Origin of the sequence: Lactococcus lactis, assembly GCF_029023865.1 — a bacterium.
GTDB classification, from domain to species: Bacteria; Bacillota; Bacilli; order Lactobacillales; family Streptococcaceae; genus Lactococcus; species Lactococcus lactis.
In genome coordinates this window covers 230,501-461,186 of sequence record NZ_CP118969.1, presented here as the reverse complement: position 1 = coordinate 461,186, position 230,686 = coordinate 230,501, and the positions used below count along the sequence as shown (strand labels likewise).

Below are 230,686 nucleotides of genomic sequence, written 5' to 3'. Positions count from 1 at the left end.
CTTCAAATTAGCTTGCGCTGTCTTAACAAATTTTTGTCCTTGAGCATTTGAAAATCTTTGTAAAGCACCAAAACTTTTATAACGATATGATTTACCATTTCTGACAAAGCCATTATTTTCAAGATGGACAAGTCTCCAATGCTTACCGTTGTTACCTATCTTTATGACGGGGAATCCTGATGTTCTAGAAACATTCCCTCGAACAACACCAGCTACTGTATCACCAGAATTTGCAAATTGAGAAAGGGTACTCTTTAAATCAACTACAGCTTCATCCGCGGCTGCTTTAAGTGCATCACTTTCTATCTTCTTCACACGAGTTTCACTAAACTTTTCTCTCAATTTTGCTTCAATTTCTTCAAACCCTTTGATTGTCATTGAACTACTCATTAAGATTCGTCCCTCCTAGAATTATTTTCAAGAAAGTTCGGTCATGAAAATCAGGCTGAATGTCTACTATTCCCCATACCTGACCTGAATATCTAGGATCATCAATAATAACCTTGTCATCATTTTTAGGTTGATAACTCGTTAAGGGATCGCGAATTTTTATCGTTGCTCCATTCTTAACATTTTGGCTTCCTAAGATGCTCAAATCTTTATTGCTTGGGCTATACACATCCGCAAGTGTTTTAAACTTTTCAATCAGTTCTCCACCTCTTCCATCAAAAGAGGTATCAATACCTACTCGTTTAAAAGTAACTGAAGTTCGCATCGTTCCATTGTTCGTTCGGTTAGAAGATTGAAGAACTTTCTGCGATTTTATCATCACTTTCCTCGCTTTCTTCAGGTTGATTAGCTAGAAAAACGTCACGAATGTTTTGAGCATAATTCTCTTTAAACTCATCAAGTGCATCATTGTAAGTATAGCGTGAACGCTCATAGATTAACTCCTCAACTTCGGGGTCAGTAGCATTAGATACACCAACCAACCGAAGAATTGAAGTATAAGAGGCAATGAGCATTTTTGTTAAATTGACAAGTTCATCAGGATCTTCTGTATTAATTCTCATCCTTTGTTTAAAAGATTTAAGATGACCATCCGCCCAAGTTTCCGCATTGCTCATTTACTTCTCCTTTACTATTAAGCTTCTGTGACTTTAACTGGGGCAGCATTAGCCTTTAACAAGTTTTACAACCTGAGCTGTATTATTGTCGTAAGCTTTTCCGTAGTAGAAAGCTTTGACAGTATAAAGTTGCAAGTCTTCGAGAGCGAAAGTTTGGTCAAACTCTTGCATTCTTGTTCCGCCCATATAAGCCCAGTAGCGGTTAGCCGCAAAGATTACTGCTTTTCCTTTTGGCACTGCAACGGATTGAACAATTTCAACACCGAAAGGTAAAACAGTTACCCAAACACCGTTATCCGTGAGATACATGAATTTAGCAAGAGTAGAGTAATAGTCATCAGGATTAACTAACATTTTTACTTGTCCAGAGATATTTACTGTGATGTTTTTTTCGTTTTTAGAGAGAGCTTGCATTACAGGGGCGATTTTTTCTGCTGCATTGTCAGGATCAATATCAGACCAATCTGCAAAATCGGCTTTATCTGGATACGTTGTTACATTACTCTTGATAGCGCCTTTAGAGAGATCCTTCATCAATCCAATAGGTTTTTTATTTCCATCTCCTGCAACTAAAGCTGTTTCGAGTGCCACAGCCATCGCTTCAGACATTTGAATGATAATAAATGATTTCAACCAGTCATAACCATTTTCAAGAGCATCTTTAGGGATTGCGACAAAAGCAGTTAATTTGTTTTGAGAGAAGTCTACTTCGTGGAAAGTTTGTGTTAATTGACCTTTAATATCATCAAAAACTTCTCCCCAAACAGCCGTACCGCCATCATAAATTGAATTTGCAACCGTAGCTCTCATTTTCAATCCGGCGCTTTGGAATTTGATAATATCTAAAAGCGGATGAGCGTTTTGTAATTCAAGGAACACTTGGTTCATGATTTCAAGAGGCAAGGTCACTTCTGGTTTCCCTACGCCAGAAGTAATATCATTAAAGAATTTAGTTTCATTTTCAGAAAGTCCATTAGTTGGACGCGAAGCCATTAATTCGTTGATTTTATCTGATGTTGAAGCATTCATGTTTTCCATAATTTCAGCTCCAAGAGTGTTCATCATTTTGTCAAAAGCTTTAGATTGTGCTGCTTCATCTGCACCCTCTTTTACTGCATTAGTATATTTCTCTACAGCCGCTGTGTAATTAGGTAGTTTTGTGTAATCCATTATTTAATTCCTCCAAATTTAAATAGTTGATTTTTAAGCGGCTTGTCTGCCGAGTTATTAGCTTCAAATTCTGCTTTTACTGCAGCTATTTTTTCATCAATTAAATTTTTGATTGACTCCATTTGCTCAGGATTGATTTCAATATTCATTGTTGATTCTTTGTCATTCTGCATAAGGGCGTTTATTTTAGAGACAGCCTCATCAGAAAGTAGTAAATCGTCACTAGCAACCATCATTGGTGTGGACTCGAACATGATTTCATCAACCAATCCTGCTTCTTTAGCTTGCTTGGCGTTATACCATGTTGTTGCATCCATTAATTCTTTTACTTCGTCAATGCTCTTATTCATTTTTTGAGCATACATTTCAGCAAAACCTTCACTAAGATTTTTTGAAGCACCAGCTTCATTACCTAAATCGCGATAATCGCCTTGTGCACCTGACTGCACATTGTGTATCATTACTGATGCACTGGAGAAATTGCAACATGATCTGCGCCAAGCATGACGATTGTAGCTGCACTGGCACTATTTCCAGTTATTTCAACGTTTACTTTACCTGGATATTTTTTTAACGCAGTATACATATCGCTTGCAGCAGTAATTTCTCCGCCACCTGAACTCATAGAAAGAAGAACATCTTCTCCTTTTGCATTTTCTAAAAAATCTGTCATAGTTTTAGGAGTAACATTGCTGCGTTTAATAAAGTCATATACTGGACCAAGCGCATCAGGAATTATAGTCCCATTAAACTTAAGTGTCTTCACTATTTTTTCCTTTCTCTTCATAATTTTTTGTCATAATAAATCTGTCTCCGTCTGGTATTGGTGGTAAATTAGAAGCCTCACGAACTTCATTAATTTTCACTACACCGCTGGATCCAACTTTATCAATCGCATCTGCACGGTCAAGAATATTAATCGTTTTAAAGCCAGTCATTTGTAAGGTATTCCCATTCATAAAACCTGATTCTTTTATTAACAAACTGGCAAATCCTTCAGATAACTTGTTTCCAAGTGGAATTGCTGCAGATTCAATTGCTAAATCTAAATTCTCAGAGTTATTTGCAGTCTCTCCAAGAACTAAAGCTGGTGGAATTCCTAGCAATCCAGCTATTTCACCAATAAAAATCTTCTTTAATGTCCCAAAATCCGTGATTTGATTTTGAAGCGTTGCTGATTTACTAGAAGAAATTTCATCATAAGCAGATTGTGCTTTACCATTGTCGGGGACGAATACAATAGGATCTGTGAGTAAACTTTGAGATAAAGTTGTCGCAAATTGTTTTTGAACTTTTTTTTGCTCATCTTCTTCAAGTTTGGTATTGACGGGAATACTTAACTTGGCTCTCAACTGACCAACTCGCAGTTGATTGGTAATTAATATTCCAAACAATTTCCCATAATCTTCCCACAGACTATCAATATATTTTTTTATTCCAATATTGTCATTATCCAAATGGAAACAGTCAACTCCTTGAGTAAATACTCTATCAAAATACTTTTGAGCATACGGACCAGAATTTGGAGCATTTGCGACATTACTACTTGAAAAATTAATCGTTACACCAGAATAGGTATTTCCATCTAATGAGTAGTTTGTAACAAAGCTATCAGCGACATAAAATTTATCATTATCTCTGATAACTAATAATTCGCCATTGAGTAGCTTTTTTACCATTGCTACTTTAAATTCACTGGCAGTTTGATTTGGATTAGGCTTTACATTTAAAGCATAATTAAAATCTGAATCTGTAATAGAACTTTCATTCTTAAATACAAATTTTCCTTTAGAAATTAATCGTGCCAAGTAACTTACACATGATTCTAAAGCAGCATTTTTCATTCCTAGGGTAGCTTGTGCATTAAATAAGGCTGTGTAACCAGAAACATCAGTATTTTCACTTTTGCTTTTAACCGACGCCCAAATGTCTGAAAATAGTCCCACATTTTCTCCTTTCCGTACTTTTAATTCAAGTTTAATGGAAAAGTAGAGCGAAAAAGTAGCGTTTTTATAAATAAAAGCCGCCCAAGTGGACGACTTATAAAATAATAATTATTTTTAAAAGTGACATGCTATAATAATTATGGATAATGTTTACCGACGTTTATTCAAATATTATAGAAAGGAGAGTGCAAATGGCTGAAAAAACAATACCGAAACCAAATGACGGTTCTTCTGAGCTGCATTATAACGGCGGAACGTCTACAGTTTCCCGTCCTGCTCGTTCGTCAGCTCCGCCTCAACCAAAAGCGGAAAAGAAATAATTTTTATCTTTTTATCGAAGTTGACATATATATCAGCTTCGATATTTTTATTTTCTATATAATCTAGCAAATCTTTTTCACTTTTTATCCTACAGAATTCTTCATTACCATAAAAGTTATAATTGATGATTGAAAAATCTTCATTTATTCCATTTTTAGAACCTCTGTAACCAGATGTTATTAATATATTATCTGGTATAGAAAAGATAAACATCGGGAAACTATCTTTCTTCTCAAAAAACTTATCCTGTACTTTAGTATTACTTATATCAGGTACACCATAGATACTTCTAATCCAATTTGTAAGAATAAATAATTTTCGTGAGATAAGTGGGAAAAACAAAGTTAAGACTATTGAAATAGAGGTTGCAATCAAAATTGATGGTACAAGTTTAAAATACAATGATAACAATAAGTAAGTTCCATAATTCATTGATGAGTATAGTAAAATCATTAACTTTTTATCTGATTCTGAACCAAAATCAGGATTATCTATTCTTGAGTATATAAGAAAATTTAAATAACCTAATCCTCCAAGTGCCAGTACTGGCTGTATTAATTCATTCATGTCTGCCTACTTTCTTAAATGTTATTTCTCCATCTATTATAAGACATTATCTAATATTTTCACTCTAAAAAAGTATCGTTTTATCCCATAAACCAACCCAAATTATCATAGAAATCAGCTGTATCTACTTCATTTAGTAAATCAGCCTTAAACATTGCTGCTTCAAAAGCTTTAAATCCATCTGTTTTTCGTCTGACATCTTCTTTTTTGATATATTCCACATTCCCATCTTTTTTCAAATGTCTAAGTACATTATTTGTGTACCAACGCATCATGTCATTATCACCAAAATTAATTTTTTGATTGGCGAAACTATCCTCAATTACCGTTGATAATTGCGCATCAATAGCCCTAAAGTTGCGAATAACTTCCACACGATAACCGAGCGGTTCTTCAAATTTACCATTCCAAGAGACTTCAAACCCAGCTTCTTCAAATTTAGGTTGTAAATACTCCCTCATTTTATAGCCATCTCCACAAATAGTTTGGAATTCATAACCTTCTTCATCACGCATACGAACAAACCAATCTACAACGTGCTGTGCATCCATTGACGGTTCATCTAATACTGTGAGCAATCCCTCATCTTCCCATTGCCTAATCGGGGCAAATCGTCGCTTACCATTAACATTTTCATTTGGCTTTGAATAGCTATATATTCTATCAACAAATTCTTTACGAACAAATGAATGAGATTTGAAAACATAATCCCCATCAACCTTAAATAATGCACCAACTGCAATAAAGTCACGGGTAGAGGCAAAGTCAAATCCCCCAACTGCAGGTAGATTTCTTAATTCTGGAAATTCTTTTTTGGTTGCTTTCAATTCTTCATAAGTTGCCACGCTTCTTTCAATGTCAGTAACCGGCAAATTCATACGTTTGGTCATAAATTCATCACGCCCACTCGGATTTACTTCCAGTTTCTTATATTGCTTTGTAACCTTTTTATACAATCTTTTCGCATAACTGCTCATTGGAAGAGTAAACATAGGATTAGCCATTTCCCAATTTGTTGGATCATCGACTTCTTGCTCATCGTTCAGTTTGCAAATAAAAGGAAATAATTCATCAAAATCAGCATCACCTTTGAGTACTTTATGAGCTAATTCCTTCATTTCATCAATGAATCCCTCGCGAACAAATCCATCTGTTCCGATATAGAACTCTCTTGGATTAGCAACTTTCCCCAAACCAGAAATATAAACATCTGTTACTTTATGGTCTTCATATTGGTGTATTTCATCAAATACTACTGCACCGTCACGCAAACCATCTTTTGTATTTCCATTGCTTGTCTTATAGCGAATAATAGACTGGGTTTTGCGATTTTTGATTTCTTTTTTACCCCAAGAAAACATTCTTTGAAGTTTTTCATTCATCTCAATTGTGTCGTAGATTTCTTCAAAGCTCATTTTAGCTTGATCTTCACTATTTGCGACAAGCGAAATATGATATTTGGGAATTCCGTGCATTGGAGTTTGCAAGTAGTTAGTTACTCCAGAGATTAAACCATTCTTACCGCCACCACGCCCCATCATGATTAAAAATTGTTCAAAAACAATATCATTCCCATCACTCCAAAATAAAAAAATGAAACTAATAATAAATTTTTGAAAGTCCTCTAGTTTAAAATAAAATGTTTCGATATATCTGATACATTTATTTATTTGACTTTCATCAAAGTGAATCTCTTTTCTTTCAAGACGAGGTTCAATTTCTCTAGCGATATATTCAACAAGTTCTATACGTTCCTTGTTAAGTTTTACTTTTTGAGCATGATAAGAATTGATATAATCACTGACATATTTAATCAGCATATAAATCTTCCTCATTAAAATCATTATTTTTGCCCTTTTCGGCTCGTTTTTCCTCGAAAAATTCATCCAATTTTATAAGAGCTGTATTAATTTTTACTTTCTCAGAAATGGCAGGGTTTGGTTTCAAAAATTCTTGATTACCATTAACGACTTTTATCATCGTTCCATCTTTAGAAATAGATTTATCAAGGTTTCTGGATATTCTAACCAAACTACAATATCTCTCCACCTTTTCGATTTCTGAAGCTGATTTTTCATTAATTAGCCCTAATAATTCTATTTCAAGTTTGCTTTTTGCCATGGTTACCCCCCCCTTTCAAAAAAATAGCTTTATTTTTGGTTAAAAGACCCCAACCGGTCTGTGGTAAATTTGGAAATAGACCCAATTTTTTTAGACCCGGGGGTACTTTCATAAAATTTATCGGAATTTCCGAACAATAAAATTAAAATTCAAACGTTTCATCATCAAACTGTTTGTCCTTGTGTCTGTTATGTCTGATGTTGTGGCAGTCATGACACAAGGTACGAAGGTTACTAGGCTCTAGTGCAAGCTCTGGATGGTACTCAAGCTCCTTGATATGATCTATCTCTAGTGTCGCAGTCTTAGCTGTTGTTACTTTGCCTTCTGCTTTGCACCACTGACATTCATTGTTATCGCGCTTGAGTATCTGTTCTCTCATACGCCTCCATGCTCCTGAGCAATAGAACCTGTGCCTTGCCTTTGGTGTGCTCACATCTATCATGATTCAATCGTAAAACAAAAACGCTACGAAAAAGTAGCGTTCTTTATATTATTCATGAAACATCTTAAGTAAATGACCGCCGTCATATTTCTCAGCAAACTGTTGCGTTGCTTTATTATTTCTAGCAATGACTGCAGTCTTTGAGTAATACATATTCATTGTGATCTTAATGATTCCCCAGCCATCAATATAATAACGTTTGAATATCTTACGATCATCTTCGTCTTTAATATTGTCTAATGCTTCATTGATAAGCTGAGATTGTTTGGCATTCTTCTTATTGCGAATGATAATTCTTAAGGTCATTCGAACATCATGCCATTGTGCTTTCGTCAATTCTTTTGTCATATTCTAACTCCTGTTATGTTATAATAGTATTAGAATAAATCAGTTTTTAAAGCCCATTGCCGTGGGCTTTTTATTATTAATTATTATTTGAATTAACGTTGGCATTCAATGCGTAATTGCTAGAGTTAGTCAGCTTATAACTGTTCATATAAATATTTGTAACTTTAACACCATATTTTGCTAATTCGTTCTCAATTTCTTTCTCATCTTTTGGAGTTAAAGATTGAGAATTTGCAAGTATATTATTACTGGTAATAACATTCTTAACGATTGCTCCGATAACTGTATTCTTATAGTCAGAATAGTTAGAGAGTAGATCTACCAACTTATTTGGTTGCAAATCATATACTACTTCAACACTGGCGCTTACATTGTAAGTTTTGTCTTTCATTACATTGACTGGAACAGCTTCTTTATTATTCCTAATATCTACTCGCTTTGTGTCATAAGATGGAGCTATAGCCCAGAAGTGTCTTCCAGTTTCAGTGAAAACTTTCCCAGTATATCGTCCTCCCCAACTTTTCTCTAGTGAAGCATATCCAGTTGGAACTGAAACACTTGAGAGCGCAAATATAAGCAAGAACCATACTAGGGCAATAAAGAAACCAAAAATAGAAGTGATAATAGTATTAGATACTCTATAATATCTATCACTGAATATCCAGAATAATATTGAAATGATTGTTGTGATTACAATAATAGTAATTAAAATCATAAATGAAATCCACATTTTATTTCTCCTCCAGTTGAGTTTAGCGAGTTCCTAGCTCAGTATGATATAATACGTGTGACCACAAAAAAATATAGAAAATATTTTTTATCACACCCGCTCGAACCTGGTCAATTCGGGCATTTTTATTTTGGTATGAATTATTGTTATGTGTGCTATAATGTTAATGACTAAAAATAAAAATCGAAGTAATCTTCAGTATTCCGCTCAAGCTTGGTCAGCTTGGGCTTTTTTTGTTTAATAGTGTATAATATACATTGGTCAAATATATTACACGAACTAAGTTGATAATTAGTTGCTCCATACTACTGACCAAGTGTGGAGTTTTTTAGTACCCAAACCATATAAAACGCAATATTCGAAGTAATAACCCTAAAAATATTAAGCAAATTGCTATAAATAGCAGCCACACAAAGGCATTACCAATAATTTCTCCTGATTTTTTAAACATTTTCTCCTCCAGTTGAGTTTAGCGAGTTCCTAGCTCAGTATGTGATATAATATAACTGACCGAAAATAATATAATAATAATAGAACTAAGTTGTTTACTAACTCTTGCGCTCGAATCTGGTCAACTCGGGCATTTTTATTTTGGAATAAATTATTGGTCTGTATGATATAATATAACTGACCGAAAGTAATATAATAAGTTGTTGTAAATCGTATTTCGCTCAAGCTTGGTCAGCTTGGGCATTTTTATATTTCCTTTTATTTAAATCATATTGCTTGTGCTAGACTAATAAAAGTTTTAAAATAATAGAATATAACTATTTGAAGGAGGATTTAATCATGAGTTATGTTGTAAATAAAACTGGCGACTTTAGCGGTTATCATGAAGTACACAAAGGTGCTTGCCCCAATCGTCCGACAGTCACTGATTCGTATCTTATTAATAAACAATTTGAAAATGACCTTGATGCTATGGAATATGTTAAAGAAATATATCCATCACTCCAGGTTAGACCTTGTTTATCTTGCATGGACACATCCTCACGTTAATTTTTGTTAATCCCCCGAAGCCCTTATCTTTGATTTGGGCTTTTTTTGCGTTCAATCCATGTGTTTATCAAGCCATTTTTCAGGAAACACGTTCTCTGACTCGTCAAGGTCTGAGCGGTTGAAAGATAATTCTTTGCATGATATACCAAATGCTCTGAATGCTTCTTGAGTTTTTTTGAGTCCTTTTAATAATTCAATGTCTCTAATAAACCAAACTCTTTCATCACACCAATTACAGCGTTTGTGTAGATCATAGTAAATCCACTTATGCCCGAACAGCTTACACATTAGTTTCATTGGTTGTCCTCCTCAAATACTGATTGCAAATATTCATCTGAATACGGACACCAACCTTCGTCATCAGTCATTTGTCTTTTAAGTTGTTTCCAGTTTGAAAACTGACCAATAATAGAATCGTGGTCTCCACACATTTCACAATAAACTTCAACTTCTCTTAATTCTTCTTCCGGAGTATCTTCTGACATCAGATGAAATCCTCCGCCCAAATGGTCTTCAATTACCCAGTATTTTTTCATTCAATCCCTCCCCACCAGTCATTGACCAGCGATATTAGTTTGTCGGTCATAATTTAACGGCTATCTTCCTATTACCTTTATCACGCCTTGAATTAACTGGTCTTGACCACCATTTAATAGTTGTAGGTTTAACATTTAGTAATTTAGCAAGTTCGTCAGCTGTTCCTTCTGCTATAAATTTTTCGCCTTTATATATTGCGTATTCAATCATCATCCCCTCCAATCGCTGCGAGTGCTTGCTTATAATATTTGATAGTATCATCACTGCCATTTAGTTGTTCAATGTCTTCTATAGCTTCTGTCAGTGCCTTTTTTCGCAGTGTTAAGCTGTTCTTGGAGTTTTTCAACCGAAAGTTTGCCAGTGTGAGCTGAAAGTGCCAGCTTTTCAAGCTTGTCAAATTCTTCCATAGGCATTGTGACAGTCAAAGATTTGCTTTTATCAAAATTACCAGTTAAAATATCTTCTGATTCACTATACACACGGCCTTTTTCTATCGACTCTTTATATCTTCTAGCTTCTTCTCTATAGATCTCTTCCATGCTTTTTCCTGAAATATCTGTCATTCTCACACCTCCCCAGTGCTACCAAAGTATTTACTCGTTATCTCTTTCCATACTTTGCACCTTTTTATATTATTTATTGCGCTTTTAGTAACTCCAAACATCAATGATATTTCATACATTGAAAGCTCTTTTTTTAATAAAAGTTCGCAAATTTTTTCTACATCTGTTTCGTTCAATATAGCAGCAGGATTTTTAGATCCCACACCTTTATTTTCTCTAATTGAACTGTTTTTAGAACGTCCTATCCATTCTAGGTTTGAATAGTGGTTATTTAATTTGTTACCGTCAATATGGTTAACCGTTGGGTCTTTGATATGTTTTTCAGGAAGCCCTACGTATGTTACTATCACTAAAGTTGCAACTCTTGTAAAGCAGATATTACCTCTTTTACCACCAGATAATGCTAACGATAAATAACCATCTTTATCACGTTTTGGCTTTAAAAATCCATTTTTATATTTTGAATAAACATTTCCGAACTCATCTATTTCATAAAGTCCATGCTTAATGTTTTTATAAATTAAATCTTTCATTTACTAGCTTTCTAGCTTTTAATGCTTATCAGTTGAGCCAAAACCACCTGTACGCTTTCCATTTGCGTTGTCATCGTCTGTTGTAAGGTATTTGACAAATACCCCTTGCATTATTCTTTGACCTTTAGAAATGGTTACAGGCTCTTTTGAGATGTTCATAAATAAGCCTTTAAATTCTTGCGGATAGTAATCTGAATCGATAATTCCTACTGAATTAATCAATGCAATGCCACGCTTAACTGGATTACTTGAACGGTCGTATAATTTCAATACTTCATCATCACCAAGTTGAACAGCTAGCCCAGTGCTTACCATTTTAATTTCATCAGGTTGAATCGTAACTGTTTCACTTGCTGAAATGTCATATCCTGCGCTATGTTCTGTCGCTCGTTCTGGAATAGTCGCATTTCCGTTTAGTGTTTTAAATTCTCTTGTCATTCTCCGTCCTCCACAGGCACAGCAAACTGCCAGTAACGCTCATCAATTGACTTGATTTCTTGTTCTGTTAATTTTAATGCATAAACTTTTCCTTTTGTAAATTCTGAGATTATTCCACTTTCCGCTTTTGATACGAAGGTTGAATCGCTGGTTGAATCGCTTAATCCAAAAACTTTTGGTAATTCAATATAGAACAGCTGCGGTTTTTCGACTGTGTAGCCGTCTAGCCATGCACGCAAATAATCTTCTTGGTGTTCAGAAATCCAAAATACAATATTTTGTAGTTTTTCTTCTGTAAAGCCAGTTTCTCCGTATGTTTCTGGATTTTTTAGTGGTTTAAGGCCTTTAGTTTTTAATATTTCTATCCACTCAGCCACAAACTCAGGCACGACTGGCAGGGCTTGCTGTGGTTGCCAATCTTTGAATACCGTTAGTAGTTGAGCTTTATTCCAGTAATCTCCATAATTTGTAATTATAGAAACTGGTAAATTACTTACTTCTTCTTCAAACTTAGTCATTTTTCGTGTCCTCCAAGTTAACAATTACCGTGCCACTACAATTTGTTCTGAAAATGTTTACTTCTCGATTAAGAAATGCAGAATCAAACATCTCAGTGTGGCCCCTGTAAATAAAATTAATGAGTGTTCTATCATGAGTATCTTTTAAAATCATATTTGTGCCGGCATCTAATTTTTTTAGTAAACTTTCAACTGTCATCTGTCCCAGTCCCCCTTTATAATCTCGGTTGCTAAAATACAGATATCTCCATCTTCAATCCATGGGTCTTTTATCCATTCTGCTTTAGCTTCTTCAAGTGAATCAAAACTGTCTTCGGTATAAATCGCAACTCGTTTAGGCTCTGGGAATACTAGACAGCCTTGTTGATTAACCCAGTGATATCCTTTAAATTTATATTTCATCTCATCCCTCACTTCACAACTCTGTCAAAGAGTTCACATGCATGGTATCTTCCATTTATTTTTACAATTCTAAAATCATCACGCTTAACTGATTTTTTAGTGAACTGGTCTTTTTCAACCGTTATGTATTTGTCAGTAACTTCGATAACTTTTAAGAATTTTGTGTCGCGGAAGCATATTTTATCTCCACGCCTTATTTCATTTTTGCTGAACATATTACTACCTCATATTTTAGCTTCTAAGTGCTTTTAGCTTATTCGTGATAAATTATCCGTGAAACAGTTTAAGCGCTCAATGTAACCGTAATTTTCATGATTAAATGCTATTCTGTCAGTTCTTTCACTACTAACTCAACTTTCCACATCTTTGTATCTCCAGAAAGTCCGCCATGTTCAAAACTTGTTCTGCGAATAACATTGTAATTATCATCATTCCAAATTCCAGCATCTGTCAGTCCATCAATTAATGCTTTTGATGTTGGTTCATAATTTGGTGGATCATATTTAAAGCGTTTAGGTGGATAAATCACAACGTACACATCACAACGGTGCTTCTCATGGAATTGCTCAAATACTTCTTCTGATTGGTCTAGCCATTCATGGGCTGTTCGACATGCAATCCGTCTTAAACGCTGTTTGGTGTTATTGGCAGCAATTCTTGAACCATAAGTTGTGCCTTTATTATCATTCTCATTTATCATTTCTTTTCTGAGAAAGTTAAATTCAAACTTCACTTGCTTCTCCAAATCTAACAATTGCAGGCATCTGAGCCATGCGATTAAGAATAAAAATAATCTCATGCTCAGATTTCTCTGCAAGCTTCTGCTTTTTAATTCTTCCGAGTGGGTAATGTTCGTTTTCCCACTGCTCAATGGTTATTGTTTTCATTGCTTCTCCTAGAATGGCAACTGACTAACACGCTTATCTTTAATATTTTCAAAATTGAATGCTTTTTTTCCAATACCTCTGAACAAACGGCTATATGTCCTGTTATGATATTTTTTTCTTATTTCATCACTTTTTAGATTAGTGGTAATAATAGTCTTAGTCCTTGCATCCAAAACTTCTGTCAGTAAAGACATCGACCATTCTGTTATTTTCTCGCTTCCAATATCATCAATAACTAATAAGTCAGTATTTCTAAAAACTTCCATGAAGTATTCAGTTGAATAAAAGCTGTCTTTATTATCAAAACTATCTTTGATTAAGTGAAGAACCTCTGACCAACTTGCAAAAATAACGGTTAAATCAGTATGCTGTAAACAATCTTTTAAGATGCTCATGGCTAGGTGACTTTTCCCTGTTCCTGCTGGCCCGCTTACTACAGTATTTCCCTCACCGCCAGTATAATAATATTCAGATACTTCTTTTGCGAACGCCAAAGCTCTCTTTTCTTCGTCAGTTACTGCATTAAAATTTTCAAAACTTGCTTTTTTTATTGTCATATCTCTCACAATGCTATTGCGATTAAGCCTTTTGACAAACTCAGCTTTTTTCCTACGTTTAATCACTTCTTCAGTCTCACGATAGACAACATCGGCATAACCACAGTTCATAATCAAAAAAGGTTCATGTCCACTCAATGCTGTTTTTTCGTTATTATCAAATTTATTTTTCTCTTTAAGATATTCGTAGAATTTAGAATAACTTTTTGAAACTTCATCGCTAGTCATCTTATTATCCGAAATGAATTTTTCTATTTCTGGACGAGCGATAACTTTATCAGTCATTGCATTAAATTTATTCATATCAACAAATTTTCCAATAACATCTCCGATACTTTCCATTTTTTCCTCCTAAAATGGCAATCCAAGATCATCATAAGGCTGTGCTTGTTCTTGGCGCATTGGTGTCTGATTAAGGTAATTATCAAACTTCGTTCCGAACAACGTTGAAGGTTGTAAGTATTTTTCTGCTGGTTGACCATTTATTGTTTTGCCTGTCCAGTCAGCAACTTTATTATCAACGACCTTCTTAAAGTCATCTAGTTTATAATCCTCATTCCACCTCGCTTTGATAAAACGTTTGTGAGCTTCAGTAGTTCTAAAACTTCGCCCTGTTTTTTCATTCAAGTAAGAAATAATTTCAGAATATGGAATAACATCGTCAGATTTATCTGACATAGTATTATTATTCTTTTTCTTATTCTTACTCTTATTCTTATCTTCTTCTGTTGCGTGACTGTCACGTGACGTCACGTGACCACTTAACAAAGCTTGCCTTTCGCGCTGTGCCTGCTTTCTTATCCTATTCTGCTCTCGAATTTTATCCATTCCATCAATATTTTGATGCTTTTCCCAGTTACTTATACTAATGAGATTATCATTGTAAATTTCGATTAAACCAAAATCTCTGAATGTTTTAAGAGCCAATCTTACAGTAGAAACAGGCCTATTACACAAAGCAGAAATCATTTCATCAGTATATGGAATATGATTACTTAAATAGACAAGCCCAGAATCATTTGTTTTTCCCGCCAAACTAAGCAAGTAAACCCATATTCTAAAGATCGCATCATTTTCTGGCATCTCATCAATCAATTTCATTTTTTCATCATCAAAAATATTAACGCTCAATTTAATCCAACTAATTTCAACCATTCGATCTCCTTTCTTCTATATTTATATCTATTTTTTTATTTAAAATTAAAAGCTGGCGATGAGTGGTTATGTGTAAACACTAAATACTCATTGACTTTACGGCTCGTTCCGCCACCCTCCAGCTTTGACTAAATACGAAACCACCGCCCAAGATGGTTTTGCTTAAAGTTGAATTATTTCTAATTCTACTGCTCAGGATTAGTGAGGACTGCAGTTTGCTCATAGGTTTAGTTTTGACCTACTAGAAATAATTCATCCATAATTGGTTCTTCTTCATCAACGACTGTCTGAGCGGATTTTTTAATTCGAATCCAATCGGCAATAGACATAATCGCTTCTGACGGTTCCATATTTTTCCAATACTCAATATCTTTATCACTCGCATTATGAGATGCTGCAGCCGCAAAAGCTTTATCATATTGTGCTTTTAATTTATTAGCTTTTTCTTCTTGCTCTGAATCATGAGGAAGCTCTAAAGGTTTATTAATTATCTTTTGCAGCGAACTCTTCATTTCTTCATAACGAAGATTAGAAATGTCAAATTGACGCTTGTTATTCTTATCAAAGTAAGATCTAATTTCAACATCTTGGTCTTTTAAAACAAGGTTTTTCAATGCTTTGCGTAATGCAGGTTTATATCCTGTTATTTCCCCTGTTTTTTGGTCAACTTCTTCAATATCTCTGCTAAGTAAAACAATTGTTTTATCTCTGAATTTACTCATCATTAAACTTTGCATATCTTTGTACAAAGCATTTATTTTACCCCAAGCACGCATCGCTTGCCTAGAACCAATATCACTTCTGAGTAATGTTTGTGCTCGTTCGTCAAAATCTTCAATCAAGTCAATCACTAAAACATCCCAATTTTTAGTATCTTGTTCAGCTAAGTTTAATGCCTGAATGAAATTAGAAATAATTTGTTCAGCAGTATTAGGAAATTCAAAATCTATAGCACGATATCCTTGTCGGCTTGCATTTCCATCCGTACTTATGAATAACGCACGGTCTGGACTCGTTGCAAACTTAGCAGCTAAAGTTGTTTTACCGGAACCCCCTCCGCCTGAAATTAAAATTCTATTTAACTTAGGGCTCCTTGCTCCACCGGGTTTAATTTGCATTACCATACTTCTACCTCTAATTCTTCGTATTTTTTGTTTTGGATACAGCAGTCGCAATTATGACAAAAGTATCCATCCATTCCCTCATGCTCAATATTATGAGCGATGTTATCCAACTCAGATAACACAGTTTGAACAAGAATTTTATCCGAAATATCAGCAAGTTTTCCAAAATCCATCGTAATCGTCTTAATGTTTACTGGAAGTTTCTTGGTAAAACCTACAATTTTTCCTACCACTGTATAATCTAGTTTCGTATAATCAGAGAATTCTTGAGCAACTAACCATGCGTATAAAGCTAGTTGTTCTCTATAATGGCTGTACCATTCCAAATAAGCTCTGATATTTTTATCAAACACATCTTCAAAACTTGCGGCCGTTTTCCAGTCAATTATTTCAATGATCTTATTTTCGTGGTCAAACCTTAAGACATCAATTCTTCCACTAATCACAAAATCATCATAATCTGCTCTGATGTAAAGTTCTTTATGAGTATGTAAAGTATCGAAAGACTGATAAGTTTCAGTTTTTTTCACTTCATTGACTGCCATCACAATATCTTTAAAAACTTTTTTAATAGCTTGATTCTTCTTGCCTAGATTGCCCATCATATCCACAGAGTGCTCTTGAACAAAGTCATCAGTACTTTTATCTCCCTCAAGCATTGCATGAGCATAAAGGCCAACTAGCATGGCTTCTGTAGGAGATTCAGCGTACCTTTTTGCTTTTCTTTCCCTTAATCTAAAAGGACATTCCTGAAAAGTTCTAATATCAGAAAAACTAAATCTTGGTTTTTCTTCGGTCATTTAATGTTCTCCGTCTTCATTTTGAATTCCATAATCCGAGAAGACCGCTTTAATTAATTCATTTGCTTCGATAAGCGAAGATTTAACCGTTACTTCTTGTTCATCATTTTCTTTTGACAAAATTTTTATTAATTCGTTCATTTTTGAATCCTTTCTAACTAGCCAATTTGTCAAGTTTTTGATTAAAATTTTTCAGCACGAAAATAACATCGGTTAAATCTACTCCAATAACCTCTGCAATGTTCGCTGCTGAAACAGCATCTATTCTAGATGGGTTGATACGCCACTTATAAAATGTTGTATAGGGAACGTTAATTTTTTTTGCGATAACTTTATACTTCAGTCCTGAAGAGTCTAATAAGTCATCTAGTGGCTCATAAGTTTTTTTCTCTGCCATACTGGCTCCTTTCTGTGTGTGTATTTTTAATATCATTTCTCTAATTTATATCTCCGCTAAGAAATGATATAATTGAAAGAAAACGGAGAAATTTTTATGACGACTTTACTCATTTCATTTATTCCAGCTATAATTACTGGACTTCTTGCATATCTTGGTTCCACTTATAAAACCAAGAAAGAATATCAGGCGAAATCTGAAGAGCTTGAACTCAAAAATAGAGAACTTGAACAACGATTGACAGAGATAGAAACTAAACATAAACATGAAGTAGAAATGCTTAAATTACAGTATGAACTCCAAGCTAAGTCTGAATATGATAGTCAAGTAGCAAATATAGGAACTGATATTGCCAAAGACATCTTAGGCAAAGCGTTTAAAGGAAAAACCCCTCAGCAAATCGCGAAAATGAAAAACCCATTTGGTTAATTGTCTTTAATCCTTTTTTCTGTTTCTTTGAATTTTTCTTCAATTAACTTGCTCATTTTCTTCGATTGCTTATCAGCGTAATAACTTGAAGCAATGTACGATAAAAGTCCTGTTATGATTGAGAAAAGAATAATGATTGATATTTGATAATACATTCTAGTCCTTTCCGCCCCTTTGGGGCTTTTTATTTTGTCAGTTCAACTGCTGCTTTATAAGCATTTGACCATTCAAATAACTGAGGTAATAAAGAGTCTTTGATAAATTGAACAGAAAAATCTTTTAACAGTTGTTTTTTGTACCACTCAACACTATGCTGCTGAATAGTTTCTCTGTAATGCGTAACTACTTGTTCCATTAGAACCTCCATTTGCCTGCAAGGGCTTTTTATTTGCCAAACTTGCTACTTACGTCGCGGTGGATACGTCGTGTACCGTCATTTGAGCCCGTTACGTCTGCCGTACTGAATGCTCCATGATTGTTCGCTTGTTTGACTTTATGACTTAATTATAACCTTAACTGTCCAATTTGTCAAGTTAAAACTTTCCAAATTGACAAGTTTTGTTGTTTGTACTATAATTAGTGTATGAAAAAAATACGACTACCTGAAATGATAGATTATTTCAGAAAAGAGAATGGTTGGACAATGAAAGAGTTTGGCGAAAAGCTAGGAAAATCTGAGTCAGCTATTTCTAAATGGATAAAAGGGGTTAGAAGTCCCATGGTTGAAGATTTTGATAAAATGGTCAATCTATTTAATACTGATCCTGATACATTAATGTATGGTGCTTCTGACCTTTCTACAACTCTATCTGAAATAAATAAAATCAGTTCACAGCTTGAAGAACCACGTCAAAAAATAGTTCTTAACACTGCAAGCAATCAATTAGATGAGCAAAACCAAGAAAAGAAAAAGGAATCTAAAGTGATTCCGATTAATAAAATACCTGATGATTTGCCACCATATATAAGTAGAAAGATTTTAGAAAACTTCACTATGCCTACAAACACTATGGAATATGAACCTGATGAAGACATGGTAGATGTTCCTATTCTTGGTAGAATAGCGGCCGGACTTCCTCTTGATGCAGTAGAAAACTTCGACGGTACAAGACCAGTCCCTGCGCACTTCTTATCTTCTGCTCGTGATTATTATTGGTTAATGGTTGATGGGCATAGCATGGAACCAAAGATTCCGTTTGGTTCTTATGTTTTAATTGAAGCTGTTCCTGATGTGACCGACGGTACTATTGGAGCTGTTCTTTTCCATGATGATTGTCAGGCAACATTAAAAAAAGTTTATCACGAAATAGATTGCTTGAGACTTGTGTCAATCAACAAAGAATTTAAAGACCAATTTGCTACACAAGACAATCCAGCAGCTGTAATCGGTCAAGCCGTCAAAGTAGAACTTGATTTATAAAAAAAGCCCATCCTTTGATTAGGTGGGCATTTTTAGAAAGGATAAACAAATATGGCAAGATATATTAAGCGTGGTAAAGTATGGCAGTATGAAATATCTTATAAAGATGCTGACGGAAAATATAAAAAACTTAGAAAGAGCGGTTTTCCCAAGAAGGCCGATGCGATTTCAGAAGCTGGTGAAATTGAAGCTAACCTTGCTAAAGGCTTCTATACTGTTAGTCAGGATATTTTACTCACTGACCACTTTAAACAATGGATAGAAATATTCAAAAAAGGTAAAGTATCAGACGGAACTTACAGAAAGTATTTATACACACTATCTGTTCTAAAAAAGCACTTCTCAACAGCAACGATTAAAACAATGAACCGTGTAAAATATCAAGAGATGTTAAATGAATTTGCCGAGGGACATTCCGATTCATCTGTAAAACAAATCAATGTTCATGTAAGGGCAAGTTTAGAAAATCTACTTGATGATTTTATTATAAAAAATGATTTTACAAAAGGAGCTATCTCAAAAGGTGGTAAAGGCACCAAAAGTGCCGAACTAAAATATTTAGATTTTCAAGATTTTATAAAATTAATTGCATTTGCTAAAGAAAAAATAAATCCTATTTACTCCTCATCGTTCATGATATACATTGCTGCCATGACTGGTATGCGATTTAGTGAGCTTTTGGGACTGACATGGGATAATGTGGATTTTGAAAAAGGACAGATATACGTAAAAAGAACTTGGGATATTTATAAAAATAATTTTGCACCAACTAAGAATGACCAATCTGTACGTTTTTTAGCCGTTGACAGCTCTACTTTGCAAGTCATGATAAAAATTTTATAAGGAACAGCAAGAAAAGCTCTTAAAACGGCTCGAAATTAAGCCAGAACACCCTTTTGTATTCTACAACATTAAGAATGGATTGATAACTAATAATTCACTCAATAAACAACTGAGAAATATGTGTAAAAAACTTGGATTTGAAAAAACAATTACTTGTCATGGATTAAGACATACTCATGCCTCTACAATGCTTTATAAAGGAATAAATATCTTATATGTTTCTAAAAGGCTCGGTCATAGTAGCTTGAACGTGACGATGTCAGTATATTCTCATATCCTAAAAGAACTTGAAGAAAAAGATAATGAGAATATCAAAAAAATCTTTAGTGAAATAAACGATAAGTGATTTGGCACAAATTTGGCACAAATCATAAAAAGAGCAACAAAAAAGCCTTGCTACGAAGGCAAGGCGAGGTTTGGCACTATGATCCGAGGGGGATTCGAACCCTCGACCGTTCGCTTAGAAGGCGAATGCTCTATCCAGCTGAGCTATCGGACCAAATTATTTCTGTCAGTAAATTTTTAAGCTAAAATTACTGACAGAAACAAGTTTATCATATTCTCTTATTTTTTTCAATTATTGACTTGTACCGTAGCCATAGTTCCCTGTGTTTGTATCATCTGTTCCATAGCTAGATGTTGTACTGTCATTACTATTATTATAGCCATCATTGTAAGTATTATCTTGTTGATAAGTAGAATCAGAACTTGAGGTTGCCGTGGAGCTAGAGGAGCCCGAACTTGAATCTGATTGAACTGAGCCACCACTTGTCGAAACATAATTCCCTGAATTTTTAGAATTCAAAGAAACAAGATTTCCTTGCGTATCAACACCATAAGTCACCGTTGATTTTCCTTTTTCAGTTACAGTAGCTGACGGAAGATAATAAAAAGGTGCTGTTCCTGAGCCAAAAACTGATTCATAAGTAATCAAACTGCTTGGCAAAGTGGTCACTGTTGATTCATCAAGCGATTTCTTCATGATATTTTGCATCGCGAGATAAATATCTGTTGGCATAAATTGATAAGAAGCACCATCAACCATTTCACCAACGCCTTCATATTGAATAGAAACTACTTTGTTAAAGCAATCTTTATAACCTAGTAATGAAGTAATTGTTGAAGCATTAATTGGGATATTAGTTCTAAAATCTTTTGAGGCTTCATTCAAAAATTGTTCATAGCGTGTGATATTATCTAAGGCTAAAATTTTCTTCATGAGTGCTGCAATGACTTCACGTTGGTGAGCTGCCCGACCATAGTCACCATTTGGTAAATGATGTCGGTCACGGGTATAAACTAAGGCTTGGTCACCATTAATATGTTGTTTTCCAGGTGGAACTTTCGCAGTATATTGCGGCTCTGTATCTGAAATATAGAGAGTTTGGCCTGTGGTATTGTTAATATCAATCCCACCAACATTATCAACCATATTAACTAGTCCATCAAAATTGACTGTTGCAAAACTGTCAATATTAATACCAGTCTGAGCACTAATAGTTTTCATAGCATAACTTACGGCATTTTTTAAACCGTCAGAAGATGACCCTGAGTTATAACCTAAGGGATAGGCTGCATTCATTTTTTGCTTAGAAACAATGTTTCCGTCAGCATCTAAAATGTTAGTCATCGTATCACGTTCAATTGAAACCATTGTTGTCGTGTGCGTTTTAGGATTAAGTGTCATCAGAATTTGTGAGTCAGAATTCCCATTCCATGAATCGGAAGTTCCACGCCCTTCGCCTCCTGTGTCAACCCCCATAAGTAGGATTGTTAGAGGTTCAGTTGCCTGAATGACTTGTTCTGTCTTTTTATTCCCAGCATTAGTGTAAGTCATTTTAAAGGCTTTTGTTGTACTGTTCAGAACGGTTAATGTATATCCGCCTGCAGCAATTGCCGTTACTAAAATAATACTTCCAAGCATGAGAAGTGTTTTTATCCAAAGCTTCATATTAGCATTATATCAAAATTCTGATTTTTCACAACAAAAAAAGAAAAATTAGATTTTAATTTTTCTTTAATTATATTTAATTTTACTGACAAAAGGGTCAACTATTAGTCAAAAAATAAAACATATTCGCAAACATCAATTAATTGACCATTTTCATCTCGGGCGCCCCATTTTTTGACATTTTCTAATTCAAAATCAAACTTTTCATAAAGATGACATGCTTTTTTATTACGTGCTTGGACAGTTAATTCCAAACGTTTGATTGTTCCAACTTCTTCTACCCACTCAAGTGCATCTTCTAGTAGAATCGTCCCAATGCCATAGCCTTGATAATCTTCTGACACAGCGATAAAAAGTTCCGCAATATGACGTACTCGATAATGATAATCCGCCGTCAAATGCAAAATACCAGCAATTTCATCACCAACGAATGCAAGAAAATAAGCATTATTATCTTTCTCAGCTTGTTGATTTAAAAAGTCCGTCATTTCTGCTTCAGAGATTAAAATTCCTACTTCATCAATGGTCAAAAAATTACTTTCTGTTCCAACCTTATTGAGAAATTCAATGACTCTAGAACTGTCGGCGCCATTTGCTTCTCTAACAATTAGCTCTGTAGTCATAAGTTATTAACGAGCTCCTCATATCTTTTTCCATGTGGTTTCAAAATAATTTCACGTTCTTGATCGTTGACCAAATCTTTAGAATACTTATCAAAAATGACTTCCAGATAATTTTCTGGCAAATCATCGCCTAACATTTCGCCCCATTCAATGACCGAAACCCCATCACCGAATAAATAATCATCTAAATCAAAACTATCCGGATCATCACCAATGCGATAAACATCCATATGATGGAGTGGCAAACGTCCTTCCAGACTTCTGACAATTGTATAAGTCGGACTTTTAACCATTTGATGAATCTCTAAACCCAAAGCCAAGCCTTTGGTAAAAGTTGTTTTTCCAGCCCCAAGCTCGCCAGTTAAAACAATAACATCTTGAGCTTCTAATTTTCTTCCCAATTTTTGTGCAAATTGTAACATTTCTTCTTCGTTAAATTTCATGATTTTATTATAACACATCCCCTAAGACACTATCTAACGTTTGCAACTGATGAATCTAAAAATAGTCAAACCTTAGAAAATTCCAGTGTTGCCACTTCAAAAAGTTTATCTCCTACATTATCACAGTCTTTAACATAAAAGCTGTCAGTAAATTTTACTGACAATTTTTCAAAAATTTGGGCAAAATAAAAAACCTTAAATGGCTTTTTATCTTCTTCTGCGACGATATTCTTTTTGTTGTTTTTTATGATTTTTGAGCAATTCATCCGCCTGCATATTAATTTGCTGAGTTTCTGTCAGTGCTTTTTCTTCATTTGGCGTTTTTTTAGAACTTACTGATGGCTCAGCTATCATTGAATTTGAAGGAGTTTTCCCATTTTTAGAACTTTGTGCCTTACTGACAGGATTTTTCTTCTTGCCACGGCCACGCAAATGACGCACAAAGGCAATAATTCCCCCAATGATTGTGACTGATGCTGACAAACTGGTCAATGTCATCAAAAGAATATTGTTCCCCTTTGCATTATTGTTGACGGTTTCATTAATAATTGTGGTTGAATTTTTAGTTTCTTTTTGACTGCCAGAATTTTTATCTGTTGAACTGTCTCGATTTTCTACTACCGGAGGCGTTTGATTTTGCCCAACATTATCTGTCTGATTTTGAGCAGTTGTACTTGTTTGTGTTTGATTTTGACTTGTCGAATTCGTTCCTTCAGAGGAACTTGTATTTTGTGAACTACTGCTAGCTGAACTTGCTGAATTTGAGGTACTTGAAGTCTCGGTTGAGCTTTGAGCTGTTGCATCTCCTGAACTTGCTGAAGTCCCGGTTGCCGTTTCTCCATAAGCAATCGTTCCAAAATTAAGCAAGGATATCAGAACTATACTATAAATAATTTTCTTCATAATCAAATTCTATGATAGTTTTCTTAAACGAACTTAAAATTCATTAATGTAATAAATAAACAACGAGGTATTTTGATATTTCTTTCAACCCTTTTTTGGTACAATGAACTTATGAATAAATCAACGTTTTCTTTAAATGATACTGCATGGGTTGATTTTTATCAGCTCCAAAATCCTCGTCAAAACGAAAATTATACTTTTCCTGCTATTATTATCTGCCCTGGTGGTGGTTATCAACATATTTCACAAAGAGAATCTGACCCTCTTGCCTTAGCTTTTCTCGCCAAAGGTTATCAAGTGCTTCTCCTTAATTACACCGTGATGAACAAAGGAACAAACTATAACTTTTTATCACAAAATCTTGAAGAAGTTCAAGCTGTTTTTTCTCTGATTCATCAAAATCATAAAGAATGGCAAATCAATCCTGAGCAAGTTTTCTTACTTGGTTGCTCTGCCGGAGGGCATCTGGCCGCTTGGTATGGTAATTCTGAACAAATCCATCGACCAAAAGGAGTTATTCTCTGCTATCCAGTAACTTCCTTCACTTTTGGTTGGCCTAGTGATTTGTCACATTTTAATTTTGAAATTGAAAATATCTCAGAATATAATATTTCGGAAAAAGTTACTTCCTCAACTCCTCCAACCTTTATTTGGCATACGGCTGATGATGAGGGTGTTCCTATCTATAACAGCCTTAAATATTGTGATCGACTCTCAAAACATCAAGTTCCTTTTGAAGCTCACTTTTTTGAATCTGGACCTCATGGTGTCTCTTTGGCTAATCGTACAACCGCTCCTTCTGATGCATATTGTCTTCCGTCAGTACATCGATGGATTTCTTGGGCATCTGATTGGTTGGAAAGACAAATCAAAAATTAAAAAATACCACTCAAAGGTGGTATTTTTTATTGGTTTTATGTAATTTATTAATTACGAATTATTTTTGCTTTTGAAGCCAAACTTCTTTCAAAAATTCTAATGTATAGTGTGAAGTATCAGGCACAATGACGATATCATCTCCCAAATCTTCTGGGCGCCCTACACCAATTGGTAAAGCCCCTGAATCTTTGATGGCTTGAATTCCAGCTTGAGAATCCTCTAACCCAATTGATTCAGAGGGGGCAACACCCACTGCATGTGCTGCTGCAATAAAAATATCTGGTGCTGGTTTTGATGCTGCAACTTCAGCCGGATCAGCAATTGCATCAAAATATCCAGTTAAATTCATTCTCTCTAATAAAAATGGACCATTCTTAGAAGCCGACGCTAAAGCAATTTTGATTTTATTTGAACGTAAATCTTTGAGTAATTGTAAAATTCCAGGATAGACATCGGCTGGCGACACATCCTGAATCATTTTCACATAGTTATCATTTTTTCTCTTAGCAAGTTCTTTAAATTCCTCAGCTGATACTTTTTTATCAGCTAAATCTAGAATTTTCTGAAGCGAGTCTTCTCGTGAGACCCCTTTTAATTGCTCATTAAATTGGCGGTCAACACCATTAATGCCAATTTCTTCAGCCAAAGCTTTCCAAGCTCTAAAATGATACTCTGCGGTATCTGTAATTACACCATCTAAATCAAACAATACTGCTTTAAACATCTTTTTACCTTCTTTCTCGTCATTTTAAAAATATATTTTTAAGCAATGACTTTCCAAAATTACTGACAGAAATTCTGTCAGTAATTTTTTTATTAAAAAATAATTGTAAATCCTTGTATCAAAACTTTATTAAGAGTAAAACCATTTATTTTAAATCAAATTTAGTCTGCACTCCGGCTTTTAATTGAACCTCATCATCATAAACTTTGGTCAGTAAATCCGCCGACGCTGTCAGTAATAATTGTCCATTTTCAATCAAAATTTCAACTTTAGTTCCTCTAAAAATTTGATTAAATTTCAATTTTGTCCAGCTTTTTGGTAAATAAGGAGCAATTGCAAATTGGCCATCTCGCAGACTCAGACCAGCAAATTCATTTTGAATCACCTCGAGCGTTTCGCCCATGACCCCAATATGAACCCCTTCGGCCGTTGTTCCCCCTTGAATATCATAATAATCACTGCCAATTGCTGTAATCAAGAAATCCAACGCTTCATCAAAATCCCCTAATTTCACATCAATCCCAGCAAAAACCGGACGTGAAGTCGTTGAACCGTGAACAGTCCTAGCAAGATAATAATCACGGTTGACTTTCAACCAATTTTCGGGCAACTCATAAGCCAATTGTTTGACCAACTTAGTCACATGCTCCTGACCCAAATTGTAGATTAACATCAGCGTATCAGCCTGTTTAGCCACTTGATATTCGTCAGGGGAAATACCTTCGGCCTTCATCAAACGGTCAATGCGATGAATATCCCCATATTTTGCTTCATAAGCTGCAAAGTCCACTTCCTTAAGCTCAAAATATTTAGCATATTGCGCAATCACACCATTTTCATCAATATCTAGATACAGTTTTTTCCGAACTTTTTGAGCTTTTTCAAGTAATTCCTTAGGAATTTCAAATCCTTTTTCTGATAATTCTGTCAGCCAATTTAATTGCCAAGTGAGCATTAAATTAGTATAGGCATTATCACAGATTCCCCCTTCTTGCCCAGGATAGGCCTCATGATATTCATCAGGTCCCATGACCCCATCAATATGATAACGGCCGTCATCTCCTAATTCGGCTTTATTTAACCAAAACTTTGTCGTTTCAATGATTAAATCTAAACCACCGTCAGTCAAAATGCTTTCATCTTCTGTCAGTTGTGAGTAAATCCATAAATTATATACAATGGCTAAACTAACATGCCTTTGACGCCGGCTATTATCTGGTTCCCATTCATTATTTACTGTGTTCAAATGAACAAATTGCGATTGTTCATCACCAATTAAGCCGGACTGCCAAGGAAACATAGCTCCTTTTTCTCCATCAACCTTCGCATTTTCCTGCGCTGCGGTCAATCGATTGATTCGGTACAAAAGCAAATCACGCGCCGTTTCTGGCTCATTAGCCGCATAGTAAGGAAGAACAAAAATTTCATCCCAGAAGATATGACCCCGATAACCTTCACCAGTCAAGCCACGTGAACCTACTGATGCATCTAAAAACTGATTAGCACCATGCTGTGCCGCTTGACGAATATGGAAAATGTTCATCCTGACCATTCTTTGTAAATCTTCATGGTCTGATTCGATAACAATATCGGCATCTGACCAAACTTTTTCCCAATAATTCGTATTATTTTCTTGAATTTTACTGACAGAAGTTGCTGACAGCTCTGTCAGTACAAACTCAACAGGATTTTTACTTTCATAAGAACTTGCAATGACAATCGTTTTGTCAAACTGAACTTCTTGATTTTTTTGTAAGTCAATTTCAATTGCTTCTGCTAAAATCTCATCATTCTCAGAATCTATTTTTGGGAAAGCCAATCCATTCAAAAATGATTTAGAAGCAATTGCAAGTTCAATTTCACTTGTTCTTGTTTTAGCAACCAAAAGTCCTTTGGAAATTTTTGTTACTTCAAATTCTTTACTATCAAAAGCCCGATAACGTTCAACATTTTGATTTAAAACTGAGCCATCAGTAAAAGTTTCAATTCTTAATTTACAAGAGAAGTCAGCAATAATTTCACCAACAAAACCAAAATCATGAAAATTAATTGGATCTACAAACTTTGTTGTTACTAAAGTCAAATTTCCTTTGGCCAATTTCACCTGATAACGTTCAATTTGCAAAGCATTTTTAAAATCAATTGTAGCTTGCTTTTCAACTGACGCTTCAAAATCAACCAATTCACCATCAATATATACTTTTATTAATTGAGGATTTGGCCAATTTACCATATCTTCATTAATGACATCATGTCCTGCGACTTCTGTACTCGTCCGGTTGAAGACACCAGCTACGTACAAGCCAGGATAATGATTGTCAGAACAAGTTGACCATAAAGGCGCACCTCGAAGCCCTAAATAACCATTTCCCAATGACATTAAAGATTCTTGACCATAAGAACGTTTCCCTACTTCTTTTTTATCATATTGGATTATCCAATCTTTTTCAGTCATTTTTCCCCCTCATATAAAACTAAAGGAAGCAGAATTTATCAGCACTGCCTCCAACTGAGTTTATTAATTATTTAACTGCATCTTTAAATGCATTTTTTTGTTCAACACCTTCTCCCATTACATCTGTATCTTTATAACCAAAGAACCAAACCAATAGGAAAGTTGCAACCGCACATACCGCAGTGGCGATCCAGAAGAGCATCAAGTTACCCGCAGGAGCGTGATGTGTCAAAGGATTAGAAATAAAGTTAGGGAAACCAATCAAAGAACCTGAGAACCCAAACATTTGTAATCCGCCAAATCCAGCAACACCTGCACCAATCGCGGCACCAATTGAAGACATGATAAAGACACGCACATATTTCAAATTAATCCCATACATTGCCGGTTCAGTTACCCCACAAAAGGCTGAAATTGCTGCTGGAGCAGAAAGTCCTTTGAGGTCTGCTTTTTTAGATTTAAAGAAGACAGTCAAGGCACCAACCCCTTGAGCGAGCATTGTGAAAGAAACAATCATATTGAGTGAACTTGCTCCAGTAGCCGCCAATTCTTGTGAAATAAGTGGTACAACCAACCAGTGCAACCCAAAGATAACCAAACATTGATACAAACCACCAACGATAATACTTGCAATTCCTAAATTCAATGACAAGATATGATCAATCACAAATGACAATCCAGAAGAAATTGTAGAAATAACTGGACCTACCAAAAGTAAAACAATTGATGCGGTAATAAAGAAAGTAATCATTGGTTGGAAAATTGGACGCAAGGCAAGTGGTAAAACTTTTTTCAACCAAGCATTCAGTGGTTTAGCAATTGCCACGGCTACAATGATTGGGAAAATTGTATAAGCATAGCTTGGCAAAGCAACGGGGATTCCAAAATAACTTGTATTAAAAGTTACTCCAAGGAAATTTGCAACAGGAGCAGCTGCTTCAACAACAACATTTTTACCTGCCGCATTCGTTCCAACATGCGCATTTACCAAGTTAGTAATCCCTGGATTAATCATAAATCCGCCGACTGCAGCACCAATAAATTGTAAAACAGTATCTTTAGGTGCCAATTGTTTTGCTGCTGAAAAACCAACCAAAACAGGTAAGAAGTAAAAGGGCGTCATTGCCAGTGTTGAAATAATGACATAAGTTGAACTTGCAGGATCAATCACTTCGATTAAGCGATTTCCCTTAACAAATATACTAAGTAAACCATTAATCATCCCACCAGCTGCAAGTAAACCAATAATAGGAATCATTGACCCAGTAATTGTTCCAATGACCACTTGGAAAGCATGAACAATCGGATTTTGTTTTTTACCATTAGCTGGTGCTGTTGCAGCGACTGCTTGTGCCGTTGCCTCATCATCAACTACCGCATCACCAAGTTGTTCAACAACTTCATCATAAACATCCTCAACCGCTTGTCCAATAACCACTTGATATTGATTCAAGTTTGAATTATAAACCGCGCCTGCCACACCAGGTAAGGCTTCAATTGCTGCTGTATCGGCTTTATCCTTGTCCTTTAAAGTGAAACGAAGACGAGTGATACAATGAATAACTTTTGTGACATTTTCAGCGCCACCTACATTTGCGATAATATCAGTCGCAAGTTGTGAATAATTTGCCATAAGTTCTCCTTTTGCTTCATTATCTATGAAGCATTTCATAATATAAAATAATAATTGACGAGTTTAATAGTCACAAAATCTATATCCAAAGTTCTCGTCTTCTTTGTGCTATAAATTTATTGGTTGATATTTTTACTTACTTAACACTTGCCTGACCTAATTCATCACGTGCATTGGCTGAACCATATTTAACCTCAAAGCCAGATAAAAGGTCTTTAGTATTTGTAAAAATAACCATTGTTGTCTTATCCAAACCAGCAGCTTCAATCTGCCCCCAATCAACAGTTCCCAGCTCATCACCACCATTAACAATATCATCCACTTTAACTTTAATTTTAAATGGTGCCCCTTTAAGAGCTACTGTATCAATACCTAGATGTAAAAGAATATCTAAGCCATCAGCACGTTTAAAGCCAATTGCATGTCCCTGAACCAAAGTTACTTTTGCAGAAACTGGAGCAAAAATTTTATTTTCTTTGGGCTCAACTGCAAAACCATCACCCATTATTTTCTTTGAAAATACCGGATCGTTTACTTTTGAAAGTTCAATAACTTCTCCAGAAACTGGATTATATAGCCCTTTATCGTCTTTCAATTCTTTCTTTTTTCCTATTCCAAACATAAGAATCTCCTATCTTTTGAAGTTGTACGTACAAGTTAACAAAATCATTGTATCATATAAAAACGTTTTCAGCAAGCGGTAACAATTATTTTTATGATAAAATATAAAGTATGAAGAAATATGAAGTGATTTTGCAAGATTTAGAAAAAAAGATTTTTAACGATATCTATAAAACGAACGATATTCTTCCAAGTGAAAATGAGCTCTCTGCTAATTACGAGAGCAGTCGTTCAACAGTCAGACAGGCTTTAAAAATTTTAGAAGAGAAAGGGCTTATTCAAAGACGACATGGCTATGGTAGCATTGTCCTCGCTCACGATAGGCTCCTTTTCCCTATCTCTGGCTTAACTTCATACAAAGAACTACAAACCTCTATGGGTTTCCATAGTGAAACTGAGGTCATTCGATTTGAAAGACTTGAAATTAACCCTAAACTTTCAGAAACAACTGGTTTTGCCGTTGGTGAACACGCCATAAGTATTCTCAGAAGGCGCAAAGTAGATGGCAAATTTTCAATTTTAGATTGGGATTTATTTTTAGAAAAATATTCCGAAGGTTTAACTCCAGAACATGCTAAAATTTCAACCTATGACTACTTAGAAGATACTCTAGGGCTTGATATTGCCTATGCTCAAAAGGAAGTCACGATTGATTTTGCCTGCGAAGATGACTTTAAATATCTTGACTTAAATCCCAAAGACCATCATGTCGTGTCTGTCAAATCTCATGTTTATCTTGCTGATAATACTCTTTTTCAGTATACTGAATCTCGACATCAAGTCGACCGCTTTCGTTTCACAGAATTTGCCAGACGACAAAAAAGATAAAAAAGCTCTCCCAATAAGGAGAGTTTTTACTTGATAATAAAAAGCAAGAACAAAATCAGTTCTTGCTTTTTTTCTTTATTTTACACCAATTTCTGCTTCAACAACTTCAACAATGGTATCTACAACATGATTGACCTCTTCATGAGTTGGCGCTTCAGCCATGACACGCAAGAGTGGTTCAGTTCCTGAAGGGCGAACTAAAATACGACCTTTCCCATTCATTGAAGTTTCCATTTCTGAAATTACTTTTTGAATCGCTGGCACATCCATTGCTGATTTTTTAGCTGCATTATCTTTTACCCGAACATTAACTAATTTTTGTGGATAAATTGTAACTTCACTTGCTAATTCAGATAAAGATTTGCCAGTTTCACGCATTACTTTCAACAATTGAATGGCTGAAAGTTGACCATCTCCTGTTGTATTGTAATCAAGGAAAATCATATGACCCGATTGTTCACCACCGAAGTTGTAATTATTTTTCTTCATTTCTTCAACAACATAACGGTCACCAACGGCTGTAATCACTGAATTAATCCCTGCTTCTTCAAGCGCTAAATGGAATCCAAGATTAGACATCACAGTTGTTACTAGCGTATCTTGAGCCAATTTTCCTTGTCCAAGAAGATATTTCCCAACGATAAACATAATTTTATCGCCATCAACAATTTCTCCATTTTCATCAACGGCAATCAGGCGGTCAGCATCACCGTCAAAGGCAAGTCCGAGGTCACTTCCTGTTTCGACAACTTTTTTAGCCATCGCTTCAGGATGAGTTGAGCCTACTTTTACATTGATATTGAGTCCATCAGGATTTTCACCAATAACTGTCAAATTCGCTTCTAAATCAGCAAAAACGGCACGAGCAGAAGTATAAGCTGCACCATTAGCTGTATCAAGAACAACCTTATAGCCTTCAAAATTACCTTCTGCTGTTGTTTTTAAGAAAGCTTGATATTTACGAACACCTTCGATATAGTCATGCAGCATTCCTAAGCCTTGAGCAGATGGACGTGGCAATGTGTCTTCTTCAGCGTCAATCAATGCTTCAATTTCAAGTTCTTTTTCATCCTCTAATTTATAACCATCACCACCAAAGAATTTAATTCCATTATCAAGTGCTGGATTATGGCTGGCTGATATCATGACCCCAGCAGAGGCACCATCTTTTTTAACTAAATATGCTACACCTGGTGTTGCAATGACTCCTAAATCATAAACTTCAATCCCAACAGACAAAAGTCCTGAAATCAAACTGCTCGCAAGCATTTGTCCAGAAATTCGTGTATCGCGACCAACATAAACTTTTGGTGTACCTAATTCATGTTGACTAAGGACATAGCCACCAAAACGACCAAGTTTAAAAGCCATCTCCGGCGTTAATTCAACATTTGCTTCCCCGCGAACACCGTCTGTTCCGAAATATTTACCCATTTTTTCTTGTCTCCATTTTTATTATTTTTATTTGACTCTGAAAATTTATCCACTTATTTTTACAGGTGTTAATGTTACTTCAACTTCTTGTGGATCAGCACTTACTCCTGTTGCACGTATAGGAACAGTTACTTTCGTTTCTTTTACAACTCCAGAGATATCCACTGATGCTTCAACCTCGTTGATTGCTTCTAAAGCACTTTTTTCTCCTGAGAGAGTAACTGTTTTATCAGATACTTTTGTCTTAATAGATGATAAAGTCTTATCAAGCGTTCCTTTTTGTGTCACTTTAACCGGCACATCTTTAGTTAATTTATTTACTACAACTTTTAAATGAGTCGTTGAAGGTTCAATTTGTGCTGGAAGAATTTTACCTGTGCTGTCTACGGCATGAAGAGTGACTGTGCCTGAATAATTTTCATTTAAATTAACATCATTTGGTAAAGCAGCTTCAATTGCTTGAATTTTTTTGATGCTCTCTTCCCCGGCAGTCACTTTTACCTTTTCATCACTCACTGAAAGTGAATCAATTGTAAAACCTTCTGGCAATTGAGTTGAATCAGCTTTTGGTGTTACTTCAAACTCTTTCTTCACTTTGTCTTCTAAAGTGATATTCATTGTTTTAGGTTCAATCGTTGCCGTTACTCCGCCAGGCAGTTGTTCAATCCGAATTGGTACATCAAATTTTCCTGTTTTTAGTTTGGTCAAATCAACACTTAAAAAGAAATTTCTTGTGTCCGAATTTTCTTCATTAGTGATAGACAAGCGATTATATCCAGAAAGATGAACCGTCGCAGTGCTGTTATAACCACTAACGAAATATTTATTAGAATTATATTTTAATTCTACTGGAACGTTATTAATTGTGGCTGTGTAAACTTCTCCAGACTGATTAGTTCCCTGATTACGGATGGATGTTGCATTAGTATTAAAGAAAAGGACAATCGCAAAGAAAACAGAGGCAAGGATATAAAATGTTTTGGAATTAAAAAATTTATTTGCCATTTTTCTTTCCTCCTGCTTTATTTTTTCTATTCTTCCCTGTTCCTTTTTCATTTTTTTCAACTTTAGGAACTAAAATGGCCACTAGAATATCATGGAATTTTTCTTTGGAAATATCCGCGAAAAATTCTCCATTGTGAGCGATTGAAATTCCACCAGTTTCTTCGGAAACCACTAAAACTAAAGCATCTGAGACTTCAGAAAGTCCAATTGCAGCACGGTGTCTAGTCCCAAATTGTTTTGAAATCCCCGATTTTTCGGTCAAAGGAAGATAGGCAGAGGTTACAGCAATTTTGTTTCCCTGAACAATGACCGCGCCATCGTGCAAAGGTGTATTTGGAATGAAAATATTAATAAGTAATTCGCTAGTAATATCCGCATCTAAACGAATCCCTGTACTTACAAATTCATTTAAATTTTGCCCTTGCTCAATCGCAATCAAAGCGCCAATTTTTCGCTCAGACATGTAAGCAAAAGATTTCTCGTAAGCTGAAATATGCCCATCAGGGCTACTTTTTCTCGTTGGTGTAAATAATGTGGTTGTTCTTCCTAAGCTTTCAAGCGCTCGCCTAATTTCAGGCTGAAAAATGATAACTCCGGCGATAACCCCATAGGTAATAACTTGGTTGAGTAACCACTCAACTGTTGTAAGTCCAATAAGTCCGGCAATAATTCTGATAAAAATGAAAATAATCACACCACGAACAAGCGTCATTAATTTTGTTCCTTGTACAAACCTAATCGCTTGATAAAGGAAAAAACTGATAATTGCAATGTCTAATATTGCAATAGCAATTCGCAGAGGTGATTCATTCAATTCAAAAATCTTTTGCCAAAACTCAAGGTTAAAAAATTGATTGAAGTCGGTCAAAAGTCCCCCTCCTTTTATATTGTTAGTCTAATTATACCAAAATTTTACGTGAACTGCTTTATTCCCAAATAAAGATTTATCATCTTGTTCTTATTCCCTTAATCTATCTGTAATTTTTACATTAGCAAAACTGTAGTTTTTAGCTGACGAGAATAAAAAAGTTACTGACAAAAATTCTGTCAGTAACTTTTCATTAGTAAGAATATATTATTTTTTAGCCTCACGTTCTGCTTTACGAGCAGCTCGTCTTGCTTCACGCTCAGGATCAACTGGACGTTTCTTACGTTCTTTTGGCAGAGTAACTTCTATAGTCCCCTCTGATTCAGGATTTTTTTTCGCCAGTGCTTTTGCTTCACGTTCTAAATACTTATCTAAATCTCCTGATGTTCTAGCATAACGCATAAATCGTTTACGAGAATCTTTGGCAGCTTTAGCATACAAACTTTCTGCATGTTCAGCATCAACTTTTAATAGATTACCAAAACGAGATTGTGTCAATAAGAAATTTCTAACTTTACTAAAATCAGGTTTTTTGAAATCAAGAATCATCGGATTTTTACCCAAATCTTCAAGAAGAGGATTATAGCGATAAAGTTGCCAGTAACCAGAATTCACGGCTTCTTTTGCTTCATCAAGTGCTAAATGTATTCCTCCATATAAACCATGTGAAATACATGGAGTATAAGCAATAATGACTGATGGACCTTTAAATTTTTCAGCTTCATCAAAGGCACGGATTGTTTGCATCATGTTTGCTCCAGAAGCAATCTGAGCCACATAAACATCTCCGTAGGTCATTAGCATCGCTCCTAAATCTTTTTTCGTATTAGATTTACCGCCAGCAGCAAATTGTGCAATTGCTGAAGCTGGAGTTGCTTTAGAAACTTGTCCCCCAGTATTGGCATAGACTTCGTTGTCCATAACTAAGATATTAACATCAGCACCTGAAGCTACAATATGATCTAAACCGCCAAAACCAATATCATAGGCCCAACCATCTCCACCAAATATCCATTGGGTTGGTTTTACAAATTGATCTTTTTGTTTATATATTTCATCCAACTTAGCTGAGTTGAAGTGTTCAGAAGCAAGCATTCCCTTCATTTTTTCGGCTCTTGCTCGTGTTCCTTCTGAATCTTCTAAGTGTTCTACCCAGTCTTTCGCCAATTTTTGCAAATCATCTGACATTTCTGGCAAGGCTTCAAGGACTTGGGCTGCTAATTTTTGACGTCTGGTTTGAGAAGCTAACCACATTCCATATCCGTATTCCGCATTATCCTCAAAGAGTGAGTTTGACCATGCAGGGCCTTGTTCAAACTCATTTGTTGTATATGGTGTTGCTTGTGTTCCACCATAAATGGCTGAACAGCCAGTTGCATTGGAAATCATCATTCGGTCACCAAACATTTGTGTCAATAATTTAATATATGGTGTTTCACCACAGCCTGAGCATGCTCCTGAAAATTCAAAAAGTGGTTTTTCAAATTGACTAGCGGCAATTGTACCTGGACGAGCTGGATTTTCTTTTGTTTTAAGGGTTTGCGCAAAAGCCCAATTGACAGATTCTTTTTCTTGTCCCTCATAAGGAATCATTTTTAAAGCTTCACCCTTTTTAGGACAGGCTTCAATACATAATCCACAACCTGTACAGTCTTCAACAGAGACCTGAATCCGATATTTTAAGCCATCAGCTCCTTTATAATCCATAACATGGAAACCTTCTGGTGCTTGATTCCATTCGTCTTCGTCGACTAAAAATGGTCTGATGGCAGCATGAGGACAAACAAATGAACATTCATTACATTGAATACAAGCTTGGGCATTCCATTCAGGAATTTCTAAGGCAATTCCCCTTTTTTCAGAAGCACTTGTTCCCAATGGTTCATCTCCAAAAGTCATTTTGTTATCGACTAAGGTTTGTACCGAAAGTTCATCACCTTCAAAGGCATTGGTTTTATTTACAATTTCAAAAACATATTTTTTACGAGAACTTTCTGTCGTAAGAACTTTCGTTTTTTCTTCTTGAGTTTCAGCCCAGCTTTCTGGAATCTTTACTTCATGCAAGCCGTTCAAAGCAAGTGCCATTGCATTCAAATTTTGTTCAACAATGGTTGGTGATTTCTTTGCATATTTTTGAGCATCTTTTTTCAGAATCTCATAGGCTTCATCAAAAGGCATAACATGAGCCAATTTGAAAAAGGCGACCTGCATAATCGTATTAATTCTGCGTTCCATTCCGGTTTCATGAGCAATTTTCATGGCATCAATCGTATAAAATCGAATTTGATTTTCGGCAATGAATTTCTTCATTTCATTCGGAAGATTTTTTGAAAGTTGTTCTAGATTCCAACTTGTGTTTAATAGAAATAGGCCTCCAGCTTTCAAGCCTTTGGTCAAGTTATATTTACGTACATAAGTCATGTTGTGACAAGCAACAAAATCAAGTGTAGCTGTCATATATTCAGAAGTAATTGGCGAATCACCAAAACGTAAATGTGAAATGGTTAATCCACCTGATTTTTTTGAATCATATTCAAAAGCGGCTTGAACATATTTATCAGTATGGTCACCAATAATTTTGATTGCTGCTTTATTGGCACCAACTGTTCCATCTGAACCAAAGCCCCAGAATTTTGCTTGAAATGTATCTGCTGGTGTTAAATCAAGGACTTTTGAATTTGTCAGAGACAAGTTTGTAACATCATCATTAATTCCGATTGTAAACATACGTTTTGGTTGTGCTTTGACTAATTCATCAAAAACACTGACGATGTGTTCTGGACGAGTATCTTTTCCACCAATTCCATAGCGGCCACCAATCACTTGTTTAACATTAGAATTGAAAAGCGCTGATTGAACGTCAAGGAAAAGAGGTTCTCCATTTGAACCAGATTCTTTTGTACGGTCTAAGACCGCTACTGATTTGACTGTCTTTGGTAATTTTTCAAGAAAGTTTTCCAATGGAAATGGACGATATAAGTGAACATTGATAAAACCAACTTTTCGGCCTTGTCCATTTAAATAATCAACTGTTTGCTCAATTGTCCCAGCAACAGAACCCATAGAAACAATGACTTCTGTCGCATCAGGTGCGCCATAATAATTGACTAAATCATAATCTGTCCCACGAAGTTTATTGATTTTTCCCATGTATTTTTGAACGATTTCAGGAAGAGCTTCATAGTAAGAATTGACCGTTTCCCTTTGTTGGAAATAGATATCTGCATTTTGATTTGTCCCTGAAACTGTAGGATGATCAGGGTTCATTGCACGGTCACGAAAATCAGCTAATTTTTCTTGATTAACCATTGGTAATAAATCTTGATAATCAATAACATCAATTTTTTGAATTTCATGAGAAGTTCTAAAACCGTCAAAGAAATTCAAGAAAGGAACTGAACCTTCAAGTGTTGCTAAGTGGGCAACTGCTGACAAGTCCATCACTTCTTGAACAGATGACTCTGCTAACATGGCAAACCCAGTTGTTCTGGCTGACATCACGTCAGACTGGTCTCCAAAAATATTAAGCGCCCCAGCCGCTACGGCACGAGCTGCGACATGAATAACTGCTGGCAAAAGTTCACCAGCCATTTTATACATATTTGGAAGCATTAAAAGGAGCCCTTGCGAAGCGGTATAAGTTGTCGCAAGCCCTCCTGCTTTAAGAACACCGTGCATGGCACCTGCTGCACCGGCTTCTGATTGTAGTTCTGTAATTTTTACTGTTGAGCCCCAGATATTTTTACGACCAGCAACTGACCACGCGTCAGTATAATCTGCCATTGGTGAACTTGGGGTAATTGGATAAATTACGGCAATTTCTGAAAAGGCGTAAGCAATATGTGCTGCCGCCATGTTTCCGTCCATTGTTTTTTTCATTTTTTTCAAACCTTCTCAGGAGAGCATTTATTCGACATTTTTACGGCATAAAGAGCGGTGTCGGTGTTCTTTATGTGATTTAGTACTAAATCGAAAAAGACGAGAGCTTTCCTAATAATATTATTTTGACTAAGTTAATTTTAGCATTTTAAGCCTGAAAAGTTGAAGCTGCTTAGTGTCAATTATCTTTGACATTATCGTTGAAAAGCCTTTATTTACAAGACCTATCAGTAATTTTTTCACTTACAAACTAAAAAAGATTCTATCAATTAATGACAGAATCTTTAGAGATAAGAGGGCGTAAATTTTAATCAATGATGCGATGTTCAGTTTGAGCATCAAAGAAATGTGATTTGTTTAGGTTCAAAGCCACTGTAATTTTTTCTCCTGGATTGCGGAAATCACGCGCTTCAACACGAGAAACAAATTCAGTTGAACCAGCTCTAAGATAAAGCATAGTTTCTGCTCCAAGAAGTTCAGAAACGACAACTTCAGCTTCAATTGTTTGATTTGGATAGGCTTGTTGTGCCAAATTGCTTGCTTGAATGTCTTCTGGACGAATTCCAAGAATCACTTCTTTTCCTTCATACCCTTGTTCTTTAAGCAATTTTGCTTTTCCTTCTGGAAGGTCCATATTCAAACCTTCATTATTTGTTAATTTTCCAGAAGCAACTTTGACATTAAAGAAGTTCATCGCAGGACTACCGATAAAACCGGCAACAAATTTATTAGCAGGTTCATTATAAAGCTCTTGTGGTGTTCCGATTTGTTCAACACGACCAACTGTCCCTGTTTTATCAGAGTTTGGTGATGATGACATAATAACAATACGGTCAGCAAGAGTCATCGCTTCAGTTTGGTCATGGGTTACATAGATTGTTGTTGCTCCAATTCGACGGTGAATTTTTGCAATTTCTGTACGCATTGAAACACGAAGTTTAGCATCCAAGTTTGACAAAGGTTCATCCATGAGGAAAACTTTGGCATCACGGACAATCGCACGTCCCATTGCTACCCGTTGACGTTGACCACCTGATAAGTCAGCAGGTTTACGGTCAAGCAAATCAGAAAGACCAAGAATTGTTCCAGCTTCTTCAACACGACGTTTAATTTCATCTTTTTTGAACTTACGAAGTTTCAAACCAAAGGCCATGTTATCAAAAACTGTCATATGTGGATAAAGCGCATAGTTTTGGAAAACCATGGCAATATCACGATCTTTTGGTGCGACATCATTCATGATTTTACCGTCAATTTTAAATTCGCCTTCAGTAATATCTTCAAGACCAGCGACCATTCGCAATGTTGTTGATTTACCACAACCTGAAGGACCAACGAATACAATGAATTCTTTATCTTTGATATCAATGTTGAAATCTTCAACAGCGTATTGCGTCGCATTGGGATATTTTTTGTAGATTTTGTCTAAACTGAGTGTTGTCATTTTTTCTCCTCTAATAACATTTGTTCTTTAATATTATTCTACTGTAAACGTTTTCTGTTTTCAATCAGTGATTTGCCTAAATTAATTGTACAAGTTGCACATTTTACTGACAGAATTATTAATGTAGTTGACAATTCTCTTAGCATCAACTAAAATGCTCCGAGCCGTCGTATTTTACTGACAGAAAAAGTTACTGACAGATCTGTCAGTAACTTTTTAATCTTCTTCATCTTCATCTTTAATTTTATTGGCTTCTTCGGCAAATTTTTGCGCAACTGCTTCTAATGCCAAGGTTTCTTCGTCTCCAAGGTAATGGTCATCGTTGATTTCATCAAGGTTTACATACATATCCAAATGACCTTTGAGATTATCAAATTGAACTGGAGCATCTCCACCATATTCTCCATCTAAATTAAGAAGAATTTTTTGACCGCCTAAGGCTTCGATTTCAATTTTACTTGTTTTAATGTATTCCAAATTAACATCATCCAAATGTTTTCCATTAGCTACAATCGCAAGTAAAGCAATAAGTTCAAATAGATTATCTGTTTTCACCAAAATCAGTGTGAAAAGTCCATCATCTAATTTAGCATCAGGTGCAATCTTTTCAAAGCCACCAACTGAATTAGTAAGTGCGGCAAAGAACATTGAAATATCACCCTCAAATACGCCTTCATCATGAACAACACGAACCGGTGCTTTACGCACACGAGGTAAAAGTTCTGCACCCTTTGCTAAATAGGCCAAATAACCAAAAGCCGTTTTTAAATGACTAGGAACACTGTAAGTAAGTTCTGTCAAACCGCCCCCAGCAGCGATATTAATAAAATACTGTTCATCTTGTGTTTCTCTGATTACGGCATGACCGACATCAATATTTAGAATCTGATTTTTACCAATAATTTCAATCGCTTCAAGCGGTTTTCCTCTTGGAATTTTTAAAGCCCTAGCAAAGTCGTTTGTCGTTCCCGTTGGAACAATAGCTAATTGAGGACGTTTCTCAAAAGGAGAAATTCCAGCTACAACTTCATTAATAGTACCATCACCACCAGCCGCAATGATTAAATCAAAGCCAGCTTCTGTTGCTCTTGCCGCCTCTTTTTTTGCGGAATCTTGTTCTGCTGTGGTTTGATAAGCACTGGCCTCATAACCATATTGCTCTAATTTATCCAAAATATCTGCAATATGTTTTTTTATAATTTCTTGACCCGATGTCGGATTGTAAATCAATCTCGCCTTCATCATTTTCTCCGAAACCTTCTCTCATCCATTCTTAAAAATAATTTACTGACAAACTCCCAAAAGAGTGACCCCACCAATTGAACCAAAGTTCAAATTTCTGTCAGTAAATTTACGCTCTCACTAAAGTCTGTCAGTAATATTCAATACAAATTAGTTTATAAATCAAGCAAATCTTGCTCTGACCAGATTTCAATTCCTAAGTCTTGAGCTTTTGTCAGTTTGCTACCTGCTTCTTCTCCGGCGACTACCAAATCAGTTTTCTTAGAAACAGAACCAGAAACATTTGCTCCCAACGCTTCCAATTTTTCTTTTGCTTCTGAGCGCTTCAAAGTCGTCAATTTACCAGTTAAGACAACTGTCTTACCTGATAATATTCCTTCAATATTAACAGCCCCTAAATAATCAAAATTTACACCAGCATTTTCAAGTTCATCCAGTAAAATTTTTGCTCCGTCAGTTTCAAAATAAGAAACGACAGCCGTAGCAATGACCCCACCTAAAGATGGAATTTCAGAAATTTCTTCTTCTGTTGCTTTAGAAAGCGCTCGAAGATTAGCAAAACGTTCCAAAAGTAATTTAGCCGCTTTACCACCAACATGACGAATTCCTAAACCAAATAATAATTTTTCCGCCGAATTTTCACGACTCTGCGCAATTGCTGACACAATTTTTTGAGCCAATGTTTCTTTGACCTTATCTAATGTCAGTAAATCTTCAATCGTCAATTGATATAAATCAGCAACATCAGCCACCAATTTTTTATCAAAAAGTTGTGAAATGACTGACGGACCTAAGCCCACAATATTCATAGCATCACGACTAGCAAAATGAATTAGTTTTTCCCGAATTTGCGCCGGACACAAGGGGTTAACACAGCGTAAAGCCACTTCATCTTCAAAATGAATTAACTCCGAACCACACTCTGGACATTTCGTTGGAATTTCTAAGCCTTCAAGACCTTCTGGCCGTTTATCCAAAAGTACTTTCCCAACCTTCGGAATAATATCCCCTGCCTTATAAATCAAGACATGATCGCCAATACGGATATCTTTTTCTTCAATATAGTCCACATTGTGCAAAGTTGCTCGAGCAACCGTTGTCTGTGCTAAAAGAACCGGGGTCATATTTGCTGTTGGGGTGACAACTCCTGTCCGACCGACAGTCCAGTCAACAGACAAAATTTCTGTTTCTGCTTGTTCAGCTGGAAATTTGTAAGCAATCGCCCAGCGCGGTGCCTTAACCGTAAAACCTAATTCCTCCTGCTCAGCAAGATTATTAACTTTTACAACAACCCCGTCAATATCATAGGGGAGTTCGTCACGCAGACGGGTAGCCTCTTCAATAAATTCCCAAATTTCATCCATATTTCGAGCAAATTTACGTTCAGGATTGACTTGGAAACCAAGTTCTTCAAAATATTCTAAGACTTCTTCTTGAGTGTCATTGGTTGCTGGACTTGCTTCTTGATAAAGGAAAGTTGCAAGACCACGTTTGGCAACTATTTTCGTATCAAGTTGACGTAAAGTTCCAGCTGCCGCATTTCTTGGATTAGCAAAAGGAGCTGCTCCTTCAAGTTCACGCTCTTTGTTCAGTTTAGCAAAATTCTTACGTGGAAGATAAGCTTCACCACGTACCACAATATCAATTGCTTCTTTAAGCTTTAAAGGAACATCTTTGATCCGTTTCACATTTTCTGTGATATTTTCACCCGTTGTTCCATCGCCCCGAGTCGCTGCAGTCACAAGCAAACCATTCTCATAATAAAGAGACAATGAAAGACCATCAATTTTTAATTCACAAATATACTCTGGATTAGCAATTTCCTTGCGAACTCGTTCTTCCCAAACTGCTAATTCTTCACGCGAAAAAACATCCCCTAAACTATAGAGATTATAAGGGTGTCTAAATTTAACAAATCCGTCTAAAATAACCCCACCTGTTCGGTGCGTTGGAGAATCCGCTCTAGTTAGTTGTGGATTTTCAGCCTCCAATTTTACCAATTCTTGATAGAGTCGATCGTACTCACTGTCTTCTACCGAAGGCTCATCTAAAGTATAATATTCATAAGCATACTGATTTAATTTTTCCGTAAGCTCTTTAATTTTTGACTCGATATTCATAGCTCCTATTTTAACACAAAAGACCAGTCAGTATGATTACCGAAGCACATCAAAAAGGCAAATTTCTATTAAAAAAATGATGTAATTTAAAACAAAAAAACTTGCTTTTCCAAGCAAGTATCTTTTTTTATTAAGGCGACGGTCGGATTTGAACCGACGATTAAGCTTTTGCAGAGCCATGTGTTACCACTTCACTACGCCGCCACAACATTAACTATTATAGCGGAAAAATAAATTTATGGCAAGCATGAGCTCACTCTACTTCCTGTTAAATCATTTAAATCAAGACTGATAGGCTTTAATAATCATTTACTAACTCCAAATCAATAAAAAATGACTTGAGCTATGCAACTTTTCTGTTTTAATTACCAATTTTAAAATTTGTTTCTGTGTCCATAAAGACCAAATCCCGCTGAACATTTTCTCTGCTGACAACATGAAATCTTCTTCCATCTTTTTGAATCAAAAAATCGCCAACTAAAGCCAAATCTCCTGAAATTGACTCAAAATTTAAAACGTTTTTATTCCATTCATTCCAAGAAAGCCGTTCTTGTTCAAAAGCCTGCCTAACCCATATTTCATGAATTGGTCGATGCGAAATTTTCCAGACTTCTACAAGCTGTCCCCTATATTTTGCTTGCATAAAACCCCTTTCTGTTACACATGAACTACTCAGTAAAGATATTTTAGCAAAATGAACAAATTTGTCAAAAGCTAGTTGGAAATTCAACCCTTATTCTTTTCATATCGGAAACGTTTTTTACATGAAAATAACTTATAATCTGATATTTTTACTTTATTAGGCTTTAAAGTTCACCAAAAAATTAATAAAATACAGTTACGTACCCTTTATACTACTTTTTCCACTTTTGGAGTGTTTTCTTTACATTCCAATAAAAATAAAAAGACACTTTCGTGTCTTTTATTTTTAAAGTTCTTCGCCATTTGTTGCGATAACTTTTTGATACCAAGTAAAGGAGTCTTTTTTCGAACGTTCTAATGTCCCATTTCCTTCGTTATCCTTATCTACATATATGACGCCATAGCGTTTTTTCATCTCACCTGTCCCAGCAGAAACAAGATCAATAAAGCCCCACGGAGTATAACCCATTAAGTCAACTCCATCATAATCTACAGCATTTTTCATTGCTTCTATATGAGCTTTTAAATAATCTACTCGATAAGGGTCGTGAATACTTCCGTCAGCTTCAACTTCATCTACAGCACCAAAACCATTTTCAACAATGAAGAGTGGTTTTTCATAACGTTCATAGAACCAATTCATTGCATAACGTAATCCTAAAGGATCAATTTGCCAGCCCCATTCAGAAGCTTTAACATATTCATTTTTGACTAAATCTTTATCTTCATTGTAATCAAAAGTAGGAGCTTTACCATGGTCTTTAATTGCAAAACTCATGTAGTAAGAAAAACCAATATAATCTACTTTTCCTTCTTCCAATGCTTTCAAATCATCATCAAGAATATCAAGTTTAAATTCCTTACGGTCAAAATAGGCTTTTAAATAGCTTGGGTAATGTCCGCGAACATGAACATCTGCAAACCAATAGCGACGTTGCATAGCAACGGTTGAAGCCATCATATCTTCTGGTTTACAAGTTGCAGGATAAATCGGACACATGGCAATCATACATCCAATTTGGAAATCTGGATTGATTTTATGTCCCAGAGCGACAACTTTGGCAGAAGCAACCAACTCATAATGAGCCGCTTGATACATCATTTCTTCACGTTCTTTTTCGCTTGCTCCTTCTGGGAATTTTAAACCAGAATTAGTAAATGGTGCAAAATCACGCAAATAGTTTGCTTGGTTGTTGATTTCATTGAAAGTCATCCAATATTTAACTTTATCTTTATAACGATTCATTACGACTTCTGAAAAATGGACAAAGAAATCAATGAGTTTACGATTACGAAAGCCACCATATTCTGTCACTAAGTGATAAGGAAGTTCAAAGTGAGATAGAGTAATTACAGGTTCAATCCCATGTTTTAAACACTCATCAAATAAATCATCATAGAATTGCAATCCTTCTTCATTAGGTTCTGCTTCATCTCCATTTGGAAAAATACGAGTCCATGCAATGGAAGTTCTAAAACAATTTAATCCCAATTCATCAAAGAGTGCAATATCTTCTTTGTAGCGATGATAAAAATCAATAGCTTCATGATTCGGATAATTTTCTCCCTCAATTACCCCATCTGTGATTTTTCTCTCTACTCCATTGCTCCCTGCTGTCATGACATCAGCAACAGAAACTCCCTTTCCGCCGGCATTCCATCCTCCTTCAAGTTGATGTGCAGCAACTGCTCCTCCCCAGAGGAAGTCTTTTTTTAAAGTCATAATTTCTCCTTTTAAATTTTTAGAATTAACATTTTTAATAAGATAAGCCCAAGAATTCTTGAGCTCATCTAAAATTTGCTATTATTCAGCAGCATTAATTTCAGCTTCTGTTTCAGCTTCTTCTTTAAGAAGAATATTGTCATAAGCTTTGGCAAATGGCCAGTAGAGAAGTGATGTCAATGCAAGGATAATAACTTGCCAAACCATACCTTGCCAGCCACCTACAAGGTATCCTGAAAGAACTGCAGGTGTTGTCCATGGAACATAAGCTCCGTTAAATGGTGGAATGATTCCTAGATAAATCACTAAGTAAGTCAAGATTCCTGAAATCAATGGTGCTAAGATAAATGGAATTGCAAGAATAGGATTTAAGACAATAGGAAGACCAAAGAGAATTGGTTCATTAATATTGAACACTGCAGGTCCAATTTCCATACGTCCTAAAGTTTTACCTTGAACTGATTTTGCACTCACTAAGAGGAAGATAACCAAACCAATGGTCAAACCAGAACCAGTAACTGTCAAGTATTGGTCCATGAATGATTGTGTAACGATGTGGGCTCCATTTGAAAGACTGAGATGTCCTGCTTTATAGAGGGCTGCATTGTCAGCAGAGTTGGCTTGAAGCAATGGTCCCATAATCCCACCGATGATTGTCGCTCCGTGAACACCGAACCACCAGATAAATACTGGCATAAAGGCAATAACGAAGACGCCGACAGGGCCATCAGTTACGTGTTGTAATGGAGTTTGAATCCATTTATAAACTAATTCAATGAAAGTTGTGTTGAATCCGATTGTTGTAATTCCGTGAACAACACCAGCTAAGGCAATGATTGCTCCTGCAGGAACAAGTGAAGTGAATGATGCCGCAACGTTTTCTGGAACTTGTTCTGGCATTTTAATTGTAATGTTACGACGCATAAAGCCAGTGTAAATCCAACCGACTAAGAGTCCGACGATGATTGAAAGAACCATCCCTTTCCCACCTAACCAAGCTCGGTCAATTACTCCCCCTACTTGATAAGCAGTTGAAACTTTAGTTGGGTCAGTAACAGATGTTACTTGATGAATTGTGTCTGGTTGCAACAAGATGTGAACGATAATACCAGTTAAACCAGCAGGAACTCCTTCATAACCTGCATCTCGAACCCACGCGTAAGCAATACCGAATACGGCAAGCAAGGCCATAATACCAAATGAAGCATTATTAATTTGTAAAAAGAGTGGGCCCAATTTGATTTTGTTCATGAAGTCTTGGCCTGCTTGGAATGGCAATTGACCAAGAATCAAGAATACTGAACCAATAATGATAAATGGAATAGGATAAATCATACCATTTTTGATTGCCGTGACTGCACGGGTATTCAAAAATTTCATCATTGGAGGCATGATTTTGTTTTGAATAAAATTGTTCATGGTTGAACAGTCTCCTTTACTTTTTTTGATGAACTGGTTTCACGTTCATCTTTTCTACATTTTCATTATAACACTAAAGAGCAAAAGAAAGAAAGCGCTTTCTTGTTTTTCCAAAACTTTGGTTCTGTACCACTCGTGAAGACTAATGTGCCAAAAATGTCATATAAGTTTCCTTTAAGGTTGCGAAAATTAGCCTTGCAAATTATATTTGTTATCTCAATTTAACTTTTTTTGTTTTATCCATCAAATGATTAGGAACGGCTGAGCAGATAAAAAAGCCAATTTGGCTTTTTAATTTGATAATTGATAAACCAAATCTGTTAAACGCTCAGTCAAATAAACTGTTGGTAATTGACTCGTCAAATCATAATGCGTATTGATTCGGTGTTCATTAATTCGATAAGTAAGGACAAAATCGCTCAGTTCAGCAATACTTGAATTCAATTTTGGTGTGATACATGAAATATAGACATCTTTATTAGAGCGCAGACTGGTCAGTACTTCAATGATTTCATTCGTTTCCCCAGAGATGGATAAAGCAATTACCAAAGTGTTGGTTGTATTTTGTAATTTTGAAGCAATTGGATAAGTCACATCACTAAATGAAAAGGTATTAATTCCAACTCCCGCTAATCTTCTGACTGCATAATCGCAAATTAAACCGCTGGAACCTACTCCTGTAAAAATGATATTGTCACTTTCAATGACTCGATGTGCCAGATTATCCAAACGTTGTTCAATATCGTTAGAGAAAATATCTAGTGAAAAGGGAATTGCCGTATTTGAGCTTCCTTTTTCCAATTCTTTTTTATCAATAATGTACTCTTTAAAATCTGTATATGAATCATAACCCATTTTATGAATGAGGCGCATGACGCTAGAAGTTCCAACATGTGCTTCCAGAGCAATATCACGGACTCGCATATAAGGAATTTTATCAACATTATCTCGTAAATAACTATAACAAGTTCTTTCCGTGTAGGTTAATTTTTGAAAGTCAACATTTCCAAAAAAACTCATCATTCTCTCCTTTCTTCTTTAAACTTTTTGGTTAGAAAAAAGTTGCGTCTCCGCAACTTTTAATCTTGCTTTTCTAATAAGCTAGGAGCTATATTATTTGTTTTCAAGTGCTTGCAGGCGTTGTTCTTGACCGACAACTTCTACAGCAAGGTCTTTAAAGGTAATCGCATTCATTAAGTGGTCTTGAGCATGAACCATGTAAAGATTCCAACCAATTTTTTCGCCTTGAGCTAAACGTGTCAAAAGGTCAGTCTGAACGTCATGTGCTTCACGAAGTTGTTCACTCGCTTCGTTTAATGAACTTTCAGCTTCGGCAAATTCACCAGCTTTGGCTTGTTGAATGGCTTGGAAGGCTAAACCTTTGGCATTTCCTCCACTCATGATAATGCCCATTACAACACCCATGTAGTCATCACTTGTTGGATTCTCGTATTTATCAGTCATTTCTTATCTTCCCATTTCTCTTTGCTTAGATTTTTACATAGTAAAAGAGCTTTCGCTCTTTCACAAGTTTGAAATTTTCAAACCTTAATTCATCAAGTTTTCAGCTGCTGCAAGAACTTTATCTCCGCGCATCATTCCATAATCTTGCATTTTGATAACGTCCATTGGAACACCAGCGATTTCAGCTTTTTTAGCAACTTCACCTTTCATGAAGGCAACTTGTGGGCCTAAAAGAAGAACGTCAGGTTTTGGTGAGCCTGTTCCGGCAAGCATGTTATCAATGTCCGCTGTTGATTTTGCGAAAATTTCGTAATCTTTCCCGTTATCTGCTGCTGCTTTTTGCATTTTTGATACCAAAAGTGATGTTGACATACCGGCTGCACATGCAAGTGCAATAACTTTATCTGCCATAATTATTTCTCCTTATTCTTAACGTTTTATAATTTAACGTTCTTTATAAAAATAATTATAACGTTTTCATTTTCATAATGCAAGCGTTATCTATTTTTTGAAAGTGCTTTAAAAATTTTACTAATTAGTTTATTTTTCGCTTTGTAGCAAGCTTTAGGCGACTTTTATGGCATAAAATAAAAAAGCTACTATCAAATAGTAGCTTTTTGAAATATTTGTTTCTCTTTTTGGAACAAATTTATTATTTTTTAAGATGATAATCAATCGATTTATGAGCTAAAATTTCTAAAATAGCTAGTACTGGGAGTTGCGTGGTCAAATTCCCTAAAGGATACTGTTTGGACCATTCGTTAACAAGATTGTACGAGAGTTGGTAATCAGCAAGTTTAGCAACGGTGCAATCTTCATTATTTGTAATCGAAATAATTTTTGCTCCGCCCGCTTTAAACTCCAATTCTTTATTAACAACTTGTTCTGTTTCACCTGACACAGACATGATTACTGCCACAACATTTCCCATACCCTGAACTTGAACAGCTTGAAACGGGTCAGAAATAACGAAGCTTCGTAATCCAGTATTTACAAAATATTTAGTAGCATACTCACTTAATGAACCAGATGTTCCTAAACCTAAAAACACGGTATAATCAGCTTTAGCAATCATTTGTGCAGCATTATTGAGTTTTGCCTGATAATTATCTGTATTCATTCGACGTAAAAACATGTTGAATTCGAGCATATTATCATAATGTTGCTCTTCTGGTGTTTTTTCTTTGAGTTGATTTTTGAGGTAAAATTTTAAATCAGACCAACCTTCAAAACCAAGTTTTGTACATAGTCGGACAATTGTCGAAGTTGAAACATGGACTTGACTTGCTAAATCACGAATTGTCATTTGTTGGACTTCTTCAGGTGATTTAATGATAAAATCAAAAACTAGCGTTTCAAGCTCGTTAAGTTTACTGATTTGTTCGGGTAGAAACATCATTTTTTACTCTCCGTATTTGGAAATATTTAGCTCCGCCACAAATTCTTTTAAAAATTTACTGACAGAATCATTGTTTGAAAGGATTTGCCAAATTTTAGCAAAACTGTCAGTAAAAATTACTGACAGCTTTTATCCTTATAATAATTGAAATTTTCTTAGCCTTTTCCAAAAACGAAAGCATAGATTAAGCCAAGAATTTCATGACCATAATAATTAGGATAATAAAGAAGATTATTGACTTTTGTCTTTGCAGCAAAGCCTTCTACTTTTACACCTTCTTGTTTTGCTAGATACAAGGCTCGGTAAAGATGAAAATCGCTAGTGACAATCACAGTTTTTCCGTCAAAATATTTTTTGGAATAAGCGATATTTTCCGCGGTATCACCCGCCTTATCTTCACTAATAATTCTGTCAGCCCTAATATGATGACTTATCAGATAATTTTTCATACTAAAAGCTTCACTAACAGGCTCGTCAGCTCCTTTTGCTCCAGACACAATAATTTTGGCTTGCGGATTATTCTTAGCAAGCAAAAGTGCTGCATCTAGCCGCTCTTGAGTAATCTTGGCTGGTTTTTTATTTTGATTTATTCGTGAGCCAAGGACTAAAATTGTTTTAATGTCTGTGGAGTTTTCAGCAGTTCTGTCAGTAGATTTGCTAAGAATCAAAGCAAGACAAATTACTGAAATCAAAAGAATTAGACCAACAAAAGCGCCTATAATCTTAAAAGTCTTTTTCATTAATTAAAAACTTTGTTTACGAGAATCACGTGTTTTACGGGCATTTTTATTGCGCTCAGCACGGCGTTTTTTCTTGTTATCTTCTTCAATTTGCCATTTAATTGCACGTTTGTAACCTGGTTTAACGTGCTTTTTACCTTTTTTAAGGGCACCAATAGTTTTTGTTGAAATTTCATCTTGTTTTTTCGTCCGTTTTTCACGACGGTCACGGTCATAAGAATCAACAATTTCACCATCTTTAATAGCTTTTGGTTGGAATGTAACACCCATTTTTTCAATCTCACGAATACTTGAATCATCAGAAGGACTATAGAGTGTAATGGCTGTTCCTTGTAATCCATTACGGCCAGAACGACCCACTCGGTGAACAAAGAAAGTTAAATCTTTTGGAATTTCATCATTGATAATGTGTGATACACCTTCAATATCAATTCCACGCGCGGCAATATCGGTTGCCACAACATATTGATAATCTAAATTTTTAATTGAATTCATGATACGTTTACGTTCACGTGGCGGTACATCACCATGAATTTTTGCAACTTTAAGTCCGTTACTTGTCAAGAAATGATGAATGTCATCAACACGACCTTTGGTATTGGCAAAAATCATTGCCATGTAAGGATTCGTTGCTTTTGTCAATTGGAGCAAAAGTTGGTTATGAGAACTTCCTTTGGTAGAAACAAGCCAATTTTCGATTGTATCTGAAATTACTGTCTTATTGGCGATTTTTTGCATGACAGGATTATGCAAATATTTTTTCAAAAATGGTTGAAGTTTTTGAGGAATAGTTGCTGAGAAAACGAGCATTTGCACGCGTTTACCAAAACTTGAAGCAATTTGGTCAACATCTGCCAAAAATCCCATGTCAAGCGTCATATCCGCTTCATCAACAACAAAAGTATTAGCAGTATGCACAATTAAAGCATTAGATTTGATTAAGTCATGGATTCGACCTGGTGTTCCAATTACGACATGTGGTTGTGATGATTCCAATTTTTTGATTTGACGGGCCTTATCAGTCCCACCAACAAAGTTTGAAACACGAAGCTTGTCATTAACTTTTGTAAATTCTTGAGCTGCTTTGTAAATTTGAGTAGCTAATTCACGTGAAGGAGCCGTAATGACTGCTTGCACTTCATCAAGATCAGTATCAATTTTTTGGAAAATTGGGAGTAAAAAAGTGTGTGTTTTTCCTGAACCAGTTTTTGATTCCCCTACCAAGTCACGGCCTGAGAGAACAATTGGAATCAATTTTTCTTGTACTTCAGTTGGTTTTTCAAATTTGATATTCTCTAACGTTTGGTTAATATAATCTTTAAAATTAAAGTCTGTAAATTTCATTTTTTTCTTTCATTTGTTGAGGATTATTCGTTTCATTTAAAAAATGACGAATCTCTGTTTTTGCTGATTTATCCATGGAAGGGACTTTTTTCTATTATATCAGAAAAAAAACATTTAAGAAACCAGTTCTTGCCACTATTTAAACTCATTTTTAAAATCTGTCAGCATTTTTATTTTTAAAATTTACTGATGGTGCTAAAATTAGAAAAAATTGCTGACAGCTGTTCAACGTTGAAGTCAGTGATTATATTATAAATAAAAAGTTACTGACAGAAATCCTGTCAGTAACTTTTTATTTTCCATTATTCATTAACTTTACTTTTTAAAACCTTATGTTCAAGCTTACTAGGCCAGAAACTTGAAGTTTCAAAAAGATTTGATTCTTCAAAAACTTCTTCTGAGCTAAATTTATCACCAACTTCATTTGTTCTTAAAATTTTAGCAACTTTAAAGGCACAGATGACTAATAATATAGCCACACAAAGTAAGAAAATGACTGACAGACTTCCTTGAATCATTGTATTACGCATGGTTGCTTGCGCATTCGTTAATGCTAGACCAGATAATTTACCAGAAGCCACTTGGGCTTTTGCTGCTGAATAAGAAGCAAAGTAACCAATATTGACATCATTTGAAAAGATTTTTTGCCAACTGGCCGCAAAAGTTACACAAACATCCCAAACTAAAGGAAGTGCTGGAATCCAAACCCATTTAAGATAACCTTTACGGATAACCATGACACAAACAATAGCTAGAGCTACCGCCGCAATTAATTGATTAGAAATCCCAAAGAGCGGATACATGATTTTTATTCCACCATTCGGATCAGAAACGCCCATCAAAAGCAAAGCACCCCAAACTCCAACAATCACTGCTGTCGTTATAATTTTACTAGGTAACCAATCATCATCACCTAAGCGACCTAATTTTTTGAAGCCACGCAGGGCATCATTAAGTAAATAACGAGTCGATTTTGTTGCCGCTGAAACAGCTGACAGGATAAAGAGCGCCTCAAACATAATCGCAAAATGATACCAGAATCCCATCATATTTGTCCCACCAATAAGTGGAACCTTATGTAGAATATTTGACATTGAAACGGCTAAAGTTGGTGCACCACCAGTTCGTGAAACGATTGATTGTTCACCTACATCTTTTGCCACTTGCTCAAGTGCTTTTTCACCAGTCGTTCCTTCCCAGTCAATACTGAGTTTTGAACCATCAGGCATCATGGCTACATTTGGAATTGCTTTGGCAGCATTATATTCGGCACTTTTATCTGCTTGATAACTTGAAGCTGCGAGTTTTTGAATACTAGCTTGAGGGGTATTCATAGAATAATAAATTCCAGGATTAAGAGAAATCGCAGCGACTAAAGCCATAATAGCAACAAATGATTCAAAGAGCATCCCACCATAACCAATCATTCGCGTTTGTGACTCTTTAGCAATCAAATGAGGCGTTGTTCCAGAAGACATCATTACATGGAAACCAGACAAGGCTCCACAGGCAATCGTAACAAATAAGAAGGGAAAGAGGGAACCAGCAAAAGCAGGACCATCTGTATTATGTGCAAAATTAGTCAGAGCTGGAATCGTAACATCTGGACGCACACCAACTACAGCTATTGCTAAAACAGCAATTGTACCAATTTTCATAAACATAGATAAGTAATCACGAGGCGTAAGTAAAATCCAAGCGGGGATAATTGCTGCAATAAAAGTATAGCCCATGACCCACCAAACTAAAGCGGTTGGCGAAAGCATGAAAATATGCGCAAATGAAGATTCTGAAACCCAACGGCCACCAAAAATAGCAACTAAAAGGAGAATAAAACCAATTGCTGAAATTTCATTCACATGCCCTGGGCGAATATATTTCAAATAAATTCCCATTAACAAGGCAATTGGGATGGTCATCCCAATCGAAAAGACTGCCCAAGCAGAATTTGCCATCGCCGTCACACAAATCAAAGCTAAAACAGCAAGAACAATCATTGTCATGATAAATACAATAAATGAAGTCAAGCCACCAGCAAATCTACCAACTTCATCATGAGCCATTGCCCCAATAGATTTTGCTCGACGACGATGAGAATACCAGAGAACAAGCATATCTTGTACCCCTCCGGCAAAAATAACTCCGAAAATAATCCAAATTGTCCCTGGTAAGTAACCCATTTGTGCCGCTAAAACTGGTCCAACCAAAGGCCCAGCTCCAGCAATTGAAGCAAAATGGTGACCGAATAAAACAACTCGATTGGTTGGGTCGAATTCTTTTCCGTCATTATGGCTTTCCGAAGGAGTTGCCCGTAAATCATTTGGACGCATAATCTTACGTTGAATATATAAAGCATAAAAACGATAGCCAATCAAATAAGAACAAACTGCTGCAATAACAAACCAAATCGCATTAATCGTCTCTCCTTGAGCCAGAGCAATCAACGACCAAGCAAGACCCCCTAGTAAAGCGACCGCCACCCAAATGATAATTGATAGAAGACTGGGTTTTGGTAAATGTTTTTTCCAGTCTTTCATTGTTTCTTGAAAATTTGCCTGCTTTAAATCTTTAATTCCGACAATTTTTCCTTGTTTATTCCGCAACAAAAATAGCTCTTCTTCTTCGGTAAAGTTTGAAGAGTTTCCAATATCTTTCATAATCCTCTATTCCTATGCACTTATTAATGCATTTGACCTTCCATATTTTTTAGAACAAAAATGTAACCGATTACAATAATATTTTAGCACTATTTAATCGAAAATATAAACATTTAAGTTTAAAAAAATCTCCTTAAAACATCTTTTTGTAAAAATAAGATAAAGTTCCAAAAGAATAGTCTAATATTAAAAAAGGTTTCTCTAAAATAAAAAATGGCTCTCCTTAAAGGAGAGCCTCATTCATCATTTTATTTTGCTTTAGCATAAAGTTCGTTAACTTTATCCCAGTTTACAAGATTAAAGAATGCTTCAATGTAATCAGGACGTACATTGTGATATTTAAGATAGTAAGCATGCTCCCAAACATCAAGTCCTAAAACTGGTGTCAACCCTTCAGAAATTGGATTATCTTGATTTGCAGTTGATACAACTTTCAATTTTCCAGCTTCATCAACAACTAACCAAGCCCATCCTGAACCAAAACGACCTGTGGCTGCAGCTTTAAATTCTGTTTTGAAAGTTTCAAAACTACCAAATTCTTTCGCAATTGCATCCCCAATTTCGCCGTCAGCATGGTTTTCAGAACCGTCAGTGTTTGGACGAAGCCAAAGCCAGAATTGACTATGGTTCAAATGACCACCACCATTGTTACGAACAGCTGTACGAATGTCTTCTGGAATTGCTGACAAATCTGTCAATAATTCTTCAAGGCTAAGGTCATCAAGTTCATTATGTTTTTCAATTGCTGCATTAAGATTATTCACATAAGTTTGATGATGTTTTCCATGATGCAAACGCATTGTTGCTTCGTCAAAGAAAGGTTCAAGCGCATTTGGCGCGTATGGAAGTTCAGGTAATGTAAATGCCATAGTAATTTCTCCTTTTAAGATGTGAACCCATTTTGAAGTCTTAATACTTTGGTATTTTGACTAGATTGAGAATGAATTCAGTTAGTTTATTTTTTTAATTCTATTCTCATTATAGTCGTTTTTGAAACCATTGCCAAATGATTTGATTTGTAATTTATTATTTTCTTTGTTGGATAAAATTAAGCATATTAGTCGAGTAAAGGAGCTCAACCTTTCGACATTCTTCAATATTTTTTGAACCAGTTAAAACAAATAATTTATTCAAATCTTGTTTCCATTGTTCAATAACTTCTTCTACTTTTTCAGGCCCTGTTTGCATAAGATTTTTCAAGATAAAACCAGCAGAACTTGACAAATCAGCCCCTAAAATTAAAGATTTAAAAATCTCTTGAGCCGAAGTAATTCCACCTGTTGCAATCAAACTTTTTCTATTATCAGCCATTTTAGCTTCTAAAAGGCTCTCAAGCGTTGACAAACCAAATTCATCCAAGTTAAAACCATTTTTACTCCGTTTACGTTCAATCCAAGCAAAATTAGTTCCGCCAGCTCCCCCAATATTTATTCCTGAGACAGCTGTTTTTGCGAGTGCTTTGAAGGTTTTTTGTGAAATTCCAAAACCGACCTCTTTGACAATGACTGGAACTTCTAATTGACTTGCAATTTCATTAATATTTTCTAACCAATAAAATTCACGGTCTCCTTCATCCATTGGCAATTCTTGCGCTGTATTGACATGGATTTCTAAAGCATTTGCCTCAATCATATCCACCGCTCGCTTGGCATTTTCTAGAGAATGACCTGCGCCGATATTGGCAAAAAGAAAACCAGAAGAGTGTATTTTACGAACTTCACTGAAACCAGCAGCTAGTTCTGGAAACTTCAAAGCAATCGATTGAGAGCCGACCGCCATAGCTAAATGTTGATTTTTCGCAATTTCTGCTAATTGACGGTTGATTTTATCTGCTCGCTCTGTTCCACCAGTCATCGCTTCAATATAAAAAGGAAATTCAAAATTCTGTCCAAATACTTCTGATGAAAAGTTGATTTTTTTAGTAGATAATTCTGGCAAACTATTAGGAATGATTCGACTATCAGAAAAAGTCAGGCCCGAGGTCTGATTTTTTTCTTCACGCCAATATTTATAAGCTAACGATAAGTGTTCATCTTTGCGATGTTGATGGATTTCTTTTTCAGTTTTCATCAGTTATTTCTCAATTCATTAAAATCTAACTCTACTTTTTAGCAGACTTATCTCAGTTATTTTTTTGAGCAACCTTAAATTTTTCAAGATTGATTCCATATTCCGATAATTTATTTTGGACTTCAGCAATAGCTTGGGTATTTTGAGCAAATAAAATAATATTCTCCCCAAAACCGGCCCCAGAGATTTTAGCAGCAAATTCAGGATAGCTATTGAGTAAGTTTAAAGCAATAGCTAATTCTTTAGTCATATAACCTTCTGGAATATTCTCCAAAAGCAAAAGTTGATTTTCTGATAACTTTTCTTTGAATAAAGCAAAATCTTGAATGTCAATCGCCGTTGCCAATTCAATGACCAGCTCATTTGAAGCTTGATAAAATTCATCAGAAAGCTTTATTTTTATTTTTTCACTCGTTTTTGCCGCTTTTCCTGTTTGAACCACATAAGTTGCCCAAGGAATTTCGAGAGGTATGACTCGCTTATGATTTTGATAAAAAACAGAACCACCATACATAATAGCAGCAATATCGCCCATTGAACCTGAGCCTTGAACTTCAAAATGCGTTTTTGCGGCAATTTCAAAACGTTTTTCAAGTGACAACTGCAAATCAAAAAACTGATTGACTGCATTAACTAGACCACAAACGACTGAAGCACTTGAGCCGTAGCCTTTTTTATTTTCACCAAAACCTAAATCACTGACAATCTCAAGAGAAATTTCTGGAGATGATGATAAAATTTTACTGACAGATTTTTTTTCAAAGCTGTCAGCAGCTGACAAAGTATTTTTTAAAGCTGTCAGTGCAAAATTCCACGGATTTTCTTTAGTAAATTCAATTTTAGACAAAGAAAATTCAAAATCAGACAGTCCAACATTTGTTTTGAAAATTGATTTCCCTGTAGTAGCTGAAATTCTTACTTCAAAATTTGTTTCAATTGTTGTGATAAGGGCGAGATTTCCTTCTTTTGTGACTGAATATTCCCCCGCAAAAAAAAGTTTTCCTGGCACTTTGATTGTCATTTTCTTCTCAGAGATATTCATAAGCGCCCCCAGCACGTGCGATATCAAATGTTAATTCTGGAAATTCCGCTTGTAATTTAGCTAAGAGAATTTTTTCAGTCGCGTGGTCAGTAATAATTTTGACGTTTGGACCGGCATCGATAGTCACAAAAGCAAGCAATCCTGATTGGTAAGCCTGATTCACAAAGTCAATCACGCGTCTTGTTTCATGCGTGAAATAATCAAAAGGTTGGTTAGAGAGACGATTTTGTTCATGCATACCTAATGCATTATCCTGAGCAATTAGACCAACTTTTTCAATATCAGCATTTAAAATGGCCTGCTTCATTTCTTCCAGTTGAATGGCTGATTTTTCAACCCAAGCACTGTAAGTTGGTGCAGTTTGTGCCAATTGCATGCCCTTAGTTGACGACATTTTTTTCTTTTCAGCAGAGATTTCAGCAACAATCATTGAAAGACCAATATCTTCGTTGTAAAAAGATTCCGCAAAGGAAGATTGATGATCTTCTCCTTTATTCCAAACTGAAAAATTTCCAAAAATTGACCGAGAAGCCGACCCTGAACCGCGTCTAGCTATTCGTGACATTTCTGAATCATCTTTTTCTAAATCTAAAAGTCCAAACATAGCAGCTGTCAGAGCAGCAAAACTTGAAGCACTTGAAGCCAAACCAGCAGCTGTTGGCACATGATTTTCTGATTGAATCATTACTTTAGGGAAATTTCCATATTGTCCACGCATCATTTCCAAAAATTGACTGACACGGCTGCTATCTGCCACTTCAGAATTCAAAATCAAGGAATCAGACTCATTGTCAGTAAATTCAACAGAGGTTGTTGTATAAAATGGCTCCAGAGTCATTGACAAAGAAGAGGTTGTTGGAATATTTAGAGCGATATCCGCTTTTCCCCAATATTTAATCAAGGCGATATTTGTATGCGCCCTTGCAGTAACAATATTTTTCATGAAACTATTATATCAAAAATTTGATTCTTTCTTCTCTCCTATCATTTCAATAAGTTATTTTTTACACTAAAAAATACATTTTTCAGACTAAATGATGAATTTACAGCCAAAAGAGAAACAAAAACTTGATTTTCAAGAGGAAATTTTATAAAATTGTCAGGTACGTTTTTGTATTCATAATTATGATATTGGAAAAAGTTTATCGAATTTTTCCTTCGATAAGACTTTAATTTAACCAAAATATGCTAATTTGCAGTTCACATTTTCAAAATGAGAAACTAATCTAGCAGGAGAATTGTTAATAATGACTATCAATAAAATGGGGACGGGAATTGCCCATTCCAAACTAATCTTAATTGGAGAACATTCCGTTGTATATGGTCAGCCAGCAATTGCCTTACCTGTAACAATTCTTAAAACTACAGTGACAATTACCTCATCAAAATATGGCCAATACATTGAAAATAACGAATTTCGTAGAAGACTTGATTTAATGGGAGATGAATTTGAAGGAATTCGTCAACTCATTATGCGCTTACTCTCTAAATTTCATTCATCAAAAATGCCATTCTCTTTAGAAATTGATTCAAATATTCCTCAAGGACGTGGCTTGGGAGCTTCTGCTTCATTGGCAACTGCCATTATCAGAGCTTTTTATGATTTCTTTGATGCTGAACTTCCGCAAAAAGATTTACTCTTTTATGCCAACTTTTCAGAAAATATTACTCACGGAAAATCTTCTGGAATTGATGTGGCAACTGTAAATTCTGAACACCCTTTGTGGTTTATTAAAGACAGCACAATTGAACCCTTTGAACTCAATCTTCATGGTTTTATCGTGATTGGCGATACTGGTGTTCACGGCTTTACGAGTCAAGCCATCAATATTGTTCGCGAAAAACTTGTTGAAGAAAAAGAAAAAACACAAGATTCAATTAATCATTTAGGTCAATTAGCGACCGATTCAAAAGATTTTTTGATGACAGACAAACTCAAAGAATTTGGTCATGTCATGAATAAAGCTCACGAAAGATTATCTGATTTGGGAGTTTCTCATCCACGTCTAGATAATTTAGTCGAAACCGCTCGTAAAAATGGTGCACTTGGTGCTAAATTAACTGGTTCAGGGCTAGGTGGCGTCATGGTTGCCCTTGCTGAAAATGAAAAAGATGCTATTCGTATCAGTCAACGTCTTCTAAAAAATGGCGCTAAAAATACTTGGATTTACTCATTTTAAGATGGTTGATGACCATCTTTTTTTGTTATAAATGAATCTATCAATTTGCACTAAGGATAACTTATGGAAAATCAATACGAAATTCTTCAATCACTCATCGAAAAAATGGAAATTGTTACTGTTGGCTCGGCTGTCAGTAAAACAAAGCTAAATCGTAAAGAAATCATTGATTTTGTACGTTCGCAACGTTCTTTAAGAATTTTTGATGAGGAAAATCAAAAATGGATTAACGAAAATGTTGACGGGCACTGTTAAATTTTACTGACAGAAATTTTAATCAATCAAAAATATAAAAAAGTTACTGACAGACTGCCTGTCAGTAACTTTTTGCTTATAAATCATGAAATTCTGCATATAATTCTTGACGATTTAGACCTCGTTCTTTAGCAATTTGTTTAATGGCAACATTGGGTTTTACACTTTGTTCAACTAAAACTTTAACTGCTTCGAGCGCTGTCAATTCTGGCTCTTGAACTTCTTGAGCCACTTCATCCGCTCCTGAAACAATAATTAGGCATTCCCCTTTTATTGGTTGGTCCGTTAAAGATTCTAAAACCTCTGAAATCTTACCACGACGATATTCTTCATAAATCTTCGTTAATTCGCGAACTAAAACAACTTCTCTATCCCCATAAATTTCCTGCATGTTAGCCAAAGTATCCCCAACTCTAAAAGGACTCTCATAGAAAATTTGTGTTTCTGGATAAGAAAGCTTACTTTTCAAGAACTTTTGCTGCTCCCCTTTTTTTCTAGGAAGGAAGCCATAAAAAATATGAGGTTGAGGAACTAATCCTGAGGCAATCAAGGCAGTAATTCCTGCTGAGGCACCAGGAAGAGCGATAACATCAATTCCTTCATCAATTGCAGCTAAAACTAAATCATGGCCTGGGTCAGAAATTGAAGGCATTCCAGCATCAGAAACCTGTGCAATAGATTGTCCTTTTTTCAAAAAATCAATTAATTTAGGAATTTTTTCTTGGGAATTATGTTCATGAAAAGATTCTTGCGGAACTTTAATTTCAAAATGGTTTAAAAGGCGCAAAGTATTTCGCGTATCTTCTGAACAAATCAAATCTACAGTTTTCAAAGTTTCAAGAGAACGTAGAGTCATATCTTGCATATTGCCAATTGGTGTTGGAACCAAATAAAGACTTCCAGCAGTTTTTAGGCCTTTAAATGACCGTTGAATATTAAATTTATTTTCCATCAGCGATACAAAAGCTCCAAACAATCTAAACAAGATTCCCCTTCAGCCAATCGTTCTGCATAATGCAGATGGCAAACATGGAAACCTTCATTAAAAATTTGAATCAAGTTAGGATTTGGCTGGTCTTTAGGCGTTTCTTTTTTAACTTCTTTTTTCTCAAATTCTGCCAAACGGTCACGCAATTTTTCTAATTCCATGCGTAAGGTTGCATTTTCAGTCATTGATGCTTCAAGCACTTGGCGAATTCCTGAAATTTGCGTTAATGTGGTATTTAATGTATTTTCAAGTTCGCCCAGTTGGTCGAAAACATCATATTTATCAGCCATGATTCACCTCAATTTCTGCAAGTTCAAAATCCTTGCTATATTCTCCAAAGCGGATTTTTACTCTATTTTTTAAAACATTTAAGCCAACAACTTTTCCTTTTCCTTCTGAGGTAGTTAAAAACTCACCAAAATCTGGGAAAAGTTGTTGGGCTTCTTTATAAAAACTATCTTCATAAGTTAAACAGCACATCAAACGACCGCAAAGACCGTTCAATTTATTTTGTTTCAAAGATAGATTTTGATTTTTGGCCATTTTGATTGAAACATTTGGAAATTCATAAACAAACTCAGAACAGCACAAAGGACGTCCACAAGGTCCAAGTCCACCATGAATTTTAGCCGCATCTCTTGGCCCAATTTGGCGAAGTTCAATCCTAATTCTAAAAGTTGTTGCCAACTCACGCAAAAGCAATCGAAAATCAACACGATTCTCTGCTGTAAACGAAATAAAAAGTTGCATTTGGTCGAAATTATAAGCAACATCAATAATTTTCATTTCCAAACCTTGTTCGATGATAAGTTGGCGAACTTTATCTTTGGCTTGTTTAGAACGTTCTTCAAGTTTTGCAATAACTTGGAGATCATCCTCATTTACTTCACGCACAATCGTGTGGTGAATTTCAAGATTAGCTTCTTCAGAAATTTCACGTACAATTTTTCCGTAAAAGTTTCCCTTATCTGAACGAAGGATAACTTCTGTTTGTGGAGCAAGTTCTATATCACTTATTGCAAATACATTTGATTCGCCATGTGCAAATTTTATTTCATAAATCATAATATTCTCCTGATATAAGATTTTTCAATCAAAGGATAAGTTTGACAAGTTTCATAAAACAAGAAAAGTTAAACTTGACTCAAATCGGACATTGCTTTTCCACATTTTTATTGCCTGAAATGTTTTTAAAAGTTCCTGACTCATTCTTTCTTGATTAAAAAGTTGTAATAAAAGTTCAAACGCTTGATTTTGTTTTTCTTTGTCATCAAAAATTTCGACTAATTCTTTCAAATACAAGAACGCCTCGTCAGCAGATGTTTTTAGAAGTTTTACAAATTGTTGAAGTCTTTGGAGCCCTTCGTTAAACCAGCTCTGCTGAGCTAATTCTAATGCTTTGTCAGTCGAATTACAGATTTCCGCAAGAAGTTCTGCTTGTGTTTTTAAAATACCATTCTTTTCCAAAAAATCTTGTAAGTATTGAACATTTTTTGGAAAATTAATAATTTGTGTCCGTGATTTTATTGTTTGTAAAATCATATTTTCATTGTCTGTCAGTAAAAAAACAACAATTTCTGTTTCTGGTTCTTCAATTGATTTCAATAGAGCATTTGCTGCATTAGGATGCATTTTTTCAGCTTCCTTAATTAAAATCACCTGTTGTTTTCCCTCATAACCAGATTCATTGAAAACCTGTGTCAGTTCCCGAATTTGTGCTGTTTTAATCGTTTGTCCATCAGGTTCAACGATATGTAAGTCGGTAAATTCTTGTTGGGCAACAAGACGACAAGAACGACAATGTCCACAAGGCAAAGAATTTTCAGGATTCTCACAAAATAAGGCTTGACTCAGCCAGATTGCTAATTCAAAAGAACCAAATCCCCCTGAAAATAAATAAGCATGACTTAATTTTCCATGTTGCAAAATAGTTGAGAACTGCTTATAAAGTTGAGGCTGAATATCTTTTATTTCCACAAGAAACCTTTCTAAATATTTACCAAATCTAGTCTAAATAACAAAATAAAAAAAACTATTTAACATCCTCATTTTTTGAAAAATGTAAGTATTTTTTAGCATTCTTAATTTTGCTGACAGATTAAATTGTCTTTAAAATTCACTGACAAATCTTTTTTTGAGGACGGAAAGTGTATCAGCTACCACTTTTTCTAAAGGTTGACTTGCATCTATTTTTACAAAACGCTCAGGTTCTTTTACAACAATCTCCAAATAACCTTCACGAACTTTACGATGCATCTCAGCTCTTTCCAAATCTAAACGATTTACCTCATCAGCTCGATTTTTCATAATTCGCTCAAGGGCAACATCCGTATCAACATCAAAATAAAGCGTCAAATCAGGCTTCAAACCATCTGTTGCAAAATAGTTAAGCCAATCAACAACTTCGACACCCAAATCACGGCCATATCCCTGATAGGCGACAGATGAATCAATAAATCGGTCAACAATGACAACTTTACCCGCTTGTAAAGCTGGCAACATTTTTTCTTGCATATGTAAACGACGCGCCGCCGCAAAAAGCATTAACTCGGTTTTAGAATCGATCTCTGTATTCTTTGGATCAAGAATAATTTGGCGAATTTCTTCCGCCACTCGAACACCGCCTGGTTCACGAGTTGGGACAATTTCGCGCTTCATTTTTTGGATTTCAGGTAAAATTTCTTTTAAAACCGTTGTTTTTCCTGCTCCATCGGGTCCCTCAAGGGAAATTAGAATTCCATTCATAGCCTCTATTATACCAAAAAAACAAATATTTTATCTTTTTTCTAAAAATAATAGGGTCTCTTTTTGCGTAATTTTACTAAAAATTGTATAATATAACTGAAACAGCTTACTTGATTTGTTAATTCAAATAAATACGAGTAACATTCAATAAAAAATTTTCCACTTGAAAGGACAACTATGAAAAAAATTCTTGTTGTTGATGATGAAAAACCAATCTCAGATATCGTAAAATTTAATTTAACCAAAGAAGGTTTTGAAGTCTTTACAGCTTTTGATGGTGAAGAAGCTCTTGAAGCATTTAAAGAAGTACAACCTGACCTTATTCTGCTTGATTTGATGTTACCTAAACTTGATGGTCTTGATGTTGCACGTGAAATCCGTAAAACTTCTGACACTCCAATTATTATGGTGTCAGCTAAAGATAGTGAATTTGACAAAGTAATTGGTCTTGAACTTGGTGCTGATGATTATGTCACAAAACCATTCTCAAACCGTGAACTATTAGCTCGTATTAAAGCAAACTTGCGTCGTATCAATGTCGCACCTGCTGAATCTACTGACAATGTCAAAAAAGAATTGATTATCGGAAACCTTCGTATCAATCCAGCACACTATGCGGCTTATAAAAATGATAAACAACTCGACCTTACACACCGTGAGTTTGAATTGCTTTACTACCTTGCTCAACACCTTGGCGAAGTGATCACTCGTGAAAACCTTTTGGAAACCGTTTGGGGTTATGACTACTTTGGAGATGTTCGTACAGTTGACGTTACTGTTCGTCGTTTACGTGAAAAAGTTGAAGATACACCAAGCCGTCCACAATACGTTTCAACACGCCGCGGGGTTGGCTACTACATGAGCAACCCACATGATTAAATTTTTTAATTCAATGATTTTTAAAGGAGTAGTTGCACACCTACTTCTTTTTGTCATACTTTTTATGAGCAGTTTTGATTACAATTTTGCTCATTTAAGTACTTTTATTGGTTATTACTTATTTTCACTCGTCTTTGTTTTAGTCTTTCTCAATCAGCAACATCGCATGATTGTGAATGTTTCTAAACAGATGAATGACATAAAAAATGGCTATTTAAATCGCGATAAAATCCCAAAAGGGACGAGTGAAATCAATGAATTATATGATGAAATTTTAAAACTTGGTGAAGATATTGTTCGCACACAGAACAATCTTGAAAATCAGCGTAATCAATTAGATAGTATTCTCGCATATATGGTTGATGGCGTCATTGCCACCGATCGTCGTGGAAATATTATTATGGCCAATAAATCAGCTTTGCATTATTTGAATACAGATAATGATCTCTTGATGCAAAAAAATATTGTTGAAGTTTTAAAAATTGCTGACCAATATAATTTTTATGATTTATTAGAAAAAGAACCTGAAATAACTATTGAGACACATGATGCTGGGAATGAATCCATTTCGCTCCACATTAAATTTGCCCTCTTTCGTCGTGAATCTGGTTTCATCTCAGGAATTATTGCCGTCTTACATGATATGACTGAACAAGACAAGGCCGAACGAGAGCGCCGTCTCTTTGTTTCCAATGTTTCTCATGAACTCCGAACTCCGCTCACCTCAGTAAAAGCCTACTTGGAAGCACTAGAAGACGGAGCCATTGAGGATAAAGAAACAGCTTCATCCTTTATTAATGTTTCACTTACTGAAACTAATCGGATGATTCGAATGATTTCCGACCTTTTGACTTTATCAAGAATGGATCAAGACCGAATCGTTCTTAATAAAGAAATGATTAATTTAATTGCCTTCTTAGACTATCAAATTAACCGTTTAGACCAAATTTTAGAAACCGAATCAAACGATTTAATCTCTTCTAATTTCACACTAGTCAGAAAATACTCTGAACAGCCCATCTGGGTCGAAATTGATACCGATAAAATTGCTCAAGTCATTGACAATATCATCGGAAATGCAATTAAGTATTCACCTAAAGGTGGAACTATTACAATTTCCGTTGAAAAACGTGAAAGTGATGTTCTAATCTCCATCAGTGACCAAGGAATGGGAATTCCAAAATCTGATTTACTTAAGATTTTTGACCGTTTCTACCGAGTTGATAATGCTTCAAGAAATTCAAAAGTTGGGGGGACAGGTTTAGGCCTCTCCATTGTCCATGATATTGTTAAAATACATGGCGGAACAATTTTTGCAAGCTCCGAAGGAGAAGGAAAAGGAACGACCTTTAGTTTCACTCTTCCATATTCTTTAGAAGCCGCAGATGACTGGGATGATGGCACTGATGAGTTTGAATTTGAGGATAATGAATAATTTCCCCTAAAAAGAGTCCATACATATTTGTGGACTCATTTTTTGAATAAACCTAGACTTTTACCACAAAAAACTCTCTTAAGCTAATGAGTTTCCTGATAAATTTATTTTCAAATAAAATATAAAAGCTCATGGCAATCCCACTATTTTTCTGCTACAATAGACTGTATGACTGAACAAAATGGCTTTAAATATTCCATTTTAGCCTCTGGTTCAACAGGAAATTCTTTTTACTTAGAAACTCCAAAGAAAAAAATTCTTGTTGATGCCGGACTATCTGGAAAAAAAATAGAAAGTTTACTATCAGAAATTGACCGTGACATTCATGATATTGATGCTTTATTAATTACCCATGAACATAGTGACCATATCAAAGGGATTGGTGTTTTGGCAAGAAAATATGGTATTGACCTTTACGCAAATGAAGATACTTGGTCTGAACTAGATAGTAAAAATGCTTTAGGAAAAATCCCTGTTGAACAAAAACATCTGTTTGAAATGGGAAAAACAATGACTTTTGGTGATATTGATATTGAATCTTTCGGCGTGAGTCACGATGCTATCGCACCACAGTTTTATCGTTTCATGAAAGATAACAAAAGTTTTGTTATGCTAACTGATACAGGTTATGTATCCGATAGAATGCGTGGAACCATTGAAAATGCAGATGCTTATCTTATGGAATCAAACCATGACATTGAGATACTCCGCATGGGAGCCTATCCTTGGCGGACAAAGCAACGTATCCTAAGTGACCAAGGCCACTTATCTAATGAGGACGGCGCTGAGGCTGCTTTTAGTATTCATGGTAATAAGACAAAACGAATTTTTCTAGGGCACTTGAGTTTAAATAATAATATCAAAGAACTTGCTCATCTTACTATGGATGGTTACTTACAGCAACATGATGTCGATACCAAAAAGGACTTGAAGATCCTTGATACTAGTCACGAACATGCTAGTCAACTTTACGATATTTAGTTACTCATCAGCAAATAAAAAAAGAACCCTAAGGGTTCTTTTTTATTACATCATACCACCCATTCCCATGCTAGGGTCCATTGGAGGCATAGCTGGAGCAGCTGGTTCTGGCTTATTAGCAACTACTGCTTCAGTAGTCAAAATTAAACCAGCAACAGAAGCCGCGTTTTGCAAAGCTGAACGAGTTACTTTTGCAGGGTCAACAATTCCTTCTTCAATCATATTAACCCATTGACCAGTTGCAGCATTGAAACCTGTACCTACTTCTTCTGAACGAAGCTTATCAATGATAACTGAACCTTCATATCCTGCATTGGCAGCAATTTGACGAACTGGTTCTTCAAGAGCACGGCGAACAATGTTAATACCTGTTTGAATATCTCCTTCTTCTGAAAGTTTATCCAAAGCAGCAATAGCATTAACAAGTGCTGTACCACCACCAGAAACAATACCTTCCTCAACGGCTGCACGTGTTGCATTAAGTGCATCTTCAATCAAGAGTTTCATTGCTTTGAGCTCTGTTTCAGTTGCAGCACCAACTTTAACAACTGCAACACCACCAGCTAATTTTGCAAGACGTTCTTGTAATTTTTCACGGTCAAAATCAGAAGTTGTTTTTTCAATTTGCGCTTTAATAATAGCTACACGATCAGAAATAGCATCAGCAGAACCAGCACCTTCAACAATTGTTGTGTGGTCTTTATCCACAGTTGCTTTAGCTGCTTGTCCTAAAGCTTCAAGAGTAGCATCTTTAAGATCAAGACCAAGTTCTTCAGTAATTACTGTACCACCTGTCAAGATAGCCAAATCTTCCAATTGAGCTTTACGACGATCACCAAATCCTGGTGCTTTTACAGCTACAACATTGAAGACACCTTTAATCTTATTAAGAACAAGCGTTGGCAATGCTTCTCCATCAACATCATCAGCTACAATAAGAAGTGGACGATTTGTTTTCAAGATTTGTTCAAGGAGCGGTAAAATTTCTTGAATGTTTGAGATTTTTTTGTCGGTAATAAGAATATAAGGATTATCTAATTCAGCAACCATTTTTTCTGTATTAGAAACCATATATTGACTCAAATATCCACGGTCAAATTGCATTCCTTCAACAACATCGAGTTCAGTTTGCATCCCTTTTGATTCTTCAATGGTGATAACTCCGTCAGAACCTACACGTTCCATTGCATCAGAAATATACTCACCCACTTTTTCACTACGTGATGAAACGGTAGCTACTTGCGCAATTGCTGATTTATCGTGGACAGGAATTGCTATCTCTTTAATTGACGCAACAGCTGTTTCAGCAGCAAGTTCAATTCCTCGGCGAATACCAACTGGATTTGCACCTGCGGTAACATTTTTTAAACCTTCACGAACGATAGCTTGTGTCAAAACTGTCGCTGTTGTTGTACCGTCACCTGCGATATCATTTGTTTTTGAAGCAACTTCTGAAACAAGTTTAGCTCCCATATTTTCAAAATGATCTTCAAGTTCAATCTCTTTGGCAATCGTTACACCATCGTTTGTAATTAAAGGTGATCCATATGATTTTTCAAGAACAACATTGCGACCTTTTGGTCCAAGGGTTGTTTTTACTGTATCAGCAAGAATATCAATCCCACGCATCATCGCTGTTCTAGCATCACTTGAAAATTTAATATCTTTTGACATTTTAGCTCCTTTTTAAGAATATATTTTTAATTTTATAGATTTTAAGATAGACAAAAGACAACCAAAAAAAATGATTGCTTTTATAATTTTACTCTACAATTGCAAGAAGGTCTGAATCTTTGAGAATCAAGAATTCTTCACCATCCATTTTTACGGTCGTTCCAGCAAATTTTTCAAAAATTACTGTGTCCCCTACTTTTACGAGTGGAGAAATCAGTGTTCCATGATGATTTGTTTTCCCTTCACCGACGGCAACAACTTCAGCTGTTTGAGGTTTTTCTTGGGAAGCGCTTGTTAACACAATTCCACCCATTGATTTTTCCTCTTCTTCTTTTACACGTAAAACTACGCGATTCTCTAAAGGTTTCAACATTATATTTTCCTCCATTTTTTATTTTTTAGCACTCTTATTAAACGAGTGCTAACATATTCTTATTTTATCTCAATGGTCAGATTTAGTCAAGAGAAAACATTTAGATTTTATGAAATAAATTAGAAAGGGAGTTCTTCCGCATCAAGTAAGGTTTCTTCAGTCTTTATAGCGCTTTCTCGTAAAGCGATTGTTGCCCTACTTTCAAGTAAATCATAACTCAGTCCTAAGATTTCTGTGACATAATGTTTTTGATTTTGCTTATCCGTATAATTTCTAGTTCTAATTTCTCCTTCAATTGAAATAAGACTTCCTTTTTTTGCGTAAGAAACTAAAGTTTCTGCAGATTTTCCCCAAATAATAATTGAAATAAAATCTGCCTCTCCTTCTCCTTTTTCATTTTTGAAACGGCGATTGACTGCTAAGGTCACACGGACATATGATTTATCATTTGTTGTTTTTGAAATTTCTGGCGCACTGGTTAAGCGTCCAATTAACATGGTTTTATTCATAATAAAATCCTCCTAACTTTTTATACGTAAAGTTAGGACATTTGTCACAAAAAAAATAAAAAATCTATCAATTGATAGATTTTTATGGTTTATTTTGCATTTAAAGCTGCAACAGTCATGTAATTATATGGACTATTGAAGTGTGGTAAGAAGAATAAATCAAGTAAGGCTAATTCATCAATCGTTTTCTTTTCTTGAATAGCTAAACTAAACATATTAATATTTCCTGCAATTATTTCACTCTTGCTAGCAAGTTGAGCACCAATAATTCTGCGACTTTTTGTTTCATAAACGATACGAATTTTCACACTATCATTATTTTCATGAAGGAACCATGCTTTTTGCTTATCTTCAAAATCACTAAATGAAACTTCTAGGCCGATTTTTTTAGCAGCTTTAACCGACAAGCCCGTAGAAGTCATATTGTAACCAAAAATAGAGATTCCATTAGAACCTTGTACACCAACAGATTCTATTGATTTTCCTCCAATATTATGACCAGCAACAATCCCTGAGCGAACAGCGTTTGAGGCAAGGGCAATGTAGGTGAAGTCTTGTAAAGCATTAGAATAGATTGTGGCAACATCTCCTACAGCATAAACATCTGGGTCACTACTTTGTTGATGTTTATCCACTTTGATTGCTCCATTTTTAAAGGTTTCTAAATGTTCACCAGCCAATGCACTATTGGCTGTAAATCCAATACAATTAATAACGAGGTCAACATCATAAGTTGATTTATTAGTTACAATCTGTGATACATGACCTTTTTCATTTGCCTTAAACTCTTGAGCCAATTCCCCAAAATGGAGTTCAATTCCATGTTGGGCAAGATTTTCATCCATTCCTTTAGCAAACTCTTCATCATAATATGAAGCAAGTGAAGTACTTTCTGCATCAAAAAGTAGAACTTCTTTTCCACGACGTTTGGCAGCTTCAGCAATTTCTGTCCCAATATAACCAGCACCAATCACAGCAATCCGTTTCACATCATTCTTAGCAAACTCTTCGTCAATGGCTTGCCCTTCTTGAAAAAGTTTTAAAAAATGAATGCCTTTAAGATCTTTTCCTGGCAAGTTAGGAATAATTGGACGTGAACCTGTTGCCAGAACGAGTTTATCATAACTTTCTGTAATCTTTTCTCCAGTTTTTGACTTGGCATAAATCATTTTATTAGTAAAGTCAATTTCTGAAACTTCTGTTTCTGTTAATATCTTTACTCCCTTTTTTTCAAAATCTTCTGCTTTGGCATAAAACAGCTCATCTGGTTTTTCAATTTGTCTTCCGACCCAAATAGCTGTCCCACACCCCAAGTAACTCATATTACTGTTACGGTCAATCATAACAATCTCATGGCCTGGATATTGATCAATTAATGTATTTGCTGTAGCAATGCCTGCGTGGTTCGTACCGATAACTACGATTTTCATGCTAATAATTCTCCTTTAAATGTAAAATTCTTTTTACATTATTCAGTTTAGCATAAGTCCTTCTATTTTCTTTTGTAAGCGCTTGTGAACTTTGTGAAAAAATTATTTTATTTTTTTAGATAAAAAAACTGCCAAAATAAACTATTTTGACAGTTTTATTATTATGCTTGCCACATTGTTTCTGAATCAAAAGCTTTACCAGCGGATAAATCTGATGATAATTCAATGATTCCACGAACCTCAGGAGCATTTGGTAATTCAAGTTCACGAGCTGAACAAAGCATTCCGTAAGATTGAACACCACGAAGGGCTCCTGGGAAAATCAATGAGCCGTTAGGCATCATAGCACCAGGTAAAGCAGCAACTGTTTTTAAGCCAAGAGCTGCGTTTGGAGCACCACAAACAATTTGTACTGGATCGGCAAAACCAACATTAACTTTACAGATATGTAAATGGTCTGAATCTGGATGATCTTCCATTTCAACAATTTCAGCGACAACAAATTTGGGTTGTGCATCGTGAACAAGAACATCGCTAAATCCTGATTTACCAAGCTCTTTGTTCAACGTTTCAATATCATCAGATGATAAGACGACTTGACCATTTCCTGACAAATTAGCCAATAGAGATTTCGCTTCAAAAATATTCCAAGCAACCGTCGCTCCAGTTTCTTCAATAAAAACACGAGCTACTTTTCCCTTACGTTCGAAGTTTACTTTTTCTCCCTTATCATTTGCAGTGATAAGCATTAAAACGTCACCGACATTTGTGTTGTATGTTGCAATCATTTTCTTATTTTTCCCTTTTAATTTCTTAACTTTGATTATTATAGAATATAATTCTTAATATATCAACGCTTGTCCTGCGATGATACTATTTCGCACTCGCTAAGAAAGTATTGACTTCTTCTTTTGTTTTACGTAATTTATTTACTAGACGAGCTTTTTCTTTGCCATCCTCAATCACGACAAAACTTGGAATTCCCATAATTCCCCATTCAATCGCAAGATCCATATATTCATCACGGTCTACTTCAACAAATTTAAAGTCTGGATTTTCTACTTCAATTTCTGGCATTTTTGGCTTAATAAAATTACAATCTCCGCACCAACCAGCCGTGAAAAAGAAGACTGTCTTTTCCGGTCCTTTTACAAGTTCGGCTAAATTTTCAATATTTTCTGGAATAATCATTCTACATTCTCCTTTTATTTCTAAATGAATACTAAGCTTTCTTACAGAATTTCTTCATTTTTTTCAAAGACTTCTAAAGTTTTAGCATTGATTTCAAAAGTGATTGCCTTATTTTCACTGACAAGTCCTCCCTCAAAAAGAGCACCCGTAGTCGGCTCCTCAAAAATCCAAAAAGCGTCTATTTTTCTTGTTGAAAAATGTTGCCGAGCTCTGTCAGTAAGTTCATGAATCACTTCTTCTTCCATAGTTTTATAGCCATGATAAGCAACGTGAGCAACTGTTGCACCCGCAATAATTCCCAAACCAAACTTTAGTATTTTTTTCATATGGAAATTTTAACATATTTCTTGGTATAATTATAGTGTAAATCATCAAAATTTTTGCTGACAAATCTGTCAGTAAATTTTTCAGTATTCCGGAGGAGAAAAATGGAACTATTCGACAAAGTAAAAGCACTGACAGAAATTCAAGCGACTTCTGGTTTTGAGGGATCTGTTCGTGACTATTTAAAAACACGCATGATTGCTCTTGGTTATCAACCAGAATTTGATGGTCTTGGTGGTATATTTGTCACTAAAACTTCAAAAGTAGCAAATGCCCCACGTATTATGATTGCAGCCCACATGGATGAAGTTGGCTTTATGGTCAGCTCAATCAAAGCTGACGGAACATTCCGGGTCGTTCCACTTGGTGGTTGGAATCCTTTAGTTGTCTCTGGACAACGTTTTACATTATTCACACGTACAGGTAAAAAAATTCCTGTCGTAACTGGTGGGCTTCCTCCACATCTTCTTCGTGGAACTGGTGTTACTCCTCAAATTCCTGCCATTTCTGATATTGTCTTTGATGGAGCTTTTGAGAATGCTGCAGAAGCTGCAGAATTTGGAATCGCTCAAGGTGATGTAATCATTCCAGAAACTGAAACAATTCTCTCTGCTAATGGTAAAAATATTATTTCTAAAGCTTGGGACAATCGTTACGGTTGTTTAATGATTCTTGAACTTCTTGAATTTTTAGCTGACAAAGAATTACCTGCTACATTGATTATCGGAGCCAATGTTCAAGAAGAAGTTGGCCTTCGTGGAGCCAAAGTTTCTACAACTATGTTCAAGCCTGATTTGTTCTTTGCTGTTGATTGTTCACCTGCTAGTGATACGTTTGGTGATGACAACGGTCGTCTTGGAGAAGGAACAACGCTTCGTTTCTTTGACCCAGGTCATATTATGCTCCCTGGAATGAAAAATTTCTTGCTTGAAACTGCCGATAAGGCTAAAGTTAAAACCCAAGTTTATATGGCTAAAGGTGGAACTGATGCAGGTGCTGCCCACTTAGCTAATAATGGAGTCCCTTCAACAACGATTGGTGTTGTTGCTCGTTATATTCACAGTCATCAAACAATTTTCAATATTGATGATTTCAATCAAGCACAAACTTTCTTGAGAAATATCGTAACATCACTTAGTACTGAAAAAGTAGCTGAAATTAAAAACTATTAAATTTAAAAAACAAAAGAAAAAATCACTAGGAAACCTATCCTAGTGATTTTTTGTATTTTATTGACCAAAGTTATAATTAGGCAATATCTTTTTCCAACCAGCAGCTATATCACTTGCCGAACCACCAATAGAAAAATCATATGTGGTTGTAGGGGCACCAGACTTTGTAGCCCAGAAGCTTGTCGTAGTGTCTCCACCGAGACTAACCTCTTGTGTCTTACCATTTGATAATTTAACATTAACTTTTCCTGGTTTTTCACCCGTAGAAACTAATACTTTACTCTTAGTCACATTTGGATCACTATTAGGGTCAGTAAATTTTTGACCAGGTCCGAAAATATTTGGATCGGCAGCATTAATTGCATTCACCAAATTAGCTGTAAATTTTGCGTTATTAATAAAACCTGAATTCTGAGACATTGCAGAATTGTCATCGTGACCAGCCCAACTACCAAGTGTCACTGAAGGTGTCGAAAGCATCATCCAAACGTCTGTATAATTATCAGTTGTTCCTGTTTTACCAGCCCATTGAACATTAGTTGCAAGAGAAGAATTAAGGCTTTGTAACTCACCATAAAACTTACTTGTTTTTTGAGATTTAATAGCATCTTGAAGCATATATTCCATAATGGTAGATGTTGCTTCAGAATATACTTGAGTCCCCCCAGTAGTTTGATGTTGATAAATTACATTTCCTGTATCATCTTTGATACTATCAACAATATACCATGGTTCATATTTTCCACCATTGGCTAAAGTTTGATAACCATTCGTATGTTGAACCACCGTTGGATCAATTCCTCCTCCAAGAGGAAGTGACTCTACAGAATAATCTGCAACATCATATCCCATCTTCGTCATGTAAGGTTCAACAGATTTTCCTTTATTCAAAATCGTTTGGTAGGTCCAATAAGCAGGAATATTATAAGAAACATTCAAGGCTTCTGAAAATGGCATCATCTCCGTTCCCTTATTGCCGACGTGTTCGATGTCTTGCCCACTCGAATATTTTGCGGGATAGTTAGATAGAACACTTGCAGAACCCATCAAGCCCATGTCAATTGCCGGTCCATAAGCTAGTATTGGTTTGATTGAAGAACCAGGTGAACGTTTAGTATCAAAGGCATGGTTTACTTGGCTTTGTGAAAAATCCAAACCGCCAATAAAGCCATAAACAGCCCCTGTTTTATTATCCATTAATACATTACCAGTTTGAATAAGACCCGTACCGTCTTGCATCAAATCACTGTGATTGGTTACAGCATTTTGCATTGCATCATATACTTGTTGATTAATAGTTGTAGTTACTGTATAACCACCGTTTTGCAATGACTGTTCAGCTAATTCTCGATAACGTTGTTTAGTACTATCATTTCCTAAATCAGTCGCCGAAACTTTATCTCGCTTAATCAAATAATTATAGATATCAGTAATTGCTTCATTATAAACAACATTATATAAATAACCATGTTCTTGTGATTGAGCTACTCCTGGTTGTAAAAATTCTGTTGAAATATCATAAGCTTTGTATTTCTTGTAATCAGCTTCTGAAATATAGCCCCCACGATAAAGATAAAACAAGACTTCTTTTTGACGTTCAAGACCGTAACTCATGTTTTCTTTTGACTTTAGAGAACCATCAGCCGCATAAGGAGAATACACGATAGGACTTTGTGGCAACCCAGCAATAAAAGCAGCCTCAGGTATTGTTAAATCCTTAGCAGATTTTCCAAATATACCAAGAGAAGCTTCTTGAATCCCTGCAATATTTTGTCCTTTATTATTTCGCCCAAAAGGTGAGACATTTAAATAATCAGTCAAAATTTGGTCTTTACTCAAGTAGCTATTAAGTTTAAGAGCATAGACAATTTCACTAGCTTTACGTTGGAAGGTAACACTATCTCCTAAAACTTGTTGTTTAATTAACTGTTGGGTAAGGGTTGAACCACCAGAACTTGTGCCACCACCTACTGAACCAAGAATTCCACGAACAACTGCCTTAGGAACCACGCCCTTATTCGTTTTAAAGCTATCATCTTCTGTTGCAATTAAAGCATTTTTAACATTAGGAGAAATCTCGTCACTTTTGACGGTAACACGCACCAAATCACTAGAGATATCCGAAATTGCTTGACCATTACTATAATTAATGACAGAAACGCCATGAATATCATTAATTTTTGCAAGCATTTCCGTTTTATTTGGTGTCTTCGTTTGCTCAACCAATCGAGCAAAATAGCCTACACCTGTCGCCGCACCAAAGACACCCACTAAAGCAAAAATTATTCCAAAAATTACAATTAGTCCGCGGACCACCTTAAAAGTGATTGACCAACCCGATTTTTCATCATTATCTTTAGGATTTTTGGACAGAGACTTACTTTGTTTCCGCCGCTTATTTTCCATTTTTTCTTTTAAACGCGCACGTGCTTCTTCTTGCGAGTCAATTGAGGATTTTTTCATGCCTTTATTATATCAAATTTAAAATAATTTTTCGCCACTTTCAGAATTTTTTTTATTAATTTGTTATAATGTAAAACAGTGCTGTTAATTTTTTTACTTTTTATCCAAAGTGGACAGCTCAATCATTATAGAAAGGATTTTTTTATGAACATTTTTGACGAACTTAAAGCACGTGGTTTGGTTTTCCAAACAACGGACGAAGCTGCGCTTTCTAAAGCGCTGACGGAGGACATGGTTTCCTATTATGTAGGATATGACCCTACCGCTGATTCCCTTCATTTAGGTAATCTTGTACTAATTTTGACAATGAAACGTCTACAAATGGCTGGACATAAACCTTATGCGCTTGTTGGTGGTGCAACTGGTTTGATTGGTGATCCTTCTTTCAAAGATTCAGAACGTTCACTTCAAACAAAAGACACTGTAACAAAATGGTCTGGAAAAATCCGTAGTCAGCTTGAGCGTTTCCTGGATTTTGAAAATGGTGAAAATAAGGCAGAAATGACCAATAACTACAACTGGTTTGAAAATCTGACTTTTATTGATTTCCTCAGAGATGTGGGTAAACATTTCACCGTTAACTACATGATTTCTAAAGACTCTGTAAAATCACGGATGGAAAGTGGAATTTCTTATACAGAATTTGCTTACCAAATTATGCAAGGTTATGATTTCTACGAATTGAACCAATTGCACAATGTTACTTTACAACTTGGTGGTTCTGATCAATGGGGAAATATGACTGCTGGAACAGAGCTTTTACGTCGTAAAGCGAACAAGCAAGGTCATGTTATTACTATTCCATTAATTACAGATTCAACTGGTAAAAAATTCGGTAAATCAGAAGGAAATGCAATTTGGCTTGATGCTGATAAAACATCTCCTTATGAAATGTACCAATTTTGGCTTAATGTTGATGATGCAGATGCTGTAAAAATGTTGAAAATTTTCACCTTCCTTTCATTAGAAGAGATTGCTGAAATTGAAGAACAATTTGAAGCAGCTCGTCATGAGCGTTTGGCCCAAAAAGTTTTGGCTCGTGAAGTTGTCAGCTTAGTTCACGGAAAAGCAGCTTATGAACAAGCAGTTAAAACATCAGAAATCTTATTTGGCGGCGGAGATTTGCGTCAATTAGATGCTAAATCAATCTTAACTGGTCTTAAAGCAGCTCCACAACATCAAGTTACTGATGATGAAGATTTAACTTTAGTTGAACTTTTAATCTCTGCTGGAATAGCTCCTTCAAAAAGACAAGCTCGTGAAGATATTACAAATGGTGCGATTTATATCAATGGTGAACGTGTTCAAGCACTTGATTATGTTATTACAGATTCAGATAAAATTGAAAATCGTTTAACTGTCATTCGTCGTGGGAAAAAGAAAAACTTCGTTTTGACTTATTAATAAAACAAAAATTCTGTTCTAAATGGGACAGATTTTTTTATTAAAAAATTTGAGCATTGCTCTTTCTTTTAGGCCATAATATGTTATAATAACTGTACTGAATATGTTTTTAGGTGATCAAAATGATAGATAAAAAATTTGAAGATAAGTTAAATAAATTGCGTGAGATGTACATCAATAAACGTCCTGAAGAATCTGAAAAACTTGATGATAGTAAGAAATTTGAAGCTTTCATGGCCCTTTCGGATGAAGAAAAAGAAGAAAAGCTCAACGCTAAACTTGAACTACTTACTGATAAGCTCGTTACCCTTGATGAAAAATTAGGGGATTTGTTGGCTAAAAATGCAAGTGCCGATGATATTTCTGAGCTTAAATATTATATTGATGCAGTTAAAAATAAAAAATTAATTCTTGAACAAAAACTTGAATTAATTAAAAATGGTGAGTTTGATGCTGCTCGTAAAGAACGTGTAAAACGTCAACTCACTGATTTGGAACTCAAACGTTGTAAAGCGCTTTTAGGTAAAAAAGACTGCTCAAAAATCAATGAAAAAATTGCTTTGAAGAAAAAAGCAATTAATCGTTTGAAATAAATTATGTAGATTAGGTACGGTAGAGCTAGCTTTGATAGCTCTACTTTGTACTTTTTAGCGCTCATTAGTCAATTACACAGAAAGGACTCTATGCTCCATATTATTTTTTATGTCATTGTTTTCCTTTTGGTATTAGTTTTTTCAAATGTCCTTAACAAAGTTTTCCCAAAACTTGCCCTCCCTCTTATTCAAGTGGTTTTAGGACTTATTTTGGGCTTTTTTGGTGCTGACGAGGTTTTACATGTCGCACCTGAATTTTTCTTAGGATTTATTATTGCTCCTCTTCTTTTTAGAGAAAGCGAAGAAGCTGATGTCAAACACATTTTAAAACATAGTAAAATTATTTTAGTTTTAATTTTCCCTCTTGTCTTCATTACAACCCTTGGATTGGGTTTGATTTCTAATTGGATTTACATGGGATTACCTTTAGCTGCTTGCTTTGCCTTAGGAGCAAGTCTCGCTCCTACTGATGCTGTAGCTGTTGGAGCTTTATCAAAGAATTTCTCTTTCCCTCGTCGGGTTATGAGTGTTTTGCAAGGTGAAGGTTTGCTCAATGATGCTTCCGGAATTATTTCTTTTCAGATTGCTTTAGTTGCTTTAGTTACTGGTTATTTCTCTTTCCCAGATGCAACAATGAAATTAGTTATTTCAGCACTTGGTGGAGCTGCTATTGGTTTTACTTTAATTTACATCAAAGGACTTGTCTTAAGACTTCTGGAAGATGTTGACGCACGGGATGTTTCTGGTTATCTTCTTTTAGAGCTGGTTGTTCCTCTTGCTGCCTTTCTCATTTCCGAAGAATTACATGTTTCTGGAATCATTGCTGCAGTTGTTGCTGGAGTCATGTCAGCAAACGGTCTTAAGAGAACTACTTTATTTGATGCTCAAGTTGAAAAACTCAAGAGTACAATTTGGGATACTTTAACATTTATTTTAAATTCCTTTGTCTTTCTTTTCTTAGGAATTGAACTTTATCAACTTGTAGTTCCACTTTTAGTTGATCCTGTTTATTCATCAGCACTTTTAATTGTTCTTGCTCTTGCCTTGACTGCTGGATTATTTGCACTCAGATTTATTGTCATTGCTTTTTATTATTGGCTTCGCTCCCTTAAACAAAAACAACCGTTTTCTGCTTATTGGAATGATGTATTTCTCCTCACTTTTGCTGGTTCTAAAGGAACAGTAAGTATCGCAACGATTCTTTTGGTTCCACGAACTGTAGATGTTCAACCCGTTCTCGTCTTTCTAGCCGCTGCGGTAACTGGCTTAAGTTTCTTAGTTGGAATGTTCATTCTTCCTTTCTTTGCGGTTAAAAAAGTTTCTAAAGTTAATAATATCTCTAAAATTGCGATTTTATCTGAGGTAGTTGATGAATTACATCACGATATGAAATCGGCTAAAAACCCTCAGGGTTATGATATCGCTATTGATGCTTATCAGGAACGAATTCAACAATTAATTATTGAACAAGAGTCAACAGATATGGCGATTGATTACAATGATTTGCAACTTTTGATTATCCGAATTGAATCTGAAGGGCTTGAAGTTGCCTTGCGTGAAAATAAAATTTCAATGTATACTTACCGAACTTATCAACGATATATTCGCTCATTAGAAACAAGTATTGTCCATTCACTGGTTTCCAGTATCCAATTTGTTTATGTTATTGCCTTGCGTGCTTTTCATTTACTTACCTCTCGTGTCTTACATGTTGACTTTTATTTCAAGAAAACAAAGGCGGCAATGGAAACAACACGAGATGAAATTACTGAACTTTATTTCAATAATACCGAACTTATCTTGCAAGCTCTTGATAATTTAAATGGTGTCTTTGATGAGCAACTATTGAATTTCTTGCAATCAGAACGCTTAAGAACATCTGAAATCGTTGCAACTGGTGGTCATATTTCACGGATGATGAATAAGGCTCAACCTAACAACATTACCGAAATGATGCGGGCCTATTATTTGGAACGTAAAGTCATTTTTGAACATGAACTCTCTGGAGCAATTACTGCTCGAGAAGCTAAAGATATGCGTCTTAATGTTAATATTCTTGAAGATTATTCACTTGCAAGTAATCATCATACATTACTTTTTGACTTCTTAGAACGTCGGAAAAATAAAAATTAAAATAAAAAGTTACTGACAGACCTGTCAGTAACTTTTTATTTTTCAATTCTAATAATCGTTTCTAACTCAATGTTTCCTTGAATCGCTCTTGAAATCATGCAAGAACTTTCTGCCCGTTTGGCAAGTTTAATTGCTTTAACTTCATCTGATTCTTTTGTCAATTTCATAGCGACATGATAAGTTATTTTTTCATAAGTAAAGGTTCCTTTTGTCACATCAACTACTCCTTTAGCATCTACTTTCAGATGTTCCAGGAGAATATCATTTCGCTCAAGCATGGCAGCTAATGTAATCGAATAACAAGTACTGGCTGCTCCGAGTAGCATTTCATCAGGATTTGTTCCGACTCCTGGACCATCCATAGTTTTAGGAATTGAAATTTTTTCATTCAGTGCCCCAGCCTGTAAGTCACCGATGGAATTTCTCCCCCCCAACCAATCAATATGTGAATTAAAAAGATGTTTTACCATTTTTTATCCTTTCAATTTACTGACAGAAAAATATGACTCTCCTATTTTCTGTCAGTAAATTCAATAAAAAGTCTGTTCAATGACAGACTTTTCTTTAGAATGTTTGAGCTTCTAACTCTACTTTATTAATGAATTCAGCAAGAAGTTCTTCTGTTTTTTCTGGATCATAAGCATGTCCTTCAACGGCAATTTGTCTAAAATCGCTACCGATAAAATTGAAGATTGCTGACATGTAAATTGTTGCTGGATCTTGTGCTCCATAAACTCCACCATTAGCTTGTAAGTGCAAGACTTTTTTGCCATTTGCTAAACCAACAGGACCTTCGGCTGTATATTTGAATGTTTTACCGGCAACATTGACTGTATCAACCCAAGATTTAAGTTCAGCAGGAATCATCAAGTTATACATTGGATTAGCAATGACTACTTTATCAGCTGACAAAAATTGTTCTGTAAAACCAGCAAAACGAGCCAATTTATCTTTTTGTGAAGCTGTAAGTTCAGCATTCTCACCTGCGAACATTGTACTGACCAATTCAGTATTCAAAGTTGGAATATCAGCACTGAAAACATCTAGTTCTTCAATTTCATCTTCTGGATGAGCAGCTTTATAGGCTTTGACGAAAGCATCAAGACCTTTGAGTGAAAGTGAATAATCAGCAGTAAGTGGGTGACCTTTTACAACAAGAAGTTTAGACATATTTTGTTCCTTTATAGAAATTATTTTTGTGTTATAAAAATTATTATAGCAAACTTTACTAAATTATCAATATATTTAGTACGTGAAAATTTACACATGTAAACATTTTACTGACAGAAATTCTGTCAGTAAAAAAACAATCATTTAGATTGTTTTTATTTTACTTTTTACGTCCCAACAAGCGGAATAAGCCAAGAACCCAAGTTACTAAAACAAGAAATGTTGAAAAATAGAAGGCCACGTGGAAACCGTGTAAAAAGACATCTGGTTGATTGTGCAAATAAGTTGTTACCTTATACCCCAACTGATTAGACATCGCTGTGAATAAAATCAATGTTGCTAAAGACGTCCCTAAAACAAAGGCCATATTACGGGCAAGAGAATTAACTGACCCAGCAATTCCTAAATACTTACGGTCAACAGTTTCCATAATCAAAGCATTGTTCGGACTTTGGAAAATCCCCATAGACATTCCTTGAATCAAAAGAATAACAACAACTAGCCATGGAGCAGAATGCGGATTTATCAGTAAATAGCCGAGCTGTGACAAAACAATCCCTGAAATTCCTACAAAAGTAACAATTTCTTTATCCATTTTATCTGCTGCCGAACCTGCTAAAGGGCTAGCAATCAGCATAGCAACAGGATAAGCCATCATAATCATCCCTGCCAAGCCTGGCCCATAATTTCTAAAATCTTGTAAGTAGAATGGTAACAAAATACTTGAGAACATCGATACTGTAAAATTAAAGAGAGCCATAATAATACTCATTGAAAATAATTTTGATTTAAAAATTCCTAAATCAAGCAAAGGCTGAGCGACCTTTTTCTCTGTTAAAATAAATATTCCAAAGAGAATAAAGCCAAGCAATGCACCAATAATAATTAATGGATTGGTCCAACCCAAAGCTTGCCCAAAATTAAGAGCTAAGAAAAGTAAAACAATAACAGAAGTCATTAATGTTCCACCTTTAAAATCAATATCCGACCATTTTCCACTGGTTTTTTCTTTTGGCAAAGCATGATTTCCAAAAATCCATGCTAAAATTCCGATAGGGACATTTATCCAAAAGATATAATTCCATGAAGCGACCTGTAAAATCAGTCCTCCAAGGGCAGGTCCAGCGATTGAGCCAACCGATACAAACATCGCTGAAATGGAAAGTGCTCTTGCTCGACTTTCAGGTGGGAAAATTTCTGAAATAATTCCAAAACCGGTTGCCATAAACATTGACGCCCCAATAGCCTGAATCACCCGTGCAAAAAGAAGAAAACCTAAGCCCCAACCAAAATTTAACCCAGCAAGTGCAGAGCCTAAAATAAAAATTCCCCAACCAATGCGGGCAATTCGTGATTTACCTATTAAATCGCCTAAACGGCCAAAAATCAGTACAATCGCTGAAATTACAATTAAATAGATTGTCACCACCCAAGTGATTTGAGAAGTAGAGACATGAAGCTCCTTTGACATTGTTGGTAGAGCAATATTAACAATTGAACCATCCAATTTTGACATAAATGTAAATATCCCTAAGGCAATTAAAGCCTTTATTCTGTCTGACATAAAATCCTTTCCTATAAATTGAGTATCATCTTCTTTAAATAAAATTCCTAATAAGTCTTGCTATACTGATGAACTCAATTAATTTTTTCTAAGTTTATAAATAACGTTGGTAATTATATCCTTGTTTCCAATCTTTGTCAAGTTTAGACTATCAATCGTAGTTTCCTAATCAAATGAAAATGCTACTCATAATATTATAAGTAGCATTTTTTATTATAAGAAATCAGCAAACTCTTCTTCTTTAGTTTGGTCCCAGTTTTCACCAGTAATTGTTGTGAGCATAATTCCTTTGACCGCACGGTCAACCATCCCCTCAACATCCATTCTCTTTTCATATTGAATACAATTTTCAAGTTTTGGATTTGTTTTTGGAGAAGGTGGTGCAAAGACAGTACAACAATCTTCAAATGGTAGAATTGATAAATTAAAAGTATCGATTTTTTCAGCTATTTCAATAATTTCATTTTTATCCATTGTTACTACTGGTCGAATAACTGGAGTATTAGTTACTTCATTAATGGCAGACATTGAGCCAAGCGTTTGGCTAGCAACTTGTCCCAAAGATTCTCCATTAATAATCACTTTTCCACCACGTTCTTCACGAACCCGATCAACCACGCGCATCATAAAACGGCGTGTAATTGTCATCAAATATGCTTGTGGAGCCTTGGCTTTTATTTCTTCTTGAATCTCGGTAAATGGTACTTCAATAAAGGTAATTGAACCTCCAAAAACGGTTAATTTAGCTGCTAAGTCTTTGGCTTTCTTCAAAGCTCCTGGTGAAGTGTAAGGAGGGCTAGCAAAGTGAACAGCCTCAATCTCAACTCCGCGTTTCAACGCTAAATAACCTGCAACTGGTGAATCAATTCCACCTGAGAGCATTAGATGTCCACGTCCTGCTGTTCCGACTGGCATTCCTCCAGCACCTTTTATATCTTCAAAACTAAGATAAGTCGCATCTTGTCTGATTTCAACGCGCAATGTGATATCAGGCTTTTTCATTTGTACTTTTGCGTAAGAGAAATTATCAAAAACAACATCTCCTAAAGCAATATTTAATTCTGTTGAATCTAATTCAAAGTTATGGTCAGCTCGTCTGGTAGCAATTTTAAAAGTCTGCCCTTCGCTATAAATCTCCTTAAAAAGTGCCACAACTTCTTCTTTGATAATGGGCATTGATTTTTCGACTTTGATTGAAGGTGAAAAATTTTGGATTCCAAAAACTTTTGTTAAACGATTTGAAACTTCAGCATAATCTGCTCCATTAAGTTCAATGTGTGCTCTATCTCTTACTGCTGTAATTTTTAATTCAGGCATATCTGCAAGGACTTCGCGGATATTTTTTGCCAAACGATTGATAAAGTAACCACGATTTTTTCCTTTGGTTGAAAGTTCACCATAACGAACCATGATTTCATCATATAATACAGTCATTTTTATTCTCCTATATTCTTTTGCATACTTTTAATCATTAAATACTTCAAAAAAATGAATGATTTAAGTTAAAAAACCAGTCAAATCTTCTTTATTTAAAGAAAAAAAGCACGCAGCGTTCTAATTATAACACAATGTGTCCCTTTTTTTATAGGCATTTTTAAAATTATTGTCTCATTTATAAAGGATTTCTTAAGGCTCTATTGAGCTTGATATACTCTATTTTTAAAGCAAAATAAAAAGCCACTAGATTATTGACCTAGTGGTAATTTTTATCAATGATTTATTTTTATATACTTTCAGGAGAATATTTTTCAGACATAATCTGAATTAATTTTGATCCTAAAAAAATACAGTATCTGATGAGCACATAAGTAACGATTGCAATTGCTATAGGGATTTCCATATTCGCTAATAATTCTAAATTCAGGAACTGAAAAACGCTGAGTTTACTTGTTAAATTTACCGCAGTTGCAGAAATAACGAGAGGAAATGTAAAGGCAGCATAACTAGGATAAAAGGCATTTCTCAAAAGTTTTGTCAGCAAGCCTAAAGTTATAAAATAGATAGCTTGCGATAAAATAAATAAAAAGATAACGAATATTTTAGATTTTGCTTCTACAACAGTGAGGTATCCTACTAAACCAAGTGAACCTGGTGCCGTGATAATTGTAATCAAAGGAAGTAAAGATTTGTGCATTTTTCGTAAAATGAAAACTCTATGCATAACAATAGGAAGAAGAATAAAGTAAAAGAGTAATGTTATCCAAACCACAACTTTACCCACTTCAAGACCGAAATCTGGTGATGTTGCCGATATTACCCCAATGCCTACAAAAGTAATAAACCAGCTTGGATAAACATCATGTATTTTTAATTCTTTTGGTAGCACATGAAGATAAATAAAATACATCATTAAGATAAGATGCAAGATTAAAGCAGTCCACCAAGTAACATTCGCAAGAAGACTAAAGCCGGACAAACGTTTTAAAAATACGCTTAGTACCATTAAAGACATCGTAAAAGTTGGTGAAACAGAGGCTACAATTGGGTCATTCAAAGTCGAAATTGTATGTTTCATTGCCAGTACTATCTTGAGCAAAATTAAAAACATCAGGAATAAACCTAACATATCGTAAGAATTTCCTAAAATAGGGTAACCTTTACTGTAAAGGAGATTCCCTAAGGATATTAAACCCAAAATTAAGCCACATATCGGAAGGGGAATTTGTTTTAAAAATGATATGAATTTTGAATACATCATAGACTTCTCTTTCTATATTTTTTATTAATTCGTCTTAAATAATTGATTCTATTAATAATATATAATAGTTGATTTAATTTGTAAAATAAATTATTATAATCATATAAATTAAAAAAAATAATTTGCTATTTTTGTATTTTAGGGAGAAAATCACATGTTTTCATTATTTGAGACCTTTATCGTCGTTTATGAAACTAAAAGTTTTACCTTAGCTGGAAAATATTTATTTATTTCCCAACCCACTGTAACCGTGAGAATTAAGAAACTCGAAGAAGAATTAAAATCAACATTATTTTTAAGAGGAAAACACCAAGAAATCATTCCGACTGAAGCCGCCATATTATTCTATCCCAAAGCTATTGCCTATCTAAAAAAATGGGAGGAAGACCAAGCTGAAGTTCAAAAAAAATCTCTTGCAAAACATCCTTTCAAAATTGGGGTTTCACACAGTGCTGCTCTAAGTATTATGCCAAGAATCTTTAAAGTATTTGAAGACGAGTTGGAACATTTAGATGTAGAAATTAATATGTATGACTCAGAAAAAGTATTTGAATTAGTTGCAAATCATGATTTACATTTTGGAATCATTGAGCGATTACTCATTAGCGATCAAACCGAAACATTTACTTTATTTTTAGATGAATTAGTACTTGCCGGAAATACGGATTCAGAAACATTCTTTACCAGAGAATCTGGTTCAGGAATTGGATATTATATCAAAAGATATCTCAAATCCGCTCCTTCTGCTCAAAGAAACATTGTTCGTATGAATAGCAATGAGATGATTATTTCCCATATCAAAGCAGGCTTAGGTTCTTCTTTAATTTCTAAATCATTTTTAACTGATGATATCCCTTATCAAGAACTTGGGAGTAATTATCATAGAGAGTTTCTAGGAGTTTCTTTTGATGAAGAAAAAGACCCTATGATTCAAAAATTAATTAGTAAAATAAAAAAAGAAACCGAAATTCATTAGAATTAATAAAAATAGAAAAACATGCGCAAACTGCTTTTGTTTTTTTATTATTTTTATTAATAATAATGATAAAATAAATTCATTTTACACATTATAAAAATAGAGATAAAATAATTATAGATTTTATAAAAGACATCAGAAAAAGGGGTTGAAGGAGGAGATAGAATTGGCTTTTATCATCATTAGTTTTGTAATTTCTATCATTTTAATTTTATGTACTATGATTAGTTATCTTTGGCTTTTTAACAGATAGGCTTTATAAAAAAAATATACATAAATTGAAAAGGAGCTAAAAATGAAAATTACAAGCAGAAAAGTAGTTGTTATAGGAACAGGTTTTGTTGGAACAAGTATTGCTTATTCAATGATTAATCAAGGACTTGTTAATGAGTTGCTTTTGATAGATGTTAATCAGGATAAAGCTGAGGGTGAAGCCTTAGATTTATTAGATGGCGTTTCTTGGGGGCAAGAAAATGTTATTGTGAGAGCTGGAGATTACAAGGATTGTAAAAATGCTGATATTGTGGTCGTTACGGCTGGTGTGAATCAAAAACCAGGTCAATCACGTTTAGATTTGGTTAATACAAATGCTAAAATTATGCGCTCAATCGTGACTCAGGTTATGGACTCAGGTTTTGATGGTATTTTTGTAATTGCTTCAAATCCTGTGGATATTCTTACCTATGTCGCTTGGGAAACTTCTGGTCTTGATCAATCTCGAATTGTCGGAACTGGTACAACTTTGGATACTACTCGTTTTAGAAAAGAGTTGGCCACAAAGCTAGAAATTGATCCACGGAGCGTTCATGGATATATTATTGGCGAACATGGCGATTCTGAAGTTGCAGTTTGGTCACACACGACGGTAGGTGGAAAACCTATTCTTGAATTTATTGTTAAAAATAAAAAAATAGGGGTTGAAGATTTGTCTAATTTGTCAAATAAGGTAAAAAATGCTGCCTATGAGATTATTGATAAAAAACAGGCTACTTATTACGGCATTGGAATGAGTACAGCTAGAATTGTCAAAGCCATCTTAAATAATGAACAAGCAATTCTACCAGTTTCTGCCTATTTACGTGGTGAATATGGTCAAGAAGGTGTCTTTACCGGTGTTCCATCTATTGTAAATCAAAATGGTGTTAGAGAAATCATTGAACTAAATATTGATGCTTATGAAAAGAAACAATTTGAAAAATCTGTCAGTCAACTTAAAGAGGTAATAGAATCTATTAAGTAATCTATCCAAACCTTACAAATATAAAGGAAAATAAAATGCTTGCTCTACTCTTTTTAGTCATTGCTTCACTTTGGGGATTAATCTGGTTTAACATTAATGAGTCCGATTGATTAATAATTTTTTACTAGGTTCAAAAATTTAACTGATAATAATTAGCACAAAAAAGTCACTAAATATCTGGTTTAATGACTTTATTATTGTTTTAATTCTAATTATTTGATTAAAAGGCTTATTAAAATAAGTGCAAGAACTACTTGAAAGACTAAAGTAGATAAACCATAAATCAGTAATTTTTTTCCTGCTTTTATAAATTTAACCAAATTTAGTCGTAAACCAATAGCAGCTAAGGCAATGGTTTCACACCAACCGGATAGAAATTTTGCGGTAGCTGAAACTTCCGGCACAAAATGAATCAATGTATCTAAAGTACAAAGCACTAAGAAACCAAGAACATACCATGGTAAAAAAGAATTTCTTTTAATTTTTATTTGAGTAGGTCCTTGTTCATTTATTTTTTGTTTTTTACTTCTGAAACCAAAATATAAAACAACAAAAACGAGCATGATAATTCGCATAATTTTAAATAGAGTGGCTAAGGTTGTTGTGTTTGGATTTACCATTGTTGCTGAAGCAACGACTTGACCAACAGATTGTTCTGTTCCACCAATCAGTGCCCCCCTTAATAAATCATTATTACCGAATATCCAAGTTCCTAAAAATGGAAGACTTAGCATTAAAATAGTTCCCATAAGATTGACCATCGCAATCGATGTTCTTTTCTCACTGGTTTCAGCTCCAATAACTGGTTCAACTGCGGCAATTGCTGATGAACCACAAACTGCATTCCCAGAAGCCATTAGGGCAGAAACATTAGCAGAAAATCCTAGTTTTTTACCCATAAACAAAACAAAAATAATTGTTGAAATCATTTGTATTAGTATAAATCCTACTCCGGAGAATCCTAACTTACCAATGGTTTGGAAAGTGACTGTGGCCCCTAAAAACATCACTGAAAATTCCAGAAGTTTTTTTTCTGACCAAGCTGTTCCTGCAAACAAAGTGACTTGTTTGAAGTACAAATTACCTAAAATAATTCCTAATAATATTGCAATGGTTGCTGAACCTAAACTATGGAAGATGAAACGATTGAGTAAATAACTTACTATAGCAATGGCAAAGGAGAGCAGAAAGCCTGGCAAAATACTCATTATGGCCTGTCTATCATTTTTAATATAATTTTTTAATTTTAACATTTTTCTACTTTTTCCTTTTTTAATTGTCTAGCATCAATTAGTTTACACAATCTCCTTTATTTTGTAAAATAAATTATTATCATTTTTAAAATTACTTTTATTAATTAAAGGAAGATTTATGTTCGCTTTACTCGAAACTTTTATTGCTGTGTTTGAAACCAAAAGCTTTACCAGAGCTGCTAATCAATGTTTTATTTCACAGCCAACCGCAACTGTTAGAATTAAAAAATTGGAGGAAGAACTAAAAGTTCACCTTTTTTCAAGAGGGCAACACCAAGAAGTAATTCCCACAGAAAGTGCCCACCTTCTTTATCCTAAGGCTTTAAAAACGCTCAATGATTGGAATGAATTACAATTTTCCCTAAAAAATCAGACACCTAGTCGTAAACCTTTTAAAATTGCTGCTTCCCATAGTTCAGCAACTACTGTTTTACCTTTGATTTTTAAAAATTTAATTCCTGAACTTGAACAACTTAACATTGAATTAATGATGCTTGATTCTCAAGAGGTTTTTGATTTAATTCGTAATCATGAAATTCATTTTGGAATTATTGAAAAACCGATGATGGATGAAACCATCGAAACTTTCCCACTTTTTAAAGATGAACTCGTTCTTGCTGGCAATCCAGAAAGTGACATCTTTTTTATTCGCGAAGCAGGGTCTGGTGTGGCTCATTATACACATAATTATCTTAAAGAAAATAATCTTAATCCAAAGAATTTGGTCAGCGTCAATAACAATGATATGATTGTCAGTCAACTTAAGGCTGGCATTGGCCTGTCATTGATTTCAAAACGATTTATTAATGAAAATATTGCTTTTCAAGGTCTTGGCGAACGTTATCAACGCATTTTTTATGGTCTTTCTTTTTTGTCTGAACAAGACAAATTGCTCAAAACTGTGATTAAAAAAATCAAAAATTTAAGTGAGTTTTAAAAAATTTACTGACAGAAATTCTTTAAGGTCATTCATCATTTTCTAAATTTCTGTCAGTCATTTTATCAGCATTTTTTACTGACAGTAAAAAAATCTTCTCAAGCCTATGCTTAAAGCGTTTACTGACAAAAAAATTTCTGTTAATTTTTTGAAAATATGTTAAAATAGAGAGAATAAAAAATTACAAGGAGTACTATTTTGGCTGAAATCGAAGAACTTAATGACCAAATGAAAGTCCGCCGTGAAAAAATGGAAAACCTGCGCGAAGCGGGAATTGACCCATTTGGACATAAATTTACACGTACGCACAACTCACAAGAACTACACGAAGCTTATGACGAAAAGACGAAAGAAGAATTGCATGAACTTGCACTTTCAGGAATTGTCGCTGGTCGTTTGATGACTAAACGTGGTAAAGGTAAAGTCGGTTTCGCCCATCTTCAAGACCGCGAAGGCCAAATTCAACTTTATGTTCGTAAAGATGAAGTCGGCGAAGAAAATTATGAAATTTTCAAAAAAGCTGACCTCGGAGATTTCCTTGGTGTTGAAGGCGAAATCATGAAAACTGACATGGGTGAATTGTCAATTAAAGCAAAAAAATTGACTTTCCTCTCAAAAGCGCTTCGTCCTTTGCCTGAAAAATTCCATGGTTTGACTGACACTGAAACACGTTATCGTAAACGTTATTTGGATTTGATTTCAAATAAAGAAAGCTTCAATCGTTTTGTCACTCGTTCTAAAATTATCAGTGAAATCCGTCGTTATATGGATGGTCGTGGATATCTTGAAGTTGAAACTCCAGTACTTAACAATGAAGCCGGTGGTGCTGCTGCTCGTCCATTCTACACACATCATAACAGTCTTGATATTGATATGGCGCTTCGTATTGCAACTGAATTACACTTGAAACGTTTGATTGTTGGTGGAATGGAAAAAGTTTATGAACTTGGCCGTGTCTTCCGTAACGAAGGAATGGATATGACTCATAATCCAGAATTCACAACAATGGAATCTTATGAAGCTTATGCTGATTTTGAAGATATCATGGATTTGACAGAAGGAATCTTCCAACATGTTGCTAAAACAGTGGTTGGTCAAGATGTTCTTGAATACGATGGTAAAGAAATTAATGTTGGCGGAAAATTCAAACGTGTTCACATGGTTGATGCCATCAAGGAAGTTGCTGGAGTTGATTTCTGGCCTGAGATGACTTTTGAAGAAGCAACAGCTCTTGCAAAAGAACATGATATTCATGTTGAAAAACATTTCACTTCTGTTGGTCATATTATTAACGAATTCTTTGAAAAATATGTTGAAGAAACTTTGATTCAACCTACTTTCGTTTTTGGTCACCCAAAAGAAATTTCACCACTTGCTAAAATGAATGAAAAAGACCCACGTTTTACTGACCGTTTTGAACTTTTCATCAACGGTAAAGAATACGCCAATGCTTTCAGCGAATTGAATGACCCAATTGACCAATTGGAACGTTTTGAAGCTCAAGCTAAAGCTAAAGAACTTGGGGATGATGAAGCAACTGGTGTCGATTACGATTATGTTGAAGCACTCGAACACGGTATGCCACCAACAGGTGGACTCGGTATCGGGATTGACCGCTTAGTGATGCTCTTTACTGGCACAACTTCAATCCGTGACGTTTTGCTTTTCCCAACTATGAAATAAAAAATAAAAACCGCTTTTGGCGGTTTTTTTTATTTCTGTCAGTAAATTTTTATTGGCAAAAGTACTGACAGAAATTATCTACACTTAAATTTTAACTTATTCAAATTCAAAACTTTGATCAGCAACATAAATCTGACTTTGGGGAATTCCAACGGCTTTTATTTTCTTATCTTTACTAATAAAAATAGCGCCATAAACTTCCGGATTTTCTGTCAGCCAATTTTCAATTGGACCGTCAGCAAAAAATAATCGGGTCGTTTCAATTTCACCATCAATTGATTTTTGGGATAAAACAGTAACACTGGCCAGCTGATTAAGGTGTGGATAACCTGTTTTGGAGTCAATAATATGATGGTAAATCTTATCATTCACTTTCAAGTAACGCTCAGAAATTCCCGAAGTCACAACAGAACCTTCACCAGACAAAAGCTGTAGCACAGGTTTTTTATCATTAGTTAAAGGATTTCTAATGCCTATGCGCCATTTTTTATCTGTCTGATGCGGAGCTTCTCCCACCAATAGAAGATTTCCTCCTAGATTAATGATGCCGGAGGAGATACCGTAAGCATCCCAAAAATCTTTAATCCGGTCGGCAATATAACCTTTTGCTATCGCTCCTAAGTCAATTTCCATCCCTTTTTCTGGCAAAAATATTGAAAATTCATCATCCCTTAGAATAATCCTATCTGGATTAATTATTTTTAACTTTTCATCTATTTCTGCTTGAGTTGGCAATTTAGCATCTGAAAAGCCAATATGCCAAAGTTTAACGAGAGGACCAATTGCTGCATTAAAACCAAATGCTTCCTTGCTTTTTTCAAGCGCTATTTTTGTTAAGCCATAAACTACTCCTGATACTTGAACAGGCTCTATTCCTGCTTTATGATTGACAGCCATCAATTCTGATTGGTCACGATTTACCGTAAAAAGCTGCTCATAATACTTGATTAATTGATAAGTTTTATCTAATAGCTCCTCGTCTTGATGACCATAAATTGTTAAGCTAATGACTGTCCCTAAAGCTCGATAAGTTTTGGAAATTTTCAAGGTTGACTTTTTTTCTAAAATTTTCATCAGTCTTCTTCTTCCGATTTTCCTCTTAATTCTCCAATATCATCAAACTCCCAAGTTTCTCCCTCTTCCAAAAATTGTAGATAGGCCGAATTTTCAGGTTCAATCACTTCTTCATACTCAGAAGCTCCTGTATCTGCATCGGAAAGAACTGGCAATCCTTGATTCGTTTCTTTAGTCCACCAAACTTCATCGGTTTCTGTAGAGTTTTTACTTTCCTCACTCTCAATTATTTCTTTATTATTCTCTTTTTTTGGCGAAGGAAATCTCATCGGTTTTAATGTTTTACTGTAAATCATAAAATTATTAAAACAATGCTCCAACCAGCTAATTGTCCGTTCATCGATCAATTCATCTTGTTGATTAAATGCTTCAGCTGCTCGTCCTAAAAGAAATTGATTGGAAGGTAAAACAAAAGCATCCAGACCCGGTGAACTCAAAATTTGTCGAAGGTTTTCTTGGGCAAAAACAGTTCCCATATTTCCAAGAGAAACCCCAACAATCATAACCGGTAGACTGTTCAATGGCTGAGGTTTTATCCATGACAGCCATTCTATCAATGATTTCAAAGCAGCAGTAATCGCATGATCATATTCAGGCGTTGAAAAAATCAAACCATCCGCTTCTCTTATTGCCTCTGCAATTTTCTGAACCCCTTCAGGAATTTCTCTGATATCCTCAGAAAATAGTGGCAGGTCTGTAATTTCTACTATTTCAATTTGTGCTTCTTTTGTAAAATGTTTTTTCATGTACCAAAGGAGTTTTCGATTATAAGAAAAACTAGCATTGGTCCCAACAATGGCGATAAACTTCATCCCATTTCCTCTTTCACTTGGTAATTTTGGGTAAGTAACTCTTAAAAAATGTCCTTACTTCTCTTTATATTATAAATAAAAAACCACAACTCTATACGAATTGTGATTCAGATATTATTTTTCCCGACTCAAATCTACTTCTTCAAGTGGAATAATTTTTGTATTATACTTCCATTTATAACCAAAATAAAGAATAATGAAAATAGGAATTGCAGCGTATAAAGCTAAGCCTTCACCCCAGTGCTCACTAAAGAGCATGGCTGGGTCAAGATTAATGGCAATTGCCGCAGTCATCAAGAGCGCAACAATTGGACCAAATGGGAACCATTTAGCTTTGTAAGGAAGATCTTCCAATTTTTTCCCTTGAGCAATATAGGCTCTTCTAAAACGGATATGACTGATAGAAATTCCAAGCCAAGCAAGAAATCCTGTTAGTGATGATAAATCAACCAAGAAAAGATAAATTTGCGTTCCAAATATTCCAGTTAAGAAAGCAATAAAACAAATAATTGTTGTGGCTAATAGGGCATAAAAAGGAATTCCATTTTTTGCTGTTCGTCCAAAGAATTTTGGTGCCCCTTTTTCTTGTCCCAATGAATAAAGAATACGTGTTGAAGCATACATTACTGAATTTGCTGATGAAATTACCGAAGTAAGAATGACCGCATTCATAACTGAAGCTGCAACTGCAAAGCCAATATTTTTAAAGACAATAGTAAATGGACTCATGACAGCTGTCGAATTTGGATTTAACAAGCGAGGGTCTTTAAAATTGATAATTGCAGCAATCACAATGATTGAAAAGATGTAAAAAAGTAAGATACGCCAGAAAATAGAGTTCATTGCTTTAGGAATTGACTTACCTGGGTCTTCAGATTCACCTGCGGTAATCCCTAAAAGCTCAGTTCCTTGAAAAGAGAATCCGGCAATAAGTAAAACTCCAACAAATCCTGAAATTCCACCAACAAAGCCATGATTGCCAGCACTTAAATTGGCAACGACATCAACATTTCCTTGTCCCAAAACTCCAAAAATGGTAAGTAAACCAATAGCTAAAAAGAGGACAATCGTAATCACTTTAATCGTTGATAACCAATATTCTGTTTCCCCGAATGCTCCAACCGCCATAACATTAATAATAAAAATTAAGACTGTCGCAATTCCTGAAAATATCCAAGACGGAAGGTGCGGGAACCAAAACTGCGTAATCAATCCTGCTGTCGTTAAATCCACGGCAATGGTAATCGCTCCATTGAGCCAATAGTTCCACCCTAATGCAAAGCCAAAAGCAGGATCAACATAACGACCGCCATAATCGGAGAATGAACCTGAGGTAGGCAAATATGTCGCCATCTCACCTAAGGAAGTCATTACGAAGTAAACCATAATACCAATAAAACAATAAGCAAGAACTGCGCCCCAGGGACCTGCTTGACTAATTGTTGCTCCTGAGGTTAAAAATAAACCTGTTCCAATTGTACCACCCAATGCAATCATGGTGATGTGGCGCTGTTTAAGGTTGCGCTTGACCTGATTTTGATTTTCCATAATCTTTGCTTTCTAATCTCTTGTTTTTTTCTACAAACCAGAGCACGAACAAATAAAAAGACCAGTTGTCTTTACAACCGGTCTCTTGAGAATCACCGGCATAGATACTTGAGCGTACTCTAAAGCTGTATCTATACCTACTGTATGACACAACTCTTATCTATGCAAATGATGATGGCGTAATGAGAAGTTATTCATTTCGTGATTCTCCTTTCGTGATTTTTCTATATTCTATACCTTTTTTTTGGAAATTGCAAGAATTAATTTGATAAAAATTTATAATTACTCATTTTTATGTTAAAATATTCCTATGAATACGAATAAAAAAAATAATACAATTCTTTTTACAATCTTTGGGATTGTCTTAGTTATTGTCGTTGGACTCCTTGTTTTCTTTGCAAATCGTCCAAAAACAACTGATAATACAGCAAGTAGTACAAGCACTTCTTCAAGCCAAAAAGTTGATTATCCAACAAATTATAAATTACATGATGCAGTAAAAAATTCTACAACTGCCCTTAATGATTTGACTTTGCCACAACTTTCTACAACTGTTGCTGAGGATGAAGCTGAGGTCGAAATTAAAACGACTGCTGGAAATATCAATATTAAACTTTTCCCTAAATTGGCCCCTAATGCGGTTCAAAATTTCCTTGTTCTTGCCAAAAATGGTTACTACAAAAACAATGAATTCTTCCGTGTCATCAAAGATTTCATGATTCAATCTGGTGACCCTTCTAATCAAGGAACTGGTACTGCTTCAATTTTTGGTGGGAAAACATTTGATACTGAAATTTCTAATCAACTGTACAATATCCGCGGCGCACTTGCTTTAGCAAATACCGGCCAAGCAAGCTCTAGCAGTTCACAATTTTTCATTGTGCAAAATTCCCAAGATATGACCAGTCAAATTCAAGACAAGACTAAATATCCTCAAAAAATAATTGATGCTTATAAAAAAGGGGGATACCCTAGTTTAGACGGAAGTTACACTGTCTTTGGTCAAGTTATCTCAGGAATGGATGTCGTTGATAAAATCGCTAAAGCCGAGGTTACATCAAGTGGTTCTGGCGAAGCTTCATCTCCTGTTGACCCTGTAAAAATTAAATCTGTTAAAATTCTTAAAAACTGGAAATTTTAATAAATAAAAAGTTACTGACAGAAAATCTGTCAGTAACTTTTTTATTTCAATAAGTTTTTCATATCTTCTGGCATGTCTAATTCAACATGAACCATTTCGTCAGTAAAAGGATTTAAGAACTGTAAATGATGACAGTGAAGGGCTTGACGTGAAATCAAATCATGATTTCCACCGTATAAATCATCACCAATTAAAGGATAACCCAAATGAGAAAAATGAACACGAATTTGGTGAGTTCTGCCTGTATGCAAAATAATATCAAGAAGGGCTAAATCATTTTTTCGCTCAGCAACAACGTAAGAAGTCAGGGCATCTTTTGCTTTTTCATCAAAGCGAACTTGCCTTTGAATAATCGAATCATCACGACGTCCAATTGGTAAATCAATTCGACCAGAATCTGGCAAATCTTGGCCATTTACAATAGCAAAATAGCGTTTTTCCATCGTGTCGCGAAATTTATGTTGATTCATTAAAGCATGTGCATAACGATGTTTAGCTAAAAACATGATTCCACTGGTATCACGGTCTAGTCTAGTGATAATATGCACCGTTTGATTAGCATAATTTTTTTGACTAATATATCCTTTGACAGCATTTGACATGGCACCAGTCGGATGCAAGGACCCTGTAATTGATGGCTTGCCTGCTGGCTTTTCAACCACTAAATAGTGGTCATCTTCAAATAGGACATTGAGTGGAAAATCATCAGGAATTAACTTTTCATTATCTGGCTCATCTGGGACTGTGACCGTCACCAAATCATCCTTTTCCAGACGATAAATGGCATTTTTTTCCTGACCATTAACTGTTATTTTTCCACCATCAAATTTTACTTTTGTCAGCAATCTCCTAGAAATACCGTGACGGCTTAGCATTGATTTAACCATGCTTCCTTCAATCTCGTTTCTAAAAGCAAACTGCATTACTCAACCTCCCCAATAAAGGACTTACTGACCCGTTCCCAAAATGGTGTGTGAGCACAATTTGCAAAAGAAATCGTTGTTCCATCCAAAGAAAACTCAATTGATTTGATATTTTTGTATTCAAAAGTCAACTGATCAAAAGTCAAACTATAATCATCCTCTGACGCAGGACAAACGGTAATTGTATCTTTCTCAGCTACAATCATTGGTGAACCTAATGTTCGATAAACGACATTGTTCAAACTTGCAATTTCAGCAACTTGCATTGCTTTTACCCGCGGATGAACAACGGCTCCTCCAATTGATTTATTATAAGCCGTTGAACCTGTTGGAGTTGAAATTGACAAGCCGTCCCCACGAAAACGTTCAAAAAGATAATCAGAAATTCTAACATCCCCAACCATCGTTTTACTTGCACGTCGAATCGTTGCTTCATTGAGAACATGTCGTACAATTTGATATCCGTCAGTAAAACTAACTTGAACACGAATGAGTGGATAGTGAATCGCTTGAGCTGGATTTTCATCATAAAGAGCCTCTACGACTTCAAACAAATCTTCGTCAGTAAAATCAGTATAAAAGCCCAAATGCCCCGTATGAACACCCAAAAATCGCACACGATCTAGCTGATATTCGTACATGTGCATTGCTCTTAGAAGCGTCCCATCTCCTCCAACTGAAATCACAATTTCAGGATTAATATCATCAAAAACGAAATGTTCAGCTTTCAAAATCTTGCTCAATTTATTGAGCGTTTTTTTGGATTTTTCACTCGAATTTCCAATAAGCCAGACTTTTTTACCAAAGTTCATTTTCTTCACCATTTTCTTTTTTAAAGTCTTGTTTTTGCTGAGGACTATCAAAAAGTAACTGTGCTTCTTGAATATCCTCACGGATTTCACCCATTTCCAAATCAAGTTGAGCAGCTTCACGCGCTGCATTAGTCAATCTTGCCTTGACATCCTCAGGAATCAAGCCCCCGTACTTGTAATTAAGGGAGTGTTCAATCGTTGCCCAAAAATTCATGGCTAAAGTTCTAATTTGAATTTCAGCATTGACAATTTGGAAACCATCAATTGTATCAATTGGATATTCAACAATTACATGATAAGAACGGTAACCAGAAGCTTTTTGGTTATTAATATAATCACGTTCTTCAATAATTTTAAAATCTTTGCGTTTACGTAAAAGCTCCAATACATCCCAAACATCATCAACAAACTGGACCATCACTCGAACACCAGCAATATCTTCCATTTCAGCTAAGTTTTCTCGTGTGTAACCACGAAGTTTGGCCTTATTTCTGATTGATTCTCGACGTTTCACGCGCCCCGTAACAAATTCAATCGGAGAATAAAGTCCTTTCTTCAAATATTGCTTACGAACGCCCCGAAATTTTATTTTTAACTCACCAACTGTTTGGATATAAGGGTCCAAGAATTCTTCCCAATTAAACATTTTTTCACTTTGCAAAAGCAATTGCTCTCACATACTCCTTTTTTGAGTATTTAAATCTTAAACGATTTCTGACTTCTATATTTATTAGAATCACATCTAATATTTTAACATAAGTTTGCTTTATTCACATTATTGCTACTTAAATGCTTTAAATTTCAATAAAAAAAGAGCAATCATTTTGCCCTTTTTAGTTCTTAATTATATTTTTTACTTTTATCTTTTTTGAAAAATATCTCTGTAGTTCAATAACAATAATGATTGAAACGATAATCAATAAAGTCCATGAAGAGATTTTACCTAAATCAACAAATTGCCAAGCTTTTAACTGATAAGAATAAGTCCAAGCACTAAAATAAGAACCAATATTCTCTGCAAAATAAATAAAGAGACCGATTAAAAAGAAACTCAAAATTGCCGGCATTTGATAACGTTTTGTCCGCAATACAAAAGAAAATTTAGTTTTCCAGAAAATCATTAAAATAAAGAGATAAAAGATATTTCTGAAATCAAAGCCAAAGGTTCCACTAAAAAAGTTGAGATAAATAAGAACAGAAATACCAATGGACATCAACCAATGCGGCCAATTGATTGCTTCTAAATCAAACTCTTTTATTGTCCGAACAATATATGAGCCAATTGCCGAGTACATAAAAGCACTGTATAAGGGAACATCCATAATTTTAAATAAGCCGGCATCTGGATAGGACCAACTCCCATGCTTTACTTTAAATATTTCTAAAATCATTCCCAAAACATGGAAGACCATGATTGGAATTAAATCATAAGCTCGCTCATATTTGCTGACCAAAAGTATCATTTGAATGACGATGACACAAATCAATAAAGTGTCATAACTTGCAAGATGTGGAATTTTGATGAAGGTAGTCACAATTAATGACAGAATAATGGTAATTCCAAAAATTGCTGACCGAAATTGTTTCAAACCAAAATCCCAAAAATCTTTTAAATGATATTTCTCTTCTACTTTTTCCATAGCCTTAATTCTATCATATTTTCAGTCCTTGTCTAGTCTCCTTCATTTTTAAAACTTCCCTTTGTTTCTCTGCTTTGAGCCAGCTTTTCTCTTTCTTCAACTTAGGGCGCAACTTTACTTATAGTCAGCCTTTTGATATACTTTTAATTAATATATCGTTTAACCCAACTGAAAGGAAAGATATTTTCTTTAGAAAATTATCTTAAAAATTAATTAATGAGTACGAATTTGGAGATTGAGTATAAGTCGCTATTGTCGCTGGCTGAGTATGACCAGCTCAAAAAACTCTTTACTCACGTAACCCCTGTTAGGCAAACTAACCACTACTTAGATTCAAAAGATTTTAAATTACGCAAGAAAAAATTGGCTTTGCGTATTAGAACTTTTGATAAGTCCGCAGAAATGACTTTAAAAGTTCCGCAAGAAGTTGGAAATATTGAATATAATATTGATCTCAGTCTTGAAGAAGCTCAACAACTCCTTGGCGAGCGAAATATTGTCTGTGGAGAGACTGATTTAAGTGAAATCTGTGAGTTACTGACTGCAAGAGATATTAATCTTGAGGAAATCACTTTAATTGGAAGTTTGACGACGATTCGTTATGAGCAACATCTTCCAATTGGGCTTGCTGCATTAGACAAGAATGATTATCTAGGGCATACTGATTATGAGCTTGAGCTTGAAGTAGATGACAGCAAACAAGGGAAAAAAGACTTTTTTGACTTTTTAGATAAAAATCGAGTTGAATATCGTTTTTCAAAATCCAAAGTTGTTCGTTTTTTAGACTGTTTAAGACATTTACGAAAATAATTTTTAAAATTTTACTGACAGAATCCTGTCAGTATTTTTTTATAAAAAAAATGTCTGACAAGTATCAGGCAGTTTTTTCAATTTGTTCTAAGTATTGTTGTAAGAGGGCATGAGGACAATCTTCAATTTTCAAACATTCCTCATTAGTCATAATCAGACTTGCTGGAGAGGCTTGAAAATCATTTTTTCTAAAATCTTTTAACATTAAAGCGAGATGTCTTTTAGCAAAAGAACGATATTCCATAAAATTCAGAGTAGACACGCCGATTTCTTTCAAAATCTGCTGACGAACTTGAACTGTATAATCTAAAATCGTCGTTTCTTCTAAAACATCCTGCAACAATAAGAGAAAAGCTCTTCCTTGTTTTCGTCCGTAAAGATTTACAGTTAGATAATCAAGTGATACTTTTCGCAAACGGTCATAACAAGCATTTAACGAAACAATATTTTTAGGCAAATCTTCTGCATCCCGTAGTTGCTTAGCCGCAGGTAAAGTGACAATCGGATATAAATGCCAATCATTATGATCAAATGGTTCTAAATGGTCTAAAATGGGAGTGAAGTAATAATGAGTCTCCAACATAGTTTTTCTTCCTTGGTTTTGGGTATCGTTTCATGGTTGAGAAGAAGTGATAATCAGAATCTATAGAATACAACTTTTTTACAAATTCCAAACTTCATCTAATGAAGCAGTATTACTCTACCAAGTCTCCTCTCTTTTTTTACTATATTAACAAAAAAAGTCTGCTCACTCAAATAATACACAATACCAATTACATTATTGACACGTGAGCTCACTTTTATTCCCTTACTTACAAGCGCTCAATTTCCTCTTTAACGGCAAGATTAGTTTGAGCAAAAGCTTCAGAAAAGTTTTGGTCAAGTTCTTTAATATGACCCACACGTACCTTTTTAACAAATTTCAAATCTTTTAATTTACTCAATAAATCTGAAAGATTTTCATTATTGACATAGAGTAAACTATAATTTGATTTTTGGCTTGTATAAACCACATCTCCAAATTTACTTAATTGTCTTGTTCCTTTATATGAATAGCAATAAACATAAACTGCAATTCGCTCCTTTATAAAAAGGGGGCGAATTTCTTTTTTCTCAATGCTTTCCATGATGTCGTCCATGTTGCCCTCCTTTCAACGGTAAATTCTCATCAACATAAATCTGTTCCGAAATACTATTTGTAATTTTCTTAGTCAAAGCTGTCAAAATTTGTTGAAGGTCATTTTCTGCCAAACGAAAGGCATAAACCTTCTCATTCAAATTTATTTCATGCTGAAGCGCTCTTAGCTCTGGGCGAAAAGCGATATATTCAGAATTATCCTCTAAAGTTTTAAGCTGACTTTGTAAATTTTCATCTGCCATAAAATCAGCTTTAGCTTTCTGATAAGCTTCAACTTCTGGAAATTTCAAAAACTCGTCCATTATCTTTTCCAACAAATTATCTATTTCTAATAGATTTTGGTCGATTATTAACATATTTTTATTATATCATAAATATCAAATGATACACTTTACTGTTATTTTTAGCAAAAAAGAATATGACTCTTGATACAAATTTATTAATTTGGTATAATAATTAACACATTATTGGAATTATCTGATAATTTAAGGGAGGAAAACTTTTGAAAAATCTTCAAGAGAAACATGAAGCTCAACGGGGCTTACAGAACCGACATATTCAACTTATTGCTATTGCTGGAACGATTGGTACCGGACTTTTTCTAGGAGCTGGGAAAACCATTCAAATGACTGGTCCAAGCGTTATCTTTGCTTATATTCTTATTGGGATTGCGATGTTCTTTTTCTTAAGAACAATCGGAGAAATGCTTTACAACGACCCTAGTCAGCATTCATTTTTAAATTTTGTCACAAAATATTCAGGCGTCAGGACAGGTTACTTCACTCAGTGGTCTTATTGGTTAGTTATTGTTTTTGTTTGTATCTCTGAATTGACAGCAATCGGAACTTATATTCAATTTTGGCTTCCTCAAGTTCCACTTTGGTTGATTGAAATTGTCATGCTAGCTCTTCTTTTTGGACTTAATACTTTAAATTCTCGCTTTTTTGGTGAAACTGAATTTTGGTTTGCGATGATTAAAGTAGCAGCAATCATTGGAATGATTGTCACTGCGATTATTTTAGTAGCTGGTAATTTTCACTATAGCACTGTTTTAAGCGGAAAAACCGTTCATGACTCTGCTTCACTAAACAACATTTTTGATGGCTTTCAACTCTTCCCACACGGTGCTTGGAACTTTGTGGGTGCCTTACAAATGGTTATGTTTGCCTTTACTTCTATGGAATTTATTGGAATGACTGCGGCAGAAACAGTTAATCCTAAAAAGAGTTTACCAAAAGCAATTAATCAAATTCCAGTACGTATTTTACTTTTCTATGTTGGAGCACTTTTGGCTATTATGGCTATTTTCAACTGGCACTATATTCCGGCTGATAAATCTCCATTTGTTATGGTTTTTCAACTTATTGGAATCAAATGGGCAGCGGCGCTCATTAACTTTGTTGTCCTGACTTCTGCTGCTTCAGCGCTTAATAGTTCATTATTTTCAGCAACACGAAATATGTACTCACTTGCTCAACAGCATGACAAAGGAAGATTAACTCCTTTTACAAAACTTTCTAAGGCGGGAATTCCTATCAATGCCCTTTATATGGCAACTGCTCTCTCGCTTTTGGCTCCTGTCCTGACTCTTATTCCTCAGATAAAAAATGCTTTCGATTTTGCAGCCTCTTGTACGACTAATTTATTTTTAGTGGTTTACTTTATTACCCTCTACACTTATTGGCAATATCGCAAATCTGAAGATTACAATCCTAAAGGTTTCTTGACACCAAAACCTCAAATTACCGTTCCCTTTATCGTAGCTATCTTTGCAATTGTCTTTGCTTCTTTGTTTTTCAATGCTGATACCTTTTATCCGGCCTTGGGAGCAATTGTCTGGACAATTTTCTTTGGACTCTACTCGCACTATAAAAAAATCTAAGCGAGTCATCTTTTCCTAGACAGAGTGACTTCTGAAAAACTAAATGAAAAAGCGTATAATATAATATTATGAATACAAATCAAAATGAAGAAAATAAGCCCTCACAACGTGGTTTAAAAAATAGGCATATTCAACTTATTGCCATTGCTGGAACAATTGGTACGGGATTATTCCTCGGTGCCGGAAAATCGATTCACCTCACCGGCCCATCAATTATTTTTGTTTATTTAATAATCGGTGCGCTTATGTATATTCTCCTAAGAGCTATCGGGGAGATGCTTTACCAAGATCCCAATCAACATTCCTTTTTAAATTTTGTTTCACGTTATCTCGGTGAAAAACCTGGTTACTTTATTCAGTGGTCTTATTTACTGGTTGTTGTTTTTGTAGCTATGGCTGAGCTAATTGCTATTGGGACTTATATTAATTTTTGGTTGCCGGATTTACCAATTTGGATGACAGAAGTCTTTGTATTAGTTCTTCTAACTTTATTGAATACTTTAAATCCAAAATTTTTTGGAGAAACCGAATTTTGGTTTGGGATGATTAAAATTGTGGCGATTATTGGTTTGATTTTAACGGCAATAATCCTCATTTTTAGTCATTATCATACAGGAACTGATACTGTTAGTGTAACTAATATCACCAAAGGCTTCGAGTTCTTCCCAAATGGGCTTTCTAATTTCTTTGAAAGCTTCCAGATGGTCATGTTTGCTTTTGTTTCGATGGAATTCATCGGAATGACTGCAGCAGAAACAGATAATCCTAGACCAACTTTGAAAAAAGCGATCAACCAAATTCCAATTCGGATTGTCCTCTTTTATGTTGGGGCACTGTTGGCAATTATGAGTATCTACCAATGGCGCGATATTCCGGCTGATAAATCACCATTTGTTACCATTTTCCAACTCATTGGAATTAAGTGGGCAGCGGCTTTAGTGAACTTTGTCGTACTAACTTCTGCTGCTTCGGCTTTAAACTCTGCCCTCTTTTCAATCACTCGTAATCTTTATTCTTTATCAAAACTCAATAATGATAAAATACTTAAACCATTTACTAAATTTTCAAAAGCTGGTGTACCAGTAAATGCTTTACTTTTCACCTCATTATTAATTCTATTTACTCCATTCATCTCGATGATTGCTGCGATTTCTAATTCTTTTGTCTTTATTACTAGTGTCGCAACCAATCTTTTTCTAGTGGTTTATCTGATGACCTTAATTACTTATCTTAAATATCGGAAATCAAGCGATTTTGATCCTAAAGGGTTTGTTTTACCTGCAGCCCACATCTTTATTCCATTAGCCATTGCTGGATTTGTCTTAATCTTTATTTCACTATTCTGCTTTAAAGATACAATTGTTCCGGCTATTGGTTCTGTGATCTGGGTTCTTATTTTTGGACTATTTACTTTCTTTAAAAAAATAAAAACAGCTGAATAATCAGCTGTTTTTTTAATCTTCAAGTTCGAGTTCAATTTCTTCAGTTTCGACTACTTTTTCTTCTTTTTTAGCTTTAGTTGCCTTAGCTTTTGTTGAAGTATCTTCTGTAGTTTCTGCTACTTCTGCTTCATCAAGAAGACCGTGTGCGGCACGAACTTTATGGTCAATTTCATCAAAGATTTCTTGATGTTCTTTGAGATAGTTCTTCGCTTTTTCTGCTCCTTGACCAATTTTTTCGTCATTGTAAGCAAACCAAGCGCCTGATTTTTTGATGATTCCTTCATCAACAGCAATGTTTAAAAGTTCACCGGTTCTTGAAATTCCTTCACCAAACATGATATCAACGAGAGCAACCTTGAATGGTGGAGCCACTTTATTTTTAACGACTTTGATTTTTGTGATTTTACCGATTTGGGTCTTGTTATCTCCAGAACCTTCTTCGATTTTTGTTGAACCACGTACATCAAGACGTACAGAAGCGTAGAATTTCAATGCACGACCACCAGGTGTTGTTTCTGGCGAACCAAACATAACCCCAACTTTTTCACGCAATTGGTTGATGAAAATAGCTGTTGTTTTTGTTTTATTAATATGTCCTGCAAGTTTACGCATGGCTTGTGACATCATACGAGCTTGAAGCCCAACTGAACTGTCACCAATTTCACCATCAATTTCGGCTTTAGGTACCAAAGCTGCAACTGAGTCAATAACAACTAAGTCAACTGCACCAGATGTAATCAATTTTTCAGCAATTTGAAGCCCTTGTTCACCATAGTCTGGTTGTGAAAGTAAAAGTTCATCGATATTGACACCGAGCGCTTTTGCATATTCTGGGTCAAGCGCATTTTCAGCATCGATAAAGGCTGCAATTCCACCTTCTTTTTGAACCGCTGCAACGGCATGAAGAGCGACTGTTGTTTTACCAGAAGATTCTGGTCCGTAGATTTCAACGATACGTCCTTTAGGATATCCACCTGCACCAAGCGCAATATCAAGTGCAAGTGAGCCTGAACTTACTACTGACACTTTCTGGTTGGCTGCTTCGCCAAGTCGCATAAGTGAACCTTTCCCAAAGTCTTTTTCAATCAGAGCAAGTGCATCTGCCAAAGCTTTGTCACGTTCAGCGCCATATTTTTTGGTAATATCATCAAAATTTGTTTTTTTCTTTGTTGCCAAATTTTATCTCCGTTATTCTTTATTTATTGTTTAATTATAGCATTTTTCAGGATTTTTTATAAGCCCCTATATTCTATCTATACGTTTTTTTATTAACTTTATCACTGAGTTTTTTAAATTAATTTTAAAAGCTGTCAGTAAAAATCAAGTCATTATTTTTGCTGACAGAATGGGCAAAAGTGGGTCCCCCGACCAGCCACTTTTATTTTTTGAATTTCATTGCCACAACGCACACATTTTTCCCCTGTTTTTCCATACACTCGTAATTCGTCCTGCATCTTTCCTGTTGAACCTAAGGCACTATAAGTTCTGATGCTTGAGCCGCCTAATTTAATTGCTTTTTGCAAAATTTCAATGATAGAATCATGTAAAAGATGAATAGAATTTTCTGTCAGTTGATTTGCCACTTTTTCTGGATGAATCTTTGCTAGCCAGAGCACTTCATCAACGTAAATATTTCCAAGTCCAGCCACTAATGTTTGTTCAAGTAGAAAAGGTTTAATTTTCTTTGTCGATTTCTGCAATTTTTCTCGGAAAATCTGTTCATCAAAAGTTTTATAAGTTGGCTCCGGACCAATGTTTTTCTTCAAAAAATATGGAAGGACTTGGTCAGTAGAAATCAATTCCCAAGTTCCAAATTTTCTTACGTCAGCATAAATTAATTGTTCGTCAGTAAATTTAAGGGCTAAATGGTCATGTTTTTCCATTGGAACATTGAGACTTGCAAGTCGATATTTTCCTTCCATCCGCAGATGAGAAATCAAACGATCTTTCTCGCCAATTTCAAAAATTAAATATTTTCCGCGACGTGAAATGCCATGAATGGTTTTTCCTGTCAATTCTTTTTTCAATTGCTCAAAACCAGTTAAAACCATTCTTGGATAAGTGGCTTCTATAGATACAATTTTTTGTCCAACAATTCTTTTTTCAAGCTCTCTTCTCACTGTTTCAACTTCTGGTAACTCTGGCATTTTTCCCTCACATCAAAAAATTTACTAACAAGTCTGTCAGTAAATTTTAATTCATTTTTTACTGACAACTTTCTTTTGTATTCTTAATTAAATTTAAATATAAAAAAATCACTGACAATTTATCATTAGATAAGTTTCATCAGTGACTATTTTAACATTTCTCATTCATTTTTTTATGATAAAGATTTCAAAATTTATTTTCCAGAATAACCATAATTTGATAAGACGCGAGCTGATGGGTCAGTAACTTCTGCCCCAACCCAATCGCGATTTGGCATCCAAAAATCAAGAATCCAATCTTCATATCCTGGATAAAATTCTTCAAAAATCTCACGATACATCAATGATTCTTTGGTAAATGGTGTATGTTTTGGATACTTTTCACTGGCCTTTGCTAAGTCTTCATCAGAATATTTTTCGTCAGCAAATTCTTTTAAATAGTCAACCATTGAGTGACCAACAGCGTCAGAAAAAGCAGCTTTTTCTCTGAATAAAATCTCATCTGGCAATAGTTCAGTCCCTTCAAAAGCATGACGCAAGAGATATTTCCCTTTGCCATAAGTATTCAATTTTCTGCTGGGATTAATAGACATGACATAGGCCGCAAAATCCAAATCAGCAAAAGGAACACGCGCTTCAAGAGAATGAGCCGCTAAACAGCGGTCAGCCCGCAGGACGTCATACATATAAAGTTCATGCACTCGTTTTTGAGCTTCTTTTTGAAAGGCACCCGCTGATGGAGCAAAGTCAGTATATTTATAACCAAACATTTCATCAGAAACTTCACCAGTCATCAAAACTTTCAGTTCTGTATTCTCATGAATATATTTACAGATTAAATACATGCCAATAGAAGCCCGAATAGTTGTGATATCCCATGTTTCTAAGTGCCAAATCACTTCACGGACTGCTGAAAGTACATCTTCTTTTGTCATCAGAATTTCGGTATGGTCAGTTCGTAAGAAATCTGCCACTTCACGAGCATATTTCAAATCAATCGGATCGGTTTCCATTCCAATAGCAAAGGTTTTGATTGGACTTTCTAATTCCTTAGCTGCAATCGCACAAACCAATGATGAATCTAAACCACCTGACAAGAGATATCCCATTGGAGCATCAGCATGAAGACGTTTTTTGACTGCACGTTCCAATTTGCGACGAATATGTCCTGAAATTTCAGCCAAAGGTTCTTCAACAATTGTTGAAACCTCAGCAATGTCATTAAAAACATGAAATTCACCATTGGCATAGTAGTAACCTGGAGGAAATGGTGTCACATCATTACATGTTGAAATTAGTGCTTTGGCTTCGGATGAAAACGAAATTTTGCCTGTTACTTTATTATAACCATAAAAAAGTGGACGAATCCCAAATGGGTCACGAGCGGCAAAAATTTCAGCAGTGTTTTCATCAACCAAGACAAAAGCAAATTCAGCATCAAGCATTTTTACCATTGTTTCGATTCCAGTAGTTTCAAAAAGTGGTAAAAGAACCTCACAGTCAGAATCACCAGTAAATTTATAACCTTTTGTTTCCAAGAACTTACGGAGACTTAAAAAGTTATAGATTTCACCATTACACATAACTCTTTTGCCATTTAAACCAAAGGGTTGACGTCCCAAGTCTGATAAATCCATGATTGAAAGTCGGCAAAAACCAAAATCATTTCCCAAAGTATCACGAACATGCTGTTGGTCATCTGGTCCTCGATGCTCAATCAATTCCAAATTACTTTTAAACTCTTCTATCGTTAAATCAGATGTTTCCATAAATAAAAAACCGCACATAATTTCCCCCAATAATAATTATAATTTTCAATATTATATCACAATTGTCTGGAAATTTCATAATAAAACAAAAATAGCGATAATTCGCTATTTTCATTACATATAATCATCACGATTGTAGCCAAAGTCAGCTAAATCCATTTTTCGGTCGCGCCAGTCATTTTTGATTTTGACCCAAGTTTCAAGATAAACTTTATCCCCAAGCATAATTTCAATATCTCGACGAGCCATTTTCCCGATTTTACGAATCATATCGCCGCCTTTACCAAGAATAATCCCTTTTTGGCTCTTGCGTTCAACAATAATTGTTGCCATGATATGAATCTTTCCAGTTTCTTCATCTCGAGTCATTTGGTCAGTAGTGACTGCGATTGAATGTGGAACTTCTTCCCGAGTTAATAATAAGATTTTTTCACGAATCATTTCTGAAACAAGAAAACGCTCAGGATGGTCAGTGATTTGATCTTCTGGGAAATATTGAGGACCCTCGTCCAATTTTTCAGAGAGCGTATCAATTAATCTTTCTGTATTATTCCCTTGTTTAGCTGAGATTGGAACCACTTCAGAAAACTCCATTTGTGAAGTATAATCGGCTACAATTTCAAAAAGACGGTCAGGATGAATTTTATCAATTTTATTGACGACCAAAATGACAGGAACTTTTGCCTTTTTCAAGCGCTCAATAATCATATTTTCACCGGTTGAACGTGGTTCATCAGCCGCAACCATGAACAAAACGACATCACATTCACGTAAAGTCGAATAAGCAGATTGAACCATGAAATCGCCTAAAGCATTGTGTGGTTTGTGAATACCTGGCGTATCAATGAAAACAATTTGTTCATTTTCTGTAGTATAAATTCCTTGAATTTTATTTCTTGTTGTTTGAGGTTTATCTGACATGATGGCAATTTTTTGTCCCATCACGTGGTTCATAAATGTTGATTTTCCAACATTTGGACGACCTAAAATCGCCACAAATCCTGATTTAAATTTGTTATTTGTCATAGCGCTATTATAGCATAAAATCAGTCCTTTTTAAGTAAAATTCTAAAAAATGATTGTGAAAATTACTGACAGAATCATCAGTAAAGCTGACAAATTCTTTATTCGCCGATTTAAAGCTCATTAAGCAATCGCTTTAAACTGACGAAAAGCGACAGAGTCTTTAAAAATCATTTGTCATCTCCGTCAGCTTGTTAAATCCAATTATGTTCAGTACAAATTTACTGACAGAATAATCTTGTATTCAAAAACTACTGACAGATTTATTGTTTAACTTTCAAACAATAAAATTACTGACAGCTGACAAAAGAAAAAACCATCAGCTAACTGATGATTCCTCTATTTACCGAAATTTCTTGACTATTTTTATTTGTCACCACGGCTACGCATTACGAAGCCAGCTGATTTTTCAGTTCCTGTGGTACGTTTACGAGGAGTTTTTTCTCCTTGTTTACGATCGTCAAAACGACGGTCATCACGTTTTCCACGGTAACCGCCACGGTTATCATCACGGTCTTTCCAGTTGCGTTTACGATCTCCACCGCGTTCGCCATCTTTACCATCACGATTTCCACGGTAACCGCCACGGTTGCCATCACGGTCGCCATTTCCACGACCTTTGTAGCGTCCGCCGCCACCTTTACCTTTTTTCTTGAAGCCTTTTCCTTCACCATTATATGGCAATGGACGTTCAGCTGTAATCTTAACTTCTTCTTGATTATCAGGGTCTTTTACGCGACCTTGAAGAAGTAAAGCAACCAATTCTTTAGCATCAAATTTTTCAAGTAGACTCGCTGCTTGTTTGTCAAATTTAGCCAATTTTGCTTTAGCTGAATCATCAGACAAATCACGAAGGACATCATCCATAGCTACTGAGAGTGACGCTTGGTAAGCTTCTTCTTTTGTAGGTGGTTTCAAGCCTTTCATTGGCTTTTTAGTCATATTTTCAATGGCACGAAGATAACCCATTTCATTGTATGAAACTAATGTTACTGAACGTCCTGATTTACCAGCACGGCCGGTACGACCGATACGGTGAACATAGCTTTCTTGGTCTTGAGTAATGTCGTAGTTATAAACGTGAGTAACTCCTGACACGTCGAGTCCACGAGCAGCAACGTCAGTTGCAACCAAAACGTCAATATGTCCTGCTTTGAAATCACGCAAAACAGCCAAACGTTTATTTTGGTCCAAATCTCCGTGCATTCCTTCAGCACGGTAACCGCGCAATTTAAGACCACGAATCAATTCATCAACACGACGTTTTGTACGGCCAAAAACAATTGCAAGTTCTGGACGTTCAACATCAAGCAAACGAGTCAAAACATCAAATTTTTCAAATTCTTTTGTTTTTACAAAATATTGATCAATACGGTCAGCAGTCATTTCTTTGGCTGCAATTTTGATGTGTTCAGGATTCTTCATGAATTTCACACCAATTTTTTTGATGTCATTTGGCATTGTTGCTGAGAAAAGCAATGTTTGACGAGCTTCTGGTGTTTTTTCAATGATGAAATGAATGTCTTCCAAGAATCCCATATTCAACATTTCATCAGCTTCATCAAGAATCAAAGTTTCAAGTTGATCCAATTTAATTGCTTTACGTTTAATCAAGTCAACCAAACGTCCTGGTGTTCCCACAACAATATGTGCACCAGCTTTAAGACCTTTAATTTGTTTTTCAATACTTGAACCACCAAAAACAGTACGAACTTTAAGCCCTTTTGATTTACCAAAACGGAAAAGTTCTTCTTGTCCTTGAACCGCAAGTTCGCGGGTTGGAGCAATAACGAGTGCTTGAATAGCTGGATTAGAAGCATCAATTTTTTCAATTGTTGGAAGACCAAATGCTGCTGTTTTACCAGTTCCTGTTTGCGCTTGACCTAGAACGTCACGCCCTTCAAGTGCAAGTTTAATTGTTTGTTCTTGGATTGGTGTTGGTTGTTCATAACCAATCTCTGTAAGTGTATTTACGATTCCTTCTGACAGGCCGAGTTCACTAAATTTCATTTTTTACCTATATTTCTACTGCGTGTTCCCACGCCAAACTTTTTATTACAGGGTACGAAACCCTTGCTACAGGCGAAATTTATGTGACTCGCCTGACGTAACTTATCTATTATAGCATAATTTTTTGACTGAAAATGCTTACGCCCTTTACTTTTTTTAAAATATTTTCATAAAAAATATACTGACAAAGCTGTCAGTAAATTTTTATGATATTTTTTAAAGAATATAAGCTTTTCTACTATATAAAATATCTGTCAGTAATTTTATACTGAAAATTGTTCCATTAATTCAACATCTGGATATTTATCTTTAAACCAACGCATAGCAAATTCATTTTCAAACAAGAATAAAGGATGGTCAAAACGATCTCGTGCCAAAATATTACGTGAACTAGACATTTTTTCATCTAAATCTTCTTCTTTAATCCAACGAACCGTTTTTGTCCCCATTGGTGTCATGATTGTTTCAGAATTATATTCACGCTCCATCCGGTCTTTAAAGACTTCAAATTGAAGTTGCCCAACCGCACCAAGCATAATATCACCAGTTGTATAAGATTTGTAGAGCTGAATGGCTCCTTCTTGTACCAATTGGTCAATTCCTTTTTGGAAAGATTTTTGTTTCATCACATTTTTCGCTTGGACACGCATAAAGAGCTCAGGGGTAAATGTTGGCAATGGCTCAAAAGATTTTTTCAATTTACCTGTGGTTAATGTATCCCCAACCTGATAAGTTCCAGTATCATAAACCCCAATAATATCACCAGCTACAGCATTCTCAACATTTTCTCGCGATTCAGCCATAAATTGTGTGACATTTGAGAGTTTCACTTTCTTACCCGTCCGAATAAGATTAACATCCATTCCTCGTTCAAATTCACCAGATACAATCCGAACAAAAGCAATTCGGTCACGGTGACGTGGGTCCATATTTGCTTGGATTTTGAAAATGAAACCAGAAAAATCAGGATTTAAAGGTTCAATTTCTTCTTCGTCCACCGTTTTGTGTGAATGAGGCTCTGGTGCATATTCTAAAAATGTTTCAAGGAAAGTTTCTACCCCAAAACTAGTTAAAGCCGAACCAAAGAAAACTGGTGTCAATTGCCCTGCAACAACTTCTTCCTCAGAAAATTGATTCCCTGCATCCAAAAGTAATTCAGCATCTTCTAAAGCTTGAGTAAAGAATGGATTTTTTGTCAAAGGATGACTAGCCGGCACTTCCCCATTTTCATCAAATTCAACAAAACGTTTACCATCCTCAGGTTGATAAACTTCCACACGACCATGCGTAAAATCATAAAGTCCTTGGAAATTTTTCCCCATTCCGATTGGCCAATTCATTGGTACACTCGCAATCCCAAGAATTTCTTCCAATTCAGAAAGTAAATCAAGCGGTTCACGTCCATCACGGTCAAGTTTATTAATGAAAGTGAAAACCGGAATCCCTCTGCGTTTTACAACTTGGAAAAGTTTTTTCGTTTGTGCTTCAATCCCTTTAGCACTGTCAATAACCATGACCGCAGCATCAACTGCCATCAATGTTCGGTAAGTATCTTCTGAGAAATCTTCGTGCCCAGGCGTGTCCAAGATATTAACACGTTTGCCTGCATAATCAAATTGCATGACAGAACTTGTTACAGAAATTCCACGTTCTTTTTCAATATCCATCCAGTCTGACTTAGCAAAATTACCAGTTTTACGAGCTTTTACAGTCCCCGCTTCCCGAATGGCTCCCCCAAATTTCAATAATTGTTCTGTAATCGTCGTCTTACCAGCATCTGGGTGACTGATGATGGCAAAAGTCCGGCGTTTTTTTATTTCTTCTTGTAAAGTCATTTATACTCTCTTTTTCTTTAATTATTCATTTATATTTTTAATTTATTTTACATTGGTTAAGCCTCAAAAAAATAGTTCTTTTAATTATATCAAAATTTGCCCTGATTTTATAGTTGATTTTTACAAATCTTACCAACAAACTAAAGAGTTAAAAAATTCATTCGATTGGTAATTAACCAAAAGAAAAAACAATCAGCAAAACTAATTGTTTTATCATTAAATTTTTTATTTATACAGTAGCGTTTTTCTTGTAAATTTCTGCCTCTGCCTCTGTTGAGAAGACAAAATGTCCTGGGGTAATTTCCCGCATTTCACGTTCTTGTCCATCCAATTCAGCCGTTGGGTCATAAATAATTGGAGTCCGTTCCCGCTCAGAAATAGGGTCTGGTGACGGAATTGAACTTAGCAAACTCTTAGTATAAGGATGAATTGGATGATTGTAAACTTGGTCAGAAGTTCCAACTTCCAAAATTTTCCCCCAGTGCATGACACCAATTCGGTCAGAAATATATTTAACCATTGACAAATCATGAGCGATAAACAAGTAAGTCAAGTTTTCTTTTGCTTGAATATCTCTCATCAAGTTAACAACCTGAGCTTGAATTGAAACATCAAGTGCTGAGATAGGCTCATCAGCTACGACAAATTTAGGTTTTACGGCAAGTGCACGTGCAATCCCAATCCGTTGACGCTGTCCACCAGAAAACTCATGCGGATAACGTGTCAAATGATCATCATTCAATCCAACCAAACGTAAGAGTTCCAATACACGAGCATCACGTTCAGCCTTTGTTTTTACTAAACCATTAGCATCAAGTCCTTCAGCAACGATATCTTTAACGCGCATCCGTCCATTCAATGAAGCTTGTGGATCTTGGAAAATCATTTGTGCTTCTGAACGATACTCACGCAACTCCGAACCTTTTAAATTACGAACATCTTTACCTTCAAAGAGAATTTCTCCACCAGTAATGAAATTATCATAAAGTTTAAGAATTGCTCGACCAATCGTCGTTTTACCAGAACCAGATTCTCCAACGAGACCAAATGTTTCTCCTTCATAAATATCTAAAGAAACATTATTAATTGCCTTATTAGCCCCTTTCTTTCCTTTATTAAAAGTCAAATCAAGGTTTTTTATTTCAATTACTTTTTTAGGTTCTGTCATCATTTATCCCCTTTCAATTCTTCCCAGCGTTTCCAGCGTGCCAAGATATTATCGGAAGGCGTTACTTTTGGTGCTCGTGGGTCTAAAAGCCAAGTTTTGGCAAAATGTGTTGGAGATACTTCAAAGTATGGAGGTTCTTCTTCAAAATCAATTGCCAAGGCAAATTTATTACGTGCTGCAAAGGCATCCCCTTTTGGTGGATTCAATAAATCAGGTGGAGTTCCTGGAATTGAAACCAATCGGTCCACACTTGAATCAACCGTTGGCATTGAATCTAAGAGTCCCCAAGTATATGGATGTTGTGGGTTATAGAAAATTTCTTCAACTGTTCCGTATTCAACAATTTCACCCGCATACATTACCGCCACTTTATGTGCAAAACCAGCAACAACTCCCAAGTCATGGGTAATGAAGACAATTGATGAATTAATTCTTTCTTGCAATTCAGCCATCATATGCATAATTTGTGCTTGAATTGTAACGTCAAGCGCAGTTGTTGGTTCATCTGCAATCAAGATTTCAGGGTCAGCAGCCAAGGCAATCGCGATAACTGCACGTTGACGCATCCCGCCTGACCATTGGTGTGGATAATCATTAATATGCACTTCGGCATCAGGAATTCCGACTTGTTGCATCAATTCGAGGGCCCGTTTCATGGCATCGGCTTTGCTCATTCCTTTGTTGTGTTTCAACAAAGGTTCAGCAATTTGTTTTCCAATACGCATTGTTGGGTCAAGAGAAGTCATTGGGTCTTGGAAAATCATTGAAATTTCATTTCCACGAATTTTTTGCCACTCTTCCTCTTTTAAATCAAGAAGGTTACGCCCTTTAAATAATAATTCACCTTGTGGTATTACCGCATTTTTCGCATTCAAGCCCATCAAAGTTTTTGTTGTTACTGATTTACCAGAGCCAGACTCACCAACAATCGCTAGGGTCTGTCCTTTTTCTAAATCAAAAGAAACATCACGAATCGCTTTAACATCTCCAGCATAGGTGTGGAAATTGACATGCAAATTTTTAACTTCTAATACTTTTTCTTCTGCCATTTCTAATCCTCACTTGCTCTAGGGTCAAATGCATCACGCAAACCATCTCCAAAGAAGATAAATGTGAGTGAAAGCACAGACAATACTACTGCTGGAATAATCAATTGGAATGGATAGAATTGCAAGCTTGCAATCCCATCATTAATCAAAGTCCCCAAAGAAGACGTTGGCGGTTTAACCCCAAGGTTAATCGCTGATAAAACAGCCTCATACATAATCATACTTGGAATATCAAACATGATTTGGACAACAATAACCCCTGAAACGTTTGGCAACAAATGTTTTACTGCAATTTTCCAAGTAGATTGTCCTAAAGTTTTTGAGGCCAAGACGAAGTCACGCTCCTTATAGGAGAGAACCATGTTCCGTACCTGCCTGGCCATCCCGGTCCATGCAAATAGACCAATCGCAATAATAATTGATGAAATTCCTTGTCCCAAAAGTAGAGCAAGCATTGTTACTACAACTAAGTTAGGTACAGATTGGATGATTTCAATAATCCGTTGCATGACCATATCGACTTTTCCGCCCATCCAGCCGGAAATAATCCCATAGGTCACCCCGATTACTAAGTCAATCAAGGCGGCAGCAAGGGCAATAATCAATGAAATACGCAAACCAACAATTGTTCGTTTAGCTAATGAACGACCATATTTATCAGTCCCGAAGACATATTTGTCTTTGCTTGGAACATCTTGTGATTTATAGACATCTGTTCTTTCAGTAGAACCCGGTGCTTTAAATTCACCATTCCAAAATGGTAAATCACCTGATAGTTTTGGCGGAAGATTTCCATAAACTTGTGATTTATTTGGATCAAAGTAATTTGCCTTTGATTGTGGTACAACAAATGCTGAGATTACTGAGAAAACCAATGTAATCGCAATAATCCACATGGCAACCAAAGCTACTTTATTTTTCTTAAAACGACGCCAAGCATCTTGGAAAAAACTCAAGGCAGGTTTCGCAATTTTTTCTGTTGAATCTGAACCCTTTGAACCAACAAGGGTGAAGTCTTTATTTAAATTTTCCATTTCGACAAACCCTTTCTAGAGACGAACTCGTGGATCAACAATTGCAGTCAGAATATCTGTAACTAAGATAAATAGCATCAAGATTACTGCATAGACAATTGTTGTTGCCATAATAACTGGGAAGTCTTTGGCTGGAATTGAATCAACAAATTGTGAACCAATCCCGGGGATTGAAAAGATTTTTTCAATCAAGACCGACCCTGTCAAAAGATTGGCAGCCATTGGCCCAATCAAAGTCAACATTGGAATCAATGAATTACGCAATGCATGTTTATTGACCACTTCTTTTTCAGAAAGTCCTTTAGCACGAGCTAACAAGATGTAGTCAGAAGATAAAGACTCAATCATTTCAGAACGAACAAAACGAGTTACCACAGCCATTGGAGCAAAAGAAAGAGCGATTGTTGGCATAATTGTTTGTGAGAAGGTTCCCCAACCAGAAATTGGGAAAAGATTCAAATTAAATCCTAAGTAAAGAAGGATTAAGGTACCAATTACGAATGAAGGAACTGAAATCCCAAGGACTGAAACAAAACCGAAAATTCCATCAAGGATGCCATTTTTACGACGAGCGGAAGCTTTTCCCATAAAGGCTCCAAGAATTGTCCCAAGAATAAGCGCTTGAACTCCAAGTTGCATTGAAACTGGTAAACGTTGAGCGATCATTGTAATAACAGGTTGGTTTGTATAAACAAATGATGTTCCAAAATTACCTGTGAACATGTGTCCTACATAGATAAAGTATTGTTGCCAAAGCGGTTTATCTAAACCATAGGCATGTTTTAAAATTTCCAGTTGATCTGGCGTTAGTTTGGGATTTGAGAAAGGTGTTCCGGGCATGACTTGCATCATAAAGAAAGTCAATGTCACAATCAGGAACAAAGTCAGAAGCAAAAGCCCCAAACGTTTAAGAATATATTTAATCATAAAAAATTTCCTAATCTAAGCAAAAGATAGGGTTGGCAATCTGCCAATCCTAACTTTCTTGCTCTAAAACTCTATTATTATTTGAGGTAAGCTGTTTTGAAGTCATACATTAAACCAGTTGAACCAAAGCGTACATCCTTAAGGTTAGGATTACGGAGGACTGGAGTTGTACGGAAGTACAGCGGATTGAGATTTGATTCTGTATAAAGTGCTTCTTCAGCCGCTTTATAGTCTGCATAGTGCTTTTCAGGATCAAGCGCATCTGTTACTTCAGCTGCTTTAATGGCTTTATCATAAGTAACGTTATTGATTTTACCATTATTATTTGGTCCATCTTTTACAAATAAATCAAGGAAAGTTGACGGTTCAGCATAGTCACCACTCCAAAGTGAGATAACCATATCAAAGTTACCAGTAGTAGAGTCATTCAAACGTTGTTTAAATGGTACTGATTTGATATTCAAAGTCAAACCTGGAAGTTGTTTTTCCCATGCTTGTTTAAGGAAAGTTGCTGAGTCTTTAGAAGCTGATGTATCATCAGTTGTTAAAGTCAAAGTAAGTTTAGTTTCGCCAATTTCGCTCAATCCTTTAGCCCAAGCTGCTTTAGCTGCTGTGGCATCGTATTTATATGGTTGTGCTGCATACTTAGCAAAGTCTTCACCAGTATTTGTTTTAGCCATACCCGCTGGTGTTAAGCCTGTCGCAGGATTCGAAGCAGGCGTTACTGTATCAACATATTGTTGGCGGTCAGTAGCAAGGTTGAAGGCTTCACGAATGTTCTTGTTAGCAAGAGCTTTATTTTTCCCAGATTGATTATATTGAATGTAAGCTGTTGTTGCTTCATCCAAAGATACGACATCTTTATTATTTTTATTTGCTTTGAAAAGGTCTGGGTCACCAATACTTGCTTGGACAATCTTACCTTGTTTATAAAGGTTAAATGAAGTTTTAGGGTCTTGAACCACTTGGAAGTCGATTTCTTTAGTTTTAACTGCGCTCTTATCCCAATAATTGTCATTCTTCACGATTGAGAATGTTTGGTTTGAACCGTTCCAACCTTTTGATTTTTCAAATTTATATGGTCCAGAGTAAACCATTTTCTCTGAAGATGTTCCGTATTGTTTCCCATATTTTTCAACCACTTTTTGGTTGAGTGGGTAATAAACAGAGTTAGCTGTCAAGAATTCAAAGTATGGTGTTGGTTGTGCAAGGGTAACAACAAATGTTTTGTCATCAGTTGCTTTAACACCAAGTGTTGATTTATCAGCTTTACCACCATTAATCTCGTTGGCGTTTTTAACTGGGCCAAGGAGGTATCCGTATTCTGAAGCAGTCGCTGGATCAACCGCACGTTGCCAAGAATAAACGAAGTCTTTAGCTGTCAAAGCATCACCGTTTGACCATTTCAAGCCATCACGAAGATGGAAAGTATATGTCAAGCCATCTTTTGATACATCAACTGATTTTGCCAATTCTGGCTGTGCTTTACCATCTTTGTCCACACGTGTCAAACCAGCATTGGTATTACCAATAATGATATTTGAATATGTATCTGTCGCGAGTGATGAATCCAATGTTTGAATAGGTGATGTCAAATTCCATTGAATGTCTTTTGATGATGACGATGAGCTAGAACCGCTATTGCCGCATGCTGCAAGCAAAGCTGCCGAACCAAGTGCAACTGTACCTAAGGTAACTTTTTTATAAGTCTTCATGTAATTTCCCTCTTTCATGAATTGTGTCTGACTTCGCAATTTTTATTATTGTCAGAAAATTTATTATATTGGTATTATACTTAATTCAACCTGAATTGTAAAGTATAATGGTTATGTTTTCTGAAAACTAACATTTAATTTTTAAATAGCGGAAAGTTTTCACAAACTTTTGAAAAAGATTTATTACTACACTTTTATTTAAAACCCTTTCATTTAATTGGGCTCTGACTGGTTCGTGTTTTATTTTTGCAGAAAGAATATTCAATAAAAAAGATAAATTTTCAGAAAATTTATCTTTTTGTATTTTTTATTTAACATAAGCCGATTTTAGGTCGTAAGCTAAACCGGTTGAATGAAATTCTAGGCCTGTAATTTTAGGATTCATTAAAGCTGGATTGGCTTGAAAATCAACTGGATTGATGTAGGACCCTTGATAGAGGGCTGCTTCTGCCGCTTTGTAATGTTCATCTACTTTGGCTGGTTCAAGAACGTCTGGCGTTGTTGTTGCTGCTTTAAAGGCATCATCATAAGTTTTACTAGAAAATTTACCGTCATTATATGATTGGCCTGTCGTAAAGAGTTGCAAGAAAGTTGAAGGTTCAGCGTAATCTCCACCCCAACCTGAGAGAACCATATCAAAATTTCCATTTTGAGCGTCATTCAATCTTTGTTTGAATGGAACAAGTTTTAAATTGACAGTCAAGCCTGGTAGATTTTGTTGATAGGCTGTTTGTAAAAAGTTGGCTGTTGCTTCTGACGGTGCTAAATCTCCAGCAGCTTCAAGGGTAAGGGTGAGCTTGGTTAAGCCAAGCTCTTTTAATCCTTTTTCCCAGAGGTCTTTTGCTTTTGTCGGGTCATAGCGATAATCTTGTTTTGCATAAGTTGCAAAATCTTCTCCTGTTGAGGTCTTGCTCATTCCCACTGGTGTAAAGCTTGTCGCAACGGTCGAACCTGGTAGGGCTGTTTTGACGACTCCTGCTCTGTTAGTTGCCAAATTTAAGGCTTCACGAATATTTTGATTAGCTAGTGCTTTTTGAGCGTCTGGACTTGAGGCATTTTTACCGGATTGATTGTATTCAATATAGTCTGTCCGTGCTTGTTTAAAGACAGTATAACCTTTCGTCTTTTTATTGGCATTAATCAAATCAGTTGTTGAAAGGAGTGTAAAATCAAGTTTTCCTTGTTTATAAAGTTGTGCTCCCGTATTCGCATTTGAAATGACCTGGAAATCAATTTGTTTAGATTTGACTGCCGACTTATCATAGTAGTTTGGATTGGCATAAATTGAAAAAGTTTTATTGGTTCCTGTCCAACCTTTATCTGATTTGAACATGAATGGTCCATTATAAACGGTTTTATCTGAGGACGTTCCATATTGTTTGCCATATTTATCAACAACTTTTTGGTCAAGGGGGTAATAAACAGGTTCTGACAAAAGAAATTTAAAATATGGTGTTGGTTGTGCCAATGTGACTGTAAATTCTGTATCTGACTCGGCTTTAATTCCTAGACTATCGAGTGATGATTTACCAGAAATAATATCATTAGCCCCAGAAACTGCCCCCATCAAATAGGCATATTCTGAACCAGTTTTAGGGTCCACTGCTCTTTTCCATGAATAAACAAAATCTTTAGCAGTCAACTTGTCACCGTTTGACCATTTCAAATTATCTCTAAGAGTAACCGTGTAGGTCAAGCCGTCTTTTGAAACGTCAATTGATTTTGCAAGTGCTAAGGCAGCATTTCCTTTAGAGTCAACGCGTGTCAATCCTTCTTCCACATTTCCAGCAACATCATAAGAATACTGGTCAGTTAAAATTGTAGTATCAAGTGATGCCACATCTGTGGGAATTGAAAATTTGATGTTTTTTTGCTCACTTGTTTTTGTGCCACAGGCCACTAAAATAATTCCTGACAGGGCAATAATGCTGGTGAGTCCAATAATTTTTCCTTGTTTCATCTGCTTTCTCCAAATCGTAAAGATACTATTGAATTTTCATATTATTCTGAAAATTAAATGTGGACTTATTATACTTTTTCAAAAATACATTGTCAAGAATATTGTTGTATTTTTCTGATAATTTAATGAAAATAAAAAAATACTAACTTTCTGTCAGTATTTTTTATCATTATAATTTTTCAACAACCTCTGAAAGTTTCATGCTATTTGAACCTTTGAATAATACTTGGTCAGTTGGTTTCAAATCTGCTGACAGACTTTCTGTCAGTAAATCTAAATCTGTAAAATAGCTGACCGCTTTGTCAGTCGAAATTTCTGCCAAGTTTTTCATCATTTTACCATAAAGATAGACTTTATCAATTTTATTGAAATCAATAGATTTCAATAAATCTTTATGGAGTTGGGCTGCACTGGGTCCAAGTTCTAACATATCAGCAAGAACTGCAATCTTTCGACCATTCTCATTTTTAGGAATGGCTTGGAAAGTTTCCAAAATCAAACGCATTGCTGTCGGATTGGCATTATAAACATCACTCAAAAGGTCTGCACCATTTTTTGCTTTTTTCCACTCTGTCCGATTTCTGGTCAGCTCTACTTCTTTCAAAGCTTTTTTTATTTCGGCTTCTGAAAGTCCATAATGTAAGCCAACAAAAGCAGCTAACATAGCATTCGTCGCGTTATATTTACCAGGAACTGGAATAGTAATTGATTCATCTAAAAAATTAGTTTCAAAAGTTAATTTTTCTTTGTGTTCGACTAATTTTGTAATAAATAAATCTTCACCGGGCAAACCAAAGCGAATAATTTTTTGATTGTCTGGGATAAAAGCATTAATAATTGGGTCAGCAGGGGCAATAAGCTCACCATGCAAACCAGCCGTAATCCCCATTTTCCCTTTAGCAATATTTTCGCGACTTCCCATATGTTCAAGATGTGCTTCACCAATTAAGGTAATGACAGCAAGTTCAGGCTTAGCAAGTTCTGATAAAAAATCAATATCACCAGGGTGATCCATTCCCATTTCCAAAACTAATTTTTCAGTATCGTCCGGCATATGTAAAATGGTGTAGGGTAAGCCGATTTCATTATTGTGATTTCCTTGTGTTTTGTATGTTTTAAATTTCTTAGACAAAACAGCAGCAATCATGTCTTTGGTTGTTGTTTTTCCATTTGAACCTGTCACCGCAATGACTGGAACTTTTGTCTTTTCAAGATAATATTTTGCTAATTTTTGGAAAGCAAGCAGATTATCGTCAACCAAGAGATGAGCTTGTTCGACTTCTTTTTCTGAAAAGCTGATTATTGCTCCATTATCAAAAGCGATTTTGATGAAATCATGACCATCTCGTGCCCCCTTAAGTGGCAAAAAGATATCCCCTTTTTCAATCAAACGGCTGTCAAATTCAATTTTATTGACTGACAAATCTGCCAGTTGCGACCAATCATTTTTTGCGCCAACGACTTGGGCGATTTCGTGAATTGTGAGTTTCATAGTGACTCCATTATAACACTTTTTACTGACAAAAAAATCTGTCAGCAATCGATTTACTGACAGATTTGTATTTTTTATAAAAGATGATTTTCACGTGTTTCAAAAGTTTCTTTAGCTAAATCAACTAACTTTTCAATTAAATCAGAATAAGATAAGCCCATATTTTCCCAAAGCAATGGATACATTGACCATTGTGTGAATCCTGGAATGGCATTAATTTCATTGAGATAAACATTTCCATCCTTAGTCACAAAGAAATCGCAACGTGACAAGCCCGTCCCATTAACTGCCTTGTACGCTTTTATAGCATATTCTTGCATTTTTTGAGCTAAATCAGCAGGAACTTTTGCTGGAATGTCCATTTGAATTTTATTATCAATATATTTTGAGTTGTAATCATAAAACTCAACATCTTTCACAACTTCACCTGGAAGCGTTGCAGACACGTCACTATTATTTCCCAAAACAGCACATTCAATTTCACGTGCATCCACCCCTTGTTCAATGACAACACGGTTATCATATTTATAGGCTTCGCTTAGCGCAGGTTGAAGGTCTGCTAAATCATCAACTTTTGAAATTCCAACACTAGAACCCATATTAGCAGGTTTAACAAAAACTGGAAATTCTAATTTTTCGACTACTTCTTGAGCAATTTCTCCTTGATTTTCGTCAGCAAAAGCTGCAACATAAGGAACCTGGGGTACACCAACCGCTTCAAAAACGTGTTTTGCCAATAATTTATCCATTGTGCTTGAAGCAGATAAAATATTTGGACCAACATATGCCAAACGTAAAATTTCTAAAAATCCTTGAATCGAGCCATCTTCACCCATTGGTCCATGTAAAACTGGGAATACAACGGCATCTTTTTCGTAAATTGCTGCTGGTGAAATCTTTGGATAAGATTCTGCCAAATCATTTGTCAGTAGTTTTTCTTCTTCAGCAGGTTTGTCAGTAAATTCTTGCGTTTTTATGAATTCACCACCCTTAGTGATAAAGTAAGTTTTTACAACAAAACGAGAATAATTAACAGCTCTCATCACCGATTCTGCTGATAAAACTGATACTTCTCGCTCAGCAGAACGACCACCATACAACAAAATTAATGTTTCTTTTGACATATTTCTTCCTTTTTTACTGACAGCTTTGTCAGACACTTCTTTTTACTGACAGCATGCGATATTTTTACAATACAATTCTGTCAGCAATTGTCTTTTTTATTTTACCACAGAAAAAATCAAATTTCCAACCGATTCTCTACCGCTTTTGATAAAGTAATTTCATCTGCGTATTCTATATCAGATCCTACAGCTAATCCACGAGCCAAGCGAGTCACTTTAATTCCTGCAGGCTTAATCATTCGAGCCAGATACATGGCGGTTGCTTCTCCGTCAGAAGTGGCATTAGTTGCGATAATCACTTCTTTAACCTCTGAATCCATTAATCTTGTAATCAATGTTTTAACATTAATTTCATCAGGAGAAATCCCATTCATTGGACTAATCGTGCCATGCAAAACATGATAAAGTCCTCGATATTCCCGAATTTTTTCCATAGCAAGAACATCTTTAGATTCTTCAACGACCAATATAGTTGTTCGATCACGCGTTGGGTCGGTACAAATGGCGCAAGGATCACTTTCTGTTAAATTCCCACAAATCGAGCAAAAACTCAAATCCCGTTTTGCTGACAGAAGATTTTTTGCAAATTCATTGACATCTTGATCTTCCATGCCAATCGTATAAAAAGCCAATCGAGTCGCTGTTTTTTGACCAATCCCTGGTAATTTTGAAAACGACTCAATCAGGCGAGCAATAGGTTCAGGATAATACATATTTCACCAATTCTTCACTTGTAAATATTTTATTCAATTTATTAATTTTACTATAAAAGACTGAAAATGAAAAGGAAAGGTGATAGAATTCTCAATCACTTATAAATAAAAAGCCTCTCCTATCAGAGAGAACTTTTTTTAATTTTTACGAAAAGCCTCATTTGAATAATACAAATCAGTAATTCCCGTTACAATACTTTGGTTTGCTTTTGTTCCACTTGAAGCATTACTTTCAGTATTATCTGGAAGTACAACCGCAATAGCAATTTCTGGGTTGTCAGAAGGAGCAAAGGCCACTGCATTATTAGCTGTTACAATAACTTGACTACCATCTGCCAATACTTTTGTACTTTCGGAAGTCCCTGTTTTACCAGAGATAGAAACCTTTGATGAATCCATTGAACGACCAGTAGTCAATCCACCAGCCCCATGAACAACAGCATACATCCCCTGATGAAGAACATCCATATTATCGGGAGTGATATTTACCTTATCCATGATTTTAGGAGTAATATTTTTGATAAGCGTGCCAGGTTGTCCGTCAGTTCCACCTTCATAAATTCCTTGGACAATGTGTGGTGACAAACGAGTTCCGTTATTTCCTAAAGTTGCCGCATAAACCGCCAACTGAAGCGGCGTATAATTATCATACTGACCAAATGATTCATACAATACATTGACCCCAGAAGCCGCTTCAGATTTAGCTGAAGGGAGATATCCCGTTGATTCTCCAGGTATATCAAAACCAGTTGATGCCCCTAAACCATAAGAAGCAAAAGCCTTACGAAACTGCTCATAAACTTTTACTCGGTTGGTATCATCCAAAAATTGATTAGCTGCCGTATAAGGAGCACCTAACATTCTCATTGCCAATTGCATCATGTAAGTATTTGATGAATATTGCAAAGCTTCAACAGCTGTTAAAGCCATTGGTGAAGCGTCTCCCCACCAGTCATTGATAGGATTAGAATCTTTAAATTGAATAGACTGTGCCGTTAAAGTGTCATTCCCAGAAATTACACCAGCATTCCAAGCAGCAGTCAATGTTCCCATTTTGACAACAGACCCCGGTGTGAAGACGCTTTGGAAAGTTCCTAAAGTATTTTCCGTAATTGCTCCTGTATTAGGATCCCGTTGATAGCCAGATAAAGCTAAGACTGCCCCTGTTTTAACATTTAACACAACAGCATAAGCCCCTCTATTATACTGACCGTAGCCTTGGGCAATCAGTTGGTCTAATTGTGTTTTAACAATATTATTAACCCCATTTTGGAAATCTAAGTTAATAGTTAATTTTAAATCATCCCCACGTTTTCCTTTTTGGATTGTTTTTGTTCCAGAAACATCACCATTTTTGTCAAATTTAACCTTACTGATATTATGTGTTCCTTGAAGTTCACTTTCGTATCCCTTTTCAAGAAGCCCAGTTCCCACACGGTCATTACGTTGATAACCTTTTTTAAGATAGGCATCCAAATCCTCTGCTGGAATTCCTGATTTTTGTGAAGTAATAGTTCCCATAAGTGGTGTCAAAGAATTTTGAGCATATGAACGGTCCCAAGAAGTTCCAATTGTAATTCCTGGTAAATCGCCTTCTTGTTCGGCAATTGTCGCTTGTTGCTCTGCTGTAATACTTCCAGTAGCAATTTTAGTAGTGTTAAAAGTAGTGGTACTATTCATTTCTTTGAATAATTTTGCGGCAAAAGTTTGTTCTGCTGTAAAGTTCAAGTCACTATCTTTAACTTTACTTAATTCGACATCATAAATTTGTGAACCAGTTAAATCATTACCATGTTTATCTTTCTTTTCCTTTTCAGATAAACTATTAGCTATTTTTTCTAGATTTTTAGAATTAGCCAAGAAATAGTCTTTTTTATCACGCGTTGTCAAATCAGCAACATCAATGTTATTAGATAAAATAGTTGCTAAGTTATTGGCTACCTGATACATTTCATCAGCAGTAGCATTTTGACTTCTTGTAAATTCAACAGCCTGTACCGCAACTGTAGATGCCAAAGCTTTTCCTGTTGCATCATAAATATTTCCGCGAGGCGCACCTTCAATAATTTGAACATCTCCGCCTGCACTAATTGATTTTTCGGCATAGAAATGTGAATTCAATACCTGCATATTGAAGAGCTTTCCAATTAAAATCATAAACAAAACAAAGATAACAAAAAATAAGAGGTTCACTCGTTTTGGAATTAATTTAGTTGGATCTTTTAAAATTTTTACTTCTTTATGTGATTTTTTAGACTTATCGGATTGCTTGCGCTTATCATTTTTTCTTTTATTATCTGACATTTCGACTCCAAGAATGAGTTTTATAAATAGTTTTTACATTCAAAATTTGTACTTAAACATTTTACCACATTTATGAAAACTTTTCCTTACAATTTTGATTCCTATCAATTTAATCAAATAAAAAAAGAAAACTCAAATACGTTTTCTTTTTTGTCATCTAAAATTTTAGTTTCTTATTAAATAATCAAAAGCACCTAGAGAAGCGGTCGCCCCAGTCCCCATTGAAATAATAATTTGCTTATAAACACTATCCGTACAATCTCCCGCTGCAAAAACACCAGGAAGATTTGTCGCTCCAACTTTATCAGTCAAAATTTCTCCACGTGCGGATAAGTCAATTGTTCCCTCCAACCACTGAGTATTCGGAACTAAACCAATTAAAACAAAGACACCAGCGAGTTCCAAATGAACAGTTTCTTTAGAGCCGCGAACTTGATAATTCAAACCTCTAACCTTGTCATCTCCTAAAATCTCTTTTGTTTCTACATTGGTGAGGACAGTAACATTATTTAGGGTCGCAAGTTTTTCTTGTAAAATTTTGTCTGCTTTAAGTTCAGGTAAAAATTCAAGAACAGTAACATGTCTAACCAAACCAGCTAAATCAATAGCTGCTTCGATTCCTGAATTTCCGCCACCGATAACCGCTACATCTTTTCCTGCAAACAAAGGACCATCACAATGTGGACAGTAAGCGACTCCTTTGGTTTTAAATTCTTGCTCTCCTGGAATTCCCAAATCTCGCCAACGAGCGCCCGTTGAAATAATGACTGACTTACTTTTTAGAAGTGCCCCATTTTCAAGACTCACCTCAATCAAATCTTTTTTCTTTAGCTTAACTGCTTTTTGCAAGTTCATCAAATCGACAGGATATTTTTTCACATGTTCTTCAAGCTGACGACCAAGTTGAACCCCTTCAACATAAGGCGTTCCAATGAGGTTTTCAATTCCTAAAGTTTCTAGTGGTTGACCGCCAAAGCGTTCAGCGATTAAACCTGTCCGAATCCCTTTACGTGCAGCATAAATAGCTGCACTTGCACCAGCAGGGCCTCCACCAACAACTAAAACATCATAAGGGTCTTTATCAAAAAAAGCTTCCGAACTCTCTGGACCAGTAATTTTTTCTAGTAATTCTTCAAGACTAGCTCGTCCATTATGAAATTCTTCACCATTTTTGAAAACAGTTGGAACCGCCATAATTCCTTTTGCTTCCACTTCTTCTTGAAACATTCCCCCCTCAATCATTGTGTGACTAATATTGGGGTTGAGAATACTCATTGTGTTTAATGCTTGGACAACATCTGGACAGTTATGACAAGTTAAACTCACATAAGTTTCAAAGTGAAGTGGATTTTGAATCGCTTGAATTCGCTCAACTAATTCTTGTTCAATCCGTGGAGGGCGTCCACTTACTTGGACAAGCGCCAAGACCAATGAATTCAACTCATGACCTAATGGTAGCCCTGAAAAAAGGACTCCAGAAACACCTTCTCTTTCAATAGAGAAAGCTGTTTTTCGATTGAGTTTTGCTGTTTCTTTTGAAATCATTTCGGACAAACTTGCAAGTTCATCTGTAAATTCTACTATTTTTTTTCCATTTTCGCTCTCTAAATCTGCATCAACTTTTAAAATAATTGGATTTTCCAACAAATCCATATAAGGCATCAACTGAGCACGAAGAGTTTCATCTAAAATCATATTAAACCTTTCTGTCATTAAGTTTCTAAAGACAAATAAAGTGAGCCAAGACTCACTTTTTTTATTCTATATTTTACCTACAAGGTCAATACCAACGTGAAGACTTGCTCCGTCCTCTTTCCACTTAGCGGGACAAACTTCCCCTGGATGATTACGCACATATTGAGCAGCTTTAATCTTATCGACCAATTGACTTGCATCACGTCCAATACCATCAGCCGTAATTTCAAGCGCTTGAATCACACCGTCTGGGTCAATAATAAATGTTCCACGTTGAGCCAATCCTGCTTCTTCATCAAGAACATCAAAAGCACGTGAAATTTTTTGTGAAGGGTCTGCAAGCATTGGATAAGTAATTTTTGAAATAGCATCACTATGTTCATGCCAAGCAGCATGGACAAAATGGGTGTCAGTTGAAGCTGAGTAAACTTCTACACCAAGTGATTTCAAGGTTGGATAAGTTTCTTCTAAATCTTCTAACTCTGTCGGACAAACAAATGAAAAGTCTGCTGGATAGAAACAAAGCACAGACCATTTTCCATAAAAGTCTTTATCGGAAACTTTAATAAATTTCCCACCAAGATAAGCATCTGTTGAAAATTCTTCTATTTTTTTACCTACTAATGACATAAGATTCTCCTTTTTCTTCTTTAAAGCTTTACTATTAAATTATCTCAAGAATAAAATGAAGAATCAATTAATTTGTTCAAAAACTTACAAACTATTGCATTGATTACAAAAAAATACTCTAAGTCCTAAATAGATGAGTATCTATTATAACTTAGAGTATTTTCATTCAAATATTATGCTTTTTTAGGAGCCAAGTAGTATTCGTTTTGAACGTTCAAGTTGTCATCAAATTCGAAAACAAGTGGTGGGAAGTTAGGGATTTCAACATCCATAATTTCGTCATCAGAAAGTTTTTTGATTTGTTTAACGAGTGCACGGATTGAGTTACCGTGAGCACCAACGAAGACATTTTTTCCTTCTTTCAAAGCTGGAGCGATTTGGTCTTCCCAGAATGGAAGAGCACGTTCCAAAGTAACTTTGAGGTTTTCAGCATCAGGAATCAATGAATCTTCAAGACCAGCGTAACGACGGTCTCCGTGAGCTGTATATTTATCATCATGATCCATTGCTGGTGGCAATACATCATATGAACGACGCCAGATGTGAACTTGTTCATCACCATGTTTTGCAGCAGCGTCAGCTTTGTTCAAACCTGTCAAACCACCGTAGTGACGTTCGTTCAAGCGCCATGATTTAACAACTGGTACCCAAAGTTGATCTGAATATTCAAGAGCAAGGTTAGTTGTTTTGATAGCACGTTTCAATACTGAAGTGTAAGCAATATCAAATTCGATTCCAGCTTCTTTAATCAATTTACCAGCTTCAATCGCTTGTTTAGTTCCGTTTTCAGAAAGGTCAACGTCAGCCCAACCTGTGAAAAGGTTAGCAAGATTCCATTCAGATTCACCGTGACGTGCAAATACTAATTTTGGCATTTTGTGTATTCTCCGTTTATTTTTACTTGAACGAAATTTAGTTCGTTCATTTACAAAGTTAATTTTACTACATTTTTCCTTTTTTTTCTAGCTTTTATTTTCTGTAAGCCCTTTTATTTACTGACAGAAGCTTTGGCTAACCTAAAAACCATTTCTTCATTTCCATTTTTTAAAAATTACTCATGTAGTTCTATTGGTAAGTCATCTGGATCATAGAAAAAAAGCATTTTTCTGTCAGTAATTTCGTCCTGACGAATTTCCTCCACTTTGACTCCTTGACTTATTAAATAATTTCTATCTTCTTCAATATTTGTCGTTTTAATAGCTAAGTGGCGATAGCCTTTTGCTTCTGGATAAGTTAAGCGTTTAGGGGCATCAGATTTGATAAATAATTCAATTTCTGTTTCTTCATTCATCTTTAAATCAAGCTTGATATCTCCTTTTTCTGGACTATGATTTTCTCGAATGATTGAAAATCCTAAAATATCAACGTAGAACTGACGAGATTTTTCATAATCTGCGGCAATGATAGCGATGTGATGAATTTTATTGAAAGCTGGTTGGTACATCTTGCGGCTCCTCTTCTAAGTTCTCTTATTCTAAAATTTGAACTTCTTCACCCATACTTTTTAAAGTTTGGACATGACCTTCACCCCACGAGCAAAGAATATCTAATAAACCATTTAAAGTTTCACCATAAGGGCTCAGAGAATATTCAACCTTCGGTGGAACTTGATTATAAACCTTACGGACGATAATATTATCAATTTCTAATTCTCTTAATTGCTGAGTCAGCATTTTTTGACTGATTCCTGGAATTTGACGTCTCAATTCTCCTGGACGACTTGGATTATGTCTTAAATTACACAAAATAATTGGTTTCCATTTTCCACCAATAACATCCATTGTCGCTTCGACACCAATATTATAAATTTTTTTCAAAATTAATTTCCTTTCTAATCCCTTATTTTATCCAATTATTACTTTTTAGTATGTATGACACAAAAAAGTAGGTACTGTTCAAGAGGTTTTATTTATTATATACTAATTTTCTGCCAAAATAAAATATATGAGGAGCAAAAAATGAAACTTAATAATCAGATTGAAATTCCGGAACTTGGTTTGGGAGTTTTTCAAATTCCAAATGACGAAACCGCTGATGTTGTCAAAAACGCAATTGTTAACGGATATCGTTTAATTGATACAGCTAAAATTTATGAAAATGAAGAAGGAACTGGTCAAGGAATTAAAGAAGGTTTGGCTATGACAGGACTTTCTCGTGATGATCTTTTCATCACTTCAAAACTTTGGGGAGATAATCATTCTTATGAAGAAACAATTCAAAACTTTGAAGAAAGTTTGAAAAAATTGGACTTAGATTATCTAGATTTATATCTTATCCACTGGCCAGGTACACATTATGCTTACAAAGAAGCTTGGAAAGCAATGGAAGATTTATATAAAGCAGGCAAAATAAAAGCGATTGGTGTCAGTAACTTTCAAAAATCACATTTAGAAGAACTTCTTAGCTATGCTAAAATCACTCCCGTTTTAAATCAAATTGAACTCCATCCAAAATTATCACAAGAAGAACTTCGTAATTTCTTAGAACTTCATGATATCAAGGTTCAAGCTTGGTCACCTTTGATGCAAGGTCAATTATTAGACAATGAAGTCCTCAAAAAAATTGCTGATAAACATGGAAAATCTGTGGCTCAAATTATTCTTCGTTGGGATATTCAACAAGATATTTTAGTAAATGTAAAATCTATTAAAAGTGAACGAATGATAGCTAATCGTCAAATTTTTGATTTTTCACTTGACTCTGAAGATATGAAAGCTATCAATTCACTCAATGAAGAACTTCGTGTCGGTCCAGATCCAGAACATTTTAATTTTTAAGAAAGAAGCATAATGAAAAAAATATCTCCCAGTCTCACTCTTCTAGCTCTAGCAATTAATGCTTTTGCTATCGGCTCAACCGAATTTATCAGTGTTGGTTTAATGCCAATGATTGTCAACACCTTTAATATTAGTTTATCTCAAGCGGGTTTAACCGTTTCTCTTTATGCTTTAGGGGTAACGGTTGGTGCTCCCTTATTAACTATTCTTACAGGAACTTGGAATCGAAAAACTTTGATGGTTTCGATTATGGGTCTCTTTATTCTTGGTAATTTACTGTCAGCTTTCGCTCCAACTTTCCTTTTACTTTTAGTAGGACGGGTTCTTGCCTCACTTGCTCATGGTATTTTCATGTCAATTTCCACAGTCATTGCTGCTGATGTTGTTCGACCTGAGAAAAGGGCCTCAGCAATCGCCCTCATGTTTACAGGACTAACCGTTGCTACTGTCATTGGTGTTCCTTTAGGGACTTTCATTGGTCAGCACTCTAACTGGCATATGTCATTTGTTTTCATTGTTGTTATTGGCTTAATTGGACTGATTGCTACTAGTATTCTTGTTCCAAAAGGGCTTCCAATTCCCGGAAAAATTAATTTAAGTGGGCTTGCTAGAATTTTTACTAATAAATCAATTTTAATGTCTCTTTTTATCACCGCTTTTGGTTATGGAGGAACTTTCGCGGCTTATACTTATCTTACACCAATCCTTGAAGGAACTTTTAGATTTTCAGCAAGTACAGTAGTGATTATTCTGGTTGCTTATGGTGTGATGGTTGCCATTGGTAATTCACTAGGTGGACATCTAGCAAATAAAAATATCCTACCTGCCCTTCAAAAAATGTTTGCGGCTTTAGCTTTGAGTTTACTTTTTCTTTTTATCAGTGCAAGTTTAGCTTCGCAAGCTTTGGGATTGATTGCAACTTTACTTTTGGGCTTGTTTGCCTTTATGAATGTCCCTGGTTTACAACTATACGTTGTTCAATTGGCAGAGAAATTTACGCCAAAAGATATTACTCTAGTTTCAGCTTTTAACATTGCAGCTTTCAATGTCGGAATTACTTTAGGCTCATTTGTTGGAGGACAAATTTCTAAAGGCTCAAGTGTTGTCTTTACTCCACTTGGGGGAATCATTATCATTCTCCTTGCAATGTTCCTCATTCGTTTGGCTCAAAAAGACCAAGCAAGTAAATTATAATAAGTTATAAAAATACTCTCTGAAAATTATTCAGAGAGTATTTATTTTAGCTATTGTTTAAAATTCATAGTTTTCAAAGTAAACTTCAAGACTACGTTTATAAGAAGTCGCCGCATTTGATAATAAATGTCCACGATGCTTGACTAAAATCAAACTATTTCCATTGTCTCCCTCCATAGGGACAACTGTTACATTATGGACGCTCTCTTTATCAATAAAACCAAGACCTGTTGCGTAGGCATCTGTCCGTTCTAAAATTCCATTTAAACTTGCACGGTCAGTGACGTTATAAATCAAGGTATTTTCAAAAGTCTCAACCAAATCTTCAGAATAGTAAAGAAACTGTTCATTTTCTTGTGTAAATCGCACACGATCTAGCGGTTTTAAATCATCATCTGAAATTGTTTCACGTTGAGCTAAGGGATGGCCTTTGCGAATATAGATATGCGTTTGCGATAAGAAAATTTCTTCGTAATCTAATTCAAGTTTATTGAGCATTCTTAAAATCCCTGAGCGATTTTGTTTATTGAGATAAACCACTCCAAGTTCACTGTGCCCTTGCGCCACTTCTTGCAAAATATTATAAGTGGTTGACTCAAAAATTCTAAAATTTTTGATTTCAGGATTTTTCTTTGCAAATTCCACTGCAACTGGTGCTAGAAAATCATAGTGTTGACTGGCAACTGAGAAAGTCTTATCAGACTCTTTTGGCTTAGAATATTTTGATTCAAAAGTTTCAAAATTACGTAAAACAGTCTGTGCTTGTTCATAAAAACGTTCGCCTTCAATAGTTAAAGTCGCACCTGTATTTGTTCTCTCAAAGATTTGAAAACCTAGTTCTTGCTCCAAGTCTTTAACCGCAATCGACATTGAGGGTTGACTAACAAAGAGTTGCTCTGAAGCCTCACGAAAAGTTCCACTATTAGCAATGGCGACGACGTACCGTAATTGTTTAATATTCATGTCATAAAGTCCTTAATTTTTTACAAAAAAAGTGTATAAGTTGATTATACACTTTTTCTTTTTATTTTGTAGCTTTAATGATAGCGTCAGTGTAGAGTGACAGCTCTTCTTTAGCCGCTGTTGGTCCGCCAAAGAAGTAAACTTTGTCGTAGTCCATCGTAATCACATGTCCTTCTTTAACTGCTTTGAGGTTTTGCCAAGCTGGATTATTTTTTAATGCAGCATATTGTTCTTTATCTTTATCTGCAAAGTCAATAAAGATATAGTCTGCATCAAATTCTCCTAAGCTTTCAGTATTTACTTCAGCATAACCTACGCCTTTTGAGAGTTCGGCCATTTTGCTTGATTCTTTAAAGCCTAAACCAGTCGTCAAAGCTTGTCCGCCACGAGCAAAATTGTCACCGAAGGCATAAACCTTATCTCCTTGGAGTTCAAGAAGTGAAATTGTGTTTTTAGCTGGTTTAACATCAACCTTTGCCAATTTTTCTTTTTGCTTATCGGCTTCTTTTTTAAAGTTTTTAAGGAAACTTGCTTTTTCATCTTCGCGATTAAGGAGTTTAGCGAAGTAATCCAATGATTTATTCATTCCTGAGAGGTCCTTATAATTGACAAGAACAGTAGGGGCTACTTTTTGATAGTCTGCTACTTGGTCTTTATCAACTGTAATAATCAAATCAGGATTTTGAGCAATCAATTTTTCCATATTGAATTTTGGCGCTCCTAAATCAACCATATTCTTCTTTTGGTCTTTTGATAAGAAGGTATTTGGAAAGGCCCATGAATCTGTTCCAACAACATTTGCACCTAATGAAGCGACTTCATCTGGATAATTTTGAACAGCAATACGTTTAGGATTTTTAGGAACTTTGACGACCCCATTTAAAGCGTGAAAGGTCACTTTATCATCGCTTGATGTCGCTTTTTTTGATGATGAATTTGATGAACAGGCAGCTAAAGTAAGTAAAGCTCCTGCAGCGATTAGGGTTGTGAGTACTTTTTTCAAAAGATTCTCCTCTATTTTTAGGCTATTTTTTAAAAATAAGCCGATATTTTTTTATAAGAAATTTACTAAAAGTAAATTAATTTCTTAAACTTTTTGAATAAGATAAATATAGTATGGAGCGCCAATAAAGGCAACTACAAAACCTAAAGGTAAACTTGATGGTGCAATGATTGTTTGTGAAATAATATCAGCAAAAGATAAAATAATCATACCAGAAAGTGCGGTTGCAATTAAACTTTTTCGTGATTTAAAACCAGCGATTTCACGAGCAATATGAGGGGCAATTAAACCAACAAATGCTAATCCTCCAACCAATAAAACACCTACAGCTGCAAAAAGGAGCGCTAACAAGTAAAGATAGATTTTCGTTTTTTGAACTTCTAATCCTAAAGTAGTTGCCATTTCTTCGCCTAGTGAGAGGATTTCAAGTTTTCTTAAGAAAAATGGCAAAATAATCAAGCCAATTACTAATAAGAGAATACAAATGAACAAATAAGTGCTTCCCGTTTGCCAGATATCTCCTGACAGCCAAACTGCAACTTTCTGAAAGTCAAAGGCATTGACTGAAAGCTGACCAATTGTGATTAATGCTTGGAAAAAAGCGGTAATTGCAATTCCTGTCAGTAAAACTCTGACAGAAGAAACTTGCTTTCTTAAGGCAAAAAAGTAAATTAAGACAAATGAAAGAAGGGCACCTATTAAAGCAAAAATAGTATAGGAAAAATTCCAAAGCCCTGTCAGCTTAAAATGGTCAGCAATCAGTAAAAAAGCAACACTTCCTGCCGAAGCACCAGAGGTTATCCCAATTGTTCCGCTATCAGCTAAAGGATTTTCTGTAATATTTTGGATAATAAAGCCTGATAAGGAAAGAGCAATTCCAGCTGACAGGATTGTTATTAAACGAGGAAGACGAAAATTAGGAATTAGGATTGATAGAATTTGAGGATTTGTTGAAAATTGCGTCAAATCAACCACTATCAAAACCAAAAGCAGGACAAAAAGTAAAGTGAATTTTCTTTTCATGTTATTTTGCCTCCTTTGTAATAACCCAAAGAAAGAAGGGAGCACCTAGAAGCATGGTTAGACTTCCTGCTGGAAATTCGTAAGGTTTAAATAAATTTCTGGCTATCAAATCAGCTAAAACAAGCAATAACATTCCTGTCAGTACTGACAGAATTACATTTTGCCAAAAATTAGCTCTGACAAGCTTCTTGGCAATATGTGGAGCGATCAAACCGACAAAGCTGACCACCCCAACTGAGGCAACAGTTACACCAGAAGCCAGCGCAACTAAAAACATAATGACTAAACGAACAAAATTGACAGAAATCCCAAAAGATTGAGCAAGCTCATCACCAAAATTCAATAAATAAATTTGTTTTGAAAATAAAAGCAAGAGGATAAGAAAAATAAGACTTACTACTGCCATCAAAAGAACTTTAGTATTAGTTATCCCTGAAAAAGAACCCACAATCCAGCGAAAATAGGCCTGTGTATCGTGGCTGGCAAAAGTCAAGGAGCTGGCCAAACTAGTTGCAAAAAGTCCAACTGATGTTCCAACTAGTACAACTTTTAATGGCTGAAAATGCGTTCTCGCAGTCAAAAGCATGACGACTGCTAAAGCAATAAATGCTCCTAGTGATGAAACTAGAACTGAAATCCCATCATTTGTTGACCAACCCAAAGTTAAAATGAGTGATAAAGCCAAGCTCGAACCGCCAGAAATCCCTAAAGTTGCCATTTCGGCAATTGGGTTTCTAGTCATAATTTGAACAATAAATCCACTGACGGATAAGAGAAATCCTGTGAGATATAGACTTATTAATCTTGGAAATCTTAATTGTAAGACCATTTTATTTACTAAAATTTCTGTCAGAGGAACATTTTTATTCCCAAGCATCAGGTATATTACTGACAAAAAAAGTAAAGAAAAAACTAGGGCAAAAAAGATTGTCAGAAAATGTTTTTTAGGCATCTTTCACCCCAGTAATCATTAATTTTTTGGTAAAGGTATCACATCCTAAAGTGACATCTAATCCAAAGCATTCTTTCAACGTTTTTTGAGTAAATAACTCATCAACAGTTCCTTCTTCAACCACTTCTCCGTCTTTTACAAGGACTAGATTGTCAGCAAAACGAGCGGCATGGTTTAAATCGTGAATGACGTAAACAATGGTTTTATTTCTCTTTGTCGCCAAATCTTTTAATAAACATAAAATATCTAACTGATGAGCTAAATCTAGATAAGTCGTTGGTTCATCTAATAAAATAATCTCACTATCTTGAGCTAAAATCATCGTGATAAAAACTCTTTGTTTTTGTCCACCAGAAAGTTCTGATATCTTACTTTCTCGAATGTCCCAAATCTTTGTTTCTCTCATCAATTCTTCTATGAACAAAATATCTTCTTTTGAGAGACGTTGTTGCATTAATTTTTGATGTGGGAAACGTCCTAAACTGACAAGTTCATAGACTGTAATATCAGCTGGGGCAGTAATTGATTGAGGCAAGAGAGCTAAAATTCTAGCAATTTCACGATTAGAATGTTGACTTAAAGGTTGATTATCAAAGATAACCTGTCCATCCGATTTAATTAAACGTCCAAGTGCCTTTAAAATCGTTGATTTCCCAGAACCATTGACTCCAATAATAGCTGTCGTTTTTCCTTTTTCAATCGACAGCGTTACGTTTTTCAATACCTGCTCTTTTCCATAAGACACATTGATATTTTTCGCACCAAAATACATCGTTTTCTTTCCTTTTCACAACGGTTGGTTGATAGTTAAAAAGCTCATCAACGGTTGTCCCTAGGGTTTCCGCAAGTTTGAAAGCAAGCGTTAACTCTGGGTCGTATTTGTCATTTTCAATCGCATTAATCGTCTGACGCGAGACGTGAGCGATATGTGCAACATCCTCTTGTGAAAGATGAGATAATCGGCGCAATTCACGTATTTTATTTTCCATGTTTTTCCCTTCTAATTCTTTTGGAAGTTCTTTTTTAAGATTTAATTCAAATTTTATTATCTTTTGCAAACAATTGGCTTGTCAAAAGTTTTTTACAAGTCCTATTATGCCATTTTCCACCCATTTTTGCAAGATAAGAAAAAAGCAGAAAACCTGCTTTTTTCTTAATGAAATGGATTAAAAAATCGGCCCTGATTTACAAAGAAGAGAAGAATAACAATCACCACTCCTAAAAGCGCAAGCAAGATAACCAAGTAATCTTTAACATTCAAAGGTTGATAAGAATACCAACTTCTTTTCTTCTTTTTACCAAATCGTCTAAGCTCCATAGCTGTGGAAATAGTATCAATTTGTTCTAAACTGGAAAAAATTAAAGGGAGTAACAATTGAACATTTAATTTTATTCGCGAAAAAAGTCCTACTTTTTTTGATAAATCCATTCCTCTGGCCTGTCCAGCATTACGGATTGCTAAAAATTTTTCTTGCATATCAGGAATATAGCGCAGCGCTAAGGAAACCGAATATGAGGAACGATAAGGCAGACCAATTTTATTTAAACTACTGGCAAATTGGCTCGGATTAGTAGTTAAGATAAAGAGTAAAGCGAGCGGAATGGTTGAAAAATATTTCAAGACGAGATTAAAAAGGTAAAAAAGTTCTTCTAAAGTAAGAGGTCCCCAAAGGATTGTTTTTGAATCATAAAGTCGCGCGCCATATCCAGGGTCAAAAATAAATACAAAAAGCAGATTTAAAATCGCAAAAATTGCTGCAAATTGGGCAACCCTTTTTACTGATGAAAAAGGAATTTTAGAAAAATAAAATAAAATTACCGAAAATAAAGCAACAAAAGCCAAATATCTCGTGTCATAAGTCACCATACTGCTGATAGAAATTAATAGAAAGAAAAGGAGTTTTGCTGTTGCATTCAGTTGGTAAATAAAAGAATTTCCAGCTTGATAGCCTAGAACACTAAGTTGATTATTCATGCTTTAATCTCTCCTGATTCTGAAAATTGATGAAAGCTTTTGTCAGTAAAACGGGATTGGTATCTGTTTGTCTGGCAAGTTGATAAAGGCTTGGTTGACTTAAATTGCCCATTTTTACAAAATCTTCATTTTCTAAAATTTGATAAGGACTGCTGTCAGCAATAATTTTCCCGTCAGCAAAAACAAGGGTCCGGTCACTATATTCTGTAATTAAATACATATCGTGCGTAATCATAATCATTGTTAAATGAAGACGGCGGTTAAGTTCGTCAAGAAAATCCATGATTTCCCGATAAGATTGTAAATCCTGAGCAGCTGTTGGCTCGTCAAGGACTAAAATTTCAGGTTCTAGTATTAAAATACTAGCAATCGTTACTCTTTTTTTCTGACCATAACTCAAAGAAGAAATTGGCCAATTTCTAAAAGGATAAAGCCCACAAACTTTCAAAATTTCTTCAACTTTATCTTGAATCATTTTTTCATCAACATGACGGAGTCGTAAACCAGCTGCCACCTCATCACTGACAATATTTTGCGAAATCATCAGATTTGGATTTTGCATAATATAGCCAATTTTTTTCGCACGTTCAGAAATAGAATCAGCAATAATCGATTGCCCTCGGTATAAAATTTCGCCACTCGCTTCAACAAAATGACAGAGTGCATTGGCAAAGGTTGACTTACCAACTCCATTTTTCCCGACAATTGAAATTTTTTCTCCTTCTTGAACTTCTATATTAATACCTTTTAGAACTTCATGTTGAGCAAAATTTACTGATAAATTTTTTACTGACAGAATATTATTTTTGCTGACAGCCTTGTCAGTAAATTTATAGGTGTCTAAAAAATCTGTCAGTAATTTTTTTGCTGACAGGACTTCAAAACTTTTTAGGTCAGAAAAATCTGTCAGTAATTTTGTAGCATTTGCAGCTTTTAATGCTGAGAGATAGAGGGGCTCGCGTAATGAATTTTCATTAAAAATTTCTGTTTTTAATAATTCAGCAGGACTTCCAATTGCAACAATTTCGCCGTCGTTGACCACGACAATTTTATCAATACCAAGCGGTAAAACTTCTTCGATTCTGTGTTCGATGATAATCGTAGTGACTTCATTATTTTCATGAATATCCTTAATCAAAGCCATTGTTTCTAAGCAAGTTTGCGGGTCCAAATTAGCTAAAGGTTCATCAAAAAGCAAAATTGGCGATTCATCAATCAAAACACCAGCTAAAGAAACCCGCTGCTTTTGTCCTCCCGACAAATCTTGGGGGCGATGATTCAAGAGTTTATTTGTTTCTGTTTTGTCTGACCAATAGGCCACTTTACTGACCAGTTCATCATGAATCAGACCATCATTTTCCAAAGCAAAAGCAATATCCTCAGCAACGCTCAAACCAATAAACTGGCCATCAGTATCTTGCAAAATCGTCGACACCTTTTCAGATAATTCAGCAATTGAAGTCCCAAAGGGCAAACCAGCAATTGAGAGTTCCCCACTTGCTTCTCCTTTATGTAAATGAGGCAAAATCCCATTAAGACAAGAACCAATCGTTGATTTACCTGAACCAGAAGGACCGACAATCAGTACTTTTTCCCCAGGAAATATTTCCAAATTAATCTTTTTTAAAGTTGGATTTTTTTGTAAATCATATTTAAATGTAAAATCTTTGAACGAAATTAAGGCTTCCATTTTTATCCTTCTTTTTAGAGATACTTTATTTTTTGTGCTTTATTAAACCGATACAAGCGTAAAAGCAGCAAATATTTGCTGCTTTTATTTTAGCATATCTGGAGCTTTTTATTCTTTATCGAGTGAGCCAGATTTGGTTCTGGTAGCAGCATAGAGTTTGAGTAGTAAAGTTCCTGCTACGGCAATAGTCAATGCATTTACTAAACCAGCAACAATTCCTTGTGTGAAGACCTTATTTGCCGGTTCACTATAAACTAAAACATCCCCAATTGGGGCAATAATTCCCCAAACTACGACATTGGCTAAAAATTGAACAATATTAAAACGAATGATTTCTTTATTTCCAAAAATTCCTTGAGTCAAAGTTTCTCTTTTGACTCCAAAAGCTAGAAATAAGCCCATTAAACCTGAGCCTAAAACCCAAGTCCACCAAGGCGCACCATAGAGAAATGAATCTTTAAGGGCATGACCAATAAATCCGATCAAGAAACCAGCTAAAGGGCCAAATAAGGCTGAAAATAGGGCAAGGACCGCATATTGCAATTGAATACTAGTATTTGGAATTGGTGTAGGAATATTAATTAGCCAACCAATAATCACAAACAAAGCAGCTCCAATCCCAGTGGCAACAACAATTTTTACAGAGTTATTTTTCATTGTTTCTCCTTTTTATAAAATATTTTTATCTAAAATTATTTGATAAATTATCGATGTGAAACCCGTCTAGCTAAGAAATCACCAACAAGCTGAACCAATAAAACAAAAATCAAGATTAAAATGGTTGCAAACCAAGTCACATCATTGGCAAAGCGATTATATCCATAAGAAATGGCCGTATTTCCTAGTCCACCAGCTCCAATCGCACCAGCCATTGCAGTCAAACCAATCAAGGAAATTAAAGTAACGGTTGAAACACGAATTAAACTAGCTAATTCTTCACGAAGATAGACCGTGAAAACAATATCGAGAAAATCAGCTCCCACCGTTTGAGCTGCTTCAACTTTTCCATGGTCAACAGACTCAAGCGAAGCTTGAACTTGTCTGGCATAAAAAGGAGCCACTCCTAGAGCCAATGGAACTAAAGCCGCAGTAACACCAATCTGCGTCCCCACCAAAATTTTAGTCAAGGGAGCAATTGCTGCTAATAAGATAATAAAGGGAAAAGCCCGTCCGATAGAAACAATTTTATCTAAAATCCAAAATAATGGTCGATTAGGTGTAATCCCATCTTCAGCAGTCACCACAACACCAATTCCAAATATCAATCCCAATAAACCACCAATAAGTGCTGAAATAAATGTCATATAAAGCGTTTGAACAATTGCTGTCCACCAACCCGTCTCACCTGTCCATCCTAAATAAACCACATTAGGAAATGTATGTGCAAACCATTCTGCCATTAGTCTACCGTCCTTTCAATTTTACCTAAAACTTCAAATTTTAAATGTCTTTCAACGAAATATGCCTTTGCGGCAGCCCGATGTTCACTTGAACCTTTTAAGGTCAAAACTAATGAACCAAAAGGTTGTCCTTGAAGTAACTCAACATTACCATAGAAAATGTTAGTTGTTACATCAAATTTTTTCGTAATATCAGAAACCACAGGGTCTTCAAGCTCTGAACCTGAATAATCTAAGTGAATTAATTCTTCGTCATCTGCTAATTGTGCCAGAAGTTCTGTTCTAGAAAGACTGGCAATAAAACGATTGACCGAACTTGTAGTTTCAATAAATTGTTTCGTTAAAGCTTCTTTAGGTTGTGCAAAAATATCAATTAATGAATTTTGTTCAATGATTTCACCATTTTGCATAACAGCTACTTTATTAGCAATTTCCTTAACCACTTGCATCTCATGTGTAATTAAAACAACTGTGATTCCTAATTTTTCATGAAGAGATTTAAGTAAATCTAAGATTTGATTGGTTGTTTTTGGATCAAGTGCTGATGTTCCTTCATCTGAAATCAAAATCTCAGGGTCATTAGCAAGCGCACGCGCAATAGCAACTCTTTGTTTTTGTCCCCCAGAAAGCTGAGCTGGATACTTATCAGAAAGCTCTTCTAAATCAACCAATTTTAATAATTCGGTCACTTTATCCGTTTTTTCCTTTTTTGTAAGATAACGTTTTTTCCCGTTTTTATCTTCGATTTGGCTATGTTGTAAAGCAAAAGCCACGTTATTGAAAACTGTTTTTTCACTTAAAAGATTAAAATGTTGAAAAATCATCCCAATCTTTTGACGAAACTCACGTAATTTCGCGCCAGTAAATTTTACAGGATTTTCACTATCAAAAATCTTCTCACCATTAATCACAATTTGACCTTTGGTCGGTTTTTGAAGGAGATTAATGGTTCTGACCAAAGTTGATTTACCAGCCCCAGAATAACCAATTACTCCATAAATATCCCCTTTTTCAATGTGTAAAGTAGCATCTTTTACTGCTGTGACTAATCGTCCTTTCTGATGAAATTGTACAGAAAGATTATTTAATTCAATAATTGCTGTCATATTGTTTTCCTTTATCTTTTTTCATTCTCTGTCAGTACTGACAAAGTTATTTTCTCTTTTGTCAGTACTGACAGAAAATCTCGTCTCTGACGAGTTTTCTTAGTTACAATTTTAAATTCCAAGCGGGGAGTTCTCCACCATCTGGATATTCTTTTTTAATGGTATCAGCGATATTTTTTTGCTCATAAGCCTTGACCACTTCTTTATAAACTTTATTATTTTTATCAGACTGATTTGCCGCAATAAAATTAATCCATTGAGCTGAATCTTCATTTAAAGGTTCTTGATAAATTGATTCTTTCTCCGAAATTTTTGCTGAAATAGCAAAATTATAATTAATGACTGCTGCAGCAACAGAATCAAGCGCACGTGGGGTTTGACTTGCATCAATTTCTTTGATAATTAAGCCTTTAGGATTATCTCTGATATCTTTAACCGTTGCTAATGCTCCTCTAGAAGTATCAAGTTTAATGAGTCCTGCATTTTTTAAAACATAAAGGGCGCGGCTTTCATTGGTAACATCATTTGGGATAGCAATCTTACTTTTATCAGGAATTTCCGTCACATTTTTATACTTTGTCGAATACAAATGAATCGGCGTAATAATTGTATCACCAATTGATACGATATTTCCATTATTAGCTTTATTCCATGATTTCAAGTAAGCGTAATGTTGAAAGGCATTGAGGTCCACTTCATGGTTAGCCAAAGCTTTATTGGGCTGATCTCCGTCAGTAAAATTGACAAATTTTAAAGTAATCCCAAATTGGTCTTTTGCATTTTTTTGAACTTGTTTCCAAATGGCATCTTCTTGTTTCCCACCAGGCATCAAACCTATTTTTACGATTTTACTGACAGAAGTAGATTTACTTTTTCCCTGTCTTAAAGTAAAAGTGATTAGACCCACGATAATAACCAGCAAAAGCAAACTTCCAAAAAGAATTTTTCGATTTCTTGGATTCATAAATAAATCCTTTCATTTTCAAAGTTTCAAGTTCCAAGCTGGCAATTCTCCGCCATCTGGATATTGTTCTTTGATTGCTTTTTCTGTCGCTTTTGAAGCATAAGCCTTGGCAACTTCTTTGTAAACTTTATTATTTTTTTCTTTACTTGTCGCAGCAATAAAGTTAATATACTGAGCAGAAGTTTTGTTGAGAGGTTCCATATAGACAGACTCAGAATTTGGTAAGCTGGCTGCGGTTGCATAATTATAGTTAACCACTGACAAAGCAACAGAATCAAGCGCACGCGGTGTTTGGCTTGCATCCACTTCCTTGAATTTCAATTGATGCGGATTTTCTGTGATATCTGGTAAGCCAACTAATTTGCTAGAATCACTTGTTGTCAATTTAATCAAACCTGCACTTTGGAGCACGAACAATGCCCGACTTTCATTTGAAGCATCATTTGGTATTGCAACGGTTGACCCTTCTTTTAAATCTGACAATTTGCTGACTTCTTTTGAATAAATGTGCATTGGTGTAATATAAGTATTTCCTACTGCCACAATATCACTCTTATGTGCTTTATTCCAAGTTTTCACATAATTATAAGATTGAAAGGCATTGACATCAATATCTCCCGAAAGAAGTGCTTCATTAGGTTGATTATAATCAGAAAAATAAACAAATTTTAGCTTTAAATCATATTTTTCTTTGGCGGTTTTAGCTACTGATTTCCAAACCTCTTGGTCTTGCTTGTCCCCACTCATGATTCCAACCTTAACTGTTTTTTGAGCGGTTGATTTTTTACTTGCTTGATGATTTAAACTAAAGAAAGCAACCAAAGCAACAACGATAATCACTGCAAGTGCAACAATAATATTTCTATTTTTCGGATTCAAATTTTTCCCCAAATTCTACTGAATACTTATAAAATATTCTATTTCACAAGTGTTCAGACCTTCTTTGAACGATAAGTCTCTCAATGAAGAGAGACTTATTTGAGTATTAAAAACAATTATTTTAATTTCAAGCCCCAAGCAGGAATTGTACTCTTGTCCGGATAAGCCTTAGCAATAGTTTTTTTGGTTGCTTCTGTTTCATAAGCTTTGACAACATCTTTATAAACAGTGTTGTTTTCGTCTTTTTTATTAGCAACAATAATATTAATCCATTGTTGGCTATCTTTATTAACTGGTTCTGTAAAAATGGCATCAGATTTCTTTAAACCAGCAGTAACGGCATAATTATTATTGATAACTGCTGCATCGACTGAATCTAAAGCACGCGCAGTTTGTGAAGCATCAAGTTCTTTAATGACCAAATTTTTTGGATTTGATGTGATATCTTTGACAGTCGCCAGTGTTTGACCAGAAACATCCAATTTAATCAAGCCCGCAGACTTCAAGACATAAAGGGCACGACTTTCGTTAGAAGCATCATTTGGTACCGCAATGGTTCCACCCTCTGTGATATCTGAAATATTTTTGAGTTGTTTTGAGTAAACGCTGATTGGCGAAATCACTGTATCCCCAATCGCCACTAAATTGCCATTATTTGCTTTATTCCATGCTTTTAAAAAAGCATAATGTTGAAAGGCATTTAAGTCAATATCGCCATTTTTCAATGCTGTATTTGGCTGAGTATAATCCGTAAAGTGTGTGAATTTCAAAGTAATTCCATATTTATCTTTAGCAGTTTTAGATACCGTTTGCCAAATGCTGTCATCTTCTTTTGTTCCTGTCATTATCCCAATTTTCACTGTTTTATTTACCGTTTTATTTGCTTGAGATTTTTGACCAAAGCCGATAAATGCAGCAATAGCTACAATAACAACAACAATTATTCCAATAATTATATTACGATTTCTAGGATTCATAATCTTCTCCAATTTCTACTGACCAAACCGTTCGTAATCAGTTTGAGTCTTCTGTCAGTAAAATTTATTAGCCCTAAGGCAGAAATTTCTAAAGTAGAAATTTCCAAAGTTTTCACCTAACCGTTACTTTTTAACGAAATTACTTAGTCGAGTTTCAATCCCCAAGCAGCAATTTTTCTCTTATCAGGATAAGCTTTCTCAATTGCTTTTTTCGTTGCTTCAGTTTGGTAGGCTTTGACAACTTCTTTATAAATTTTGTTATTAGCATCTTTTTTATTTGCAACGATGATATTAATCCACTGCTCGCTATCTTTGTTTACAGGTTCAGTATAAATAGACTCTTCAACCGTTAATTTTGCTGTTGTTGCAAAATCGTCATTAATTACTGCCGCTGTAATTGAATCAAGCGCACGCGGTGTTTGTGCCGCATCTAATTCTTTAATGACCAAATTTTTTGGATTTGAATTAATATCTTTGACTGTCGCAAGTGTATCACCTGATACAGAAAGGCCAATCAAACCAGCATTCTTCAAGACATAAAGTGCGCGACTTTCATTTGAAGCGTCATTAGGTACTGCAATTGTATCTCCTGATTTAATTTGGCTCAATGAAGTAATTTTTTTAGAATAAAGACGAATTGGTGAAATTGTTGTATTACCAATTGCTTTCAAATCACCGTCATTAGCTTTATTCCAAGCATTCAAGAAAGCATAATGTTGGAAGGCATTCAAATCAATATCGCCGTTTTTCAAAGCTGTATTTGGTTGTGTATAATCTGTAAAATGAGTGAATTTTAAAGTAATTCCATATTTATCTTTAGCTGTTTTAGAAACAGTTGACCAAATGGCATCATCTTCTTTTGTTCCTGTCATTATTCCAATATTCACAGTTTTATTTGCCGTTTTACTTTCACCAGATTTATGATTAAAACCGAAAAATGCAGCGATAGCAACAATTACAACAACAATAACGACAATTAAAATATTTCTGTTTCTTGGATTCATTTCTTCTCCCTTTTTTCTAATTGATTTATTTTTCAAAATCAATTATTCCCCTTTTGATAAACTTTTACATCTATTAGAAAAATTAACCGTGCACCTGTTAATTTTTCTAATACTAAACAAATTCTTCAAGATAAAGCGCTCATGCTAAATAAAAATAGCTCATTTCATATAAAGAAACGAGCTATATCGTGGTACCATTCTTGATTTAAGCACTTTTTAGTTCACTGAAAATTTTCAGATTCCAAAGGCAACTTTCAAGTTCAATAACGAGAACCATTCCGTCAAGAGCTTAGTTAAACCTCACTCTTGCTACGCTTATCAAGCCATTTTCATTGCTTCACTCAGGCTTGCTCTCACCGCTACAAGCTCTCTGTGCTGACCTTCACAATTACTTACTCGACCGCTTTTATTTTGTCCGAATTTGTGTATAGACTTATTCTAACAGACTTTCGTTTTTTTTGAATTATTGATTTTTTATGTTGCCTTAAATATTTTTTAAGTTTAATTTATAAAATAGATTAACAATCTTAAAAAAATGCTTTTCAACTTAAAATATGCTAAACTTAAAGAGTAAAAATAAATATTTGCACAATGGGTCTATTGACAAAACTGTCAGTAGCGAGAAATACCATCTGACCTGATCTGGGTAATGCCAGCGTAGGAATGTGTTAAGACAAATGTCTAATTTCTAACCCTCCTTTTGTGCGCATCAAAAAGGAGTTTTTTTTTATGTCTAATTCTAAGTTCAATGTCCGTTTATTAACGGAAATTGCCTTCATGGCGGCACTCGCCTTCATCATCAGCCTTATTCCAAATACTGTTTATGGCTGGATTATTGTTGAAATCGCCTGTATCCCAATTCTTATTCTCAGTTTTCGTCGCGGCCTAACAGCTGGACTTGTCGGTGGATTAATCTGGGGAATTCTGTCAATGATTACTGGACACGCTTATATTTTAACCTTGTCTCAAGCTTTTCTTGAATATCTCATCGCCCCTGTTTCACTTGGAATTGCTGGACTTTTCCGCCAAAAAACAGCCCCTCTAAAACTTGTACCAGTTCTTTTGGGAACTTTTGTTGCTGTTCTTCTTAAATACTTCTTCCATTTTATTGCCGGAATCATTTTCTGGAGCCAATACGCTTGGAAAGGCTGGGGAGCCGTGGCTTATTCTCTTGCTGTCAATGGAATCAGTGCAATTTTTACTGCTATTGCTGCATTTGTCATTTTGATCATTTTCGTCAAAAAATTCCCTAAACTTTTCATTTATAGCAATTACTAATAAAATCTGTCAGTAACTTTTACAAAAAATAAAATCTGTCAGTAAAATTACTTTATCTTGTCAGTCAGCATAAATTCTTCTATAATAAAGCTATGTCTAAAAAGCAAAAATTAAAGAAAACACTTGTAGAACAAATTCTTGATAAGGCAAAAATTGAGCATACTGGACTTGCAATTAACGCTTTAGAAAGTAATAGCCTCCCTGTGGATATCAGTCGCAGTGATATTTATAAAACCCTAGCACTAATCGGCGATAAAACTGGTCCTGTCATTGGTATTCTTCCACTGACAGAGCATTTATCAGAAAAAAAATTGGCCAAAGTTTCGGGCAATAAAAAAGTAAGCATGATTCCTCAAAAAGACTTGCAAAAAACGACAGGTTATATTCACGGTGCAAATAATCCTGTAGGGATTTGGCAAAATAAAAAATTCCCAATTTTTATTGATTCTATTGCCTTAGAGCACGACTTTATCGTTTGTTCAGCTGGCGAAGTTGGGCGTAGCATAAAAATCGCTCCTAAAGTTCTCGCTGACTTTGTTCATGCTCAATTTGTCGAAATTAGAGAATAAAATTACTGACAGAATTTCTGTCAGTAATTTTTTGTTTATTAGAGCAAGAGTTTGCAAAAATTCTTCTTTTTTAGTATATTTTATTTTATACATAAAACAAAGGATTCTTAATGCAAAATACAAAATTATATTCTTTAACCCTAATTGCTCTTGGTGCAGCAATTATTGCAGTTCTCTCTCCTCTGTCTATCCCAATTGGTATTGTGCCCGTCACCTTACAAACACTTGCCGTAGGACTTGTTGCCACAGTACTAAAAGCGCGTGAAACTTTTTTTGCCATCTTACTCTATCTCCTGCTAGGATTTATTGGAATTCCCGTATTCACTGGAGGGACATCAGGAATTGCGGTTCTTTTTGGTCCAACAGGTGGTTTTCTAATTGCCTTTTTAATAATGGGAACCCTTATTTCTTTTGGCCTTCATCAAATTAATTATAAGACCATCCCTGCTTTTATCATAAATATTGTAGGACACCTGCTTATGTTAGTTATCGGAACATTGTGGCTCAAATTTTTTACCAATGTCGACTGGTCATTGGCCTTAAAGCTTGGATTCACACCATTTGTCATTGTTGAAATTATTAAAGCTGTCCTTGTTACTATCTTTGGCTTAGCACTTATTCGTGCACTTTCTCACACAAATAAATACTTTACAAACTAAGGCAAAACCGATACAATTAGTCTATGTTTATAAAAGTACTTATGGCGCTTTATCCCCTTATTGTCTTTATTGCATTGGTTTTCATTTTCAAGTTTTTTAGACTTCGTCACTTAACCAATCGCAAACTAAAAATTCCAGATGTTTTTACAATATTTCTCATCTTAGGGATGCAAATTTTTTCTAAAAATGTTACAAGTATCAGCATCATTCCATACTACCTGCTAATCATTTCTGGCTTAGCGCTTGTTTTGTTGTTGCTTGATTTGCTTTATTATAAACAATTTACCTATCGTCGCTTTTTAAAACTCTGGTGGCGCTTGACCTTCTTTATTACTTTGATTATTTATCTTATCCTTATTGTGATAACATTTACCCATTAAAAAACTGTCCGATTGTAATGAGCAGTTTTTTTATTCAAATTGTTCTCGATACAAAGACGCATAGTTTTCATTTTTTAACAGATTTTCATGAGAATCAAACCCTAATACCTTGCCTTTATCTAAGTAGATAACTTTATCAGATAATTTGACTGAAGTCATTCGATGAGTAATCCAAATTACTGTTGCTCCAGCAGACAGCTCCATCAATTTTTGATAGAGTTGTTTTTCACTGTGCACATCAAGTGCACTATTAGCCTCATCAAAAAGATACAGTTCCACATTATTTTTATAAAAAGCTCTAGCAATTGCTAACTTCTGCCATTGTCCTCCTGACAAATCAGTTCCACCAAACTCCTTGCCCAATTGAAGTTCTGAATTCAAATCAGGCAATCCTGAAAATTGTAAAGCTTCATCAACTCCTGTTTTCTCTTCAAAACTAATAGAATCTCCGACAGAAAATTTAAATCTTGAAAAATCCTGAAATACAGGAGAAATTTTTGCCCAGTAGTCTTCATGCTTTATTTCTCTTAAATCTTCATTATTAATTAAAATCTGACCACTTGTCGGAGTAAATAAATCAGCTAATAATTTCAATAAGGTTGATTTCCCGGAACCATTCTGACCTACAATAGCGATTTTTTCCCCCTTTTTAATCCCAAGAGAAATACTTTTAAGAACTTTTTGATTTTCTTTTGGATAGGCAAAGGATACATTATCTAAACTAATTTGATTGATTTCAGTAATACTTTTATAGCCGGATTCAGTGAATGACTTTCTCATCAATTTAAGATATTTCTCCAACCACATCAAAGTATCATAAAGCAGGTCAGATTCCTCTACTAGGCCATTCGAGGCCGAAATTGCTGCAACCAAACTTGAAGCAAAACCTACGACAATTCCAAGAGATAATTTACCTGAACGAACTTGAAATACAAGATAAATAAAAGCGAACATTGATACAAGTGAACTTATAATAATAAAAATCAAAGCAATTCCAAATTGTCGCATGCGTATCCGATTTTCTTCCTTATGTACCGTGTAAAAGAGTTTCCAATACCGTTTCTTCAAAAAATCAAAAACATTGAAAAGACGACTCTCTTTAGCATAATCACGATTTAAGGCAATTTCTAGTAGATAATTCATCTTACGTGCTTCTGGTCGCCTTGTTACCAAAGTTTCAAAAGCCTCCTGTTGAATTCGATAATGAATTAAACTTTGAGGTACTAAAACAATCACGATTGCTAAAGGTAACCACCAAGTATAGTTAAAAAGTAAAACAAGCAAAGAAAGTAAAGAAATAATATAACGAACATTGGAAAGCGTGAAAACAATTAAATTTACTGGTCGCCAAGAAAGTTCACTCCTAACTGTTTCCACATCATTATAGAATTCATCATTTTCAAAAACTTCCAATGACTTGATTTCACTTGCTTTATCTATTAATTTTTGATTAATGTTTGCAATCAAGACGTCCGTCAAATAACCTGAAATAGCCGTTGTCGCTGGCGGAATAATATTTGAGATCAAAAGCAAAACTGCCCAAAAAATTCCCCAACTCATCGAAAAAACCGAACCTTTAGCCAGTTCGGTTGTTACTTTTTGAATAGAAAAAATAATCCCTGTCGGAACAAGTGCTTCAATCGGAACCAAAATAACAAGCACAAAAGTCCCCCACCTACTCGCTTTAGAAAAAGTTTTCAATCCCTCAAAAAGCAACAAAAAATACGATTTAAATTTTCTCATATCATCTCCAGTTAATAGGCTTCACAAAGACATTGTAAATCCAATCTATCTCCCTATTAGTCATTTCCAAAACACTAGAAACTTTATATCTTTGTCTCATTTTACTACTCTCATCAAATGAAAGAATCATTTTAGTAAATGGCTCCATATGAGCAATTTGAAATTGTCGCCCTGCTTCATCATACTCATAAATATTTACAGCATTTTCAAAACTATAATACTCATCTTTGGTTCCGTCCAAATTTAAGATAGCTGTTTCTTCCATACCATTCCAACAACTTGTACGATATTTTCCACCTGAAATAAATTCTGGAATTCCACGTAAAAATTTACGATAAACCTTTCCAAAAACTACTGGCAACATACCCTCAGCCGTATTTTCGATACAAAATTCACTTTCTGTTCCTAATCTATATAATTGATTCATGCTACTGATGATTTCCACGTGCGAAGAATTCGTACTGATAAGTTGCCCCTCATAAATAATTGTCCCAACTTTCAAGTCTAATAATTCTCCATTTACCATAACTGTTGCAGAATTTGAACTTTGGCTAACATAAGTGACTCTATAAGTAGCATTAAGTGTAGCACTCCCAAGTTTATTTAAATATACTTCATGGCTACCAATAGCTTTTCCATCTATATAATTCATCTATTTTTCCTCCATACTTTTATTTTTTCGGTTATACTATAATCTTAAGCATTGCATTGGACCCACCTTCTTTCAATATATAAAATCAAAAGACTTTAATTAACTGAAAATTATGAAATTATTATATAATATTATTAACATTAAAGTCAACGCTTTAAATAAACAAAAATAATCATATATGAACATATGGAGAAAGTTATGGATACTAACTTAGGAAGAACCTTTAGAAGGCTGAGAAAATTTAAAAATATGGAAATTAAAGAAGTGGCTAGCGAAGATATTTCTTATGCTCAAATTTCCAAATTTGAAAGAGGGAAAACGGACATGACGCTTACAAAGTTTCTTAGTAGTCTTAAGGCAATCAATGTCAGTCTTGAGGAATTTTATCATGAAGCCTATTTTTCTAACTTATCTAAAGGCCCTCTTTTTAATTATGACTTTTGTCAAAAATTTGAAATTGAAGATAAAGAAAAACTTCATCAGCTCCTTAAAATAGAGACCGACTTGCTTACGCTTCACCCCAGTATAAAATGTCACAAACTCAATATTATCCAAATCAAATCCCAACTTCATCTGATTGACCCTAATATTCAAGTAAATAAAAAAGATACTCTCTATCTAAAAGAATATCTGCTTTCAATTAATAAATTCTGTGCCTATGAACTTTATCTGTATAGCTCTTGTCTTTCTCTCCTTGATAATAAAACACAAGAGCAATTAATTCAAAAAATTATATCCGCTGAAGATGAATATTTAGACTTTATCAGTCCTAAAATTCTTAAGATAATTCTTCGCCTCATTCCCATATTTATAGAAAATAATTTTTTAGATTCTCTCCCCTTGCTTTTTACATATCTTGAGTCACATACTAAGAGTGATTTATTTTTTTACGAAAAAGTAACTACGGTCTATTTGAAAGCATTATATGAGTTGAAAATAAATCCTGAGAATCATGAGGCCTCTTCTCTTTTAAATTCTTATAGCGAAGTCTTTAAACTTTTCAACTCTCTTGAGACCGAGCATTAAAAAATTAAAAAGCCCTGAAATCTCAGGGCTTTTATTTATTTCCTAATTCTTTTAAGAGAACACCAAATTCTTCTTCAGATAAAGTAATTCCTTTACCCATTTTTTCATGGTCAGGTGACCAAGTACGAATGTCATATTTAGGTTCGGCATCATTCCAAGAAACACGATTTAATTCTTTACGCCAACCTTTTGCATTTTCAGAGAGAACAATCAATTCTTCAATGATTTCAAATTTTAATTTATCAGCCATCTTATTTCCTTTCTCATTAGTCTATACGAAAATAAATCACTTTTGTAACTCTTCAATCAATTGAATATCTACACCAACAGCAGTCAATTTTTCAATGATGTGGTCATAACCACGTAGGATAAACTCAATATTAGAGATTTTTGTAGTTCCACTGGCAATAATTCCAGCAGTAACCAAAGCCGCACCAGCACGTAAGTCAGTTGCTTGAACACAACTACCAGTTAATTCATTAGGAGCGTCATAAATAATTCGATCGTCTAAAACAGAAATATTAGCACCCATACGAGCTAATTCAGGGACATGATTGACACGTTTTTGATAAATCGTATCAACAATTGAACCACGACCTTTTGCTTTCAATAAAAGTGGTGTAATTGGTTGTTGCAAATCCGTCGCAAACCCTGGGTAAGGAACAGAAGTAATATTGACTGATTTTAGATTTTCTGATTTATGAACTTCAATACTATCTTCACGAATGGTCAAACCTACACCCATTTCTTCAAGTTTAGCAATGAAAGATTCCAAGTGTTCATAAATAACATTTTCAATGATGACACCATCTCCCATAGCAGCTGCTAAGGCAAGATAAGTTCCCGCTTCGATACGGTCAGGAATCACCGTATGTTGAGCACCGTGCATTTCATCCACTCCAGTAATGCGGATAATGTCAGTCCCAGCTCCTCGAACTTGTGCGCCCATATTATTTAGAAGTGTCGCCACATCAATAATCTCAGGTTCACGGGCAGCATTTTCAATGATAGTTAAACCTTTTGCACGACTAGCAGCAAGCATAGTATTAATTGTTGCCCCAACAGAAACAACATCCATATAAATGGTTGTTCCAACTAACGAATCACCAATCACTTCTAAGTGCTCAGCTTCTTCTTCTTGAATCTTCTTAGCCCCTAGAGCTTTAAAGGCTTTATCATGTAAATCCGTTGGACGAGGGCCTAAATCACAGCCACCAGGCAAGCCTACTGTTGCCTGACCAAAACGTCCCAAAAGTGCCCCATTGAAATAATAAGAAGCACGTAAAGAGTTGATTTTTCCATAAGGAAGGGGACGAGAAACAACACTGCGTGTATCAATCACAAGTCGTCCTTCTTCAAGATTTCGTTCAATTTTTGCTCCCATGATTTCCATGATTTCGACTAAACTTGCAACATCAGAAATATCTGGAACTCCTTCAAGCGTTACAACATCGTTAGCTAAGATAGTTGCTGGAATCAAAGCGACTACTGAATTTTTTGCGCCAGAAATTGGGATGGTTCCTGAAATACGCTTCCCACCATTAATTACTATTTTTTTCATATTATTTCAAAATCACTTTTCACATTTTTATTGTCTTAAAAAAATTATATTTTTAAGAACCGCTCTCTATTTTAACATTTTATAGTAGTTTTTCATAGACTTTTTTATCTAAATAAAAAATCACAGCTAAAATTTTAACTGTGATTTTATTTTCCATTGCTTAACTGAATAATCTCTTATTCAAAAACAAATTGATTGTGATAAAGTTCAGAGTAGAAGCCACCTTGAGCAACGAGTTCATGGTGATTTCCTTCTTCGATAACTTCACCATCTTTAAGAACAACAATCTTATCTGCATTAAGAATTGTTTTCAAACGGTGAGCAATAACGAATGAAGTACGACCAGCAATAGCAGCTTCCATCGCCCATTGAATTTGTTGTTCAGTTACTGTATCCACATTTGAAGTTGCTTCATCCAAAATCAAAAGTTCTGGATTTGTCAAAATGGTACGTGCGATAGAAATTTGTTGTTTTTGACCAACTGAGAAGACTGATTCATCATCTGAAACATGTGTTTCGTACTTGTCAGGTAAGCTATCAATGAAATCATGAATGTGAGTTGTCTTAGCCACTGTTTCAATTTCTTCTTGAGTAGCATTTGGTTTACCAAACTTGATATTATCAGCAATCGTTCCATCAAAGAGAACAGACTCTTGCAAAACAATTCCGACATTTGAACGCAAGCTATCTAAATCAAATTCACGAATATCAGTTCCATCAAATTTAATTGCTCCACCATTAACATCGTAGAAACGGTTCATCAAGTTCATAACTGTTGTTTTACCTGAACCAGTTGGACCAACGAGGGCAACCATTTGTCCTTTTTTAACATCAATATTAACTTTTTTGAGGACTGGTTTTCCTGGAAGATATTCAAAATCAAGATTTTCGATTTGAATTCCATCTTTAATCGTATCAAATTTCTTACCATTTTCAGGACGAACTTCTTCTGGTTCATCAAACATGACATTCAAACGAGTTGCCCCTGTGATGGCAAGTTGAAGTTGACCAAAGTTTGATGAAATTTGCATGATTGGGTTGTAGTAACTTTGAACGTATTGAACAAAGGCAACCAAAAGCCCTAAACCTGTGGCAATTGACATGCTATCATCGTTAAGAACATAGGCTGTTCCACCAAAGATAACAATGGCAATTGATAAAAGTTGGAAACCATTCATCAATGGGAAAATCATACCAGACCATGCTTGAGCAGCAAAGGTACGTTTTTTAACATTTTCGTTATGTTCCAAGAATCCATTAATAGAATCTTCTTGCAAACCTTCAACGATAATTGCTTTTTGCCCAGAGATTTTTTCATCCATATAGGCATTAAGTTGTGAAACTTCTTCTTGTTGTTTGTCTGTCGCTTTTTTCGATTGGCGAATGATAATCACAGCAGATAAAATGGCAACTGGAGAAGCGGCAACTGTCAACCAAGCAAATGTCACATCTTTATTGAAAATCTGGATAATGACACCCACAAAGACCGCAGCATTTGAAATAACCGAAACGAGTGCTTGGTTTAAAGTATTTTGAATGTTATCCAAGTCAGATGTGAAACGAGCAAGGATATCACCATCTTGATGACGGTCAAAATACGAAATTGTCAAACGTTCAAGTTTACCAAACAAACCTTTACGCATACGATTTGTTGAATGAGCAACGATACGGCTAAAGAGCAAGGTATAAATCAACATTGATACACCTGTTGCTACATAGACTGCAAGCAATTGCCACATTCCTTTCATGAATGTAGAAGTGCTGGCTGCATGTGAAGTTGCCACTGTTTTAAGTGTTTCTAAAGTTGTTCCTTTAGGAAGATTAGCAGTGATTTGGTCTTGTGCTGCTTGTGGCAAAGATTTCACAACTTCAGGAACATTGTGCCAATCTACTGTTTGGTGCATTTGTTGGCTTAATTGTTGATCAATTTGTTGTAGTGCATCTTGGGATTGACCAGCATGTTGATGTGTAAAGAAGTCAGTCACATATTTAGTCAAATTAGTGATGGCGTCCCCCAAAAGTGATGGAGAAACAACCTGTAACCAAGTTGCTAAAATGATGAAAATCATAATTACAGCAAATTGGAGTTTATATCTTTTCAGATAGAGGTAAAAAAATCGGATGGCACGTGTGGTGTCAGACATTTTTCTTGTTGATTTGGTATTTTCCATGTCTTAGTCCTCCTGTGCTTTCTGTGTGTCGTAGATTTCTTGGTAAATTTTATTCTCAGCAACTAATTCTTGGTGAGTTCCTTGACCAACAAGTTTTCCTTGGTCAAGAACCAAAATATTATCTGCATGAACCACTGATGAAATCTTTTGAGCAATAATAATTGTGGTTGTGTCTTTAAGGTCTTTATTCAAAGCTTCTTGAACAAGTTTTTCAGATTTAGCATCAAGGGCTGATGTTGAGTCATCTAAAATTAAGACATTTGGATTTTTAACAACTCCACGTGTGATTGAAAGTCTTTGCTTTTGACCACCTGAGAAGTTATTTCCGCGTTCTTCAACTTCAGAATCATATTGACCATCTTTAGTTGTAATAAATTCTGCGGCTTGGGCAATGCGTGCAGCACGAGTCATTTCTTCATCAGTTGCATCGGCTTTCCCCTGTTTAATATTTCCAGCAATTGTTCCTGAGAAGAGAATTGCTTTTTGAAGAACAATAGAAATATTTTTCTTCAATGTTCCACGGCTAACTGTTTTAAGATCTTTTCCACCAACTGAAACGGTACCTTCTGTTGGGTCAAAGAGTCTTGGAATCAATTGTGCCAATGTAGATTTACCAGCACCAGTCGCTCCGACAATCCCAACCATTTGACCAGGTTCTACTTCAAAGCTAATATCTTTAAGTGTTGGTTCTTCATCATTTGGATAAGAGAATGACACATGGTCAAATTTGACAGAACCTGAAAGAACTTCATCTTTAGCATTTTCATCAAATTTCATGGCTGGATCAGTATTTAACACTTCATTAATACGACCAATTGATACCATACCACGTGAAGCAAACATTGAAATCATACCACCCATGATAATGGCAAACATAATCATTCCCATATAAGTCATGAATGTAGCAATCCCACCAATACTATCTTGGGCAACTGTTGTTGACTCTGTTACAAAAGTTGAAACAAAGTAAATAGCAAGCCAAATTGCTCCTTGAGCAATCACAGTAAAGAGTGGAATCATTGCTGAGAAGAGTTTTCCTACTGCCCAGTTATGATCGTAAAGTTCATCAGAAGTTTCATCAAAATCTTTGATTTGATTTTTTTCTTGAACGAATGATTTAACGACACGTGAACCACGCAAGTTTTGTTTAGCAATGGCGTTAATACGGTCCATCAATTTTTGGAAAGCCATAAAGTGAGGGCCCATGCGTCCCATTAAAACGGCTGTGACTAATACGATTAAAACAATTAAAAGAACTGTAATCCACCATAATCTTGGAAGAGTCGTGATAGAAAGAACAACCGCACCAATCAAAAGGACTGGAATCCGCATCAAAATTTGGAAAACCATCATCATCAAGTTTTGAACTTGTGTGACGTCATTTGTCATCCGAACAACAAGGTTTCCGGCATTGAACTTTTCAACATTTTCATAAGAAAATGTATTGATTTTTTTGTAAGTCGCTTCACGAACGTCTGCTCCAATTTCTTGGGCAATACGTGCCGCTGAAAGTGTACTAAAGATAGCAAAAATTATCCCTATCCCAGCAACAACCAAAAGCTCAACTCCATATCCTGAAACCTTGTCAGCCATTTGATGACGGCTATAAGTTGTTGATGACATTACGGTCATAATTCGTTTCATGATTTGGGGCTGGTAAAGCTGTACTCCTGCATAAATAAAGGTTGAAACGATTGAGAATAAGGCAACCCATTTATGCTTCATGATTGATTTGAAAATCATAAAATTCCTTTCTAGAGTTAAATAATGTAAATAAGTTTACATTAAATTGAATTTTCGATTTCATTTTACTTCAAAATAATTTCAATAAATTTTTTGAGAAAATAATTATAACATTATTTTTTTTAGTAAACAAGCATTAATTGTTAATGCTGTTAAATATTACAATAGTTAGTTTCAAAAAAGATAAACTAACAAAAATATTGTAACGCTTTTCAAAGTTTAAGTCAACAATTTGCGACGAATATTTTTTACCTTCACCCCTTATTTTGTAACTTAAATTTTAATTGGAAATTATTTATTAGATTCATCTTTTTTATTTGCTTCTAAATTTTCAATAATTTCATCGACTCTAGACCAAGATTCAAAAGCAAGTCGCATATTTTCATGACCAATTTCTGTCAAGCGGTAGTATTTACGACGGCCACCTTGGCTTTCGTCTCCCCAATAAGAACTGATAATCCCATCCTTTTCAAGTCTTTTAAAAATTGTATAGAGCGTGGCTTCATTAAGCTCCATTTCTCCATTTGAGGCTTCTTTGACTTGCTTGATAATGCCATAAACATAATTATCCCCTTGTTTTAAGACATTGAGCAAAATGACATTGGTTTGGGCGCGTAACATTTCCTTTGGTATTTCTGCCATTCTTTTTCCTTTCTATCATTTTAAACAAAGTATATTATACTTCACATTACTATGTAAGTCAAGGTACTTGAATTTTTTATATAATTATTTTATTTTTGACTGATTTCTACTACATTAATATAGTAGAAAGTGGGTATTTTTATATAAATTAGTCAGCCCTTATTTTTTATTTATATTTTGTGAGCCCTTGTTATAAAAGCATTTTTTGGCAATAGATACAAACTTTCATTCAAAATTTTGTTATAATGGAATGATGTAAATTTGGGAGGATTCATATGGCAGCTTCAAGTACAAACAATCTGAAACTCGCTGAAAAAGGAGTTTGGGTTTCTATTATCGCTTATATTGTTTTATCCATTGGACAAATTGCTTTTGCAGCAATTGTGCATTCTAGTGCTCTTCAAGCTAATGGTTTTAATAATGTGACTGATATTATGGGAAATATTGCAATTTTGATTGGTCTTCGACTTGCTCGAATTCCAGCAGATAGTGATCATGTTTATGGTCACTGGAAAATTGAGTCAATCGCTAGCTTAATTTCTAGTTTTATCATGTTTTTCGTTGGTTTTGAGGTTTTAAGAGAAACAGTTATGACACTTCTTTCTGGTAAAGAAGAAGCCATAGACCCACTGGGAGCTCTTGTTGGTCTATTCTCAGCTTTTGTCATGCTGGGCGTTTATCTTTATAATCGGGCATTGGCTAAAAAAACGAACTCACAAGCGCTGTCAGCAGCAAGTAAGGACAATCTCTCTGATGCGGTGACTTCTATTGGAACTGTGGTTGCTATTTTAGCAAGTAGTGTAGGCTGGGAGTGGCTTGATACTGCGATGGCTGTAGTTATTTGTGGTTTCATTTTAAAGACTGCTTATGATATTTTCCATGAATCTGTTTTTAGTCTCTCTGATGGTTTTGATGAAAATCTTGTCGAAGAATATCGCGAAGCAATTTGCTTAGTTCCAAAGGTAAAAGGGGTTAAGCTTGTCCGAGGTCGTTCTTATGGAAGTAATATTTTCCTTGATGTAGTGGTTGAAATGTCTCCTGATTTAAGTGTTTTCGAGAGTCATGAAGCGACCGAGTTCATTGAGAAAATGTTAATTGACAATTATGGTGTTTATGATGTTGATGTCCACGTTGAACCTGCTGCCTTACCTGAAGAGGAACATTACGCCAGTCGCTCACTTGAACTTTTGGCAAAAGAAGAACAGTTTTTAAATCTGGAAAATTTGGATAAATTAACTGACAGCACTTTTCAAGAAATTCTTGCTGATGGAAAAATCATCAATGCTTCTGATAAATTGAAAGATTTTGTAAAAATTACTGACGAAAATTCTGTCAGTAAAAATAATGACTCTAAAAATTCATTGACAAGTCTGTCAGTAATTCCATTAGCAATAAATCACTATAGTAGTTCACAAGTCAGCAAGAAAACATTTATTTTAACTTATGATTACTGGAAAAATGAACAAAATTTTGTGGTTACAAGTATCTGGCGACGCAATGACTATTGGCGCTGTATTTATAGACAGACAACTTTAAAAAGAGAGGAAAAGTGATTATGACCAATCTTCAACAAAATCAGGAACAAATCATGACTTCTTTAACTGATTTATTTAATAAGATTGATGCCTATTACAAGCCGCAAATGGAGGCTGAATTCTCAAATATTTCGTTATCAGAAATTGAAACGATTGAATTTATTGCTAAAACCCCTTATCCAAATGTGACCAAATTAGCGCATCATCTCTACATGACACGTGGTGCTGCCAGTAAAATCGCTAAAAAACTGCTCAAAAAAAATCTCGTTGAATCTTATCAAATTCCTCAAAATAAAAAGGAAATCTATTTTCGCTTAACAAAAGAGGGTCAAGAAATTAATGACCGTCACGAAAGTTTGCACCAAAAATTTTCAGAAAAGGATCAAGTTATCTTCGATGAATTAACTGATGAGTCTGTCAGCAATATTTTAGAATTTCTCAATAAATACAATAATCATCTTGATTCTGCTATTCGGAATAATATTGAAAAATAATTCTGTCAGTAAATTAATTTTTACTGACAGTTTTTTTTGTTTGTTTTTTGTTGACACGGAAACAATGTTATGATATACTATTTTTGTTTCCAGAGAAACTGTGTAGAAAAGTGAAATCACAAGTCTATAGATTTCACTTTAGCAGACGCAAGTCTTCGCAAAAAACTTCCTAAGAAATCATCATCAATTATTGTAATTGAGTTCAGACCGCTAGAAGTTTATGAAAAAGACAAAATTTTGAACCTGCCTGCTGGGCAGAACCACCAATTTTTCTAAATTTCATCGCTTCAACCCAGTCGGGCTGATATCTTATGGAGGTTTTACCTATGAAAATTAATAAACACGCCCTCACTTTTGGGCTTATCACCACTTTCCTGACAGGACTTGGTTTTACAATCATCTCACCAGTCGTTCCTTTTATGGTCGCACCTTTTGCTAATGCTCATGACCAAGCACTCATTGTTTCTAGTTTAATGGCAATCTATGCACTATGTACTTTCTTTGCCGCTCCTGCTCTTGGTTCTTTATCAGACCGCTTTGGTCGTAAACCTATCTTACTGATTTCTTTAGCTGGCTCTGCTCTTGGTTATCTTATCTTTGGCTTAGCTGGTAGTCTCTGGATGCTTTTTCTCGGACGAATCATTGATGGTTTAACTGGTGGAAATATCGTGACCCTTTTTGCTTACTTCGCTGATATTACTGATGAAGAAAATCGAACTAAAGTTTTTGGTTGGACAGCCGCCGCTGTTGGTGTTGGAACAATTTCTGGCCCAACAGTTGGAGGACTTCTAGCTCATTTTGGCAATTCAGTTCCCTTTTACTTCGGCGCCCTAATCTCAATCGCCAATCTTCTTTACGGTGCATTCGTAATGAACGAGAGCTTGCCCGAAACTCATCGCACACGTAATTTTTCCCTTAAACAACTCAATCCTTTCACTCAACTTTTTCAGCTCTTACGCATGAAAAATCTCAATCGTCTGCTCTTTGCCGGTATCTTACTTTGGCTACCAAATGGTGCACTCCAAGCAATTATTAGTCAATTTTCATTAGATTCTTTTGCTTGGACGCCTGTATTAATTGGTCTAGCCATATCCATCATGGGTTTAATGGATATCTTGACTCAAATCTTTATCATGCCAAGACTTCTAAAATTAGCTAATGAAGATAAACTCATCCGTTTGGCACTAGTCTGCGAAATTATTGCTTACCTTCTTTTCGCACTTTCTGCTTTTTCTAAAATGTGGCCCTTCTTCATTCTGGCAATGTTTATCTTTGCTTTTGGAGATAGTATTTTTGGAACTGCCTTTAACGGTAAACTTTCAAAATCAGCGACTTCTTCCGAACAAGGTAAACTTCAAGGTGGCAGTCAAGCACTTCAAGCACTTACTCGCGTGATAGGCCCTTTAATTGGTGGACAAATCTATATCAGCTTTGGTCATTTCGCTCCAGCACTCATGGGATTTATCTTTCTAATTATCGCTCTACTTGTGCTATCAAAAACAAAGTCAGACCAAGAATGAATAAAAAAAATCACCTCAAAAAGGTGATTTTTTATTTATTATAATTTTTCAGAAATTTCTTTGATTGATTTATCAACGTCAGCCTTTTGGCTATCAATCAAAGCAACACGTGCTGTGATTTGCTTGATTGCCATTTCGATTGAACGTTTCAAACCTTGATTTTCTAATTTTGGCTCAAAGAAAGCTTTATATTCTGCTAATTTATCAGCAGTTTTAAAAGTATTTCCTGGATAGATAACAAATTTATCATAACTCATATCTCCACCCAATTTTTCTTCAAGGAATGCCCAATTTGCTTTTTCCCAAGCCCAAGCAGCATCTTGTGAGAAATCATTGCGCAAAAGGTAGAACCAAGAGAAAGCAATATCTTGTGGCTTAACAATATCAGCATTTTTGAAGCTTTCAAGCAATTCAGCAATGACTTTTTCATCCTTGATTAATGCGACAGCCCCTTCAAGCTCACGTTTAAATTCTTGCAAGCTAGTTTTAACATAAGTTTCACGATAAGTTTTAACCAATTCAGCAGAATTTGTCGTCTTAATTTCATTATTTAAAACAATTGGACGAATATCAGCCGGAATTCCTGCTAGATTTTCTTTATGTGCTGCAAAGATTTGACTGGCTTTTGCTTTGGCATCTGCATTCTCAGCATACAAAGTCTTACTCAAAACAATTCCACGAAGGCTCTCATCACCAGCAGATTCGCCAGCAACTTTATCCCAACCTAAGCGAGCATAGTTTTTAGCGAAAAGTTTTCCTACCAAGCTTTGGAAAGCTTTTTCAGTTTCTGAATCTTCATCAACAAAAAGTTCCAATTCGCTAATGAGTTGACTCAAACCAGTATTGACAAGGTAAGATTCTTCATTAGTAAATGCCGGCAAGATATTTACGACATCAGCATAAGAAATTACACCTGCTTTAGCCAATAATTTACGATCTTGCAAGATTTGGAATTTAGTGACATTCTCCAAAGTCTCAACTTCTGAGAGGAGGTCTGTTAACAATTGTCCTTTGTAATCAATAATGTAATGAGCCATATTTGCATCATTCAAAAAGAGGGCTTTACCATTATTTTTTGATTTCAAAGCAGCAAAACCAGGAATTTCAACTTTTTCAGAAGAAAGTAAGTCTGGCAATCCTGACCAATTTGTATTCAAAGGAACATTCCACAAACGTCCTTTATCAGCACCCTCACCAACGAAGAATTGTTTTTGACTCAAAACTAAAGTATCATCAATGACTTCGGCAGTAACGACAGGGTATCCTGGTTGGTTAACCCATGAATGCATGAAAGCTGCCACATCTTTTCCAGAGACTTCAGCCAAGGCATCCCAAAGATTATCTCCGACTGTATTTCCATATTGGTGGCGTTTGAAGTAAAGGGCTAGGCCAGCAGCAAAATCTTCATCTCCAAGCCATTTACGAAGCATAACCATCAAACGTGAACCTTTGGCATAGACGATTGCTGGGTCAAAGAGCGTTCCAATTTCATCTGGGTGAGTCACTTCAACGTGGACAGATTGAACTCCATCAGTTGCATCACGATTCAGTGCCATATTGGCTTCTGAGATTGAGAATGATTCCCAAACGTTCCAACTTGGTTCCAAAGCATCCATACAAACATATTCCATGTTGTTGGCAAATGATTCATTGAGCCACAAATCATCCCACCATTGCATTGTTACAAGGTCACCGAACCATTGGTGTGCCAATTCGTGTGCAATAACGGTTGCTACATATTGTTTGCTTTGAATGGTTGCATTTTCAGGGTCAACAAGCATGCAGACTTCACGATAAGTGATACATCCCCAGTTTTCCATTGCTCCTGCCGAAAAGTCAGGTAAGGCAATGTGCCAACTGTGTGGGAGTGGATATGGCGTTTTATAGTAATCTTCATAAAATTCAATTGAACGAATAGCAATATCAAGCGGGAAATCAAGCGCAGCTTCACTATGAGCTTTCGTTGCAAAAGCACCTACTTCAACACCAGATTTTGTTTTTCCTTTTTTAAATTGAAGTTCACCGAATACAAAAGCCAAAAGGTAAGAACTCATTTTGACAGTACGTTCAAAAACGTGAATTCCGTTAATATTCAAGAGTTCTGGCATGTTTGAAACAATGATGTCGCCTTCTTCTTCATCAAATTTTACTGACAAATCGAAGGTTGCTTTTGCTTCTGGTTCATCAATAGAAGGAAAGGCTTGACGAGCAAAATGGCTTTCAAATTGTGTACCAATGAGCATTTTCTTTTCGCCATTGACTTCATAGTATGAAGGGTAAATTCCCATCATGTTGTCAGTCAATTCAGCTTCATATTCAAATGAAACAGTCACGCGCCCTGTTTCACCAATTTTAACAACGATTTCTTCATCTTCTTCATTTTCAATGAAGTTTGTGTCGACACTAAAAGCACGAACTTTACTAAAGTGTAAACCTTTGGCATGAAAGGCAATAACACTATCTTTTGCTTCCCCAGTAATTGCCACTTGACCTTTTATTTTCTTGGTTTTACGGTCAATATCGAGGAAAATCTTATAATTCTCCGGAACAAAAGTTTCAATTAAACGTTTTACAGCCATGTTTTCTCCTAAATATTCAGTATTAATCTAATTATATCAAATTGAATAGAAAATTTCGAGTACAAAGAAAAATTACATCTATTCTTTTTACTACTAAAAAAGCTGCCTGTTGACAGCTTATAAATAGAAGACAAGCATCAATTGCAATTATCCCCTATTTTGTCAGTTATAACTATTTAGTAGCTGCTAGTGCTTTTTCATAATTTGGTTCATCAGAAAGCTCTGACAAAACTTCACTATAGACAATTTGACCATTTTTCACAACAAAGACGCTTCTGGCAAGACGTCCTTCAAGAGGACCACCATTTAAAATAAGACCATAAGCCTTTCCAAAAGTTCCATCATCAGCAAGAATTGTCATGTCAACACCTTCGGCTGCACACCAATTTTTTTGCTCATCTGCTGTATTATTTGAAATACTCAAAAAGTCAATTTCAGAATGTTTTGCTGCTTCAAGATTAAAATGTTTGGTTTGAAGTGAACAAACTCTAGTATTAATATCAGGAAAAACACTAATCAAAACAGGTTTTTCAAGTTTTGATAATTTAATTTTATTTCCTTTTAAATCTGTCAGTTCAAAATCAGGTGCATCACCACTTATTGTCGGATTTAGTGTTGCTATTTTTTCACCATGAGATGTGATATTCATTGTCATTAATGCTCCTTTGTTAATCTTTATGACTTCATTTTATCATAGAATCTCAACTCATTTGGCTCTTATTGCTCATATTTTACTGTTAAATATTGACTTTCTAAAGGACTTGGAAGTAAAAGTGAGTCATCTTCTGATTTCACAAATTGATAATTGATTTTTGGAATTATTACTGTATGTTTCATGCTAGGCTCCTCCTTTTGATAAATAAAAGTATATCAGTAAAAACTTTAGAAAAACTTAGCTCATTCTCAAGTATAACTTAATAAAATAAATACTGACAGATTTTTTTAGCACCTATTATTCTGCTAAAATTTCTGTCAGTAAATTTATTTTAGAACTGTGAAGTTATTATTCACACTTGCCTCAATTATCGGATGTTTCTTCAAATAATCAGCAATCAATTCGGTCATATCAACAGTAATTTCTCTAACAATCTTGTCCGCAGAAAACATTGGATAATTTCCACCCCCAACTGCGCGATATTGATTGACGACAATTTCTAAAATATCGTCATCCTTTACCTGATGCCCCTTGAAATTTAAACGTACAATTCGCTGACCAATTTCTTTTTGCAAATCGATAGCATATTCAACCCCTTCATACATATCATAATTATAATATTCAGGTTTTGGTTCAATAAATCGTGGACTAAAAACAATTTCGCCACTTTCGTCAAGTTCAAGATGTTCCGCTGTCCGCTCTAAGGCAGCCTTTAAATCTGCACCTGTCACTCTTAAAACAGCTAAAGTGTTGGGATAAATATAATTTGTCAGAATCGATCTCATCGTAATTTCTTTTGCAAAACCCTTCGCTTCATTATTAAAAAGTGCAGTCCCAGAAATTTCGGTCCCTGTCGCTTCCATTTGTATTTTATTAATTAATTCAATATAAGGATGTTCAATCAATCGAGCAGTCATTGGATCACGAATAATCATTTCTCCATGAACTTCTCCCATTGGCTGGTCTAACCAATCCTCTGCTTCTTCACTCACAACGGATATCAGCTGATTGACCTCCGATGAGACTTTGCAATTCTCCGTTTTATGAAGTCTAGCGTTTGAAGCCACAACTTTTTTATGATTATCTAATTCAAGTTCTATTTCGCCAACAAAAGCACCACGATAGCCTGGTTGAATAACTGGAACTCCAAAAAGATGGTCAGCAATTTCACGATGCTGGTGTCCAGTCACTAAGGCATCAATGTAATCTTTATACTCTTCAACTAACTGATAAGCCTCATTTTCCCCTGTCAAACTTTCTGTCGGAAGACCTGTCTGTAAATCTCGCTCAAAGCCTCCATGATATGCAACAATCAAAAGGTCAACTGATTGGCGCAAATCGGGCAGAATATCTTTTGCAGTTGTCAGAATAGATTGGAAAGTCAAATCTTTGATAATTGACGGTTTTTCCCAATGTGGAATATATTGTGTCAAAAAACCAACAATTCCAATTTTCACCCCCTGCGCTTCAATGATTTTATAAGCAGGGCCAAAAGCAGGTTGACCTTCATTATTCAATACATTCGCAGCCAAAATAGGATAATTTACCTGATTAACATAACTTTTTAAATAATCAATCCCATAATTAAACTCATGATTACCAAGCAATCCCACATCATAACCAAAAGAATTAGTGACATTGACCAAGTCTTTAATACCGCGACTTGATTTTTTAGCTAGATAATAAGCCAAGGGTGAACCTTGCAATAAATCACCATTTTCAATTTTTACAATAATTTCACCCTGCTCTTGAGCCACTGCTGTCAGTTCATCTATTTTAGATTTGGCTTTGGCCATTGAAAAAGGCAAATTCATTTCTCTTTCGGTGAAGTTTGTTGGGAGAACAAAACCATGTAAATCACTCGTTTCTAGAATTTTTATTTTCATATTATTTATCCCTTTGCTAATTTTTTCCGAATTCTTGATGAAATGAGTTCAACAAGGATAATTAAAACTAAAAGTCCCAACAAAATTGCACCAACGGCTGACCATTTATAACCAGACATTGCAAAACTCAATGGCGCACCAATTCCACCGGCACCAACTAATCCCAAAATGGCTGCATCACGCAGATTCATATCTAAACGGTAAAGTAAAATCGAATATAAATCTGGTAATAATTGGGGTAAAACTCCAAAACGAATTTTTTGAAATGTTGTTGCACCAGCTGCGTCCATAGCCTCAATAACACCCATATCCAAATCTTCAATAGCTTCAATAAATAGTTTTGCAATCATCCCAATTGACTCAAAACCAAGCGCCATTACACCAGCTGAAGAACCTAAACCAACGACTGGAATAAATAAAAGGGCATAAACAAAAGAAGGAATTGTCCGAATCGCCATCAAGACAAAACGAATCAGATAAGCTAACCAATTCGGAACCAAATTAGTCGCTGCAAGAAAAGAGAGTGGAATGGCAACAATTGCACCAACCAAAGTCCCAAGCAAACCAATTGCAAAAGTTTGTAGCAAGAGATAGGGTAAGCCAGTTTCAGTTAGGTTAAACATTAAACTGGTGTCTGGATGGAAAATCCCTGTGAAAATATTTTTGGCGATTAAAGCTCCATGTTCTGAAACGCCATGATAATGGACGACTGAAGTCGACCAAATCGAAACTGCTAATAAAACAATAAATATCAAAAGATAATAAAACCAGTTTTTAGGTCTATGATTATATTCTTCAATAATTTGTGAATTCATTTTTCCTCTCATTCCTAGGCAATTTTCTTACGAATTAATGCGCTGATTGAATCAATAATCATGACTGTAGCTAGAATAGAAATTAAAATCATACCAACAGAGGAAAAGTCGCGAAAATTCACTCGGTCATTTAAGATATTTCCTATCCCTCCAGCCCCAACATATCCCAAAATTGCAGCATAGCGGACATTTCCCTCAAATGCATAAAGAGCAGTTGAAAGATAAGTAGGTAGGACTTGAGGAAAAACAGCAATGAAAAAGGCTTTTAAAGGACTGACCCCTAAAGCTTCTGCCGCTTCAAAAGGTCCCATATCAACGGTTTCAATCACCTCAAACAATTGTTTTCCTATGAAAGAAAAGGTAAATACAAAAATTGCAACAACTCCAGCAAAAGTTCCTAGACCAAAAATATAGGTTGCAATTAAAGCCAAAACCAAAGTTGGCAAAGTTCTTGCTAGCATAAAAATCAAACGAATGATGCCATTAACAAAACGATTTTTAAGGATGTTATTTGCCGCTAATATCGCAAATGGAACTGACAAAATTGCTCCAAGTAAGGAAGCAAAAAAGCTCATCTTAATCGTATCTAATAGTGGGGGAAGAACTTTATGAAAGTAAGCCCAATTTGGGGGAATCATACTTGCTAATTTTTGAAAAAAGAGACCACTTCTGTTAAGCGCACTAAAATCAAAATTTGTAAGAATAACAGAAAAAGCAATCAGTAAGATGATAATTAACCAAGTCAACCAAGTTCGACTGACTTTTTCTTCAACAACTTCTCCTGTAATAAGTTTTATTTTTTTAGGCTTAAAAATTTTATCGTACATTTAGGCCTCTTTTCTATAAACTTCATCCAAAATTTCTTTGGTTACCTCTTGCGAAGGACCATCATAAACAATTTTCCCTTTTTTTACAGCAATAATCCGCGAAGCGTATTCTAAAGCAAGTTCAACATGGTGAATATTCAGTAAAATTGTTTTATTGAATTCTTCATTAATTCTTTTAAAATCATCCATTACTTCTTTAGCTGTGACTGGGTCAAGTGCTGAAACAGGTTCATCAGCGAGTAAAATTTCACTTTCTTGACTAAGAGCACGAGCGAGTGATATACGTTGCTGTTGTCCACCTGAAAGTTGATCTGCTCGGATATAAGCTTTATCTAAAATTCCTACCTTATTCAGAGAATCTAAGGCAACAAGTTTATCTTCTTTTGAAAACAAACCAAAAATGACCTTAAATAAACTCATATCTGGTACACGAGCAAACATTACATTTTTCAAAACCGTCACTCTAGGAACTAAATTATAGGATTGAAAAATCATTCCCACATGTCTTCGAAATTTTCTTAACTCTTTTCCTTTAAGTTTTGACACTTCTGTATCATTCACAATTAACGAGCCTGAAGTAATATCATTTAAACCATTAACACAACGAATCAGAGTTGATTTTCCTGCTCCCGATGTTCCAATAATAGCTACGAATTCTCCTTGATTGATTTGTAAATTAACATCCGTCAAACCTTTTGTGCCATTTGGATAAATTTTTGACACATTTTCAAATTTTATCATTACTTCTCCATCCTTCTTCACTAATGAAGGCTTTTTAATTAATATTAGTCAATTTCCACAAAAAGAGTCTGGAACTCATTGAGTAACCCAGACCCTTATTAAATGATTTATTTGTTCATTAGTTGGCTTTACTCATTGAATTTGCCACTTTAATGGCTGTTTTATAGTCAGCTTTTGTTGAATCAGCATAGCCATCATGTGAATAAATGGCAATGACTTTCTTTCCTTCATCAGTTTTAGCCATATCTTTAATTGCTGCTGAGAGTGCTTTTTTGAAGTCGGCCGTCATGATTTTTGATTTTTCTGAAACCATGATTCCATCATTGGCAATGGCAGGTGTCACACCAATCACATTTGTATCATCCCAAATACTTTCTTTTGCACCGAAAGTTGTGGTCCACTTAGTAGCGTCATCCATTCGTGCATCAGCATATTATGGCATTACATCAATTTGACCTGAAGCAAGTTGAGCCATTGCTGAATCATAAGAATCCATAGTAACTGTATTTTTTAAATCACGAATTGAATGTTTAAAGTTCTCAGTTAACCATTGCGAAGGATACATATAGCCTGCCGCAGATGAAGTTGATTCAAGCCCCCATTTTGCATCGTTTAAATCTTTCCATGTCAAAGTTCCGTCGTTAGCTTCTTTAGCTAACTTTTTGCCCATTGGAGAATTACCAGCAATGATCAGCGAACGGTAAGAAGTCACTTCTTTATCGGTTTTAGTTGTTGGTTTATGCTCATTCCAATATTTTGCAGAATCTGAGCCATCATTTGAAAGTCCTTTACGTGTTGCCATCAAGAGTGGAGTTGAACCATCTTGATACATGGCATAAGTTGTCGCTGACATTCCATAACCGACGTCAACTGAACCAGCATCAAGCCCTTCACCAACCGCTTGATAATTTGTACCAACACTAGTATCAATATTTTTTACTGTATAGCCTTGTTTTTTCAATTCAGATTTCAAAATATTTGCGATTGGTTTAGTCGCTGTGGTAATATCGTCCGGATTTTTGGATGGAATAAATGAAATCTTTAAATTTGAAATGGTTTTGCTATCAGATTTTGATGCAGAGCTACTATTTCCACAAGCTGCAAGTAATGATACTGCAATTAGTGCACTTGCTGTAAGTCCAATGACTTTCTTCGATGTCTTTTTCATTATAAAAATGAATCTCCTTAAGATTTTTATCAATCGGTTGATGAATCGGTGTGCTTCACAAAATAATTCTAACCCATTTTAATTTATCTGACAATGACCTTTTTGTAAATATTCTGTTAACAGTTACTATTGTACGTAAATACCGAACTTTATTTTATAAAATTACATTATTTTGTTTTTTTATAGATTAGTTTTTATAAAATACAAAAAAACAGCTTACATAGTTTGTATATACCAAACTTTAGCTTGATGATGTATTGTTTGATAAGGCTGTCAAACTTTCTGCTATAATAAAGTTATGAAAAATTTAACTTTTACGGTCAGCATGTCTGACCTTGGTTTAGAAATTCGTCTTCCATCAACTGCCTTTTTACGTATTTTTGATCAGAATAATGCACGTTTTGATTTGCAAAATGATGAGCTTTTCTTTTTACTAAAAAAAGGACAGATTAAAATGATTGCCAATGATTTAGAATTAATTCCTAAGTTAGAATTTGATAAAGTCGTGATTTTAAATATGGCTGCCTATGATTTAGAGCTGGAATATCTAACGCAATATTTAGTTAACTTGGCTGAGGAAGCTGGCATTATTTTACGTGATAAAGCCGAGCCAATTAAAATTCCAAGCAATATCGAAAAAGCTTGTGCCACTTCTGCTGACGAGTTTTTGACTGCTTTAACTGCTTTTGGCATTAAATTAGAAAAGAAAAAAGCTTTTTCTCCTAAAGCACAACATCGCTGGAAAAAAGGACTTTCTGAAGTTGAATTTTTTGTTAATCGTTCCGACAGTAAAGCGACCATTATTTGGGAAAAATCCAATCAACTCGTGATAAAAGCCGGAGCAAAAATCGCCGAAAGCGGTGGAATGAAATCTGATGGTACACCAGGTTTAGCCTATCGTTTTACACAGACTTTAAGAGAAGAACAAAAAGCCAATTGGGATGCTAAAACATTCACAACTACTGAGGATATTGTCTTAAAATCAGTCAATGAAGTGGGACATTTCCTTTACTTCGCTGGAACGAATAGCTGGTTACAATTGGTCGATAAAGAAGGACGGACAATTCATGAATTATCTGTGGTTTAGTAATTCTTACTAAAAGATGACAATAGGACTCCCAATCTGTGAAGTTCCCCTTGCTAATCTTTTTTTGTGGAGTTATAATATAGCAAAAGGAGGCGGTTATATGACTACTGCTTATCTGCTACTTGGCAATGACAAATCGCTAGAAACACCCGCGGGATTACAAATTGGAAAAATGTTTGCTTACAAAGAAATGGAAAAACTTTGGTTAAAAAAAGCTCAAGTGATAGTTGGCAATGACATTCAACTCCAAAAAATATATTTGTCCGAATTACTGACGAAAAAAAATGAAATAATTGATTATATCTTTTGTTATCCAGAGCTCAAACTTCATCTGAAAGAGCTTAAAGAAAGTTTTCCACAGACAAAAATATTAATGATTAATCAACTCTAAATAAAAAAAGTTACTAACAGAACTGTCAGTAACTTTTTATTTATTTCATTAGTTCATAGTAAAGTTGGCCCATATTTCCTTTAAAATCAAGGACTTCATCAGCAATTTTTACTTCAACAACTTCAATTTCATCAGCAATGGCATTATAATCGCTTTGTTGAAGGGCTAGGAAATCGTTGACTCCGTCAAATTCTTCAGTAAAGGTCATACCATTTTGAAGTTTTCCAATTAATTTCATCATTAAACTTCTCCTTCTTCTATGTCTTCAAAAACGAGACTAGGTTTTGCATTTAAATCTAATCCTGCTTGAACATTTTCTAAACCTTTTTTCCATTCGATATATGCTGCTGCTGCAATCATTCCAGCATTGTCACCACAGAGTCTTAAAGGAGGAATAATTAACTTTTCGTCAGTAATTTCTGCTGACAAACGTTCGCGTAAGCCTTGATTTGCTGATACTCCACCGCCAATTATTAGCGTTTTAACTGGATATTTTTCCATGGCTAATTTGGTTTTGGCCATAAGGACATCGACGACCGCAGCTTGAAAGGAAGCAGCTAAATTTTCTAAATCATCAGCAATCACGTCATTTCCTTTTTGATTTTCGTTATGAACGAGATTAATAAAGGCTGATTTTAAGCCTGAAAAGCTAAATTCTACTTCATGTGTGTTCATCATTGCTCGTGGGAAATTGTAAGTATCAGCTCCTTTGTGTGCTAATTCATCAATGACTTTTCCACTCGGATAAGTCAGGCCCATCACTCGACCAACTTTATCATAAGCTTCACCGGCAGCATCGTCACGAGTTTCACCAACTTTTTTATAGCTTCCTTCTTTTTCTACGTAAACAAGTTCAGAATGTCCACCTGAAACCAAAAGGGCCATAGCTGGATATTCAATGGTATCCACTAAACTTGCAGCCATCAAATGACCGGCCATGTGATTAACTGGAATCAAAGGAAGATGATTTGCCCATGCAAAAGTTTTTGCTGCCATGATTCCAACTAGCAAAGCGCCATTTAAGCCTGGACCTTCGGTCACCACAACGGCCGTCAGTTGGTCAGCCGAAATTTCTGCTTCTTCAAGTGCTGCTTCAATACAAACAGTAATTTGTTCGACGTGATGACGGCTGGCAATTTCTGGCACAACTCCACCAAAGCGTTTATGACTATTGATTTGACTGGCAATGATATTACATAATAATTCATTTCCATTCTTTAAAATTGCCACTGAAGTTTCATCACATGAAGTTTCAAAGGCTAATATATAATTATCTTTCATTTGTAAAATTGCTCTTTTCTCATTAACAAAGCATCTTCAAGAGGTTTGTCATAATAATTTTTTCTTGTATGATAAATCTTAAAACCAAATTTTTCATAACATTTTTGAGCGGCAAGATTGGACTTCCGAACTTCCAAAAATAAAGTCCCACTAAATGTTGACACTTCTGTCAGTAAAAAACTCGCTAGTCCTTGCCCCTGAAAATCAGGATGAATAGCGATATTTGTAATTTCTAATTCATCCATTATTGTTGAAATTGCTAAAAGACCAACAATTTGCCCCTCTTCTTCTAGGAAGAAATAATCGGAATTTTCATTGATTATATCAGCTAAAATGTAAGCTCGTGTCCACGGTGATTCTTCGTAAGCAAGTGACAAAAGTTCATAAATCTGAGCTGATAGGTTTTCTATGGTTGGAAAATATTTTTTATCTTCTAATTTTTCTTCAAAGTAAGAGAGATGTTTTAGTTTCATTTTTTCAATTTCTTAATCATCCAAATGGCATCAGCACCGTCTTCATAGTACTCTGGCAATAATTTGTCAGTGACAAAACCTTGCCTACGATAAAGTCCTTGTGCTTTAGTATTGTCACGACGGACTTCCAAAGTCATCTCATTTTTTCCGAGTGCGCTCATCAATACAATCAGTTGTTCAATCAAAGTTGAGGCAATTTGTTGTCCTTGAAAGGCTTTAAACACTGCGAGATTAGTGATATGTGCATCTTGACCATGGTGATTGATTCTAGTTCCAATAAAACCAATGACACTGCCAGAAATTTCGGCCACAATGAAAAAGGCTTCATCATTTTTGACAATTTCATGTTCAAAATGAGAGAAGGTCCATGGAATATCTCCATTGTAAACATCTCGTTCAATCGCAAGCAAAGCAACAATATCAACTCTGTCTGCCAATCGATAGTGAACACCTTCTCGGTCATGTTCAAGTTCAATGTCAGCCATTTCTAAATAACGACGAGGATTAAATTTTTTTCCACTAAACCCTTTGAACGTAGTCGTCAGGAGTGTTTTCAGCTTTTTCATGACTTTCCAACCATTTCTCTTCGGCCTCAACTTTTTTGAGGTAATTTGGCACAAAAGCGTGCACATTTTCAGGAGTTAATTTTTCAGCAATCTTAGCAATTTCATAGGCTGACGGGAGCTTTTCTAAACTGTCAGAAATGATTTGTTCTTCAGAGAAACCAGCATTTTGAATTGCTTCAACGAAATTATCAGTTTCTCCTGTGAAAATAATTTGTTCAAATGAAGAAACTTTTTCTGATAAATCAGCCAAAAATTCACTAAAATTGCAATGTTGATCCGCAATTATTTGCTGATCATTTTTATAAAGAGCTGCATAGGCATTTCCACGTCTTGCATCAATTATCGGAAGCACGTAAGCATTTTTGTCTTGAACACGATTAGCAATTGCCAATAAACTTGATAGACCAACAAGCTCTTTATTTAAGCTAAAAGCCAATGTTTTTCCAACTGTCGCAGAAAGTCGCAAACCTGTATAAGAACCAGGTCCTTGTGCTACCGCAATCCGGTCAAGTTCTTTGGCTTCAAGACCAACTTGAGCCATCAAAAAATCAATGCTTGTCATCAAAGTTGTACTGTGATTTTTTTTCAAATTTAATGTTACTTCACCAAGTAATATTCCGTCAGCAACCACAGCTACTGACAAAGCCTTTGATGAGCTATCAAATGCTAATATTTTCATTTTTTACCTATAATATTTCTGAAAGTATGTTATTTTTTAATTACTGATAGACTTTTACTGACAGCCACTTATCCAACGCGACCTATCTACAAATAATTTTTATCTTCTCTGTCATCAGTTCTACTTCCTTATATTTTACCACGCTTGCCTTGCAAGTTCCACCATTATTTTTTAGGAAGCGCTTCATTTATAAAATTAATGAACTCAACTTTTCATTTCCTTGCAAATATGCTAAAATGATAGTAATTGCAAAGAACAGCAAACACGAACTATTAGGAAAGGAACGAGCTTTTGCTCGTGATTTATAGAATGATTTTTAAAGTTTTCTACCAAAAAGATAATACCCGCTCACCACGTCGTGAGACTACTGAGGCTCTTTACCTCGACCTTGATGTTGCTACTAAAGAAGAAGGAGTTATCCTTGCACGCGAACTTCTTGCTAAAAATACTGCCTACCATGTAGAGTTTATTGACTCACTTTCTGATGAATCTGTCGAATATGAAAAAGAAACTGGCGTATTTGAAATCACAAGCTTCTAAGACTGACTGGAGTATAAAGGAGAGCACTTTAGATTTTTGTCAAAAATGACAGCAATCTAAAGTGATTTTCTTGTACCTTTAAAATTCTGTCAGTAAATATTACATTAAAAAACCGAACTGACCAACTTGTCAGTCAAAAAATAAAATAAAAAATCCAAAGAATAGGAGAAACATGCCAAAGCAACTTAAAATAAAAGCTGATGAAGTCGCAGTTTACGCCATTGGCGGACTGGGCGAAATCGGTAAAAATACTTACGGCGTTGAGTATAAAGATGAAATTATCATCATTGACGCCGGAATTAAATTCCCAGAAGACGATTTATTAGGTGTTGACTACGTCATTCCTGATTATACTTACATCGTTGAAAATATTGATCGTATCAAAGGTCTCTTCATCACTCACGGACACGAAGACCACATCGGAGGAATTCCATTCCTCTTGAAACAGGCCAATATTCCAATTTATGCTGGACCATTGTCACTTGCGCTCATTCGTGGAAAGCTCGAAGAACACGGACTTTTACGTGATGCTAAACTTTATGAAATTCATGCAGATTCAGTCATTAAATTTAATCATTTAAGTCTTGACTTCTTCCGCACGACTCACTCAATTCCAGAACCTTTAGGGATTGTTGTAAATACTCCTCAAGGTAAAATTGTGGCTACTGGTGACTTCAAGTTTGACTTCACACCAGTGGGTGAACCTGCTGACCTTCACCGAATGGCTGAACTTGGAAGCGAAGGCGTTTTACTCCTTCTTTCTGACTCAACCAATGCTGAAATTCCAACTTTTTCACATTCTGAAAAAGTCGTTGGTGCAAGCATCATGAAAATTTTTGAACGTATTGAAGGTCGAATTATTTTCGCTTCATTTGCCTCAAATATTTTCCGTTTGCAACAAGCCGTTGATGGAGCAGTTAAGACTGGACGCAAAATTGTCGTTTTCGGTCGTTCAATGGAAAAAGCAATCGTGAATGGTTTGGAACTCGGTTATATCAAAGCTCCTAAAGGAACCTTCATTGAACCAAATGAAGTTAATCAATACGCTTCACATGAACTTTTGATTATGTGTACAGGTTCGCAAGGTGAGCCAATGGCTGCACTTTCAAGAATTGCCAACGGAATGCACCGTCACATTACCTTACAAATGGGCGATACGGTTGTCTTCTCATCAAATGCTATTCCTGGGAATACCCACGGTGTTAACCAATTGATTAACAAAATCGCTGAAGCTGGTGTTGAAGTCATCTATGGTAAAATGAACAACATTCACACCTCTGGTCATGGTGGGCAACAAGAGCAAAAACTCATGTTACGTCTCATCAAACCGAAATACTTTATGCCTGTTCACGGTGAATATCGAATGCTCAAAATTCACGCTGGACTTGCTCAAGATACTGGTGTCCCTAAAGAAAATTGTTTCATTCAAGAAAATGGTGACGTCCTTGCATTAACTGCTGACAGCGCAAGATATGCCGACCATTTCCCAGCCTCTGACACTTACGTTGATGGTTCAGGAATTGGTGATGTCGGAAATGCCGTTCTCCACGATCGTCATGAACTTTCAGAAGACGGAATTGTCCTTGCGGTTGCAACCGTTGACTTTGAAAAGAAAACCGTTCTTGCTGGCCCTGACATGCTTTCGCGTGGATTTATCTATATGCGTGAGTCTGGTGATTTGATTCGTAGTGGTCAACGTGTCCTTTTCAATGCCATTCGTGAAGCGATGCATGAAGCAAATGCAAATGAAGCTTCTGTGGCTCGTGCGATGCGTGAAGCACTCTCACCATTCCTTTATAAACAAACTGAACGTTCACCACTTGTTGTTCCAATGATTATGACACCTGATGAATAATATTTATTAATAAAAAAAGGCTGAATATATAATGATCCAGCTTTTTTTATTGTCCTAAAGCAACACCTTAGAAATAAAAATATCTAAATAAAGCTCATTCCAACAATAGATTATACCAAGTAGAAATATATTCTAAGATTATAGTAATCATAGCTAAATTTTACTTTATAAAAATTTAATGCTATTATTATAAAGTAATAAAAATGGAGAATAAATCTTATGAAAAAACAATCCTTTGGTCAGCTACATTTTTGAGTTTATTTGCCTTAGCTGCCTGTTCAAATTCTAAAAGTTCTGAAAATCAGACCAAAAAAGAAACTACTTCTAGTTCTAAAGTTACCTCAAGTTCAAAAACTAGCAATAGTAAAAATTCTGCTACTCATTCTACGAGCTCTTCTGCTTCAAGCAGTCAAGCAAATACCAATAATTCTGAAAAAGTACAAAAAAGTTCTTCACCTTTATCTGGATATAGCGCTGAACAGGTTGAGTATGCACGCGTAACCGAAACCCTTCTAAGTTATTACAAATATGATTATCAACCTGTTTCTATCAGTGTTACTAAAAATGGAGCTAATCACCAAGTCTTTCCTTTTTCCGGTTCTGTAGTTGTTCCTCAGGACACAGTAACATTATCTTTTAGTTCTGATAATACAATGGCTGGAACCACTATTGTTACCTATAGTTCTAATCATAATGGGTCAATCAATTTTTATAAAGATCCAAATCATTACCAAGACGAAAGATATCTTAAAGATTCTGCTTGGGTAAAAGAAGAATCTCAAAAACTATTGGACAGTAGCCAAACGCTTGCCATTCCAACTTCATTTGATGAACAAGCTGCTCAAATCATTTCTAAGATAGAAATTAAATAATAATAATTCATCTAATCTAAAAAACCTCTGATTATTCAGAGATTTTTTTGTATTCTTTGGTAAATCTTTGATGAAGTTCTTCTTTTTCTTCTTGACCAATAAAGGCGCCATCAATTGCGTAATGATTTATTTTTTCAAAATCAGAAAGAGAAAAATCTGGGTACCAAGCTGAGATTTTCTCATATTCTTTGCTTAAATTTGTAGCCGAAACCATTCGATTATCGGTATTTAATGTCACGTGTATTCCTTTGTCATAAAGTTCTTTAAAAGGATATTGCGCAAGCTCTGTCACCGCTTTTGTTTGAAAATTGCTAGTCGGAGCCATTTCTAAAACAATTTGTTTTTCAATCATCATTTTTTGTTCGGCTTCGGACAGATTTTTAGTCATAATTCCATGTCCAATGCGACTTGCCCCCATTGCAATTGAATCTAAAATATTTTTCTCACATGCTGGACATTCTCCAGCATGAAGCGTCACATTGACACCCTTAATTTTTATATCATGAATCAAATCTACAAATTTTTCCTGTGGATAATTTAATTCATCACCCGCCATATCAAATCCGACAAAATGTTCATCAGGAATCTTATCAAAAAGTGGCAGCAGTTTTTGTAATTTTTGAATTGGTTCTTGTTTTAATCCACAAACGAGTGCATTTGCTCTTATATCAAAATCATTTTCTGCACGAGAAAGGCCGGCGATGACAGCCTCTACTGCTTCTTCAAGGGTTAGATTTTCTAAGAGATGTTGACTTGGAGCAAAACGGATTTCAATATATTTAATATTATCATTTGCTGCCTGTCTGACAACATCATAAGCAGCTAACTCTAAATTCTTATAAGTTTGCAAAAGTGGTAAGACGAAATCAAAACGTTGCAGGTATTCTAGCAAATTTTTTGTATTTTCTGGGGCTTGTGCCTTTTCTAAAATTTCCTCATCGGACATTGTCATATGAATTCCAGCATTTTTAGCGAGTTCTTTAATGACTGACAAGCTAAGCGAACCATCAAGATGGCAATGAAGTTCAACTTTTGGTATTTGAGCAATAATTTCTGATTTAAGCACGAGTTTCTCCCTTTTCTTTTTCATCCAATATTATTTTACATGATATAAAAGATTTCGAGCTAAATAGCTCGAAGTCCTTCAAAAATGTATTTTTACTATTCTACGCTTTTTTGTGAGAAAAAGCAATTATCATCTTTACGCATTTATTTTATCTTGTGGATAAGATTTTTTTGGCTCAATTAAGCCATTTTTTTGTAATTATCCCCAATTTATCTTAACTTATTCACAATTTTTGGGGAAAAAGTGAAGAAAATGTGGATAAACTTCTTAATTCTTAATAAAAAACAAGCGGAATTTTTAATTTCCGCTTGTTTTTAAGATTAATTTTCCTCGACATTTTCCACAGCGATACTTTTTTGTATCAATTTTTCTTTGTCGAGGATAAAGTTGGCCGCAATTTTGACAGCTATAATAATATTTTATCTTCTTATCAATCACTGAGGGAGCATATCGTAAGCCACCAACTTGTGACAGAAGCCTTTTAAAATCAGCATCTCGATGTTTATAACCTCTTTTAGACCGATACAGATGATAATGAGTTAATTCATGAAGTATCACTCCTTCAAAATCTTTAAGTTCAGCCATTTTAGGATTAAAATCAAGATGTAAATCTTTGGGAAAGAAACGACCACCAGTTGTCCGTAGGCGTTGATTCCATTTTGCTTCGTGGTCAAATGATTGCTTAAAATATGTGAGTGATATTTCTTTTACTTTTGCTGTCAATTCTTGATTAGTTAACACTTTTCCTCCTTTGACAGGCTCGCACAGACGACTGTCAGTAAATTTTACTGACAGCTTCACCTAGCGAAACTAAAATTTGAAAAATATTTACTGACAGCTTCGCTTAATGAAACTAGAATCAAAAAATTTACTGACAGATTATTTTTCTCGTGGGTTCACTAAGGTTAAATTAATTTTCCCTCTTTGTAAATCGAGAGATTTAACCCAAACCGTTACGATTTGCCCTACAGCGACAACATCACTTGGATTTTTGACAAAAGATTTACTCAAATCAGAAACGTGTGCCAAGCCATCATTTTTAATTCCGATATCAATAAAGGCACCGAAATCGACAACGTTACGGACCACACCTTCAAGTTGTTGACCAATTTGTAAATCTCCAGCTGACAAAACATCTTGTCTTAAAATTGGGGCATCAAAACTATCACGCAAATCACGGCCTGGTTTTTGTAAATCATTGATAATATCAGTCAATGTTTCCTGACCAAGACCAAGTTTTTCAGCCATTTCAGGAATATTTACTGACGAAAGTTTGGTCAGCAATTCTTCGTTACTGACAGGTTTATCAGCGGAAATTTCCGCCAAAAGTTGTTCCGTCACTTTATAAGATTCTGGGTGAACACCGGTGTTGTCAAGGAAATTTTTACCTTCTGGAATTCTTAAGAAACCTGCCGCTTGTTCAAATGCTTTAGCTCCCAAACGTGGGACTTTTTTTAGTTCCGCTCTTGTTTTGAGTGCGCCATTTTCTTCACGATATTTTACTACATTCTGTGCCAAACTTTTATTAAGGCCAGCTACGTGTGAAAGCAAACTAGGACTGGCTGTATTGACATTAACACCAACTTGGTTAACTACTGTTTCCACGACAAAATCAAGATTTTCTGTTAATTTTTTCTCAGAAACATCATGTTGATATTGACCAACACCAATGGCTTTTGGTTCGATTTTTACAAGTTCAGCCAATGGATCTTGCAAACGGCGTGCAATCGAAATTGCTGAACGTTTTTCAACAGTCAATTCTGGAAATTCTTCACGTGCCAACTCGCTCGCTGAATAAACAGAGGCTCCAGATTCACTGACAATCACATAATAAACATCAGAAAAATTATTTTCCTTGAGTACTTCTGCAACAAAACTTTCAGATTCGCGACTGGCAGTTCCATTCCCAATCGCAATCATATTCACACCATATTCTCGAATGAATTTTGCTAAATCTTTTTTCGCTTGAGCAATTTGACCTGCATTTGCTGGCTTCACAGGATAAATGACCGTTGTCATCAATAATTTACCTGTCTCATCAACAATAGCAAGCTTTGCTCCAGTACGGTAAGCAGGGTCAAATCCCATGACTACACGCCCTTTAAGCGGAGCCACCAACAAAAGATTTTTCAAATTTTCGCCAAAAACTTCGATGGCAGAAGCTTCAGCTTTTTCTGTCAGATCAGTCCGAATACTACGTTCCATAGCCGGAATCAATTTTTTCTTGACAGCATCTTTAATCGCCACTTGCATCATTGGATTATTTTGAGCAGCAAAACGGGCGGCAAAATAACGTAAAATTTTGTCTTCGTTATTTTCAAATTTTACTGACAGAATCCCCAATTTTTCACCACGGTTTAAAGCCAATACACGATAATTTGGTAATTCTGAAACTTTTTCTGAGAATTCATAATACATTTGAAAAACTTGCTTTTCATCAACGGCATCTTTTTTCAAACTACTTGTCAGTAAACTATTGTTTTTGATTTCACCAGTCAGCCATGAACGCAACCGCGCATCTTCAGAAATCGCTTCTGACAAGATATCCACGGCACCTTCCAAAGCTTTTTGAGGACTTGTAAAATTCTCATTGACAAATTTTTCAGCTTCTTCTTCAAGATTTGCTGAATTTTTTACAATCAATTGAGCTAAGGGAAATAAACCATTTTCCTTTGCAATCGTTGCTTTTGTGCGCCGTTTTTCTTTGTAAGGCAAATATAAATCTTCAACTTCTGTCAGTTTTTCAGCAGCCAAAATTTGTGTTTTAAGCGAATTAGTCAACTTACCAAGCTCTTCAATTTTTGACAAAACAGCCGTTTTACGTTCTGATAATTTTGTCAGTAAATTATCTTCATCAATAATTTTTTTGATTTCAACTTCGTCAAGTGAACCTGTTGCTTCTTTACGATAACGAGCAATAAACGGAACTGTGTTCCCCTCTGCCGTCAATTCTAATACTTTTTCAACTTGTGAATTTTTAATATTCAACAATTCAGCAATTTTTTTAACATTTTCCACTTAGAAATAATCCTTAACTAGTTTTGTCATCAATTTTAAAGGACAGTGTCCTATCTCTATTTTACCAAAAAAGTCACAAAAAAATCGCTCCCAAACAGGAGCGATTTCAAAATGCAAATAAGAAATTACATCATTTTGTTGTAGAATTCAACGATCAATGCTTCATTGATTTCTGGGTTGATTTCATCACGTTCAGGAAGACGAACAAGAGTTCCTTCAAGTTTATCAGCATCAAATGATACGAAGTTAGCGCGACCTTTAGTAGCTTCAACAGCTTCAAGGATTGCAGGAACTTTCATAGATTTTTCGCGAACTGAGATCACTTGACCAGGTTGTACGCGGAATGATGGGATATCAACGCGTTTTCCGTCAACAAGGATATGTCCGTGGTTTACGAATTGACGTGCTTGACGACGAGTAGTCGCAAGACCAAGACGGAAAACTACGTTATCAAGACGTTGTTCAAGCAAAGTCATGAAGTTGAAACCAACAGTTCCTTCTTTAACTTTAGTTGCAGCAATGTACAAGTTACGGAATTGACGTTCAGAAAGACCGTATGAAAAACGAAGTTTTTGTTTTTCAGCCAATTGAAGACCGTATTCAGAAAGTTTTGAACGGTTGTTTGGACCGTGTTGTCCAGGTACGTAGTTACGACGAGCGATTTCTTTACCAGAACCAGAAAGTGAGATACCGTAACGGCGTGATTGTTTCCATGATGGACCAGTGTAACGTGACATAATTTATGTCCTCCAAATATTTTATTTGAAGAATATTGACAGCCTCGAATTCGTTCATTTTACCTTCGCTTATAGCTTCAGTTACTTGACACAAGGAGTATAATAGCTTACGCTCCCTGACATAACAGCAAAATGTTGACGAGCTTTCTAGCTGACTGCTATATTCAACTTTTCTATTATACCAAAAATCCTTATTTTGTCAATATTTTTCACATTAGAACAAGTGATTTAAATAAAAAAACTCATCTGCAAGAGATGAGTTAAAAAATCAAGAGATTAGGATTCAATTTTAAGTAATTTAAAATTCCTAAACAAAAATTATTTTTCTTCTTTTTTAGCTTCTGGTTTTGGTGCAGTTCTTACGCCTACTGCGTTGAAATGTTTTTTACCGTTACGTTTACCAAATTTATGTGATTTATATGCCATGATGGCTCCTTTCATTTAATGCTCGCTTTTAATAATTTTCTAAACTCACATTATCACTTGAATTTTATCATATCTTGATAACACTTTCAAGAATTATGGAAGATTATCTAGTTTTGACATCAAAAAAACTCATCCACGAAAGATGAGTTAGGGTTAGTCGGTAATCGGGAAGACAGGATTCGAACCTGCGACACCTTGGTCCCAAACCAAGTACTCTACCAAGCTGAGCTACTTCCCGTAGCTAATATTAAATTTTTGAAACTTCTTTGTTCAGTATCTCCACTTTTAAAAGTACTTGTAAAGTAAATTTACTTCGCAAATTCCTATCCACAGCCTCAAAGCATGCTTTGAGCTCTACCAAGCTGAGCTACTTCCCAGACATGAAGTGCTTGACGCTTTAGCGTTTAGCAATTCAGTTCTTCGCGCTTATCGCGAAGTTCCAAATATTATTTTAGAATTTTTAAATTCTTACCGATACTTCTCTCATTTTATCTAAAATATCAGTATCAAACAAAAAAATGACTTTCGCCATATTCTGTTTATGCAAGCGGTAGGATTCGAACCTACAACCGCCTGATTCGTAGTCAGGTACTCTATCCAGTTGAGCCACGCCTGCGTTTCTCTCAAACGACTATATTAGTATATCAAGTTTCCCATAAGTTGTCAAGAATAAACTCATTGGATATGAATTTTTTAGAATAAACCTTCGTTAAAAACGAATAAAAAGAGCAGAATCACTTCTCCTCTTCTTATTTTATTATCTACCAAAATAAACTTGTTGAGCCTTAGCTCCCCCATCTTGTACTGTTAGCAAAGTGCTGACCGTTACAAAGGTATAACCTTGTGCTTTCAAATTTTGAATAATCCGCGGCACAGCATCTACTGACCATTGGTGAATATCATGCATCAAAATGATTGCTCCATCATGAGCGTAAGTCGAAACATTTTGAACAACTGGAGCACTTGTACGATAACGCCAGTCATTTGTGTCAACAGTCCAATTAACTGCACTTAAATTTGTTTGACTTAAAACAGATTTATTATAACTTCCATAAGGTGGACGGAAGAGTGTTACGTTTTTACCTGTAATTTTATTAATTAACTGATTTGCACTCTCAATTTCTTGCTTTTGTTGGTCTGGTGAGAGTGTTACCAAGTCTTTATGGTCCCATGTATGCGAAGCGACTTCATTTCCTCTATCAGCTTCTTCTTTAATAATTTGGGGGCAGGCTTGGGCTTGTTTTCCTAAAGCAAAAAAGGTTGCTGGAACTTGTGCATCTGATAAAATTTTTAATAATTGAGGGGTCGTATTAGGGTTTGGTCCATCATCAAAGGTCAAGGCAATCAATTTTTTATTTGCATATTGATTTTGAACGTTCGCAATACGCTCCGCTTCTTTTTGACGTTCAATAAGTATTTGTTTGTCAGCATTTACTTGTTTTGCCAATGCTTCTTTGTCTGATTTCTCATATGGAGCCTTTAATAATTCTAAAGCCTCTTCAGAGCTTTTTATTCCTTCTTCACTTATATTTTCATGGGCTTTTGCAACAATCTGGTTCACTTTGTCAATCTCTGACAAATAGTTTGTCAATTGGCTCATTGATTTATCTAAAGAAGTTTTATCTTTAACATGAAGCTTATCAATTAACTTATGAGCCTGTTCAATATCGTTTGCTTTTCTTGAATCATAGGCCTTGTCTTTTGCATTTCTCGCCTCATCTACTTGTTTTTCATAAGCAATTTTTTGCTTTTGAACTCCTTGATCATAATAATAGGTTCCTACTCCCGCTACCACTATTAATAACGCACCTATAAGCAAGGTAAGCTTCCAAAAAGCTTTTTTTGCTCCTTTTGATTTTAATCTTCTTTGTTTCATTATTCTTCCCTAAATAACTTTTATCATTTCAAAAAAGTTCAATTGTAACAATTTAACTACTGAATGATTTAAAAAAACTCTATCCTCCTATCTTAACATATCCATTCTTAAGATTAAAGCCATTAATTTATTGTTTTTTCATCTTCTGATAACCTATTAACTTTAAATTGTAAAAATTGGCTAATTGTATCAACAGCAAAATTGAGAACATGCTCGTCTGGATTCATTTTTTGTGAATGAAGGGGAGCATCACTATCAATTCCTAACCAGAACATGACTCCAGGAATTTTGCTCAAAAGGTAACCAAAATCTTCACCAGTCATGGCTGGAGCGATGTCAATAAGATTAGCCTTAGTTTCTTTTTTGAAAAATTCCATCAGTTCTTTAGCAAGTTCAGGATGATTTTCAACTGGAAGATAGCCGCCTTGTTTAAGTTTAAGCTCAATTTCCATGTTAAAAGATTGCGCGATTCCATTTGCAAGTTCTCTTAAACGTTTTTGGGTCAATTCATTGACTTCTTGGGTCAGACTCCGGATAGTTCCATGTAAAAAAGCATGTTCAGCGATAATATTATTCGTTGTCCCAGATTCCATTTTTCCAAATGTAACCACTGCTGAAGCTAATGGATCCACATTACGGCTTACAATCGTCTGAACCTGAGTGATAAAATAAGCGGCTGCTACCAAAGCGTCATTTGCTGTGTGAGGAAAAGCAGCATGTCCTCCTGTTCCAATAAAGGATAATTCAACTTCACAAGTTCCTGCAAAAAGTGTATGCTGATTCGTAGCAATATCTCCTACTTTTAAATCTGGTCTGACATGTAATCCATAAAATTCATCAGGAAGCCAATTTTCAAATGCTCCAGCATCATACATTAATTTTCCGCCCGCTTCATTTTCTTCAGCAGGTTGAAAGAGAAAGAGGAGATTATCTCTTGGTTGGCTTTCACTCATTTTTTCCAATAAACCAAGAGCAACGGTCATGTGAATATCGTGTCCACAAGCGTGCATTCGTCCATTTTTACTAGCATAAGGTAAATCGGTTGATTCCTCAATAGGCAGACCGTCAATATCTGTCCGCCAACCAATTGTCTTTTGACCCTGACTTCCTGCTAGATAAACTAGAATACCGGTTTGCCATGTTCTCACTTGAATAAATGGTTTATTTTGAGTCAGTTCTTGAATAATGGCTAGTAAATACTTTTGAGTTTCGTATTCTTCAAGACCAATTTCAGGAATTTGGTGAAGCTGCCGTCTGATTTCAATTAAATTTATCATATTTTTTCCTCGTTACTAAGCTTAATTTCAATCTTTTTTATTTATTTTACTCTTTTTTGGCTGTATATTGCTCTTTTTAGCAAAAAAACTTTTGCTAAGATTAACAAAAGTTCAGAAATAAGCTATTTCTTTAATTTTACAAATTTCTAAGGGCATCTTCTAAAGCCGTTTTTTGTTGTGTTTTTTCATCTATTTCTTTGATAATTCGAGCTGGAACACCAGCAACAACAACGTTTTCTGGAACATCTTGGGTAACAATTGCCCCTGCTGCAACAACAGAACCTGAACCGACTTGTACTCCTTCGATTACAACAGCATTGGCTCCCACAAGGACATTATCCCCAACACGAACAGGTTCAGCACTTGCAGGCTCAATAACACCAGCCAAAACAGCTCCAGCACCAATATGAGAGTTCTTACCAACCGTCGCACGGCCACCCAAAATTGCCCCCATATCAATCATTGTGCCTTCACCAATTTCAGCTCCGATATTGATGATAGCGCCCATCATAATGACCGCACTATCGCCAATAGTTACTTGGTCACGAATAATTGCTCCTGGCTCAATTCGAGCATTGGTTTCTCTGGTATCAAGGAGAGGCACAGCTGAATTTCGGCCTTCAAGTTCTAGGGTGTAATCTTTATTCTCAGTCAAGCCAGAAAGCAATGGACGTACTTCTTGCCAATCTCCAATGATAATTTTTAAGCTGTAATGTGTGTGAAAATCTCCCAGAACTTGGATTCCTTTATTGGCTAGTGCCTTAAAATTTGGACGCCCATTTTCAGCAAGAAAACCAGCTGCTTTAAAACTAGGCATTCCTGATAAGGTTACCTTGACACGTGTTTTTTTCTCAGCGTTCCCGATAAATTGAATTATTTCTTGTGCTGATAGTTTTTGTGCTTCCATTTTTACTCCATTCTAGGGCCATTCAGTTATTGATGACACTTTATAGGCCTTTTTATGATTCTGTCAGTAAAAATTTACTGACAGAATCATTTTACCTACAATATTATTGTTCTATATTATAGCAAATTATCAAATATTTGGAAAATTTTCAATTCTGCTTAAAGAAAAAACAGCCGAAACTGTTTTTTTACTGACAGAACTGTCAGCATTTATTTTATAAACTCAGAAAGACTTTCTTTCTTTTTATCAAATTTGATAAAAGTTCCGTCAGCACTTCTCTTCATAAATGTTGGAACGGTTTCTACTTCGTGAGCTTTACGAATCGCTTGTAATTCTGGATTGAGGTCTGTATTTTCTGTGTCAACGTAATAAATCATTTTGTCAGCATAGTCAGGAAGAGCCTTAACAAATCTTCTGGTCCAAGGACAAGTGACACGTCCAAAAAGTACAAATTGGCCTTCTGTCAGCTCTGACAGACGTTCTGGCGCAAGTGGAATTAGTCCTTTTACATTTTCAAAAAATTCAGTGCGCATTTCTCCAGTGTAAGGTCTTTCGACCCATTCACCAATAACAATAAAGGTATTGTCCTCAGAAGCAATAAAAGAAAACATGAATCTTCCATCAACAGCTGGCGTAATTGGACTTACAGGAAGTCCAAGTTCAATGATTTTATCATGAATTTCATCAATTGTTTCTACTGAAATTGCTAAAGTTTCAGGATTTGGGTCATAGGTTTCATTAAGTGCTACTTCATCTTCCAAACCTAATTCTTTCCAAAAAATTTCTGCATTTTCCAAGCTATTTACGTTTAAAGTAATCATTTTTTCTCCTCTTGAGCATTTATTTAGGAAACTTTTGACCATAAAATAAGTAAAATTGTCATTATGATAATAGATACAACGAGCAAGCTATCTCGCATTTTCCATTTGAGTTGACGGTATTTTGTACGTCCATCTCCCCCTTGATAGCCTCTGCTTTCCATTGCGACTGCTAAGTCATCCGCACGGCGGAAAGAACTGACAAATAATGGAATTAAAATTGGAATGACTGATTTAATTTTTTTCAGTAAATTTCCTTCACCAAAATCCATTCCTCTGGCTTTTTGAGCATTCATAATCATTGTTGTGTCATCCATTAATGTTGGAATAAAGCGTAAAGAAATAGATAACATCAAACCTAATTCGTGAACAGGGACTTTGATTTTTTTCAAAGGTCCTAAGCCTTTTTCGATTCCATCAGCCAAGGTCAATGGTGGCGTGGTCAGCGTCAAAATTGTTGACATAAAAATAATCAAGACAAAACGAAAGAAAATATAAACAGCATTAATCAAAGATTCTGTTGAAATTTTGATAAACCATAGACTAAAAATGACATGCTGACCATTAGTAAAAAGCATTTGGAAAATAACTGTGAACAGAATTAAACCAATCATTGGCCGTAGGCCTTTTAAAAAATAGGAAACTGAAATTTTGGATAATAAAACACCCGCTAAAGTGTAAAGCACTAAAAGAAGATAACCTAACCAATCGTGAGCCAAAAAGATAATGACAACAAAAGCAATCATCACCAAAAGTTTTGAACGCGGGTCCATGCGGTGAATGATACTATCACCTGGAATATAACGTCCCATCAGCATATTTTGCATCAGTTTTCACCTCCTGATTTTACTGACAGACTTGTCAGTAAATTAACAAGTTCAGCTCGTGTGATTGGCAATTTTTCAAAAGTATAGGCTCCTGTTTTTTGAAGTTGGTCAGCAAAATGAGTCGCTTTTGGCACTCCCAATTCATGTGCTTTCAAAAAATCAACTTCTTGAAAAACATCTGACGGAGTACCACAGCTGATAATATGTCCTTTTTCAAGAAGATAAACATAGTCAGCATAATCGGCCACGTCATCCATTAAATGAGTGACTAAAACAACGGTTTGACCCGTCTGATGAATACTCTCAAAAAGTTTCATCATCTCAATTCTAGCTTTTGGGTCAAGGCCCGCTGTTGGTTCATCAAGTACCAAAACTTCTGGTTCCATCGCGAGAATCCCAGCAATGGCCACACGACGCATTTGTCCTCCTGAAAGTTCAAAAGGAGATTTTTCCCAAAATTCTTTTGAAAGACCGACCATTTCCAGTTTCTCAGCAGCAATTTTCTCAGCTTCTTCTTTTGAAATTCCAAAGTTTTGTGGTCCAAAAGCGACATCTTTTAAAACCGTTTCTTCAAAAAGTTGGCTTTCAGGAAATTGAAAGACTACACCTACTTTTTTGCGGACAGGTTTAATCTCTTTTTGTTTACTTGTTGAAGTGACAACAATATCACCTACTCTAACCGTCCCTTGTGTAGGCTGCAACAATCCATTCAGATGTTGCAAAAGTGTCGATTTACCAGAACCAGTATGCCCAATCAAAGCCGTGTAACTTCCTTTTTTGACTTCTAAATCAATGTCAAAAAGGGCACGACTGGCAAAGGGACTGTTGGGCTGATAAGTATAATTTACTTTTTCAAATTTAATCATTTTTCTTTTTTCTCAAATCCAATAATATCCATTTTAATGACAGAAATTCTAGCATACTAGAATTTTATTAAGTCACCGATTCAAGGACTCTCATTAATCGCCTTGAACTGACGGAAACTTCATTTATCCGCCAATTTCACACTCACGTTAATCGCGTGTAACTGACAGAAATTCTGTCAGTAAATTTAGCGCAACTTATCAGCCAAAAGCTCTACCAATTCGTCTTCTGACAGATACTTTTCTGGTAAATCAAAGCCATTTTTTCGCAGGTCTTTCATTAAATTTGAAGAGAAGGGAACATCTAGTCCAATTTCAACCATATCCTCACTCGTTGCAAAGAGTTCAGACGGTGCCGCTTCCTTAATTATTTCTCCTGCTTTCATCACTAAAATTCGGTCAGAGCTTGCTGCTTCATCAAGGTCATGAGTAATAGATAAAACGGTCAGTTGATATTTCTCTTTAATTTCATGAATCACGCGCATAATCTCTTGACGCCCGGTCGGATCAAGCATTGAGGTTGATTCATCAAGAATAATGATTTCAGGTCGCAAAGCAATAATTCCGGCCACAGCTACCCTTTGCTTTTGTCCACCAGAAAGTCTCGCGGGTTCGCGGGTTTTGAAATCAAGCATATTGACAGCAAGCAAAGCTTCGTCAACTCGTTTAATCATCTCTTCCCGTGGAATTCCTTGATTTTCCATACCAAAAGCGACATCATCTTCAACCGTTGCCCCAACAAATTGGTTATCCGGATTTTGAAAAACCATCCCAATCTTTCGACGAAGATTCCAGACATTTTCAGCAGTCAAAAGTTCTCCATCAATTTTGACTTTTCCTTCAAATTCTTCAAAAAGACCATCAATCAGTCGAGCAGTCGTCGATTTACCAGAACCATTTTGGCCAATAATCGAAACCCATTCCCCTTTTGTAATCGAAAAGGAAACACCATTAAGCTGATTTACATCGCTTTCTTTTTCATATTTAAAAACTAAATTTTCTACTTCGAGAATTTTATTCATAGCCCTTATTATACCAAATTTTAGACACTTTTAAGCATTTAGTTTTATATTTCTACTAAAAATGACATTCTTTATCGCCAAAACAAAACATTCAAAAGTCATTGCTAAACGAGAAGGGATTTTGTTATAATATTAAAGTAATCGGAGAAGTGTCCGAGTGGCCGAAGGAGCACGCCTGGAAAGTGTGTATACGTCACAAGCGTATCGGGGGTTCGAATCCCCTCTTCTCCTTTATAAATTCACATTCTTAAAAATAAAAAAACATTAATTATAAAAATTAATGTTTTTTTATTTTTATCTATTCTGGAAAACTAGCAAGAGCTACATCTTTTCCTAATTCTTCTTCAATTCGCAAGAATTGATTATATTTTTCAACCCGTTCACTTCGAGCCATTGAACCTGTTTTTATTTGGCCAGCATGCATGGCTACCGCAAAATCGGCAATGTAGCTATCAACTGTTTCACCTGAACGATGAGAAATCATTGTCTTATAGCCTGCTTTTCTCGCTAAACTAATGGCTTCAATCGCTTCAGTTACTGTTCCGATTTGATTAAGTTTAATCAAAATAGCATTTGCTACACCTTTTTTAATTCCTTCTTTGAAAATTTCAGGATTTGTCACAAAAATATCATCACCTACTAATTGAATTTTTTGACCTTGAGCTTTCGTTTGAGCTGCAAAGCCATCCCAGTCATGTTCAGAAAATCCATCTTCAATGGAAATAAGTGCTGGATATTTTTCAACTAAATTTTCATAGTAAGTCAATAGTTCTTTAGAAGTCAATTTTTGCCCTTCAAAACGATAAACTTTTTCTTTATCATCATAAAATTCACTTGAAGCTGGGTCAATGGCAATCGCAATTTCTTCACCAGGAACATATCCTGCACTTTCAATTGCTTGATAAAGTGTAGCAATTGCATTTTCAGTAGAACCAAGTTTAGGGGCAAAGCCACCTTCATCGCCTACGGCTGTTTCTAGCCCTTTGTCAGCTAAAATTTTCTTCAGAGTATGGTAGATATTTGCAATTTTTTCTAAACCATCGCGAAAGCTGTCCCGTTTGACTGGTGTAATCAAAAATTCTTGAACGTCAATTCCTGAATCGGCATGTACTCCACCATTAATGACATTGAAAAATGGTTGTGGAAGTTCCAAATCAACTCCACCAAGATAGCGATAGAGTGGAATATTTTCACTATTCGCTGCCGCACGAGAAATGGCCATTGAAACCCCTAAAATTGCATTAGCCCCTAAACGAGATTTATTTTTTGTCCCGTCAAGTTCAATCATCAGATGATCTAATTTTGCTTGATTAAATGGTGATTGTCCTTTCAAGGCTTCATAAATTTCGCCATTGACATTTGCGACGGCTTTAGAAACGCCTTTTCCTTGAAGGCGGTCTCCACCATCTCTTAATTCAACTGCTTCGCGGTCTCCGGTTGATGCTCCTGAGGGTACTGCTGCGCGTCCTAATGTTCCATCTGTTAATCTAACATCTACCTCAACGGTTGGATTTCCTCTAGAATCAAAAATTTCTCTTGCGTGGATGTTTTCGATTGTGACTGTCATAATAAATCTCCTTTTCTTTGCCTTTATTGCCTTGTAAGTCAAAGAAAAAATGGCAGACTACAAGGCAAAAAAAGGCTTTGCTTTGTAGGCGCCATTAGATTCAAGCTATTTCTTGAAACGGTTTCGGGTGTGCACCATACCCATCTACTATTAATTTACCACTTTATTTTTATGAGGTCAAATTTTTGAAACTTATATTTTAAAAAATACATTTATCATTAAGCAAAATTGTGTTATAATCACTATAATTCGCTCCTGTCAGTAAAGACAGAGCATCAGTAAGGAATGACATGAAAACACTACTTGTTCTATGTGAAGTTAAATATTGGCATGATTTTAGAGAGGGCTTGGCAAAAGTTGGCGTTTCTTTTCTTGGTTTTGATAAGAAAAAACCTAATCGATTTGAGATTGACCAACTTGTTGCCAAAGCTGATTTCGTCGTTATGAGAAACCGAAATGTGGCTCATCATTCAGTTCAATTTGCTAAAGAAGCTTGTAAAGCAACCGATACACCCTTTTGGATTAGTAGTAATTTCGGTTTAGAAACCATTATCAAGCAACTTTCTCAAACTTTTCCAGATGAATCTTTTGAAAGCACCGACCAAAATAAGAAAAGCAAAAGAAAAATTGAAAATAGAGTTATACCAAAGCAAAATTCTTTAGCCGAAAGTGCCCAAAGCAAAGAAAGTCAAAATTATTTAAAAGGAAAAAAGAAACATCTCCCTCTAAAATCGGCGCTAAAAGATTTCAAAATTACTGACGACGAACCAGATTTTACAAAATTATTTAAAAAATAAGCGCTGACGCATTTGTCAGTGCTTATTTTTAGTGACAGAATTTCTGTCAGAAGATAGCCGTTGGCACTTTAGCGCTTACGGATATACTCAAATGTCCATCAGTAACTTTTAAATTAATTTTTCTTTATGAATTTGTTCAAAAGTTTTTTCACCATCATTGAGTTTTTCCCAAATGACAACTTGTCCTTGTTTTCGAGATTTTGGTACATCGATAATCCGCTGATTTGATGACCCACGGAATTGGAGCATTAAGTTTTTCTTTGATAATTCAAAACGACCGTCAACTAAAATATCTAACAAATCAAGCATTTCTAATTTGTCATCTGTTTCAAGTAGCATCTCTTCCCATGTATAACCTGTCCATGACCAAATATCTTTATCCGGTAACTCACGACGAATCCGTTTGAGCAAAGGAATCAAAAATGTCGTATTCAAGAAAGGTTCCCCACCAAGAAGCGTCAGTCCTTGGACATAAGGCTGAGCAAGGTCAGCCATAATTTTATCTTCAAGCTCTTTGGTATAGGGCGTTCCATAACGAAATGACCAAGTGGCTTGATTATAGCAGCCCTCGCAATGAAACATACAACCGCTCACATAGAGTGAGCAGCGCACCCCTTCACCATCAACGAAATTGAAGGGTTTATAATCTGCAATATAATTTTGTGAGAGTTCATCAGCTCTCCATTCTCCTGGTTTTGGATTGTTCATACTTATTTCTCCGCAAAATATTTTGATTTTGCTTCGTCAACTTCGACTGAATCAATCAAATTTCCATCGTTCAAAGCTCCGACAGAACCATTCATATGTTTTACACGTGATGAAATTTCTTTGTGACGACCATGAACCATTGGACGTGCTTGCGGATTTCCAAGATATCCACAAGTTCTTTTGACAACGTCACAGGTTTTAGGATCATCATTGCCACATTGTGGACATTTAAATCCACGTTCCGTTGCCGCAAAATCTCCTTCAAAGCCACAAGCATAGCAGTGGTCAATTGGTGCATTTGTTCCAAGATATCCAATACGATCGTAGGCAAAGTCCCAGACTGCTTCAAGAGCTTTCGGATTTTGTTGAAGAACAGGATATTCACAGTAATGAATGAATCCACCATTGGCATAAACAGGATAGTCTTTTTCAAACTCTAATTTTTCAAATGGAGTTGGATTTTTACGCACATCATAATGGAAAGAATTAGTATAGTAATCTTTGTCAGTAATATCTGCAACTGAACCGAATTTTTCTTTATCCATTCGGCAGAAACGGTCAGTTAAACTTTCTGACGGTGTTGAATAAACAGAATAATGATAACCAGAGGCTTTAGACCAATCTTCACAATCTTCATGCATTCGTTTCACAATTTCAATTGTAAAAGCTTTAGCTTCAGGATTATTTTCCCAAGTTGGGCCATAAAAAGTAGTCGCCACTTCATAAAGTCCAATGTAACCTAAACTTACAGTTGCACGTTCTTTATTGTACAATTCATCAACTGAACCTTCGGCATCAAGACGTCCCAATGCACCATTCATAAAGAGAATAGGTGCATTTTTAGGTTGTGCTTCTTTAGCACGTTCAACACGAAAAGCAAGGGCATCATGAGCAATTTCAATTCTTTCATTGAAGATTTCCCAGAATTTTTCTTTATTTCCAGCGGCTTCAAGAGCAATACGTGGAAGGTTAACTGTAACAACTCCAAGATTATTACGTCCAGCAGTCACGTCATTCCCATTTTCATCTTTCCAGCCTTGCAAGAATGAACGACAACCCATTGAAGCTTTAAATGAACCTGTTAATTCAACAATTTTATCATAGCTCAAAATATCAGGGTACATCCGTTTTGTTGAACATTCAAGCGCAAGTTCTTTGATGTCATAGTTTGGTGTCCCTACTTCGAGGTTAAGACCACGTTTGAGTGTGAAAATTAATTTAGGGAAAATAGCAGTACGGTGTTCTGAACCTAAACCACCAATCCGGACATTCAAAATTGCTTTTTGAATTTCACGCGCATACCAATCGTCTCCAAGACCAAAACCAACTGTTACAAAAGGCGTTTGACCATTTGAAGTAAACAAAGTATTAATTTCATATTCTAAAGATTGCATTGCATCATAGATATCTTTGGCTGTTTTTTCACGAGCATAAGCTTCTTGTTTTTCAGCACCATCAATCCATTTTTGTGCATCTTTTAAATGTTTTTTATAATTTAATTTCGCGTAAGGCGCCAATACTTCATCGGCACGATCAAATGAACAACCACCATATTGTGAACTAGCCACATTAGCGATGATTTGACTGGCTTGCGCAGTTGCTGTTTGAATTGATTTTGGCGAATCTACTTGCGCATTTCCAAGTTTAAAACCATTTTCAAACATATTTTTAAAGTCAATCAAACAACAGTTAGCCATTGTAGTAAATGGACTATAATCAAGGTCATGATAATGAATATCACCCTTTTGGTGAGCGTTTGCCACATGTGGCGGAAGAAGTTTCAAACCAATTGCTTTGGAAACCGCACCAGCTGTCAAATCACGTTGAGTATTGAAAACGTTAGAATCTTTATTGGCATTTTCATTAACGACAGTTTGGTCGCGATTAATTAATTTTTCAATCGTGAAATTGATATCCGTTGCTTTGGTACGGGCCAAATCACGGTTAGCACGATAAGAGATATATTCTTCAGCCAATTGAGTTTCACCAGACTCAAGGAGTTCTTGCTCAACAATCGATTGAATTTCATAAATTTTGACATTTTCAGAAAAACGAGTAAAGATTTCACTGACTACTCTGTCAGTAAGTTCTGAAAGAACCGACATATCTGTCAGTTCGACTTTTTTAGCCGCTTTAGTCAAAGCATCAAAAATTTTCTCACTGTTAAATTTCACTGAGCGTCCGTCACGCTTTATCACATTAATTTCTTCTAGTGTTACATCTTGATATTTTACTTCACTTTTCATATTAACCATCCTCTTCAATTACATCATCTATTTTATCAAATTCTCGGAAATGACACAATATATAGGTTAAATTATGTAAACACACACAATATCTTGTGTTGCTTGTTTTCATTCCCTTTTCTCAATTTCGCAAAGCAAAATATAATCTCTTTGTATTTAAAATGTAATCATAGCGTCTTAAATCAGATTTTTTCTCTAAATTCTCACATTTTCTAGCTAATATAAAACATAAAATAAAAAACGTTTACAAACCGCCACATAATTGTCATCGTTTTCTTCCATTAACCGTGGTAAAATAGGGTAGTACTTATTTTATTCTGTATTTTCAGGAAAGGAATTATTTATGCCAGTTTCTCGTATTAAAGTTAAAAATAGACATTTAAAAAAGAAAGCCAAAAAACCACTGGCTTTTTATAAACCAGCGACCAAATTTGCTGGCGCTGTTCTCATTGCAGGAACTTTGACGACCACTCATGAGCTTTTGCTCCAACAAACAAGCCCAATGGTTCAGGCTGCAACCAATTCGACAGAAGCTTTTATTGAAAGTATTGCTGCATCAGCAAAACCAGTTGCCGATAGTAATGGTCTTTATCCTTCAGTTATGATTGCTCAAGCTATTTTGGAAAGTAACTGGGGTTCAAGCCAACTTTCTCGTGCCCCCTATTATAATTTATTCGGTATTCAAGGAACTTATCAAGGAAAAAGCGTTGTTTTTAAAACTCAAGAATATCTCAATGGTAAATGGGTCACAAAAGATATGCCATTTAGGGTTTATCCTTCCTTTAATCAAAGTTTCCAAGATAATGCTTATGTTTTAAAAACTACAAACTTTGGAAATGGTCCTTATTATGCTAAAGCTTGGCGAGCAAACGCGGCAACCTATCAAGCGGCAACCGCAGCCTTAACAGGAAAATATGCAACTGACCCTAATTATGGTGCTTCCCTGAATCGAATTATTTCTCAATATAATTTGACTCGTTTTGACGGTGCTTCTTCTGCTGGTACTTCTAATTCCGGTGGTTCAACAGCTACAAATACCAATAATAATTCAAATACAAGCTCAACCACTTATACAGTTAAATCTGGCGATACACTTTGGGGAATTTCGCAAAAATATGGAATTAGTGTTGCTCAAATTCAAAGCGCAAACAATCTTAAAAGTACAGTCATCTATATTGGGCAAAAGCTTGTATTGACAACTTCAAGTTCTTCGTCTAATACAAATAGTTCAACTTCTTCAGGAAATTCTGCCGGAACTACAACGCCTACTACTTCGGTCACTCCTGCCAAACCAGCTTCACAGACGACGATTAAGGTTAAATCTGGTGATACGCTTTGGGGACTCTCTGTCAAATATAAAACGACGATTGCTCAACTCAAGAGTTGGAATCATTTGAATTCTGATACAATTTTCATTGGACAAAACTTGATTGTTTCACAATCTGCCGGTTCTTCAAGTTCTTCAACAGGTTCAAGCTCAGCCTCTACGAGTTCAACTTCTAACTCTTCTGCAGCTTCAAATACCTCTATCCATAAGGTTGTTAAAGGAGATACGCTTTGGGGACTTTCACAAAAATCTGGTAGCCCAATTGCTTCAATTAAGGCTTGGAATCATTTATCAAGTGATACCATTTTAATTGGTCAATATCTTCGTATTAAATAAATTGTAATTTATAAAATAAAAAAAGAATGAAAGTTAATTCATTCTTTTTTTAATTCTTTTAAAACAGACTGAAGATGAATCGATTGAGTCGGTTCAGACATGCCAACAGTCATTTCCCAAGGTGTTGTTTCTTTTTCAAGCGCGAGTTCAAGAAAAACGCGTTGAAAAGAAGTTAATTCTTCAGAACTCATTAAATAATCAATATCTGTTTTTGAAAGTAAAATTTTGTCCCGTTGAATCGCTTTATTTAAATAACGGACCCAAAGTTCTAAATTCCATTTAGACTTTTGAGCAGCATTCAGGAGATATTCAATCCACGTCATTGCAATAACCTCAGTATTTTTGGATTTTTTCGTAAATAATTTTTTAAGGCTTCTTCGCCGTAAGCTAAACTAAAAGCCTCTAAAATGACCGCTGGGTCTGCTGAACCATCTGTATGTTTAAATCGTTCTAAGAGAGGATCTGGGCTTTCAATTTTTAATTTTTTCATTATTTTTGCGATGTCTGGAACATCTTTGGTTCGGCCAGCCTGTATTTTATCGATAAGAATAGATTCGAGTGATGACAGACCAACAGTCAAATGACTTTCCACAAAAATAATTGTTTCATCTGTTTTTGAATGAGACATGACTTCGCCGACTGCTTGACTCAACCAAGGTTCATTAGAGGTTCCGACATGAAATTCTTCACCAATTTCTTGAATGATTTTTTCAACTTTTTCGGTACTTTCATAAAAGGCATCTATATCCTCTGTTGCCTTCATTCCATAGTATTCAAGGACGAAACCACCAACACAATGTAAGTGAAGTTGCAAATTTTCTTCTGAAAGTTTTTCGTTCAAGCGGGAAAATAATTGATGATAATCCAAATTTATACCTCGCACTCACCTTCAAAATTTTTCTTATTTCTCACTCCATTATCAATTATCATACGGATTTTGTCAAGTTGAAATTACTGACAGACCTGTCAGTAACTTTTTACCAAAATTAGGCATTCGTGATTTCTATTTGACAAGAACGCATTGTTTCAAGTGCTGCCAAATGTTTTTCAGGTGAAACTCCAGCACAGCAAGAAGCATCAACACTTATTTTTACTTCTGGCGCATAGGCTTTGATTAACAAGGCATTGGAAACAACACAAATATCCGTACAAATTCCGACAAGTTCAACTTCATCATAATTTTCATCTCGAATAAATTCTGCCAATGTTCTGGAACCAAAAGTTGTTTTTTCAAAAATTTTAGCAAAGCCAACTTGAGCTTCTTTACGAATTTCCCAACCAAAAGTACCATTTTGACAATGAATAACTGGCAGATTTTTGCCTTCTTGTGTCGTTAAATAATCTTCAAAATGGGTGTCTTGGGTTGCTAGACGATTTTCTTTAGAATATTGAGAGAGTTTTTCAATAACATTTGGGATAATGGCTTGTGCTTCTTTCGTGCCCAAACTTCCATCAATAAAGTCATTTTGAAAATCAACTAAAACAAGTGCTTTTTTCATCATTTCTCCTTGATATTTGATCATTTTTCTTTATTGTAGCAAAAATCTAAAAAGCCTGTCAGCAAAATTTTACTGACAGGCCTTTTTTAAATTACTGACCAAATTCTCTGCTGTCTTTTAAGAGATGTAAACAATCTGTCAGTAAAATATGTTCATAATTATTCTTTAGAAATCAACTTCATCAGGGTTTTTAGCCAAACCAGCTTTTCCATGAAGGCTGTCAATAAAAGCAATATCTTCAATACTTAAATCAAAATCAAAGATTTCTGCATTTTCTTTAATTCTTGCAGGGGTTACTGATTTAGGAAGTGGTAAATATCCTTTGTGAAGAGACCAACGCAATACCACTTGAGCAATACTCTTGTTGTATTTACTTGCCAAGTCTGCAAGTTCTGGAACTTCAAAGATTTTACCTGTTCCAAGTGGGCTGTAAGCCTCAGTCAAGATATTGTTGTCAACATTAAAACTTACAATTTCTTCTTGTTGATCACTTGGGTTGACCATAATTTGGTTAACTGCTGGTTTAATTTCAGCAAATTTCAACAATGGTTTTAGGTGACGTGGGTGGAAGTTTGAAACACCAATTGCACGGATCTTACCAGCTTTTACGCCTGCTTCCATGGCTTTCCAAACTGCAAGATTACGTGTTTCAAAATCAGGGCGGAATGCTTTAGGATTTGGCCAATGAATGAGGTACAAATCAACATAATCAAGTCCCAATTTTTTCAAGGATTCATCCAAGGCTTTCGCAGCGTCCTCTGTTGTTCCTACACCCCAAAGTTTTGTTGTAACGAAAAGTTCCTCACGGGGAATTCCTGAATCAGCAATTGCTTGACCGACTGATTCTTCATTTTTATAAACTGCCGCTGTATCAATATGACGATATCCTGCTTCAAGTGCTGCTTTTACCGCATTATAAGCTTCTTCTCCGCTCGCAGATTGCCAAGTTCCAAAGCCAACTTTTGGAATTTTAATGCCATTGTTTAGTGTGTAAGTGTCTGTTAATGTCATGATTTTTTCTCCTTAGTAATTTTTGAAATACAACAACTCGTCATCAATGAAACTATTTGGACTTTTATATTCTTTCAATTGGAAACCATAGTTCTAACTCTTCAGGATTTTCTGCTGAAATTGATTGATGTTCTTGTACTGCTCCAACAATTTTTAAATCATTTTGAGTTAAATAATTCCACATATCTGAATAAGTCTTGTTCATTTCATAAGTTGTTGTTTCAACAACGAAATAACGAAAGCCTGGAAGTGTCCATTTAGTCCAATTTTCAGGCTTTTGCGCTGAATTTTCAACTTCAACACATGCCAGATAGAGTCCACCATTATTCCATGGTTTAAATTGCCCTGATTCATCAGACATGGCCCCCCAAATTGTGAGTGGCTGCTTAATCAAATGAATAATTTCCTCAAAAGCGTTGGTTGCTTCTTGCCAGAGTGGTGGAATCCAAATGTCAGCTTCTTGTGCTTTACCTAAGCCTTCTTTTCCAATGATGGAGAAAGATGACTTTTCAACTTCTCTGATGTTCACTTCCCCTCCTCACTCTTTTTGACAATGATGTTTCTTGCTTTTTTAAGCAATAAGGCTTCTTTTGAAACCGTTATAAAGTCATTTTACCACTTTATAATTAAAATGAAAAAATATTTCGCTCAAAAAATGATAGAATAGAATTAGAATTTAAAATAAAGGAGGAGATACTAACAAGGCTGACTTTTAACAGCTGAGTTTTGTATCCTATATCTTATGGCTGAAGTAGAATCTTTTCAATTAGACCACACAAAAGTACTTGCCCCTTATGTCCGCTTAATCGGTAGCGAAACTGGGCCTAAAGGCGATGTTATCACTAATTTTGACGTTCGTTTTGTTCAACCTAATGCGAATGCCATTGGAATGGCCGCTTTACACACTATTGAGCATAGCATGGCTAGTTTAATTCGCGATAGAATTGATGGCATGATTGACTTTTCACCTTTTGGATGTCAAACTGGTTTCCACATGATTATGTGGGGTGAACATAGTTCAGAAGAAATTGCTAAAGTAATTAAATCTTCTCTAGAAGAGCTTGCAAGTGACGAATTTGGTTGGGATAATGTCCCTGGTGTTGCTGAAAAAGAATGCGGAAATTACCGTAATCACTCACTTTTCGGTGCTAAAGAATGGTCTAAGAAAATTCTTTCTGAAGGAATTTCTACTGACCCTTACGAACGTAAAGTAATTTAAAGTTTACTCCAAAAGTTCAGCATTTTTAAATTACAAGTGCAACTTCATTTCCTTTAGTAAGGAATTTAATCGGCCAAATTTTTACTGACAGCTCTTGTCAGTAACTTTTTGACTTTTATCAGTCAAATCCACTTAGAAAGGAACTGAATTCAGTAGGCACTTTACTTACTGAAACCTAATTTATCTTATGGGAAAATATCAACTTGATAATAAAGGACAGAAATCTGTCGGAAAATTTCACGAAAAAAACTCAACGGTAGGCGGAAAAGGCATTAATACAAAAAATGCCACTCAAGCTAAAATTGAAGCCCTCCGTGCCAAAATGGAGAATAAAAAGAATGACAAAAAAGCTTAATATTGCCTATGTTGGTTTTGGTAAATCAACAAATCGCTATCATATTCCTTACGTGAAAGAACGTGAGAATATTGTGATTAAACGAATTGTCAACCGGACTTTAGGAAAACGTCCTGAACAAGCAGAATTAGAAGCAAATGGAACTTTGTTCTCCACCGACATCGCTGATATTATTAATGATGATTCAATTGATTTAGTAGTCATTGTGACTCCAGCTTTTGCTCACTATGACTATGCTAAGGAACTCCTTTCAGCTGGAAAAAATGTACTCTGTGATAAACCATTAGTCGAAACCTTGGAACAAGCTAAAGAATTGGTAGCTCTTGCCAAAGAAAAAAATCTTTTCTTCATGCCTTTCCAAAATCGACGCTTTGACAGCGACTTTTTAACCGTCAAAAAAGTGATTGAGCAAGGTTATTTGGGTGATTTGGTAGATATCACTGTCAATATGGACCACTTTAGACCTAATGATGCCAGTCAAGGTGGAAATTTTGATGGCGCTTGGTATGGTCACGGTGTTCATTTAGTGGACCAAATGGTTTCACTTTTTGGCGCTCCCAAAGAAGTTCAATATGATATTCGAGCAACAAGAGATTATGACAGTGTCGATGATTATTTTTCTGTCAATCTTCTTTATCCAAACTTGCGAGCAACTGTTGCTGCTACTGAAGTCGCTGCTCTACCACATCCAAAATGGCTTGTTTATGGTACGAGAGGAACTTTCATCAAAATGGATGTTGACCAACAAGAAAATGATTTAAAAGTTGGCATGTTCCCAGGTGATGAAGGTTTTGGGCAAGACAGTCCAGCTGATTTTGGGCAACTTACCTATTTCAATCAAAATGGTGACCGCATTGTGAAGCATATTCCAACGGTTGCTGGTGATTATGGTAGAGTTTATGATTCAGCTTATGAATCAATTATTAATGGAGCTGACAAGTTGGTTTCCGATGAACAAATTTTGGCTGTCATTAAAACTTTGGAAAATGGTTTTTCTAAATAATAATAAAAAGACTTATCAACTGATAAGTCTTTTTTTACTGACAGCCTATTTTTTCTTATTGGCTTTTTGTAATTTACTGACCAAACCTTTGAATTGACCTTCAAAAGTCAGGACATTATTGAAAATATCTTCGCCATCATTAAGCATTTTGACAGTTACCCAGCCTAAGGCTTCTGTAATTGTTGTCGCCACTGTGGCATTAATTGCTCCACCTGCAATTGTTCCCACCGCAGGAACAAATTTTAAAACATTCCCTACAAGGCTTCGACCTAAACCAACAACAACTAATTCCTTAGTGATTCCTTTTGCCAATGCTTCTGACCAAGAAGCCCCAAATATCTTATAAAGTCGCATCATCATTGTCAATTGAATCGGAACAAGCAAGACGGCATCTGAAAAGGGAATTGGTGAAAAGCCAACAATTGCCGCCGTCAAGGTAGCGAAATGAATGGTTTCATGGCATTTCCTTCGCGTTTGACTGTCCACTCCAACCAAAAATTCATCAAAGAGGTGGTCAAATTTCTGAGAATTGCTAGCTAAAAACTGCTCTGCTTTCGCTTTTGAAACAGTTAAAGAAGAACTGATTATTTTTGCGGAACGAGCAGGCATTTTTTTGAGCACTTGATTAAAAAACTCCTCAAAAGCTGCATTGCTTTCTTGATCATTTTCTTTTATTTTCTTGTCTGATTTTTTAAACATTATCGCTCCTTCTCGCCTATTTTTAACTCATTATAACAAAATAGGCGCTTAATAAACAAAAAAATCAATCAAAAAGAGACTGATTTTTTCGATATCTTATTTTGCAAATTGCGAATTATAAAGGCTGGCATATAATCCGTTTTCTTTAAGGAGACTTTCATGGTTCCCCATTTCCACAATATTTCCATTTTCCATAACCAAAATCTGATTGGCATCACGAATAGTTGATAAACGGTGAGCAACGACAAAGCTTGTCCGTCCTTTTAATAGACGATTCATCGCTGATTGAATCAGGCGCTCCGTTCTTGTATCTACACTGGATGTGGCTTCATCCAAAATCAATATTTCTGGATTTGCTAAAAAGGCACGGGCGATGGTTAATAACTGCCTTTGCCCCTGAGAAATATTGCTTGCGGCTTCATTCAAAAGGGTTTGATAACCTTGAGGTAAAGTGGTGATAAATTCATCAGCATGTGCCATTTTAGCTGCTTGAATCACTTCTTCTTGTGTTGCTTCAAGACGACCATACTGTAAATTATCCATAATTGTCCCTGAGAACAACCAGGTTTCTTGTAAAACCATTGCCATTCGTCCACGTAATTGTTCACGGTCAATTTCGCGAATGTCTTTTCCTTCAAGTAAAATTTTTCCCGAAGTGACATCGTAAAATCGTTCGAGCAAGTTAATCATTGTTGTTTTACCTGCTCCAGTTGGTCCCACAATGGCAATCATTTGCCCAACTTCAACGGAAAAATTAACATCTGTCATTAAGGACTGATTTTCATTATAAGAAAATGCGACTTGGTCAAAATTGATGAAATCAGTCTTGTCAGTCGCTCCTAAATTACTGACAGCTTTTTTTGAACTTTTGTCAGCAACTTTTTCACTGACAGGAATTCCGTCAGTCATTTCTTTTTCATCTAATACTTCAAAAATTCGTTCGGCTGACGCAACTGTAGCCTGAATGGTATTGAGCATATTCGAGATATTTGTGATTGGCTGTGCAAATTGATTGGTATATTGCAACATGGCTTGAACATCTCCGAGATTAACCGTCCCTGAAATAACTTTAAGACCACCAATTACGGCCATGGCTAAGTAATCTAAATTATTGACAAATCGCATGGTTGGATAAATCAAAGTCGATACAAATTGAGCTTTCCAAGCTGATTTATAAAAATTATCATTTCTTTTTGCGAATTCTTTTTCAGCTGAGGCTTCATGATTGAATGTTTTAATGACCGCATGTCCTGCATAATTTTCTTCAATTTGGTCATTCAATAATCCCAGATTTTTTTGTTGTTCAGCAAAGAATTTTTGCGATAAAGGTGCAACAATCCTTACCGTAATCATTGCCAAAGGAACTGTGATAAAGGCGACGAGTGCCAACTGCCAAGAGATGGTCAACATGAAATAAATAGTTCCAACAAATTGCAAGAGACTTGTGATAAGCTGAATCAAAGTTTGATTTAAAGTCCCTGAAATATTATCCATATCATTTATCATTCGACTCATGATATCCCCATTACTATGACTATCATAATATGAAACTGGCAATTTTTTCATTTTGTTTTTAAATTCACGACGTAAAGTATAAACTGTTCGTTGCGAAATGCGTGTCATAATGCTTTGTTGCAAAATCCCAGAGATAAATGAAATCAGATAAATGACCATGACATAAAGCAAAATAGATTCGACCTTAGTCATGTCAATTTGAATTGCGGTATGGTTTTTTAGACTTTTTGTTACGCCATCAAATATCACTGTGGTTGCATTTCCCAAAATTTTGGGTGCCTGAACCGACAAAATGACTGACAGCGAAGCAATTAAAATTGAAAAAAGAAGTCCCCATAAATCTCTGCGCATATATTTGAAAAGTCGAATAATCGTTGGAAAGAAATTTTGAGCTCGCCGACCTTTTTGAAAACGGTCAGCCCCTTTGCCACCTCGATTGAGATAATTTCCTCTCATCATTGGTCATCACCTCCTCTGGCGGTCAAATGTGCAATTGAAACACCCATCTTGACCAAATCATCATCCGAGAGTTGAGATTGCATTGTTTCTTGATATTGCGGACATGATTTTGCCAAACTTTCATGAGTACCAAGTCCTACGGCAATTCCATTTTCTAAAACTAAGATTTGGTCAGCTGACATAACGGTTGCGATTCTTTGAGCCACAATCACCTTGATTTTATTTTTATGTTTTTCCGAATGATTAATAGCTGTTCGTAATTGTCTGTCAGTAGCAAAGTCCAAGGCCGAAAATGAATCGTCAAATAGATAAATTTCTGCCTCTTTAATCAAGGTTCTAGCAATCGAAATTCTTTGTTTTTGACCACCAGAGAAATTTGCGCCATTTTGTTCGACCGCCAGCTCAAGTCCACCTTGTTCACGAACGAAATCAGCAGCTTGTGCAATTTCCAAAGCTTGCCACATTTCTTCATCTGTTGCATCACTTTTCCCAAATTGAAGATTCGAGCGGACAGTTCCCGAAAAAAGTTGAGCTTTTTGTTGCGTAAAAGAAACTTTTTCATGCAAGTCATACTGTGAAATTTGGCGAATATCAGTACCATCAATTGTGACACTTCCATTTGTCGGGTCAATTAATCTGGCAATCAAATTCAAAATCGTTGATTTACCAGAACCAGTCCCCCCAATAATTGCTAAGGTCTGACCAGCTGCTACATTTACTGACAAGTCACTTAGCGCTTGTCTTTTTGCTTCATCAAATTTGAAAGACACATGATTAAGAGCTAGAGAATTGCGGACAGAATTGCTTTCAGACAACTTGTCATTTCCGTCAGAGGATAGCCGTTGGCGTCTTAGCGCCTCTACGGATATGCTCGAATTTTCATCAGTAATTTTATCTTTAGATTCTAAAATTTCTCGAACTCGAACAGCTGAAACCTGAGCTCGTGGCACCATGACAGCAACTGCTGATAGTTGCATAAATGACATCAAAATCTGTGTGGCATAGGTCAAAAAGGCAACTAATGAACCCATTTCCATCATATTTTTACTGATAAGATGAGCGCCAAACCAAACAATTCCAATATTTGTAAAACTGAGAATAACTGTCATAATTGGCATTAACATCGCAATCGTCGTCAAAACCACTTGACTGGTATGTGTCAAATCACGGTTAGCCTCATCAAATTTATCAATTTCATATTGGTCTCGTCTAAAAGCACGAATCACCCGAACACCAGTCAAGCCTTGTTGAAAAATCAGATTAATTTTATCAACTTTTGTTTGCATTGACCGAAACCGTGGCATGGAAATAGCAATATTAATGACGACAGCCAAAGTTAAAATAGGCAAGGCAATCAAAAAAACCAGCAGTAAATCATGCGATAATTTCCAAGCCATGAAAATAGAACCAATGAGCATCATTGGCGCCATGAGCATCATTCGTAACATCGTTTGAAAGACATTTTGCAATTGAGTCACATCATTTGTTGTACGTGTAATTAAAGTTGCATCACCAAATTCCTGAAAATTGCGCTCGTCCATGAATAAAACTTTCTTAAATAAAACATGGCGTAATTTCAGGCCCAATCCTTGAGATTGTTTGGAAGCAAAATAAACATTTCCAATTGCCGAAAGCCAACTGGCCAGAGAAACGAAAAGCATAATTAGACCCATAAACCAGATATATTTCATATCAGATTGACCAATGCCTTTATTGATAATATCCGCTGTAATCGTTGGAAGCCAAAGATTAGTCACAACTTGAATAACTAACAAAAAAAGTGCCCAAAATACAGGCCAAAAATTTAAATATCGCCTTCCAATCGTTAGCATAATTTCCCCTTTTCTCCAGAAACTACTCTTAGTAGTTTCTCTTTATTTTTCTTAGTTTTCATTCAAATATTATAGCACTTTTATCAGAAATTAACAGAAAAGTTACTGACAGAATGATTAATTTAGTAAATAATTTTACCAAATATTTTAATCATTCTGTCAGTAACTTTTTAATGAATTTCGACCGCTGGATAGGTCTCAACGTAGCTTTCTCCTTGACTTCCTAGATAAGTGACTTTTCTTTCTGAAAAATCAGCTTCATAAGAAATCACACCAGCTTCCCAAGTGGCACTCAAGAATTCCGGAAAAGTCGTTTGTCCAGCTTGGTCAGCCCGCAAGGCCTTAATCAAATCTTCTTGGTCAAAAACTGACACCTCATGAAAACCACTCATTATTGGTGAATTGGTCACGCTAATTACGCCAGCGCTTGTCCAAAACGTGCTTTGTCCGGCAGGAAGGGTCCAAACATTTTTTAAAACTCCAGCTTCTCGCATACATTCAGCCAAGTATGGAAAACCACCTACTTTTGGACGAATTTTCTCTGCTTTTTTCATGGCGCCTTGCACAAGTTCAATTGCATTCATCTTTTGACCTCATCTTCATTTATTTTGATGATTAATTATAACAAAAATTCTAAGAAAAAAATGCTGACGTAGGACTGAAATTTTCGTCAGTAATTTTTTTATTCCCAACTTCAATACTCCCCATGGTCGCATTGAACTGACAGACTTAATCAGCATTCATATTTTTTCATAAATAATGGAATTTCTTCAATTAATCGACTTGGCAAGACCACATATGATTTCTGAGCTAAGACGCTTGCGATTAAACTATGCAAATAAGTTGCAGCAGCAACGACTTCCTCTGTTTCTCCATGAAACTGAGCTAAAAAGCCACCAACCATCCCGGCTAAAGTGTCCCCCATTCCCCCAGTTGCCTGAGCTGGACTTCCTATTTTCAAGATAAATGATTCCCGATTTGGCGCAAAAATTCGTGTTTCTGAAGATTTAGCAACGACAATCGCTCCGAGTTGATTAACAAAACCTTGAACTTCTTCTTTGGTTTGTTGACCAATTTTCAAACCAGAAAGTCGTTCCAATTCCATTTCATGAGGTGTAAAAACCGTATTTTCAGGAAATGGTAAGTCTAAATGCTCTCTAGCAAAAAGGGTCAGTGCCGAACCATCAATGACCAACTTTTGATTTTCTGTCAGTAAATTCAAAACTTCTGTCAGTACATCTAGTCTTTCTAAGCCCAATCCTGGACCAATAACAATAACATCAGCAGCTTTTGCTACTTCTCTTAGCTTTATCAAATCATCAAAATCTAAAGTCATTGCTTCTGGAAGTCTTGCCTGTAAAGCACTATGATTTTCTTTAGCCAGTGCCACAGAAACTAAGCCCGCACCTGAATAAACTGCACTTGTCGTCGCCAAAATAGCCGCACCACCATATTGACGATTACCGCCAATCACTAATAAGCGACCATAAGTTCCTTTGTAAGAAGCTTTTTTACGTTTTTTAATTACTTTTGCTAAAATTTCATCAGTCAGTTCAATCATAATGCTATTTTACCGCATTTCATATTGATTTCCAATATCAAATATCAATATTTAAAAGCCTTATCGCTCGCTGAATTTAAATTTACTATTTTTCAATACTCTTTCCCCTATTTCTGCTCACATCATGTTAAAATTAAAGCATGACAAAATCAGCTAAAACATTTGACGTTATTGTTGTTGGCGCAGGCCCTTCTGGAATGATGGCTGCCATCTCAGCCGCGCAAAATGGAGCAAAAGTCGCTCTTATTGATAAAAATAAAAAAGTCGGAAAAAAATTATTAATGACAGGTGGCGGACGCTGTAATGTGACAAATGCCCGTTCTGTTGACGAAATATTAACAAATGTTCCTGGAAATGGTCGTTTTCTTCATTCAGCCTTTTCTCAATTTTCCAACCTTGATATTATCGAATTTTTTGAAAGCAATGGTGTTAAATTAAAAGAAGAAGACCACGGGCGCATGTTCCCTATAACCGACAAATCAAAAACAATTGTTGATGCCCTCTTCAATAAAATTTTGAGCCTCCATGTTTCTTATTTTCCAAGCCAAGCGGTTGATAAGCTTCTCATTGAAAACGGAGCGGTAATTGGTCTTGAAACGGATAGCGAGAGCTTTTTAAGCCCTACAATTATCCTCTCAACAGGCGGACGCGCTTATCCTTCCACAGGTTCAACTGGTGATGGCTATCGTTTAGCACGCTCAGCAGGGCATAGTCTTTCACAACTCTATGCCACTGAATCTGCCCTGATTTCTGACGAACCATTCATTTTAGACAAAAGTCTTCAAGGCATTTCCCTACGCGAAATCAAACTCTCAGTACTCAATTCTAAGGGAAAAGCAATCATCTCTCATCAGCATGATTTATTATTTACGCATTTTGGAATTTCTGGTCCAGCTGCTCTGCGTTGTTCAAGTTTCATTAACCAACTTCTTGCTAAAGGTGAAAAAATGGTCACAGTCAGCTTAGACCAATTCCCCGAAAAAAAGTTGGGCTCTTTGAAAAATGAACTGACTAGCCTTTCTAAAACAGATAAATCAATTAAAAATGCCTTCTCAGGATTGGCCCAAGAACGTATGCTTCTATTTATCCTTGAAAAAGCTGGAATTGACCCTAGTCTTTCTGCCAAGACGCTATCTGAGCAGCAAATTGATAAAATCGCTAGTCTTTTCAAAAATTGGCAAATCACAATTAGCAAAACTTTACCAATTGAGAAATCTTTTGTAACAGGTGGCGGTGTTTCTCTCAAAGAAATAAATCCTAAAAGTATGGAGAGTAAACAAACCCAAGGTTTATTCATGACCGGTGAACTTTTAGATATTAATGGATACACTGGCGGTTATAATATTACCTGCGCCTTTGTGACAGGTTTTGTTGCTGGAAAACACGCTGCCCAAATCGCATCTTATTTCCAACAATAAGTCAGCCCTAGCTCAGGCTTGCACATTCTTTATAGAAATGGTACTATATTAAAGTACTGTTTTGCGGTGGTGGCGGAATTGGCAGACGCGCAGGATTAAGGATCCTGTCGGGAATTTTCTTGGTGCGGGTTCAAGTCCCGCCCACCGCACTAATATTAACTCGGCTAAGGCTGAGTTTTTTTATTGTCTTTTTTGGAAAACAAATAAAAAGTACCAACACTGGTACTTTTAAAATTCCTCATAATGTTCAAAAAGTACTTCTAAATCTGCTATTTCACTTAACAAAGTTTGGCCAACATTTGTATCCTTGACTCGTTTTCTTTGGTCAACTTCGGCTACCAGGCGTTTCAGGCTTATAATATCCGTCCCTTTTTCAACTGCTTCTTTAACGGTTGAAAAGGGTTGATGCGCAACCAGTTGAATGCCAAAACTATTATAAAGAAGAGTATACCCAGCAATTCCTGTTTCCTTTTGATAAGCTTTTGCAAAACCACCATCTATCACAATCAACTTTCCATCTGCCTTGATTGGATTTTCACCATTTTTTTCTTTGATAGGGGTGTGCCCATTCACCAAATGTCCCCCTTCATCTAAACCAAAGTTTTCTAAAATTTTCCTGATAATTTCAGCTTCCTCACGCAATTGATAATAAGGATTTTTCTTTTCCACATGCGTTTTCTTATCCTTGATATAATAGCGTTCAAAGGTTGTCATTGCCGTTTTACCAAATAATGAAGAGCATTCTCCCACCCAAAGATACCACATCAAATCTGTTGCTAAATCCGTCGAGTTTTCTGGATGAGCAAGACATTTTCTAACCTCTTGGTCAAAGAAATCAAGTAAATCACGGCCAGCATGAGCCTCTTTGTTAACCGTAAATGATTTAAAATCACCATTTTCATGTAAGGGAAGACAGCCATGAATCAACAAGTTTCCATTGTAAGAAAGATACATAGCTCCCTTTTCTTGTAAAAATGCAACATGACGTTTAAGTTTATCAGAACTTCTAAAATTATTTAATAAATGACTGATTATTTTTTCTTCTTCAGCGGTCAAACTTTCAGGCTGCTCAGGATTTACTGTGGGCGCTTGAAAATCAGTTAATTCATAAACTTCAGTTCCCAATTTTATTGTTTTTTCGGAAAAATCAATGAAATGAAGGACATCACGATGTTCAAGTTGAAAATCAGGTCGGCGTTTTATCAACTGACTCTCTAACTTAAATTGTAAAATGGCTGTGGCTTCTTGTAATTTATTAAGGAGCGCCTTTTCATCGTCTGACAAACGAACCCCTTCGACCAAACGTGGTTGAAAAGCCTCACTTGGCTCATAATAACGTTCAGCATACTCTAAAATCATCCGTAAATTAATCCCATAAGATTCTTCAAGAATATCGAGATTTCCATAACGGGCACAGATTCTAATTACATTCATCATGGCTAAAGGTGAACCACTAAAAGCTGCCATCCATACAATATCATGATTGCCCCATTGAACATCAACTGAGGGCATTTTTATTAAGCGGTCAATGATTTTATCTGGATAAGGTCCTCGATCATAAATATCTCCCACCACATGAAGGTGGTCAACCGTCAATCTGCGAATCGTATCTGCAAGTGCAACAATTAAGCGAGTAAATTCACCCAAATTTTGCAATTGCGAAAGGATTGAATCAAAATAATCTCTTTTATCAGTCGTCGAATCAACTTCATTGATTAACTCTTCTAAGATATATCGAAATTTTTCTGGAAAAGCTTTTCGGACTTTTGAACGAGTATATTTTTGACCGACAAATTTTACAGTCTTTAAAAGATAAACTAAATTGATTTGACAATAGTTCTCAAATTCTTCTGTCTCTTTTAGTTGACACTCAGAATCTAGTTTTTCTTGTGGATAATAAATCAAGGTTGCAAGTGATGATATTTCTGTCGCAGAAAATTCTGGAAAACAATCTCTAAGTTTTTCTTTGATACTGCCAGAACCATTTCTCAAAACATGATTAAAAGCATCATATTCACCATGCACATCACTCATAAAATGCTCTGTTGCTTTTGGTAGTTCACAAATAGCACTCAAATTAATAATTTCTGTCAGTACTGCTTCCTTTGACGAAAACTGTTTTTTTAGTAATTGATAATATTTTTTATCCATAATAAAAGTAAATGAGGTTTCGATCCCTCATTCACACTCTGCTTTCTATCTAAAAAAGTCGGGAATTATTAGACTTATTCTTGCATTTTATCATATAGAAAGCAGATAGTAAAGCGCTCACATTTGTAATTAATCATTATTTCTGTCAGTAAAATTTTTACTGACAAAAAAATCTGTCAGTAATTGACAGATTATTTTTTGATTTTAATAAATAATACTTTAAGATAATTTCCTTCTGGAAAGCTGTCAGCAATATGAAAATCAGCTGGTAATTTTTCTTCTTGGAAAACGGTAAATTTTACTCCCTTATTTTTAAGCGCTTCTTCAATCATTTGATGGAATTTTTTATCAGAAACATTTGCTGCATTTGTTGATGCAATTAATGTCCCATTATTTTCTAAAATTTCAACAGCTTCTTTAACAAGGTCGCCATAATTTTTAGCTACTGAGAATGTTTTTTTACCATTTCTGGCAAATGAAGGAGGGTCGAGGACAATCATGTCATAAGTCAATTCTTTTTTCTTAGCATAATTAAAATAACCAAAAACATCCATCACATAGATTTTTTGACTCTCTGGTTCAATTCCATTGACCAAAAATTGTTCTCTCGTTTTATCAAGCGAACGTTTCGCCAAATCGACTGACGTTGTTTGACTGCTCCCTCCAAAAGCTGCTGCAACTGAAAAAGCGCCTGTATAACTAAACATATTTAGTAAAGTTTTACCAGTTGAAAGACCGCCCGCAAGTGCCCCGCGAACATTTTTTTGGTCAAGAAAAATTCCTGTCATTAACCCTTCATTTAGATAAGTCGCATAAGTCACGCCATTTTCCATGACCAACAAAGGTTCAGCCGCTTCTTGGCCAAAAATATGTTGACTTTCTAAAGCAGCCTCAGAAAAACGAAGTTTTTCATAAGCCCCTTTAATATCTGGGAACACGACTTGAAAAGCCTTAACAATCGCTTTTTTTTGACTATATATAAATTGATTGTACCAAGAAAAGACTGCAAAACCATTATAAAAATCAATGGTTAAGCCGCCTAATCCATCTCCTTCACCATTAAAAAGACGAAAGGCGTTCGTCAATTCATCCTGATAGAAGTTCGCCCGTAAAGCGCGTGCATTGACAAATTTTTCCACATAAAAATGATGGTCAATTTTTACTGACGAAGAATCTAAAAGCCAACCCACTCCTTTATTTTGTTTTGAAAGATAACCTGTTCCAAGCGCTTGCCCTTTTTCATCAAAAAATTGTGCAAAATCATCCTCCAAGAGGGGTGAATTTAAATCTTCTGCCACCAAAAGTGGATAGCCAGCCCGCAATTTCTTTGCTGCTTTTGTCCGTACTGTAATTTTTTTCATGCTTTAATTATAACAAAAAAGTACTTTCTTTTTCTTTTAAAAACCAAAATAACCACCAGATAGACTATCCAGTAGTTATACAATCAAAAGCATATTTTTAAGTCCGACGAACATTTTTCAAAGCTAAAACATTCGCAAGATAGAGCAGAGCCGCAAAAAGTAGCATAATGAGCAAATCAAACCAGATTCCAGAGAATCCTACTCCTCTTTTAACTACCTCTTGCATGGCAGAAATTCCATAATAAACCGGAATACAATGAGCGATTGCTTGAAGAATGACAGGCATCGTATCCACAGGAATCAAACCAGAAAATAAAAATTGGGGAACAATCGCTAAAGGAATCATCTGTACAAATTGAAATTCTGTTTTTGCTAATGTGGATAAAAGTAATCCAAACAATAAAGCGATGATGGCGATAAAGAAATTAATGACAAAGACCCAACCAATATTTCCGTTATTATGAACCCCTAAAATCCAATAAGTAAAAACAACCATGAATGCTGTTTGAATCATTGCAAGAATTCCATAACTCAAAGTATAGCCCGTCACGATTTCAGTTCGTTTCACAGGAGTGACTAACATTCTCCCCAGCGTCCCTGAGGTTCGCTCGTTCACTAATGAAATACCTGAAATTAGAAGCACCAAGAAGAAAGCAAAGGCTCCAACTAAAATCGGTGCTAAATCATCAAAAGTAGCATTTGTACTACTAGGATCTCCGTACAAATAGTGACTCGTTACTTTATACTGCTCTGTATCAACCCTGAAATTTGTTGAAAAACTTTGACCTGATGTTTGAGGTAACTTACTTATCAAATTTTGCAGAGCCTGCTTAGTCTCCTCTTTAGTTGCCTTAACTTGGCTTTCTTGAATGACTTGTGTTAAAAGTAGCTTAATCGCAGAACTTGTTCCATTTGACTGATTAGCATAACTAACATCAATATTTTTTCCCGAAATACTAACAATTGCACTCAAATCTTTCTCATTCATTGTTGAGCGATTATTTTCAGAAACACTAATCACTTTCAGATGTGCTTTATCATTTGGCATATCCTTCAAAGCTCTTGTTAATTCTGTATTATCAGACTTCAAACCCACTCTATAAGCAGTATTTGACGGTACTTGAAAGAGAAAGTACATGAGCGTCAAAATAAATATTGGAGCTAAAAACATCATTGCCAGCGTCCTAGGGTCACCACGCCGTTGAAGCATAATTCGTTTAAAGATAGCAAGTGTTCTCATTTCGCTGCCCCCTTATTTTCTAACTCTAAATTTTTTCCCGCAACAATAAAGGCTTCCTCAACCGAGGCAACTTGATACTTTTCCTTAATTTCCTTTGGCGAACCTTCTGCTATAAATTTACCATTTCTAAGCATCAGTACGACATCACAACGTTCAGCTTCATCCATAACATGCGTCGTAATTAATATTGTTTTTTCTTGATTTGCTTGAGTTCGCAGCTCTTCCCAAATTTCTTGACGCAATTCTGGATCAATCCCAACAGTTGGTTCATCTAAAAGTAAAATCGGAGCATCCGTTTGCAGAGCAATAGCGAGTGATAAGCGCCTTTGCATTCCTCCTGAATAATTAGAAATTGATTGATTTAACTGCTTAGTCAGATTTACTGTAGCAGCTGCCTTATCAAGTTTTCCTTGTAAATCCTTTTTTTTGATTCCTTGCAAAGAACCAAAAAATTCTAAATTTTGTTTGCCGGTCAATTCCTTAAATAGGGCGTCTTCTTGCGCCATATAGCCTAATTTCCCTAATACTTCTCTGTCAGGAATTTTTCTTTCAAGAATCTTAACATTGCCAGAATCCAATTTTTGCATTCCAACAATGGCCTTGATAAAGGTTGACTTACCAGCTCCAGAAGGTCCAATCAAACAAATAATTTTTCCACTTTCAAATTCATAGGATAAATGGTCTAATATTGCCTTATCGCCAAATTTCACACTAATATCATTAATAGCAATCGGTGATTTCATATTATTCTCCCTCAAACAATGAATGAGTGCTCGTTCATTTTTCTTGTTGAAGTAATTTTATCACTTCAATTCATGATTGTCAAAAATTAAACTTTGAGTGTCTTTATAGTAATTTCAGTGGCAAATTCTATTTCTTCCTCTAATGACATATTGTTAATTCCCAAAACTCTTTTACCTATATAGGTCGCTAAAGGATAAAAAAGAATCTGTAGAATTTTTTCAATCGGAAGATTTTTTATTTTTTGTTCCGCTTGGAGGCGAACAATTGTTGGTAAAACTAACTGTTTGGCCTGTTGCTCGAAAAATTTTTTTAAGTCTTCAACAAAAACGGAATTAACAAGCATTTGTCCCAACATCAAGCGAATCACATTTATATTTTTATCGGCAAAATAAAAACGGTCAGCAATGGTTACCTTAACGAGCTCTTCCACGCTTTCAAATCCTTTGCCAAATGTATTATCATTAAATTGATTGGCGACAGTATCCATTGTCCCCTCAAAGATAGGTGCAAGTACCGCTACAAGAATGGCTTGTTTCGTGGGGAAAGTGTGGTAAACAGAACCAACAGAAACTCCCGCCCTTTTTGCAATTTGTTGAGAAGTTGTCGCTTCAAAGCCTTGTGATGCAAAGAGCTCTAATGACGCCTGTAAAACTTTCTTTTGCTTTTCTGTCAAATTTTCCATTTTTTTTAGGGTATCAGCATAAACCTCATTTAATGTTTGTTCTTCAGACATGATATCTCCTTTTAAACTGAATAAATGATTACTCATTCATTATAATATTTTGAAGAATGAACATCAAATAAAGTCTAATAAAGCTATATAAAAATAGCATTTTGTAGTATAATGATAAGAACTTTAAGCTTTGAGGAACTTAGCACAAATCACTTATATCTTTATAAAGGAGTTCATATGACCTGTACAACATTTCTCGTCGGTAAAAAAGCCTCATTAGATGGCACAACTTTAATTGCACGAAACGAAGATGGTGGAGATAAACCTAATCCCCAACGTTTTGTTGTCATCAATCCTGAAAATCAACCCAAGCACTATCGCTCTATCGCCACAGCTTGTGAATTTGACTTACCAGAAAATCCCCTATCATATACTTCTACACCTGATGCGGATTCAACCTATGGTATATGGGCAGCGGCTGGAATTAATAGTGAGAATGTTGCCATGACTGCGACAGAAACCTCAACAACAAATAGTCGTATCTTGGGATTGGACCCTTATGTTGAAGCAGGACTAGGTGAAGAAGACTTCACAACAATTACCCTCCCTTATATCCAGAGTGCGCGTGAGGGTGTTGAACGGATGGGGCAACTCTTAGAAAAATATGGAACTTATGAATCAAACGGAATGGCTTTTTCTGATAAAGATGAAATTTGGTGGTTAGAAACACTAGGTGGACATCAATGGGCAGCTATTCGTATCCCCGACGACGCTTATGTTATTGCTCCTAATCGTCTTAATATCGATTGGTATGATTTTGAAAGTTCTGACACGATTTATTCAACTGGTTTGAAAGAATTTATTGATAAGAACAAGCTTAATCCAGACTTTGATGGTTATAACCTTCGTCATATTTTTGGTTCAAGTACCATTAAAGACACGCGCTACAACAATCCACGCGCTTGGTATGTGCAAAACTATTTTTCTCCAGAAACCACAGGAAATGACGATCCATTTAACCAAGATTTACCTTTCATCTGCCATGCCAATCGCAAAATTTCCATTGAAGAAATTAAGTTTGTCATGTCAAGTCATTATGAAAATACAGCTTATGACCCATACAGCACAACATCAAGCGCCGCAGAACAAAAATTGATTCGACCAATTGGACTCAATCGTAATTTGGAACTTCATGTTTTACAAATTCGAGATAATATAGACAAGGAGCTTGCTGGCATTCATTGGCTTGCTTTTGGACCTAACAGTTTCAATAGCCTTGTTCCATTTTATGCTAGAGTAAGTGATACCCCTACTTGTTATCGCGATACAAAAGCCGACTTTGACCCAACCAAAATGTATTGGTTGACTACAATGACCGCTGTTCTAGGAGATAGTAATTTCCAAGCCTATGTCGATAAAAGAGACAATTTTGACCTAAACACAATGGCAAAATTAAGAGCCTTACAAAACGAAACCGACAAAGGAAGTGACCAATCACTTGAAGCAGTGAACGAAAAACTTGCACAGATTGCTCTGACTGCTCAAACTGAACTTCTTGGTAAAATGGTTATTTCTGGTTCCAATCACATGAAACTTCGCTTTGATTTTAATGATTAAAAAAATACGGATGGATTATCCGTATTTTTTAGATACTATCAATGGAGCGTCAACATCCATTGATAGAGTAGTCCAGCAATTACAGCACCAACAATTGAACCAGTTGCTGGAATCCAAGCATATCCCCAGCCGGAAGTTCCTTTATTTTTGATTGGTAAAAGGGCGTGCATTATTCTCGGACCTAGGTCACGTGCTGGATTCATCGCGTAGCCAGTTGTTGGTCCTAAAGAAAAACCAACTGCCATAATAAGAAAACCGACAATAATTGGACCAAAACCACCTTCCAGACGATAATGGCCCATTGCCATAATCAGTATCATGAGTAGCGCCCCATCAAAAGCTTCTCCTAAATAATTGGACCAAGAATGACGAATAGCGGGTGCTGTGGCAAAACTTGCCAAGATTAGAGAAGAATCTTTTGTTTCTTCCCAATGAGGATAATAATGTAACCAAACGGCAACAGCACCTAACATAGCACCTAAAAATTCGGCTACAATAAAAGCAAATGCTAAGCCAATCTTTATTTTCCCTAAGACAAGAAAACCAATGACCAAGGCTGGATTGAGATAAGCGGGTGAAAAGAAGCCAACTACCCAGACAGCGACAGCAACTGCTAAGCCCCAACCAATTGCAATAGTCACCCAACCTGCATTTTCCGATTTTGTTTTACCTAAAACATTTGCTGCGACAACCCCATTTCCTAATAATACAAGGATGAAAGTGCCCAGAAATTCTCCCAATATTTGCAATGTCATTGCTTTACCTTATTTTTCTATCATCATTTTTTCTAACTGCTCTTTTATTGCTTCAAAAGTTGCTCCTGCTTCTAAGAGAGCACTCGCTGTGTAAGCTCCCTCAATGAGCGGGACATTAAAAATGGTTAATTCTTTGTCTGTCATTTCAGAAACCAAATCCAAATTCATTCGAGCACTTCCTAAATCAAAAAATGTTAAGAGATTGTCTGCCTCATTTTCTTCAATAGCATTCATAACTCGGTCAAATGAGGTGCCTATTTCGCCATTTTCTAAACCACCTATAGCGGTTAGCGAAATATTTTTAGCGACTTCACGAATTAATTTTTTTAGTCCTGAGGCAATCTCAGGGGAATGAGAAACGATTACAATTCCATAAGTCATGCTACTACCTCCAAAAGTGTTTCAAATAAATAAGCACTTGATTGTGTTCCAGGGTCAATGTGTCCAATTGAGCGTTCTCCAAGATAAGAAGCTCGTCCTTTTGTAGCTAAAAGTCCTGCACTTGCTTTAACAACTTTTTCTAAATTATCTTTGGAAGCTGAATCAGTTTGTAAGTCATTTAAAAATGCTGACCAGATATCAACCATCGTTTTTTCACCGACTTGAGCTTTTCCTCTTTTTTGAATAGCTTCTAGTCCAGCATAAATTAATTCACTTGTATCCAAAGTTTCTGTGGCAGTCTTACTCATGGCTAGAAAGCCTGAACCATACAAAGGACCAGAAGCTCCTCCTACTTTTGATATTAGGGTCATAGCCACTTTTTTAAAGATTTCTGAGACATTTCCAAAGTTTGAAACTTCCAATGCTTTCATTGTTTCAGACATCCCACGAGCCATATTTGCACCATGATCCCCGTCACCAATAGGTCCGTCTAGTTCGCTTAGATAAGCTTTATTTTCTTGTATTTTTTCGTTGAATTTTCCTAACCATTCAATGGTTGTATCTATTGTTAACATTCTCTCTCCTTATCCCCAAGAAATAGTTTTCACGTCTTCATTAAGATTTTTGAGCCATTGGTCATCTTCCAACTTAATCATTGTAAGTGACAAGCCTGCCATATCAATTGAAGTCATATAATTCCCAACTTTTTTAAAAAGAATTTCAATATTTTCTTCTGTCAGTAATTTTGCAACATCATTCATAAAAATGAATTGCTCCATTAATGGCGTCGCTCCCATACCATTTACAAGAATTCCATATTTTTGACCAGCTTCAAATTTGAATTCTTCTTTCAACTTTCCAACCAGTTCTGTTGCTAGCTCATAAGAAGTTCTCATTTTTTCCCGACGGTATCCGGGTTCACTATGAATTCCTACGCCATATTCAATTTCATTATCATCAAGAACAAAACCAGGTTTTCCAACTTCTGGAACTGTTGCGGCTGACAAAGCTAAGCCAATAGTCTTGATATTCTTGACGACCTTATCAGCCAAATCTTTGATTTCATCTAAAGAAGCCCCTTGATGGGCAGCTGCGCCTAATATTTTATGAACAAGGACTGTTCCAGCAACTCCTCGTCTTCCTTGAGTATAGAGCGAATTTTCAACGGCGATATCATCGTCAACAATAATTTGCTCAACCTTAATCTCTTCCATCTCAGCCATTTCTCGTGCCATTTCAAAATTCATCACATCGCCTGAATAATTTTTGATAATTAAGAGTACTCCAGCTCCTTCGTCAGCAGATTTGATTGCCTCATAAATTTGATCAGGCGTTGGTGATGTGAAAATAGCTCCACAAACAGCTGCTGATAGCATTCCTTCCCCGACAAAGCCAGCATGAGCCGGTTCGTGTCCAGAACCCCCGCCTGATACTAAGGCAACTTTTCCACTTTTAGGACTTTTACGTTGAATAATTTCAAAATCTGGAACTTTTTCAATCAAATCCCCGTAAGCATAGGTTAATCCGTCTAACATTTCTGAGACCACATCTTGTGGTTGATTAATAATTTTTTTCATCACTCATCCTCCTGAGTTTCTTATGTTATACTTAGTATAAAATATAAAGTCCATAAAAATAAGGGACAAATCGCAAAATGTGTCCGCTTTCTTTTTAAATATGAAAAAATCAATCATTACACAAAAAATTATTGCTAAAGCTTTTAAAGACCTGATGCAAAGTAATGCTTATCACCAGATCTCTGTCAGTGATATCATGCAAACTGCAAAAATTAGACGACAAACTTTTTATAATTATTTTCAGAACCAAGAAGAGCTTTTATCTTGGATTTTTGAGAATGATTTTGCCGAATTAATTAATGATAATTCGGATTATTATGGTTGGCAAAATGAACTCTTACTCTTATTACGCTACTTAGATGAAAATCAAATTTTTTATCAAAAAATATTTGTTATAGATAAAAATTTTGAACACTTTTTCCTTATTCAATGGGAAAACTTACTTGATAAGGTTATTTTTGACCAAGAAAAAAAGTCTGACTATCATTGGTCAGACTTAGAAAAATCTTTTATATGTCGTTATAATGCTGCAGCAATTTGTGCAATAACTAGAGAATCAATCATTAGAGGAAATTCTTTAGAAAAGCTTTATTCTCAGATTGTAAATCTTTTACTTGCTCAAATTAAAATTTTTGAAAGCTGATTACCATGCAAAAGCTCCCGTTGGAGCATTCAGATAGTCCAACCATTTAGGATCTTTAACAGAACAAAGTGTTAATGAAATTCCTGACATATCACAACTTGTCATTAGGTTTCCAACTTTGCAAAACTTAACAGATAAGCCTTCAAGTTCTAAAAGGCGCATCACATCATATTGAAAACTATAAAGTTCCATTAATGTTGTTGAACCCAAACCATTTACAAGCAAAATATAATTTTTATTTGCTTTTTTTTGCCAGTTAATTTCTGCTTTTAACTTATTTACTAACTCTACGGCAATACGCTCTGAGTCTTCAAATTTTTCAACACGATAACCGGGTTCTCCGTGTATTCCAATTCCAAAAGAAACTTCATCTTCAGCTAGAACAAATGAAGTCTTTTGATGAGGAAAATGAACAGGTGCTAAGGCAACACCCAAAGTATAAATTTCTGGGGAAAGTGACAGAGCTAATTGTTCAATTTCATCAATACTTCCGCCTTCTTTAGCAAAAGCACCAAGAATTTTATGAAGTAAAATTGTTCCAGCAACTCCTCGATGTCTTTTATGAAAATTATAAGCATTCACCGAAATATCATCATGGCTGACAATATATCTTACATCAATTCCTTCATTTCTCGCTTCTTTTATTGTCTCATTAAATTCCTTTAAGTCAGCTTCAAAATTTTTGATGATCACAAAAACTCCTTTGCCTGAGTTAACTTGGCGAATAGCTTTTAAAATATTTTTAGACTTTGGTGGTATAAATAGAGGACCAGTCACAGCTGCCGCAAGCATTCCAGACCCAACGTAACCTACATGGGCCGGTTCATGACCACTTCCTCCACCTGAAATAATTGGAACTGTTTTTTCATTATATGTATTATCATAGAGAATTCCAGTTTCTGGTAGATAAGTCAACTGAGGGTAAGTCAAATCAATCCCTTTTAACATCTCCTCTGGAATTTCATTTGTTGAAGTATAGAATTTCATATAACCAAATTATAGCACAGATACAAAAAGAGCTTGATTTAAAAAATCAAACTCTTTTTATTTATTAGCTTTTAGATTTATTTTTCAGTCAAAGCTGCAAGTCCTGGAAGTACTTTACCTTCGAGGAGTTCCATTGAAGCTCCACCACCAGTTGAAATCCATGAGAATTTATCTGCATAGCCAAGGTTGATTGCTGCTGCTGCTGAGTCACCACCACCGATGATTGATTTAACACCTGGTTGTTTAACGATAGCTTCCATCAATCCAACAGTACCTGCTTGGAAGTCTGGGTTTTCAAATACACCAACTGGACCATTCCAAACAACTGTTTTAGCACCTTCAAGTTGTGTGTTGTAGTCAGCAATTGTTTTGCTTGCTACGTCAAGTCCCATGAAGCCTGCAGGAATATTTTGGTCTGCAGTTTCTTTAACTTCTGTGTAACCAGCAAATGCGTTAGCAACTTTGTGGTCAAGTGGCAAAATCAATTTTCCAGCTGCTTTTTCAAGCAATTCTTTAGCAAGATCAAGTTTGTCATCTTCAACGAGTGAAGTTCCGATTTCGTAACCTTGAGCTTTCAAGAATGTGTAAGCCATCCCACCACCGATGATAACTTTATCAGCTTTTGAAAGAAGGTTTTCGATAACACCGATTTTATCTGAAACTTTTGAACCACCAAGGATTGCTACGAATGGACGTTCTGGAGCTTCAACTGCTTCTTGGATATAAGCAATTTCGTTTTCAAGAAGGAAACCAGCAACGGCTTTATCAACATTTGCTGAGATACCAACGTTTGATGCGTGAGCACGGTGAGCTGTACCAAATGCGTCATTAACGAAGATTCCGTCACCAAGTGAAGCCCAGTATTTACCAAGTTCTGGGTCATTTTTAGATTCTTTTTTACCGTCGATGTCTTCAAAACGAGTGTTTTCAACGAGAAGGATTTCTCCATCTTTAAGTTCGTTGATTGCTGCTTCAAGTTCTGCTCCACGAGTAGTTCCTGGGAAAACAACATCTTGACCAAGTTTTTCAGAAAGAGCTTTAGCTACTGGTGCAAGTGATTTACCAGCTTTGTCAGCTTCTTCTTTAACACGTCCCAAGTGAGAGAAGAGGACTGCACGTCCACCTTGTTCAAGGATGTATTTAATTGTTGGAAGCGCAGCAGTGATACGGTTATCATTTGTGATTACGCCATCTTTAATTGGAACATTAAAGTCAACACGTACGAGGACTTTTTTGCCTTTAAGTTCAACGTCTTTTACAGTCAATTTTGCCATTTGGAAAAATTCTCCTTATAAGATATTTTTGTTGAGATTGAAAAAGCACCATGCTGATTCAATTCAAATCGATAGGTTAATTATATCACAAATTCGAATAATTTGGCTTTGAGAATTTTACTTTTAGCTTGTAAAGGGTTACTTTTAAAAGATTTTTACTGACAGATTTTTTTATTTTTAAAAATGAATTTAAAAAGGGCTGTCAGTAATATATTTTTGAATTCCATAAGCGACACCATCTTCTGTATTGCTTTTCGTAATCACTTTTCCTATTTTTTTTAAGTCATCAGAAGCATTTGCCATGACAATTGGTAACCCAACAGCTTTTAACATACTTAAATCATTTTCATTATCGCCAAATGCTGCAAGTTCGCTTTGCTCTAACTGTTCTCTTTGAGCAATAAATTGGACTGCTTTAGCTTTTTGAGCTTCAAGATGTGTAATCTCAAGATACGTTTCCCAAGTTTTTTGAATGATTATATCAGGAAAATTTAGCTTTTCTAAATGTTTTTTAATTTCTTCTAACTTACTTTCATTTGGTGTAATCAAAAGAATTTTAAATATTTCTAGTCTTGGTCGCTCAGTTATCAATGTTTCCAAATCTACTAACTTAGGAACCTGTGGAGTAAATTGCATTTCTTGTTCGATGTCTTTATCAATCTTTTCAACATACCAATCGCTTAAACTGTACAGGGATAGATTTATTTCAGGATAATCTTTTTTGATTGTCTTAATTAATTCTTGAGTGCTAGCATGAACCAATGGATTTGCCTTAATAACTTTATTTTTAGCAAAAATAAGCCCGCCATTAAAAGCAACTTGTGAGCTTTTTAAATTCAATTGATTAATTAGACTCTCCATCGCTTGAGGTGCTCTTGCTGAAACCAAAGAAAACGGAAGATTAGAGTTTTCAATCACTTCTTGAGTCTTTTTGGAAATTTTACCTTGGTCATCAAGTAAAGTCCCGTCTAGGTCAGAAAAAATATGTTTAATCTTAGTCATCTTATCCCCCTCTATCCTCTATTTTAACAAAATTTACTGACAGCTTTGTTAGTAAAAGCTAATGAATAAAAAAATCACTGACAGAAGTCAGTGATTAAAAATTCTAATTAGTATTTTTTACGTTTACGTGCTGCTTCTGATTTACGTTTACGTTTTACAGAAGGTTTTTCGTAGTGTTCACGTTTGCGAAGCTCTTGAAGAGTTCCAGCTTTTGTTACTGAACGTTTGAAGCGACGGAGTGCGTCGTCAAGTGATTCATTTTTGCGTACAAGTGTTTTTGACATAGATTTTCACCCCATTTCCAGCTCGAGAGTTCGTGGTCTTTCACACGACTTTCCTATTATATCAAATGGAAAAGACCTTGTCAAACTAGACTAGCTTTGTTGCCTCCTCATTTAAGCGTTCTTGATGAATATTAATTTTTTTATCCAAATAAGCCATCGATTTTTCAAGTTCGGCTAATTCTTTTTCCATTTCCTTTTTACGAGCTTTTAAAACTCCAATTATCATTTCATGCTTATCTGTATTGGCAAAAACTTCTTTAATTTGTGCTAGGCTCAATCCGGCACAGCGATAATGGCGAATGGCATTAATTCTTGATTCTGTTGCCTCATCAAAATCACGAATTCCAGCTTTAGTGCGTGGAACTGAGATTAATCCTTCTTTTTCATAGAATCGTAGATTGTAGGCTGAAATTCCTGTTCTCCCTGCAACTGTCGCAATCGTGACCATTTTTTCTCCTTTGAACTTATAAAAATCACTTTTTTATGGCAATTTTACTTTTTTATTTTATTAATTAATAAAAAGTCAATTTTTTCTCTTGACTTAGAGTAACTCTAACTTGCTATAATATAGCATGTTGATTTCAAAGTGTCAACCACCGCATTTTGAATCTTATTTTAAAATAGAAAAGAGTAAAAATTGAATAAAATACAAGAAAAACGTTCCATAAGAGCCTTTATGCTCTCCAATGTGATGACAGGTTTAGAAGGGTCAATCGTAGCGACCGCTCTACCTGCAATGATGGCGGAATTACATGGAATTAAATTAATGAGTTGGGTTGTAACCATTTATATGCTTCTCATGGCGGTTTCTTCTCCCATTTGGACGAAATTAGCCGAACGCTTTGGATATAAACAAATGTTTGTGCTTGGCACACTCTTATTTACAATAGGTTCTCTCGGCGAAGGATTAGCCATTAATATGCTAATGGTTATTGTCGCACGCGCGCTCATGGGACTTGGTGCTGGTGTGATGATTCAACTTCCTTTTGTCATCTATGGAATGATGTATCAAGCCGATGAGCGAAGACGAGTGATTGGAAATACTGTCGCTGCTTATTCATTTTCAACTATTGCAGGACCAATTGTCGGGGGGCTGATTGTCACTTTACTTGACTGGCGTTGGGTCTTTTTCATCAATATTCCAATTGGGATTTATATGGCTTTTATTGTTTGGAAAAATTTCGACTTGAAAACAGACCATACTAAAAAATCAATTGATTTTGCTGGCTCTGCTTCTTTATCCATCGCTGTCATTGTAATAATGTTGCTTTTCCAAATGATGGGAAATGCAGTCATTAATCTTCCTCTCCTCCTTACTTTATTAGTTGTAAGTTTTCTCTTTTTCATCGGATTTTATTTTGCTGAAAAACGGGCAGTTGACCCAATTGTTCCACTTGAACTTTTCAAAAACCCTTCATTTATCGCTAAAAATATCATGTTTTTCATGCAATATGGCTTCTTTGGTTTTTACACAAATTATCTGCCTACTTGGGGACAAGGAGTCATGGGCGCAACGGCTTTAGTCGGCGGAATGGTTTTGATTCCATCAGCAATCATGCTGGTTATAGGCACTAGAAATGTCAATCATCTCATTCAAAAAGTGGGAGAAAAGAAAACAATCTATATTGGATTTTCCATTATGGTTTTAGGGGCAATTTTCTTATTTAGTTTGCCTGAACATGCCTCAATTATGATGCTCTTTGTGGCAACAGCAATTCTTGGAACTGCCTTTGGAATTGTCAATATCACCTTGCAAGTTGCGGTTCAAGAAAGTGTTGCTAAGCATTTGATTGGTGCAGCGACCGCGGTTAATGCACTACTAAGAACAATGGGAACAACGCTTGTTTTATCTGGGCTATCCATTGCCCTTAATCGTACATTTACTGAGGCAACAGCACATAATCCAAAACTTACAACAACACTTCTTAATCAAATTTCTGATGCAAAAGCTTTAAAAAATATTCCAGTAAATCTTATTGCCCCTTTGCGTCACACCTTATTTAACGGCATGCACTTGCTTGCTCTTATCTCAGGATTACTTCTTTTCATCGCTCTTTTTGTCAATTGGCTCGACCCTTGGAAAAAAGGATTAGAATAGGAAAAAAACTGCTGACAGGCTCGTCAGTAGTTTTTATTTTGCTGACAAAACTTCTGTCATAGGATAGCCGTTTGCGCTTTAGCGCATTTACGGATATGCTAGTATTTCCGTCAGTAATTTTTGAGTTCATTAAAGTCTGCAATTGCTTTTTCTAATAAATGATGTAAACTGTCAGCATCATTTTCTAACCATTCTTCCCAAGCCACACTATAAACTGCTCGAGCTAGGCGAACAGCTAATCTTGCACTTCTTTCACCATAAGCTGTCAGTAAATATTCAACTAATAGTTCTTCGATTTTACTTTGTTTTAAAAGTTCACGTTCTTCCAAATCTGGGTGACTGGCAATTATTTTTTGTCTTTTGACTGTTCTTTCTCGATGTTCATCAAAGAAGTCTGCAGCGTAAAAATAACTTTCAAGAACAATAGCCATAGGATTATTCGCTTCTGATTCTTTCATTTTCGTCAGTAACATTTGGCTGTATTGCTCACCGCCAGCAAAGAAAATATCTGCTTTATTTTTAAATTTACGAAAAAATGTTCGCTCTGTTAAACCAGCTTTGGTGGCAATTTGTAGAACAGTTGTATTCTCATAACCTTGCGCTGTAATCAATTCCAAGGCTGCTTCATATAATTTTTCTTGACTTGTTTTTTTCATCTCTTCCCCTAAATGTCAGTTTGTGACATTTCCCTTGACAAGACTCCTCTAAAGGATTATACTATTCTCAAATGTCAGTTACTGACATTATATAAAATGCCTTTAAAACTGTCAAGAAAAGTTGATAAAGCACATTAAGGAGAAAATAAATGGTTAAAGCACTACAATACAAAACATTTGGTAAACCCGATGTTCTTCAACTCGTGGACCTTCCTCTCGTCCATCCAAAAGCTGATGAAGTTTCTATCAAAGTCAGTCATGTTGGACTCAATCCAATGGATTGGGCTATTATGGGAAATCCTGAAGTGGCTCCAAATTTTGGTGTCAAACTTCCCCAAACTTTTGCCTATGATTTTGCTGGAATAATCGATGAAATTGGTCCAGAAGTGACCGACTTTAAAGTTGGCGACCATGTTTTTGGAACAACAATGAGAGGTGCAGCAACCGAACAACTCAATTTTTCAACGAAAGAACGTGGACTTTTTCATAGACCCAATTTTGTAGAAGATGACGTCGCCTCTACTCTTGCCGTTGCTGGCCATACTGCGGCAGTTGCTCTGCGAAAAGCTCACGTAACAGCAGGGGATACTCTTTTAGTTGGTGGTGCAGCCGGTGGCGTAGGAATT

The 230,686-nt window shown here is 35.5% G+C and carries 231 protein-coding genes, 6 tRNA genes, 2 pseudogenes and 2 riboswitches (2 of these 241 cut by a window edge); of the genes and pseudogenes, 50 read left to right on the top strand and 189 right to left on the bottom strand.

The features are described from left to right. The 13 genes from PYW37_RS02460 to PYW37_RS02400 form a co-directional block, all read right to left on the bottom strand. A protein-coding gene (locus tag PYW37_RS02460; protein WP_023189091.1) for an HK97 gp10 family phage protein crosses the window boundary here: on the bottom strand, nucleotides 1-390 show its 5' portion. It extends 15 nt beyond the left edge of the window; only the first 390 of its 405 coding nucleotides appear in the window; it begins with the start codon at nucleotides 388-390; its stop codon lies beyond the left edge, outside the window. After that, on the bottom strand, nucleotides 383-769 hold the full coding sequence (locus PYW37_RS02455; protein ID WP_025017183.1) for a hypothetical protein: 387 nt from the start codon (nucleotides 767-769) through the stop codon (nucleotides 383-385). The genes PYW37_RS02460 and PYW37_RS02455 overlap by 8 nt, the downstream gene beginning before the upstream one ends. Next, complete coding sequence (locus tag PYW37_RS02450; protein WP_023189093.1) at nucleotides 735-1,067, bottom strand: hypothetical protein; 333 nt, start codon at nucleotides 1,065-1,067, stop codon at nucleotides 735-737. Before PYW37_RS02450 ends, PYW37_RS02455 begins: the two co-directional genes overlap by 35 nt. Before the next feature lie 48 nt (nucleotides 1,068-1,115). Continuing rightward, nucleotides 1,116-2,237, bottom strand: a complete 1,122-nt coding sequence (locus PYW37_RS02445) for a phage major capsid protein (protein ID WP_023189094.1) — start codon at nucleotides 2,235-2,237, stop codon at nucleotides 1,116-1,118. Next, on the bottom strand, nucleotides 2,237-2,686 hold the full coding sequence (locus tag PYW37_RS02440; RefSeq protein ID WP_052484086.1) for an ATP-dependent Clp protease proteolytic subunit: 450 nt from the start codon (nucleotides 2,684-2,686) through the stop codon (nucleotides 2,237-2,239). Before PYW37_RS02440 ends, PYW37_RS02445 begins: the two co-directional genes overlap by 1 nt. 11 nt (nucleotides 2,687-2,697) lie before the next feature. Continuing rightward, complete coding sequence (locus PYW37_RS02435; RefSeq protein ID WP_050428203.1) at nucleotides 2,698-3,003, bottom strand: ATP-dependent Clp protease proteolytic subunit; 306 nt, start codon at nucleotides 3,001-3,003, stop codon at nucleotides 2,698-2,700. Continuing rightward, entirely contained in the window at nucleotides 2,990-4,183 is a 1,194-nt protein-coding gene (locus tag PYW37_RS02430; protein WP_025017184.1) for a phage portal protein, read from the bottom strand. Before PYW37_RS02430 ends, PYW37_RS02435 begins: the two co-directional genes overlap by 14 nt. A gap of 258 nt (nucleotides 4,184-4,441) precedes the next feature. Beyond that, nucleotides 4,442-5,071 carry a hypothetical protein gene (locus PYW37_RS02425; protein ID WP_023189097.1) on the bottom strand — a complete coding sequence of 210 codons (630 nt, stop codon included), beginning with the start codon at nucleotides 5,069-5,071 and terminating at the stop codon, nucleotides 4,442-4,444. An 80-nt stretch (nucleotides 5,072-5,151) separates the two neighbouring features. Further along, entirely contained in the window at nucleotides 5,152-6,891 is a 1,740-nt protein-coding gene (locus PYW37_RS02420; RefSeq protein ID WP_023189098.1) for a terminase TerL endonuclease subunit, read from the bottom strand. Next, on the bottom strand, nucleotides 6,881-7,192 hold the full coding sequence (locus PYW37_RS02415) for a P27 family phage terminase small subunit (RefSeq protein ID WP_023189099.1): 312 nt from the start codon (nucleotides 7,190-7,192) through the stop codon (nucleotides 6,881-6,883). The genes PYW37_RS02420 and PYW37_RS02415 overlap by 11 nt, the downstream gene beginning before the upstream one ends. A 142-nt stretch (nucleotides 7,193-7,334) precedes the next feature. Then, nucleotides 7,335-7,634, bottom strand: a complete 300-nt coding sequence (locus tag PYW37_RS02410) for an HNH endonuclease (RefSeq protein WP_031560811.1) — start codon at nucleotides 7,632-7,634, stop codon at nucleotides 7,335-7,337. A 48-nt stretch (nucleotides 7,635-7,682) separates the two neighbouring features. Beyond that, a complete protein-coding gene (locus PYW37_RS02405; protein ID WP_023189100.1) occupies nucleotides 7,683-7,982 on the bottom strand; it encodes a hypothetical protein in 300 nt (99 codons plus the stop codon). 76 nt (nucleotides 7,983-8,058) lie between these two features. Then, entirely contained in the window at nucleotides 8,059-8,712 is a 654-nt protein-coding gene (locus PYW37_RS02400) for an SPFH domain-containing protein (protein WP_025017186.1), read from the bottom strand. Nucleotides 8,713-9,501: 789 nt separating this feature from the next. Between PYW37_RS02400 and PYW37_RS02395 the strand changes: the two genes are divergently transcribed. Continuing rightward, nucleotides 9,502-9,711, top strand: coding sequence for a hypothetical protein (locus tag PYW37_RS02395; RefSeq protein ID WP_021722221.1), 210 nt, complete (start codon nucleotides 9,502-9,504; stop codon nucleotides 9,709-9,711). A gap of 51 nt (nucleotides 9,712-9,762) precedes the next feature. On the opposite strand, the gene PYW37_RS02390 is transcribed toward PYW37_RS02395, so the two are convergent. From PYW37_RS02390 to PYW37_RS02310, 18 genes are all read right to left on the bottom strand, one after another. Next, nucleotides 9,763-10,008, bottom strand: coding sequence for a DUF1660 domain-containing protein (locus PYW37_RS02390; RefSeq protein ID WP_032944896.1), 246 nt, complete (start codon nucleotides 10,006-10,008; stop codon nucleotides 9,763-9,765). After that, nucleotides 10,005-10,247, bottom strand: coding sequence for a hypothetical protein (locus PYW37_RS02385; protein WP_044009686.1), 243 nt, complete (start codon nucleotides 10,245-10,247; stop codon nucleotides 10,005-10,007). Before PYW37_RS02385 ends, PYW37_RS02390 begins: the two co-directional genes overlap by 4 nt. Nucleotides 10,248-10,293: 46 nt before the next feature. Then, nucleotides 10,294-10,458, bottom strand: coding sequence for a hypothetical protein (locus PYW37_RS02380; RefSeq protein ID WP_010905361.1), 165 nt, complete (start codon nucleotides 10,456-10,458; stop codon nucleotides 10,294-10,296). A gap of 68 nt (nucleotides 10,459-10,526) precedes the next feature. Continuing rightward, nucleotides 10,527-10,811 carry a hypothetical protein gene (locus PYW37_RS02375; protein WP_023189103.1) on the bottom strand — a complete coding sequence of 95 codons (285 nt, stop codon included), beginning with the start codon at nucleotides 10,809-10,811 and terminating at the stop codon, nucleotides 10,527-10,529. A gap of 2 nt (nucleotides 10,812-10,813) precedes the next feature. Continuing rightward, complete coding sequence (locus tag PYW37_RS02370; RefSeq protein WP_059232546.1) at nucleotides 10,814-11,344, bottom strand: HNH endonuclease; 531 nt, start codon at nucleotides 11,342-11,344, stop codon at nucleotides 10,814-10,816. 18 nt (nucleotides 11,345-11,362) lie between these two features. Beyond that, complete coding sequence (gene dut / locus PYW37_RS02365; protein ID WP_044009719.1) at nucleotides 11,363-11,782, bottom strand: dUTP diphosphatase; 420 nt, start codon at nucleotides 11,780-11,782, stop codon at nucleotides 11,363-11,365. Next, a complete protein-coding gene (locus PYW37_RS02360) occupies nucleotides 11,779-12,300 on the bottom strand; it encodes a DUF1642 domain-containing protein (protein ID WP_044009720.1) in 522 nt (173 codons plus the stop codon). Before PYW37_RS02360 ends, dut begins: the two co-directional genes overlap by 4 nt. After that, nucleotides 12,293-12,454: a DUF1125 domain-containing protein gene (locus PYW37_RS13300; RefSeq protein ID WP_394325842.1), complete on the bottom strand. Its 162-nt coding sequence runs from the start codon at nucleotides 12,452-12,454 to the stop codon at nucleotides 12,293-12,295. Before PYW37_RS13300 ends, PYW37_RS02360 begins: the two co-directional genes overlap by 8 nt. A gap of 41 nt (nucleotides 12,455-12,495) precedes the next feature. Next, complete coding sequence (locus PYW37_RS02355) at nucleotides 12,496-12,702, bottom strand: hypothetical protein (RefSeq protein WP_044009721.1); 207 nt, start codon at nucleotides 12,700-12,702, stop codon at nucleotides 12,496-12,498. An 8-nt stretch (nucleotides 12,703-12,710) separates the two neighbouring features. Continuing rightward, entirely contained in the window at nucleotides 12,711-12,917 is a 207-nt protein-coding gene (locus tag PYW37_RS02350; RefSeq protein WP_014570535.1) for a hypothetical protein, read from the bottom strand. 107 nt (nucleotides 12,918-13,024) lie between these two features. Next, on the bottom strand, nucleotides 13,025-13,435 hold the full coding sequence (locus PYW37_RS02345) for a RusA family crossover junction endodeoxyribonuclease (protein ID WP_025017292.1): 411 nt from the start codon (nucleotides 13,433-13,435) through the stop codon (nucleotides 13,025-13,027). Continuing rightward, complete coding sequence (locus PYW37_RS02340) at nucleotides 13,425-13,589, bottom strand: hypothetical protein (RefSeq protein WP_058222360.1); 165 nt, start codon at nucleotides 13,587-13,589, stop codon at nucleotides 13,425-13,427. Before PYW37_RS02340 ends, PYW37_RS02345 begins: the two co-directional genes overlap by 11 nt. A gap of 8 nt (nucleotides 13,590-13,597) precedes the next feature. Further along, nucleotides 13,598-14,488, bottom strand: coding sequence for an ATP-binding protein (locus PYW37_RS02335; RefSeq protein WP_023164371.1), 891 nt, complete (start codon nucleotides 14,486-14,488; stop codon nucleotides 13,598-13,600). 9 nt (nucleotides 14,489-14,497) lie between these two features. After that, a complete protein-coding gene (locus PYW37_RS02330; protein ID WP_031559254.1) occupies nucleotides 14,498-15,301 on the bottom strand; it encodes a phage replisome organizer N-terminal domain-containing protein in 804 nt (267 codons plus the stop codon). A 227-nt stretch (nucleotides 15,302-15,528) separates the two neighbouring features. Continuing rightward, entirely contained in the window at nucleotides 15,529-16,419 is an 891-nt protein-coding gene (locus PYW37_RS02325) for an AAA family ATPase (RefSeq protein ID WP_232238905.1), read from the bottom strand. After that, the gene (locus PYW37_RS02320; protein ID WP_025016539.1) at nucleotides 16,419-17,225 is read right to left on the bottom strand and encodes a PD-(D/E)XK nuclease-like domain-containing protein; all 807 of its coding nucleotides are present in this window, start codon (nucleotides 17,223-17,225) and stop codon (nucleotides 16,419-16,421) included. Before PYW37_RS02320 ends, PYW37_RS02325 begins: the two co-directional genes overlap by 1 nt. Continuing rightward, on the bottom strand, nucleotides 17,226-17,366 hold the full coding sequence (locus PYW37_RS02315) for a hypothetical protein (RefSeq protein ID WP_155384506.1): 141 nt from the start codon (nucleotides 17,364-17,366) through the stop codon (nucleotides 17,226-17,228). A 13-nt stretch (nucleotides 17,367-17,379) separates the two neighbouring features. After that, on the bottom strand, nucleotides 17,380-17,622 hold the full coding sequence (locus tag PYW37_RS02310) for a hypothetical protein (protein WP_003129906.1): 243 nt from the start codon (nucleotides 17,620-17,622) through the stop codon (nucleotides 17,380-17,382). Between the two features lie 96 nt (nucleotides 17,623-17,718). On the opposite strand from PYW37_RS02310, the gene PYW37_RS02305 reads away from it, so the two are divergent. Further along, on the top strand, nucleotides 17,719-18,051 hold the full coding sequence (locus PYW37_RS02305; RefSeq protein WP_025016540.1) for a hypothetical protein: 333 nt from the start codon (nucleotides 17,719-17,721) through the stop codon (nucleotides 18,049-18,051). Here the strand turns inward: PYW37_RS02305 and PYW37_RS02300 are convergent. Together PYW37_RS02300 and PYW37_RS02295 are read right to left on the bottom strand one after the other, a co-directional pair. Then, on the bottom strand, nucleotides 18,048-18,206 hold the full coding sequence (locus PYW37_RS02300; RefSeq protein WP_160321466.1) for a hypothetical protein: 159 nt from the start codon (nucleotides 18,204-18,206) through the stop codon (nucleotides 18,048-18,050). The genes PYW37_RS02305 and PYW37_RS02300 overlap by 4 nt on opposite strands. Nucleotides 18,207-18,235: 29 nt before the next feature. Continuing rightward, the gene (locus tag PYW37_RS02295; RefSeq protein WP_032943196.1) at nucleotides 18,236-18,406 is read right to left on the bottom strand and encodes a putative transcriptional regulator; all 171 of its coding nucleotides are present in this window, start codon (nucleotides 18,404-18,406) and stop codon (nucleotides 18,236-18,238) included. 228 nt (nucleotides 18,407-18,634) lie between these two features. On the opposite strand from PYW37_RS02295, the gene PYW37_RS02290 reads away from it, so the two are divergent. Both PYW37_RS02290 and PYW37_RS02285 read left to right on the top strand, forming a co-directional pair. Then, nucleotides 18,635-19,471, top strand: coding sequence for a LexA family transcriptional regulator (locus tag PYW37_RS02290; RefSeq protein WP_025016542.1), 837 nt, complete (start codon nucleotides 18,635-18,637; stop codon nucleotides 19,469-19,471). Between the two features lie 51 nt (nucleotides 19,472-19,522). Further along, nucleotides 19,523-20,660 (top strand): annotated as a pseudogene (locus tag PYW37_RS02285) (site-specific integrase). 79 nt (nucleotides 20,661-20,739) lie between these two features. On the opposite strand, the gene PYW37_RS02275 reads toward PYW37_RS02285, so the two are convergent. From PYW37_RS02275 to PYW37_RS02255, 5 genes are all read right to left on the bottom strand, one after another. Continuing rightward, nucleotides 20,740-20,813, bottom strand: a tRNA-Arg gene (locus PYW37_RS02275). 78 nt (nucleotides 20,814-20,891) lie between these two features. After that, nucleotides 20,892-22,265 (bottom strand): LCP family protein, encoded by a 1,374-nt coding sequence (locus PYW37_RS02270; protein ID WP_025016543.1) that lies wholly within the window; start codon nucleotides 22,263-22,265, stop codon nucleotides 20,892-20,894. Nucleotides 22,266-22,369: 104 nt separating this feature from the next. Continuing rightward, a complete protein-coding gene (locus PYW37_RS02265; RefSeq protein WP_023188978.1) occupies nucleotides 22,370-22,888 on the bottom strand; it encodes a GNAT family N-acetyltransferase in 519 nt (172 codons plus the stop codon). Next, nucleotides 22,885-23,331, bottom strand: a complete 447-nt coding sequence (gene tsaE / locus PYW37_RS02260; RefSeq protein WP_023188979.1) for a tRNA (adenosine(37)-N6)-threonylcarbamoyltransferase complex ATPase subunit type 1 TsaE — start codon at nucleotides 23,329-23,331, stop codon at nucleotides 22,885-22,887. Before tsaE ends, PYW37_RS02265 begins: the two co-directional genes overlap by 4 nt. 207 nt (nucleotides 23,332-23,538) lie before the next feature. After that, nucleotides 23,539-24,234 (bottom strand): hypothetical protein, encoded by a 696-nt coding sequence (locus tag PYW37_RS02255; protein WP_023188980.1) that lies wholly within the window; start codon nucleotides 24,232-24,234, stop codon nucleotides 23,539-23,541. A gap of 111 nt (nucleotides 24,235-24,345) precedes the next feature. On the opposite strand from PYW37_RS02255, the gene PYW37_RS02250 reads away from it, so the two are divergent. Continuing rightward, nucleotides 24,346-25,113, top strand: coding sequence for an alpha/beta hydrolase (locus PYW37_RS02250; RefSeq protein WP_023188981.1), 768 nt, complete (start codon nucleotides 24,346-24,348; stop codon nucleotides 25,111-25,113). A gap of 58 nt (nucleotides 25,114-25,171) precedes the next feature. On the opposite strand, the gene pgmB is transcribed toward PYW37_RS02250, so the two are convergent. From pgmB to PYW37_RS02230, 4 genes are all read right to left on the bottom strand, one after another. Continuing rightward, a complete protein-coding gene (pgmB, locus tag PYW37_RS02245) occupies nucleotides 25,172-25,837 on the bottom strand; it encodes a beta-phosphoglucomutase (RefSeq protein ID WP_012897250.1) in 666 nt (221 codons plus the stop codon). A gap of 145 nt (nucleotides 25,838-25,982) precedes the next feature. Next, nucleotides 25,983-28,292, bottom strand: coding sequence for a glycoside hydrolase family 65 protein (locus tag PYW37_RS02240; protein WP_003131533.1), 2,310 nt, complete (start codon nucleotides 28,290-28,292; stop codon nucleotides 25,983-25,985). Nucleotides 28,293-28,359: 67 nt separating this feature from the next. Continuing rightward, complete coding sequence (locus PYW37_RS02235) at nucleotides 28,360-29,925, bottom strand: PTS transporter subunit EIIC (RefSeq protein WP_025016545.1); 1,566 nt, start codon at nucleotides 29,923-29,925, stop codon at nucleotides 28,360-28,362. A gap of 136 nt (nucleotides 29,926-30,061) precedes the next feature. Then, complete coding sequence (locus PYW37_RS02230) at nucleotides 30,062-30,547, bottom strand: PTS sugar transporter subunit IIA (RefSeq protein WP_012897247.1); 486 nt, start codon at nucleotides 30,545-30,547, stop codon at nucleotides 30,062-30,064. 110 nt (nucleotides 30,548-30,657) lie between these two features. Between PYW37_RS02230 and treR the strand changes: the two genes are divergently transcribed. Further along, the gene (gene treR / locus PYW37_RS02225; RefSeq protein ID WP_003131538.1) at nucleotides 30,658-31,374 is read left to right on the top strand and encodes a trehalose operon repressor; all 717 of its coding nucleotides are present in this window, start codon (nucleotides 30,658-30,660) and stop codon (nucleotides 31,372-31,374) included. 75 nt (nucleotides 31,375-31,449) lie between these two features. On the opposite strand, the gene glmM is transcribed toward treR, so the two are convergent. The 22 genes from glmM to mvaD form a co-directional block, all read right to left on the bottom strand. Further along, the gene (gene glmM / locus PYW37_RS02220) at nucleotides 31,450-32,808 is read right to left on the bottom strand and encodes a phosphoglucosamine mutase (RefSeq protein WP_003131539.1); all 1,359 of its coding nucleotides are present in this window, start codon (nucleotides 32,806-32,808) and stop codon (nucleotides 31,450-31,452) included. Between the two features lie 45 nt (nucleotides 32,809-32,853). Continuing rightward, complete coding sequence (locus PYW37_RS02215) at nucleotides 32,854-33,813, bottom strand: CdaR family protein (protein WP_025016546.1); 960 nt, start codon at nucleotides 33,811-33,813, stop codon at nucleotides 32,854-32,856. Further along, nucleotides 33,803-34,681 (bottom strand): diadenylate cyclase CdaA, encoded by an 879-nt coding sequence (gene cdaA / locus PYW37_RS02210; protein WP_044009723.1) that lies wholly within the window; start codon nucleotides 34,679-34,681, stop codon nucleotides 33,803-33,805. The genes PYW37_RS02215 and cdaA overlap by 11 nt, the downstream gene beginning before the upstream one ends. Before the next feature lie 207 nt (nucleotides 34,682-34,888). Continuing rightward, complete coding sequence (gene nifJ / locus PYW37_RS02205; protein WP_025016547.1) at nucleotides 34,889-38,560, bottom strand: pyruvate:ferredoxin (flavodoxin) oxidoreductase; 3,672 nt, start codon at nucleotides 38,558-38,560, stop codon at nucleotides 34,889-34,891. 307 nt (nucleotides 38,561-38,867) lie between these two features. Continuing rightward, the gene (locus PYW37_RS02200; protein ID WP_003131545.1) at nucleotides 38,868-40,004 is read right to left on the bottom strand and encodes an ABC transporter ATP-binding protein; all 1,137 of its coding nucleotides are present in this window, start codon (nucleotides 40,002-40,004) and stop codon (nucleotides 38,868-38,870) included. Nucleotides 40,005-40,220: 216 nt separating this feature from the next. Beyond that, nucleotides 40,221-41,249 (bottom strand): diacylglycerol kinase family lipid kinase, encoded by a 1,029-nt coding sequence (locus tag PYW37_RS02195; RefSeq protein ID WP_012897243.1) that lies wholly within the window; start codon nucleotides 41,247-41,249, stop codon nucleotides 40,221-40,223. Nucleotides 41,250-41,401: 152 nt separating this feature from the next. Next, the gene (gene ligA, locus PYW37_RS02190) at nucleotides 41,402-43,366 is read right to left on the bottom strand and encodes an NAD-dependent DNA ligase LigA (protein WP_017864138.1); all 1,965 of its coding nucleotides are present in this window, start codon (nucleotides 43,364-43,366) and stop codon (nucleotides 41,402-41,404) included. Between the two features lie 133 nt (nucleotides 43,367-43,499). After that, nucleotides 43,500-43,570 (bottom strand) — tRNA-Cys (locus tag PYW37_RS02185). Nucleotides 43,571-43,727: 157 nt separating this feature from the next. Beyond that, a complete protein-coding gene (locus tag PYW37_RS02180; RefSeq protein ID WP_003131548.1) occupies nucleotides 43,728-44,009 on the bottom strand; it encodes a hypothetical protein in 282 nt (93 codons plus the stop codon). Nucleotides 44,010-44,294: 285 nt separating this feature from the next. Further along, the gene (locus PYW37_RS02175) at nucleotides 44,295-45,731 is read right to left on the bottom strand and encodes a 6-phospho-beta-glucosidase (protein WP_003131549.1); all 1,437 of its coding nucleotides are present in this window, start codon (nucleotides 45,729-45,731) and stop codon (nucleotides 44,295-44,297) included. 81 nt (nucleotides 45,732-45,812) lie between these two features. Beyond that, nucleotides 45,813-47,150 carry a PTS sugar transporter subunit IIC gene (locus tag PYW37_RS02170; RefSeq protein WP_003131550.1) on the bottom strand — a complete coding sequence of 446 codons (1,338 nt, stop codon included), beginning with the start codon at nucleotides 47,148-47,150 and terminating at the stop codon, nucleotides 45,813-45,815. Between the two features lie 291 nt (nucleotides 47,151-47,441). Next, complete coding sequence (locus tag PYW37_RS02165; protein ID WP_050428179.1) at nucleotides 47,442-48,173, bottom strand: MurR/RpiR family transcriptional regulator; 732 nt, start codon at nucleotides 48,171-48,173, stop codon at nucleotides 47,442-47,444. A 90-nt stretch (nucleotides 48,174-48,263) separates the two neighbouring features. After that, on the bottom strand, nucleotides 48,264-48,614 hold the full coding sequence (locus PYW37_RS02160; RefSeq protein WP_003131552.1) for a PTS lactose/cellobiose transporter subunit IIA: 351 nt from the start codon (nucleotides 48,612-48,614) through the stop codon (nucleotides 48,264-48,266). A gap of 84 nt (nucleotides 48,615-48,698) precedes the next feature. Beyond that, nucleotides 48,699-49,025 carry a PTS sugar transporter subunit IIB gene (locus PYW37_RS02155; protein ID WP_003131553.1) on the bottom strand — a complete coding sequence of 109 codons (327 nt, stop codon included), beginning with the start codon at nucleotides 49,023-49,025 and terminating at the stop codon, nucleotides 48,699-48,701. Nucleotides 49,026-49,266: 241 nt separating this feature from the next. After that, on the bottom strand, nucleotides 49,267-50,013 hold the full coding sequence (locus PYW37_RS02150; protein WP_021721900.1) for a MurR/RpiR family transcriptional regulator: 747 nt from the start codon (nucleotides 50,011-50,013) through the stop codon (nucleotides 49,267-49,269). 155 nt (nucleotides 50,014-50,168) lie between these two features. Next, nucleotides 50,169-50,753: a YdcF family protein gene (locus PYW37_RS02145; protein WP_021721901.1), complete on the bottom strand. Its 585-nt coding sequence runs from the start codon at nucleotides 50,751-50,753 to the stop codon at nucleotides 50,169-50,171. A 3-nt stretch (nucleotides 50,754-50,756) separates the two neighbouring features. After that, on the bottom strand, nucleotides 50,757-52,097 hold the full coding sequence (locus tag PYW37_RS02140; RefSeq protein ID WP_003131558.1) for a DEAD/DEAH box helicase: 1,341 nt from the start codon (nucleotides 52,095-52,097) through the stop codon (nucleotides 50,757-50,759). Nucleotides 52,098-52,399: 302 nt separating this feature from the next. Continuing rightward, complete coding sequence (locus PYW37_RS02135) at nucleotides 52,400-54,754, bottom strand: carbon starvation CstA family protein (protein ID WP_003131559.1); 2,355 nt, start codon at nucleotides 54,752-54,754, stop codon at nucleotides 52,400-52,402. A 248-nt stretch (nucleotides 54,755-55,002) separates the two neighbouring features. Next, nucleotides 55,003-55,623, bottom strand: coding sequence for a superoxide dismutase (locus PYW37_RS02130; protein WP_003131560.1), 621 nt, complete (start codon nucleotides 55,621-55,623; stop codon nucleotides 55,003-55,005). Nucleotides 55,624-55,780: 157 nt separating this feature from the next. Next, on the bottom strand, nucleotides 55,781-56,824 hold the full coding sequence (gene fni, locus PYW37_RS02125) for a type 2 isopentenyl-diphosphate Delta-isomerase (protein WP_021721903.1): 1,044 nt from the start codon (nucleotides 56,822-56,824) through the stop codon (nucleotides 55,781-55,783). Nucleotides 56,825-56,876: 52 nt separating this feature from the next. After that, nucleotides 56,877-57,866, bottom strand: coding sequence for a mevalonate kinase family protein (locus tag PYW37_RS02120; RefSeq protein WP_021721904.1), 990 nt, complete (start codon nucleotides 57,864-57,866; stop codon nucleotides 56,877-56,879). Further along, on the bottom strand, nucleotides 57,853-58,809 hold the full coding sequence (gene mvaD / locus PYW37_RS02115) for a diphosphomevalonate decarboxylase (RefSeq protein ID WP_023188990.1): 957 nt from the start codon (nucleotides 58,807-58,809) through the stop codon (nucleotides 57,853-57,855). Before mvaD ends, PYW37_RS02120 begins: the two co-directional genes overlap by 14 nt. 304 nt (nucleotides 58,810-59,113) lie before the next feature. On the opposite strand from mvaD, the gene mvk reads away from it, so the two are divergent. Next, nucleotides 59,114-60,046 (top strand): mevalonate kinase, encoded by a 933-nt coding sequence (mvk, locus tag PYW37_RS02110; RefSeq protein WP_003131564.1) that lies wholly within the window; start codon nucleotides 59,114-59,116, stop codon nucleotides 60,044-60,046. Between the two features lie 63 nt (nucleotides 60,047-60,109). Then, nucleotides 60,110-60,301: a hypothetical protein gene (locus PYW37_RS02105; RefSeq protein ID WP_012897234.1), complete on the top strand. Its 192-nt coding sequence runs from the start codon at nucleotides 60,110-60,112 to the stop codon at nucleotides 60,299-60,301. A gap of 76 nt (nucleotides 60,302-60,377) precedes the next feature. Here the strand turns inward: PYW37_RS02105 and rsmI are convergent, their stop codons facing one another. The 5 genes from rsmI to tmk all read right to left on the bottom strand — a co-directional run bounded on the left by rsmI (nucleotide 60,378) and on the right by tmk (nucleotide 64,034). Next, a complete protein-coding gene (gene rsmI / locus PYW37_RS02100; RefSeq protein WP_003131568.1) occupies nucleotides 60,378-61,253 on the bottom strand; it encodes a 16S rRNA (cytidine(1402)-2'-O)-methyltransferase in 876 nt (291 codons plus the stop codon). Then, nucleotides 61,253-61,579 carry a DNA replication initiation control protein YabA gene (gene yabA / locus PYW37_RS02095; RefSeq protein ID WP_011675472.1) on the bottom strand — a complete coding sequence of 109 codons (327 nt, stop codon included), beginning with the start codon at nucleotides 61,577-61,579 and terminating at the stop codon, nucleotides 61,253-61,255. The genes rsmI and yabA overlap by 1 nt, the downstream gene beginning before the upstream one ends. Next, entirely contained in the window at nucleotides 61,572-62,354 is a 783-nt protein-coding gene (ricT, locus tag PYW37_RS02090) for a PSP1 domain-containing protein (RefSeq protein ID WP_025016551.1), read from the bottom strand. Before ricT ends, yabA begins: the two co-directional genes overlap by 8 nt. Before the next feature lie 51 nt (nucleotides 62,355-62,405). After that, nucleotides 62,406-63,266 (bottom strand): DNA polymerase III subunit delta', encoded by an 861-nt coding sequence (locus tag PYW37_RS02085; protein WP_012897231.1) that lies wholly within the window; start codon nucleotides 63,264-63,266, stop codon nucleotides 62,406-62,408. 132 nt (nucleotides 63,267-63,398) lie between these two features. Next, nucleotides 63,399-64,034: a dTMP kinase gene (tmk, locus tag PYW37_RS02080; RefSeq protein WP_012897230.1), complete on the bottom strand. Its 636-nt coding sequence runs from the start codon at nucleotides 64,032-64,034 to the stop codon at nucleotides 63,399-63,401. Nucleotides 64,035-64,211: 177 nt separating this feature from the next. Here tmk and yycF point away from each other — a divergent pair, with 177 nt between their 5' ends. The 3 genes from yycF to PYW37_RS02065 all read left to right on the top strand — a co-directional run bounded on the left by yycF (nucleotide 64,212) and on the right by PYW37_RS02065 (nucleotide 67,329). Then, nucleotides 64,212-64,913 carry a response regulator YycF gene (yycF, locus tag PYW37_RS02075; protein ID WP_003131580.1) on the top strand — a complete coding sequence of 234 codons (702 nt, stop codon included), beginning with the start codon at nucleotides 64,212-64,214 and terminating at the stop codon, nucleotides 64,911-64,913. Next, nucleotides 64,906-66,348, top strand: coding sequence for a sensor histidine kinase (locus PYW37_RS02070; protein ID WP_012897229.1), 1,443 nt, complete (start codon nucleotides 64,906-64,908; stop codon nucleotides 66,346-66,348). Before yycF ends, PYW37_RS02070 begins: the two co-directional genes overlap by 8 nt. Nucleotides 66,349-66,516: 168 nt before the next feature. Further along, nucleotides 66,517-67,329, top strand: coding sequence for an MBL fold metallo-hydrolase (locus PYW37_RS02065; RefSeq protein ID WP_003131583.1), 813 nt, complete (start codon nucleotides 66,517-66,519; stop codon nucleotides 67,327-67,329). A gap of 45 nt (nucleotides 67,330-67,374) precedes the next feature. Here PYW37_RS02065 and groL read toward each other — a convergent pair whose 3' ends face one another. The 7 genes from groL to PYW37_RS02030 form a co-directional block, all read right to left on the bottom strand. Beyond that, complete coding sequence (gene groL, locus PYW37_RS02060; protein ID WP_023188993.1) at nucleotides 67,375-69,003, bottom strand: chaperonin GroEL; 1,629 nt, start codon at nucleotides 69,001-69,003, stop codon at nucleotides 67,375-67,377. A gap of 88 nt (nucleotides 69,004-69,091) precedes the next feature. Further along, nucleotides 69,092-69,376, bottom strand: a complete 285-nt coding sequence (groES, locus tag PYW37_RS02055) for a co-chaperone GroES (RefSeq protein ID WP_003131589.1) — start codon at nucleotides 69,374-69,376, stop codon at nucleotides 69,092-69,094. Nucleotides 69,377-69,495: 119 nt separating this feature from the next. Then, complete coding sequence (locus PYW37_RS02050; protein WP_023188994.1) at nucleotides 69,496-69,885, bottom strand: single-stranded DNA-binding protein; 390 nt, start codon at nucleotides 69,883-69,885, stop codon at nucleotides 69,496-69,498. 89 nt (nucleotides 69,886-69,974) lie between these two features. Further along, nucleotides 69,975-71,315 (bottom strand): H2O-forming NADH oxidase, encoded by a 1,341-nt coding sequence (nox, locus tag PYW37_RS02045; protein ID WP_023188995.1) that lies wholly within the window; start codon nucleotides 71,313-71,315, stop codon nucleotides 69,975-69,977. Nucleotides 71,316-71,476: 161 nt separating this feature from the next. Next, complete coding sequence (ytpR, locus tag PYW37_RS02040) at nucleotides 71,477-72,103, bottom strand: YtpR family tRNA-binding protein (RefSeq protein WP_003131594.1); 627 nt, start codon at nucleotides 72,101-72,103, stop codon at nucleotides 71,477-71,479. Nucleotides 72,104-72,188: 85 nt separating this feature from the next. Beyond that, the gene (locus tag PYW37_RS02035; protein WP_003131595.1) at nucleotides 72,189-72,506 is read right to left on the bottom strand and encodes a thioredoxin family protein; all 318 of its coding nucleotides are present in this window, start codon (nucleotides 72,504-72,506) and stop codon (nucleotides 72,189-72,191) included. Between the two features lie 41 nt (nucleotides 72,507-72,547). Continuing rightward, complete coding sequence (locus tag PYW37_RS02030) at nucleotides 72,548-72,832, bottom strand: hypothetical protein (protein WP_012897223.1); 285 nt, start codon at nucleotides 72,830-72,832, stop codon at nucleotides 72,548-72,550. 102 nt (nucleotides 72,833-72,934) lie between these two features. Here PYW37_RS02030 and pepA point away from each other — a divergent pair, with 102 nt between their 5' ends. After that, the gene (pepA, locus tag PYW37_RS02025) at nucleotides 72,935-74,002 is read left to right on the top strand and encodes a glutamyl aminopeptidase (protein WP_023188997.1); all 1,068 of its coding nucleotides are present in this window, start codon (nucleotides 72,935-72,937) and stop codon (nucleotides 74,000-74,002) included. Nucleotides 74,003-74,059: 57 nt separating this feature from the next. Here pepA and PYW37_RS02020 read toward each other — a convergent pair whose 3' ends face one another. Continuing rightward, nucleotides 74,060-76,465: a transglycosylase domain-containing protein gene (locus PYW37_RS02020; RefSeq protein WP_023188998.1), complete on the bottom strand. Its 2,406-nt coding sequence runs from the start codon at nucleotides 76,463-76,465 to the stop codon at nucleotides 74,060-74,062. 144 nt (nucleotides 76,466-76,609) lie between these two features. On the opposite strand from PYW37_RS02020, the gene tyrS reads away from it, so the two are divergent. The 3 genes from tyrS (at nucleotide 76,610) to PYW37_RS02005 (ending at nucleotide 80,595) form a co-directional block, all read left to right on the top strand. Continuing rightward, nucleotides 76,610-77,869: a tyrosine--tRNA ligase gene (tyrS, locus tag PYW37_RS02015; RefSeq protein WP_003131599.1), complete on the top strand. Its 1,260-nt coding sequence runs from the start codon at nucleotides 76,610-76,612 to the stop codon at nucleotides 77,867-77,869. A 122-nt stretch (nucleotides 77,870-77,991) separates the two neighbouring features. Further along, complete coding sequence (locus tag PYW37_RS02010; RefSeq protein ID WP_010905310.1) at nucleotides 77,992-78,462, top strand: hypothetical protein; 471 nt, start codon at nucleotides 77,992-77,994, stop codon at nucleotides 78,460-78,462. A 90-nt stretch (nucleotides 78,463-78,552) separates the two neighbouring features. Continuing rightward, nucleotides 78,553-80,595 carry a cation:proton antiporter gene (locus PYW37_RS02005; protein ID WP_021721997.1) on the top strand — a complete coding sequence of 681 codons (2,043 nt, stop codon included), beginning with the start codon at nucleotides 78,553-78,555 and terminating at the stop codon, nucleotides 80,593-80,595. A gap of 35 nt (nucleotides 80,596-80,630) precedes the next feature. Here the strand turns inward: PYW37_RS02005 and PYW37_RS02000 are convergent, their stop codons facing one another. The 5 genes from PYW37_RS02000 to PYW37_RS01980 form a co-directional block, all read right to left on the bottom strand. Next, nucleotides 80,631-81,065, bottom strand: coding sequence for an OsmC family protein (locus tag PYW37_RS02000; protein ID WP_021721998.1), 435 nt, complete (start codon nucleotides 81,063-81,065; stop codon nucleotides 80,631-80,633). 94 nt (nucleotides 81,066-81,159) lie between these two features. Further along, nucleotides 81,160-81,765 (bottom strand): FMN-dependent NADH-azoreductase, encoded by a 606-nt coding sequence (locus tag PYW37_RS01995; protein WP_025016552.1) that lies wholly within the window; start codon nucleotides 81,763-81,765, stop codon nucleotides 81,160-81,162. Nucleotides 81,766-81,925: 160 nt separating this feature from the next. Then, the gene (locus PYW37_RS01990; protein WP_044009724.1) at nucleotides 81,926-83,329 is read right to left on the bottom strand and encodes an MFS transporter; all 1,404 of its coding nucleotides are present in this window, start codon (nucleotides 83,327-83,329) and stop codon (nucleotides 81,926-81,928) included. Between the two features lie 213 nt (nucleotides 83,330-83,542). Then, complete coding sequence (gene thiI / locus PYW37_RS01985) at nucleotides 83,543-84,763, bottom strand: tRNA uracil 4-sulfurtransferase ThiI (protein WP_023189001.1); 1,221 nt, start codon at nucleotides 84,761-84,763, stop codon at nucleotides 83,543-83,545. Between the two features lie 289 nt (nucleotides 84,764-85,052). Beyond that, nucleotides 85,053-86,027, bottom strand: a complete 975-nt coding sequence (locus tag PYW37_RS01980) for a TDT family transporter (RefSeq protein ID WP_032943208.1) — start codon at nucleotides 86,025-86,027, stop codon at nucleotides 85,053-85,055. Between the two features lie 154 nt (nucleotides 86,028-86,181). Here PYW37_RS01980 and PYW37_RS01975 point away from each other — a divergent pair, with 154 nt between their 5' ends. Continuing rightward, on the top strand, nucleotides 86,182-87,003 hold the full coding sequence (locus PYW37_RS01975; RefSeq protein ID WP_023189003.1) for a LysR family transcriptional regulator: 822 nt from the start codon (nucleotides 86,182-86,184) through the stop codon (nucleotides 87,001-87,003). Between the two features lie 295 nt (nucleotides 87,004-87,298). Then, nucleotides 87,299-88,243 carry an L-lactate dehydrogenase gene (locus PYW37_RS01970; RefSeq protein WP_025016555.1) on the top strand — a complete coding sequence of 315 codons (945 nt, stop codon included), beginning with the start codon at nucleotides 87,299-87,301 and terminating at the stop codon, nucleotides 88,241-88,243. A 212-nt stretch (nucleotides 88,244-88,455) separates the two neighbouring features. On the opposite strand, the gene PYW37_RS01965 is transcribed toward PYW37_RS01970, so the two are convergent. Continuing rightward, nucleotides 88,456-89,451, bottom strand: coding sequence for a YeiH family protein (locus PYW37_RS01965; protein ID WP_074453820.1), 996 nt, complete (start codon nucleotides 89,449-89,451; stop codon nucleotides 88,456-88,458). A gap of 163 nt (nucleotides 89,452-89,614) precedes the next feature. Between PYW37_RS01965 and PYW37_RS01960 the strand changes: the two genes are divergently transcribed. Beyond that, nucleotides 89,615-90,433, top strand: coding sequence for a LysR family transcriptional regulator (locus PYW37_RS01960; RefSeq protein ID WP_021722006.1), 819 nt, complete (start codon nucleotides 89,615-89,617; stop codon nucleotides 90,431-90,433). 198 nt (nucleotides 90,434-90,631) lie between these two features. After that, on the top strand, nucleotides 90,632-92,116 hold the full coding sequence (gene lysS, locus PYW37_RS01955; RefSeq protein ID WP_010905307.1) for a lysine--tRNA ligase: 1,485 nt from the start codon (nucleotides 90,632-90,634) through the stop codon (nucleotides 92,114-92,116). 96 nt (nucleotides 92,117-92,212) lie between these two features. Here lysS and PYW37_RS01950 read toward each other — a convergent pair whose 3' ends face one another. The 3 genes from PYW37_RS01950 to PYW37_RS01940 all read right to left on the bottom strand — a co-directional run bounded on the left by PYW37_RS01950 (nucleotide 92,213) and on the right by PYW37_RS01940 (nucleotide 95,550). Next, nucleotides 92,213-93,190 (bottom strand): FAD:protein FMN transferase, encoded by a 978-nt coding sequence (locus PYW37_RS01950; RefSeq protein WP_023189927.1) that lies wholly within the window; start codon nucleotides 93,188-93,190, stop codon nucleotides 92,213-92,215. Then, a complete protein-coding gene (locus PYW37_RS01945) occupies nucleotides 93,190-94,002 on the bottom strand; it encodes an NADPH-dependent FMN reductase (protein WP_021723379.1) in 813 nt (270 codons plus the stop codon). Before PYW37_RS01945 ends, PYW37_RS01950 begins: the two co-directional genes overlap by 1 nt. A gap of 114 nt (nucleotides 94,003-94,116) precedes the next feature. After that, a complete protein-coding gene (locus tag PYW37_RS01940) occupies nucleotides 94,117-95,550 on the bottom strand; it encodes an amino acid permease (RefSeq protein ID WP_010905304.1) in 1,434 nt (477 codons plus the stop codon). Between the two features lie 310 nt (nucleotides 95,551-95,860). Here PYW37_RS01940 and PYW37_RS01935 point away from each other — a divergent pair, with 310 nt between their 5' ends. Continuing rightward, nucleotides 95,861-96,691: a peptidylprolyl isomerase gene (locus PYW37_RS01935; protein ID WP_003131617.1), complete on the top strand. Its 831-nt coding sequence runs from the start codon at nucleotides 95,861-95,863 to the stop codon at nucleotides 96,689-96,691. A gap of 41 nt (nucleotides 96,692-96,732) precedes the next feature. On the opposite strand, the gene PYW37_RS01930 is transcribed toward PYW37_RS01935, so the two are convergent. From PYW37_RS01930 to PYW37_RS01915, 4 genes are all read right to left on the bottom strand, one after another. Further along, nucleotides 96,733-97,614 (bottom strand): RluA family pseudouridine synthase, encoded by an 882-nt coding sequence (locus PYW37_RS01930; protein ID WP_017864117.1) that lies wholly within the window; start codon nucleotides 97,612-97,614, stop codon nucleotides 96,733-96,735. Continuing rightward, nucleotides 97,614-98,426 (bottom strand): NAD kinase, encoded by an 813-nt coding sequence (locus PYW37_RS01925; protein ID WP_023189928.1) that lies wholly within the window; start codon nucleotides 98,424-98,426, stop codon nucleotides 97,614-97,616. The genes PYW37_RS01930 and PYW37_RS01925 overlap by 1 nt, the downstream gene beginning before the upstream one ends. Beyond that, nucleotides 98,413-99,072 carry a GTP pyrophosphokinase gene (locus PYW37_RS01920; protein ID WP_025016557.1) on the bottom strand — a complete coding sequence of 220 codons (660 nt, stop codon included), beginning with the start codon at nucleotides 99,070-99,072 and terminating at the stop codon, nucleotides 98,413-98,415. Before PYW37_RS01920 ends, PYW37_RS01925 begins: the two co-directional genes overlap by 14 nt. Before the next feature lie 187 nt (nucleotides 99,073-99,259). Beyond that, nucleotides 99,260-100,066 carry a DUF817 domain-containing protein gene (locus PYW37_RS01915; protein ID WP_025016558.1) on the bottom strand — a complete coding sequence of 269 codons (807 nt, stop codon included), beginning with the start codon at nucleotides 100,064-100,066 and terminating at the stop codon, nucleotides 99,260-99,262. A gap of 216 nt (nucleotides 100,067-100,282) precedes the next feature. Between PYW37_RS01915 and PYW37_RS01910 the strand changes: the two genes are divergently transcribed. Beyond that, nucleotides 100,283-100,876 carry a CYTH domain-containing protein gene (locus tag PYW37_RS01910; RefSeq protein WP_010905301.1) on the top strand — a complete coding sequence of 198 codons (594 nt, stop codon included), beginning with the start codon at nucleotides 100,283-100,285 and terminating at the stop codon, nucleotides 100,874-100,876. 64 nt (nucleotides 100,877-100,940) lie between these two features. Here PYW37_RS01910 and PYW37_RS01905 read toward each other — a convergent pair whose 3' ends face one another. The 3 genes from PYW37_RS01905 to PYW37_RS01895 all read right to left on the bottom strand — a co-directional run bounded on the left by PYW37_RS01905 (nucleotide 100,941) and on the right by PYW37_RS01895 (nucleotide 102,370). Further along, on the bottom strand, nucleotides 100,941-101,459 hold the full coding sequence (locus PYW37_RS01905; RefSeq protein WP_003131623.1) for a hypothetical protein: 519 nt from the start codon (nucleotides 101,457-101,459) through the stop codon (nucleotides 100,941-100,943). A gap of 229 nt (nucleotides 101,460-101,688) precedes the next feature. Continuing rightward, nucleotides 101,689-102,003, bottom strand: a complete 315-nt coding sequence (locus PYW37_RS01900; protein ID WP_003131624.1) for a DUF2129 domain-containing protein — start codon at nucleotides 102,001-102,003, stop codon at nucleotides 101,689-101,691. Then, nucleotides 101,990-102,370, bottom strand: coding sequence for a YlbF family regulator (locus PYW37_RS01895; protein ID WP_025016559.1), 381 nt, complete (start codon nucleotides 102,368-102,370; stop codon nucleotides 101,990-101,992). Before PYW37_RS01895 ends, PYW37_RS01900 begins: the two co-directional genes overlap by 14 nt. 146 nt (nucleotides 102,371-102,516) lie before the next feature. Between PYW37_RS01895 and PYW37_RS01890 the strand changes: the two genes are divergently transcribed. Both PYW37_RS01890 and PYW37_RS01885 read left to right on the top strand, forming a co-directional pair. Then, entirely contained in the window at nucleotides 102,517-103,896 is a 1,380-nt protein-coding gene (locus tag PYW37_RS01890) for an amino acid permease (RefSeq protein WP_023189931.1), read from the top strand. Nucleotides 103,897-103,964: 68 nt separating this feature from the next. Next, nucleotides 103,965-105,338 (top strand): amino acid permease, encoded by a 1,374-nt coding sequence (locus PYW37_RS01885; protein WP_025016560.1) that lies wholly within the window; start codon nucleotides 103,965-103,967, stop codon nucleotides 105,336-105,338. 12 nt (nucleotides 105,339-105,350) lie between these two features. Here the strand turns inward: PYW37_RS01885 and recA are convergent, their stop codons facing one another. The 21 genes from recA to PYW37_RS01780 all read right to left on the bottom strand — a co-directional run bounded on the left by recA (nucleotide 105,351) and on the right by PYW37_RS01780 (nucleotide 131,750). Then, nucleotides 105,351-106,514: a recombinase RecA gene (gene recA / locus PYW37_RS01880; RefSeq protein WP_023189932.1), complete on the bottom strand. Its 1,164-nt coding sequence runs from the start codon at nucleotides 106,512-106,514 to the stop codon at nucleotides 105,351-105,353. 152 nt (nucleotides 106,515-106,666) lie between these two features. After that, on the bottom strand, nucleotides 106,667-107,485 hold the full coding sequence (gene mutM, locus PYW37_RS01875; protein WP_025016561.1) for a DNA-formamidopyrimidine glycosylase: 819 nt from the start codon (nucleotides 107,483-107,485) through the stop codon (nucleotides 106,667-106,669). A gap of 194 nt (nucleotides 107,486-107,679) precedes the next feature. After that, nucleotides 107,680-109,272, bottom strand: a complete 1,593-nt coding sequence (asnB, locus tag PYW37_RS01870; protein ID WP_025016562.1) for an asparagine synthase B — start codon at nucleotides 109,270-109,272, stop codon at nucleotides 107,680-107,682. A gap of 96 nt (nucleotides 109,273-109,368) precedes the next feature. After that, entirely contained in the window at nucleotides 109,369-110,280 is a 912-nt protein-coding gene (gene era, locus PYW37_RS01865; RefSeq protein WP_023189934.1) for a GTPase Era, read from the bottom strand. Nucleotides 110,281-110,643: 363 nt separating this feature from the next. Continuing rightward, nucleotides 110,644-112,287 carry a degradosome RNA helicase CshA gene (gene cshA / locus PYW37_RS01860; RefSeq protein WP_023189936.1) on the bottom strand — a complete coding sequence of 548 codons (1,644 nt, stop codon included), beginning with the start codon at nucleotides 112,285-112,287 and terminating at the stop codon, nucleotides 110,644-110,646. A gap of 263 nt (nucleotides 112,288-112,550) precedes the next feature. Next, nucleotides 112,551-114,122, bottom strand: a complete 1,572-nt coding sequence (locus PYW37_RS01855; RefSeq protein WP_003131635.1) for a peptide chain release factor 3 — start codon at nucleotides 114,120-114,122, stop codon at nucleotides 112,551-112,553. Nucleotides 114,123-114,351: 229 nt separating this feature from the next. Continuing rightward, nucleotides 114,352-115,293, bottom strand: coding sequence for an ABC transporter ATP-binding protein (locus PYW37_RS01850; protein ID WP_025016563.1), 942 nt, complete (start codon nucleotides 115,291-115,293; stop codon nucleotides 114,352-114,354). Beyond that, nucleotides 115,290-116,339 (bottom strand): ABC transporter ATP-binding protein, encoded by a 1,050-nt coding sequence (locus PYW37_RS01845; RefSeq protein WP_003131637.1) that lies wholly within the window; start codon nucleotides 116,337-116,339, stop codon nucleotides 115,290-115,292. The genes PYW37_RS01850 and PYW37_RS01845 overlap by 4 nt, the downstream gene beginning before the upstream one ends. Before the next feature lie 2 nt (nucleotides 116,340-116,341). Next, nucleotides 116,342-117,373 carry an ABC transporter permease gene (locus PYW37_RS01840; RefSeq protein ID WP_003131638.1) on the bottom strand — a complete coding sequence of 344 codons (1,032 nt, stop codon included), beginning with the start codon at nucleotides 117,371-117,373 and terminating at the stop codon, nucleotides 116,342-116,344. Nucleotides 117,374-117,388: 15 nt separating this feature from the next. Next, nucleotides 117,389-118,300 carry an ABC transporter permease gene (locus PYW37_RS01835; RefSeq protein ID WP_003131640.1) on the bottom strand — a complete coding sequence of 304 codons (912 nt, stop codon included), beginning with the start codon at nucleotides 118,298-118,300 and terminating at the stop codon, nucleotides 117,389-117,391. Nucleotides 118,301-118,377: 77 nt separating this feature from the next. Beyond that, nucleotides 118,378-120,015, bottom strand: a complete 1,638-nt coding sequence (locus tag PYW37_RS01830; RefSeq protein WP_025016564.1) for a peptide ABC transporter substrate-binding protein — start codon at nucleotides 120,013-120,015, stop codon at nucleotides 118,378-118,380. Between the two features lie 307 nt (nucleotides 120,016-120,322). Beyond that, entirely contained in the window at nucleotides 120,323-121,975 is a 1,653-nt protein-coding gene (locus tag PYW37_RS01825) for a peptide ABC transporter substrate-binding protein (RefSeq protein ID WP_039114582.1), read from the bottom strand. Between the two features lie 169 nt (nucleotides 121,976-122,144). After that, nucleotides 122,145-123,467, bottom strand: coding sequence for a UDP-N-acetylmuramoyl-tripeptide--D-alanyl-D-alanine ligase (locus tag PYW37_RS01820; protein WP_025016565.1), 1,323 nt, complete (start codon nucleotides 123,465-123,467; stop codon nucleotides 122,145-122,147). 74 nt (nucleotides 123,468-123,541) lie between these two features. Next, nucleotides 123,542-124,591, bottom strand: a complete 1,050-nt coding sequence (locus tag PYW37_RS01815) for a D-alanine--D-alanine ligase (protein ID WP_012897191.1) — start codon at nucleotides 124,589-124,591, stop codon at nucleotides 123,542-123,544. A 116-nt stretch (nucleotides 124,592-124,707) separates the two neighbouring features. After that, on the bottom strand, nucleotides 124,708-125,304 hold the full coding sequence (recR, locus tag PYW37_RS01810) for a recombination mediator RecR (RefSeq protein WP_003131648.1): 597 nt from the start codon (nucleotides 125,302-125,304) through the stop codon (nucleotides 124,708-124,710). Between the two features lie 138 nt (nucleotides 125,305-125,442). Then, a complete protein-coding gene (locus PYW37_RS01805) occupies nucleotides 125,443-127,608 on the bottom strand; it encodes a penicillin-binding transpeptidase domain-containing protein (protein ID WP_025016566.1) in 2,166 nt (721 codons plus the stop codon). Between the two features lie 165 nt (nucleotides 127,609-127,773). Then, nucleotides 127,774-129,303 carry an alkyl hydroperoxide reductase subunit F gene (gene ahpF, locus PYW37_RS01800; protein ID WP_021722378.1) on the bottom strand — a complete coding sequence of 510 codons (1,530 nt, stop codon included), beginning with the start codon at nucleotides 129,301-129,303 and terminating at the stop codon, nucleotides 127,774-127,776. A 66-nt stretch (nucleotides 129,304-129,369) separates the two neighbouring features. After that, the gene (ahpC, locus tag PYW37_RS01795) at nucleotides 129,370-129,933 is read right to left on the bottom strand and encodes an alkyl hydroperoxide reductase subunit C (RefSeq protein WP_003131651.1); all 564 of its coding nucleotides are present in this window, start codon (nucleotides 129,931-129,933) and stop codon (nucleotides 129,370-129,372) included. Between the two features lie 173 nt (nucleotides 129,934-130,106). Then, on the bottom strand, nucleotides 130,107-130,808 hold the full coding sequence (locus PYW37_RS01790; protein WP_003131652.1) for a phosphoglycerate mutase: 702 nt from the start codon (nucleotides 130,806-130,808) through the stop codon (nucleotides 130,107-130,109). Nucleotides 130,809-130,984: 176 nt separating this feature from the next. Next, the gene (gene gloA2, locus PYW37_RS01785; RefSeq protein ID WP_025016567.1) at nucleotides 130,985-131,377 is read right to left on the bottom strand and encodes an SMU1112c/YaeR family gloxylase I-like metalloprotein; all 393 of its coding nucleotides are present in this window, start codon (nucleotides 131,375-131,377) and stop codon (nucleotides 130,985-130,987) included. Nucleotides 131,378-131,402: 25 nt separating this feature from the next. Continuing rightward, nucleotides 131,403-131,750, bottom strand: a complete 348-nt coding sequence (locus tag PYW37_RS01780) for a winged helix-turn-helix transcriptional regulator (RefSeq protein ID WP_003131654.1) — start codon at nucleotides 131,748-131,750, stop codon at nucleotides 131,403-131,405. A 141-nt stretch (nucleotides 131,751-131,891) separates the two neighbouring features. Here PYW37_RS01780 and PYW37_RS01775 point away from each other — a divergent pair, with 141 nt between their 5' ends. Next, nucleotides 131,892-132,710 (top strand): aldo/keto reductase, encoded by an 819-nt coding sequence (locus PYW37_RS01775; RefSeq protein WP_023189942.1) that lies wholly within the window; start codon nucleotides 131,892-131,894, stop codon nucleotides 132,708-132,710. A 12-nt stretch (nucleotides 132,711-132,722) separates the two neighbouring features. Further along, nucleotides 132,723-133,904: an MFS transporter gene (locus tag PYW37_RS01770; RefSeq protein WP_010905287.1), complete on the top strand. Its 1,182-nt coding sequence runs from the start codon at nucleotides 132,723-132,725 to the stop codon at nucleotides 133,902-133,904. 57 nt (nucleotides 133,905-133,961) lie between these two features. Here PYW37_RS01770 and PYW37_RS01765 read toward each other — a convergent pair whose 3' ends face one another. The 15 genes from PYW37_RS01765 to PYW37_RS01695 form a co-directional block, all read right to left on the bottom strand. Then, complete coding sequence (locus tag PYW37_RS01765; RefSeq protein WP_012897186.1) at nucleotides 133,962-134,867, bottom strand: LysR family transcriptional regulator; 906 nt, start codon at nucleotides 134,865-134,867, stop codon at nucleotides 133,962-133,964. Between the two features lie 61 nt (nucleotides 134,868-134,928). Further along, nucleotides 134,929-135,870: an iron-hydroxamate ABC transporter substrate-binding protein gene (locus PYW37_RS01760; RefSeq protein ID WP_023189944.1), complete on the bottom strand. Its 942-nt coding sequence runs from the start codon at nucleotides 135,868-135,870 to the stop codon at nucleotides 134,929-134,931. An 84-nt stretch (nucleotides 135,871-135,954) separates the two neighbouring features. Continuing rightward, a complete protein-coding gene (locus PYW37_RS01755; RefSeq protein ID WP_023189945.1) occupies nucleotides 135,955-136,893 on the bottom strand; it encodes a FecCD family ABC transporter permease in 939 nt (312 codons plus the stop codon). A 1-nt stretch (nucleotide 136,894) separates the two neighbouring features. Next, complete coding sequence (locus tag PYW37_RS01750) at nucleotides 136,895-137,845, bottom strand: iron ABC transporter permease (protein WP_010905286.1); 951 nt, start codon at nucleotides 137,843-137,845, stop codon at nucleotides 136,895-136,897. Continuing rightward, nucleotides 137,838-138,617 carry an ABC transporter ATP-binding protein gene (locus PYW37_RS01745; protein WP_014570376.1) on the bottom strand — a complete coding sequence of 260 codons (780 nt, stop codon included), beginning with the start codon at nucleotides 138,615-138,617 and terminating at the stop codon, nucleotides 137,838-137,840. The genes PYW37_RS01750 and PYW37_RS01745 overlap by 8 nt, the downstream gene beginning before the upstream one ends. Next, complete coding sequence (locus tag PYW37_RS01740) at nucleotides 138,541-138,834, bottom strand: helix-turn-helix transcriptional regulator (RefSeq protein ID WP_010905285.1); 294 nt, start codon at nucleotides 138,832-138,834, stop codon at nucleotides 138,541-138,543. The genes PYW37_RS01745 and PYW37_RS01740 overlap by 77 nt, the downstream gene beginning before the upstream one ends. A 164-nt stretch (nucleotides 138,835-138,998) precedes the next feature. Beyond that, the gene (locus PYW37_RS01735) at nucleotides 138,999-139,820 is read right to left on the bottom strand and encodes an energy-coupling factor transporter transmembrane component T family protein (RefSeq protein WP_021722383.1); all 822 of its coding nucleotides are present in this window, start codon (nucleotides 139,818-139,820) and stop codon (nucleotides 138,999-139,001) included. Beyond that, nucleotides 139,813-141,510: an ABC transporter ATP-binding protein gene (locus PYW37_RS01730; RefSeq protein WP_023189948.1), complete on the bottom strand. Its 1,698-nt coding sequence runs from the start codon at nucleotides 141,508-141,510 to the stop codon at nucleotides 139,813-139,815. The genes PYW37_RS01735 and PYW37_RS01730 overlap by 8 nt, the downstream gene beginning before the upstream one ends. Before the next feature lie 108 nt (nucleotides 141,511-141,618). Continuing rightward, nucleotides 141,619-142,167, bottom strand: coding sequence for an ECF-type riboflavin transporter substrate-binding protein (locus tag PYW37_RS01725; RefSeq protein ID WP_012897180.1), 549 nt, complete (start codon nucleotides 142,165-142,167; stop codon nucleotides 141,619-141,621). 47 nt (nucleotides 142,168-142,214) lie between these two features. Beyond that, complete coding sequence (locus tag PYW37_RS01720; protein ID WP_003131669.1) at nucleotides 142,215-142,910, bottom strand: methionine ABC transporter permease; 696 nt, start codon at nucleotides 142,908-142,910, stop codon at nucleotides 142,215-142,217. Next, nucleotides 142,910-144,016, bottom strand: coding sequence for a methionine ABC transporter ATP-binding protein (locus PYW37_RS01715; RefSeq protein ID WP_003131670.1), 1,107 nt, complete (start codon nucleotides 144,014-144,016; stop codon nucleotides 142,910-142,912). The genes PYW37_RS01720 and PYW37_RS01715 overlap by 1 nt, the downstream gene beginning before the upstream one ends. Before the next feature lie 103 nt (nucleotides 144,017-144,119). Further along, nucleotides 144,120-144,980, bottom strand: a complete 861-nt coding sequence (locus PYW37_RS01710) for a MetQ/NlpA family ABC transporter substrate-binding protein (protein WP_023189949.1) — start codon at nucleotides 144,978-144,980, stop codon at nucleotides 144,120-144,122. Between the two features lie 18 nt (nucleotides 144,981-144,998). Then, nucleotides 144,999-145,859, bottom strand: a complete 861-nt coding sequence (locus tag PYW37_RS01705; RefSeq protein WP_010905281.1) for a MetQ/NlpA family ABC transporter substrate-binding protein — start codon at nucleotides 145,857-145,859, stop codon at nucleotides 144,999-145,001. Nucleotides 145,860-145,975: 116 nt separating this feature from the next. Continuing rightward, nucleotides 145,976-146,836: a MetQ/NlpA family ABC transporter substrate-binding protein gene (locus PYW37_RS01700; RefSeq protein ID WP_023189951.1), complete on the bottom strand. Its 861-nt coding sequence runs from the start codon at nucleotides 146,834-146,836 to the stop codon at nucleotides 145,976-145,978. A gap of 143 nt (nucleotides 146,837-146,979) precedes the next feature. Continuing rightward, nucleotides 146,980-147,840 carry a MetQ/NlpA family ABC transporter substrate-binding protein gene (locus PYW37_RS01695; protein ID WP_010905280.1) on the bottom strand — a complete coding sequence of 287 codons (861 nt, stop codon included), beginning with the start codon at nucleotides 147,838-147,840 and terminating at the stop codon, nucleotides 146,980-146,982. 581 nt (nucleotides 147,841-148,421) lie between these two features. Beyond that, nucleotides 148,422-148,521, top strand: a riboswitch (TPP riboswitch). 48 nt (nucleotides 148,522-148,569) lie between these two features. On the opposite strand from PYW37_RS01695, the gene thiT reads away from it, so the two are divergent. From thiT to PYW37_RS01675, 4 genes are all read left to right on the top strand, one after another. After that, nucleotides 148,570-149,118 carry an energy-coupled thiamine transporter ThiT gene (gene thiT / locus PYW37_RS01690; protein WP_023189952.1) on the top strand — a complete coding sequence of 183 codons (549 nt, stop codon included), beginning with the start codon at nucleotides 148,570-148,572 and terminating at the stop codon, nucleotides 149,116-149,118. Nucleotides 149,119-149,210: 92 nt separating this feature from the next. Then, nucleotides 149,211-149,687, top strand: coding sequence for an aminoacyl-tRNA deacylase (locus tag PYW37_RS01685; RefSeq protein WP_003131680.1), 477 nt, complete (start codon nucleotides 149,211-149,213; stop codon nucleotides 149,685-149,687). A 110-nt stretch (nucleotides 149,688-149,797) separates the two neighbouring features. After that, nucleotides 149,798-150,346, top strand: a complete 549-nt coding sequence (locus PYW37_RS01680; protein ID WP_003131681.1) for a biotin transporter BioY — start codon at nucleotides 149,798-149,800, stop codon at nucleotides 150,344-150,346. Nucleotides 150,347-150,369: 23 nt separating this feature from the next. Beyond that, nucleotides 150,370-150,726 (top strand): DUF3397 domain-containing protein, encoded by a 357-nt coding sequence (locus PYW37_RS01675; protein ID WP_015425786.1) that lies wholly within the window; start codon nucleotides 150,370-150,372, stop codon nucleotides 150,724-150,726. A 30-nt stretch (nucleotides 150,727-150,756) separates the two neighbouring features. Here the strand turns inward: PYW37_RS01675 and PYW37_RS01670 are convergent, their stop codons facing one another. Beyond that, the gene (locus PYW37_RS01670) at nucleotides 150,757-152,469 is read right to left on the bottom strand and encodes an ABC transporter ATP-binding protein (protein ID WP_012897173.1); all 1,713 of its coding nucleotides are present in this window, start codon (nucleotides 152,467-152,469) and stop codon (nucleotides 150,757-150,759) included. 1 nt (nucleotide 152,470) lies between these two features. Then, nucleotides 152,471-153,121, bottom strand: coding sequence for a hypothetical protein (locus PYW37_RS01665; RefSeq protein ID WP_012897172.1), 651 nt, complete (start codon nucleotides 153,119-153,121; stop codon nucleotides 152,471-152,473). A 249-nt stretch (nucleotides 153,122-153,370) separates the two neighbouring features. Here PYW37_RS01665 and PYW37_RS01660 point away from each other — a divergent pair, with 249 nt between their 5' ends. Further along, nucleotides 153,371-154,147, top strand: a complete 777-nt coding sequence (locus PYW37_RS01660; RefSeq protein ID WP_223848608.1) for an Rgg/GadR/MutR family transcriptional regulator — start codon at nucleotides 153,371-153,373, stop codon at nucleotides 154,145-154,147. A 31-nt stretch (nucleotides 154,148-154,178) separates the two neighbouring features. On the opposite strand, the gene PYW37_RS01655 is transcribed toward PYW37_RS01660, so the two are convergent. The 5 genes from PYW37_RS01655 to PYW37_RS01635 all read right to left on the bottom strand — a co-directional run bounded on the left by PYW37_RS01655 (nucleotide 154,179) and on the right by PYW37_RS01635 (nucleotide 160,264). After that, nucleotides 154,179-154,397: a YdbC family protein gene (locus PYW37_RS01655; RefSeq protein WP_003131683.1), complete on the bottom strand. Its 219-nt coding sequence runs from the start codon at nucleotides 154,395-154,397 to the stop codon at nucleotides 154,179-154,181. Between the two features lie 36 nt (nucleotides 154,398-154,433). After that, complete coding sequence (gene murA, locus PYW37_RS01650; RefSeq protein ID WP_023189955.1) at nucleotides 154,434-155,708, bottom strand: UDP-N-acetylglucosamine 1-carboxyvinyltransferase; 1,275 nt, start codon at nucleotides 155,706-155,708, stop codon at nucleotides 154,434-154,436. Nucleotides 155,709-155,884: 176 nt separating this feature from the next. Next, complete coding sequence (gene lmrD, locus PYW37_RS01645) at nucleotides 155,885-157,879, bottom strand: multidrug efflux ABC transporter LmrCD subunit D (protein ID WP_074453817.1); 1,995 nt, start codon at nucleotides 157,877-157,879, stop codon at nucleotides 155,885-155,887. Nucleotides 157,880-157,882: 3 nt separating this feature from the next. Further along, on the bottom strand, nucleotides 157,883-159,604 hold the full coding sequence (lmrC, locus tag PYW37_RS01640) for a multidrug efflux ABC transporter LmrCD subunit C (protein ID WP_047205617.1): 1,722 nt from the start codon (nucleotides 159,602-159,604) through the stop codon (nucleotides 157,883-157,885). A 309-nt stretch (nucleotides 159,605-159,913) separates the two neighbouring features. Continuing rightward, nucleotides 159,914-160,264 (bottom strand): PadR family transcriptional regulator, encoded by a 351-nt coding sequence (locus tag PYW37_RS01635; protein WP_003131688.1) that lies wholly within the window; start codon nucleotides 160,262-160,264, stop codon nucleotides 159,914-159,916. 275 nt (nucleotides 160,265-160,539) lie between these two features. On the opposite strand from PYW37_RS01635, the gene PYW37_RS01630 reads away from it, so the two are divergent. The 3 genes from PYW37_RS01630 to PYW37_RS01620 all read left to right on the top strand — a co-directional run bounded on the left by PYW37_RS01630 (nucleotide 160,540) and on the right by PYW37_RS01620 (nucleotide 163,813). Beyond that, a complete protein-coding gene (locus PYW37_RS01630) occupies nucleotides 160,540-161,817 on the top strand; it encodes a cation diffusion facilitator family transporter (protein ID WP_023189957.1) in 1,278 nt (425 codons plus the stop codon). Between the two features lie 2 nt (nucleotides 161,818-161,819). Further along, nucleotides 161,820-162,293 carry a MarR family transcriptional regulator gene (locus tag PYW37_RS01625; RefSeq protein ID WP_003131690.1) on the top strand — a complete coding sequence of 158 codons (474 nt, stop codon included), beginning with the start codon at nucleotides 161,820-161,822 and terminating at the stop codon, nucleotides 162,291-162,293. A gap of 326 nt (nucleotides 162,294-162,619) precedes the next feature. Next, a complete protein-coding gene (locus PYW37_RS01620; protein WP_023189959.1) occupies nucleotides 162,620-163,813 on the top strand; it encodes an MFS transporter in 1,194 nt (397 codons plus the stop codon). 38 nt (nucleotides 163,814-163,851) lie between these two features. Here PYW37_RS01620 and PYW37_RS01615 read toward each other — a convergent pair whose 3' ends face one another. The 7 genes and pseudogenes from PYW37_RS01615 to PYW37_RS01585 all read right to left on the bottom strand — a co-directional run bounded on the left by PYW37_RS01615 (nucleotide 163,852) and on the right by PYW37_RS01585 (nucleotide 172,484). Further along, nucleotides 163,852-166,392, bottom strand: coding sequence for a M1 family metallopeptidase (locus PYW37_RS01615; RefSeq protein WP_023189960.1), 2,541 nt, complete (start codon nucleotides 166,390-166,392; stop codon nucleotides 163,852-163,854). 172 nt (nucleotides 166,393-166,564) lie between these two features. Continuing rightward, the gene (locus tag PYW37_RS01610) at nucleotides 166,565-167,047 is read right to left on the bottom strand and encodes a thiol peroxidase (RefSeq protein ID WP_017864087.1); all 483 of its coding nucleotides are present in this window, start codon (nucleotides 167,045-167,047) and stop codon (nucleotides 166,565-166,567) included. 326 nt (nucleotides 167,048-167,373) lie between these two features. After that, complete coding sequence (locus PYW37_RS01605; protein WP_025016570.1) at nucleotides 167,374-168,933, bottom strand: bifunctional metallophosphatase/5'-nucleotidase; 1,560 nt, start codon at nucleotides 168,931-168,933, stop codon at nucleotides 167,374-167,376. Between the two features lie 5 nt (nucleotides 168,934-168,938). After that, on the bottom strand, nucleotides 168,939-169,748 hold the full coding sequence (phnE, locus tag PYW37_RS01600; protein WP_010905273.1) for a phosphonate ABC transporter, permease protein PhnE: 810 nt from the start codon (nucleotides 169,746-169,748) through the stop codon (nucleotides 168,939-168,941). A 14-nt stretch (nucleotides 169,749-169,762) separates the two neighbouring features. Further along, the gene (phnE, locus tag PYW37_RS01595) at nucleotides 169,763-170,575 is read right to left on the bottom strand and encodes a phosphonate ABC transporter, permease protein PhnE (RefSeq protein ID WP_021722397.1); all 813 of its coding nucleotides are present in this window, start codon (nucleotides 170,573-170,575) and stop codon (nucleotides 169,763-169,765) included. After that, nucleotides 170,576-171,316 (bottom strand): phosphonate ABC transporter ATP-binding protein, encoded by a 741-nt coding sequence (gene phnC, locus PYW37_RS01590; protein ID WP_025016571.1) that lies wholly within the window; start codon nucleotides 171,314-171,316, stop codon nucleotides 170,576-170,578. A gap of 118 nt (nucleotides 171,317-171,434) precedes the next feature. Then, a pseudogene (locus tag PYW37_RS01585) lies at nucleotides 171,435-172,484 on the bottom strand (phosphate/phosphite/phosphonate ABC transporter substrate-binding protein). Between the two features lie 298 nt (nucleotides 172,485-172,782). Between PYW37_RS01585 and PYW37_RS01580 the strand changes: the two are divergent. Together PYW37_RS01580 and PYW37_RS01575 are read left to right on the top strand one after the other, a co-directional pair. Further along, the gene (locus tag PYW37_RS01580) at nucleotides 172,783-173,571 is read left to right on the top strand and encodes a hypothetical protein (protein WP_021722405.1); all 789 of its coding nucleotides are present in this window, start codon (nucleotides 172,783-172,785) and stop codon (nucleotides 173,569-173,571) included. A gap of 100 nt (nucleotides 173,572-173,671) precedes the next feature. Then, nucleotides 173,672-173,962: a hypothetical protein gene (locus PYW37_RS01575; RefSeq protein WP_023189972.1), complete on the top strand. Its 291-nt coding sequence runs from the start codon at nucleotides 173,672-173,674 to the stop codon at nucleotides 173,960-173,962. A gap of 40 nt (nucleotides 173,963-174,002) precedes the next feature. On the opposite strand, the gene PYW37_RS01570 is transcribed toward PYW37_RS01575, so the two are convergent. The 5 genes from PYW37_RS01570 to tsaB are packed head-to-tail and all read right to left on the bottom strand — an operon-like array spanning nucleotide 174,003 to nucleotide 176,961. After that, on the bottom strand, nucleotides 174,003-174,203 hold the full coding sequence (locus tag PYW37_RS01570; RefSeq protein ID WP_003131704.1) for a DUF4649 family protein: 201 nt from the start codon (nucleotides 174,201-174,203) through the stop codon (nucleotides 174,003-174,005). Continuing rightward, on the bottom strand, nucleotides 174,203-175,243 hold the full coding sequence (tsaD, locus tag PYW37_RS01565; protein WP_023189973.1) for a tRNA (adenosine(37)-N6)-threonylcarbamoyltransferase complex transferase subunit TsaD: 1,041 nt from the start codon (nucleotides 175,241-175,243) through the stop codon (nucleotides 174,203-174,205). Before tsaD ends, PYW37_RS01570 begins: the two co-directional genes overlap by 1 nt. Further along, the gene (gene rimI, locus PYW37_RS01560; RefSeq protein ID WP_023189974.1) at nucleotides 175,240-175,716 is read right to left on the bottom strand and encodes a ribosomal protein S18-alanine N-acetyltransferase; all 477 of its coding nucleotides are present in this window, start codon (nucleotides 175,714-175,716) and stop codon (nucleotides 175,240-175,242) included. The genes tsaD and rimI (PYW37_RS01560) overlap by 4 nt, the downstream gene beginning before the upstream one ends. Then, nucleotides 175,713-176,282, bottom strand: a complete 570-nt coding sequence (gene rimI, locus PYW37_RS01555) for a ribosomal protein S18-alanine N-acetyltransferase (RefSeq protein WP_010905268.1) — start codon at nucleotides 176,280-176,282, stop codon at nucleotides 175,713-175,715. Before rimI (PYW37_RS01555) ends, rimI (PYW37_RS01560) begins: the two co-directional genes overlap by 4 nt. Next, the gene (gene tsaB / locus PYW37_RS01550; RefSeq protein ID WP_021722407.1) at nucleotides 176,236-176,961 is read right to left on the bottom strand and encodes a tRNA (adenosine(37)-N6)-threonylcarbamoyltransferase complex dimerization subunit type 1 TsaB; all 726 of its coding nucleotides are present in this window, start codon (nucleotides 176,959-176,961) and stop codon (nucleotides 176,236-176,238) included. Before tsaB ends, rimI (PYW37_RS01555) begins: the two co-directional genes overlap by 47 nt. A gap of 309 nt (nucleotides 176,962-177,270) precedes the next feature. Between tsaB and PYW37_RS01545 the strand changes: the two genes are divergently transcribed. From PYW37_RS01545 to PYW37_RS01535, 3 genes are all read left to right on the top strand, one after another. Beyond that, nucleotides 177,271-177,501 (top strand): RNA polymerase epsilon subunit, encoded by a 231-nt coding sequence (locus PYW37_RS01545; protein ID WP_003131711.1) that lies wholly within the window; start codon nucleotides 177,271-177,273, stop codon nucleotides 177,499-177,501. A 172-nt stretch (nucleotides 177,502-177,673) separates the two neighbouring features. After that, nucleotides 177,674-179,356, top strand: coding sequence for a ribonuclease J1 (gene rnjA / locus PYW37_RS01540; RefSeq protein ID WP_025016572.1), 1,683 nt, complete (start codon nucleotides 177,674-177,676; stop codon nucleotides 179,354-179,356). A gap of 203 nt (nucleotides 179,357-179,559) precedes the next feature. Continuing rightward, a complete protein-coding gene (locus PYW37_RS01535; RefSeq protein WP_023189976.1) occupies nucleotides 179,560-180,228 on the top strand; it encodes a hypothetical protein in 669 nt (222 codons plus the stop codon). A 31-nt stretch (nucleotides 180,229-180,259) separates the two neighbouring features. Here PYW37_RS01535 and add read toward each other — a convergent pair whose 3' ends face one another. The 13 genes from add to PYW37_RS01470 all read right to left on the bottom strand — a co-directional run bounded on the left by add (nucleotide 180,260) and on the right by PYW37_RS01470 (nucleotide 193,065). Next, nucleotides 180,260-181,318: an adenosine deaminase gene (add, locus tag PYW37_RS01530; protein WP_074453816.1), complete on the bottom strand. Its 1,059-nt coding sequence runs from the start codon at nucleotides 181,316-181,318 to the stop codon at nucleotides 180,260-180,262. Nucleotides 181,319-181,591: 273 nt separating this feature from the next. Beyond that, nucleotides 181,592-182,035, bottom strand: coding sequence for a SprT family protein (locus PYW37_RS01525; protein ID WP_010905264.1), 444 nt, complete (start codon nucleotides 182,033-182,035; stop codon nucleotides 181,592-181,594). Between the two features lie 138 nt (nucleotides 182,036-182,173). After that, nucleotides 182,174-184,312: a Tex family protein gene (locus tag PYW37_RS01520; protein ID WP_023189979.1), complete on the bottom strand. Its 2,139-nt coding sequence runs from the start codon at nucleotides 184,310-184,312 to the stop codon at nucleotides 182,174-182,176. A 125-nt stretch (nucleotides 184,313-184,437) separates the two neighbouring features. After that, nucleotides 184,438-185,049, bottom strand: a complete 612-nt coding sequence (gene rpsD / locus PYW37_RS01515) for a 30S ribosomal protein S4 (RefSeq protein ID WP_004255752.1) — start codon at nucleotides 185,047-185,049, stop codon at nucleotides 184,438-184,440. 590 nt (nucleotides 185,050-185,639) lie between these two features. Next, nucleotides 185,640-185,713 (bottom strand) — tRNA-Pro (locus tag PYW37_RS01510). A 304-nt stretch (nucleotides 185,714-186,017) separates the two neighbouring features. Continuing rightward, a tRNA-Arg gene (locus PYW37_RS01505) sits at nucleotides 186,018-186,091 on the bottom strand. Nucleotides 186,092-186,232: 141 nt separating this feature from the next. After that, the gene (locus tag PYW37_RS01500; protein ID WP_023189980.1) at nucleotides 186,233-187,351 is read right to left on the bottom strand and encodes a polysaccharide deacetylase family protein; all 1,119 of its coding nucleotides are present in this window, start codon (nucleotides 187,349-187,351) and stop codon (nucleotides 186,233-186,235) included. 122 nt (nucleotides 187,352-187,473) lie between these two features. Continuing rightward, on the bottom strand, nucleotides 187,474-188,628 hold the full coding sequence (locus PYW37_RS01495; RefSeq protein ID WP_023189981.1) for an N-acetyldiaminopimelate deacetylase: 1,155 nt from the start codon (nucleotides 188,626-188,628) through the stop codon (nucleotides 187,474-187,476). Nucleotides 188,629-188,764: 136 nt separating this feature from the next. After that, nucleotides 188,765-189,535 carry a 2,3,4,5-tetrahydropyridine-2,6-dicarboxylate N-acetyltransferase gene (gene dapD, locus PYW37_RS01490; RefSeq protein ID WP_023189982.1) on the bottom strand — a complete coding sequence of 257 codons (771 nt, stop codon included), beginning with the start codon at nucleotides 189,533-189,535 and terminating at the stop codon, nucleotides 188,765-188,767. A gap of 209 nt (nucleotides 189,536-189,744) precedes the next feature. Further along, on the bottom strand, nucleotides 189,745-190,356 hold the full coding sequence (locus PYW37_RS01485; RefSeq protein ID WP_023189983.1) for a hypothetical protein: 612 nt from the start codon (nucleotides 190,354-190,356) through the stop codon (nucleotides 189,745-189,747). Nucleotides 190,357-190,379: 23 nt separating this feature from the next. Beyond that, a complete protein-coding gene (locus tag PYW37_RS01480) occupies nucleotides 190,380-191,180 on the bottom strand; it encodes an energy-coupling factor transporter transmembrane component T family protein (protein ID WP_004255779.1) in 801 nt (266 codons plus the stop codon). After that, a complete protein-coding gene (locus PYW37_RS01475; protein WP_015425751.1) occupies nucleotides 191,180-192,046 on the bottom strand; it encodes an energy-coupling factor ABC transporter ATP-binding protein in 867 nt (288 codons plus the stop codon). Before PYW37_RS01475 ends, PYW37_RS01480 begins: the two co-directional genes overlap by 1 nt. 185 nt (nucleotides 192,047-192,231) lie before the next feature. Next, on the bottom strand, nucleotides 192,232-193,065 hold the full coding sequence (locus PYW37_RS01470) for an energy-coupling factor ABC transporter ATP-binding protein (RefSeq protein ID WP_004255784.1): 834 nt from the start codon (nucleotides 193,063-193,065) through the stop codon (nucleotides 192,232-192,234). A 143-nt stretch (nucleotides 193,066-193,208) separates the two neighbouring features. Between PYW37_RS01470 and PYW37_RS01465 the strand changes: the two genes are divergently transcribed. Continuing rightward, nucleotides 193,209-193,296 (top strand) — tRNA-Ser (locus PYW37_RS01465). 67 nt (nucleotides 193,297-193,363) lie between these two features. On the opposite strand, the gene eno is transcribed toward PYW37_RS01465, so the two are convergent. Continuing rightward, on the bottom strand, nucleotides 193,364-194,632 hold the full coding sequence (gene eno / locus PYW37_RS01460) for a phosphopyruvate hydratase (protein ID WP_025016573.1): 1,269 nt from the start codon (nucleotides 194,630-194,632) through the stop codon (nucleotides 193,364-193,366). 78 nt (nucleotides 194,633-194,710) lie between these two features. After that, nucleotides 194,711-194,783: riboswitch (Fluoride riboswitch) on the bottom strand. Nucleotides 194,784-194,922: 139 nt separating this feature from the next. On the opposite strand from eno, the gene PYW37_RS01455 reads away from it, so the two are divergent. After that, a complete protein-coding gene (locus PYW37_RS01455) occupies nucleotides 194,923-195,429 on the top strand; it encodes a DUF2325 domain-containing protein (protein ID WP_025016574.1) in 507 nt (168 codons plus the stop codon). Nucleotides 195,430-195,537: 108 nt separating this feature from the next. On the opposite strand, the gene nrdG is transcribed toward PYW37_RS01455, so the two are convergent. Further along, a complete protein-coding gene (gene nrdG, locus PYW37_RS01450) occupies nucleotides 195,538-196,143 on the bottom strand; it encodes an anaerobic ribonucleoside-triphosphate reductase activating protein (RefSeq protein ID WP_025016575.1) in 606 nt (201 codons plus the stop codon). Next, entirely contained in the window at nucleotides 196,140-198,383 is a 2,244-nt protein-coding gene (nrdD, locus tag PYW37_RS01445; protein WP_010905257.1) for an anaerobic ribonucleoside-triphosphate reductase, read from the bottom strand. Before nrdD ends, nrdG begins: the two co-directional genes overlap by 4 nt. Nucleotides 198,384-198,726: 343 nt before the next feature. On the opposite strand from nrdD, the gene PYW37_RS01440 reads away from it, so the two are divergent. Continuing rightward, nucleotides 198,727-200,046: a LysM peptidoglycan-binding domain-containing protein gene (locus PYW37_RS01440; RefSeq protein ID WP_010905256.1), complete on the top strand. Its 1,320-nt coding sequence runs from the start codon at nucleotides 198,727-198,729 to the stop codon at nucleotides 200,044-200,046. Between the two features lie 38 nt (nucleotides 200,047-200,084). Here PYW37_RS01440 and PYW37_RS01435 read toward each other — a convergent pair whose 3' ends face one another. The 5 genes from PYW37_RS01435 to PYW37_RS01415 all read right to left on the bottom strand — a co-directional run bounded on the left by PYW37_RS01435 (nucleotide 200,085) and on the right by PYW37_RS01415 (nucleotide 203,085). Continuing rightward, the gene (locus tag PYW37_RS01435) at nucleotides 200,085-200,369 is read right to left on the bottom strand and encodes a hypothetical protein (RefSeq protein WP_023189989.1); all 285 of its coding nucleotides are present in this window, start codon (nucleotides 200,367-200,369) and stop codon (nucleotides 200,085-200,087) included. Continuing rightward, nucleotides 200,366-200,914, bottom strand: coding sequence for a DUF6036 family nucleotidyltransferase (locus tag PYW37_RS01430; RefSeq protein ID WP_003131191.1), 549 nt, complete (start codon nucleotides 200,912-200,914; stop codon nucleotides 200,366-200,368). Before PYW37_RS01430 ends, PYW37_RS01435 begins: the two co-directional genes overlap by 4 nt. A gap of 118 nt (nucleotides 200,915-201,032) precedes the next feature. Then, nucleotides 201,033-201,545 carry a cysteine hydrolase family protein gene (locus PYW37_RS01425; protein ID WP_023189990.1) on the bottom strand — a complete coding sequence of 171 codons (513 nt, stop codon included), beginning with the start codon at nucleotides 201,543-201,545 and terminating at the stop codon, nucleotides 201,033-201,035. A gap of 165 nt (nucleotides 201,546-201,710) precedes the next feature. After that, the gene (locus PYW37_RS01420) at nucleotides 201,711-202,556 is read right to left on the bottom strand and encodes an aldo/keto reductase (protein WP_003131189.1); all 846 of its coding nucleotides are present in this window, start codon (nucleotides 202,554-202,556) and stop codon (nucleotides 201,711-201,713) included. 64 nt (nucleotides 202,557-202,620) lie between these two features. Then, nucleotides 202,621-203,085, bottom strand: coding sequence for a GyrI-like domain-containing protein (locus PYW37_RS01415; protein ID WP_025016576.1), 465 nt, complete (start codon nucleotides 203,083-203,085; stop codon nucleotides 202,621-202,623). Nucleotides 203,086-203,298: 213 nt separating this feature from the next. Between PYW37_RS01415 and PYW37_RS01410 the strand changes: the two genes are divergently transcribed. From PYW37_RS01410 to PYW37_RS01400, 3 genes are all read left to right on the top strand, one after another. Then, nucleotides 203,299-203,775: an S-ribosylhomocysteine lyase gene (locus PYW37_RS01410; RefSeq protein ID WP_003131187.1), complete on the top strand. Its 477-nt coding sequence runs from the start codon at nucleotides 203,299-203,301 to the stop codon at nucleotides 203,773-203,775. Between the two features lie 187 nt (nucleotides 203,776-203,962). Then, a complete protein-coding gene (locus PYW37_RS01405) occupies nucleotides 203,963-204,130 on the top strand; it encodes a hypothetical protein (RefSeq protein WP_003131184.1) in 168 nt (55 codons plus the stop codon). Further along, nucleotides 204,114-205,133 (top strand): Gfo/Idh/MocA family oxidoreductase, encoded by a 1,020-nt coding sequence (locus PYW37_RS01400; protein ID WP_017864067.1) that lies wholly within the window; start codon nucleotides 204,114-204,116, stop codon nucleotides 205,131-205,133. Before PYW37_RS01405 ends, PYW37_RS01400 begins: the two co-directional genes overlap by 17 nt. A 45-nt stretch (nucleotides 205,134-205,178) precedes the next feature. Here the strand turns inward: PYW37_RS01400 and PYW37_RS01395 are convergent, their stop codons facing one another. From PYW37_RS01395 to PYW37_RS01375, 5 genes are all read right to left on the bottom strand, one after another. Then, the gene (locus tag PYW37_RS01395) at nucleotides 205,179-205,832 is read right to left on the bottom strand and encodes a YcjF family protein (RefSeq protein WP_010905251.1); all 654 of its coding nucleotides are present in this window, start codon (nucleotides 205,830-205,832) and stop codon (nucleotides 205,179-205,181) included. 96 nt (nucleotides 205,833-205,928) lie between these two features. After that, nucleotides 205,929-207,806: an ABC transporter ATP-binding protein gene (locus PYW37_RS01390; RefSeq protein WP_025016577.1), complete on the bottom strand. Its 1,878-nt coding sequence runs from the start codon at nucleotides 207,804-207,806 to the stop codon at nucleotides 205,929-205,931. Then, a complete protein-coding gene (locus PYW37_RS01385) occupies nucleotides 207,803-209,638 on the bottom strand; it encodes an ABC transporter ATP-binding protein (protein ID WP_023189994.1) in 1,836 nt (611 codons plus the stop codon). The genes PYW37_RS01390 and PYW37_RS01385 overlap by 4 nt, the downstream gene beginning before the upstream one ends. A gap of 170 nt (nucleotides 209,639-209,808) precedes the next feature. After that, nucleotides 209,809-210,222 (bottom strand): DUF1398 domain-containing protein, encoded by a 414-nt coding sequence (locus PYW37_RS01380; RefSeq protein WP_023189995.1) that lies wholly within the window; start codon nucleotides 210,220-210,222, stop codon nucleotides 209,809-209,811. Nucleotides 210,223-210,371: 149 nt separating this feature from the next. Next, nucleotides 210,372-211,199: an NAD(P)H-hydrate dehydratase gene (locus PYW37_RS01375; protein ID WP_025016578.1), complete on the bottom strand. Its 828-nt coding sequence runs from the start codon at nucleotides 211,197-211,199 to the stop codon at nucleotides 210,372-210,374. Between the two features lie 140 nt (nucleotides 211,200-211,339). On the opposite strand from PYW37_RS01375, the gene PYW37_RS01370 reads away from it, so the two are divergent. Next, on the top strand, nucleotides 211,340-212,617 hold the full coding sequence (locus PYW37_RS01370; RefSeq protein ID WP_025016579.1) for a BaiN/RdsA family NAD(P)/FAD-dependent oxidoreductase: 1,278 nt from the start codon (nucleotides 211,340-211,342) through the stop codon (nucleotides 212,615-212,617). Nucleotides 212,618-212,680: 63 nt separating this feature from the next. Then, a tRNA-Leu gene (locus PYW37_RS01365) sits at nucleotides 212,681-212,766 on the top strand. A gap of 79 nt (nucleotides 212,767-212,845) precedes the next feature. Here PYW37_RS01365 and PYW37_RS01360 read toward each other — a convergent pair. The 5 genes from PYW37_RS01360 to PYW37_RS01340 form a co-directional block, all read right to left on the bottom strand. Further along, a complete protein-coding gene (locus PYW37_RS01360) occupies nucleotides 212,846-214,768 on the bottom strand; it encodes a fructose-1,6-bisphosphatase (RefSeq protein ID WP_025016580.1) in 1,923 nt (640 codons plus the stop codon). Nucleotides 214,769-214,959: 191 nt separating this feature from the next. Further along, entirely contained in the window at nucleotides 214,960-216,129 is a 1,170-nt protein-coding gene (locus PYW37_RS01355; RefSeq protein WP_025016581.1) for a class I SAM-dependent rRNA methyltransferase, read from the bottom strand. A 97-nt stretch (nucleotides 216,130-216,226) separates the two neighbouring features. Further along, on the bottom strand, nucleotides 216,227-217,369 hold the full coding sequence (locus tag PYW37_RS01350) for an ABC transporter permease (RefSeq protein WP_025016582.1): 1,143 nt from the start codon (nucleotides 217,367-217,369) through the stop codon (nucleotides 216,227-216,229). Beyond that, a complete protein-coding gene (locus tag PYW37_RS01345; protein ID WP_023190002.1) occupies nucleotides 217,366-218,112 on the bottom strand; it encodes an ABC transporter ATP-binding protein in 747 nt (248 codons plus the stop codon). The genes PYW37_RS01350 and PYW37_RS01345 overlap by 4 nt, the downstream gene beginning before the upstream one ends. Nucleotides 218,113-218,198: 86 nt before the next feature. After that, the gene (locus PYW37_RS01340) at nucleotides 218,199-218,846 is read right to left on the bottom strand and encodes a TetR/AcrR family transcriptional regulator (protein WP_025016583.1); all 648 of its coding nucleotides are present in this window, start codon (nucleotides 218,844-218,846) and stop codon (nucleotides 218,199-218,201) included. A 177-nt stretch (nucleotides 218,847-219,023) separates the two neighbouring features. Here PYW37_RS01340 and PYW37_RS01335 point away from each other — a divergent pair, with 177 nt between their 5' ends. Then, nucleotides 219,024-220,403, top strand: coding sequence for a C69 family dipeptidase (locus PYW37_RS01335; protein ID WP_023190004.1), 1,380 nt, complete (start codon nucleotides 219,024-219,026; stop codon nucleotides 220,401-220,403). A 38-nt stretch (nucleotides 220,404-220,441) separates the two neighbouring features. On the opposite strand, the gene PYW37_RS01330 is transcribed toward PYW37_RS01335, so the two are convergent. From PYW37_RS01330 to dhaK, 4 genes are read right to left on the bottom strand one after another with little or no spacing between them, the layout of a single operon-like run. Then, nucleotides 220,442-221,158 carry an MIP/aquaporin family protein gene (locus PYW37_RS01330; protein WP_017864058.1) on the bottom strand — a complete coding sequence of 239 codons (717 nt, stop codon included), beginning with the start codon at nucleotides 221,156-221,158 and terminating at the stop codon, nucleotides 220,442-220,444. Nucleotides 221,159-221,167: 9 nt separating this feature from the next. Continuing rightward, nucleotides 221,168-221,539, bottom strand: coding sequence for a dihydroxyacetone kinase phosphoryl donor subunit DhaM (dhaM, locus tag PYW37_RS01325; RefSeq protein WP_003131161.1), 372 nt, complete (start codon nucleotides 221,537-221,539; stop codon nucleotides 221,168-221,170). Beyond that, nucleotides 221,536-222,114: a dihydroxyacetone kinase subunit DhaL gene (gene dhaL, locus PYW37_RS01320; RefSeq protein WP_023190005.1), complete on the bottom strand. Its 579-nt coding sequence runs from the start codon at nucleotides 222,112-222,114 to the stop codon at nucleotides 221,536-221,538. The genes dhaM and dhaL overlap by 4 nt, the downstream gene beginning before the upstream one ends. A 9-nt stretch (nucleotides 222,115-222,123) precedes the next feature. Next, on the bottom strand, nucleotides 222,124-223,116 hold the full coding sequence (gene dhaK / locus PYW37_RS01315; RefSeq protein ID WP_023190006.1) for a dihydroxyacetone kinase subunit DhaK: 993 nt from the start codon (nucleotides 223,114-223,116) through the stop codon (nucleotides 222,124-222,126). 100 nt (nucleotides 223,117-223,216) lie between these two features. On the opposite strand from dhaK, the gene dhaS reads away from it, so the two are divergent. Further along, nucleotides 223,217-223,759, top strand: a complete 543-nt coding sequence (gene dhaS / locus PYW37_RS01310; RefSeq protein WP_003131158.1) for a dihydroxyacetone kinase transcriptional activator DhaS — start codon at nucleotides 223,217-223,219, stop codon at nucleotides 223,757-223,759. Here the strand turns inward: dhaS and dhaQ are convergent, their stop codons facing one another. The 5 genes from dhaQ to PYW37_RS01285 all read right to left on the bottom strand — a co-directional run bounded on the left by dhaQ (nucleotide 223,760) and on the right by PYW37_RS01285 (nucleotide 227,754). Beyond that, a complete protein-coding gene (gene dhaQ, locus PYW37_RS01305) occupies nucleotides 223,760-224,746 on the bottom strand; it encodes a DhaKLM operon coactivator DhaQ (RefSeq protein ID WP_021723339.1) in 987 nt (328 codons plus the stop codon). Nucleotides 224,747-224,823: 77 nt separating this feature from the next. Then, entirely contained in the window at nucleotides 224,824-226,020 is a 1,197-nt protein-coding gene (locus PYW37_RS01300) for a phosphoglycerate kinase (RefSeq protein ID WP_012897069.1), read from the bottom strand. A gap of 189 nt (nucleotides 226,021-226,209) precedes the next feature. Further along, on the bottom strand, nucleotides 226,210-227,022 hold the full coding sequence (locus PYW37_RS01295; RefSeq protein ID WP_021723338.1) for a Cof-type HAD-IIB family hydrolase: 813 nt from the start codon (nucleotides 227,020-227,022) through the stop codon (nucleotides 226,210-226,212). Between the two features lie 107 nt (nucleotides 227,023-227,129). Beyond that, complete coding sequence (gene rpsU / locus PYW37_RS01290) at nucleotides 227,130-227,306, bottom strand: 30S ribosomal protein S21 (protein ID WP_003129844.1); 177 nt, start codon at nucleotides 227,304-227,306, stop codon at nucleotides 227,130-227,132. Between the two features lie 85 nt (nucleotides 227,307-227,391). Continuing rightward, the gene (locus PYW37_RS01285) at nucleotides 227,392-227,754 is read right to left on the bottom strand and encodes a MerR family transcriptional regulator (protein ID WP_010905229.1); all 363 of its coding nucleotides are present in this window, start codon (nucleotides 227,752-227,754) and stop codon (nucleotides 227,392-227,394) included. Between the two features lie 228 nt (nucleotides 227,755-227,982). On the opposite strand from PYW37_RS01285, the gene PYW37_RS01280 reads away from it, so the two are divergent. Then, a complete protein-coding gene (locus tag PYW37_RS01280) occupies nucleotides 227,983-229,404 on the top strand; it encodes an MDR family MFS transporter (protein WP_023190007.1) in 1,422 nt (473 codons plus the stop codon). Between the two features lie 110 nt (nucleotides 229,405-229,514). On the opposite strand, the gene PYW37_RS01275 is transcribed toward PYW37_RS01280, so the two are convergent. Continuing rightward, nucleotides 229,515-230,060, bottom strand: a complete 546-nt coding sequence (locus tag PYW37_RS01275; protein WP_021723336.1) for a TetR/AcrR family transcriptional regulator — start codon at nucleotides 230,058-230,060, stop codon at nucleotides 229,515-229,517. Between the two features lie 149 nt (nucleotides 230,061-230,209). On the opposite strand from PYW37_RS01275, the gene PYW37_RS01270 reads away from it, so the two are divergent. Further along, nucleotides 230,210-230,686, top strand: partial view of an NADP-dependent oxidoreductase gene (locus PYW37_RS01270; protein WP_023190008.1) — the 5' portion only. It continues 435 nt past the right edge of the window; 477 of the gene's 912 nt are visible here — the first part of the coding sequence; it begins with the start codon at nucleotides 230,210-230,212; its stop codon lies beyond the right edge, outside the window.

Excerpts from the sequence above, each read along its gene's own strand:
- PYW37_RS01435 (WP_023189989.1), bottom strand. The coding sequence starts at position 200,369 with ATGACGTGGATTGAATATCTCCTGAATGCTGCTCAAAAGTCTAAATGG.
- phnC (WP_025016571.1), bottom strand. The coding sequence starts at position 171,316 with ATGATAAAATTTGAAAATGTGTCAAAAATTTATCCAAATGGCACAAAA.
- PYW37_RS01475 (WP_015425751.1), bottom strand. The coding sequence starts at position 192,046 with ATGATTAAATTTGAAAAAGTAAATTATACTTATCAGCCCAACAGTCCC.
- rimI (WP_010905268.1), bottom strand. The coding sequence starts at position 176,282 with ATGAAAAAGCTGAAAACACTCCTGACGACTACGTTCAAAGGGTTTAGT.
- PYW37_RS01620 (WP_023189959.1), top strand. The coding sequence starts at position 162,620 with ATGAAAATTAATAAACACGCCCTCACTTTTGGGCTTATCACCACTTTC.
- dapD (WP_023189982.1), bottom strand. The coding sequence starts at position 189,535 with ATGGAAGCACAAAAACTATCAGCACAAGAAATAATTCAATTTATCGGG.
- gloA2 (WP_025016567.1), bottom strand. The coding sequence starts at position 131,377 with ATGTACCAACCAGCTTTCAATAAAATTCATCACATCGCTATCATTGCC.
- PYW37_RS01695 (WP_010905280.1), bottom strand. The coding sequence starts at position 147,840 with ATGAATCCAAGAAACAGAAATATTTTAATTGTCGTTATTGTTGTTGTA.
- PYW37_RS01385 (WP_023189994.1), bottom strand. The coding sequence starts at position 209,638 with ATGCTAACGATTGGAAGGCGATATTTAAATTTTTGGCCTGTATTTTGG.
- PYW37_RS02445 (WP_023189094.1), bottom strand. The coding sequence starts at position 2,237 with ATGGATTACACAAAACTACCTAATTACACAGCGGCTGTAGAGAAATAT.
- PYW37_RS02000 (WP_021721998.1), bottom strand. The coding sequence starts at position 81,065 with ATGGTAAAACATCTTTTTAATTCACATATTGATTGGTTGGGGGGGAGA.
- PYW37_RS01355 (WP_025016581.1), bottom strand. The coding sequence starts at position 216,129 with ATGAAAAAAATTACAGTACGGACAAAAGCAGCAAAGAAATTGCGGGCT.
- PYW37_RS01990 (WP_044009724.1), bottom strand. The coding sequence starts at position 83,329 with ATGTCAGACAGAATAAAGGCTTTAATTGCCTTAGGGATATTTACATTT.
- PYW37_RS01495 (WP_023189981.1), bottom strand. The coding sequence starts at position 188,628 with ATGATAAATTTAATTGAAATCAGACGGCAGCTTCACCAAATTCCTGAA.
- PYW37_RS02330 (WP_031559254.1), bottom strand. The coding sequence starts at position 15,301 with ATGGTTGAAATTAGTTGGATTAAATTGAGCGTTAATATTTTTGATGAT.
- eno (WP_025016573.1), bottom strand. The coding sequence starts at position 194,632 with ATGACAGTCACAATCGAAAACATCCACGCAAGAGAAATTTTTGATTCT.
- PYW37_RS01360 (WP_025016580.1), bottom strand. The coding sequence starts at position 214,768 with ATGGATAAAAAATATTATCAATTACTAAAAAAACAGTTTTCGTCAAAG.
- recR (WP_003131648.1), bottom strand. The coding sequence starts at position 125,304 with ATGTATTATCCTGAACCTATTGCTCGCCTGATTGAGTCGTTTTCAAAA.
- PYW37_RS01655 (WP_003131683.1), bottom strand. The coding sequence starts at position 154,397 with ATGGCTGATAAATTAAAATTTGAAATCATTGAAGAATTGATTGTTCTC.
- PYW37_RS01485 (WP_023189983.1), bottom strand. The coding sequence starts at position 190,356 with ATGATTACTTTAAACGTAAATAGCTTGGAAAATGCAGAAATTTTTTGG.
- lmrC (WP_047205617.1), bottom strand. The coding sequence starts at position 159,604 with ATGAAGCATAAATGGGTTGCCTTATTCTCAATCGTTTCAACCTTTATT.
- PYW37_RS02170 (WP_003131550.1), bottom strand. The coding sequence starts at position 47,150 with ATGAACAATTTTATTCAAAACAAAATCATGCCTCCAATGATGAAATTT.
- PYW37_RS01405 (WP_003131184.1), top strand. The coding sequence starts at position 203,963 with ATGGGAAAATATCAACTTGATAATAAAGGACAGAAATCTGTCGGAAAA.
- PYW37_RS01610 (WP_017864087.1), bottom strand. The coding sequence starts at position 167,047 with ATGACAATGAATATCACATCTCATGGTGAAAAAATAGCAACACTAAAT.
- mvaD (WP_023188990.1), bottom strand. The coding sequence starts at position 58,809 with ATGAAAAATATTGTTACTGCAAGGGCGCATACAAATATCGCCTTGATT.
- PYW37_RS01470 (WP_004255784.1), bottom strand. The coding sequence starts at position 193,065 with ATGAATAAAATTCTCGAAGTAGAAAATTTAGTTTTTAAATATGAAAAA.
- PYW37_RS02375 (WP_023189103.1), bottom strand. The coding sequence starts at position 10,811 with ATGACAGATATTTCAGGAAAAAGCATGGAAGAGATCTATAGAGAAGAA.
- PYW37_RS01665 (WP_012897172.1), bottom strand. The coding sequence starts at position 153,121 with ATGAATTATATAGATGGAAAAGCTATTGGTAGCCATGAAGTATATTTA.
- PYW37_RS01680 (WP_003131681.1), top strand. The coding sequence starts at position 149,798 with ATGCAAAATACAAAATTATATTCTTTAACCCTAATTGCTCTTGGTGCA.
- PYW37_RS01580 (WP_021722405.1), top strand. The coding sequence starts at position 172,783 with ATGAAAAATTTAACTTTTACGGTCAGCATGTCTGACCTTGGTTTAGAA.
- PYW37_RS01750 (WP_010905286.1), bottom strand. The coding sequence starts at position 137,845 with ATGCCTAAAAAACATTTTCTGACAATCTTTTTTGCCCTAGTTTTTTCT.
- PYW37_RS02105 (WP_012897234.1), top strand. The coding sequence starts at position 60,110 with ATGGAAAATCAATACGAAATTCTTCAATCACTCATCGAAAAAATGGAA.
- PYW37_RS01970 (WP_025016555.1), top strand. The coding sequence starts at position 87,299 with ATGAAAATTACAAGCAGAAAAGTAGTTGTTATAGGAACAGGTTTTGTT.
- PYW37_RS01725 (WP_012897180.1), bottom strand. The coding sequence starts at position 142,167 with ATGAAAAATAACTCTGTAAAAATTGTTGTTGCCACTGGGATTGGAGCT.
- PYW37_RS02390 (WP_032944896.1), bottom strand. The coding sequence starts at position 10,008 with ATGAAACTAATGTGTAAGCTGTTCGGGCATAAGTGGATTTACTATGAT.
- PYW37_RS02360 (WP_044009720.1), bottom strand. The coding sequence starts at position 12,300 with ATGACTAAGTTTGAAGAAGAAGTAAGTAATTTACCAGTTTCTATAATT.
- PYW37_RS01605 (WP_025016570.1), bottom strand. The coding sequence starts at position 168,933 with ATGAAAATAAAAATTCTAGAAACGAGTGATTTACATGGTTTTGTTCTC.
- PYW37_RS02310 (WP_003129906.1), bottom strand. The coding sequence starts at position 17,622 with ATGGCAGAGAAAAAAACTTATGAGCCACTAGATGACTTATTAGACTCT.
- PYW37_RS01350 (WP_025016582.1), bottom strand. The coding sequence starts at position 217,369 with ATGAGAACACTTGCTATCTTTAAACGAATTATGCTTCAACGGCGTGGT.
- PYW37_RS02410 (WP_031560811.1), bottom strand. The coding sequence starts at position 7,634 with ATGATAGATGTGAGCACACCAAAGGCAAGGCACAGGTTCTATTGCTCA.
- PYW37_RS01685 (WP_003131680.1), top strand. The coding sequence starts at position 149,211 with ATGTCTAAAAAGCAAAAATTAAAGAAAACACTTGTAGAACAAATTCTT.
- PYW37_RS02195 (WP_012897243.1), bottom strand. The coding sequence starts at position 41,249 with ATGATGAAGGCGAGATTGATTTACAATCCGACATCGGGTCAAGAAATT.
- PYW37_RS01840 (WP_003131638.1), bottom strand. The coding sequence starts at position 117,373 with ATGGAAAATTTAAATAAAGACTTCACCCTTGTTGGTTCAAAGGGTTCA.
- PYW37_RS02005 (WP_021721997.1), top strand. The coding sequence starts at position 78,553 with ATGCTCCATATTATTTTTTATGTCATTGTTTTCCTTTTGGTATTAGTT.
- PYW37_RS02300 (WP_160321466.1), bottom strand. The coding sequence starts at position 18,206 with ATGTATTATCAAATATCAATCATTATTCTTTTCTCAATCATAACAGGA.
- PYW37_RS02385 (WP_044009686.1), bottom strand. The coding sequence starts at position 10,247 with ATGAAAAAATACTGGGTAATTGAAGACCATTTGGGCGGAGGATTTCAT.
- PYW37_RS02180 (WP_003131548.1), bottom strand. The coding sequence starts at position 44,009 with ATGCAAGCAAAATATAGGGGACAGCTTGTAGAAGTCTGGAAAATTTCG.
- ytpR (WP_003131594.1), bottom strand. The coding sequence starts at position 72,103 with ATGATTGCAACATACAACACAAATGTCGGTGACGTTTTAATGCTTATC.
- PYW37_RS02250 (WP_023188981.1), top strand. The coding sequence starts at position 24,346 with ATGAATAAATCAACGTTTTCTTTAAATGATACTGCATGGGTTGATTTT.
- PYW37_RS01920 (WP_025016557.1), bottom strand. The coding sequence starts at position 99,072 with ATGTTTAATTGGGAAGAATTCTTGGACCCTTATATCCAAACAGTTGGT.
- PYW37_RS01280 (WP_023190007.1), top strand. The coding sequence starts at position 227,983 with ATGCTCTCCAATGTGATGACAGGTTTAGAAGGGTCAATCGTAGCGACC.
- PYW37_RS01995 (WP_025016552.1), bottom strand. The coding sequence starts at position 81,765 with ATGTCTAAACTTCTTGTTGTAAAAGGTCACCCACTTACTGCTGATTAT.
- groES (WP_003131589.1), bottom strand. The coding sequence starts at position 69,376 with ATGTTGAAACCTTTAGAGAATCGCGTAGTTTTACGTGTAAAAGAAGAA.
- PYW37_RS01275 (WP_021723336.1), bottom strand. The coding sequence starts at position 230,060 with ATGAAAAAAACAAGTCAAGAAAAATTATATGAAGCAGCCTTGGAATTG.
- PYW37_RS01345 (WP_023190002.1), bottom strand. The coding sequence starts at position 218,112 with ATGAAATCACCGATTGCTATTAATGATATTAGTGTGAAATTTGGCGAT.
- PYW37_RS02160 (WP_003131552.1), bottom strand. The coding sequence starts at position 48,614 with ATGACTGATAAATACGAGAATCCAACAAGTGATGACTACATGGGTGTT.
- PYW37_RS01815 (WP_012897191.1), bottom strand. The coding sequence starts at position 124,591 with ATGTCAAAAGAAACATTAATTTTGTTGTATGGTGGTCGTTCTGCTGAG.
- PYW37_RS02150 (WP_021721900.1), bottom strand. The coding sequence starts at position 50,013 with ATGATGTTTCTACCCGAACAAATCAGTAAACTTAACGAGCTTGAAACG.
- PYW37_RS01770 (WP_010905287.1), top strand. The coding sequence starts at position 132,723 with ATGAAAAAAATATCTCCCAGTCTCACTCTTCTAGCTCTAGCAATTAAT.
- PYW37_RS01775 (WP_023189942.1), top strand. The coding sequence starts at position 131,892 with ATGAAACTTAATAATCAGATTGAAATTCCGGAACTTGGTTTGGGAGTT.
- era (WP_023189934.1), bottom strand. The coding sequence starts at position 110,280 with ATGACAAATAACAAATTTAAATCAGGATTTGTGGCGATTTTAGGTCGT.
- PYW37_RS01885 (WP_025016560.1), top strand. The coding sequence starts at position 103,965 with ATGAATACAAATCAAAATGAAGAAAATAAGCCCTCACAACGTGGTTTA.
- PYW37_RS01820 (WP_025016565.1), bottom strand. The coding sequence starts at position 123,467 with ATGAAACTCACAATTCACGAAATCGCCCAAGTCGTTGGCGCAAAAAAT.
- PYW37_RS01900 (WP_003131624.1), bottom strand. The coding sequence starts at position 102,003 with ATGGAAAGCATTGAGAAAAAAGAAATTCGCCCCCTTTTTATAAAGGAG.
- rpsU (WP_003129844.1), bottom strand. The coding sequence starts at position 227,306 with ATGTCAAAAACACTTGTACGCAAAAATGAATCACTTGACGACGCACTC.
- PYW37_RS01295 (WP_021723338.1), bottom strand. The coding sequence starts at position 227,022 with ATGACTAAGATTAAACATATTTTTTCTGACCTAGACGGGACTTTACTT.
- PYW37_RS01535 (WP_023189976.1), top strand. The coding sequence starts at position 179,560 with ATGGAGAATAAATCTTATGAAAAAACAATCCTTTGGTCAGCTACATTT.
- PYW37_RS01660 (WP_223848608.1), top strand. The coding sequence starts at position 153,371 with ATGGAAATTAAAGAAGTGGCTAGCGAAGATATTTCTTATGCTCAAATT.
- PYW37_RS02135 (WP_003131559.1), bottom strand. The coding sequence starts at position 54,754 with ATGAAAGATATTGGAAACTCTTCAAACTTTACCGAAGAAGAAGAGCTA.
- dhaQ (WP_021723339.1), bottom strand. The coding sequence starts at position 224,746 with ATGAAATTCTATACTTCAACAAATGAAATTCCAGAGGAGATGTTAAAA.
- pepA (WP_023188997.1), top strand. The coding sequence starts at position 72,935 with ATGGAACTATTCGACAAAGTAAAAGCACTGACAGAAATTCAAGCGACT.
- PYW37_RS01570 (WP_003131704.1), bottom strand. The coding sequence starts at position 174,203 with ATGATGAAATTAATTGGAAAACTTCAAAATGGTATGACCTTTACTGAA.
- PYW37_RS01335 (WP_023190004.1), top strand. The coding sequence starts at position 219,024 with ATGACCTGTACAACATTTCTCGTCGGTAAAAAAGCCTCATTAGATGGC.
- dut (WP_044009719.1), bottom strand. The coding sequence starts at position 11,782 with ATGACAAGAGAATTTAAAACACTAAACGGAAATGCGACTATTCCAGAA.
- PYW37_RS02020 (WP_023188998.1), bottom strand. The coding sequence starts at position 76,465 with ATGAAAAAATCCTCAATTGACTCGCAAGAAGAAGCACGTGCGCGTTTA.
- PYW37_RS02305 (WP_025016540.1), top strand. The coding sequence starts at position 17,719 with ATGACGACTTTACTCATTTCATTTATTCCAGCTATAATTACTGGACTT.
- PYW37_RS02200 (WP_003131545.1), bottom strand. The coding sequence starts at position 40,004 with ATGACAACACTCAGTTTAGACAAAATCTACAAAAAATATCCCAATGCG.
- PYW37_RS01755 (WP_023189945.1), bottom strand. The coding sequence starts at position 136,893 with ATGAAAAGAAAATTCACTTTACTTTTTGTCCTGCTTTTGGTTTTGATA.
- PYW37_RS02240 (WP_003131533.1), bottom strand. The coding sequence starts at position 28,292 with ATGACTGAAAAAGATTGGATAATCCAATATGATAAAAAAGAAGTAGGG.
- PYW37_RS02215 (WP_025016546.1), bottom strand. The coding sequence starts at position 33,813 with ATGGCAAATAAATTTTTTAATTCCAAAACATTTTATATCCTTGCCTCT.
- PYW37_RS02350 (WP_014570535.1), bottom strand. The coding sequence starts at position 12,917 with ATGTTCAGCAAAAATGAAATAAGGCGTGGAGATAAAATATGCTTCCGC.
- phnE (WP_021722397.1), bottom strand. The coding sequence starts at position 170,575 with ATGTACGATAAAATTTTTAAGCCTAAAAAAATAAAACTTATTACAGGA.
- PYW37_RS02420 (WP_023189098.1), bottom strand. The coding sequence starts at position 6,891 with ATGCTGATTAAATATGTCAGTGATTATATCAATTCTTATCATGCTCAA.
- PYW37_RS02155 (WP_003131553.1), bottom strand. The coding sequence starts at position 49,025 with ATGGCAGATAAAGTTATTGCACTTGCATGTGCAGCCGGTATGTCAACA.
- PYW37_RS02140 (WP_003131558.1), bottom strand. The coding sequence starts at position 52,097 with ATGAAATTTACAGACTTTAATTTTAAAGATTATATTAACCAAACGTTA.
- nifJ (WP_025016547.1), bottom strand. The coding sequence starts at position 38,560 with ATGAAAAAAACAATGGACGGAAACATGGCGGCAGCACATATTGCTTAC.
- PYW37_RS02165 (WP_050428179.1), bottom strand. The coding sequence starts at position 48,173 with ATGATGAGTTTTTTTGGAAATGTTGACTTTCAAAAATTAACCTACACG.
- PYW37_RS02035 (WP_003131595.1), bottom strand. The coding sequence starts at position 72,506 with ATGATTATTCCAGAAAATATTGAAAATTTAGCCGAACTTGTAAAAGGA.
- PYW37_RS02335 (WP_023164371.1), bottom strand. The coding sequence starts at position 14,488 with ATGGAAAGTATCGGAGATGTTATTGGAAAATTTGTTGATATGAATAAA.
- PYW37_RS02395 (WP_021722221.1), top strand. The coding sequence starts at position 9,502 with ATGAGTTATGTTGTAAATAAAACTGGCGACTTTAGCGGTTATCATGAA.
- lmrD (WP_074453817.1), bottom strand. The coding sequence starts at position 157,879 with ATGGAAAATACCAAATCAACAAGAAAAATGTCTGACACCACACGTGCC.
- PYW37_RS01825 (WP_039114582.1), bottom strand. The coding sequence starts at position 121,975 with ATGAAACAAGGAAAAATTATTGGACTCACCAGCATTATTGCCCTGTCA.
- ligA (WP_017864138.1), bottom strand. The coding sequence starts at position 43,366 with ATGAATATCGAGTCAAAAATTAAAGAGCTTACGGAAAAATTAAATCAG.
- PYW37_RS01730 (WP_023189948.1), bottom strand. The coding sequence starts at position 141,510 with ATGGAAGCCTTAATTTCGTTCAAAGATTTTACATTTAAATATGATTTA.
- PYW37_RS01965 (WP_074453820.1), bottom strand. The coding sequence starts at position 89,451 with ATGAGTATTTTGCCAGGCTTTCTGCTCTCCTTTGCCATTGCTATAGTA.
- PYW37_RS02400 (WP_025017186.1), bottom strand. The coding sequence starts at position 8,712 with ATGTGGATTTCATTTATGATTTTAATTACTATTATTGTAATCACAACA.
- PYW37_RS01935 (WP_003131617.1), top strand. The coding sequence starts at position 95,861 with ATGAATACGAATAAAAAAAATAATACAATTCTTTTTACAATCTTTGGG.
- PYW37_RS01455 (WP_025016574.1), top strand. The coding sequence starts at position 194,923 with ATGAAAACACTACTTGTTCTATGTGAAGTTAAATATTGGCATGATTTT.
- groL (WP_023188993.1), bottom strand. The coding sequence starts at position 69,003 with ATGTCAAAAGATATTAAATTTTCAAGTGATGCTAGAACAGCGATGATG.
- PYW37_RS01805 (WP_025016566.1), bottom strand. The coding sequence starts at position 127,608 with ATGTCAGATAATAAAAGAAAAAATGATAAGCGCAAGCAATCCGATAAG.
- PYW37_RS01630 (WP_023189957.1), top strand. The coding sequence starts at position 160,540 with ATGGCAGCTTCAAGTACAAACAATCTGAAACTCGCTGAAAAAGGAGTT.
- tsaD (WP_023189973.1), bottom strand. The coding sequence starts at position 175,243 with ATGAAAGATAATTATATATTAGCCTTTGAAACTTCATGTGATGAAACT.
- add (WP_074453816.1), bottom strand. The coding sequence starts at position 181,318 with ATGAAAAAGAAAAGGGAGAAACTCGTGCTTAAATCAGAAATTATTGCT.
- PYW37_RS02415 (WP_023189099.1), bottom strand. The coding sequence starts at position 7,192 with ATGGCAAAAAGCAAACTTGAAATAGAATTATTAGGGCTAATTAATGAA.
- PYW37_RS01575 (WP_023189972.1), top strand. The coding sequence starts at position 173,672 with ATGACTACTGCTTATCTGCTACTTGGCAATGACAAATCGCTAGAAACA.
- PYW37_RS01835 (WP_003131640.1), bottom strand. The coding sequence starts at position 118,300 with ATGATTAAATATATTCTTAAACGTTTGGGGCTTTTGCTTCTGACTTTG.
- PYW37_RS01340 (WP_025016583.1), bottom strand. The coding sequence starts at position 218,846 with ATGTCTGAAGAACAAACATTAAATGAGGTTTATGCTGATACCCTAAAA.
- PYW37_RS01440 (WP_010905256.1), top strand. The coding sequence starts at position 198,727 with ATGCCAGTTTCTCGTATTAAAGTTAAAAATAGACATTTAAAAAAGAAA.
- yabA (WP_011675472.1), bottom strand. The coding sequence starts at position 61,579 with ATGGCTGATAAATATGATGTTTTCGACCAACTGGGCGAACTTGAAAAT.
- PYW37_RS01395 (WP_010905251.1), bottom strand. The coding sequence starts at position 205,832 with ATGTTTAAAAAATCAGACAAGAAAATAAAAGAAAATGATCAAGAAAGC.
- PYW37_RS01915 (WP_025016558.1), bottom strand. The coding sequence starts at position 100,066 with ATGGAAAAAGTAGAAGAGAAATATCATTTAAAAGATTTTTGGGATTTT.
- PYW37_RS02255 (WP_023188980.1), bottom strand. The coding sequence starts at position 24,234 with ATGAAGAAAATTATTTATAGTATAGTTCTGATATCCTTGCTTAATTTT.
- rimI (WP_023189974.1), bottom strand. The coding sequence starts at position 175,716 with ATGAAACTAAAACATCTCTCTTACTTTGAAGAAAAATTAGAAGATAAA.
- PYW37_RS01710 (WP_023189949.1), bottom strand. The coding sequence starts at position 144,980 with ATGAATCCAAGAAATCGAAAAATTCTTTTTGGAAGTTTGCTTTTGCTG.
- PYW37_RS01940 (WP_010905304.1), bottom strand. The coding sequence starts at position 95,550 with ATGGAAAATCAAAATCAGGTCAAGCGCAACCTTAAACAGCGCCACATC.
- nox (WP_023188995.1), bottom strand. The coding sequence starts at position 71,315 with ATGAAAATCGTAGTTATCGGTACGAACCACGCAGGCATTGCTACAGCA.
- tmk (WP_012897230.1), bottom strand. The coding sequence starts at position 64,034 with ATGAATGGAATTCTAATTTCCCTTGAGGGACCCGATGGAGCAGGAAAA.
- PYW37_RS01925 (WP_023189928.1), bottom strand. The coding sequence starts at position 98,426 with ATGAACTTTGGTAAAAAAGTCTGGCTTATTGGAAATTCGAGTGAAAAA.
- PYW37_RS02455 (WP_025017183.1), bottom strand. The coding sequence starts at position 769 with ATGATAAAATCGCAGAAAGTTCTTCAATCTTCTAACCGAACGAACAAT.
- dhaS (WP_003131158.1), top strand. The coding sequence starts at position 223,217 with ATGAAAAAATCAATCATTACACAAAAAATTATTGCTAAAGCTTTTAAA.
- tsaE (WP_023188979.1), bottom strand. The coding sequence starts at position 23,331 with ATGAAATTTAACGAAGAAGAAATGTTACAATTTGCACAAAAATTGGGA.
- mutM (WP_025016561.1), bottom strand. The coding sequence starts at position 107,485 with ATGCCAGAGTTACCAGAAGTTGAAACAGTGAGAAGAGAGCTTGAAAAA.
- tyrS (WP_003131599.1), top strand. The coding sequence starts at position 76,610 with ATGAACATTTTTGACGAACTTAAAGCACGTGGTTTGGTTTTCCAAACA.
- PYW37_RS01855 (WP_003131635.1), bottom strand. The coding sequence starts at position 114,122 with ATGACTTTACAAGAAGAAATAAAAAAACGCCGGACTTTTGCCATCATC.
- PYW37_RS02370 (WP_059232546.1), bottom strand. The coding sequence starts at position 11,344 with ATGAAAGATTTAATTTATAAAAACATTAAGCATGGACTTTATGAAATA.
- PYW37_RS01425 (WP_023189990.1), bottom strand. The coding sequence starts at position 201,545 with ATGAAAAAAGCACTTGTTTTAGTTGATTTTCAAAATGACTTTATTGAT.
- PYW37_RS02320 (WP_025016539.1), bottom strand. The coding sequence starts at position 17,225 with ATGACCGAAGAAAAACCAAGATTTAGTTTTTCTGATATTAGAACTTTT.
- PYW37_RS01420 (WP_003131189.1), bottom strand. The coding sequence starts at position 202,556 with ATGACATTAACAGACACTTACACACTAAACAATGGCATTAAAATTCCA.
- PYW37_RS01330 (WP_017864058.1), bottom strand. The coding sequence starts at position 221,158 with ATGACATTGCAAATATTGGGAGAATTTCTGGGCACTTTCATCCTTGTA.
- PYW37_RS02010 (WP_010905310.1), top strand. The coding sequence starts at position 77,992 with ATGATAGATAAAAAATTTGAAGATAAGTTAAATAAATTGCGTGAGATG.
- PYW37_RS01500 (WP_023189980.1), bottom strand. The coding sequence starts at position 187,351 with ATGAAACAAAGAAGATTAAAATCAAAAGGAGCAAAAAAAGCTTTTTGG.
- PYW37_RS02450 (WP_023189093.1), bottom strand. The coding sequence starts at position 1,067 with ATGAGCAATGCGGAAACTTGGGCGGATGGTCATCTTAAATCTTTTAAA.
- pgmB (WP_012897250.1), bottom strand. The coding sequence starts at position 25,837 with ATGTTTAAAGCAGTATTGTTTGATTTAGATGGTGTAATTACAGATACC.
- PYW37_RS02290 (WP_025016542.1), top strand. The coding sequence starts at position 18,635 with ATGAAAAAAATACGACTACCTGAAATGATAGATTATTTCAGAAAAGAG.
- ricT (WP_025016551.1), bottom strand. The coding sequence starts at position 62,354 with ATGATTTATGAAATAAAATTTGCACATGGCGAATCAAATGTATTTGCA.
- PYW37_RS01380 (WP_023189995.1), bottom strand. The coding sequence starts at position 210,222 with ATGAATGCAATTGAACTTGTGCAAGGCGCCATGAAAAAAGCAGAGAAA.
- PYW37_RS02230 (WP_012897247.1), bottom strand. The coding sequence starts at position 30,547 with ATGTTTGGAATAGGAAAAAAGAAAGAATTGAAAGACGATAAAGGGCTA.
- PYW37_RS01545 (WP_003131711.1), top strand. The coding sequence starts at position 177,271 with ATGATTTTTAAAGTTTTCTACCAAAAAGATAATACCCGCTCACCACGT.
- PYW37_RS01615 (WP_023189960.1), bottom strand. The coding sequence starts at position 166,392 with ATGGCTGTAAAACGTTTAATTGAAACTTTTGTTCCGGAGAATTATAAG.
- rnjA (WP_025016572.1), top strand. The coding sequence starts at position 177,674 with ATGCCAAAGCAACTTAAAATAAAAGCTGATGAAGTCGCAGTTTACGCC.
- PYW37_RS01845 (WP_003131637.1), bottom strand. The coding sequence starts at position 116,339 with ATGGCAGAAGAAAAAGTATTAGAAGTTAAAAATTTGCATGTCAATTTC.
- PYW37_RS02175 (WP_003131549.1), bottom strand. The coding sequence starts at position 45,731 with ATGACTTTAAAAAAAGACTTCCTCTGGGGAGGAGCAGTTGCTGCACAT.
- dhaK (WP_023190006.1), bottom strand. The coding sequence starts at position 223,116 with ATGAAAAAAATTATTAATCAACCACAAGATGTGGTCTCAGAAATGTTA.
- thiI (WP_023189001.1), bottom strand. The coding sequence starts at position 84,763 with ATGACTGTATTATATGATGAAATCATGGTTCGTTATGGTGAACTTTCA.
- fni (WP_021721903.1), bottom strand. The coding sequence starts at position 56,824 with ATGAAAACTGAAAAAGAAATCCATCAACATCGCAAAGATGAACACTTA.
- PYW37_RS01960 (WP_021722006.1), top strand. The coding sequence starts at position 89,615 with ATGTTCGCTTTACTCGAAACTTTTATTGCTGTGTTTGAAACCAAAAGC.
- PYW37_RS01895 (WP_025016559.1), bottom strand. The coding sequence starts at position 102,370 with ATGTTAATAATCGACCAAAATCTATTAGAAATAGATAATTTGTTGGAA.
- PYW37_RS01735 (WP_021722383.1), bottom strand. The coding sequence starts at position 139,820 with ATGAATAATCAACTTAGTGTTCTAGGCTATCAAGCTGGAAATTCTTTT.
- tsaB (WP_021722407.1), bottom strand. The coding sequence starts at position 176,961 with ATGAAAATATTAGCATTTGATAGCTCATCAAAGGCTTTGTCAGTAGCT.
- PYW37_RS01480 (WP_004255779.1), bottom strand. The coding sequence starts at position 191,180 with ATGCAAAATATGCTGATGGGACGTTATATTCCAGGTGATAGTATCATT.
- PYW37_RS02315 (WP_155384506.1), bottom strand. The coding sequence starts at position 17,366 with ATGAACGAATTAATAAAAATTTTGTCAAAAGAAAATGATGAACAAGAA.
- PYW37_RS01980 (WP_032943208.1), bottom strand. The coding sequence starts at position 86,027 with ATGATGTATTCAAAATTCATATCATTTTTAAAACAAATTCCCCTTCCG.
- PYW37_RS02065 (WP_003131583.1), top strand. The coding sequence starts at position 66,517 with ATGACTGAACAAAATGGCTTTAAATATTCCATTTTAGCCTCTGGTTCA.
- PYW37_RS01830 (WP_025016564.1), bottom strand. The coding sequence starts at position 120,015 with ATGAAGACTTATAAAAAAGTTACCTTAGGTACAGTTGCACTTGGTTCG.
- PYW37_RS02070 (WP_012897229.1), top strand. The coding sequence starts at position 64,906 with ATGATTAAATTTTTTAATTCAATGATTTTTAAAGGAGTAGTTGCACAC.
- PYW37_RS01905 (WP_003131623.1), bottom strand. The coding sequence starts at position 101,459 with ATGTTGGAGACTCATTATTACTTCACTCCCATTTTAGACCATTTAGAA.
- PYW37_RS01715 (WP_003131670.1), bottom strand. The coding sequence starts at position 144,016 with ATGACAGCAATTATTGAATTAAATAATCTTTCTGTACAATTTCATCAG.
- murA (WP_023189955.1), bottom strand. The coding sequence starts at position 155,708 with ATGAAAAAAATAGTAATTAATGGTGGGAAGCGTATTTCAGGAACCATC.
- glmM (WP_003131539.1), bottom strand. The coding sequence starts at position 32,808 with ATGGGTAAATATTTCGGAACAGACGGTGTTCGCGGGGAAGCAAATGTT.
- PYW37_RS02405 (WP_023189100.1), bottom strand. The coding sequence starts at position 7,982 with ATGACAAAAGAATTGACGAAAGCACAATGGCATGATGTTCGAATGACC.
- PYW37_RS01670 (WP_012897173.1), bottom strand. The coding sequence starts at position 152,469 with ATGAGAAAATTTAAATCGTATTTTTTGTTGCTTTTTGAGGGATTGAAA.
- PYW37_RS01945 (WP_021723379.1), bottom strand. The coding sequence starts at position 94,002 with ATGAAGTTTATCGCCATTGTTGGGACCAATGCTAGTTTTTCTTATAAT.
- PYW37_RS02340 (WP_058222360.1), bottom strand. The coding sequence starts at position 13,589 with ATGAAAACAATAACCATTGAGCAGTGGGAAAACGAACATTACCCACTC.
- phnE (WP_010905273.1), bottom strand. The coding sequence starts at position 169,748 with ATGAATTCACAAATTATTGAAGAATATAATCATAGACCTAAAAACTGG.
- mvk (WP_003131564.1), top strand. The coding sequence starts at position 59,114 with ATGACTATCAATAAAATGGGGACGGGAATTGCCCATTCCAAACTAATC.
- dhaL (WP_023190005.1), bottom strand. The coding sequence starts at position 222,114 with ATGTTAACAATAGATACAACCATTGAATGGTTAGGAAAATTCAACGAA.
- thiT (WP_023189952.1), top strand. The coding sequence starts at position 148,570 with ATGTCTAATTCTAAGTTCAATGTCCGTTTATTAACGGAAATTGCCTTC.
- PYW37_RS01400 (WP_017864067.1), top strand. The coding sequence starts at position 204,114 with ATGACAAAAAAGCTTAATATTGCCTATGTTGGTTTTGGTAAATCAACA.
- PYW37_RS02120 (WP_021721904.1), bottom strand. The coding sequence starts at position 57,866 with ATGAATATCTCTGAGAAGAAAATGACAATCAAAGTGCCAGGAAAACTT.
- PYW37_RS02265 (WP_023188978.1), bottom strand. The coding sequence starts at position 22,888 with ATGACTACAGAGCTAATTGTTAGAGAAGCAAATGGCGCCGACAGTTCT.
- PYW37_RS01910 (WP_010905301.1), top strand. The coding sequence starts at position 100,283 with ATGAGTACGAATTTGGAGATTGAGTATAAGTCGCTATTGTCGCTGGCT.
- PYW37_RS01635 (WP_003131688.1), bottom strand. The coding sequence starts at position 160,264 with ATGGCAGAAATACCAAAGGAAATGTTACGCGCCCAAACCAATGTCATT.
- PYW37_RS01975 (WP_023189003.1), top strand. The coding sequence starts at position 86,182 with ATGTTTTCATTATTTGAGACCTTTATCGTCGTTTATGAAACTAAAAGT.
- ahpF (WP_021722378.1), bottom strand. The coding sequence starts at position 129,303 with ATGATTTTAGATGAAACTCTTCGTGCTCAGTTGATGCCTTATATGGAT.
- PYW37_RS01390 (WP_025016577.1), bottom strand. The coding sequence starts at position 207,806 with ATGATGAGAGGAAATTATCTCAATCGAGGTGGCAAAGGGGCTGACCGT.
- PYW37_RS01740 (WP_010905285.1), bottom strand. The coding sequence starts at position 138,834 with ATGGAAAATAAAATACGTGAATTGCGCCGATTATCTCATCTTTCACAA.
- PYW37_RS01930 (WP_017864117.1), bottom strand. The coding sequence starts at position 97,614 with ATGCAGTTTGCTTTTAGAAACGAGATTGAAGGAAGCATGGTTAAATCA.
- PYW37_RS02235 (WP_025016545.1), bottom strand. The coding sequence starts at position 29,925 with ATGGCAAATTATTCACAACTTGCGACTGATATTATCGCAAATGTAGGT.
- PYW37_RS02130 (WP_003131560.1), bottom strand. The coding sequence starts at position 55,623 with ATGGCATTTACATTACCTGAACTTCCATACGCGCCAAATGCGCTTGAA.
- PYW37_RS01790 (WP_003131652.1), bottom strand. The coding sequence starts at position 130,808 with ATGCCAAAATTAGTATTTGCACGTCACGGTGAATCTGAATGGAATCTT.
- PYW37_RS01300 (WP_012897069.1), bottom strand. The coding sequence starts at position 226,020 with ATGGCAAAATTGACTGTAAAAGACGTTGAACTTAAAGGCAAAAAAGTC.
- PYW37_RS01375 (WP_025016578.1), bottom strand. The coding sequence starts at position 211,199 with ATGATTGAACTGACTGATGAAATTTTAGCAAAAGTAATTAAAAAACGT.
- cshA (WP_023189936.1), bottom strand. The coding sequence starts at position 112,287 with ATGAAATTTAGTGAACTCGGCCTGTCAGAAGGAATCGTAAATACACTT.
- PYW37_RS01700 (WP_023189951.1), bottom strand. The coding sequence starts at position 146,836 with ATGAATCCTAGAAATCGTAATATAATTATTGGAATAATTGTTGTTGTT.
- rpsD (WP_004255752.1), bottom strand. The coding sequence starts at position 185,049 with ATGTCACGTTACACTGGTCCATCATGGAAACAATCACGCCGTTACGGT.
- PYW37_RS02145 (WP_021721901.1), bottom strand. The coding sequence starts at position 50,753 with ATGAAAAAGACTTTTAAGATTATAGGCGCTTTTGTTGGTCTAATTCTT.
- PYW37_RS02295 (WP_032943196.1), bottom strand. The coding sequence starts at position 18,406 with ATGGAACAAGTAGTTACGCATTACAGAGAAACTATTCAGCAGCATAGT.
- PYW37_RS01625 (WP_003131690.1), top strand. The coding sequence starts at position 161,820 with ATGACCAATCTTCAACAAAATCAGGAACAAATCATGACTTCTTTAACT.
- PYW37_RS01950 (WP_023189927.1), bottom strand. The coding sequence starts at position 93,190 with ATGAAAATTTTAGAAAAAAAGTCAACCTTGAAAATTTCCAAAACTTAT.
- PYW37_RS02030 (WP_012897223.1), bottom strand. The coding sequence starts at position 72,832 with ATGAAAAAAATACTAAAGTTTGGTTTGGGAATTATTGCGGGTGCAACA.
- PYW37_RS02050 (WP_023188994.1), bottom strand. The coding sequence starts at position 69,885 with ATGAATAAAACCATGTTAATTGGACGCTTAACCAGTGCGCCAGAAATT.
- nrdD (WP_010905257.1), bottom strand. The coding sequence starts at position 198,383 with ATGAAAAGTGAAGTAAAATATCAAGATGTAACACTAGAAGAAATTAAT.
- PYW37_RS02270 (WP_025016543.1), bottom strand. The coding sequence starts at position 22,265 with ATGAAGCTTTGGATAAAAACACTTCTCATGCTTGGAAGTATTATTTTA.
- rsmI (WP_003131568.1), bottom strand. The coding sequence starts at position 61,253 with ATGGAAAATAAATTTAATATTCAACGGTCATTTAAAGGCCTAAAAACT.
- yycF (WP_003131580.1), top strand. The coding sequence starts at position 64,212 with ATGAAAAAAATTCTTGTTGTTGATGATGAAAAACCAATCTCAGATATC.
- PYW37_RS01765 (WP_012897186.1), bottom strand. The coding sequence starts at position 134,867 with ATGAATATTAAACAATTACGGTACGTCGTCGCCATTGCTAATAGTGGA.
- ahpC (WP_003131651.1), bottom strand. The coding sequence starts at position 129,933 with ATGTCATTAGTAGGTAAAAAAATAGAAGAATTTTCAACAGATGCTTAT.
- dhaM (WP_003131161.1), bottom strand. The coding sequence starts at position 221,539 with ATGACTTATGGAATTGTAATCGTTTCTCATTCCCCTGAGATTGCCTCA.
- PYW37_RS01745 (WP_014570376.1), bottom strand. The coding sequence starts at position 138,617 with ATGTATTTTGGTGCGAAAAATATCAATGTGTCTTATGGAAAAGAGCAG.
- PYW37_RS01850 (WP_025016563.1), bottom strand. The coding sequence starts at position 115,293 with ATGATGACAGAACCTAAAAAAGTAATTGAAATAAAAAACCTTGATTTG.
- PYW37_RS13300 (WP_394325842.1), bottom strand. The coding sequence starts at position 12,454 with ATGATTTTAAAAGATACTCATGATAGAACACTCATTAATTTTATTTAC.
- treR (WP_003131538.1), top strand. The coding sequence starts at position 30,658 with ATGAAGAAATATGAAGTGATTTTGCAAGATTTAGAAAAAAAGATTTTT.
- asnB (WP_025016562.1), bottom strand. The coding sequence starts at position 109,272 with ATGTGCGGTTTTTTATTTATGGAAACATCTGATTTAACGATAGAAGAG.
- PYW37_RS01410 (WP_003131187.1), top strand. The coding sequence starts at position 203,299 with ATGGCTGAAGTAGAATCTTTTCAATTAGACCACACAAAAGTACTTGCC.
- PYW37_RS02355 (WP_044009721.1), bottom strand. The coding sequence starts at position 12,702 with ATGAAATATAAATTTAAAGGATATCACTGGGTTAATCAACAAGGCTGT.
- PYW37_RS01675 (WP_015425786.1), top strand. The coding sequence starts at position 150,370 with ATGTTTATAAAAGTACTTATGGCGCTTTATCCCCTTATTGTCTTTATT.
- PYW37_RS01370 (WP_025016579.1), top strand. The coding sequence starts at position 211,340 with ATGACAAAATCAGCTAAAACATTTGACGTTATTGTTGTTGGCGCAGGC.
- PYW37_RS02425 (WP_023189097.1), bottom strand. The coding sequence starts at position 5,071 with ATGAATGAATTAATACAGCCAGTACTGGCACTTGGAGGATTAGGTTAT.
- PYW37_RS01720 (WP_003131669.1), bottom strand. The coding sequence starts at position 142,910 with ATGGCAGAATGGTTTGCACATACATTTCCTAATGTGGTTTATTTAGGA.
- PYW37_RS02325 (WP_232238905.1), bottom strand. The coding sequence starts at position 16,419 with ATGCAAATTAAACCCGGTGGAGCAAGGAGCCCTAAGTTAAATAGAATT.
- PYW37_RS02380 (WP_010905361.1), bottom strand. The coding sequence starts at position 10,458 with ATGATTGAATACGCAATATATAAAGGCGAAAAATTTATAGCAGAAGGA.
- PYW37_RS01285 (WP_010905229.1), bottom strand. The coding sequence starts at position 227,754 with ATGGTCACGATTGCGACAGTTGCAGGGAGAACAGGAATTTCAGCCTAC.